This window comes from Streptomyces fulvorobeus (assembly GCF_013167895.1).
Lineage (GTDB): Bacteria > Actinomycetota > Actinomycetes > Streptomycetales > Streptomycetaceae > Streptomyces > Streptomyces fulvorobeus.
In genome coordinates this window covers 970,492-1,198,761 of the sequence record NZ_BLWC01000001.1, presented here as the reverse complement: position 1 = coordinate 1,198,761, position 228,270 = coordinate 970,492, and the positions used below count along the sequence as shown (strand labels likewise).

Genomic DNA, 228,270 nt, shown 5'->3' with positions numbered 1-228,270 from the left:
AGGTCATCCCGCAGGCCAGCGCCGCCATCGTCGAGCGCTTCGGGCGGTACACGCGCACCCTCAACGCCGGGCTCAACATCGTCGTCCCGTTCATCGACTCCATCCGCAACCGGATCGACCTGCGCGAACAGGTCGTGCCCTTCCCGCCCCAGCCGGTGATCACCCAGGACAACCTGGTCGTCAACATCGACACCGTCATCTACTACCAGGTGACCGACGCCCGGGCCGCGACCTACGAGGTGGCCAGCTACATCCAGGCCATCGAACAGCTCACTGTCACCACCCTCCGCAACATCATCGGCGGCATGGACCTGGAGCGGACCCTCACCTCCCGCGAGGAGATCAACGCGGCCCTGCGCGGCGTCCTGGACGAGGCCACCGGCAAGTGGGGCATCCGCGTCAACCGCGTCGAGCTCAAGGCCATCGAGCCGCCGACCTCCATCCAGGACTCGATGGAGAAGCAGATGCGCGCCGACCGCGACAAGCGCGCCGCGATCCTCACCGCCGAGGGCATCAGGCAGTCCGCGATCCTCACCGCAGAAGGCGAGAAGCAGTCCGCGATCCTGCGTGCCGAGGGTGAGGCCAAGGCGTCCGCCCTGCGCGCCGAAGGCGAGTCGCAGGCCATCCGTACGGTGTTCGAGGCCATCCACGCAGGGGACGCGGACCAGAAGCTCCTCTCGTACCAGTACCTCCAGATGCTGCCGAAGATCGCCGAAGGCGACGCCAACAAGCTCTGGATCGTGCCCAGTGAGATCGGCGACGCGCTCAAGGGCCTCAGCGGCGCCTTCGGCAACCTCGGCGGCGGCGCCCCGGGCTTCGACACCGGCGCCCCCGCCAACACGGGCAAAGAGCGCCGTGAGGAACCCCCCGTCGACTGACCCGGAACATCTTCGTGCATGATCAGTGCGGGCCCCTCGACCTTCATGGCGGGGAGGCGTCACTGACCATCGAAGGAGATGGCCTTGTCGATCTGGGAAATCCTCGCGATCTTCGCGGCGGGTGTCGGCGCGGGCACGATCAACACGATCGTCGGCTCGGGCACACTGATCACCTTCCCCGTCCTGCTCGCCACCGGCCTGCCACCCGTCACCGCCACCGTCTCCAACGCCCTCGGCCTGATCCCCGGCTCCATCAGCGGCGCGATCGGCTACCGCCGCGAACTCGCGGGACAGCGGCGCCGGGTCCTGAAACTCGGTGTCGGAGCCGCCATCGGCGGACTCACCGGCGCCACACTGCTGCTGGCCCTGCCCCCCACGGCCTTCGAGACGGTCGTCCCGGTCCTGGTCGCCCTCGCGCTCGTCCTGGTCATCCTGCAACCGCGCATCAGCAGAGCGGTCCAGCACCGCCGGGAGCGCAACGGCACCCGCCCCCGCCCGGACGGAGGACCAGCCCTCTACACCGGGCTGGCCCTCGCCAGCGTCTACGGCGGTTACTTCACCGCGGCCCAGGGCATCATCTACCTCTCCCTGATGGGCATGCTGCTCGACGACACCATGCAGCGCCTGAACGCCGTCAAGAACGTCCTCGCCGCCGTCGTCAACAGCGTCGCCGCCCTCTTCTTCCTCTTCGTCGCCGACTTCGACTGGACGGCCGTCGCCCTCATCGCGGTCGGCTCCGCCATCGGCGGCCAGATCGGCGCCAAGGTGGGCCGGCGCCTCAGCCCCGCCTTCCTGCGCGCCTTCGTCGTCGTGGTCGGCACGGCCGCCATCGTCCAACTGCTGCTCCGCTGACACACGGAAGCCCGCCTCCCCGCGGAGACGGGCTTCCGGTACGTCGACGGGAGCGCCGGCTCTACGCCGCGGACCGGTCCAGCCACCGCGGCAGCGCCGACCGGTCACCGGCCCCCATCGCCAGCAGCATCGCCTCCGCGGGCGAGGGCACGAACGGCTGCCGCAGCAGCGGCATCCCCGCCTGCTCCGGCGTCCGGGCCGCCTTGCGGTGGTTGTCCTCGGCGCACGACGCCACCGTGTTCAGCCACGAGTCCCGGCCCCCCTGCGCACGCGGCACCACATGGTCGACGGTGCTCGCCCGGCGCCCGCAGTACGCGCACCTGTGCTGGTCGCGTATGAGCACACCCCTTCTGGACCACGGGGCCTGTCTTCGGAACGGCACCCGTACGTACCGGCAGAGCCTGATCACCCGGGGCACCGGAATATCGACGTCGGCACCGCGCATACGGAGACCGGGATGCGACTGCTCGACCACGGCCTTGTCCGTCAGGATCAGCACCACCGCACGATTGAGGGTCACCGTCGACAGCGGCTCGAAGCTCGCGTTCAGTACCAGCGTGTCCCGCATCCCGCCCACCTCCCGTGTGCCGCCCGCCCCCTGGCAGGCCCGGATCAACTCTGGCTGGGCGGGCCGTGATGGACAACGTAATAAAAAGTGCCCTGCCCTGGTCTCTCCAAGACCAGGGCAGGGCAAACAGCGGAGGAACTTTTCAGCTCGCGGGAGCCTCGTACTCACCGACGAGCTGAGCACGGCCCAGCGTGTGGAAACGCAGATTGAATCCGACGACGGCCGGCGACACGTCGTCGTCCACGCCGAGCTTCTCGCTGTCGACCGCGTACACCGTGAACACATAGCGGTGCTTCTCCCCGGCCGGCGGCGCCGCTCCGCCGAACTCCTTCGACCCGTAGTCGTTGCGGACATGGACGGCACCCTCGGGAAGTCCCTCGAACCTCCCGCTGCCCGCACCGGCCGGCAGCCGCGTGACCGACGCCGGGATGTCGAAGAGCACCCAGTGCCAGAATCCGCTGCCGGTGGGCGCGTCCGGATCGAAGCACGTCACGGCGAAGCTCCGGGTCTCCTCGGGGAAGCCCTCCCACCGCAGTTGCGGTGAGGTGTTCCCTTCCGCGAGCACCTGCGCGTCGGCGAGCACGCCCCCCGGCTCAAGGTCCTCGCTCACGACGGTGAACGCGGGCACCTCCGGATGGAAGTCGTGCGGCAGCGGCGCCCTCTTGGACTGGGTCACGTCAGCACCTCTCCTGGATCGGCTCTTCCGCTGTGAGCGGCTTTCCCCTCGACCCTAGAGCCAGTTGCGCTGTCCACCGACCTGCGCCAGCCACTGGTTGAGGTAGGCCACCCAGTCGGTGCCCTGGAAGTCGTTGTGACCGACCTTGAACGTCCGGTACGAGTCGCTGCCCTCGCTGAAGAGACCCGGCTTCTTGTCCATCTCCAGTACGACGTCCATCTCGCGGTCGTCCGCGACGAACGTCAGTTCGACCTGGTTCAGCCCGCGGTACTGCTGCGGCGGTACGAACTCGATCTCCTGGTAGAACGGCAGGCGCTGACGCGTACCGCGGATGTGCCCGCGCTCCATGTCCGCGCTGCGGAAGCCGAAGCCGAGCTGTCCGAAGGCGTCCAGGATCGCCTGTTGGGCAGGCAGGGGGTGCACGTTGATGGGGTCGAGGTCGCCGGAGTCCACCGCGCGGGCGATCTCCAGTTCGGTCGTCACGCCGATGTTCATCCCGCGCAGGTGCTGCGCGCCGAACATCGTGATGGGCGTCTCCCACGGGATGTCGAGCCCGAACGGTACGACGTGGACGGCGCCGGCCTTCACTTCGAGGGCCCCGCCCAGACGCAGTTTGGTGAACTCGATGTCCTGCTTCGTCTCCTGGTCCTGGCCCTCGACCTCGACCCGTGCCTGCAGGCCGACGGAGAGCGCCTCCACCCGCTGGTCCACGGACCCGCCCTGGATGCGCACCTCGCCCTGCACGACCCCGCCGGGGACGACGTTCAGCTCGGTCAGCTCGGTCTCCACCGAAGCGCCACCGGCACCCATGCTCGCGAGAAGCCTCTTGAAGCCCATGTTTTCTCCTTCTTGGTCCTGACCTCTACATACGCGCCACGACCGTAGCCGGTTCCCGCACGCGCGGTCCCAGTACCCTCGGACGGCATGACCGAGGGCATCGAACGCACGCCGCTGACGCGGGACTTTTTCGACCGGTCCGTACTGGAGGTAGCTCCGGACCTGCTGGGCCGCACGCTCGTACGCACCACCGAGGCCGGGCCCGTCGAGGTACGCCTGACCGAGGTGGAGGCGTACGCGGGGGAGATCGACCCGGGCTCCCACGCCTTCCGGGGCCGAACCCAGCGCAACCACGCGATGTTCGGCCCGCCCGGGCACGCGTACGTCTACTTCACGTACGGCATGTGGCACTGCCTCAACCTGGTGTGCGGCCCGGAGGGCAGGGCGAGCGGTGTCCTGCTCCGGGCGGGCGCGATCGAGGCCGGGGCGGAGTGGGCACGCGAGCGACGGCTCACGGCCCGCAACGACAACGAACTGGCCAAAGGCCCGGCTCGCCTGGCGACAGCACTCGGCATCGACCGCACGCTCAACGGCGAGGACGTCGTCGCGGGCCCGTCCGGGCCCCTGTCCGTACTGCACGGCACCCCGCTCCCCCGTGACCAGGTACGCAGCGGGCCCCGCACAGGGGTGGGCGGGGACGGCGCGCACCAGCCCTGGCGCTTCTGGATCGACGGCGACCCGACCGTCAGCCCGTACCGGGCCCATGCCCCCCGCCGCCGTACGACTTGACTCGGCCCCGGCGGACCCCTAATGTAGTCCGAGCCGCTTGAACGAAAGCTGTTGTCGGAACGGTTCATCGAATCGGGTCCGTGCTTCTCGGAGCGGCCAACCACTACCTACGAGTCACCCTGGCGGGTGCGAATTCGGCATGCCGTATTTCGACCCATCGGCTCGATTATGAGCCACCAAGGAAATCGGCTAACGTGGTGGACACGCCGAAAGGCAAAGGCCCTCCAGCGGGCCACCGGAATTTATATGCGGACCGGAAGCGGTTCGAATTGGGTCTGGTAACGTTGGAACCGCCGGAAAGGGAATCGCGAAAGCGAGGAACTGGAAAGCGAATCCCGTTTCGACTGGGAATCGGACATGAAAGTGTCTGGTAGAGTCGGAGACGCAAGACCGAAGGGAAGCGCCCGGAGGGCCCCGGTGATACGGGACCGAAGGAAGCGTCCGTTCCTTGAGAACTCAACAGCGTGCCAAAAGTCAACGCCAGATATGTTGATACCCCGGCCTGTTTCGGCAGGTTGGTGGTTCCTTTGAAAAAGTCCCGCTCCGGCCCTTTGGGGTTTCGGGGTGGGCAACACTAGCGAGGACGCTGTGAACGACCGGTCTTATTCCGACTCGGTCGTTCCGCTCTCATGGTGTGATCCCGATTACGGGAAAACATTCACGGAGAGTTTGATCCTGGCTCAGGACGAACGCTGGCGGCGTGCTTAACACATGCAAGTCGAACGATGAAGCCTTTCGGGGTGGATTAGTGGCGAACGGGTGAGTAACACGTGGGCAATCTGCCCTTCACTCTGGGACAAGCCCTGGAAACGGGGTCTAATACCGGATAACACTCTGTCCTGCATGGGACGGGGTTAAAAGCTCCGGCGGTGAAGGATGAGCCCGCGGCCTATCAGCTTGTTGGTGGGGTAATGGCCTACCAAGGCGACGACGGGTAGCCGGCCTGAGAGGGCGACCGGCCACACTGGGACTGAGACACGGCCCAGACTCCTACGGGAGGCAGCAGTGGGGAATATTGCACAATGGGCGAAAGCCTGATGCAGCGACGCCGCGTGAGGGATGACGGCCTTCGGGTTGTAAACCTCTTTCAGCAGGGAAGAAGCGAAAGTGACGGTACCTGCAGAAGAAGCGCCGGCTAACTACGTGCCAGCAGCCGCGGTAATACGTAGGGCGCAAGCGTTGTCCGGAATTATTGGGCGTAAAGAGCTCGTAGGCGGCTTGTCACGTCGGATGTGAAAGCCCGGGGCTTAACCCCGGGTCTGCATTCGATACGGGCTAGCTAGAGTGTGGTAGGGGAGATCGGAATTCCTGGTGTAGCGGTGAAATGCGCAGATATCAGGAGGAACACCGGTGGCGAAGGCGGATCTCTGGGCCATTACTGACGCTGAGGAGCGAAAGCGTGGGGAGCGAACAGGATTAGATACCCTGGTAGTCCACGCCGTAAACGTTGGGAACTAGGTGTTGGCGACATTCCACGTCGTCGGTGCCGCAGCTAACGCATTAAGTTCCCCGCCTGGGGAGTACGGCCGCAAGGCTAAAACTCAAAGGAATTGACGGGGGCCCGCACAAGCAGCGGAGCATGTGGCTTAATTCGACGCAACGCGAAGAACCTTACCAAGGCTTGACATATACCGGAAAGCATCAGAGATGGTGCCCCCCTTGTGGTCGGTATACAGGTGGTGCATGGCTGTCGTCAGCTCGTGTCGTGAGATGTTGGGTTAAGTCCCGCAACGAGCGCAACCCTTGTTCTGTGTTGCCAGCATGCCTTTCGGGGTGATGGGGACTCACAGGAGACTGCCGGGGTCAACTCGGAGGAAGGTGGGGACGACGTCAAGTCATCATGCCCCTTATGTCTTGGGCTGCACACGTGCTACAATGGCCGGTACAATGAGCTGCGATGCCGCGAGGCGGAGCGAATCTCAAAAAGCCGGTCTCAGTTCGGATTGGGGTCTGCAACTCGACCCCATGAAGTCGGAGTTGCTAGTAATCGCAGATCAGCATTGCTGCGGTGAATACGTTCCCGGGCCTTGTACACACCGCCCGTCACGTCACGAAAGTCGGTAACACCCGAAGCCGGTGGCCCAACCCCTTGTGGGAGGGAGCTGTCGAAGGTGGGACTGGCGATTGGGACGAAGTCGTAACAAGGTAGCCGTACCGGAAGGTGCGGCTGGATCACCTCCTTTCTAAGGAGCATTTCTTACCAGGCTTGCTTGGTCAGAGGCCAGTACACCGGCGAATGTTCGGTGCTGGTTGCTCATGGGTGGAACGTTGACTATTCGGCACGACAGGTTGTTTTCGATGAGTACTGCTTCGGCGTGGAAAATTGGGGATGGTCGGTCGGGTCGGGCACGCTGTTGGGTATCTGAGGGTTCGGGCATTTTTTTGTCTGGATCTTCGGTTGCCGGCCCCGGTGAACTCGTCCGTTAGGACGGGGTGGTGGGTGGCTGGTCGTTGTTTGAGAACTGCACAGTGGACGCGAGCATCTGTGGCCAAGTTTTTAAGGGCGCACGGTGGATGCCTTGGCACCAGGAACCGATGAAGGACGTGGGAGGCCACGATAGTCCCCGGGGAGCTGTCAACCAAGCTTTGATCCGGGGGTTTCCGAATGGGGAAACCCGGCAGTCGTCATGGGCTGTCACCCGCTGCTGAACACATAGGCAGTGTGGAGGGAACGCGGGGAAGTGAAACATCTCAGTACCCGCAGGAAGAGAAAACAACCGTGATTCCGGGAGTAGTGGCGAGCGAAACTGGATGAGGCCAAACCGTATGCGTGTGATACCCGGCAGGGGTTGCGCATGCGGGGTTGTGGGAGTTCTTTTTCATGGTCTGCCGGCTGTGAGACGAGTCAGAAACCGTTGGTGTAGGCGAAGGACATGCGAAAGGTCCGGCGTAGAGGGTAAGACCCCCGTAGCTGAAACATTAACGGCTCGTTTAAGAACCACCCAAGTAGCACGGGGCCCGAGAAATCCCGTGTGAATCTGGCGGGACCACCCGCTAAGCCTAAATATTCCCTGGTGACCGATAGCGGATAGTACCGTGAGGGAATGGTGAAAAGTACCGCGGGAGCGGAGTGAAATAGTACCTGAAACCGTGTGCCTACAAGCCGTGGGAGCGTCGCTGTATGTTCTTCGGAACGTATAGTCGTGACTGCGTGCCTTTTGAAGAATGAGCCTGCGAGTTAGCGGTGTGTAGCGAGGTTAACCCGTGTGGGGAAGCCGTAGCGAAAGCGAGTCCGAATAGGGCGTTTGAGTTGCACGCTCTAGACCCGAAGCGGAGTGATCTAGCCATGGGCAGGTTGAAGCGGAGGTAAGACTTCGTGGAGGACCGAACCCACCAGGGTTGAAAACCTGGGGGATGACCTGTGGTTAGGGGTGAAAGGCCAATCAAACTCCGTGATAGCTGGTTCTCCCCGAAATGCATTTAGGTGCAGCGTCGTGTGTTTCTTGCCGGAGGTAGAGCACTGGATAGGCGATGGGCCCTACCGGGTTACTGACCTTAGCCAAACTCCGAATGCCGGTAAGTGAGAGCACGGCAGTGAGACTGTGGGGATAAGCTCCATGGTCGAGAGGGAAACAGCCCAGAGCATCGACTAAGGCCCCTAAGCGTACGCTAAGTGGGAAAGGATGTGGAGTCGCAGAGACAACCAGGAGGTTGGCTTAGAAGCAGCCACCCTTGAAAGAGTGCGTAATAGCTCACTGGTCAAGTGATTCCGCGCCGACAATGTAGCGGGGCTCAAGCGTACCGCCGAAGTCGTGTCATTCATACACATATCCCCAACGGGAGTATGGATGGGTAGGGGAGCGTCGTGTGCCGGGTGAAGCAGCCGCGGAAGCGAGTTGTGGACGGTTCACGAGTGAGAATGCAGGCATGAGTAGCGATACACACGTGAGAAACGTGTGCGCCGATTGACTAAGGGTTCCTGGGTCAAGCTGATCTGCCCAGGGTAAGTCGGGACCTAAGGCGAGGCCGACAGGCGTAGTCGATGGACAACCGGTTGATATTCCGGTACCCGCTTTGAAACGCCCAGTACTGAATCAGGCGATGCTAAGTCCGTGAAGCCGGCCTGATCTCTTCGGAGTTGAGGGTAGTGGTGGAGCCGATGAACCAGACTTGTAGTAGGTAAGCGATGGGGTGACGCAGGAAGGTAGTCCAGCCCGGGCGGTGGTAGTCCCGGGGTAAGGGTGTAGGCCGTGTGATAGGCAAATCCGTCACACATTGAGGCTGAGACCTGATGCCGAGCCGATTGTGGTGAAGTGGATGATCCTATGCTGTCGAGAAAAGCCTCTAGCGAGTTTCATGGCGGCCCGTACCCTAAACCGACTCAGGTGGTCAGGTAGAGAATACCGAGGCGTTCGGGTGAACTATGGTTAAGGAACTCGGCAAAATGCCCCCGTAACTTCGGGAGAAGGGGGGCCATCACTGGTGATCCGATTTACTCGGTGAGCTGGGGGTGGCCGCAGAGACCAGCGAGAAGCGACTGTTTACTAAAAACACAGGTCCGTGCGAAGCCGTAAGGCGATGTATACGGACTGACGCCTGCCCGGTGCTGGAACGTTAAGGGGACCGGTTAGTGCACTTTCGGGTGTGCGAAGCTGAGAACTTAAGCGCCAGTAAACGGCGGTGGTAACTATAACCATCCTAAGGTAGCGAAATTCCTTGTCGGGTAAGTTCCGACCTGCACGAATGGCGTAACGACTTCTCGACTGTCTCAACCATAGGCCCGGTGAAATTGCACTACGAGTAAAGATGCTCGTTTCGCGCAGCAGGACGGAAAGACCCCGGGACCTTTACTATAGTTTGATATTGGTGTTCGGTTCGGCTTGTGTAGGATAGGTGGGAGACTGTGAAGCGGCCACGCCAGTGGTTGTGGAGTCGTCGTTGAAATACCACTCTGGTCGTGCTGGATGTCTAACCTGGGTCCGTGATCCGGATCAGGGACAGTGTCTGATGGGTAGTTTAACTGGGGCGGTTGCCTCCTAAAGAGTAACGGAGGCGCCCAAAGGTTCCCTCAGCCTGGTTGGCAATCAGGTGTTGAGTGTAAGTGCACAAGGGAGCTTGACTGTGAGACCGACGGGTCGAGCAGGGACGAAAGTCGGGACTAGTGATCCGGCAGTGGCTTGTGGAAGCGCTGTCGCTCAACGGATAAAAGGTACCCCGGGGATAACAGGCTGATCTTCCCCAAGAGTCCATATCGACGGGATGGTTTGGCACCTCGATGTCGGCTCGTCGCATCCTGGGGCTGGAGTCGGTCCCAAGGGTTGGGCTGTTCGCCCATTAAAGCGGTACGCGAGCTGGGTTTAGAACGTCGTGAGACAGTTCGGTCCCTATCCGCTGCGCGCGCAGGAATATTGAGAAGGGCTGTCCCTAGTACGAGAGGACCGGGACGGACGAACCTCTGGTGTGCCAGTTGTCCTGCCAAGGGCATGGCTGGTTGGCTACGTTCGGAAAGGATAACCGCTGAAAGCATCTAAGCGGGAAGCCTGCTTCGAGATGAGTATTCCCACCCCCTTTGAGGGGTTAAGGCTCCCAGTAGACGACTGGGTTGATAGGCCAGATGTGGAAGCCCGGTAACGGGTGGAGCTGACTGGTACTAATAGGCCGAGGGCTTGTCCTCAGTTGCTCGCGTCCACTGTGTTGTTCCCGGGTTGCGAACAGTTATCGCTCCGGTTGAACAGTTTCACTACTTAATTGAAAAGTGTGCTTGTTCGCTAGAACCCGATAGTGTTTCGGTGGTCATTGCGTTAGGGAAACGCCCGGTTACATTCCGAACCCGGAAGCTAAGCCTTTCAGCGCCGATGGTACTGCAGGGGGGACCCTGTGGGAGAGTAGGACGCCGCCGAACAATCTTTCAAGGACCCTTGGTCCCAGCGTTCATGCTGGGACCAAGGGTCCTTTTTTGTTTTCTCGAAGCGCGTCGGCCGGTTGGCTGAGCGAGAATGTCTGTGGTACCCGATGACAGGAGTCACACCCATGTCCACCAACTCTCCCGACGATCGTCCGGAGCGCGAGCCGCGTCGCCGGGACAGCGGTGACAAGGGCGGCTTCCGTAGTGGTCGTGACGACCGGTCCGCCGCACCACGACGGGACAACGACCGTGGTGGTAGCTCCGGTGCCGGTTTCCGCCGTGACGACAGCCGGGCTCCGCGTCGTGATGACAGTCGGCCGACCGGTGGCAGTTCCGGTGGTGGTTTCCGCCGTGACGACAACCGTGGCGGTGGGAGCTCGGGCGGTGGCTTCCGTCGTGATGACCGTGCCCCGCGCCGTGATGACGACCGTGGAGGGCGCCCTTCTGGTGGTGGGTTCGAGCGGCGTGACGACCGTGGTGGACGTCCCAGTGGTGGTGGGTTCGAGCGGCGTGACGACCGGCCGCGTGGCCCTCGTCGTGACGACGACCGTCCCAGCGGCGGTGGTTTCCGTCGCGATGACAACCGTGGTGGCGGCAGTTCCAGCGGCGGTGGTTTCCGCCGTGACGACAGCCGGGCTCCGCGTCGTGATGACAGTCGGCCGACCGGTGGCAGTTCCGGTGGTGGTTTCCGCCGTGACGACAACCGTGGCGGTGGGAGCTCGGGCGGTGGCTTCCGTCGTGATGACCGTGCCCCGCGCCGTGATGACGACCGTGGAGGACGCCCTTCTGGCGGTGGTTTCGAGCGGCGCGATGACCGTGGTGGACGTCCCAGTGGTGGTGGGTTCGAGCGGCGTGACGACCGGCCGCGTGGCCCTCGTCGTGACGACGACCGTCCCAGCGGCGGTGGTTTCCGTCGCGATGACAACCGTGGTGGCGGCAGTTCCAGCGGCGGTGGTTTCCGCCGTGACGACCGTGCTCCGCGTCGTGACGACAGCCGGCCGACCGGTGGCAGTTCCGGCGGTGGTTTCCGCCGTGACGACAACCGTGGCGGCGGCAGCTCGGGCGGCGGGTTCCGCCGTGACGACAGCCGGGGACCCAGTGGCTCCGGCGGCGGTTTCCGTCGTGATGACCGTGCCCCGCGTCGTGATGACGACCGTGGTGGCCGTCCCTCCGGTGGTGGCTTCGAGCGGCGCGATGACCGTGGTGGACGTCCCAGTGGTGGTGGGTTCGAGCGGCGTGACGACCGGCCGCGTGGCCCTCGTCGTGACGACGACCGTCCCAGCGGCGGTGGGTTCCGTCGTGACGACAACCGTGGGGGCGACCGTGACCGCGGGCCGCGTCGTGAGGACGACCGCGGTGGATACCGTGGCGGACAGCGGGATGACCGCGGTGGTCGTTCCGGAGGGTTCGAGCGGCGGGAGGACCGGGAGCGCGAGCCGATCAAGCGGCTCCCCATTCCCGATGACGTCACAGGTGACGAGATCGACAAGGACGTACGCCAGGAGCTGATGAGCCTGCCGAAGACGCTTGCCGAGGACGTCGCACGCAACCTCGTCATGGTGGCCAACCTGATCGACGAGGACCCCGACCAGGCGTACGCGTACTCGCGCATCGCTCTGCGGCTCGCCTCGCGTGTGGCCGCCGTGCGGGAGGCCGCCGGCTTCGCCGCGTACGCCACACAGAAGTACGCGGAGGCACTGGCCGAGTTCCGGGCGTCCCGTCGGATGACCGGGTCCGTGGAGCTGTGGCCCGTCATGGCCGACTGCGAGCGCGGCCTCGGCCGGCCGGAGCGCGCGATGGCCATGGCCGGTGAGCCCGAGGTGCAGAAGCTCGACAAGGCCGGACAGGTCGAGATGCGACTGGTCGCCGCCGGAGCCCGCAGGGACATGGGGCAGATCGATGCCGCCATCGTGACGCTCCAGGGCCCCGAGCTGGCATCGAGCGCCGTGCACTCCTGGACTCCGCGCCTGCGTTACGCCTATGCGGACGCGCTGCTGGAGGCCGGGCGCGAGGACGAGGCGCGCGAGTGGTTCGGCAAGGCGCTGGAGGCCGACAAGGACGGTTCGACCGACGCGTCGGACCGGCTGGCCGCGCTGGACGGTGTCGAGTTCGTCGATGCCCTGGGTGAGGGCGAAGGCCGCCACGAGGCAGCCGGCGCCGTGGCGGACGAGGAGCCCGAGGACGACGATGACCAGGACGACGACGACCTCGACCTCGACCTCGGTCTCGATGACGATGACGAGGAACCGGACGAGGCTCCGAAGGCGTAAGCACTGACAGAAGAGGGCGGCACCCCGCAAAGGGTGCCGCCCTCTTGTGTCTGCGGCCGGGTCAGCCGAGGTCCAGACTGCGGAGCACGATGCCCGAGGCCGGCTTGGGGCCGAACGAGGTCGACTTCCGCGGCATGGTGACCCCCTGCCGGGCCAGTTCGCGCACGACCTCCTCCCGCACCGGGTGGAGCAGGACCGCCGTGGCGTCGTTGCGTTCGGCCTGCTCGACCGCGGCGGCGGTGTCGTGGATGTACGCGATGTGCTCCGGGGCGTCGGGAATCCGCCAGACATGGTCGAGCAGGGTGGAGTGCAGGACCGTCGCGTCCAGCGTCCGCCACGCCTGCGGGCGGTCCGCCGGGACCGTACGGGCCAGGAGCGCACCGTCCGGGCGGTCGGCGAGGTGGAAGCGGCCGTCGCCCGCGAGCAGGAACGCGTTGCCATCGGACCTCGCATCGCCGAGGGCGTCGAGTGCGTGAGGGAGCGGCCCCACCACGTCCCGGACGCGGAAGAGACCGTCCAGGGCGGCGAGCGCGTCGGCCACCGGGAGCTTGTGCAGCAGCCGGTGGATGGCGCGTACCTGGAGCGGGTAGCGGGCCGTGTCGACGAGGAGGACCAGACCGAAGTCCCAGGGGCCCGGCCCTGCCTGTTCCCGCTGGAGCCTGAGATAGGTGGCCCAGCGGTGGTGGCCGTCCGCGATCAGGGCCTGGTGGTGGGAGAGGTCCGACTCGATCCCGGCCCTCTCAGCCGGGTCCGTCACGGCCCAGAGACGGTGGCTGAAGCCGTCCTCGGTCGTGGTGGCGAGAAGCGGCGGGCGGGTCACGGTCCGTTCGATCACGGCGGTCGCGCCGGTGCGGCGGCCGTCGCTGCGGTAGGTGAGGAGCAGCGGTTCCAGATGGGCGGCCGTCGTGCGCATCAGGTCGGCCCGGTCCTCGACGACGTGGGCCATGACGTCCTCGTGCGGGAGCACGATCCCATCGGCGGCGGGCGAGAGGGCCAGGGCGCCGATCAGGCCACGCTGGAGGATCTCGCTGTTGCGCTGCTCGTAGACGTACAGCACGGGTGCCGGGTCAGGGGCGAGCACGCCCTTGGCGAGCCAGTGGCCGAGCGTCTCGGCGGCCTGTTCGTTCCGGGCCGCGGCGGTGTCGGCCTGCGGGAGGATCAGCCGCACGATGTTGTGCGGGTCCGCGGACTCCAGGTGGTGGAGGCCGTCGGGCCTGACGACGACGTCGTACGGCGGTGAGGTCACCGCCGCGAGGCTGCCGACCCGCTCGGGGACGTAACGGAGTCCACGGAACGGGATCAGACGCAGCCCCTGTGCCGCGTGACCTGAGGTGTTCATTTCTGCATCGTATGTGCGCTCCGCGCATGCGCGATGATCGGGGGAGAGGCATGAACGAGGAGCGTAGGTATATGAGCCAGCAGTACAGGACCCGGCCGCTCGGAAGCCGTGCGGCGCTGAACGAGGCGTACGACACGGCCCTGCTCGATCTCGACGGCGTGGTGTACGCGGGGGGCCACGCCATCGTCCACGCCGTCGGCTCGCTGAGCGCCGCGCGGGACGGCGGGATGCGTCTCGCCTATGTGACGAACAACGCGCTGCGGACGCCGGCCGCGGTGGCGGAGCACCTGACCGAACTGGGCGTGCCCGCCGAGGCCGCCGATGTGATCACCTCCGCCCAGGCCGTGGCCCGGCTGATCGCGGATCAGCTGCCGTCCGGCGCGCGCGTGCTGGTGATCGGCGGGGAGGGGCTGCGCACCGCGCTGCGTGAACGCGGTCTCGTACCCGTGGAGTCGGCGGACGACGAGCCGGTGGCGGTGGCACAGGGATACGGCGGTCCCGACATGCCCTGGGGGCGGCTGGCCGAGGCGGGTTACGCGGTCGCCCGCGGGCTGCCGTGGTTCGCGTCCAACACCGACCTGACGATCCCGAGCGCCCGGGGCATCGCGCCCGGCAACGGCGCGGCGGTGGAGGTCGTACGGATCGCGACGGGCGCCGAGCCGCAGGTCGCGGGGAAGCCGCTGCCGCCGATGCACCGGGAGACCGTGCTGCGGACCGGGGCCGAGCGGCCGCTGGTCGTCGGGGACCGGCTGGACACGGACATCGAGGGGGCGTTCAACGGGGGAGTCGACTCGCTGCTCGTCCTCACCGGGGTGACGGACGCCGCCCAGCTCCTCGCCGCCGAGCCGCGCTACCGGCCCACCTACGTGGACCGGGACCTGCGGGGGCTGCTCACCGGTCAGCCCGAGGTGACGGCGGAGGGCGACGTGGTGCGCTGCGGTGGCTGGAGCGCGTCCGTGCGCCGGGAGGAACTGGTGCTGGAGGGGCAGGGCGGGGAACTCGACGGACTGCGGGCGCTCTGCGGGGCGGCCTGGACGTACGCCGGCGAGGGTTCGTGCGGCCTGGACGCGGCGAAGGTGCTCGCCAGGCTGGGGCTGTAGGCGGTACGGGGGCCGTACCCCGGGGGAAACGGGAAGGTAGGCTACCCTAACTTCGTGTGGGTCGGCATGGCTCCCGACCGGCCACAGGGCCGGTCGCCCCGCACATGAGGCCCACCGACTCCGGGAGTACGACCATGCAGCGACTCACCGCAGAATCGGTGACCCTCGGCTACGACCATCGGGTCATCGCCGAGGATCTCTCGGTCGAGATCCCCGACCACTCCTTCACGGTGATCGTCGGTCCGAACGCCTGCGGGAAGTCGACCCTGCTGCGTGCGCTGGCCCGGATGCTGAAGCCGAGCCGGGGACAGGTGCTCCTGGACGGGCGGTCCATCCACGCCATGCCCGCCAAGAAGGTCGCGAAGCTGCTCGGGCTGCTGCCCCAGACCTCGATCGCCCCGGACGGCATCACGGTCTCCGACCTCGTCGCACGTGGCCGCTACCCGCACCAGGGCCTGCTGCGGCAGTGGTCCCCCGAGGACGAGCGCGTCGTCGTGGAGTCCATGGCGTCCACCGGCGTCGGCGAGCTGGCGGATCGCTATGTCGACGAACTGTCCGGCGGGCAGCGCCAGCGTGTCTGGATCGCGATGGCGCTCGCCCAGCAGACGCCGCTGCTGCTGCTGGACGAGCCGACGACGTACCTCGACATCCAGCACCAGATCGACGTGCTCGACCTCTGCGCCGAACTGCACGAGACGCGGGGGCGCACGCTCGTGGCCGTCCTGCACGACCTGAACCACGCCGCGCGGTACGCCACGCACCTCATCGCGATGCGCGAGGGCCGGATCGTCGCCGACGGGGCTCCCGCCGAGGTCGTCACGGCGGAACTCGTCGAGGAGGTGTTCGGGATGCGCTGCCAGGTCATCGACGACCCCGAGACGGGCACGCCACTGGTGGTCCCGGCCGCGCGGAAGGCGCGGGCGGAACTCAGGGTGTGAACCCGGGCCGCCCGGGCACTCCGCCGGCAGCCCCTAGAGGAGTGATCTGAGCTTCAGGAGATCGCGGAAGCCCGCCTCCAGGCGGATGCGGCCCGATCCCCATGCCTTCGCGAAGTTCAGGTCGCCGTCCACCAACGCCACCAGATCGTCGCCGGTCATCGCCAATCGGATCTCCGCCCTCTCCCGGGGTGGTCCCACGATCGTGTCCCGTACCTGGATCCGGCCGTCCTTCAGCCGTCCGGTGAAGGTCGTGTCGAGGTCCTTGATGTGACAGCTCAGTGACCGGTCGAGGCCGGCGGCGGCGCGCACGTCCCCCTCGGCCCCGGCGAGGTTGTCGGAAAGTCTGTCGAGTGCGCTGCGGCACTCCTCCATGGTCGCCATATCGCCCTCGACGCTACCTCAGCCCTTCGAGGTAGCGTTTCGGCATGAGCGACGACTGGATGCCGGGGCCGGAGACGGCGCCCGGGAACACTCCCGAGGAACCGGACCCGGTTGCCCCGCCCTCCTTCGACCCCGCGGCGCCCACGCCCCTTGGTGTCGTACGCACCCCCACCGGGAACGCCGAGGTGGACGCGCGGCTGGAGCGTCTGGCCGACGCCGACCACCTCACGGCGGACGGGCACACCCAGGTGTACGAGGATGTACACCGCGGGCTGCGCGACGCGCTGACCGCACTGGACGCCCGGCCCGCACCCGCGCCGATGGCCCCGCACGACGACAGGAGCTGAACCGAACGTGGCAGGAGTGGCACGTCGCCGCCTCGACGCCGAGCTGGTACGCCGCAGTCTCGCCCGCTCTCGCGAGCACGCGAGCCAGCTGATCGCGGCGGGGCGGGTGACCGTCGGCGGCAGCACCGCGACCAAACCCGCCACGCAGGTCGAGACCAGCGCGGCGGTCGTCGTCACCAAGGACGACAGCGACCCGGAGTACGTCTCGCGCGGCGGGCACAAACTGGCCGGCGCCCTCGCCGCCTTCGTACCCCACGGGCTGACCGTGGAGGGGCGGCGGGCGCTGGACGCCGGTGCCTCGACCGGTGGCTTCACCGACGTACTGCTGCGGGCCGGAGCCGGTCACGTCGTCGCCGTCGACGTCGGCTACGGCCAGCTCGCCTGGTCGCTGCAGTCCGATGAACGCGTCACCGTCAAGGACCGGACCAACGTACGCGAACTGACGCTGGAACAGATCGACGGAGAGCCGGTCGGCCTGGTGGTCGGCGATCTGTCGTTCATCCCGCTGGGACTCGTGCTGCCCGCTCTCGCGCGCTGCGCCGCCCCGGACGCGGACCTGGTCCTCATGGTCAAGCCGCAGTTCGAGGTCGGCAAGGAACGGCTCGGCAGCGGCGGAGTGGTCCGCAGCCCGGAACTGCGGGCCGAGGCGGTTCGGGAGGTGGCGCGCCGGGCAGGTCTGCTGGGCCTGGGGGTGCGCGGGGTGACGGCGAGTCCGCTGCCCGGCCCCTCGGGGAACGTCGAATACTTTCTGTGGCTGCGGGCCGGAGCACCCGAGCTCGATCCCGCGGATGTCGACCGTGCAGTGGCGGAGGGGCCTCGTTGACGACGAATACGGCACGAACAGTATTTCTACTCGCGCACACCGGCCGGCCGGCCGCGATCCGCAGCGCCGAACTCGTCGTGCAGGGGCTGCTGCGCAACGGCCTCGGCGTACGGGTGCTGGCGGACGAGGCGGTCGACCTGCCGCTGCCGCCCGCCGTGGAGGTCGTCGGCGAGACCGGCCCCGCGGCGGTGGACGGCTGCGAGCTGCTGATCGTCCTGGGCGGGGACGGCACCCTGCTGCGCGGCGCCGAGATCTCCCGGGCTTCCGGGGTGCCGATGCTCGGCGTCAACCTCGGGCGCGTCGGCTTCCTCGCCGAGGCCGAGCGGGACGACCTGGACCAGGTCGTCGAGCGGGTCGTCACCCGCGCGTACCAGGTCGAGGAACGTATGACGCTCGATGTCGTCGTGCACAGCAACGGGGACGTCGTGCACACCGACTGGGCGCTCAACGAGGCGGCCGTGCAGAAGGTGTCGCCCGACCGGATGCTGGAGGTCGTGCTGGAGATCGACGGCCGGCCGGTCACCGGATTCGGCTGCGACGGGATCGTCTGCGCGACCCCGACCGGCTCGACCGCGTACGCGTTCTCGGCGGGCGGACCCGTGGTCTGGCCGGAGGTCGAGGCCCTGCTGATGGTGCCGATCAGCGCCCACGCGCTGTTCGCCAAGCCCCTCGTCACCTCCCCGACCTCGGTGCTCGCCGTCGAGGTCCAGCCGCACACCCCGCACGGGGTGCTGTGGTGCGACGGGCGCAGGACCGTCGAGCTGCCGGCCGGCGCACGGGTCGAGGTCCGGCGCGGGGCGGTGCCCGTACGGCTGGCCCGGCTGCACCAGGCGTCGTTCACGGACCGGCTCGTCGCCAAGTTCGCGCTGCCGGTCTCGGGGTGGCGGGGAGCGCCCCACTGATCGCCCGGATGCCCGCATTGTCGCCCGTGCCGCCCACCGGAGAGTGAACCGGGGGCCGGGCCCCGTCGCACGGCGGGCTCCGGACCTCGTAAGGTCGTGTCCGTGTTGGAGGAGATGCGGATACGGTCGCTCGGAGTCATCGACGACGCGGTGGTGGAGCTGTCACCCGGTTTCACCGCGGTGACGGGCGAGACCGGCGCGGGCAAGACCATGGTCGTCACCAGTCTGGGGCTGCTGCTCGGCGGGCGCGCCGATCCCGCCCTCGTGCGGGTAGGTGCCAAGGCCGCGGTGGTCGAGGGACGGATCACGGTCTCCCCGGGTGACGCGGCGGCGCTGCGCGCCGAGGAGGCCGGGGCGGAGCTCGACGACGGAGCCCTGCTCATCAGCCGCACCGTCTCGGCCGAGGGGCGGTCCCGGGCTCATCTGGGCGGCAGATCCGTGCCCGTCGGGGTGCTGGCCGAACTCGCCGACGAACTCGTCGCCGTGCACGGCCAGACCGATCAGCAGGGACTCCTCAAGCCCGCCCGCCAGCGCCAGGCCCTTGACCGGTACGCGGGTGACGGCGTCGACGTGCCCCACGCCGCGTACACGGCCGCCTACCGGCGGCTGCGCAGGGTCGCCGCGGAGCTCGACGAGCTGACCACCCGCGCCCGCGAGCGGGTTCAGGAGGCCGATCTGCTGCGCTTCGGCCTCAACGAGATCGCCGCCGTGGAACCGCTGCCGGGCGAGGACACCGAACTGGCGGCCGAGGCGGAGCGGCTCGGCCACGCCGACGCGCTCGCCTCGGCGGCCGCGCTCGCGCACGGGGCACTCGCGGGCAACCCGGAGGACCAGGAGGGCGTCGACGCCACGACCGTGGTCGCGGCGGCCGGCCGCTCCCTGGAGGCCGTACGGGCCCACGACCCGGCGCTGGCCGGGCTGGCCGACCGGATCGGGGAGATCTCCATCCTGCTGGCCGACGTCGCCGGTGAGCTGGCCGGATACGCCGATCAGCTGGAGTCGGACCCGCTGCGGCTCGCCGCGGTCGAGGAACGGCGCGCGGCACTCACCGCGCTCACCCGCAAGTACGGCGAGGACACTGCCGCGGTCCTGGCCTGGGCGGAGGAGGGAGCCGCCCGGCTCACCGAGCTGGAGGGCGACGACGGCCGGATCGGCGAGCTGACGGCGGAACGCGACGCGCTGCGGGGCGAGCTGTCCAAACTCGGCCAGACGCTGACCGACGCCCGTACGGAGGCGGCGGAGCGTTTCGCCGGGGCCGTGACCGAGGAGCTGGGCTCGCTCGCGATGCCGCACGCCCGGGTCTCGTTCGCGATCAGGCAGACGGAGGCGCCGGACGAGGCGTCCGGCATCGACATCGGCGGACGGAGCGTCCTCTACGGCCCCTCAGGCGCCGACGAGGTCGAACTGCTCCTGGCGCCGCACCCCGGTGCCCCGCCCCGGCCGATCGCCAAGGGCGCCTCGGGTGGTGAGCTGTCCCGGGTGATGCTCGCCGTCGAGGTGGTGTTCGCGGGGTCGGCCCCCGTACCGACGTACCTCTTCGACGAGGTCGACGCGGGCGTCGGGGGCAAGGCGGCCGTCGAGGTCGGCCGGCGTCTCGCGAAGCTCGCCCGGTCGGCGCAGGTCGTCGTCGTGACCCATCTGCCCCAGGTGGCAGCGTTCGCGGACCGCCACCTGCTGGTCGAGAAGACGGTCGACGGCTCCGTGACCAGGAGCGGAGTCACCGTGCTGGAGGGCGAGGACCGGGTCAGGGAGCTCTCGCGGATGCTCGCGGGGCAGGAGGACTCGGAGACGGCCCGTGCCCACGCCGAGGAGCTGCTGGCCTCGGCACGGGCGGACGGGTAGCGCGGGCACCCGGCGGGGACCCGCCGGTCCCGCTCCGGTGTCCCGGCGGCAACACCGCGCCGACCGCCCCACCCCTTCGGGTGGGTGGTCCGGCTCGTCGTCGCCAGGCGCACGGCCGCGACGGTCCGGCGGTCCCGGAACGCGCGTACCGGCTGGCATCCTTGACGCTGTACGCACCGCCGACTCGGGAGCCCCGGGAGCCATCCAACGTGTCACAGCTGCATACGGTCCAGGTCCTCGGCGGGGGCAGTGCGGGCAGCGGCGCGCACGTCAGCTCGCTGTCCGCGGGGCTCGTGGCCAGGGGCGTGCGGGTGACCGTCTGCGCACCGGCCGAGCTGGGCCGCGCCTACGACTTCCAGGCCACCGGGGCGCGCTTCGCGCCGGTACCCCGGCGCAGTGATCCCTCCGCCGTCGTCGCGCTGCGCGCGGCCTGCGCGGACGCCGACGTCGTCCACGCGCACGGGCCGCACGCGGCGATGCGCGCCGGGCTGGCGCTCAGCGGGCGGCGCACCCCGCTCGTCCTGACCTGGCACACCCGGTCCCAGGCCGAAGGCGCCCGGGGCGGCCTGCTGCGCCTGATGGAGCGAAGGGCCGCCCGCGCGGCGGCCGTCGTCCTCGGCACGTCGTCGGATCTGGTCGACCGGGCCCGCGGGTGCGGAGCACGCGACGCCCGGCTGGCGCCGGTCGCGGTGCCGCTCGCCCGCTTCCCCCTCAGCGTGCACGACGGCAAGGCGAGAGCCGAACTGGGGGCGGTGGGGCGCCCCCTGCTGATGTCCGTGGGCAGTCTGGTGCCGGCCCACGGGTACGACATGCTGCTGGACGCCGCACGCGCGTGGCGTGAACTCGACCCCGTACCGCTGCTGGTGATCGCGGGGGAGGGGCCGGGCCGGGCGGCCCTGCAGCGCCGGATCAGGGACGAGGATCTGCCCGTCTGCCTCATCGGCTGCCGGGACGACGTCGCCGAACTCCTCGCCGCGGCCGATGTGGCGATCCTCTCCAGCAGGTGGGAGAGCCGGTCGCTGCTGGCCCAGGAGGCGTTGCGGCTCGGTGTCCCGCTGGTCGCCACCGCGGTCGGCGGCGTACCCGAACTCGTGGGTGACGCCGCGGAACTGGTCCCGTACGGGAACGCCGCGGCGCTCGCCCGGGCCGTGGCGGGAGTGCTCGGTGACCCCGTACGGCACCGGCGGCTCGCCGCCGCCGGGCCCGTGCAGGCCGCGGGCTGGCCGACCGAGGACGACACGGTCGCGCACGTGCTGTCCGTCTACGACGAGCTGATGGGGCCGGCCCACCCGGACTGAGCCGGGGCCGGCCGGGTGCGTCAGGAGGTGTGGCGGCGGGCGCGCAGGGCCAGGCTCAGCGCCAGGACCGTCTGCGGATCGTCCAGGTCGGTGCCGAGCAGTTCACCGATGCGGGCCAGCCTGTTGTAGAGCGTCTGCCGGTTCAGGTGCAGCTCACGGGCAGTCTCCGCCTTGCGGCCCGCGTGGGCGAGGTACGCCTCCAGGGTCGGCAGCAGCGAGGGCCGCGAGGTGCGGTCGTGATCCCGCAGCGGGCCGATCGCCCGGTCCACGAAGGCCGCCAGATCCGGATGCTCCCGCAGCCTCCACAGCAGCAGGTCGATGTCGAGGCGCCGGGCGTCGTACCACGGACGGTCGTCGAGCCCCTGCGCGGCGGACGCCGTCTCCGCCGCGTGCCGCAGCCCCGCCCCGGCCGCCGCCCAGCCGCCCGCCACCCCGACCACCACGACCGGCGGATGCGATCCGGAGCGTTCGAGGCCGGCCCGGGCGACGCCCGCCCGCAGGGCCGCCGCGACCCGGTCGGCCACCGCCGTGCGTTCGGTCTCCGAGCGCAGCCCCAGCAGCAGCGGCACCCTGCCCTCCACCGGCCGGACACCGAGCAGCACGGGCACACCGACCGACGAGAGCTCCTCCAGGACCGCGCGGGCGAGCAGCGCCCAGTTGCCCGAGGGCGAGAGCTCGGGCGCCAGCCGCATCACCACGGGCAGCAGCGGGGCCTCGCCCGGCCTGAAGCCGAGGACCTTGGCCTGGGCGGGCGCGTCGTCGGCGGTGATCCGTCCCTCGGCGAGGTCGGTGAGGAAGTCCCCCGGCCGCGTGCCGCGAGCTCCTCCTCCTGGCGTGCCTGCATCAGGACGACGGCGAGGAGGCCCGCGGCCCGCTCGGCCGCCATCCGGTGCACCGGCGCCAGCGGTCCGTTCACGGCCAGCAGCACCACCCTGGCCCGTACCGAGCCGGCTCCCGCGCCGCCGCCGGGCACATCCACCAGGAGTGCGCCCGCGGGCGGGGTCTCGCGGACCGCCCGGCCGCCGCGCATGCCGTCCCAGACCTGGAGCGGGTCCGCGCTGCCCGGGTGGGCCCCGGCGCCCGCCGCGTACAGCAACTGGCCGTCCGCGGTCTCCAGGAAGACCGGGTTGGCGGTGAAGTCCGCCAGGATGCCGAGCACCTGCGGGACCCCGCCGCCGCCCAGCAGCGCGTGGGTGCAGCGCCTGTGCACCTCCTCGGCCCGCTGGAGCAGCGCGTAGTGCCCGTTGACGATCTCGGTGTGGACCTCCTCGGTCACCGCCACGAACGGCACCTCGCGGTGCAGCTGCACGAGCGGCAGCCCGGCCGCGCGTGCGGCGTCGACGATGGAGGCGGGCAGCCGGCTGAAGCGCGGGCCGAGCTCCACGACGAGGGCGGCTATCCCGCGGTCGGCGAGGCGGCGGACGAAGGCCCGCTGCTCGGCGGGGCGGGTACCGAGGCCGAGACCGGTGGTGAGCAGCAGTTCACCGCCCTTGAGGAGCGACGCGATGTTCGGCACCTCACCGGCGTGCACCCAGCGCACCGTACGGTTCAGCCGGTCCGCTCCGGCGACGACCTCGGGGAGCCCGCCGCGCAGCCCGGGGAGTTCCAGCGCGCGCTGGACGGTGATTCCGCCTTGGCTCTCCACTGACCTCACGCTTCCATTCGGTTCCGGGCTGCCGCCCTGGCCCACGAAGTCACCGGGCGAAGAGGGTGTGGACGGCCGCGACGGTCCGCCGAAGAGTCCGGCGGACCGTCGCGGCGGGGCCTCGGCCCCGGTGTACTCAGCCGACGTACGCCCCGCTCGCCGTCAGCCGCAGGGCCGTGTCGATCAGCGGCACGTGGCTGAACGCCTGCGGGAAGTTGCCCACCTGGCGCTGGAGCCGCGAGTCCCACTCCTCGGCGAGCAGCCCCAGGTCGTTGCGGAGGGAGAGCAGCTTCTCGAAGAGCCGGCGCGCCTCGTCGACCCGCCCGATCATGGCGAGGTCGTCCGCCAGCCAGAACGAACACGCCAGGAACGCGCCCTCGTCGCCCTCCAGACCGTCCACACCCGCGTCCTCACCCGCGGTCGGGTAGCGCAGGACGAAGCCGTCCTCCGTGGACAGCTCGCGCTGGATCGCCTCGATGGTGCCGATGACCCGCTTGTCGTCCGGCGGCAGGAATCCCATCTGCGGGATCAGCAGCAGGGACGCGTCCAGCTCCTTGGAGCCGTAGGACTGCGTGAAGGTGTTGCGCTCCGGGTCGTAGCCCCGCTCGCAGACATCGCGGTGGATGTCGTCGCGCAGCTCCCGCCAGCGCTCCAGCGGCCCGTCGGCGTCCCCGGACTCGATCAGCTTGATCGTCCGGTCGACCGCGACCCAGGCCATCACCTTGGAGTGCACGAAGTGGCGGCGCGGGCCGCGCACCTCCCAGATGCCCTCGTCCGGCTCGTCCCAGTGGCCCTCCAGGTACTCGATCAGCTTGAGCTGGAGCCCCATCGCGTAGTCGTTGCGGGTCAGGCCGGTCATGTGGGCCAGGTGCAGCGCCTCGGTGACCTCGCCGTACACGTCGAGCTGGAGCTGGCCCGCCGCGCCGTTGCCGACGCGGACCGGGCCCGAGTTCTCGTAACCGGGCAGCCAGTCCAGCTCCGCCTCGCCCAGCTCCCGCTCGCCCGCGATCCCGTACATGATCTGCAGGTTCTCGGGGTCGCCCGCGACGGCCCGCAGCAGCCATTCCCGCCAGGCCCTGGCCTCCTCGCGGTAGCCGGTGCGCAGCAGCGAGGACAGGGTGATCGCCGCGTCACGCAGCCAGGTGTAGCGGTAGTCCCAGTTCCGCACGCCCCCGATCTCCTCGGGGAGCGAGGTCGTCGGGGCCGCGACGATGCCGCCTGTGGGCGCGTACGTCAGGGCCTTGAGCGTGATCAGGGAGCGGACCACGGCCTCCCGGTAGGGCCCGTGGTACGTGCACTGGTCGACCCACTCGCGCCAGAAGAGCTCCGTCGCCTCCAGCGACCCCTCCGGGTCGGGGAGCGCGGGGGGCTCACGGTGCGAGGGCTGCCAGCTGATCGTGAGCGCGACCCGGTCACCCGGCCCCACGGTGAAGTCGGAGTACGTCGTCAGGTTCTTGCCGTAGGTGTCGGCCGACGTGTCCAGCCAGACCGAGTCGGGCCCCGCGACGGCGACGGTACGTCCGTCGACCTTGTGCACCCAGGGCGTGACCCGGCCGTAGCTGAAGCGCATGCGCAGTTCCGAGCGCATCGGCACCCGGCCGGTCACGCCCTCCACGATCCGGATCAGTTGCGGCGCGCCGTCACGCGGGGGCATGAAATCGGTCACGCGGACGGTGCCGCGTGGCGTGTCCCACTCCGATTCCAGGATGAGGGAGTCGCCTCTGTAGCGGCGACGGTCCGCGTAAGGGGGTGGCGTCTGCTCGCCTGTCGCCGGAGCCAGACGCCAGAAGCCGTGCTCCTCGGTGCCCAGCAGTCCTGCGAAGACGGCGTGTGAATCGAAGCGGGGCAGGCACAGCCAGTCGGCTGTGCCGTCCCGGCAGACCAGGGCGGCGGTCTGCATGTCTCCGATGAGTGCGTAATCCTCGATGCGCCCGGCCACGTGCGTCTCCAGTCGAACGGCCATGTCGCCCCGAGGGGCGCTTACTGCGGGTCAAGGGTCTTGTTAGAAGGACCGACGAGATCTCGCCCCGGCCGAGCGGGCGGGGTGGTGCCGCTGTCCGGCCAATTCGGCGGCGAGTGTCCGAGCAGGATACGACGCGAAAGGATGATCCGCGCGACTGTCTTGACAACGACGGTGCGCCGAACGGGTGTGGCGTGAATCGAGTGCGGTCATCTTGTGTGGCCGGTGTGAGGAAGTGTGGCCGGAAGCAGCCTCTCGCGGTCGCTGTTACCCTGGTAGCCCGTGGACCGGTGGTCGTTCCCGACAGTGGACGAGGCCCCCGAACCGCAGCGACGGCACCTCCGGAACCTCCGGCACGGCACGCCGGTACGCACCTCACGATCGCGACCACGGGAGCCCCCTTTGGCTATGCAGCCCACATCCACGACGACCAAGCACATCTTCGTCACCGGGGGTGTCGCCTCCTCCCTCGGCAAGGGTCTGACTGCCTCCAGCCTGGGTGCCCTGCTCAAGGCACGGGGCCTGCGGGTCACGATGCAGAAGCTCGACCCGTACCTCAACGTCGACCCGGGCACGATGAACCCCTTCCAGCACGGTGAGGTGTTCGTCACCAACGACGGCGCCGAGACGGACCTGGACATCGGCCACTACGAGCGCTTCCTCGACGTCGACCTCGACGGTTCGGCCAACGTCACGACCGGCCAGGTCTACTCGCAGGTCATCGCCAAGGAGCGGCGCGGCGAGTACCTCGGCGACACCGTCCAGGTCATCCCGCACATCACCAACGAGATCAAGCACCGCATTCGCCGTATGGCGACCGACGACGTCGACGTCGTCATCACCGAGGTCGGCGGCACGGTCGGCGACATCGAGTCGCTGCCCTTCCTGGAGACCGTCCGCCAGGTCCGCCACGAGGTCGGCCGGGACAACGTCTTCGTGGTCCACATCTCGCTGCTGCCCTACATCGGCCCGTCCGGTGAGCTGAAGACCAAGCCCACCCAGCACTCGGTCGCGGCCCTGCGCAACATCGGTATCCAGCCGGACGCCATCGTGCTGCGCGCCGACCGTGAGGTCCCGACCGCCATCAAGCGCAAGATCTCGCTGATGTGCGACGTCGACGAGACCGCCGTGGTGGCCTGCCCGGACGCCCGCTCGATCTACGACATCCCCAAGGTGCTGCACACCGAGGGCCTCGACGCCTACGTCGTGCGCAAGCTCGACCTGCCGTTCCGCGACGTCGACTGGACGACGTGGGACGACCTGCTGGACCGCGTCCACAACCCCGACCACGAGATCACCGTCGCACTCGTCGGCAAGTACATCGACCTGCCCGACGCGTACCTCTCCGTCACCGAGGCCATCCGGGCCGGCGGTTTCGCGAACAGGGCCCGCGTCCAGGTCAAGTGGGTCGCCTCCGACGACTGCAAGACCCCGGCGGGCGCCGCGAAGCAGCTCGCCGACGTCGACGCGATCTGCGTCCCCGGCGGCTTCGGCGACCGCGGTGTCAACGGCAAGATCGGTGCCATCCGGTACGCCCGTGAGAACAGGGTGCCGCTGCTCGGCCTCTGCCTCGGCCTCCAGTGCATCGTGATCGAGGCGGCACGCAACCTGGCCGAGATCCCCGACGCCAACTCCACCGAGTTCGACCCCGCCACCTCCCACCCCGTCATCTCGACGATGGAGGAGCAGCTCGCCTACGTCGAGGGCGCGGGCGACCTGGGCGGCACGATGCGCCTCGGCCTCTACCCGGCGAAGCTCGCCGAGGGTTCGGTCGTGCGTGAGGCGTACGCGGACCAGCCGTACGTGGAGGAGCGCCACCGCCACCGCTACGAGGTCAACAACGCCTACCGCGCCGAGCTGGAGAAGAAGGCCGGACTGGTCTTCTCCGGCACTTCCCCGGACAACAAGCTCGTCGAGTTCGTCGAGTACCCGCGCGAGGTCCACCCCTACCTGGTCGCCACGCAGGCGCACCCGGAGCTCACGTCCCGCCCGACCCGCCCGCACCCGCTCTTCGCGGGCCTGGTGAAGGCGGCAGTGGAGCGCAAGACCGCCAAGTAGCCGGCAGGGGATACGGTTGGCCGGGGTACGCGTCCGCAGGTGGGCGTGCCCCGGTCTCTGTCTGTTCGTGGAAGGACGTACATGGGTTTCCAGGACACGCCCGAGGAGTGGCAGGTCACCGCGACGGCGACGCCCTTCACCGGCAAGAAGACCAGCATCCGCACCGACGACGTCGTCATGCCGGACGGAAGCGTCGCCCGGCGCGACTACCAGGTGCACCCCGGTTCCGTCGCGGTCCTCGCACTCGACGAGGACGGCAGGGTCCTGGTCCTGCGGCAGTACCGCCACCCCGTGCGCCACAAGCTCTGGGAGATCCCGGCCGGACTCCTGGACGTCCCGGGTGAGAACCCCCTGCACGCCGCGCAGCGCGAACTGTACGAGGAGGCGCACGTCAAGGCCGAGGACTGGCGGGTGCTGACCGACGTCTACACCACCCCGGGCGGCTGCGACGAGGCCGTGCGCGTCTTCCTCGCCCGGGATCTCTCCGACGCGGTGGGCGAACGCTTCGAGGTGGCCGAGGAGGAGGCCGACATGGAGCTGGCACGGGTGCCGCTCCAGGACCTCGTACGCGGCGTGCTCGCCGGGGACCTGCACAACAACTGCCTCGTCGTGGGAGCTCTCTCGCTCGCCGCCGTGCTCGCAGGCGAGGGCGTGGAGTCGCTGCGCCCGGCCGAAGCCCCGTGGCCGGCCAGGCCCTTCGAGGTCTGAGGGTCCGTCCGGGCCCCTGGGCCGGGGCCCGCCTCCGGTCGGAGAATCGTAGGAAACGCTGATCCGATCGGGGGACCCGTCCGCCGCGCTCCACCGTGATCGCCCACCCCTCTGAACTACGCTCGGAAAGCCCCGACCGGAGTCCCGGCGGGCACCGCGTGCAGTGAAGTGGAGCGTGGCTCGTGACCGATCAGGCGGTGGACACCAGCGGCCCGGCCGGAGCGGCGGGGACCGGGGAGCCGTCCGGTGCCGTCCCACCCCAATTCTTCGGGCGGGAACGCGAGTTGAAGGAGCTCCGGGCCGATATCGAGCGGGCGGGGCTGGACACTCTCGCCGGGCGGGGAAGCGCCCGTGCCAGGGTGCTGCTGATCGCGGGCCGCCCGGGTTCGGGCCGCAGCGCACTGGCCGCCGAGCTCGCCGGGCGGCTCGCCGGTCCCGCTTCCGATTCCGCTTCGGCACGGGCGGGTTCGGCCTCGTCAGGTGACTACCCGGACGGAGTGCTGCGCGTCGCACTCACCGACCCGGACGGCCGCCGGGTCCCCACCGAACGAACCGCCCGCGACATCCTCGGCCTGCTCGGCCTGACCGGCCCGCCCGGCGCCGACGGGGACGAACTCTCCGAGATGGTCAGAGAGGCCCTGGCCGTCCGCCGCGTTCTGCTGTTCCTGGACGACGCGGTGGACGCCGAACAGGTCGACCCCCTCCTCCCCGACAACCCGGACTGCCTGGTCGTGGCCACCGCCACCGGCCCGCTCACCGGAATCCCGGGCGTCCGCCCCTGCACCATCGGCGGTCTCGACGCGGGCTCCGCCGTCCAGCTGCTCGGCCGGATCATCGGCCAGGTCCGTATCACCGTCGACCCGCGCACCGCCGAGACGCTCGCCGAGGCGTGCGGAGGGCAGCCCGCCGCGCTCGTCCTGGCCGGCGGCTGGCTCGCCGCCCACCCCCACGCCTCCGTGGCCGACGTCACCAAGCAGGTGTGCGAACTGCCGGACGACGTGGAGCAGCCCACCGGCGCCCGGCCGCTGGCCCGCGCGTTCCGCCTGGTCCACGAATCGCTGCCGCAGGCCGCCGCCCGGATACTGCGCCTGCTCGCCCTCGCGCCCGCCGGGCTCGCCGACGCCCACACCGCTTCCGCGCTGGCCGGCTGCTCCGTGTCGGCCGCCCAGTCCACGCTGGACGACTTCGTCGGCCTCGGTCTCCTGCGCACGAACGGCGCGGCCCTGCCGCAGTACGAGGTGCCCGGCTGCCTGGCCCCGATGCTGCGCGCGCTCCTGGAGGCCCGGGAGAGGCCGGCCGAGATCCAGCTGGCCAGGGCCCGGATGCTGGAGCGCACCGTCCGGCAGCTCCAGTCCTGCCGGGCGGTCACCGACCCGGAGGACTCGCCCTCCCAGCGCAAGCTGGCCGGCCTGCCGAGGTCCCTGCGGTTCTCCCACGCCGAGTCGGCCGCCGCCTGGCTGCGGATGCGCCAGCCGGCCCTGCTGGCATCGGCCAGGGCCGCGGTCGAGGACGGCGAGCTGGACACCCTGGCCAGACGGCTGGTGGCCGCGCTCGTCCGGGCACTGGCCGTGCACCGGGGGACCGAGGAGGCGGCGCCGGAGCTCTACGGGCTGCATAAGCTGGTACTCGACGTCGCCGAACGCCGTGATCTGCCGCGCGAGACGGCCGCCGCCCTGCTGAACCTCGCCGACCTGGACGCCCGCACGGGCCGGACGCAGGACGCGCTGACCCGCTACCGGGCGGCGCTGGACGCCGGGCGCCGGGCGAAGGACCTGTACGCGACCGGGCGCGCGATGGAATCCGTAGGCGGCGCCTACGCCGAGCTCGGGGACTTCCACCGGGCCTCCGACTGGTACGGCCGGGCGCTCGCGCAGCGGCTCACCCAGGGTGAGCGGGCCGACGAGGCGCGGCTGTACGGGCGCCTCGGCGCCGTCCACACCTACGCGGGGCGGTACGGCGAGGCCCTGCGGAACTGGCGGGCCGCCGCGGCCGGCCACCGCAGGCTCGGGGACCTGCCCGCCCAGGCGCGGGCGCTCAGCGAGGCGGCGCGGGTGCAGGAGTACGCGGGCCGCCCGCAGGAGTCGCTCCACACCTGCCGCGAAGCGGTGGAGCTGGCGCGGCAGGCGCAGGACGTGCGGCTCCAGGCGGCTCTGCAGCTGAGGCTGGCGGACACTCTCGACCGGCTGGGAGACCCCGCGGCGGCCGGGCTGCACAGGGCCGCTGCCAGCAGGTTGCTGGGCGAGGAGGGTTCTGCCTGCGAAATCCGTAGTGCTTCGACTGAAAGTTAATGCTTTGTAAGGCTAGACAGCGCGAAGTCCTTCATTAGACTGACTCCTGCCGCGTGTCACTGCGGTGTCTCCATTTATGCTGGGTGTATCTGGGTATCCACCGCTATGCCCGGTCCCCCTCCGAGCCAAGGACCGTGATCGACGTGAAGGTCGGCATCCCCCGCGAAGTCAAGAACAACGAGTTCCGGGTGGCGATCACCCCGGCCGGAGTGCATGAGCTCGCCCGCCATGGCCACCAGGTCCTGGTCGAGCGGAACGCAGGCGCCGGTTCCTCCATCACGGACGCGGAGTACGTCGCCGCCGGAGCGCAGATCCTCGCCACGGCCGACGAGGTCTGGGCCGCCGCCGACCTGCTGCTGAAGGTCAAGGAGCCGGTCGCCGAGGAGTACCACCGCCTCCGCAAGGGCCAGACGCTCTTCACCTACCTGCACCTCGCCGCCTCCCGCGAGTGCACCGACGCCCTGCTGGACTCGGGCACCACGGCCATCGCGTACGAGACGGTGGAGAGCGCCAACCGCGCGCTGCCGCTGCTCGCCCCGATGTCCGAGGTCGCGGGCCGGCTGGCCCCGCAGGTCGGCGCCTACCACCTGATGCGCTCGGCCGGCGGCCGCGGCGTGCTGCCGGGCGGCGTCCCGGGCACCGCCGCGGGCAGGGCAGTCGTCATCGGCGGCGGCGTCTCCGGCTGGAACGCCACGCAGATCGCCGTCGGCCTCGGCTTCCACGTCACGCTGCTCGACCGCGACATCAACAAGCTCCGCGAGGCCGACAAGATCTTCGGCACCAAGGTGCAGACGGTCGTCTCCAACGCCTTCGAACTGGAGAAGGCGGTCGTCGAGGCCGACCTCGTCATCGGCGCCGTTCTGATCCCCGGAGCGAAGGCCCCGAAGCTGGTCACCAACGAGCTCGTCGCCAAGATGAAGCCCGGAAGTGTACTTGTCGACATTGCGATCGATCAGGGCGGCTGTTTCGAGGACTCGCACCCGACGACGCACGCCGAGCCGATCTTCATGGTCCACAACTCGGTCTTCTACTGCGTCGCGAACATGCCGGGCGCGGTGCCGAACACCTCCACGTACGCGCTCACCAACGCCACGCTCCCGTACATCGTGGAGCTCGCGAACCGGGGCTGGGTCGAGGCCCTGCGCCGCGACGCCGCGCTCGCCAAGGGGCTCAACACCCATGACGGGCAGGTCGTTTACCGCGAGGTGGCTGAGGCGCACGGTCTCGACCACGTCGAGCTGAACTCGCTTCTGGGCTGACGGTCAACGCTTCCGTCAACCTCACGCGTCCGGCCGGACCTTGCCGAGCAAGGTCCGGCCGGAGGTGTGTCGGGGCCCGGCGAGGGGTCCGGTCAACTCGCCTCGAACGTAACCCTTCATCCGTTTCGTGCCCTCGCGAAATGTGTGGCTTGTTCTCCGCGTGCCCTTGACAGCGGGGTGTTCGATTGCCGACACATCGGGCCGGGTCCGGCGGATTGTGTTGCTGCGGACCGGTGGCACGCCATAGAGTCGCCAATCGTCGGCATGGTGCCACGCTGACCTATCGATAAGTTTCCTGGTCGCATCCAAGGAGGTAAGACGACTTGTGAATGAGTCGACATTTACTCCTGGGGGTGGTCAACCAGGGATGCCCGCACGGGGTCTGAGCCCGATCGGGCTCGAAGCTGTCGGCTCCGTCGCTGTCCGCACCTTCGCCACTCACCAGCACATGACGACAGCCCCCCAGACGATGGACGGCCTACACGTGAACGCCACGGCCGGCAACGAGAGTGGTCGCAAGTCCGACCACTTCGCCGACTTCGCCGAGGTGCCCGAGGGGCACTTCTACGACCCCGATGCCGAGTACGAGCCCGATCCGGAGTACGCGGCCACCCTCGCCCCGGACGCCGCACGCCAGCGCCGCGAGCGGATCGGCCCGACGGGCCGCCCGCTGCCGTACTTCCCGATCCCGGGCCCGCTGACCGACCACGGCCCCGCGAAGATCATCGCGATGTGCAACCAGAAGGGCGGCGTCGGCAAGACCACGTCGACCATCAACCTGGGTGCCGCGCTCGCGGAGTACGGACGACGCGTCCTGCTCGTCGACTTCGACCCGCAGGGTGCCCTGTCCGTCGGCCTCGGGGTCAACCCGATGGAGCTCGACCTCACCGTCTACAACCTGCTCATGGAGCGGGGGATGTCGGCCGACGAGGTCCTGCTCAAGACCGCGGTGCCCAACATGGACCTGCTCCCGAGCAACATCGACCTCTCGGCCGCGGAAGTGCAGCTGGTCAGCGAGGTGGCCCGCGAGTCCACCCTCCAGCGCGCCCTGAAGCCGCTGATGGCCGACTACGACTACATCGTGATCGACTGTCAGCCCTCGCTCGGCCTGCTCACCGTGAACGCCCTGACGGCGGCCCACAAGGTGATAGTGCCGCTCGAATGCGAGTTCTTCGCGCTGCGCGGTGTGGCCCTGCTCACCGAGACCATCGAGAAGGTCCAGGAGCGGCTCAACCCGGAACTGGAGCTCGACGGCATCCTCGCCACCATGTACGACTCCCGCACGGTGCACAGCCGTGAGGTGCTGGCGCGCGTCGTCGAGGCGTTCGACGAGCACGTGTACCACACGGTCATCGGGCGCACGGTGCGCTTCCCGGAGACCACGGTCGCCGGTGAGCCCATCACTACGTACGCCTCCAACTCGGTCGGTGCGGCCGCCTACCGCCAGCTCGCCAGGGAGGTGCTCGCCCGGTGTCACGCCGAGTGAGTCTCCCGGGGGCCGACGAACTGTTCCGTACCACCGGTGGGTCGGGTCTGCAGGCGTCCTCACCCGCGGAGCGGCGACGCAAGGCGAACGGTGAGGCACGCGTGCCGGCGCCTGCCGGGGAGAGCGACTCCCGGCCCGAGGCGCCGGGGCGGAGCGGGGGACCGGGCGGTTCGGCGGCCCCGTCCCGCGAGGAGCACGCGGCGGCCGCCGGCGACGGGAGCGATTCGCGCGGCCGGGGCGGCGACGGCGACCGTGCCGGGCAGGCCGGTACGCCCGGCTCCGGGCCCCGGCCCTCGGCGCAGGAGCCCGTACCGGCAGTCCAGCAGCAGCGCAGGCGCGGTGGCGGACGCGGTGCCAACCGCAGGCCCAGCGGCCGGGAGCGCCACGACGAGAAGATCACGGTCTATGTGTCGGCCGAGGAACTGATGGACCTCGAACACGCCCGGCTGGTCCTGCGCGGCGAGCACGGACTCGCGGTCGACCGCGGCCGTATCGTCCGCGAGGCCGTCGCGGTGGTCCTCGCGGACCTGGAGTCGCGGGGCGACGCGAGCATTCTCGTACGGCGCCTGCGCGGCCGCTGAGCGACACGGCGCCGGTAGCCTGCCCGGGGGCCGCCGACCCGGTGGCCCGGCCCCCGGGCCCGGGCCGCCGCCCGCCCGTCTCCCGCCGCACCCCTGGACCGCGATGCCGACCACCGACGACGCCCGCCCGCCCCGCCGGAGCCTCGGCCGCGGGCCGGGCGCCGAGCCGACGCCGGCCCCGCCGCCCTCCGGCTTCCAGGACGCGCCCGTCCCGGCACAGGACGCGGTAGCTCCGGCACCGGCCCCGCACCCCCTCGCACGGGACGCTGAAGCCCTCGCGCCGCCGGTGCCGCCGCCCGCCCCTGACGGCCCCGGGACGCAGGCGGGACCCGGCGAGGCCGGTCCTGCCGACGACAAGCGGTTCACCGTGCGGCTGGTCAATTTCGAGGGGCCCTTCGACCTCCTGCTCCAGCTGATCTCCAGGCACAAGCTCGACGTGACCGAGGTCGCGCTGTCCAGGGTCACCGACGAGTTCATGGCGCACATCCGGGCCATGGGCCAGGACTGGGACCTCGACCAGACCACCGAGTTCCTCGTCGTCGCCGCGACCCTGCTGGACCTCAAGGCCGCCCGGCTGCTCCCCACCGCCGAGGTGGAGGACGAGGCGGACCTCGCGCTCCTGGAGGCGCGGGACCTGCTCTTCGCCCGGCTGCTGCAGTACCGCGCGTACAAGCAGATCGCCGAGATCTTCCTGACCAGGCTGGAGTCCGAGGCCCGCCGCCACCCCCGCACGGCCGGTCTCGAACCGCACCACGCGGCGCTGCTGCCCGAGGTCGTCCTCTCCATCGGTCCCGGGGGCTTCGCCAGGCTGGCCGTGAAGGCGATGCAGCCGAGGGCCGAGCCGCAGGTGTACGTCGACCACATCCACACCCCGCTGGTCAGCGTGCGGGAACAGGCCGGGATCGTGGTCCTGCGGCTGCGCGAGGCGGGCGAGCTGAACTTCCGCGACCTCACCGAGGACGCGCCGGACACCCTCACGGTGGTCGCCCGCTTCCTCGCGCTGCTTGAGCTGTACCGGGAGAAGGCCGTCACCCTCGACCAGGAGGAGGCGCTCGGTGAGCTGGTCGTGCGGTGGTCAGGTGGTGAGGACGCGGTGCCCACCGTGACGGACGAGTTCGACCAGGAGATCCACCGGGCGCCCGGGGAAGCGGAGGACGTACCCGCATGAGTGAGCGGAACCACCAGGAGGCGCCGGGGACCACTGTCGCCGGCCTCGACCTCAAGCCCGCCCTGGAGGCGGTCCTCATGGTCGTCGACGAGCCCGTCACCGAGGACCACCTGGCCAGGGTCGTCCAGCGCCCGCGCGGGGCGGTCGCGGACGCCCTGCGGGAGCTGGCCGAGGAGTACACCGCGCAGCGCCGCGGATTCGACCTGCGGTTCGTCGCGGGCGGCTGGCGCTTCTACAGCCGGCCGGAGTACGCGGAGGCCGTCGAGGGCTTCGTCCTGGACGGCCGGAACGCCCGTCTCACCCAGGCGGCACTGGAGACGCTCGCCGTCGTCGCGTACCGCCAGCCGGTGAGCCGCTCCAGGGTCTCAGCGGTGCGCGGAGTGAACTGCGACGGCGTGATGCGGACCCTCCTGCAGAGGGGCCTGGTGGAGGAGGCGGGCGCGGAACCCGAAACAGGTGCGATCCTGTACAGGACGACGAACTACTTTCTGGAGCGGATGGGCCTGCGCGGCCTGGACGAGCTCCCGGAGCTCGCGCCCTTCCTCCCCGAGGCGGACGCGATCGAGGCTGAGACGCTAGAGGGTGTGCCGTCGTTCGATCCGGACGCACCGGACACCCCGGATACTCACGCAGACGACAAGACGGAATTTTGATGCGAAGCAGTGGCAGGAACAGCGGAAGCGGCAGCGGCAACGGCAAGAGCGGCGGCAACCGGGACAACCGGGGCGCCGGCGCCGGCCGCGGCGCCCAGCCGAGGACCGGCGGGCGCGACGACCGCTCCCAGCCGAGGTCCGGTGGCGGGCGTGACGACCGTTCGGCGCCGAGGTCCGGTGGCGGGCGTGATGACCGCTCCCAGCCGAGGACTGGTGGCGGGCGTGACGACCGTTCGCAGCCCAGGTCCGGTGGCGGGCGTGACGACCAGCAGGAGGAGCAGCGTCTCCGCAGGCCCCGCCCCGAGGAGCGCCGCTACGACGTCGGCAACGACAAGCCCGGCGGCGACGGTGGCCTGCGCAAGGGGCGCGGCGCGGCGGCACGCGGCGGGGCCAAGGGCGGCCCGAAGGCCGCGCAGCACGTGAGCAAGGGCGGACGCCGGGTGGGCGCCCCGTCCCGTCCGCGCGAGCTCGACGCCAAGATCGAGCAGCGCAACCGCGACCGGTACGCGGACAAGCCCGAGATCAAGACCCCCAGGACGAACCCGGGCGCCGAGCAGGAGGGCGAGCGGCTGCAGAAGATCCTCGCCCGCGCCGGCATGGGCTCGCGCCGTGCGTGCGAGGAGCTCATCGAGCAGTCCAGGGTCGAGGTCAACGGCGAGATCGTCCTGGAGCAGGGCAAGCGCGTCGACCCGTCGAGGGACGAGATCAAGGTCGACGGTCTGACCGTCGCGACCCAGTCGCACCTCTTCTTCGCGCTGAACAAGCCGGCCGGTGTGGTCTCCACCATGGGTGACCCGGACGGGCGTCAGAACCTCGGCGACTACGTCAACAACCGCGAGACGCGGCTGTTCCACGTCGGCCGCCTCGACACCGAGACCGAGGGCATCATCCTGCTCACCAACCACGGTGAGCTGGCCCACCGTCTGACGCACCCGAAGTACGGGGTGAAGAAGACCTACCTGGCCGCCATCCAGGGCCCGCTGCCGCGTGACCTCGGCAAGCGGCTCAAGGACGGCATCCAGCTGGAGGACGGGTACGCCCGCGCCGACCACTTCAGGGTCGTCGAGAACACCGGGAAGAACTACCTGGTCGAGGTGACCCTCCACGAGGGCCGCAAGCACATCGTCCGCCGGATGCTGGCCGAGGCCGGCTACCCGGTCGAGCGGCTGGTGCGCACGTCCTTCGGGCCGATCCCGCTGGGCGACCAGAAGTCCGGCTGGCTGCGTCGCCTCACCAACACCGAGGTGGGCATGCTGATGCGCGAGGTCGGTCTGTAGCCGCGCACCGCGCACCGCGAAAGGGCCCGCGTCCGGCTCCTGTTCGTCTCCGAACAGGAAATCGGCCGCGGGCCTTCTGCTGCCGCCGTCCACCCTTTATAGTCAGAGTGACTATTAAAGGAGGCGGGCGTGAGTCTCGCGGATGTCCTCGATCCCCTGCGGCAACCCCTGGTGACGGTCCTCGGCACGCCGGTCAGCTGGACCGAGGTCCTGGGCTTCGGCAGCGGAGCGCTCTGCGTCTGGCTGGTGACCCGCCAGCACCTCGCCAACTGGCCGATCGGCATCGCCAACAACCTCTTCTTCATCCTGCTGTTCACCCAGGCCGGGCTGTACGCCGACGCCGGCCTCCAGATCGTCTTCATCGCCCTCGCCGGGTACGGCTGGTGGACCTGGACCCACGGGGGTGGACCAGGTGTGCCCGTCCTGCCGGTGCGCCGCACCACGGGCGCCGAATGGACCTGGCTGCTCACGGCGGGGGCGGTGGGGACACTCGCCCTGACCCTTCTGCTCTCCCGCGCCACCGACTCGACGGTGGCGTTCTGGGACGCGCTGACGACCTCGCTCTCGCTGATGGCCACGTACGGGCAGTGCCGCAAGCGGGTCGAGTCCTGGTGGCTGTGGATCGCCGCGGACGTCGTGTACATCCCGCTGTACGCGTACAAGGGGCTCTACCTCACCTCGCTCCTGTACGCGGGCTTCCTGGCCCTCTGCCTGATCGGCCTGCGCAACTGGAGCCGTGAGACCGGTCCCGCCAAACGGCGGTTGACGGGAGTCCCGGTATGAAGCGCTACGCGCACGGCCTGGTGCTCGGCAAGTTCTACCCTCCCCACGCCGGCCACCACCACCTCGTCCGCACCGCCCAGAACCGCTGCGAACGGCTGACCGTCCTGGTCTGCGCCGCCTCCGTCGAATCCGTCCCGCTCGCCGACCGGGTCGCCTGGATGCGGCAGGCGCACCCGGAGGCGACCGTGGTGGGCGCAGTCGACGACATCCCCGTGGACCTCCACGACCCGGCGGTCTGGGACGCCCACATGGCCGTGTTCACCCAGGCCGTCCCGGAGCGGGTCGACGCCGTCTTCACCTCGGAGTCGTACGGGGACGAGCTCGCCCGCCGCTTCGGCGCCGAGTCCGTCCGCGTCGACCCCGGCCGGACCCTGTTCCCCGTCTCCGGCACCGCCGTGCGCGAGGACCCGGCCGGCTGCTGGGAGTTCCTCGGACCGCCGGTACGCGCGGCGCTCGCCCGCCGGGTCGTCGTCATCGGCGCCGAGTCCACCGGAACCACGACCATGGCGCGAGCCCTGGCCGAGCACTACCGCGGACGCGGCGGTGTCTGGGCGCGGACCGGCTGTGTCGACGAGTACGGGCGGGAGTTCAGCGAACGGAAACTGGCCGGCCTGCGTCAAGCCGAACCGGGCGCGCAGTGGGAGGACGTGCTCTTCACCACCGACGACTTCCCCAGGATCGCCGCCGCCCAGAACGCCCGGGAGGAGGCGGCGGCCTCCGCCGGCTCCCCGGTCCTCTTCTGCGACACGGACTCCTTCGCCACCACCGTCTGGCACGAGCGGTACGTCGGCGGACGCAACGCGCACGTCGAGCGCATCGCCGATCAGGTCACCCACCACCTCTGGCTGCTCACCGACCACGAGGGTGTCGCCTTCGAGGACGACGGCCTGCGTGACGGCGAGGAGCTGCGGCCCTGGATGACGGACCGGTTCCGCGCCGAACTCACCCGTACCGGAAGGAAGTTCATCGAGCTGACCGGGTCTCACGCCGCCCGCCTCGCCACCGCGGTCGCCGCCGTGGACTCCCTGCTGGCCGACGGCTGGGACTTCGCCGCACCCCTGCCCGAGCGACGATGAGCGCGGCCCCCGAGGGGTACGACCCCCACGCCTTCGTCCCCTTCGCCGTCACCGTCGACCTCGCCGTCTTCACAGTCCGCGAGGCCCGGCTCCACGTCCTGCTCGTGGAACGGGGCGGGGAACCGTACAAGGGCGGATGGGCCCTGCCCGGCGGCTTCATCCTGCCCAGGGAGTCCGCGGAGGAGGCCGCCCGCCGCGAACTCGCCGAGGAGACGGGCCTCACCCAGGACACCGTCGGCGGGCTCCACCTGGAACAGCTGCGCACCTACACCGAACCGGACCGCGACCCCAGGATGCGGGTCGTCTCCGTCGCGTACGCCGCGCTCCTGCCCGACCTGCCCGAACCGCGCGGCGGCGGGGACGCGGCCCGCGCCCGGTGGTGGGAGGCGCGCGACCTCGGCGACCTCGCCTTCGACCACGGGCGCATCCTCGCCGACGCGTACGACCGGGTCGGCGCCAAGTTCGAGTACACCTGCCTGGCCACGCAGTTCTGTCCCGCCGAGTTCACGCTGGGCGAGCTTCAGCAGGTCTACGAGACCGTGTGGGGCGTCGAGCTCGACCGCCCCAACTTCCGGCGCAAGGTCCTGGCCACACCCGGCTTCGTGGAAGCCGTCGAAGGACCGCCGCGCCGCACCGGCGGACGGGGGAAACCGGCCGCCCTGTACCGGGCGGGTGCCGCTGCCGCCCTGCACCCTCCACTCCTGCGCCCGGAAGGACGAACCGGATGACCGCCACGAGGACGATGACCAAGCAGGCCGCCACGGGGGCCCTGACAGGGCTCGCGCTCGGGGACGCGCTGGGCTTCCCGACCGAGTTCGACGACGTCCCGGCCATTCTCGCGAAGTGCGGGCCGTGGCGGCAGATGACCCTGGCGACCCCGGCGTCCGTCAGCGACGACACCCAGATGACGCTGGCCCTCGGGCGGGGCATCCGCACCGCGACGGACAGCGGGCTGCTGACGCCGCTGGGGCTGGCGGGACCCGTACGCGAGGAGTTCGTTTCCTGGTACCACCACCCGGACAACAACCGGGCCCCCGGCGACACCTGCCTGCGGGCGTGCCGTCTGCTCGACAGCGACCGGCCCTGGCAGGAGGCGAGCCAGACCGGCTCCAAGGGCTGCGGGGCGAACATGCGGGTCGCGCCGGTCGGCCTCGTGCCGGGGCTCAGCGAGGAGCAGCGCGCCGGCGCCGCGCAGCTCCAGGCCGCGCTCACGCACGGCCATCCCACGGCGCTGGCCGCCTCGGACCTGATGGCACGCGCGGTGTTCCTGCTGGCCCAGGGGGCCGAACCGCTCGGCCTGGTGGGCCAGTTGCGCAGCTACGCGTATGAGAGCAGTGGCCGCTACCTCACGCGCTGGCTCGGTGACCTGTGGCGGTTCGCGGGCGACGCGACGCCGGAGGCGTACATGCGGCGCGGCTGGGACGAGTGCCTGACCGCGCTGGCGAAGGTGCGGGACGCGCTGCGTGATCCGTCTCCCGAGACCGACCCGTGCGAGGCGACCGGTGACGGGTGGATCGCGGAGGAGGCCCTGGCCACGGCCCTGCACTGCTTCCTCCTCTTCCCCGAGGAGCCGTTGACCGCCCTGCGCCGGGCGGCCTGCACCCGGGGCGACTCCGACTCGCTGGCCTGCCTGACCGGGGCGCTGTCGGGAGCGCATCTGGGGGCGGGGGTGTGGCCGAAGGAGTGGTCGGAGCGGATCGAGTACCGGAGCGACCTGCTGTCGTTGGGGGCGCTCTGGGACGCGTGATGCCTGGCCGGCCGGTGGGCGGCGGGCCGCTACAGCGGGGCGGTAGCCAGAAAGACGCCCCGCAGCTCCGTACCGCTGCCCGCCGTCACGAGCCCGAAGGCGCGCCACTGCTTCAGGCGAGCCGGATGCTTCCCCCGGCGACCGTGATCCGCTCGGCGGGCAGGGGCCGCGTCGCGGGCCCGGCCTCGACGGCGCCGTCCGTGATGGCGAACCTGCTGCCATGGCACGCGCAGTCGATCGTCGCGTCGCCGACCTCCGAGACCGTGCACCCGGCGTGCGTACAGATCGCCGAGAAGGCTCTGAACTCCCCGGCCTCCGGCTGGGTCACCACCACCTTCCGCTCCCTGAAGACCTTCCCTCCGCCGACCGGGATGTCGGAGGTCTTCGCGAGTTCGCCGGCCTGCGGGGCCCGCGTCCCCGATGCCGGAGGGCTGGGCGGCGGAGTGCTGGCGCCGCCGTCGCCGGACGACCCGCAGCCCGTCGCCAGTGCGGCCGCGCCCGCGCTCAGGACCGTCCTGCGCCGTGTGCTCATGGTTCTCCTCGTCCGGGGACTCCTGATGGTGGCGGCACGGACCCGGATCGTGAAGCAACCCGGCGGCGTGTTCCCCGGGTGATCCGGGCCACCTCGCCGTCTCACGGACAGAGCACCGCGACCACGGGCCCCACGGCCCCTCTACGCTGAAACGCGCGGGCGCACACCGAGCGCGCCCGGGGAGAAGCGAGGAGCACGACGTGGCGGTACGAGCGGTCCGTGGAGCCGTCCAGCTGGAGCGGGACGAGGCCGGACACATGGACGAGCGGGTCGGCGCCCTGCTCACCGCCGTCCTGGAGCGCAACGGCCTCGTCGCCGACGACCTGATCAGCGTCTGGTTCACGGCCACCCCGGACCTGCACAGCGACTTCCCGGCAGCCGCCGCCCGGGGCCTCGGCATCGTCGACGTACCGCTGATCTGCGCGCAGGAGCTCGACATCGAGGGCGCCATGCCCCGGGTGGTCCGTATCCTCGCCCATATCGAGACCGGTCTCCCCAAAGCCGGAATCAGCCACGTCTACCTCGGCGCCACCGGCGCCCTCCGCAAGGACATCGCCCAGTGAGAACAGCCGTCGTCATCGGTACCGGTCTCGTCGGCACGTCGGCCGCCCTCGCCCTCGCCGGGCGCGGGGTGCACGTCCACCTCGTCGACCGGGACCCCTCCTCGGCCCGCACGGCGGCGTCGCTCGGCGCCGGTACGGACGAGGCCCCCCAGGAGCGCGTGGACCTGGCGGTCGTCGCCGTGCCGCCCGCCCACACCGCTTCCGTGCTGGCCACGGCCATGCGCGAGGGTGTGGCCCGTGGCTACCTCGACGTGGCGAGCGTCAAGGGCGGCCCGCGCCGTGAGCTGGAGGCCCTCGGCGTCGACCTCACTCCCTACGTGGGCACGCACCCGATGGCGGGCAAGGAGCGCTCGGGCCCGCTCGCGGCGACCGGGGACCTGTTCGAGGGCCGCCCCTGGGTGCTCACCCCCACCGGGGACACCGACACCGAGGTGCTCAACCTGGCCCTGGAACTGGTCGCGCTCTGCCGCGCCGTCCCGGTCGTCATGGACGCGGACGCGCACGACCGGGCGGTGGCCCTGGTCTCCCACACCCCGCAGCTGATCTCCTCGATGGTCGCCGCCCGGCTTGAGGAGGCCGACGAGACGGCCGTACGCCTCTGCGGACAGGGGATCAGGGACGTCACCCGCATCGCGGCATCCGATCCCCGGATGTGGGTGGAGATCCTCTCAGCCAACCCGGGTCCGGTCGCCGACGTGCTGGCCGGGGTCGCGGACGACCTCGACGAGACGGTCCGGGCCCTGCGCGGTCTCCAGTCCGGTGACGCGGACAAGCGCCGGGAGGGCGCCGAAGGCATCGAGGACGTCCTGCGCCGGGGCAACGCGGGCCGGGTCCGGGTGCCGGGCAAGCACGGGGCGGCCCCCGCCGCGTACGAGGTCGTGGCCGTCCTCATCAGCGACCGGCCGGGCGAGCTCGCCCGGATCTTCGCCGACGCGGGGCTTGCCGGGGTCAACATCGAGGACGTCCGCATCGAGCACGCCACCGGCCAGCAGGCGGGCCTGGTGCAGCTGATGGTCGCACCGAGCGCGGCGCCTGCGCTCGCCGCGACGCTGAAGGACAGGGGCTGGTCGATCCGGGGGTGAGCGGCCCGGCCGCACGGGGTACAAGGGTCCGCCCGGCACTCGGTAACCTTGGGGAGGCCGTATCGAGGCCCGACTCAGCCCACCCCGTGTACCAGGAAGGTGTCCACCACCGTGGAAACCGCAGCAGCCGCCGCCCCGACCTCTCCGGCCGCGGTGATCGTCGCCATCGACGGGCCCTCCGGCACCGGCAAGTCGAGCACCTCCAGGGCCGTCGCGGCCCAGCTCGGTCTCAGCTACCTGGACACCGGCGCGCAGTACCGGGCGATGACCTGGTGGATGCTGAGCAACGGCATCGACGTGCGGGACGCGGCGGAGGTCGCGACGGCCGCCGCCAAGCCCGTCATCGTCTCCGGAACCGACCCGACGGCGCCCACCATCACCGTCGACGGTGAGGACGCCGCGGGCCCGATCCGCACCCAGGAGGTCACCTCCGGCGTCAGCGCCGTGAGCGCGGTCCCCGAGGTGCGCACCCGGATCACGGAGCTCCAGCGGACCATCGCGGCGCAGGCGCAGGGCGGCATCGTGGTCGAGGGCCGGGACATCGGCACCACGGTCCTGCCGGACGCCGACCTCAAGATCTTCCTGACCGCCTCCCCGGAGGCGCGTGCCGCCCGCCGCAGCGGTGAGCTGAAGGGCTCGGACCTCGCCGCCACCAAGGAGGCGCTGATCAGGCGCGACGCGGCCGACTCCGGCCGCAAGACCTCGCCGCTGGCCAAGGCGGACGACGCGTGCGAGGTGGACACCACCGAGCTGACCCTTCAGCAGGTCATCGAGTGCGTCGTCACCCTCGTCGAGGAGAAGCGGGCCGCGAAGTGACCGATGCCACGAGAGCGCCCACGCCGCGCGGAGCGGCCATCGGGCGAGGGATCGGCATCGGGCTGGTGCACACGCTGTTCAGGCCCCGTGTGCTCGGCGCTTGGCGGGTCCCCGCCGCCGGACCCGTCATACTCGCGGTGAACCATGCGCACAACATCGACGGACCGATGCTGATGGGCACCGCGCCCCGGCCCGTCCACTTCCTGATCAAGAAGGAGGCGTTCGTCGGCCCGCTCGACCCGTTCCTGCGCGGAACGGGTCAGCTGAAAGTGGACCGTACGAGCGTCGACCGCACCGCCGTCACCCAGGCGCTCGGCGTACTGGAGAACGGCGGGGTCCTCGGGATCTTCCCCGAGGGCACGAGGGGCGAGGGAGACTTCGCCGCCTTGCGTGCCGGGCTCGCGTACTTCGCGGTACGCGGCGGGGCGCCGATCGTCCCGGTGGCCGTCCTGGGAAGCACGGAACGCCGGGGACGGCTGATATCCGCGCTGCCTCCGCTGCGCAGCCGGGTCGACGTCGTCTTCGGCGAGGCGTTCCAGGCGGGGGACGGCAGCGGGCGCCGGACCCGTGCGGCGCTGGACGAGGCGACCGTACGCATCCAGGGCCGGCTGACCGCGCACCTGGAGAACGCCAGACGCCTCACCGGGCGCCGGGCAGGACTTGAGTAGTGGGCGCACCGACAGTGGCCCATCGATGATGACGCAAAGAGGAACGGACTTCATGAACGACCAGATTCACTCCGACGGCTCGGACCACGAGCACGGAGCACTTGGCGACGCCGAGTACGCGGAGTTCATGGAGCTCGCCGCGCAGGAGGGGTTCGACCCCGAGGAGGTCGAGGGCGCGATCGGTGAGGCCGGTCACGGCCCGCTGCCGGTCCTCGCCGTCGTCGGCCGCCCGAATGTCGGCAAGTCGACCCTGGTGAACCGCATCCTGGGCCGCCGCGAGGCCGTCGTGCAGGACAAGCCGGGTGTCACCCGGGACCGCGTCAGCTACGAGGCCGAATGGGCCGGGCGCCGTTTCAAGCTCGTCGACACCGGCGGCTGGGAGCAGGACGTGCTGGGGCTTGACGCCTCGGTCGCCGCCCAGGCCGAGTACGCGATCTCGACGGCCGACGCCGTCGTCTTCGTCGTCGACGCGACCGTGGGAGCCACCGACACCGACGAGGCCGTCGTCAGGCTGCTGCGCAAGGCGAAGAAGCCCGTCGTCCTGTGTGCCAACAAGGTCGACGGACAGAGCGGCGAGGCCGACGCCACCGCGCTCTGGTCGCTCGGTCTCGGCCAGCCCCACCCGGTCTCCTCGCTGCACGGCCGCGGTACGGGCGACATGCTGGACGCCGTGCTGGAGGCGCTCCCCGAGGCCCCCCCGCAGACCTTCGGCACCGCCATCGGCGGCCCGCGCCGCATCGCGCTCATCGGCCGCCCGAACGTCGGCAAGTCCTCGCTCCTGAACAAGGTCGCCAAGGAGGACCGGGTCGTCGTCAACGCCATGGCGGGCACCACCCGTGACCCGGTCGACGAGCTGATCGAGCTCGGCGGCGTCACCTGGAAGTTCATCGACACGGCCGGCATCCGCCGCAAGGTCCACCTCCAGGAGGGCGCGGACTACTACGCCTCGCTGCGTACGGCGGCGGCGGTGGAGAAGGCCGAGGTCGCCGTCATCCTGATCGACTCCAGCGAGTCCATCAGCGTCCAGGACCAGCGGATCGTGACCATGGCCGTGGAGGCGGGCCGTGCGATCGTGCTCGCCTTCAACAAGTGGGACACCCTCGACGAGGACCGCCGCTACTACCTGGAGCGGGACATCGAGACGGAGCTCGCGCAGGTCGCCTGGGCGCCCCGCGTCAACGTCTCGGCCGTCACCGGCCGGCACATGGAGCGCCTGGTCCCGGCGATCGAGACCGCGATCGCCGGCTGGGAGACCCGCATCCCCACGGGCCGGCTGAACGCCTTCCTCGGTGAGATCGTCGCCTCGCACCCGCACCCGGTCCGCGGCGGCAAGCAGCCCCGCATCCTCTTCGGCACGCAGGCGGGCATCAAGCCGCCGCGGTTCGTACTGTTCGCCTCCGGCTTCCTGGAGCACGGCTACCGGCGCTTCGTCGAGCGCCGTCTGCGCGAGGAGTTCGGCTTCGAGGGCACCCCGATCCACATCTCGGTCCGCGTCCGCGAGAAGCGCGGCCGCAAGAAGTGACCCGGTAGGCAGGTACGACGAAGCCCCGGACCGCTCGCGTAAGGCGAGTGGTCCGGGGCTTCGTCGTACGGTCAGTGCTCCCGTGAGCCCGGCGGCAGGGCGGCGGGCTGGGCCCGCCCCGCGTGCCGGCCGACCCGCTGCCAGGAACCGAGGTTCCCGGTGTGCGTGGTCTGCCCACCGGGGGGCTGACTGCTCAGCGGGTGCCGGCTGCTGAACAGTCCGGCGCCGAATCCCGGGTAGGAGAGGTTCTCCTCGCCGCTCCGGTCGCCCGGCAGGGCTCGGAACGAGCGCCGGTACTCGGAGTACAGCGCGTCGTAGATCGGAGTCGGCGACTTCCCGCCCGATGGGTCCTGCGACGGACGCATGGCAGGAATCTGACTCTGGTGCTGGCGGGAGGGGTCGTATGAGTGCACGTATGTGCCAACGACCTCACCGCCGGACGGATGCGGGCCCGGCGGGAGATTCCGTGCGGGGCGGGGGTACGAAGGACGTACCGGCACGGTCAGGTACCGGCCAGCGGCATCGCCGCGGAGACCAGGAGACCGTTGACCGCCGCCTTCTCCAGGGCGTCGCGGAGCAGGTCCTCGCGCGGCTGCTTGCCGATCGAACCGGCCGGGGCCGCGAACACCAGGACGGTCTGCGCCTTGTTGGCCGCGGTCCGCCAGCCCTCGGTCACCTGGAGCGGCTGGTGGGCCTGCCACCACGCGACGGGGGTGCCGCCGCCGGAACCCGGCTGCAGCACGGCGTGCAGCTGTCCCATGGCGAGGAGCACCGACCAGCCGGGGAGCACGGCCGGCAGTTCGCTGAGGTCGGGGGTGGACCGGAAGCCCTGTTCCAGCAGCAGCTGGAGGAACTCGTCGCCCCCGCTGCCGTCGGTGCCGGGCCGGGCGATGGGGCCGGTCGGTTCGACCACGAGGGCCGGCCTGAGATCGTCCTCGATCAGGACGAGGCCGCTGGTGATGCCGAGAACGGCCTGGTCGGGCATGAGACCTTCCGGGTTCTCCGGCTCGCTGCCGGTGATGGACCGCACCGCTCCCTGGAGCTGGTCCTCGGCCACCTGGACGACCTGGGAGGGGATGCAGGTCGCGTGGGCGAACGCGAGCACGGCGGTCTCCTCTCCGACGAACAGCACCGTGCTGGTGCGCTCCTGCTCGGAGTCGCCGGGGGTCCGGCAGGAAGTGCAGTCGTAACTGCCTGGGGTGCTGTCGCCGACGAGCAGCCGGTCGGCTTCGGCATCGCCGATCTCGGCGCGTACGTCCTCGCTGACGTCGAGCATGCGCGGCACGGGTGGCTCCTCGAACTCGGTGCGTGCCGGGCTTTTCCCGGCTCATGAAAGGACAACGGAAGACCCACGGCCTGGGTCACGCGCGAAGGGGCACCGAAGTACGGAAGTCCGCTCGCGGCGCAACCGGTCCGTCCGGGAACCCGGTGGTGATCCGTGCCCGGGGAGCGCGGCCGCCGGGCGGACACGGGGCCGACCGGGTGCCGGTCGCCGTCCGGCCGCGTGGCCCGTTCCTGCGCGTGGCCCCGCCCGCTTAGCGTGACCGGATGCCGAAACCGTTCTTCAGGCCCGCAGCCCTGTTCCTGTCCGCGCCGCCGGCTGCGGCGCTCCTCTTCCTCGCGCTGCTGTGCGCGCCGACGGCGGCCCTGGCCGCGCCGCCTCCGGTGCCCTCCGCCGGGGCACCCGCCGACGGCCCGCCCCGGGGCTGTGGCCCGGTGGGCGGGCCTGCGACACGAGCGAGGGCCCGTGGGACTGCGTCGCCGCCTGCGAGAGCGGCGGCGACTGGCAGGCCAACACGGGCAACGGCTTCTACGGCGGGCTCCAGTTCCGCCAGTCGACCTGGGAGGCGTACGGCGGCACGGACTACGCCGCGCGCGCCGACCTGGCCACCCGCAAGGAGCAGATCCTGGTGGCCGAGAAGGTGCTGGAGGCCCAGGGGTGGGGCGCCTGGCCGCACTGCGGCGCCCCGTACCGCGACGGCGGGCGGACGCACCAGGGCCCGGAGTCCGACGGGCTCGTCCGGATGGCCGGCCCCGGTCCGGAGTGGATGATTCCGGGAACAGCCCTGGTCATGGACTCGCCGCGACCGTCCCGTGACTCAGGGTAGGTCTTCCGCCGGGGGTGCCTCGCGGCGTCCGGGTGACACGTAGGGTCCCCAGCAGACCAGTCGACCAGGGGGGTACGGCGACGTCATGCACATTTCTTTTCTGCTCCACAACGCGTACGGCATCGGGGGCACGATCCGTACGACGTTCAATCTGGCCGGCCAGCTCGCCGAGCACCACGACATCGAGATCGTCTCGGTCTTCCGCCACCGTGACGCACCAGCGCTGGGCGCTCCGGCGGGTGTACGGCTGAGACACCTCGTCGACCTGCGCAGGAAGAGCCCGTCCTACGACGGAGACGCACCCGAACACGCGAGACCCGCCTCGGTGTTCCCACGCGGGGACAGCAGGCACAGGCAGTACAGCAGGCTCACGGACGCCCGGATCGCGGCCCATCTGCAGTCGCTGGAGGCCGACGTCGTCGTCGGCACCCGGCCCGGCCTCAACATCCACATCAGCCGGCAGGCGCGACGCGGACCGGTGCGCGTAGCCCAGGAACACCTGACGCTGGGCAGCCATCCCTACCGGCTGCGCCGCGAGATCGGCCACCGCTACGGGCTGCTCGACGCCGTCACCACCGTGACGGAGGCGGACGCCGAGGACTACCGGACCCGCCTGCGGCTGCCGGGAGTCCGGATCGAGGCCATCGCCAACAGTGTTCCGGCGCCCGCGGGCCCGCCCGCGGCCTGCGAGGAGAAATGGGTCGTCGCGGCGGGCCGGCTGCACCGGGTCAAGCGGTACGACCTGCTGATCGGGGCCTTCGCCGATGTGGCGGCCGTCCGGCCGGACTGGCGGCTGCGGATCTACGGCGGCGGGGACGCGACCGGCGACGAGAAGGAGGGACTGCACCGGCTCATCGGGCACTCGGCCTCCAGGAGCGGGTGTTCCTGATGGGCGCGGTGCACCCGATGGAGACCGAGTGGCCCAAGGGCTCCATCGCCGCGGTGACGTCGGACCGCGAGTCCTTCGGTATGACCATCGTCGAGGCGATGCGCTGCGGGCTGCCGGTCGTGGCCACCGACTGCCCGTGGGGCCCGGCCGAGATCATCGAAGACGGCATCGACGGGCGCCTGGTGCCCGTGGGGGACCGGGCGGCGGTCGGTGCCGCCCTCCTGGGGCTGATGGAGGACGAGGAGCTGCGCCGCCGCATGGGCCGTGCCGCGCTGGCCTCCTCCGCGCGGTTCGACCCGGCGGCCATCGCCGAACGCCATCTGGGCCTCTTCACCGAACTGGCCGCACAGGGCGCGCGCGGCCGTTCGCGGAGCGCGCTGCGCTCGGTGCTGCACCGGTCCCGCGGCACCGTGCTCGACGGGGCGTACGCCCTGCGCTACAAGGCGGCCGACGCGATCCGCAAGGGCTGAGCGGCTGAGGTCCACCGCCAGGGAGGAGTGCCGGTGGTCGCGGACAGCGGTTGTCCGCAACCGCTGGCAGACTCGCCCCCATGTTGGAGACCTCGGCACGACTGCTGCGCCTTCTCTCGCTGCTGCAGGCCCATCGGGACTGGTCAGGAGCCGATCTGGCGGACCGCCTCGGCGTGACACCGCGTACCGTCCGCCGCGACGTCGACAAGCTGCGCGCACTCGGCTATCCGGTCCACGCGCATCCCGGCACGGGCGGCGGTTACCAGCTCGGGGCGGGCGCCGAGCTGCCACCCCTGCTCCTGGACGACGAGGAGGCGGTGGCCGTGGCGGTGGGGCTGCGCACGGCGGCGGGCCAGGGCGTCGAGGGCATCGGCGAGACCTCGCTCCGGGCGCTCGCCAAGCTCGAACAGGTGCTGCCGAACCGGCTGCGGCGCCGGGTGAGCGCGCTCGGAGCCTTCACGGTGCCCATGCTGCGCGGTCCGGAGACGTCCACGGTCGACCCCGGCGTCCTCACCGAGCTGGCCGGGGCCTGCCGCGACAGCGAGCGGCTGCGGTTCGACTACCGCGACCATGGCGGTTCGGTCTCGCGCAGGACCGTCGAGCCGCACCGGCTGGTGTGCACCGAACGCCGCTGGTACCTGGTCGCCTGGGACGCGGACCGCTCGGACTGGCGTACCTTCCGGGCGGACCGCATCACGCTCACCCCGCCGCACGGCCCCCGCTTCGCGCCGCGCGCCGCTCCAGCGGAGGATCTGGCGGCGTACGTCTCCAAGGGCGTCTCCTCCTCGGTGTACGCGGTGCGGGCGGTCATCCGGCTGAAGGTCCCGGCCGAGCGGGCGGCCGAGCGGATCTCGCCGTCAGCGGGGGTGCTGGAGGCGGTCGACGCGCACAGCTCCTTGCTGCGCACGGGGGCGGCGAGCCTGGATGTGCTGGTGATACACGTGATGCTCCTGGGGTTCGACTTCGAGGTGCTGGAACCGCAGGAGCTCACTGACGCGGTGCGGACGGCGCGGGACCGTCTCACCCGGGCGCTGGGCTGAACGGCCAGGTCCGAGGCTTCCGGAGCGGTGGAATCCGGGCAGCGGAGCGGGGCCGCTTGGCTGAAATGACGAGAAAGCATAAGTCCTACATAAGGAAGCATGAATTTCAGGTGGCGCTGACGTTTCCGCGGTGCGGCGCGCACGGAGAAATAGCAGGTCACCCGGGAGCCGCGACGGACGGCAATTTCCTGCCCCGTTCACCGTCCGGATCAATTGTCCGGCGGTCCGCGCCTAACGCCCCTGACGTTCTGGACTGCCCGTTCGGGTGAAGCTGTTCGACGTAAACGGGCGTGGGTATTCTGTGACCCAAGCGTGACCGGTACGGCACGGGGGGATGCGTCGCGCGGGCCCGGCATCCCGCCTTCCGTCCCGGTCGGGGGGCGCCTACGGTGGGGGTATGGCACCTACACCGACTCCTCCCGCACAGCCGGACGACAGCCCGCAGTCGTACGTCGGCCTCGATGCCGCGGCCGCCGAGCGGCAGGCCAGGGACCGGGGCTGGAAGACCGTCAGGTCGCTGCCGCCCGGCTCGGTCATCACCATGGAGTACATGAAGGGGCGGATCAACTTCGAGGTCGACAGCTCCGCCGTGACCCGCTGCTGGGTGGGCTGACCGGGCGGCCCGGAGCCGGCCCCCGCACAGCGAAGGCCCCGACCTCGGTCGGGGCCTTCGCTGTGCGGGAGAGGCTGTGCGTACCGTCCCCGCGGCTCAGGGGGCCGGTCAGCTACATGGGGCGGGCCGGGGTGTTGGTCCGGGGCGCGCGCTCCGCGTGCGACGGGCGGCGGGGGCCGGCCGGGGTGACCGGCGTCCGCTCGGAGCGCACCGTGTGCGCGCGGGGCCGGGTGCCCGCCACCGGATGGGCGGCCGTACCGAGGGACGGGCTGGGCGCCTCCGCGGTCCCCGCACCGCCACCGCTGTCGCTCCGGGTGCCGAGCGGCTGGGGGAGCAGCACCTGCGGCCTTGCGGCGGCGGCCACCACGGGGCGCCTGCGCGCCCGCCACTGCTCGCGTACCGCGAAGATCCAGGCTTCGGCACGGGTGATCACGGGCTCGAACCACGGCAGCCCCAGCATGATCAGCAGCCCCGCCGCCCAGCCCAGCAGGACGTCGCTCAGCCAGTGCGTCCCGATGTAGACGGTGGTGAGTCCGACACCCAGCGAGACCGTTGCCGACAGGGCCGAGAGATAGCGCCTGGCCCGTGGCGTGGTGGCCAGGTAGGCGAGGATTCCCCAGGTCACCACGGCGTTGGCGGTGTGTCCGGAAGGAAATATATCGCCGCCCGCGAACATCTCGGCCGAGCCGATCTGCGTCGCGTAGTGCGGCCCGAGCCGCCCGAGGCCCAGCTTGACGGCGCCGACCGTCACGTTGAGCAGGAGCAGCGAGGTGCCGAGGGTGAGCAGCGGACGCAGGGTGTGCTGGCGCCAGGACCGCCAGCCCAGCCAGCAGGCCACCATCACGGCGGTCGGGCCCCGCTGGCCCAGGACGACGTAGTAGTCGAGGAAGGCGTGCAGCTCGGGCCACTGCTGGTACGGCCGGAACAGCATGACCTTCCAGTCGAGGGCCACGAGCCAGGACGAGACCAGCACGGCGACGACGATGGCGAGATAGAACGCCAAAGTCCCGCCGAAGAGAGCGATGCGGTGGCGACTCATCCGCGGGATCTCTATCTTCGGCGGTTCCGGCTCCCGGTCCAGACGGGCAAAGATGTCGGTACGCACCCAATGGACGTTACAGCGAGTGAGTGTGAGAGCAGGCCGTTCGGGCCGCTTTGTGATGACGATGTGATGTGGACTTTGTCTCAGCGGGGCCTCAATTCCGAACGCACCCGAGAATCCCGGTGGTCCTTCACGCAATTGGTACGCCGACCGCCTCGTAAGCATGTTTGAGCTGCTGGGATAAGCGTGCGGGGCGGATCTTGTATGAAATTCTCCGGTCATTCGCGGCGGGTGTCCTTGAGGTGGCCGAAGCGTGTCTCCAAGGTGCTGTCCCGGTGTCCGCTACCCGGCGCGGGCACCGGTCCGCAGGATGCTCCACGGCTTCCGGCGCGGTCCCGGAAGAGGCCCCGCCGCGGCGTGGCGGCGTGGCGCACGCCACACTCCGGCACGCGACGCGGTATGAGGTGGACCACGTCTGACCACGCCGGACTCGCGTACGCTGACGGATCACTCGCCCGTCGATGCCGGGCCCCGGGGATGCCGCACGCGGAGTCCCCGCCGGTCTGCCGAGCGTGAGGGAATCATGGGAGGTACGTACATGTCGCGGACGACCACGGCCGGACACCGGCTGCGTGAAGCGGGCGCCGGCGCCAACCGCTGGGCCGTGCTGGTCGTCCTCTGCCTCAGCCTGCTGCTCGTCGCCCTCGACGCGACGGTGCTCCACGTCGCCGTACCCGCCGTCACCGAGGATCTGCGTCCCAGTGCCGTGGGGCTGCTCTGGATCGTGGACGCCTACCCGTTGGTCTGCGCCTCGCTGCTCATCCTCTTCGGCACCCTCGGCGACCGGATCGGCCGACGCAAGGTCCTGCTGTCCGGTTACGCGCTGTTCGGCGCCGCCTCGGCGCTCGCCGCGGTGGCGGACACCCCCGCCGTCCTCATAGCGGCCCGCGCGCTGCTCGGGGTCGGCGGCGCGATGATCATGCCGGCGACGCTGTCCATCCTGCGCCAGGTCTTCCCCGACCGCCGTGAGCGGGCCCTCGCCATCGGCTTGTGGACGGCCGTCGCCGCGGCCGGCGCCGCCGCCGGGCCGGTCATCGGCGGCTTCCTGGTCGAGCACTACTGGTGGGGCTCGGTCTTCCTGATCAACATCCCGCTGATGGCGGTCATGCTGCCGCTCGGCCGCCGGCTGCTGCCGGAGTCCCGCGGCACCGCCGAGGGTCCGTGGGACGTGCTCGGCGCGCTGCTGGCCGCGGCCGGTGTGCTGGGTGTCGTCCTCGGAGTGAAGCGGCTGGGCGGTGGCCAGGACGTACTGAGCCTCGCGACGCTCGCCCCCCTGGTGACCGGCGCCTCGCTGTTCGTCCTCTTCGTGCGCAGGCAGAAGCGCCGTACGCATCCCCTGATCGACATGGCGATGTTCTCCCGGCCCGCGTTCAGCACGGCGGTGGGCTGCATCGTCCTCGCCATGCTCGCCCTGGTCGGCCTGGAGCTGATCGCGGTCCAGTACCTCCAGCTGGTCCTGGACCTCAGCCCGCTGGAGACCGGCCTGCGGCTGCTGCCGCTGACCTTCGCCGCGATGGCGGCCGGCGCCACCGGCTCGTACACCCTGCGCCGCGTCGGCCCCCGCCGGATGGTCGGCTGGGGTTTCGTGCTGACGGCGGGCGCGGTGCTGCTGCTGACCCTGATGGGCCAGCACGACCGTCCCGTCCTGCTGACGGCGGGCTTCGTACTGCTCGGCTTCGGGCTGCAGTCCACGCTTTTCGGCGCCTACGAGTCGATGCTGAGCGAGGTGCCCGCGGAGCGCGCGGGCGGCGCGGCGGCGATCGGTGAGACGTCCTACCAGCTCGGGGCGGGTATGGGCATCGCGCTGCTCGGCAGCGTCATGAACGCCGCCTACGCGCCGGGCCTCTCCGGGCTGCACGCCCGGGGCGTGCCCGCCGAGGCCGGAGCGGCGGCCTCGAACTCACTGGGGGAGGCGTACCAGGTGGCCGGTGAGCTCGGCGGTCCCGCGGGAGCCCTGCTGCGCACCACGGCCCGCCACGCCTTCATGAACGGCCTCCATCTCACGCTGCTGGTCAGTGCCGGGCTCCTGCTGCTCGGGGCGCTGGCCGCGCGGCGGCTGCCGAAGGCCATGGACTGCACGCCTGCCCAGCCGTGCCGGGCCCGTGAACGGATCGTCGCCGGGCCCCGCCTGACGAGCGTCCCCGCGCCGGGTCGCGGAGGGCGTTCCGAGCCGGGGGTTCCGCTGCCGTCGCGGCGTGAACCCGCCGAGGCGGCCGGCTCTGGACGAGCAGCACACTGAGCCGTAATGTCGGCACGACCTCGTAACTACCACTGCTAGTTTTCGTTCGCTGCGAGCCGCCGGAGGCACCCTCATGTCCACCACGCCGCCCTCGAAGCCGTCGAAGCTCCCGCCGTTCGACCCCGCCGACCCGATCGGCGTCGACGACCTGCTCGGCCCCGAGGACCTCGCGATCCGTGACACCGTCCGGGCCTGGGCCGCCGACCGGGTACTGCCGCACATCGCCGAGTGGTACGAGAACGGCGAGCTGCCCACCATCCGCGAGCTGGCCAGGGAGCTGGGCGCGCTCGGCGCGCTCGGCATGTCCCTGGAGGGATACGGCTGCGCGGGCGCCACCGCCGTCCAGTACGGTCTGGCCTGCCTGGAACTGGAGGCCGCCGACTCCGGAATCCGCTCGCTGGTCTCCGTACAGGGCTCCCTCGCCATGTACGCGATCCACCGCTTCGGCTCCGATGAGCAGAAGCGGCAGTGGCTGCCCGGCATGGCGGCGGGCGAGATCATCGGCTGCTTCGGGCTCACCGAGCCGGACCACGGCTCCGACCCGGCCGGGATGCGCACGTACGCCAGGCGCGACGGCGGGGACTGGGTGCTCGAAGGCCGCAAGATGTGGATCACCAACGGCTCGGTCGCCGGGGTCGCCGTGGTCTGGGCGCAGACCGGCGAGGGCGCGAACGGCACCGGCATCCGCGGTTTCCTCGTACCCACCGACGCCCCCGGCTTCTCGGCGCCGGAGATCAGGCACAAGTGGTCGCTGCGGGCCTCGGTCACCAGCGAACTGGTCCTGGACGGTGTGCGGCTGCCCGCCGACGCGGTGCTGCCCGGCGTCACCGGCCTGCGGGGCCCGCTCAGCTGCCTCAGCCACGCCCGGTACGGGATCGTCTGGGGTGCGATGGGCGCGGCGCGCGCCAGCTTCGAGGCCGCGGTCGACTACGCGAGGACCCGGGAGCAGTTCGGCAGGCCGATCGGCGGCTTCCAGCTCACCCAGGCCAAGCTCGCGGACATGGCCCTGGAACTGCACAAGGGCATCCTGCTCGCCCACCATCTGGGCCGGCGGATGGACGCGGGGACACTCCGCCCCGAACAGGTCAGTTTCGGAAAGCTCAACAACGTGCGGGAGGCCATCGAGATCTGCCGCACCTCGCGCACCATCCTCGGCGCCAACGGGATCTCGCTCGAGTACCCGGTGATGCGCCATGCGACGAATCTGGAGTCGGTGCTCACCTACGAGGGGACCGTGGAGATGCACCAGCTGGTGCTGGGCAAGGCGCTCACCGGTCTGGACGCCTTCCGGTAGACCGGGGTGCAGACCGGACCGAGCCGGTGAGCGCCCTGCTCAGCTCTGGTTGAAGAAGCCGTCGGCCGGCCGGCCGGCGGCTTCGCCGTTCACTACCCGGGTGTTGGCGGGGGTCAGCAGGAAGACCCGGGTGGCCACGCGCTCGATCGAGCCGCGCAGTCCGAAGGTCAGCCCCGCGGCGAAGTCCACGACGCGCTTGGCGTCGGCGGGGTCCATGGCCGTCAGGTTGACGATCACCGGGACGCCGTCCCGGTAGAGCTCACCGATGCCCCGCGCGTCCCGGAAGCTGTCCGGGGTGACGGTCGCGATCCGGCGGCCCTTCTCCTCGGCCGTCACGGAGGCCACCTGGACGCGCGGGTCGGTCACCCACGCCTGGCTCGTACCGGTCTCAGCACCTTCGGAGTACTCGTCGTCGTAGTACCGCTCGTCGTTGTCCTCTACGAGGCCCAGCCAGGCACTCGCCTTGCGCACCGATCCCATGGACGCCTCCTCTCACCGCGGTTCCTTGGTGTTCCGCATCTCTTTCCTATCCCCATGGTCGTTCATGATGCGGACAGCGCGCCAAGTAGATAGTCGGAGTGCAGGGGATTCGTGACGGTACTGGTGCAGAAGATGTGGCGGTTCGTCAAGGTTCGTCCCGGATAAGGCGCCTGGTAGAAGGAAAATATGATGCTCCGGGCCGTACGGGTGACCTGGGGCACGTACGGGTGAACGGATCACTCGATACGATGCACGCCGCGCAGGTGCACGAGCCCGGCGCCTTCCACGAACGACCTCCGGGGGGACCGGCGTGTTCGGAATCGTCAGACCCTGCGCGCACCGCCTGTCGGAACGGCTGAAGACGGAGTGGACGGCGCATCTGTGCGGCCTCTGTCTCGCCCTGCGCGCCGACCACGGGCAGTTCGCCCGGGTCGTCACCAACTACGACGGCCTGATCGTCTCGGTCCTGACGGAAGCTCAGGCCGAACGCGGCACCGGACTCCGCCGGACCGCGGGGCCCTGTCTGCTGCGCTCCATGCGCACCGCGCCCGTCGCCCGCGGCGAGGGGGCCCGGCTCGCCGCCGCCGTCTCCCTCGTCCTGGCGTCGGCGAAGATGCGCGACCACGTGGCCGACCGCGACGGCCTGTTGGCGCGGCGCCCGGTCGCGGCGGCGGCACGCCGGGTCGCCGCCGGCTGGGACCGGGCGGGCGCGCGTACGGGAGCCGAGCTCGGCTTCGACACGGCGGTACTGCTCGACGCGGTCGGCCGGCAGAACGGGATCGAGTCGCTCGCCGGCCCCGGGACCCCGCTGCTGACGGTCACCGAGCCCACCGAGACGGCGACCGCCGCGGCCTTCGCGCACACCGCCGTACTCGCGGGCAGGCCCCGGAACGCGGCGCCGCTCGCGGAGGCGGGCCGGCTCTTCGGGCGGCTCGCGCACCTGCTGGACGCCGTGGAGGACCAGGAGGCTGACGCCGCGTCGGGCGCCTGGAACCCGCTCACCGCTACCGGCACCTCGCTCGCCGAGGCCCGGCGCCTGTGCGACGACGCGCTGCACGGCGTACGGCTGGCGCTGGGCGACGCGGAGTTCACCGACGGCGCCCTGGCGCACGTCCTGCTCGTGCACGAGCTGCGCCGCTCGGTGGACCGGGCGTTCGGCTCGGCCGCCTGCTCGCACCAGGCCGACGGCGCCCTCCCGGGCGCCGTGCTGCTGGAGGGCGGGGAGCGGACGGACCGTCAGCGGCCGGGCGGGCCGCCGGCCGGGTCGTTCGGGCCGCCGCCCGCCGGGCCCTACACCCCGGTACCCGGTGGGCCCTACGGGCCGCCCTCCCCGCCGCCGCCCCGGCCGCCGCGCGACCGGCGCGGGCTGATAGCCGGCTGCCTGGTGTGGACGGGGCTCGCCTGCACCGGCCAGATGTGCTGCGGGACGTACCAGGGGCCATGGAGCCGCGAGCAGCGCAGTGGCCTGTGCGGCCAGTGCGACTGCGGGTCCTGCTGCGACGTGTGCAACTGCTGTAGCAGTTGTGGCGGTGACGGCGAGGGTGGCTGCTGCGACTGCGGTTGCGACTGCTGAGCCCGACCGGCCTGCCCGTATGGAAGGGTTGAGGCCATGAGCACGGACGAACAGCAGGCCCGGCAGGAGTGGCGGAGCTGGCACGAAGAGCGCATCGGCACGGTCGCCGCGCCGTACGGTCCGCTCTCCCTGATGGGCACCCACTGGCTCTCCGACTACCCGGACGGCCGCATTCCGGCCGTCCCGGGGCGGTGGCGTGAAGAGGGCGGAGGAGTGCTGCTCACGGCCACGCCCGAGGACGGGCTGAGCATCGACGGCAAGCCGCTGACCGGCGAGGTCAGGCTCATGGCCGACCGCGGGCCGATCGACGGGGCCCGGGTGGCGCACGGCGCGCGCCGACTGGTCGTGCTGAGCCGTGAGGGACTTCTGGCCGTACGCGACTTCGACCCCGCGTCCCCCGCCCGGCAGGCGTTCCGGACCATCGAAGCCACCCCGTACGACCCGGGCTGGGTGCTCCCCGGCACCTTCCGGCCGTACCTGGCGGAGCGCACGGTCCGGGTCGGGAACGCCGACGGGGTCGAGCGGGGTCTCGGGCTCGGCGGGGAGATCACCTTCGAGGTGGAGGGAGCCGCGCACACGCTCCAGGCCGCGGTCGAACCCGACGGTTCGCTCTGGGTGGTCTTCGCCGACGCCACCAGCGGGGGCAGCAGTTACCGCTTCCGTTTCCTGCGGCCCGCGCCACCGGCCGAGGACGGCCGCGTGAGCGTCGACTTCAACCGCGCGCTGCTACCGCCCTGCGCCTTCGCGGACCACTTCATCTGCCCGTTCCCGCCTCCCGGCAACACCCTCTCCGTCCCCGTCCCGGCCAGTGAGCGGAACCGTATCGACGCCTGACAGCGAGGATGTAGGTGAGCGTCCCTGTTCACCGGGGTCCGGTGAACAGGGACGCCGGACGATCCAGCTGCCGGTGCGGCTTCCCCTTACGTACGCCGCGAGGTGAAGCATGTCGTCACGGGCGCACCGGGACAGACGAGTACGGCTATGAGGCCGCTGAGCCACAGGGAGCCTCCGGTGCCCCGGTGCCGGCTTCCTCGCGCCGGGCGTGCGCGACCCGCCCTCCGGACCCGCAGCAGTCCCGGTGACGGTGACGGGAACACGTGCTCGGGGCCCGGGGGTCTCGTGCGGATCAGGCGGTGCGCTCGGGTCAGGCGGCCTGCGCCTGTCTGGCGGAGCCCGCCTTCGCCGGTGCCACGCCGAAGATGTCCACGGCGTGGTAGTACGTCCACGCCGTGCTGTTGCACGAGGTGAGCGTGGCCCCGAGTAGGCGGCGCACACCCGCTTGAGGTCCGAGTAGAACGCGGAGTCGATGCGCGCCTTGTTGGCGGAGAAGGTGCCCGCGGCCTTGTAGTTGCGGTAGCCGAAGTCGTGGCGGGCGCAGGACTTCTGGAAGGGGAAGCCGAAGGGGTTGTCGGGCGAGGTGCTGCAGTAGTCCGTCGACCAGTCGAAGCCGTACGCGGCCCAGGCGCCCTGGTTGTTGCGGGCGGAGTTCCAGGCGTTGTAGCTGGAGGCGCTCGTCTGGGTCCAGGAGCTGAGGACCTGCGGCTTGTCGGCGGGGGCGGCCGAGGCGGACGCGGCAGGGAGCAGGGCGAGGGGGAGCGACAGGGCTACCGCGGAGAGCGAGACGGCGAAACGGCGACGCATGGACAACCTCCGGTGCGGGACGGGGATGCGGGGGTGCGCGTGCCCCGTGGATCACACGGGGTCGCCGCTCCAGGATGATGCCATGCACCTGTCATGCCTAGCCGTCGTGCCGACTGGACGTCAGGAATTGGGCTCCGGGCCGGACCGCGGCCATGGAAGAACCCCCTCCCGCCACCGCGGCCGGCGGGTCAGAAGACCTTCGACTCCAGGTGGTACGTCGTGTCCACCTGGAATCCGTTGGTCGCCCTGGCCCTGATCTCCAGCACGTAGGCACCGGGAGTCAGCGGGGCGACGCCGCCCCAGACACCCCAGGCATAGCGCTGGACCAGGCCCGTCCTGAACGCCGCCGTGAACTCCCGCAGAGGCAGCGGAACACCGTTGAGCGACGCGTCGGCCTCCGCGACCGCCATGGACCGGGGAACCCTCGAATACGACCTGGTGTGCTGCATGTTGAGCACCGGAAAGAACAACCGCCGGTCCGCGGGGACCGCACAGCGCCGCACCACACGACCCCCGTAGGTACCGGCGAGGAACCAGAGGTCGCCCGGCTGCTTCCAGGCCGCGTGCTCGCCCGTCGTGTCCTGCACCGGACACCGGTCGTCCGGGGCGGACAGGGCCCACTTCCACCACCGGCCCGCGAGCGCCCCGCCCTCTTCGCCGCTCAGCTCCCACGTACTGTCGACCGACTCCGTACCGCTCATGACGCCCCTCCCGCGTGGCCCCCGACCCGAGGGCTTGTTTTCGGACAAGCGGACAGTACCGGGAGCCCAGGGCCCGCGCGGAGCGGGTGTGCCACCGGCCGGCTTCCGCTCCTTACGATGACTCCATGAGAAGCACGGAACCGGCGGAGGCGACGTCCGGGGGCGGAACAGGGGCCGACGAGCGGTGGGAGCGGCGTACCCAGGGGCCGCTCCTGGTGCTGGCCCTCCTGTTCGCCGTCGCGTACGCCGTCCCCGTCGTGGCACCCGGCGCGGGCGCCACGACACTGCGGCTGTGCCGGGGTGTGGAGTGGGTGGTGTGGGGAGCGTTCGCCGTCGACTACGCCGTACGGCTCCTGCTCGCGGCCGACCGGTGGCGGTTCGTACGCAGTCACCCGCTGGCACTGACCGCCGTGCTGCTGCCCATGGTGCAGCCGCTGCGGCTGCTCCGGCTGGTGTCCACCCTGTTGCTGGCCGGGCACCGGGCCCGGATGGCCTCGCAGGTGCGGCTGACCACCTACGTGGCGGGGTCGTGCGTGGGTCTGCTGATGTTCGGCTCACTCGCGGTGCTGGAGGTCGAGAGGGACTCGCCCCAAGGCACCATCAAGACGCTCGGCGACGCGGTGTGGTGGTCCTTCACCACGATGACGACCGTCGGATACGGCGACTTCGCCCCGACCACGGGTCTGGGCCGGATGCTCGCGGTCGGACTGATGCTGTCGGGGATCGCGCTGCTGGGTGTCGTCACGGCGAACATCGCCGCCTGGTTCATCTCCCGCTTCGAGAGCGACGACACCGCGGACCGGCTGCAGACGGAGGCCATCATCGCGCTCACGGCGGAGGTACGGGCGCTGCGCGCGGAGGTCACGGAACTGTCCGCGGCACGGGACCGGGTGCCGGGGCCGGCCGGCCCGGGCGACGACGGCGCGAGCGTGCCCGGACGGGCGGCGCTTGGCTGCGAGTGACGGGGGAGTACGGTACGGGCGTCAGTGAGCACCGCTGCCTGAACGGCAGATCCGGTCAGGCGGCGGTCGAGCCGCCGGGGCGAAGGTCCGTGGCGGCCGGGGTGGTGGCCGGCGGGCCGGTGGTGGGGTCCGGGCTGTGCCGCATCGACAGGAGCAGCGTGAGGGCCGTGCCCACGACCGCCCAGGCGGAGAGCACCAGCAGCGGGCCGGTGAGCGCGTTGCCCTTGAAGTAGGCGATCGAGCGGGCCGCCCAGGTGCCCGCCCCCGGTGGCAGCGCGGGGCCGATCGCCCGCCAGAAGTCGGGCAGCATCGGCAGCGGGAAGGCGCCGCCCGCGCTGGGATTGCCCGCGATCACGATGAGCAGGACGGCCAGGCCGATGCCGATGACGCCGGTGAGGGCCTCCAGGGCGAGTGTGATCATGCCGACCGCGAAGACGACCAGTGCGCCCAGGCCCCACAGCCCCCACAGGCTCCCGGGCAGTGCGCCGAGGACCGGTCCGATGATCACCGCGCCGCCGATTCCGCCCGCGATCGAGTACAGCGCCATGGTGGCGGTCCTGATCAGGGCGCGCTGCCGGTCCGCGGGCCTGGTGCCCGCGCTGATCGCCAGGATCGAGGCGCAGAGGTAGCCGCCGACGCACCAGCCCACCACGAGGTAGAAGGACGAGAGGCCGTCGAAGTCGTCCGGTGACGCCGGGGCCACGTCGACGGTCCTGACCGTGCGGCGCTGGGTCGCGTCGACCTTCTCCATGATCTTCGTCAGCGAGTCGGCCAGGACGGTCCCGCCGCCCGAGGCGACGAGCACGGTGTCGGTGGTGCCCCTGGGGTCGACGATCAGGGCGCCGTCGATGTCGCGGTTCATGATCTGTTCGCGGGCCTCGGCCGCGTCGCGGGCCGGGCGCGGGTCGAGCGGGCCGCCGGGGAGTTCCTCGAGCCGGGAGACGAGCTGCCCCGAGACCTGCTGGGGCGCGACGACGGCGAAGGGGACGTCCGTCGGGTCGGGCTTGTGCAGGGCCCCGACGTAGGACGCGATGAACAGCAGTTGCAGCGCGAGCACGCCCAGGACGAGCAGGGCGGCCCGTGGAGTGACGGCGTTCTTCACCTCGTCGACGAAAGTCATGCCCTCACGGTCCGGGCGACCTGGTGTTTACGCAGGTGGGGCTGGGCCGAATGGTCGAGGGGGGTGCCCCCGGGCCGGTTATCGTACGAGTGTTCGAAATGGTCTATGGTGGAGAACGAGGGGGGTGATGAGTACGGATCGGTCCAGGAGGTGCGGATGTCCGGGTTCACGCATCTGCACACCGCTTCCGGATTCTCCCTGCGGTACGGGGCCTCGCACCCGGAGCGGCTGGCCGAGTGCGCCGCCGACCGGGGGATGGACGCCCTCGCGCTGACCGACCGCGACACCCTCGCGGGCACGGTCCGCTTCGCCAAGGCGTGCGGAGAAGCCGGGGTGCGGCCGCTGTTCGGGGTGGACCTCGCGGTGGCACCGGCCGCGGCGGATGACGGGCGTGCCCGTCGGCGTACACCGGCACGCGGGGGCGCCTTTGTCGACGAATCCGCACCCCGGGCCACTTTCCTCGCCCGGGACGGCGCCCGGGGCTGGGCCGAGCTGTGCCGGCTCGTCACCGCGGCCCACGCCGCTCCGTCCGTACTGTCCGTACCGGCACCGTCCGTACCGACCGCGACGCCCTCGCCGGCGCGGTCCGCTCCGCCCAGCTCGTCCGCGGGCGCCGGGCAGCCCGTCGTCGGCCGGTCCGAGCTGCCCGCCGAAGGGCTCACCGTGCTGCTGGGCCCCGCATCCGAGGTGGGCGCGGCGCTCTCCGCCGGCCGGCCCGACCTGGCCGCCGCGCTGCTCGCGCCATGGCGGGAGATCTACGGCGACGACCTGCGCCTCGAAGCCGTACACCACGGCCGTCAGGGCACAGGACCCGGATCGCTGCGGCTCGCCGCCCGTACCGTCGGCTTCGCCGCCGAACAGGGGGTGCGGGCCGTCCTGACCAACGCGGTCCGGTACGCCGACGCCGGGCAGAGCCGCGTCGCCGACGTGCTCGACGCCGCCCGCAGGCTCGTCCCCCTCGACCCGCGCCGCTCGCCCCTCGACAGCGGGGAGCGCTGGCTCAAGGACGCCCGCGCGATGGCGGAGACCGCCGAGCGGATCACCGCCGCCGCCGGTCTCGGGCCGGGCGCGGGGGCGGCGCTGCTCGCCGAGACCCGGCGTACCGCCGACGCCTGCCGCGTCGACCCCGCCGGTGACCTCGGGATCGGCGCGGTCCACTTCCCCGAACCGCACCTCGTCGGCGCCGGCCTGCGTACCGCCCAGCGGGTGCTGGCCTCCCGGGCCGCCGCCGGCATGGTCCTGCGCGGCCTCGACCGCAGACGGGACTACTGGGAGCGGATGCACCAGGAACTGGACATCATCGCCCACCACAACTTCGCCTCCTACTTCCTGACCGTCGCTCAGGTGGTGGACGACATACGGGACATGGGGGTACGCGTCGCCGCCCGCGGCTCCGGTGCGGGCTCCCTGGTCAACCATCTCCTGGGCATCGCGCAGGCCGATCCGGTCGAGCACGGGCTGCTCATGGAGCGCTTCCTCTCCAAGCGGCGCTTCGTGCTGCCCGACATCGACATCGACGTGGAGTCGGCCCGCCGCCTCGACGTCTACCGCGCGATCATCCGGCGCTTCGGCGCCGAGCGGGTCGCGACCGTCGCCATGCCCGAGACCTACCGGGTGCGCCACGCCATCCGGGATGTCGGGGCCGCGCTCTCCATGGACCCGGCAGAGACCGACCGGCTGGCCAAGGCGTTCCCGCACATCCGGGCCCGCGACGCCCGCGCGGCCATGGAGGAACTGCCCGAGCTGCGGAAGGTCGCGGCGGACAAGGAGAGGTACGGCCGGCTGTGGGAGCTGGTGGAAGGACTCGACGCCCTGCCGCGCGGCATCGCCATGCACCCGTGCGGGGTGCTCCTCTCGGACGCCTCCCTGCTGCGCCGCACCCCGGTCGTGCCCACCAGCGGCGAGAGCTTCCCGATGGCGCAGTTCGACAAGGAGGACGTGGAGGATCTCGGGCTGCTCAAACTCGATGTGCTGGGTGTGCGGATGCAGTCGGCGATGGCGCACGCGGTCGCCGAGCTGAAGCGGGCCTCGGGGCAGGAGCTCGACCTGGACGCCGTACCGCCGGACGACCCGGAGACGTACCGGCTGATCAGGTCCACCGAGACGCTGGGCTGCTTCCAGATCGAGTCACCCGGCCAGCGCGATCTGGTCGGCAGGCTCCAGCCGGCCACCTTCCACGACCTCGTGGTCGACATATCGCTGTTCCGGCCGGGGCCGGTCGCCGCCGACATGGTGCGGCCGTTCATCGAGGCCAGGCACGGCCGCGCTCCCGTCCGTCATCCGCATCCCGACCTGGAGGAGCCGCTGCGTGAGACGTACGGAGTGGTCGTCTTCCACGAGCAGATCATCCAGATGGTCGACATCATGACCGGCTGCGGCCGGGGCGAGGCCGACCGGGTGCGGCGCGGGCTCTCCGATCCCGGGTCGAAGGAGCGCGTCAAGGTGTGGTTCGCGCAGCGGGCCGCGGCGAGGAAGTACGGCATCGAGGTGATCGCCCGGACCTGGGAGATCATCGAGGCGTTCGGTTCGTACGGCTTCTGCAAGGCGCACGCGGTCGCCTTCGCCGTACCCACCTACCAGACGGCCTGGCTCAAGGCCCACCATCCGGCCGCCTTCTACGCCGGGCTGCTCACCCACGATCCCGGGATGTATCCGAAGCGGCTGCTGCTCACGGACGCGCGGCGGCGCGGGGTGCCCGTGCTGCCGCTGGACGTGAACCGGTCGGCGGTCACTCATAGAATCGAACTGACGTCTGATAAGGAGGGTGGGGCGGAGGTCTGGGGGCTGCGGCTGGCCCTCTCGGACGTCCACGGCATCAGCGAGGCCGAGGCCGCCAGGATCGAGGCCGGGCAGCCCTACGCCTCGCTGCTGGACTTCTGGCAGCGGGCCCGGCCCGGCAGGCCGGCCGCCGAACGGCTGGCCAAGGTCGGCGCGCTGGACGCCTTCGGCGCCAACCGCCGCGATCTGCTGCTGCACCTCTCCGAGCTCCACCATGCCCGGCGGAGCTCGGACCCGGGGCCCGGGAGCGCGCAGCTTCCGCTCGGGGACGGCCGGCACACCGGCTCCATCGGTCTGCCCGACCTCACCGAGGCGGAGCGCCTCAGCGCCGAACTCGGCGTGCTGAACATGGACGTGTCCCGGCATCTGATGGGGGACCACCACGCGTTCCTCAAGGAGCTGGGCGCGGTCTCGGCGAAGCGGCTGAGGGAGGCCCGGCACGGGGAGACCGTGCTGGTCGCGGGAGCCAAGGCCGCCACCCAGACCCCGCCGGTCCGCTCCGGCCGCCGGGTCATCTTCACCACCCTGGACGACGGTACGGGCCTGGTCGACCTGGCCTTCTTCGACGACAGCCACGCCGCCTGCGCGCACACCGTCTTCCACTCCTGGCTGCTGCTGGTGCGCGGAGTGGTGCAGCGGCGCGGGTCGCGCAGCCTGAGCGTGGTGGGCGCGGCGGCCTGGAACCTGGCGGAGCTGGCCGAGCTGCGGCGCACCGGCGGGCTCGACGCGGTCGCTGCCCGGCTCGCGGAGGAGCCGGTGCGGGAGGGTGCTCAGGAAGCCGCTCCCACGGAAAGCCGCCGCATCCAGATGCCCACCGGGTACGAGATGAACGCCTGGGCCGATCTCCGGCCGGCCGGAGAGGGGACGCCCACGGGGAGGAAGCTGTGGCACCAGAGCCCCGGGAGCGCGGGATGAGCGACAAGACGGGCGAACGGCCGTCGGTCCTGTGCCTGCGTTTCCGGCGGATCGGCGGAGGGCTCCCGGACAGTGCGGGGTACGAGGGGCTGATCGCCCTGCTCGGCGGGTTCACCCCGGTCGTCGAGGCCGCACCGCCCGACGCTGCCCTCGCCGATGTGGGCGGGGCGCTGCGCTACTTCGGGCGGGACGTGACCGGTCTGGCCTCGGTGATCCGGGTCCGCGCGCTCGCCCTGCACGGCGTGGACTGCGCGATCGGGGCGGCCGTCAACCCGATGCTGGCCAGGATGGCGGCGCGGCAGGCGGCGCCCGGTACGACCTTCGTGGTGCCCGCGGACGGGGCCGCCGCGTTCCTGGCGGCCAGGCCGGCCGCCGCGCTCGACGGGGTCGGGGCGGCCACGGCGCGCACGCTGTGCGGGTACGGACTGGACTCCGTCGGCCGGATCGCCGCCGCGCCGCTCGCCACCCTGCAACGGATCACCGGCGTCCGGAACGGCCGCGAACTGTGGGAGCGGGCGAACGGCATCGACCGTACCCGGGTCGTGCCGAACGCCGCCGCCCGCTCGGTCGCCGCCGAACGGTCCTTCCCCCGCGACGAGCTGGACCCGGAGCAGCACCGCAGGGCGCTCCTCTCGCTCACCGAGGAACTGGGCATCCGGCTGCGTGCCGATGGACAGGTGTGCCGCTCGCTCGCGGTCACCGTGCGCTACGCCGCCCGCACCGGATACGCGACGCTGACCCGCAGCCGTACGCTCCCCGAGCCCACCGCCCACTCGGTGGCGCTCGCCGCACTGGCGTACCGCATCCAGGACTCGTTCGGGCTCCAGCGGGCGCGAGTGCGGGGGATCTCCCTGCGGGCGGAGGGTCTGTACGAGGCGGAGCGCGCGGCCCGTCAGCTCACCTTCGACCCGGTGGACGAGCGGGCGCGGCGCATCGAGGCGGTGTCGGACCGGCTGCGCGCAAGGTTCGGGCCGCAGGCGGTGAAGCCGGGACGCCTCGCCGCCTGAACCCGTGGCGAACCGGGCGGCGGTGGCGGCGCATCAATTTTTACCGACGCGTAACTTCCCCCGGCGCCGTACTCGTGCGTAACTTGGCATGAGCACGTAACTCTTGTGGTCCGGGCCGCAGGGCGCACACACATCGCACCCCCCTTGAGCCGCAAGGAGAACACACGATGCTGCCCTGGAACCTTCCGGTGCGCACCCGCCGTCCACGCCGGACGCTGACCGCCCTGCTCCTCGCCTTCGCCGCCTTCGCCGCCCCCACGGCGGCCGCTGCCGCCGCCCCCGCGGCCGAGGCCGCCGCCACGTCCCGGGGCTGGAACGACTACTCCTGCAAGCCCTCCGCGGCCCACCCCCGGCCCGTCGTCCTGGTCCACGGAACGTTCGGGAACTCGGTCGACAACTGGCTCGTCCTCGCCCCCTACCTCGTCAACCGGGGGTACTGCGTCTTCTCCCTCGACTACGGGCAGCTTCCCGGCGTCCCGTTCTTCCACGGCCTCGGCCCGGTCGACAAGTCGGCCGGACAGCTCGGCGTCTTCGTCGACAAGGTGCTCGCCGCCACCGGAGCGCCCAAGGCGGACCTGGTGGGCCACTCCCAGGGCGGCATGATGCCGAACTACTACCTGAAGTTCCTCGGCGGCGCGGCGAAGGTGAACGCCCTCGTCGGCCTCGCCCCCGACAACCACGGCACCACCCTCCTCGGGCTGACCAGGCTGCTGCCGCACTTCCCCGGCGCCGAGGACCTGCTCTCCGCCGCGACCCCCGGCCTCGCCGACCAGATCGCCGGGTCCGCGTTCATGACCCGGCTAAACTCGGTCCCCGACACCGTGCCAGGGGTGCGCTACACCGTCATCGCGACCCGGTACGACGAGGTCGTGACCCCGTACCGCACGCAGTACCTGGACGGACCCGGCGTACGCAACGTCCTCCTCCAGGACCTGTGCGCGGTCGACCTGTCCGAGCACGTGGCGATCGGGACCGTCGACCGGATCGCGTTCCACGAGGTGGAGAACGCCCTCGACCCGGCGCGCGCCACCCCGACGAACTGCCTCTCGGTGATCGGCTGACCCTGGTGGCGGCGTGCCGGGCGCCGCCACCAGGCCGTTCCCACGGCGGACGTGGGGAGTCACTCTCAGAAGCGGCTGAGGACAGCGCGGTAACGCCGCTCAGGACGCCCCGTCCCCCCGTACCGCAGCGTCACCTCGGCCCGGCCCGTCTCCGCGAAGTACTCCAGATAGCGCCGGGCGCTGACCCGCGACAGCGCACCCGCCTGCGCGCACTGCGACGCGGACAGCCCCTCCGGATGCTGCCGCAGCACCCGCTCCACCAGATCGGCGGTGTGCGCCGCCAGCCCCTTGGGCAGTTCCCGCGAGCCCGGCGGGCGGGCGCCGAAGATCCGGTCCACGTCCTCCTGGCGGGCCTCCTGGTGCGCCTCGTCGAGGGCGTCGAGCCGGTTGCGCAGCGAGGCCACGTGCCGTACCTGCTCCTGGAGCGCGGAGGGATGGAACGGCTTGATCAGGTAGTGCAGCGCACCGGCCCGCAGCGCGGCCCGCACCACCCCCGCGTCGCGGGCCGCCGTGATGAACAGCGCGTCCACACCGTGCCCGCCCGTGGCCGGGTCCTCCGCCGCACGGAGCTCGCGCAGCACACTGATGCCGTCCATGTCGGGCAGATAGATGTCGAGCAGGACCAGATCGGGACGCAGCTCCCGTGCCGCGCGCAGCGCCTCGGCCCCGCTGTGGGCCGCCCCGACCACCGTGAACCCGTCCATCACGGACACATAGCGGCAGTGCAGCTTCGCGACCATGAAGTCGTCGTCCACCACCAGCACTTTCGTCACGCCGACACGGTAGGTCGCGACCACAACGACCACAACGTCCGTTGATTCCGGAACGGCGACAGCTCGTCCACGCGCAGGCAACATGTGGGCCACCTCACAGCGAAAGGCGGAACCCGTGCGACTGCGCACCCCCCTCGCCCTGGCCGGGGCGGCGCTCCTGGTGCTCGTGGCACCACCGCTGCTCTCCACGGGCAGCGGCTCCGGCACCGGGACCCAGATCCCCGGACTGCGCCTCATGGTCCCCAACACCCCGGCGGCGGATACGACATCACCGCGCGCACCGCCGCGAAGAACGCCGAGGACGCCGGACTCACCCACAACGTCGAGGTCTTCAACCTCCCGGGTGCCGGCGGCACCGTCGGCCTGGCCCGGCTCGTCGGGGAACACGGCAACGGCAAGCTCGCCATGTCGATGGGGCTGGGCGTGGTCGGCGCGGTCCACACCAACAACTCGCCCAGAGGGCTCGGCGACACCACCCCGATCGCCCGGCTCACCGAGGAGCAGGACATCGTCGTCGTCGCCAAGGACTCCCCGCACGAGACCATCGGCCAGCTGGTCGAGGCGTGGAAGGCGGACCCCGCCGGACTCCCCGTCGGCGGCGGCTCATCGCCCGGCGGTCCCGACCACCTCGCGCCGATGCTGATGGCGAAGGCCGCCGGAATCGCCCCGAGGGACGTCAACTACATCCCCTTCGACGGCGGCGGCGAACTACTCGCCTCGATCCTCGGCAGCAAGGTCGCCTTCGGCGTCTCAGGCGTCGGCGAGTACCTCGACCAGATCGAGGCGGGCGAGCTGCGCCTGCTCGCCGTCACCGGCCCGGAGCGGGTCCCCGGCCTCGACGCGCCCACCCTCCGCGAGTCGGGGCTGGACACCGACTTCACCAACTGGCGCGGCATCGTCGCCCCGCCCGGCCTCTCCGGCGCCGAACGGGACAAACTCATCGCCCTGATCCGGAAGCTGCACGACTCACCGCAGTGGAAGGACTCGATGGAGAAGAACGGCTGGGACGACGCCTTCCTCACCGGCGACGCCTTCGGCGAGTTCCTGGACGCCCAGGACCAGCGGGTCGCCACCGTCCTCAAGGAGCTGGGACTGTGACCACCGGTACCGCCGGACCGACGCCCGGCCCCAAGCGCGCGCACTGGCTGCGCGACCACTCCGAACTCGGCGTCTCGGTCCTCCTCCTGGTCCTCGGCGTCCTCGTCCTCACCGACGCCCTCACCATGAGCGTCGACCTCACCCAGCGCGGCCCCGTCGGACCCCGGACCGTCCCCCTCGTCGTCGGCGGCGGACTGCTGGTCATCGCCGTACTCCTCGCAGCCGACGTCCTGCGCGGCGGACGCGGAGAGGCGGAGGGCGGCGAGGACATCGACCTCGCCGAGCCCGCCGACTGGCGCACGGTGCTCCTGCTCGCCGGAGTCTTCCTCGCCAACGCCGTCCTCATCGGTCCGTTCGGCTTCCCCGTCTCCGGCGCCCTGCTCTTCTGGGGCTCCGCCTGGGCACTGGGCAGCCGCCACTACGACCGTGACCCGCTCATCGCGGCCGGACTCTCCCTCGTCACCTACTTCGTCTTCGACAGCCTGCTCGGAGTCCCCCTGCCGGGCGGCCCGCTGATGGGGGTGGTCTGACCGATGGATTCCCTCAACTCCCTCATCGACGGCTTCGGTACGGCGCTCACACCCGTCAACCTGCTCTGGGCCGCCCTCGGCGTCCTGCTCGGCACGGCGATCGGCGTGCTCCCGGGCATCGGTCCGGCCATGGCCGTGGCACTCCTGCTGCCGGTGACGTACGGACTCGAACCGACCGGCGCCTTCATCATGTTCGCCGGGATCTACTACGGAGCGATGTTCGGCGGCTCCACCACCTCCATCCTCCTCAACACCCCAGGAGAGAGCGCGGCCGTCGTCGCCGCGATGGAAGGGCACCCGATGGCGAAGGCGGGGCGCGGACCGCAGGCGCTCGCCGCCGCCGCGATCGGCCACTTCGCGGGCGGCATGATCGGCACGGTCCTGCTGGTCGTCCTGGCCCCGACCGTCGCCTCACTCGCCGTGGATATCGGCGCCCCCGACTACTTCGCGATCATGGTGCTGGCCTTCATCGCCGTCACCTCCGTCCTCGGGTCCTCCCGTATCCGCGGACTCGCCTCCCTGCTCATCGGCCTCACCATCGGCCTGGTCGGCCTCGACCAGATGACCGGCCAGCAGCGGCTCACCTTCGGCTCACTCCAACTGGCCGACGGCGTTGACGTGGTGATCGTCGCGGTCGGCCTCTTCGCCATCGGGGAAGCCCTCTGGGTCGCCGCGCACCTGCGCCGCTCCACCGGAGAGCCGATCCCGGTCGGCCGCCCCTGGCTCGGCCGGGACGATCTGCGGCGCACCTGGAAGTCCTGGCTGCGCGGCCCCGTCATCGGCTTCCCGTTCGGCGCGATCCCGGCGGGCGGCGCGGAGATCCCCACCTTCCTCTCGTACGTCACGGAGAAACGGCTCTCCAAGCACCGCGAGGAATTCGGCAAGGGCGCCATCGAGGGCGTCGCAGGACCGGAATCCGCCGCCTCCGCCTCCGCGGCCGGCACCCTCGTCTCCATGCTCACCCTCGGGCTGCCCACCACGGCCGTCGCCGCGGTGATGCTGGCCGCGTTCCAGCAGTACGGCATCCAGCCGGGCCCTCTCCTCTTCGAGCGTGAACCGGAGCTGGTCTGGGGCCTCATCGCCTCCCTCTTCGTCGGCATGGTCCTGCTCCTCGCCCTCAACCTGCCCCTCGCACCCCTGTGGGCCAAGCTGCTGCGCATCCCGCGCCCCTACCTCTACGCCGGCATCCTGTTCTTCGCCGCCGTCGGCGCGTACGCGGTCGGCGGGGAAGCGGCCGACCTGGTGATCCTGCTGGTCATCGGCCTGATCGGACTCGGCATGCGCAGATACGGACTGCCGGTGCTGCCCGCCGTGATCGGAGTCATCCTGGGCCCGGCCGCCGAACAGCAGCTGCGGCGCGCGCTGCAGATCAGCGACGGCAGCGCCTCGGGGCTGGTCGACACGCCGTTCTCCGTGACGGTGTACGGGGTGGTCCTGCTGATCCTGGCCTGGCCCCTGGTGAGGAAGCAGGTGACACGGCGCATGGCGGCCCGGAGGTAGACGGGGCCGCGGGAGCGGGCCGCCCGCTGCCGCCACCGCGAGCGGCTCACGGACTGCCCCGTGGTCAGGGGCGGCGTTGTCAGTGGCGGCTGTCACCCTCAGGGCATGACGACGATCGACTGGGACGCCGCCGCCGGCTCCTTCGACGAGGACCCCGATCACGGGCTGCTCGACCCCGCGGTCCGGGAAGCCTGGAAGCGCAGGATGGAGAGCTGGCTGCCCGCCACCGGCTCGGACGTCCTGGACCTGGGGTGCGGCACCGGAAGCCTCTCGCTGCTCGCCGCCGGGCTGGGGCACCGCGTCACCGCCGTGGACGCCTCCCCGCGCATGGCGGACCTGGCGGGGGCCAAACTCGCCGGGACCGGCGCCGAGGTGCTGGTGGGGGACGCGGCCCGGCCCCCGGTGGCGGGCCGTGCGTTCGACGTGGTCCTCGCCCGGCACGTGGTGTGGCTGCTGCCCGACCCGGAAGCCGCCCTGCGCCACTGGACCGGTCTGCTGAGACCGGGCGGCCGGCTGGTGCTGGTCGAGGGTGTGTGGGGCGGTGCGGGCATCCCGGCCGAGCGCCTGACCCGGCTGCTCGCGCCGCTCACCGAACGCGTGCACCACGAACCGCTCTCCGGCGAACCGGCCCTCTGGGGAAGGGAGGTGGACGACGAGCGGTACGCCGTGCTCGCCCACACCCGGCCGCCGCACCGGCACAGCGAGGTCGTCGACGTCCACCTCGTCCTGCGCCGGGGCCCCGAGATCCTGCTCGCACGCCGCGCCGGCACGGGGTACGCGGACGGTCTGCTCCACGCGCCGTCCGGCCATGTGGAGGGCGGTGAGGACGTCCGCGCGGCGATGATCCGGGAGACGGCCGAGGAGATCGGTGTCGCCCTCGGCCCGGAGGAGCTGCGGGTGGCCCTGGTCATGCAGCACCGGGGTCCCGGCGGCGCCCCGCGCGTCGGCTGGTTCTTCGAGGCGGAGTACGACCCGTCCCGCCCGCCGCGCAACGCCGAACCCGACAAGTGCTCCGAGCTCGTCTGGTCCGCCCTGGACGCCCTCCCGGACGACATGGTCGCGTACTGCCGCGCGGGGCTCGACGCCTACCGGGCGGGCGAGCGCTTCCTCATCCACTGGCACGAGGACGGCGACCCGGTCGCGTACAGCCCGAAGGTCCCCGGGCGCGCGGTGGTGCTGGCGCCGAGCGCGGGCCCCGAAGCCTGCTAGGCCAGCAGTCCCGTCAGGCCCTCCGTGCGGGCGAGGTGTTCCAGGTCGTCCAGGGCGCGGACCGCGGACCGGGCCGCCTGCGGGTCCCGGTCCGCGAGGCCGCTCGCCTCGAACTCGTCCTCGTCCAGGCGCAGTACCGAGGAACCGTCCGCCGACACCCACAGGTCGAGGTCCAGGTCCTCGACCAGGAGTACACCGTCGCGCAGCACCGCCGGGCGGGTCACGTCGCAGTACCAGCCCTTCAGCTCGCCCGCGCCGGTGCGGACCTCCTTCACCGCGAACCAGCGGTCGCGCCAGTAGTGCTCGGTGAGGACGTCGCCCGGCTCGAACCGGACGAAGCCGAAGTCGCGGACTCCCGGCGCGGCCCAGGGAGCCCGCACGGTCACCCGGCTGCCGTCGTCACGGACCAGCTCCGCCGGGTAGCGGATCTTGGTCCGGCCCGCCTTCGTCAGGGCGACGGTCAGCGCGGCCGGTTCAGCCGAAGGTGCGGACATGGCGTACCTCGGTGGCGCAGATCTCGTAGCCGAACCAGTCGTTGACGGCGAGCATGGGCCCGTTGCCCGCGTCGTTGCCGGTGAAGGCGTCCGTGTACCCGGCGGCCCTGGCCCGGTGCAGGGAGTCGTTCTTCACGAGCTTCGCGAGACCCCGGCCCCGGTAGGCGCGCCGGGTGCCGGTCATGCTCGTGGAGTAGCGGGTCAGACCGTCCGTGGTGGCCGCGCTGAACGCCGCCACCACGCCGTCCACCACGGCGACCGAGGTGAGCTCCCGGTCCAGGCCGGGATGGCGCCAGGTGTGGTTCAGCCAGTCCTCGTAGTCCGTCAACTCGCTGGGGGTGTCGCTCGGCTCGTCCGCCGTCGTCTCGGCGTCGGCCTCGAACAGCGGTCGCGGGTCGTCGGCGAAATCGGCCGCCGTGCGCAACTCCACGCCCGCCGGCACCTCCTGGCGCTCCGGCAGGGTTCCGTTCGCCAGGTCGAGGCGGAGGAAGTGCGCCGGCCGGCTCGCCACGTAACCGCGCCTGCGGGCGAACTCACGGTTGGCGGGCTCGTCGAGCACCCAGGTGTGGACCGCGAGCGCGCCGGCCTCGGCGAGATATCCCTCGGCGGTGCTCAGCAGCAGCGAACCCGCCCCGCGCCCCAGCCGGTCGGGCCGGGTGTACGGATTGCAGAAGCCCTGGCCCGGCTCCGGGCTGTCGTAGGAGAAGCCGACCTGCGCCGTGGCGATGATCTCGCCGTCCTCCTCGGCGACCAGTTGGCGGTACCGCTTGGCGGGATGGGCGCAGGCCAGCTCGTAGGCGACCTGTTCGGCGGTGGTCACCATGTACGGCAGCGCGGCACGCCGCACCGCCACCCACGCTTCCAGGTCGGCGGGCCGGATGTCCCGGACGATCACAGTCATGCGCGGGAGGGTACGCGGAGGCCGTCACCTGGCGCCTCCGGATTTTCGGATTCTCGGGTTTCCGGGTTTCTGGATTTCCGGTCTCCGGCGGGAGGGGCGGCCGTGGAGGGCGGCCGTGGGGGACAATCGTGCGGTGACCCTGAAGATCGATCTCGACCCGGACACCGCCACCGCCCCGTACGAGCAACTGCGCTCGCAGATCTCCGGACAGGCCCGCTCCGGCGCGCTGCCGGTCGGCTTCAGACTGCCGACCGTACGCGCCCTCGCCGAGGAGCTGGGCCTCGCCGCCAACACCGTCGCCAAGGCGTACCGGGCGCTGGAGGCGGACGGGGTGATCGAGACCCGGGGCCGCAACGGCACGTTCGTCGCGTCCGCCGGGGACGCGGCCGACCGCAGGGCGGCGGCAGCCGCGCAGGAGTACGCGGAACACGCGCGGCGGCTGGGGCTCTCGCAGGCGCAGGCCCTGTCGTCCGTGCAGGACGCGGTGCGGGCGGCGTACGGGCGGTGACGGCACCAGGGCCCTGACGGGACCGAGGCGGCGACGATCCGGAGGCCGTGACGGCACCGAGGTCTCCGGCCCCGGCGCGGACCGTCAGAGATACAGCCCCGAGTCGGCGCCCACGTCCTGCTTCGGTACCGACGCCGGACCGTTGCCGCGCCGCAGGGCGTACAGCTCGGCGAGGGTCGCGCCCTCGCGGCCGAGGCCCTCCTCCGTGCCCAGCCAGCCGGCCGACTCCTCCCGGGTCAGCGCGCCCACCTCGATCCGGGCCAGACAGCGGCCGGGCCTGACGACCGCGGGGTGGAGCCGCTCCAGGTCCTCGTTGGTCGTCACCCCGACCAGCACGTTGCGGCCCTGGCCGAGCAGCCCGTCCGTCAGGTTCAGCAGCCGGGAGAGGGCCTGGCCCGCCGTGTGCTTGGCCTCGCCGCGGATCAGCTCGTCGCAGTCCTCGAGCAGCAGCAGCCGCCACCGCTCCCTGGACGTCCCGTCGTCCTCCCCGATCGCGATGGACATCAGATAGCCGACGTCGTTGAAGAGCTGTTCCGGATCGAGTACGCAGTCGACCTGGCACCAGTCGCGCCACGACCGCGCGAGCGTACGCAGCGCGGAGGTCTTGCCGGTGCCCGGCGGGCCGTGCAGCAGGAGGAGCCGGCCCGCGATGCCGTCCGGGGTCACCTTCATCAGCGGGTCCATCGCCTCGGCCACCGGCGCCGTGTAGTTGCGGCGGACGTCCTCCCACGTACCGGCGGAGATCTGCCGGGTGGTGCGGTGCGGACCGCGGTGCGGGGACGCGTACCAGAAGCCCATGGTCACGTTCTCGGGCTGCGGTTCGGGGGTGTCCTGGGCGCCGTCCGTCGCCTGCGCCAGGATCTTTTCGGCCAGTTCGGGGCTGGTCGCGGTGACGGTGACATCGGCCCCCCGGTTCCACCGGGAGACCAGCAGCGTCCATCCCTCGCCCTCGGCGAGCGTGGCACTGCGGTCGTCGGCACGGGCGGCCCGCAACACCCTCGCGGCCGGGGGCAACAAGGTCGCCGCCTTCTTCAGCCGGTCGAGTGATGAGGTGTGCGCGTACGGCTGCTCGCCCGTCGCGAAGCGGCCGAGGAACAGCGCGTCGACGACATCGGCCGGTGAATCGCCGTCGTCGAGATTCAGCCGGATCGGCAGCGAGGACTCGGGGTTGGCAGACATGGCGCCCATGATCCGGCACGCGGCCGCCCGCCGCACCCGCTTTCGTCAGCCGGTTCCGTCCCGGCGCGCGGGGGTGACGCCGGATCAGCAGGAGTTCACGGAACCGGCGTACGACGTTCTTGGCATGAACACTTCCACAAGGGCGGAGCTGCTGCTACCACGGAGTAGGCAGAAACCCTGCTCCAGGAGGCTTTCATGAAATTGTCCGGACTCGTGACGTTCTCGTCCTCTCTCCTCTTCGGTGCCGTCCTCGCCCTGACCGGCGGAGGTGCCGCTCAGGCCGCGGAATCCGCGGCCGTCGACTACGTCGCGCTCGGCGACTCCTACTCCTCCGGAGTCGGTGCCGGCGGGTACATCAGCTCCAGCGGCGACTGCAAGCGCAGCACCCGCGCCTACCCCTCGCTCTGGGCCGCCGCCAACTCGCCCGCCTCGTTCGCCTTCACCGCCTGCTCCGGAGCCCGCACGAACGACGTGACGGCCGGGCAGCTCGGACCGCTCAACTCCTCGACCGACCTGGTCTCGGTCTCCATCGGCGGGAACGACGCCGGCTTCGCCGACGTCATGACCACCTGCGCGCTCCAGTCCGAGGCCACCTGCCTCAGCCGGGTCGCCACCGCCCGCGCCTACGTCGACTCGACCCTGCCCGCCAGACTCGACTCCGTGTACGGGGCGATCAGCGCCAAGGCCCCGGCCGCCCGGGTCGTCGTCCTCGGCTACCCCCGCTTCTATCAGCTCGGCGGCAACTGCATCGCCGGGCTCACCGAGAACGAGCGCGCCGCCATCAACAGCGCCGCCGACCACCTCAACGCGGCGACCGCCAAACGCGCCGCCGACCACGGTTTCACCTTCGGCGACGTCCGGCCGACCTTCACGGGTCACGAGATCTGCTCCGGCAGCGCCTGGCTGCACAGCGTGAACTGGCTGAACATCGGTGACTCCTATCACCCCACCGCCGCCGGGCAGTCGGGCGGCTACCTCCCCGTCATGAGCGCGTCCGCCTGAGCGCCACCGCCCCGCCGCACCGCCTCCCGCCCGGCCCCTCGCGGCCGGGCAGGAGGCCCCGCCCAGGGGGGCCTGTCCAACTCACCCTGGAATCGGTAGGATTCGGTAACCAGTCGTCAACCTCCTCACGGGTGTGGGCGATCGCGACCGGGATACACGAGTGCCGTCCAGGGGCGATAGGGTTACCCTGCCCGGGCCGGGTGCCCTCGTACGGGTGGGGAGTGACATGGAACAGATAACGGTGCGCAGCAGGCCGCGTGTGCCTGCCATCACGTGTGGGAGCAGTGCGACAAGTTCGCGCCTCGACCGCCACCTCGCAGTGCTCGGCGGTCCCGCCGTCCCGCAGCGCGAGTCGGCGGAAGCGACGCTGCTGATGCGTGAACTGACCTCGCGCGACGCCGCGCACACCCGCCGGAGCAGGAGCGCGCGAGTCTCGCTCTTCGCCCCGCTGCGGCGACTGCGCCGCTCGCTCTTCGGCAGCCGCCGCTGACTCGACGGCATGTCACCACTGATCCGGCCCCGCCGCCCGGGGCGGCTCAGGCGATCACCCCGTCCCGGCGCAGCGCTGCAGTCTCCTCGCCCGTCATCCCCAGGGCCCGCAGGGTTGCGTCGGTATGTTCTCCCAGCGCCGGTACGGCGCCCATCCGCGCCTCCGACCCGCCCGGCAGCGTGATGGGCGGCAGCAGCGCGCGCAACGCCCCGACCGGTGACTCCACTTCCCGCCACCGGTCCCGGGCGGCCAGCTGCGGATGTGCCGCCACGTCGGCCACGGTGTTGAGCCGGGCGCAGGCGATCCCCGCCGCGTCCAGCGCCGCGAGCGCGTCCCTCCCGGTCAGTGCCCCCAGCGCACGCGCGACCACGGCGTCGGTCCGCTCCCGGTTCGCGGTCCTCGCCGCGTTGGTGGCGAAGTCCGGATCGTCGGCGAGCTCGGGCCGCCCCAGGACCTGTTCCGCCAGCCGGCGCCACTCCCGGTCGTTCTGTACGGAGAGCAGCACGTCCTCGCCGTCCACCGTGGCGTAGGCGTCGTAGGGCGCGATGACGGAGTGGGCGAGCCCGGTGCGTGCCGGGGGCTCACCGCCGTGCATCCCGTGGTGCAGGGGGTGGCCCATCCACTCGGTCAGCGCGTCCAGCATGGACACCTCCACGGGCCCGCCCCGCCCGGTCGTGGCCCGTCGCAGCAGAGCGGCGAGCACGCCCGAGAAGGCGTACATCGCCGCCGCGATGTCGGCCGCGGGGATGCCCGCCTTCACCGGCTGCCCGGGGGTGCCGGTGACCGATACCAAGCCCGCCTCGCACTGGACGAGCATGTCGTAGGCCCGCTTGTGGGCGTACGGCCCCCCGGCTCCGTAACCGGAGATGTCGACGGCCACCAGGCGCGGGTGTCCGGCGCAGAGCGTGGCGGCGTCCAGGCCGAGCCGGGCGCCGGCTCCCTGCGCGAGGTTCTGTACGAACACGTCGGCGTCCGCGATGAGCCGGCGCACCACGGCGAGGCCGCGCGGGTCCTTGAGGTCGACGGCCACCGACTCCTTGCCGCGGTTGCACCAGACGAAGTGGGACGCGAGCCCCCGGGCCGCGGTGTCGTAGCCGCGGGCGAAGTCGCCGCCGTCCGGGCGCTCGATCTTGACGACCCTGGCGCCGAGGTCGGCCAGCTGCCGGGTGGCGAAGGGTGCGGCGACGGCCTGCTCGACCGCGACCACGGTGATGCCGTCCAGGGGGAGTGGCTGGGTGCTCATGAGCACCGTACCTATCCTGTACGCGGCACTTCTGTCATCCCGTCCGCCCCCGCCGCGGGCGTTCGTGGTTCAGTCCGTGCCGCGTGCGTACCGGCGCACGGTCAGCGGGACGAACACGGCGAGCAGGACGGCCGACCAGGCCAGCGTTCCCGCCACCGGGTGCGCGACCGGCCACGCGGCGCCCGCGGCCGGGGCCGCGTTGCCGAACAGGTCGCGGGTGGCCGAGGCCAGGGCGCTGATCGGATTCCACTCGGCGACGGTGCGCAGCCAGCCCGGCATGTTGTCCGTCGGGATGTACGCGCTGGAGAGCAGCGGCAGGATGAAGGTGGCACTGCCCAGCTGTCCCGCGGCCTCCTCGTTGCGGATCAGCAGGCCAAGCCAGTAGCCGGCCCAGGACGTGGCGAAGCGGAAGAGCAGCAGCAGCCCGTACGCCCCGAGTGCGGCACCCGGGCCGCCCTCGATCCGCCAGCCCGCCGCGAGCCCGACGAGCATCAGCGGGATCATGCCGACAGCTGTGGTCAGCACCTCGGCGACGGTGGAGCCGAGTGGTACGGCGGCCCGGCTCATCGGCAGCGTACGGAAGCGGTCCATCACCCCGCGGTCGCAGTCCTGCGCCGCCTGGAACATTCCGGTCATGAGGCCGTTGGCCGCTGTCGCCGCCAGGAGGCCGGGCACCAGGAAGGAGCGGTACTCCTGCCCCGGGACGGCCAGTGCGCTGCCGAACACGTAGCCGAAGAACAGCAACATCGTGATCGGCATGGTCTGGGTCAGGACCAGTACGCCGGGCGCGGCTTTGATCTTCTGCAGATGGCGGCCCACCATGGCCGGACCGTCGGCGGCCAGGGAGCCCGTGACGGGCGCCGGGTTCTGCTCGTGGACCAGGGTCGTGGCGCTCATGCTGCCGGCTCCTTCGGTGCGCGGACGTCGCCGCGGCCGGTCAGGCGGAGGAATGCCTCGTCGAGGGTTGGCGGGCGCAGGCTCGCGTCGATCACCGGGACGCCCGCCGCGTCCAGTTCGCGGACGATGCGCGGCAGGGTGAGGGTGGGATCCGACGCGACGACGCCGATGGTGCGGTGTTCGTGGTCGAGCGTCGGTTCGGCGCCGGTCAGCCGGTCGAGCACGGCCGCCGCGGCCCGCAGCGCCGACTCGTGTGCGACGACGACCTCCGCGTAACCGCCGATGAGGGACTTGAGTTCGGCCGGGGTGCCCCGGTGGGCGGCCCGGCCCCGGTCGATCAGCACGATGTCGTCGGCGAGTTGGTCGGCCTCCTCCAGGTACTGCGTGGTCAGCAGGACCGTGGTGCCGCGGCCCGCCAGTTCGCGTACCGCCTCCCAGATCTGGTTGCGGCTGTGCGGGTCGAGTCCGGTCGTCGGCTCGTCGAGGAAGAGCACCTGCGGGCGGGTGAGGAGGCCGGCGGCGAGGTCGAGGCGGCGACGCATGCCGCCCGAGTAGGTGCGGGCGGGGCGGTCGGCCGCCTCGGTCAGCCCGAAGCGTTCGAGGAGCTCGTCGGCGCGGGTGCGGCCCGCCGGGCCCCGGAAGCGGAGCAGCCGCGCGAAGAGCCGGAGATTCTGCCGGCCGGAGAGCTCGCCGTCGATCGAGGTGCTCTGCCCGGTGACTCCGATCGCCGCGCGCACCGCGGCGGCCTCGCGGACCACGTCGTGGCCGGCGACCCGCGCGCTGCCGGCGTCCGGGCTCGTCAGCGTGGTGAGCAGCCGGACGGCGGTGCTCTTTCCCGCGCCGTTAGGCCCCAGCACGCCGCAGACGGCGCCCTCGGCGACGGCCAGGTCGAGCCCGCGCAGGGCGTGGACGTCCCCGTAGTGCTTCTCCAGACCCTCACTAAGTACAGCGTACGTAGTTGTCATGGGCCTACCGTAGCGCACTACGTACGGTGTACGTAACTACGATGGTGAGTGAGGTGATGACCGATGGCGGGGCGACCCCCTGTACCCGAAGTGATCTGGGCGCGCCCCGAGCGTGCGGGCCGCGGGCCCAAGCCCGCGTTCAGCCGCGCGGACATCGCGGCAGCCGCCGTGCGCATCGCCGACGCCGAGGGCCTGGACGCGGTGTCGATGCGCAAGGTGGCCGCGGAACTGGGCTGCGGCACGATGTCGCTCTACAACTACGTGCCGCGCAAGGAGGACCTGTACGAGCTGATGCTCGACGCGGTCAGTGGCGGATACGACCTGCCGGACAAGCCGTCCGGCGACTGGCGCGCCGACATGATGGCGCTCGCGCACCAGGCCCGCGCGATGATGCACCGCCACACCTGGGTACCGAGGCTGATGTCACCGGTCTACGGGTTCAGCCCGAACGTGCTGGCCTACATGGAGTACACGCTGAGCATCCTGGACGGGCTCGATGCCCGGTTCGGCGAAAAGATGGAACTCATCGCCATGGTCAACGGCGTGGTCACCACCTATACGGCCAACGAGATCGCCACGGCCGAACGCAGCCGCTCGCTGCCCTGGACCGAGGAGCAGGAGCACGCGGCCCGCACCAACTATCTGATCAGCCAGATCATGACCGGGAAGTACCCCCGCCTGGCGGCCGGATTCGCGGAGGACTCCGGGCCGATCGATCTGGAGGGCGTCTTCGACCGGGCGCTGGGCCGCGTACTGGACTCGTTCGAGCGATAGCGGCCCGGGCGGGGTCACAGCAGCGCGAACTGCCCCTCCGGCCCCTCCTCCTGGTGGTCGAGTACGGAGGCGGGGCGGCGGGCGCCCGTCGGGACCGGCAGGATCCCGGCCGCCCGCAGCGCGCTCCGGGGAAGCGTGGGGGCCTGTGCGAGCCTGTCGCGCAACGCCTCCTGCCGGGGGCGCAGGCCGTCCAGGAGCGCGAGCACGGTGATCAGTTCGAGCAGCTCCGAGGTGCGCTCCTGCGGCCAGCCGCGCGGGCGCAGTGCCTCCAGGCCGTCGTCCCCGGCCGGCGCCGTGCGGCGCTCGAACCAGAGCTCCAGCATCCGTACACCGTCCACGGGGAACTCCCAGGCCCCGGCGGGGACGGGGGAAACGCGCCCTTCGCCGATGCTCAGGACCTCCGACTCCGGTTCGTACTCCAGCGTGGCGGGGCGCGGTGGTAGGGCGGCGCGCACATAGGGGCGGCGCCCGCCCGGCAGCCGGGGACGCTCCCCGCCCCGCGCACCGCGCGCCTGGAGCCGCAGGAGCTCCCGGCCGAGCTCCACCCCGGCCGCCCAGAGGGCCCCGTCGGCGGGCAGCGGTACGCGGCACCCGGCGGGCGAGGGGCGGGCGACGGCGAGCGACCACGCGAGGACGTCCCGCGCGCAGACCCCGTGCCCGTCGCACTCCCCGTACCGCGCGCTCAGCAGGCCGAGCAGGCCGGGCGCGAGGTTGGGTTCCCGGCCGCCGGGCCGCCGGTGCAGCGGACGGACCCGCCCGGAGCGGCCCGCGGGGGAGTGGCCGAGGGGCAGCAGCGGCGTCACGGACAGCGCGGGCCCGGCGCCGTGGGCGGTGGAGCCGTGCTCGAAGGCGAAGAGCTGGTGCTCGTCCGCCACCCGCCACAGCTCGGGGCGGGCGGCGTCGATGAGCCGGTGGTCGGGGATCAGCCACTGCTCGTCGAACGGGCCGTACTGGACCCGGACCGGCCGCGGGTACGGCCCCGGCTCACGGGCGAACCTGCCCGTGGCGGTGGTCTGCCCCGGCAGCGCGGCGACCGCCGTCCGTGGCGTACGCAGACGGCTCGGCCGGAACAGCCGGTCCTGCTCGGCGCCCCGTGCCCGGACCAGCAGATCCCAACGGGCCCGCAGCGTGGCCTGGTCGGGGGCGCTCACCCAGGGCCGTCCGGTCCGCGGCGGCCGTACCGACCACGGCATCAGCTCGTCGAGCAGGGCCGCGTCCTCGTCCCCGCCGGTTCCGGCCGCCACCCGCGCTGCCACCGTGTCGTCCTCCCCGCCACCAGGTCCGCCGCCCCGCGTCCGTCACGCGCACCCGGCATCGTAACGGCGCACCGGGCGCCGGGTCAGTGCGCTTCGACCGTCACGGAGAACGAGAAGCGGTCGCCCCGGTAACGGATGCGGGCCACGTCGACCACCCGGCCGCTCTCGTCGTACGTCACCCCCGTGTAGTGGAGGATCGGGCTCAGCAGGGGCACCTGGAGCAGGTCGGCGGTGACCGGGTCGGCCAGCCGCGCCTCGACGGTGTCCGTGATCCGGGAGATCCGTACGCCCAGGGAGTCGCGGAGCACCTTGGTCATCGGCCAGCGTTCGAGGTCGGCCACGTCGAGTCCTTCGGCGGTCTCGGGGCGCAGGGCGTTCTCCGCCCAGTTCGTCGGCTCGCCCGTCTCCCCGTCGCAGCGCAGCCGCCGGTAGTTCACCACCTCGGCGCAGCCCGGGAAGTACTCGGCGAGGTCCCCCGGCACGGCGGCCGGCCCGTGCCCGAGAACGGTCGTCCGCTCGCCCGACTGCTGGGCGACGATCGCGTCGATCGATCCCAGCAGCCGGACCGGTGAGACGCGCCGGGCCCGCGGCTCGATGAAGGTGCCGCGCCGCCGGTGCCTGCTGATCAGGCCCTCGGCCTCCAGCTCCTTGAGGGCCTGGCGCATGGTGAGGACACTGACGCCGTAGTGCCCGGCGAGCTGTTCCTCGGTGGGCAGCCGCAGGGAGGCGTCCTGCGGGCGGCCCAGTATCGACGCCCGCAAGGACTGCGAGACCTGGTACCACAGGGGGAGTTTCCGGTTCAGGACCAGTGAGTCGGGAGCAAAGGCGGAGGTGTGATTCACCTCGTTCACCTGATTCATCCGGTTTCACCTGGAGTCTCTGTGCTGCGCGGTGGCCGGTCCGGGAGGGCTCTCCTACGGCCGGAAGTTGCGGCTCAGACCCTCCCACACGTCGTCGTAACCGCGCTGGAGATGTCCGGCGCCCGCCGCCTGGCCGGTGGCCGTGACCGGCCAGCGCGTCTCGAACATGAAGGCCAGACCGTCGTCGATCTTCTGCGGTTTCAGCTCCGCCGCGCTCGCCCGGTCGAAGGTCTCCCGGTCGGGGCCGTGCGCGGACATCATGTTGTGCAGTGAGCCTCCGCCCGCCACGAACCCGCCCTTACCCGCCGACTTGGCGTCGTACGCGCCCTCGATCAGGCCCATGTACTCGCTCATCACGTTGCGGTGGAAGTACGGCGGGCGGAAGGTGTCCTCGCCGACCAGCCAGCGCGGCGCGAAGACGACGAAGTCGACACCCGCGAGACCGGGGGTGTCGGACGGTGAGGTCAGCACCGTGAAGACCGAGGGGTCGGGATGGTCGTAGCTGATGGAGCCGATCACGTTGAACCGGCGCAGGTCGTAGACGTACGGCACGTGGTTGCCGTGCCAGGCGACGACGTCGAGCGGCGAGTGGTCGTACGTCGCCGACCAGAGGTTCCCGCAGAACTTGTTGACCACCTCGACCGGGCGTCCCGCGTCCCCGTCGTCCTCGTACGCGGCGACGGGGGCTCTGAAGTCCCGGGCGTTGGCGAGGCCGTTGGCGCCGATCGGGCCGAGGTCGGGCAGCACGAACGGCCGGCCGTAGTTCTCGCAGACGTAGCCGCGGGCGGTGGCGTCGAGGAGTTCGACGCGGAAGCGGACACCCCGGGGGATCAGCGCCACCTCGCCGGGTGCGGCGCGGAGCATGCCCAGCTCGGTGCGGACCAGCAGGGCGCCGCGCTCCGGGACGATCAGCAGCTCGCCGTCTGAGTCGCTGAACACGCGCTCCATGGAGGAGTCGGCGTGGTAGAGGTGCACGGCCATGCCGGTGCGCTGGGTGGCGTCGCCGTTGCCTCCCAGGGTCCACAGCCCGGCCAGGAAGTCGGTGCCGGGCGCCGGGTCGGGAAGAGGGTCCCAGCGCAGCCGGTTGGGGTCGGGGACCGTCTCGGTGAAGGGGGCGGAGCGGACCGCTCCGTTGTCGGTGCGGACGAACGGCGGGTGGGCGGCCGACGGGCGGATGCGGTAGAGCCAGGACCGCCGGTTGTGGGCACGCGGTTCGGTGAAGGCGCTGCCGCTCAGCTGCTCGGCGTACAGCCCCAGCGGCGCGCGCTGCGGTGTGTTGCGGCCGATCGGCAGCGCGCCCGGGACCGCCTCGGAGCTGTGCTCATTGCCGAAACCCGTGGAGTACGCGAGTCCCTCCGCCGTCTTCCTCGCCTGCTCGATGCCGCTCATGATGCGCTCCCGGTGCGATCGGAATCCCCTGGACCCCTTGGACCAGGAATCCTATGGTCAACCGTAGGAATAGGAACAGTGCGCGTCAACGGCATTCGCCGCGCGCAGGGGTCCTGTTCCGGCCGGCCTTCCGCGTCGAGCCGGCGGGCGGCCCGGCCCTGGTGGTTCCACCTGGCCCGCGTCCTCGGCCGAAGGGCGCCGGACCAGGCGGGCCGGTGCTCCAGGGAGAGGTCCCCAGGATCGGTGCCGCCAAGACCTCCCCACCATCCGTACCGGTCGGTATGCTCACCCCTGTCCGTGTGCCGCCGTCCCTCACCGGGGAGGACCCATGTCCGCCGACTCCCGTACCGCCCTGCGTATCTGCCCCCTCTGCGAGGCCACCTGCGGACTCACCCTCACCATCGAGGGGACGTCGGTCACCGGCGCCAGGGGTGACCGGGACGATGTCTTCAGCCAGGGGTTCATCTGCCCCAAGGGGGCCGCTTTCGGCGGGCTGGACGCCGACCCCGACCGGCTGCGCACCCCGCTGGTCCGCAGGGACGGGGTGCTCCGGGAGGCGAGCTGGGAAGAGGCGTTCGACACGATCGCCGCCCGCGTCCCGGCACTGATCGAGGAGTACGGGCCCCGGAGCACCGGAGTCGTCCTCGGCAACCCCAACGTCCACACGATGGCCGGCGCGCTCTACCCGCCCCTCCTGCTCAGGACGCTCCGCACCCCCAACGTCTTCTCCGCGAGCACCCTCGACCAGATGCCCAAACACGTCGCCTCCGGACTGCTCTTCGGCGATGCCCACGCCATCGCCGTGCCCGACCTCGACCGCACCGGCCATCTGCTGCTCATCGGCGCCAACCCGCTCGAATCCAACGGCAGCCTCTGCACCGCCCCCGACTTCCCCGGCCGGCTCAAGGCGCTGCGGCGGCGCGGCGGCACCCTCACCGTCATCGACCCGCGCCGCACCCGGACCGCGCGGCTGGCCGACCGCCACCTCGCGATCCGGCCCGGCGCGGACGCGCTGCTCCTCGCCGCGGTCGCGCACGTCCTCGTCGAGGAGAAGCTCGCCGACCCGGGAGCGCTCACCGACCACCTCGAAGGTCTCGGCGAACTCACCGAAGCCCTCAAGGAGTTCACACCGGAAGCGGTCACCACGGCCTGCGACGTCGACGCCGCCACCATCCGCACGCTCGCCCGGGAGCTGGCCGCCGCCCCCACCGCCGCCGTGTACGGGCGCATCGGCAGCTGCACCGTCGAGCACGGCACCCTCGCCAGCTGGCTCATTGACGTCCTCAACATCCTCACCGGCAACCTCGACCGCCCCGGCGGCGCCCTCTTCCCCCTCTCCGCGACCGCACGGGCGCCCCGCCCCGCCGCCCCCGGCAAGGGCTTCGCCCTCGGACGCTGGGCGAGCCGGGTCTCGGGCCACCCCGAGGCCAAGGGCGAATTCCCCCTCGCCGCGCTCTCCGAGGAGATCGAGACCCCGGGCGACGGCCGCATCCGCGCACTGCTCGTACTCGCCGCCAACCCGGTGCTCTCCGCCCCCGACGGCGACCGCCTCGACCGTGCCCTCGCGGAGGGGCTCGACTTCATGGTCAGCGTCGACCCGTACCTCAACGAGACCTCGCGCCACGCCGATGTCGTCCTGCCCCCGCCCCCGCCCTCGCAGAGCGCCCACTTCGACTTCGCGTTCAACTCCTTCGCCGTGCGCAACCAGGTGCGCTACACCCGCCCCGCCGTGCCCCTGGAGCCGGACAGGATGGACGAGAGCGAGATCCTGGCCCGGCTCGTGCTCGCCGTCGGAGGGATGCACGGCGCTCCCGCCCACACCGTCGACGACCTGGCCATCGGCGCCGCGCTCGCCGCGGCCGGAGCGCCCGAGGAACTCGCCGGCGAGCTGTCCGGCACCACCGGGCCCGAGCGGCGCCTCGACCTCATGCTGCGCCTGGGCCCGTACGACCTCACCCTGGACCGGCTCCTCGACCACCCGCACGGCATCGACCTCGGCCCGCTGGAGCCGCGCGTCCCGCAACTCCTGAAGACCCGCAGCGGACGGATCGAGCTGTTTCCCGCGCCGGTCGCCGCCGATCTGCCTCGGCTCCTGCGGGCGATGCACCGGGAGCCCGCCGGACTCGTCCTGGTCGGCCGCCGCCATCTGCGCTCCAACAACAGCTGGATGCACAATGTCGCCGCCCTGAGAGGCGGATCGAACGTCTGCACGCTCCAGGTCCACCCCGAAGACGCGGCCCGGATCGGGCTCCTGGACGGCGCCACCGCCCGGATCAGGGCCGCCGGAGGTGAGGTCGAGGCTCCGGTGGAGATCACCGACGCGGTACGGGCGGGGGTCGTGAGCCTGCCGCACGGCTGGGGGCACAGCAGGCCCGGCACCCGGATGTCCGTCGCCTCGGCCGTCCCCGGCGTCAATGTGAACCAGCTCCTCGACGGCACGCTCCTCGATCCGCTGTCCGGCACCGCCGTGCTCAACGCCGTACCGGTGTCCGTGACGCCCGCCTCCTGACACCAACTCGCTGACCTGGGGTTTTGCTCGTATTGCTCGCACGTCGACACCTTGTGGACGCCGTGACGTGAGCCCTAACGTCATCCGGACCGCCGGCTCCGGTGGGAGTTCAAAGGTGAACGTGAGGTACCCCCATGCTGACAATCCTCGGATTCGCCATGATCGCGACCTTCCTGGTCCTGATCATGACGAAGAAGATGTCGCCGATCGCGGCGCTGGTCCTGATCCCCGCACTGTTCTGCGTCGCCGTCGGGCAGGGGGCGAAGCTCGGCGACTACGTCATCGAAGGGGTCGGCAATCTCGCGCCGACCGCCGCGATGCTCATGTTCGCCATCGTCTACTTCGGTGTGATGATCGACGTCGGCCTCTTCGACCCGATCGTGCGGGGCATCCTGCGGTTCTGCAAGGCTGACCCGCTGCGGATCGTCGTCGGTACGGCGGTCCTGGCCGCGATCGTCTCGCTGGACGGTGACGGCTCCACCACGTTCATGATCACCGTCTCGGCGATGTACCCGCTCTACAAGCGCCTCAAGATGAGCCTGGTCGTGATGACCGGTGTGGCGGCCACCGCGAACGGTGTCATGAACACCCTTCCCTGGGGCGGGCCCACCGCCCGCGCCGCGACCGCCCTCAAGCTGGACGCGGGCGACATCTTCGTGCCGATGATCCCGGCGCTCGCCGCCGGACTGCTGGCCGTCTTCATCCTGGCCTTCGTGCTCGGGCGCCGTGAGCGCAAGCGGCTCGGCACGCTCTCCCTGGACGAGGTGCTCGTCAGGGAGGCGAAGCCGGAGACGGAGCCCGAGACGGTGCTGGTCGGAGCGGGCGGCGGCGACCGTCTCCGCAAGGGCTCCGGTCCGGCCGGTACGCCGACGGTGGGCGCCGCGGGCACGGGCGCCGGCGCACCCGCGGACGCCGACGAGGAGGACGAGGAGGAGTTCAAGGGCCTCGACCCGCACCGCGCCACCCTGCGCCCCAGGCTGTACTGGTTCAACGCCGGCCTCACCGTCGCCCTGCTGACCGCCATGATCATGGAACTGATGCCGATCCCGGTGCTCTTCCTGCTGGGCGCCGCGCTCGCCCTCACGGTCAACTTCCCCCACATGCCCGACCAGCGGGCCCGTATCGCCGCCCACGCCGACAACGTTCTCAACGTCTCCGGCATGGTCTTCGCCGCCGCGGTCTTCACCGGCGTCCTCACCGGCACCGGCATGGTCGAGCACATGGCCGACTGGCTCGTGGGCGCCATCCCCGAGGGCATGGGCCCGCACATGGCCGTCGTCACCGGGGTGCTGAGCCTTCCGCTGACGTACTTCATGTCCAACGACGGCTTCTACTTCGGTGTCGTCCCCGTCCTCGCCGAGGCGGGTGCCGCCCACGGCGTCTCCCCGCTGGAGATCGCCCGCGCCTCGCTGGTCGGCCAGGCGCTCCACATGTCGTCCCCGCTCGTCCCGGCCGTCTACGTCCTCGTCGGCATGGCGAAGGTCGAGTTCGGCGACCACACCCGGTTCACCGTCAAGTGGGCCGCGCTCACCTCCCTGGTGGTGCTCGGCGCCGGAATCCTCTTCGGCATCATCTGATGGACGCCGCGTCCGGGTCCGGCATGTCGACGGCGCGGCCCGCAGTCTCCTACCAGGCCCTCGCGCTCGGCGCATCGCGCCCGCCACCATCGGACTGCTCCTCAGCCTCCGGAGCCTTCGGGCCGCCGCCACGATCGCCTGCCGGCTGGTGATGGGGCCGATGCTCCGGCTACTCGGCCGCACCGCCCTGCTCACCACCACCTGCCTGCCGGCCGAACTGCTCTGCGCGGGCATCGCCCTGCCCGTCCCGGTGTGGGCGCTGGCCGTGATGCTCGCCGTACTCGGTTTCTGCCTGGGCGTGGGACAGCCCTTGTCGATGACCACGGTCGTCCAGGCGGCCCCGGAGCGCGCCCGCTCCACCGCGCTCGCCCTGCGGCTGACCGGAAACCGGCCGGAGCCGCCACCCGGCTCCGGCGTCCGCCGGACTGGTCGCGGGCTTCGCCGGCACCGCAGCCCCGTTCGTGATGCTCGGAGCGCTGCTCCTGGGGGCGGCGGGTCCCGGGGTACGCGCCGGCCGCGCCCGGCAGGCCGGAAAGGGGTCCACCGGGTCCGTGCGGCGTACCACGGATACCACCACGAACCGGAACCTCTCTTGACACTTGCCGCCCGCCGGATCTCCTTCTCCCCAACCTTCGCGCGAGTCATTCCCACACCCCGTCCAGTGGGCTAACTTCAGGCCACGCAGCCGTTCCCTGCCGCGCGTTCCCTTAACATTGCCGGGCGGACACCTCATGACTCGCGCCATCTCCCTGCACCACGTCAGCAAGGCGTACGGACGGGCCCCGCGTGCCGTCGACCGCTTCTCGCTCTCCATCGAACCCGGCGAGTTCGTGGTGCTGCTGGGCCCTTCGGGCTGCGGCAAGTCGACCGTGCTCCGCATGATCGCCGGCCTGGAGGAGATCACCGAGGGCGAGCTGCTGCTCGACGGTGAACCCGCCAACCACATGACCCCGCGCGAACGCGGCATGGCCATGGTGTTCCAGAATTTCGCGCTCTACCCGAGCATGACCAACCGGGCCAACATCGGTTTCCCGCTGAGGCTGGAGAATCCCCGGCAGGACCACAGCGAGCGCATCGAGTCGACGGCCCGCATGCTGGGCATCGACAGCGTGCTCGACCGCTACCCGGCCCAGCTCTCCGGCGGCGAGCGCCAGCGCGTCGCCATGGGGCGGGCCATCTCGCGCCGGCCGTCCGCCTTCCTGATGGACGAGCCGCTCTCCAACCTCGACGCGAAGCTGCGCAACCATCTGCGGGCCGAGATCGCGCAGCTGACGGAGGAACTGGGCGTCACCACGGTGTACGTGACACACGACCAGGCCGAGGCGATGTCCCTGGGGGACCGGGTGGCCGTGATGCGCGGCGGAGTGCTCCAGCAGGTGAGCTCACCGCGTGAGGTCTACGCGCTGCCGGAGAACGTCTTCGTCGCCGCGTTCATCGGCACCCCGCGCATCAACCTGCTCCAGGCCGTCGTGCACGCCCCGCTGGAGGGGCGCATGTCGATCGACCTGGGGCGCCAGCGGCTCGCGCTGCCCGAACCGCTCAGCACCGACCACCAGTTGCTCCGCATCCAGCAGGGCCGCGACATCATCGTGGGGCTGCGCTCCGAGGCCGTGCGGATCGCGCCGCCCAGCCAGGCCCGTCCCGGCGAGGTCGCCCTCAGCGGCATCGTCGAACACGTGGAGTTCCAGGGGCACGAGGCTCTCGTCCACCTCAACACCGGCTCGCAGCCGGCCGTCGTACCCGACCTGGAGTCGGCCCGGCCGCGGCCGGGCGTGCGGCGCCGTCGTAGCGGCGGCGGCGCGGGGGCGGGGGTGCTGGAACGGCTACGGGAGCGGGCGACCGGTCAGGTCAGCGGGCCCGTCATCGACCTCGAGGAGCCGGGGCCGGGGCAGCGCGGACCGCGCAGCCCCGACCGGCCGCCGCTCACGGCGGGCGACCTCGTGGTCCGCACCGGGCCCGACATGCGGCTGCGGCGCGGTGGGCAGGTGCCGCTGCTGGTCGACCTGGCGCACCTGTACGTCTTCGACCATCACGGCAGAAGGATCTGCCCGCTGCCACGGGACGTGCCGGGACTGGACGTCTAGGGCCGGGGCTACGGCGCGGTCGTGCGGCCTGGACCGCCCTGCCTTCATTCGCCCGACAGGCTCAGGGGTCCCCGCACGGCGGGCATGAGGGTACGGGCGCGGACCGGCCCGGGCGTCCCCACCGGTCGGGGGAGCCGTGCCGCCAGCGCGCTCGGTCCGGGTGTACTCCGCCTCGGGGGCGTGGGGGCGCCTCGACGCGGCCGGGGCGGCCGGGTGGACCGCACGGGCGGGGTCCCCGAGAAGCGTCCGCTGGTGCGTTCCGCCCGGCCCCTCTCCGCGGCCGCCCGGACCGCCACCCGCTCCAGGTGCCCCGGCTGCGGCTCCGCCCACCCCCCGGGCCGGAGCCGCTCCCGAGCGGGGGCCGGGGTCCCGGCCGGGGCGGCCGTCCGTACCAGCGGCTCCGCCGCTCGGTCCGCACCTCGCACGTCGCCTGCCGCTCCGTCCGTGCCCCGGCGACCCAGGCGGCCGTCCCCGGGGAATCACCGGGCCTGTCGGCCCACGGCGTGCGCGGCTCCGCGGCGCGCGGGCGCCCGGAGTGACGGGCGTCTCCGGCGGGTCCCTGGCGGAGAAAAACTAACGGCGCTAGTTTGGAGTCGGACGGCGGCCGCAGGACGGACGACTTCGGCGGTACGCGGCGCGAACCCGGGAGGAAACCCATGAAGGCCCATGACGGGATGTACATCGACGGCCAGTGGCGCCCGGCCGATGGACCGGACACGATCGCGGTCGTGAATCCGGCGGACGAGCAGGTCATCGGCCACGTTCCGGCGGGCACGGCGGCGGACGTCGACGCGGCGGTACGCGCCGCCCGCGCCGCGTTCCCCGGCTGGGCCGCCACCCCGCCGGCCGAGCGCGCCGCCCGGATCGCCGCCCTGCGCGACGTCCTGGCCGCCCGCAAGGACGAGATCGCCGAGACCGTCACCGCGGAGCTCGGCGCGCCGCTCGCACTCTCGCAGGCGGTGCACGCGGCTGTGCCGGTCCTGGTCGCGGGCTCGTACGCCGAGCTGGCCGCCACCTACGCCTTCGAGGAGAAGCTGGGCAACTCCACCGTCCTGCTGGAACCGGTCGGGGTCGTCGGCGCGATCACCCCGTGGAACTACCCGCTCCACCAGATCGTGGCCAAGGTGGCCCCGGCGCTCGCCGCGGGCTGCACGGTGGTCCTCAAGCCCGCCGAGGACACCCCGCTCGTCGCCCAGCTCTTCGCCGAGGCCACCGAGGAGGCCGGGCTGCCCGCCGGTGTCTTCAACCTGGTCACCGGTCTCGGCCCGGTCGCGGGCCAGGCGCTCGCCGAGCACGAGGGCGTCGACCTGGTGTCGTTCACCGGGTCCACGGCCGTCGGCCGGCTGATCGCCGCGACGGCGGGCGCCGCGGTCAAGCGGGTGGCGCTGGAGCTCGGCGGCAAGTCGGCCAACGTGATCCTGCCCGGTGCCGACCTCGCCAAGGCGGTCAAGGTGGGCGTCGCCAACGTGATGTCCAACTCCGGTCAGACGTGCAGCGCGTGGACCCGGATGCTCGTGGACGGAGAGCGGTACGAGGAGGCGGTCGCCCTCGCGGCGGCAGCGGTCGCCAAGTACGTCCCCGGTGAGCGGGTCGGCCCCCTGGTCAACGCCAAGCAGCAGGCGCGGGTGCGGGGCTACATCGAGAAGGGCATCGAGGAGGGCGCCAGGCTCGTCGCCGGCGGCCCCGAGGCACCGCACGCGACGGGCTACTACGTCGCTCCCACGGTGTTCGCCGATGTCACCCCCGGCATGACCATCGCCCAGGAGGAGATCTTCGGCCCGGTCCTCTCCATCCTGAGGTACGAGGACGTCGAGGACGCCCTCCGTATCGCCAACGACACCGTGTACGGACTCGCCGGAGCGGTCTGGGGCGCCGACGACGCCGAGGCGGTGGCCTTCGCCCGGCGGATGGAGACCGGGCAGGTCGACATCAACGGCGGCAGGTTCAACCCGCTGGCCCCGTTCGGCGGGTACAAGCAGTCCGGGGTCGGCCGCGAGCTGGGCCCCCACGGCCTCGCCGAGTACCTCCAGACCAAGTCCCTGCAGTTCTGAGCGGCCTCTCCGCGATCCCCGCCCTGCTCTCTCCGACCCCTGCCCCACTCTCCGATCACCGAGGAGCCCGTTCGTGGTCCGCGCCGCTGTACTGCCCGCCGTCGGAGCTCCGCTGGAGATCACCGACATCGAACTCCCCGAGCCCGGCCCCGGCCAGGTGCGGGTCGGCCTCGCCGCCGCCGGGGTCTGCCACTCCGACCTGTCCCTCACCAACGGCACGATGAAGCTCCCGGTGCCCGCCGTCCTCGGCCACGAGGGCGCGGGCACGGTCCTCACCGTCGGCGAGGGCGTCACCCACCTCGCCCCGGGCGACCCCGTCGTCCTCAACTGGGCGCCCTCCTGCGGCACCTGCCACTCCTGCGGGCTCGGCGAGGTCTGGCTCTGCGCCGACGCGCTGAAGGGCGCGGCCAACATCCACGCGCGCACCGCCGACGGCACCGAACTCCACCCGGGCCTGAACGTGGCGGCGTTCGCCCAGGAGACCGTCGTCGCCGCCAACTGCGTGCTGCCCGCCCCGGCGGGCATCCCGCTCACGGACGCCGCCCTCCTGGGCTGCGCGGTCCTCACCGGCTACGGGGCGGTCCACCACTCCGCCCGGGTGCGCGCGGGCGAGAGCGTCGTCGTGTTCGGGATCGGCGGGGTCGGTCTCGCCGTGCTCCAGGCCGCCAGGATCGCCGGCGCGTCCTCCATCATCGCCGTCGACGTGTCGCCGGAGAAGGAGGACCTGGCCCGGCGGGCCGGGGCCACTGACTACGTCGTCGCCTCCGACCGGACCGCGAAGGCGGTCCGCGGCCTCACCGGCGGCCACGGGGCGGATGTGGCGGTGGAGTGCGTCGGCCGCCCGGCGACCATCCGCGCGGCCTGGGACTCCACCCGCCGCGGCGGCCGCACCACGGTCGTCGGCATCGGCGGCAAGAACCAGGAGGTGACCTTCAACGCGCTGGAGATCTTCCACTGGGGCCGGTCGCTGACGGGCTGCGTGTACGGGAACAGCGACCCGGAGCGCGACCTGCCCGTCCTCGCCGGACACATCCGCGCGGGCCGCTTCGACCTGTCCATGATGGTCACCGAACGGATCGCCCTGGACGGCATCCCGGCGGCCTTCGACAACATGATCGCGGGCAGGGGCGGCCGCTCCCTCGTCATCTTCTAGGAGTCGTCAGGAGTCGTCAGTAGTCGTCCAGGCGGCCGGACCCGCGACCGGCGGGTCCGGCACCCCGGTGTGCCGGGGCGTCAGCCGCGGTTCGGTGTGCGCCGGACCGGGCCGCCCCCGCGCACCATCTGCTCGTACTGGAGGGCCAGGCCGTCGAGCAGGGCCCGCAGGCCGGTCTCGAAGGCGCCCTCGTCGACCTGCTGGCGGCGGTCGGCGAGCAGGTGCGCCTGGCCCAGGTGCGGGTAGTCGGTGGGGTCGTACGCCGTCTCGTCGTCGACGAACCCGCGGGCGAAGGAGCCGAGCGCCGAGCCGGTGACGAAGTACCGCATCAGGGCGCCGATGTACGTCGCCTGGGCGGGCGGCCAGCCCGCGCGGACCATGCCGCCGAAGGCGGCGTCGGCGACCCGCAGACCGGCCGGGCGGCGGCCGGGGCCCTGGGCGAGCACCGGGACGATGTGCGGGTGCGCGGCGAGCGCCGCGCGGTAGGAGACCGCCCAGTCGTGCAGCGCGGCGGCCCAGTCCCGGGAGTCGGACTCGTCGAACATCGACAGGTCGACCTGTGCGGAGACGCTGTCGGCCACCGCGTCGAGGATCTCGTCCTTGTTGCGGAAGTGGTTGTAGAGCGAGGGTCCGCTGACCCCGAGTCCGGCGGCGAGGCGCCGGGTCGAGACGGCGCCGAGCCCCTCGGAGTCCACGAGGGCGCTCGCGGCTTCGATGATGCGTTCTCTGCTGAGGAGGGGCTTGCGCGGTCGGGCCATGCGGCACATAGTAGGGCCTGCCCCTAAGAAACTAGCAGTGCTAATTTAAGTGGAGTGGCACAGGATGAACCTGGAGCTGAGCGAGGAGCAGGAAGCGGTCAGGCGGCTCGCCGTGGACTTCGTGGCGCGCGAGATCACCCCGCACGTCGTGGAGTGGGACCGGGCCGAGAACGTCGACAGGTCGATCGTGCGGAAGCTGGGCGCCCTCGGCTTCCTCGGGCTGACCGTCCCGGAGGAGTACGGCGGCTCGGGCGGCGACCATCTGGCGTACTGCCTGGTCACCGAGGAGCTCGGACGCGGTGACTCCTCGGTGCGCGGCATCGTCTCGGTCTCCCTCGGCCTGGTCGCCAAGACCATCGCCTCCTGGGGTGACGAGGAGCAGAAGCGGCAGTGGCTGCCCCGCCTCACCTCCGGCGAGGCGATCGGCTGCTTCGGGCTGACCGAGCCGGGCACCGGCTCCGACGCCGGGAACCTGGCGGCGAAGGCCGTGGCCGACGGCGGCGACTACGTCATCAACGGCACCAAGATGTTCATCACCAACGGCACCTGGGCCGACGTGGTGCTCCTTTTCGCGCGGACCAACGACACCCCCGGGCACAAGGGCGTCTCCGCCTTCCTCGTGCCCGCCGACACACCCGGGCTGACCCGCCGCACCATCCACGGCAAGCTCGGCCTGCGCGGCCAGGCCACCGCGGAACTGGTCCTGGAGAACGTCCGGGTGCCCGCATCCGCGCTCATGGGTCCCGAGGGCAAGGGCTTCTCGATCGCCATGAGCGCGCTGGCCAAGGGCCGGATGTCGGTCGCGGCGGGCTGTGTGGGCATCGCCCAGGCCGCGCTGGACGCGGCCGTGCGCTACGCGGGTGAGCGCGAGCAGTTCGGCAGGCCCATCGCGGGTTACCAGCTGGTCCAGGAGCTGATCAGCGACATCTCCGTGGACGTGGACGCGGCCCGGATGCTGACCTGGCGGGTCGCCGACCTCGTCGACCGGGGCCAGGACTTCGCCACCGCCGCCTCCACGGCCAAGCTCTTCGCCTCCGAGGCGGCCGTCCGGGCGGCCAACAACGCCCTCCAGGTCTTCGGCGGCTACGGCTACGTCGACGAGTACCCGGTCGGCAAGCTGGTCAGGGACGCCCGCGTGATGACGCTCTACGAGGGCACGAGCCAGATCCAGAAGCTCATCATCGGCCGCGCGCTGACCGGGGTCTCCGCCTTCTGACCGCCGGTCCGCCGCTCGAACGGCCGTCTGAGTACCGTGCTGAGTACCCGGACCGATGTGGTCCGCCTCACGACGCCCCAAGCTGGGCGCATGAGTGAGACGACGTCGGTCAAGCAGCAGGGCACCACGGCCTTCTACGGTCAGGCCGTAGCCTCCTTCGGGGTGGCGATGGGTTCGGTGGCCCTCGGAATCTTCTTCCTCGACGCGGATGGCTGGGTACGCGCCTTCCTCGCCATCGGCGTCCTCTACCTCGTCACTTCGTGCTTCACTCTGGCCAAGGTCATCAGGGACCGTCAGGAAGCGGGTCAGCTGGTCAGCCGGGTCGACCAGGCGCGGCTGGAGAAGATCCTCGCCGAGCACGACCCGTTCCGGACCCCCTGACGCACCAGACCCTAAGCGCTTGCTCAGGATCGGGGTATGGTGTTCGTCCTGCCGATGGAAGGGGCAAGTGGAGATGAGCACGGCGGAGGAGACCGGCGAGGACGCGCCGTGGGGCGAGGTCACGCCCGAGGCGGCACGGCGGCTTCTCGTCGCCGCCGTCGAAGCCTTTGCCGAGCGCGGGTACCACGCGACGACCACCCGCGACATCGCGGGCCGGGCGGGGATGAGCCCGGCCGCCCTGTACATCCACTACAAGACCAAGGAAGAGCTGCTCCACCGGATCAGCAGGATCGGCCACGACCGTGCCCTCGCGCTCCTGGAGGCCGAGGCCGGCGGTGAGGCTCCCGCGGCGGAACGGCTCGCCGGGGCGGTGCGGTCCTTCGTCCGCTGGCACGCCGAGCGGTACACGACGGCACGCGTCGTGCAGTACGAGCTGGACGCGCTCTCCGACGAGCACCGGACCGAGATCATCGAGCTGCGCAGACAGAGTGACGCCGTGGTGCGCCGGATCATCAGCGAGGGCGTGGCGGCGGGGGAGTTCGACGTCCCCGACGTCCCCGGCACCACGCTCGCCGTGCTGTCGCTCTGCATCGATGTGGCGCGCTGGTTCAACGCCCAGGGCAGCAGGACGCCCGAAGAGGTCGGCGCGCTCTACGCCGACCTCGTCCTGCGGATGGTCGCGGCTCAGAAGTAGTAGCGGGAAACGGACTCCGCGACGCAGGCGGGCTTCTCCGCGCCCTCGCGCTCCACGGTGACCACCGCGGTGACCTGTACGCCGCCGCCCGCCTCCTCGACGCTCTTGAGCACGGCGGTGGCGCGCAGGCGTGAGCCCACCGGGACGGTCGAGGGGAAGCGCACCTTGTTGGTGCCGTAGTTGATGCCCATCTTCATGCCCTCGACGCGCATGATCTGCGGGACGAGCGCGGGCAGGAGCGAGAGAGTCAGATAGCCGTGGGCGATCGTCGTGCCGAACGGTCCGGCGGCCGCGCGCTCGGGGTCCACGTGAATCCACTGGTGGTCCCCGGTGGCCTCGGCGAACTGGTCGATCCGCTTCTGCTCGATCTCCAGCCACTCGCTGTGGCCCAGCTCCTCACCCACTCCGTCGCGCAGCTCCTGTGCGGACGTGAAGATCTTCGGCTCTGCCATGTTCCTGGTTCCTGCCTTCCGGCTCGCTGCCTCGGCGCGCCCCTGATGTCTAAGCGCTTGCTCAGCATCCTTGGGTGAGTGCTCTCCTGTCAACGGAGGCCCAGTAGGGTCCAGAGGTGCCACAGATCCCGCAGACACTCAACGAACTCACGGTCGGCCAGCTCTCCGCGCGTAGCGGCGCCGCCGTGTCGGCCCTGCACTTCTACGAGGCCAAGGGCCTGATCAGCAGCCGGCGTACCAGCGGCAACCAGCGCCGCTACACCAGGGACGCGCTGCGACGCGTCGCCTTCGTGCGCGCGGCCCAGCGCGTCGGCATCCCGCTGGCCACCATCCGGGACGCGCTCGCCGAACTGCCCGAGGAGCGCACCCCCAACCGCGACGACTGGGCGCGGCTCTCCGAGGCGTGGCGTACCGAACTGGACGAGCGCATCAAGCGGCTGGGCCAGCTCCGCGACCACCTGACCGACTGCATCGGCTGCGGCTGCCTCTCGCTGGAAGCCTGTGTGCTCTCCAACCCGGACGACATCTCCGGCGAGCGGATGGCGGGCTCCCGCCTGATGCCGGAGCGCGGGAAGCGGACCACGGCCGCGGACGACGGCCGCCCGTAGCGGACGGCTGCCGCCGGGCCCTGAGCGGGGCCCGGCGCCGTGTGGTCAGGCCGCCGAGGCCAGGGTGCGCAGCCGTACCCGCCTGGCCTTCGCCAGCGCCCCCGGCGTCAGCACGGGCTGCGGCACCACGATCCCGCAGCCGCGGCAGACCGGACCCGACCACGGCTCCTGCGCCCGCTCCTGCCGCCAGGCGATGCCGGGCTCCGCGCAGACCGGGCAGGCGGTGCCCGGCTCCGACCCCAGGGCCGAGATCAACCGCCCGAGCACCTCGGCGAGCGGCTCCGAGGGATGGACGCCCGGGTCCTCGCAGCGCGCCACCCCGTTGCCGCCCCAGGTCCGCCGGTGCCAGTCGTCGAAGGAGGCCGGGCGGCGCAGCCCTTGGCGCTTCTCCCGCCGCCGCCGCTCGGCGAACCCCGACTCGTAAGCGAGCCAGACGGCCCGCGCCTCCTCCAGTTCCTTCAGCGCGCCTTCCAGCCGCGCCGGGTCGGGGGCCCTGTCCTCGGGTTCGATCCCGTGCCGGGCGCACAGATGGTCCCAGGTCGCGCGGTGGCCGTAGGGGGCGAATCGTTCCAGGCACTTCCGCAGTGAGTACCTTCGTAGTGCCAGATCGCCCCGCGGGTCGCGAACCTGTCTCGCAAGACTCCGGAAACCGGCCATATGGCCGCCACCTCCGTCGCTAGTACTTCGGCGTCACCTCATGAGACGTACGGCTGCCCCGTTCGGCTCCATCCAAAAGTGGGGTGTCCAGTACGTGAGACGGCGGAGGGTGAGACCGCCGGGCGGTCCGGTGCGCGGACCCGCCCGGCGGACCGGGTTCAGCGGTACCGGAGGTACTGCGCCCGGGTCGCCCGGAACGCCGCCAGGTCCGCTTCCCAGGCTCCGACGACCTCGTCCGTGTCCGCGCCCGCGTCGATCATCGTGCGGACCCTGGTGTTGCCGGTCAGCTTGTCGATCCAGTTGTCCGCGCGCCAGGCGAAGCCGCTCCAGGACTGCTTCGCCGTCACGAGCAGCGCGATGCCGGTACGGACCGGGTCGAAGACCGCCCGGTCCTGGACGTGCACCTGCACACCCCCGACCGTCCTGCCCTGGAACTTGGAGAACACCGGCGCGAAGTAGGACTCGCGGAAGGCCACCCCCGGCAGCTCCAGCGCGTTGGCCGCGGCGGCCCAGCGCCGGTCGACGCCCTCGGCGCCGAGCAGTTCGAAGGGGCGGGTCGTGCCCCGCCCCTCGGAGAGGTTCGTCCCCTCGAAGAGGCACGTCCCGGAGTAGACGAGCGCCGTCTCGGGCGTCGGCATGTTGGGGCTCGGCGGCACCCACGGCAGCCCGGTCTCGTCGAAGAAGTCCGAGCGCCGCCACCCGGACATCGTGACGATGTCCAGCTCCACCGGCCGCTCCGCCAGGAACTCGGCGTTGAACAGCAGGGCCAGCTCGGTGACGGTCATGCCGTGCGCCTGGGAGATCTCCCGGCGGCCCACGAACGTCGCGAACGCCGGCTCCATGACGGGTCCGAGCGCGGCCCGGCCGCTCACCGGGTTCGGCCGGTCGAGCACGACGAACCGCTTGCCCGCCAGGGCCGCCGACTGCATGCAGTCGTACAGCGTCCAGATGTACGTGTAGAAGCGGGCGCCCGCGTCCTGGATGTCGAAGACGACCGTGTCCACGCCGGACGCGGTGAAGATGTCGGCGAGGGCCTGGCCGCTCTTGAGGTACGTGTCGTAGACGGGCAGCCCGGTCGCCGGGTCGTCGTAGCGGCCCTCGGAGCCGCCCGCCTGCGCCGTGCCCCGGAAACCGTGCTCGGGGCCGAAGACCGCCGTCAGGTTCACCCGGTCGTCGGGGTGCATGACGTCGACGATGTGGCGCACGTCCGAGGTGATCCCGGTCGGGTTGGTGACGACACCGACCTTCTGCCCCCTCAGCAGCCGGTAGCCGTCGGCGGCGAGCCGGTCGAAGCCCGTACGGACCCCGCCGCGCCCGGCACCCTGTCCCGTGCGGGCGGCCGCGCTCCCGGTCCCGGCCGCGGTGGCCGCGAGGGCTCCCACGGCACCGCCGGCCTGAAGCAAACCACGTCTGGACAGGCTCATCCGTCAACCTCCATGATCGCGCCGACTGTCATGGTCACGCACGCTAGCGCGGGCGCGGGCCGCACGGAACGACCCGGACCCGCGCAGATTCCCCGTCCTGATCCCTACCCCTTCCCGGATCACATACCGACTGGTTAGTCTGCCAGTGAAGTCGGCTGAGAGAGGCGGGGTCCGATGAGCACGGTGCAGGGCGCTGGAGTGGTGGTCACAGGGGCCGGAGGCGGCATCGGGGCCGCCCTGGCCCGCAGGTTCGCGGCGGAGGGTGCGCGGGTGGTCGTCAACGACCTCGACCTCGGCCGGATCGCGGCGCTCGCCGAGGAGACCGGCGCCACCCCGGTGGCGGGCGACGCCTCGCGGATCGTGGACGCCGCCCGCGACGCGCTCGACGGCACGGTGGACGTCTACTGCGCCAACGCGGGCCTCGCCTCGCCCGGGGACGCCTTCGCCGACGAGGAGGTCTGGGCCGCCGCCTGGGACGTCAACGTCATGGCCCACGTACGCGCGGCGAAGGCGCTGCTCCCGGAGTGGCTGGAGCGCGGCAGCGGCCGTTTCGTGTCCACCGCGTCCGCCGCCGGGCTGCTCACGATGATCGGCGCGGCCCCGTACAGCGTCTCCAAGCACGGCGCGGTCGCCTTCGCCGAGTGGCTCTCGCTGACCTACCGGCACCGGGGATCAAGGTCCACGCGATCTGCCCCCAGGGTGTCCGTACGGACATGCTGACCCGCGCCGGCTCGGCGGGCGAGCTCGTGCTGGCCCCCAGCGCGATCGAGCCGGAGGCCGTCGCCGACGCGCTGTTCGACGCCATCGAGGAGGACCGCTTCCTCGTCCTGCCGCACCCGGAGGTGGCCGGCTACTACCGGGCCCGCGCCAAGGACCCCGACCACTGGCTCGGCAGCATGAACCACCTCCAGCGGAAGTGGGAGGGAACGGGCACATGAGCGAGTCGGTCTACGCGGCCAAGCCGTGGCTCGCCCTGCTCAGCGAGGCCCAGCGCGCCCCGGTGAGCCCCGCCCGGACGCTGGTGCACGCGTTCCGCGCCGCCGCCTCCCGCGCACCCGGGCACCCGGCACTCGTCTACTTCGACGGGCGCCTCGACTACCGCGAGACGGACGCGCTCTCCGACTCCGTCGCCGGGCACCTCGCGGCCCGCGGGCTGCGGCGCGGCGACCGCGTAGCGATCATGCTCCAGAACACCCCGCAGTTCGTCATCGCGCTGCTCGGCGCCTGGAAGGCCGGCGCCACCGTCGTCCCGCTCAACCCGATGTACAAGTCCGGCGAGGTCGGCCACGTACTGAAGGACGCCGGGGTGAGCGCGCTGGTCTGCTCGGACCGGGCCTGGGGGTCCGGTCTGCGGGCCACCGCCGAGGCGGCCCCGGACGTACGGATCGCCGTCACCGCCTGCGAGCTGGACCTCCAGACCAGGAACGACCCCCGTGTCCTCGGCTTCGAGCGCCTTCCCGCGCCGGGCGGCGACGACTGGGCCGACGACCTGGTCACCGTCGCCCGCCAGGGGCTCGCCACCCCGGCCGGCCGGGAGCTCGGCGCCGCCGACGTGGCACTGATCAGCTACACCTCAGGGACCAGCGGCACCCCCAAGGGGGCCATGAACTCCCACGGCAACATCATGGTCAACGCCGAGCGGCAGCGCCGGGGCACCCCGTCGCGGAGGGCTCCGCCTACTTCGCGCTCGCCCCGCTCTTCCACATCACCGGCATGGTGTGCCAGCTCGCCGCCTGCGTCTCCAACGCGGGCACCCTGGTCCTCGCCCACCGCTTCGAGGCGAGCGTCGTCCTGGAAGCGTTCACCGAGCACCGCCCCGCCTACACCGTCGGCCCGTCGACCGCGTTCATGGCGCTCGCCGCCCACCCCGGCGTGACGCCCGAGCACTTCGCCTCCTTCCAGATGATCTCGTCGGGCGGCGCCCCGCTGCCGCCCGCGCTGGTGGAGAGGTTCCGGGCGGGCTTCGGCCCGTACATCCGCAACGGCTACGGCCTCACCGAGTGCACGGCCCCCTGCGCCTCCGTACCGCCGGAGCGCGAGGCGCCTGTCGACCCGATGTCCGGCACGCTCTCGGTCGGCGTCCCGGGGCCGGACACCGTCGTCCGGATTCTCGACGAGAGCGGCCAGGAGGTGCCCTTCGGGGAACAGGGCGAGATCGCGGTGCGCGGGCCCCAGGTCGTCTCCGGGTACTGGAACCTCCCCGAGGCCACCGCCGCCGCCTTCCCCGAAGGCGAACTGCGCACGGGGGACATCGGGTTCATGGACGCGGCGGGCTGGCTCTACGTCGTGGACCGCAAGAAGGACATGATCAACGCCTCGGGCTTCAAGGTGTGGCCGCGCGAGGTCGAGGACGTGCTCCACACCCATCCGGCGGTCCGCGAGGCAGCCGTCGTGGGGGTCCCCGACCCCTACCGGGGTGAGACCGTCCGGGCCTACGTCAGCCTGCGTCCGGGGCCGAGGTGGCCCCGGACGAGCTGGGCGCGTACTGCAAGGAGCGGCTCGCCGCGTACAAGTACCCGCGCGAGGTGGAGATCCTGACGGAGCTGCCCAAGACGGCTAGTGGGAAGATCCTGAGGCGGGAACTGCGTTCCCCCCGCTAGAACAGTTCACGCGTGCGTACGAGAGGCAGGTGGCGGCAATGGCCAAGGCGACGGACGGGGACGGCACCCCCGTCCCCCAGAGGCTGCTGGCCGCCGCCACCCGGCTCTTCGCCGAGCGCGGTTACGACCGCACGTCGGTCCAGGAGATCGTCGAGGCGGCGGGAGTCACCAAGGGCGCGCTCTACCACTACTTCGGCTCCAAGGAAGACCTCCTCCACGAGGTGTACGCCCGGGTGCTGCGGCTCCAGCAGGAGCGGCTCGACGCCTTCGCCAACGCCGACGCGCCGGTCGAGCGGCGTCTGCGGGACGCGGCGGCCGACGTGGTCGTGACCACCATCGAGAATCTGGACGACGCCTCGATCTTCTTCCGCTCGATGCACCACCTGAGCCCCGAGAAGAACAAGCAGGTACGCGTGGAGCGGCGCCGCTACCACGAGCGCTTCCGGGCGCTGATCGAGGAGGGCCAGCAGGCCGGGGTCTTCTCCACGGCGACTCCGGCGGACCTGGTGGTCGACTACCACTTCGGCTCGGTCCACCACCTGTCCACCTGGTACCGCCCGGACGGCCCGCTCAGCCAGCAGGAGGTCGCCGGCCACCTGGCGGACCTGCTGCTGCGCGCCCTGCGCCCGTAGGCGCGCCCCTTTCCGCCCGCCCTTTCCACCCGTCCTTCCCGTCCGTACGTCTCCCGTGCGCTTCCCGGTCCCGGGGAGTGCACGGTCCGTTTATCGGACGGCCATGTCCGGTTCCCGCTCTTGACGGTGTACGGTCACGCGGTTGACCATCGGTCACGCACGTCGCACCAGTAGCTCCTGAACCCGGACGCGCACACCGCGCCCGGGTCACCCCCCGCACGTTCCGTCAGTCCCCGAACGGAATCCGGAGCCCGACATGAGCCCCAACCGCTTCGCGCTGCGCAGATCCCGGGCAGCCGCCGCACTCGCCTTCGTCGCCCTGCTCGCCACCGCCGCCCCGGCGGCGCAGGCGGCGGACCCCAGCGGGGCCGCGGCCCCCCGGGCCGCCGCCGCCCCCGACATCCCGCTCGCCAACGTCAAGGCCCACCTCACCCAGTTGCAGTCCATAGCCACCGCCAACGGCGGCAACCGGGCGCACGGCAGGGCGGGCTACAAGGCGTCCGTCGACTACGTGAAGGCCAAGCTCGACGCGGCCGGATACACCACGGCCCTCCAGCAGTTCACCTCCGGCGGAGCCACCGGCTACAACCTGATCGCCGACTGGCCCGGCGGAGACCCCAGCAAGGTCCTGATGGCCGGCTCGCACCTGGACTCCGTGTCCTCGGGCGCCGGCATCAACGACAACGGTTCGGGCTCCGCCGCCGTGCTCGAAACCGCGCTCGCCGTCTCGCGCGCCCAGCTGGCACCGGACAAGCACCTGCGGTTCGCCTGGTGGGGCGCCGAGGAGCTGGGGCTCATCGGGTCGAAGCACTACGTCAACAGCCTGCCGCTCTCGGAGCGTTCCAAGCTCAGCGGCTATCTCAACTTCGACATGATCGGCTCGCCGAACGCCGGCTACTTCGTCTACGACGACGACCCCGTCATCGAGAAGACCTTCAAGGACTACTTCGCCGGTCTGTCCGTACCCACCGAGATCGAGACGGAGGGCGACGGGCGCTCCGACCACGCCCCCTTCAAGACCGCGGGCGTGCCGGTCGGCGGTCTGTTCACCGGGGCGAGCAACACGAAGTCGAGCGCGCAGGCCCAGAAGTGGGGCGGCACGGCGGGCCAGGCGTTCGACCGCTGCTACCACTCCTCGTGCGACACCACGGCCAACATCAACGACACCGCCCTGAACCGCAACAGCGACGCCGTCGCCCACGCCGTCTGGACCCTCTCCGCCGGTACGGTCACCCCGCCGCCCGGTGACGTCTACTCCACGACCACCGATGTGAGCGTGCCCGACAACGGGGCCGCGGTCACCTCGCCGCTGGCCGTCTCGGGCCGCACCGGCAACGCACCCGCCGCCCTCCAGGTCGGCGTGGACATCAAGCACACCTTCCGGGGTGACCTGGTCGTCGACCTGCTGGCGCCGGACGGCACGGCGTACCGGCTGAAGAACTCCAGCAGCAGCGACTCGGCCGACAACGTGATCGCGAACTACACGGTCAACGCCTCAGCCGAGGCGGCGAACGGCACCTGGCGGCTCCGCGTGCAGGACGTGGCCGCGCAGGACACCGGATACGTCGACAGCTGGAAGCTCACCTTCTGACCGGTCCGTCCGGGGACGCGCGCGCCACGCGCCTCCCCGGACGGCGGCCTAGAGGTACTTCTTGAGCTCGCGGTGCGCCAGCGACCGCTGGTGCACCTCGTCCGGACCGTCCGCCAGGCGCAACGTCCGCGCGGACGACCAGAGTTCGGCGAGCGGGTAGTCCTGGCTGACACCGCCGGCGCCGTACAGCTGCACCGCCTGGTCGAGGATGCCGACCACCGCCCGCGGGGTGGCGATCTTGATCGACTGGATCTCGGTATGGGCCCCGCGGTTGCCCACGGTGTCCATCAGCCAGGCCGTCTTCAGCACGAGCAGCCGCAGCTGCTCCACCGTGACCCGGGCGTCCGCGATCCAGTTCCGGACGACGCCCTGCTCGGCGAGCGGCTTGCCGAAGGCCGTACGGGCGACGGCTCGCCTGCACATCAGCTCGATGGCCCGCTCGGCCATCCCGATGAGCCGCATGCAGTGGTGGATACGGCCGGGGCCCAGCCGCGCCTGGGCGATGGCGAAGCCGCCGCCCTCCTCGCCGATCAGGTTGGTCGCGGGCACCCGCACGTCCTTGAACACCACCTCGGCGTGACCGCCGTGGGAGTGGTCCTCGTAGCCGTACACCCGCATGGCGCGGCGCACTTCGAGCCCCGGGGTGTCGCGCGGGACGAGGATCTGGGACTGCTGGCGCCGGATGTCCGTGCCCTCGGGGTCCGTCTTGCCCATCACGATGAAGACCGCGCAGTCCGGGTTCATCGCCCCGGAGATGAACCATTTGCGCCCGTTGATGACGTAGCTGTCGCCGTCCCGCGTGATCCGGGTCTCGATGTTCGTGGCGTCCGACGAGGCGACGTCCGGTTCCGTCATCGCGAACGCGGAGCGGATCTCCCCGGCGAGCAGCGGCTCCAGCCACCGCTTCTTCTGCTCGTCGGTGCCGAACTGGAAGAGCACCTCCATGTTCCCCGTGTCCGGCGCCGCGCAGTTGAGGGCGGTCGGCGCCAGCTGCGGGCTGCGGCCCAGGATCTCGGCGAGCGGCGCGTACTGGAGGTTCGTCAGCCCGGCGCCGTACCCGGCATCCGGCAGGAACAGGTTCCACAGCCCCTGCCTGCGCGCCTCGGCCTTCAGCTCCTCCACGATCCGCGGGGTGTCCCAGGGGGAGGCGAGCTCGGCGCGCTGCTCCTCGGCGGTCTTCTCGGCCGGATAGACGTGTTCGTCCATGAAGGCGAGCAGCCGGGTGCGCAGCTCTTCGGTACGGGCGTCGAATGCGAAGTCCATGGCGTAACTCAGCCTTCCTGGAGGGTGGTGAGACCGTGTTCGATGAAGACGGGGACGAGGCCGCCGATGCGGTCGAAGCCGCCGCCGACGGTCTGGCCCAGGGTGTAGCGGTAGTGGATGCCCTCCAGGATCACGGCGAGCTTGAACCAGGCGAACGCCGTGTACCAGGAGATGGCGGAGGTGTCCCGGCCGGAGCGGGCGCCGTAGCGCTCGATCAGCTCCGCGGGCGTGGGATGGCCGGCCGCGCCGCTGGTGGTGGACACGGGGGACTCCGGCAGATCGAGGTCGGAGCTGTACATCACCAGCAGGCCCAGGTCGGTCAGCGGGTCGCCCAGGGTCGACATCTCCCAGTCGAGGACGGCCCTGATGTCGTCGTCCGGGCCGATCAGGACGTTGTCCAGGCGGTAGTCGCCGTGCACGACGGTCGCCGAGGGGGAGTCGGGGAGCGTGCGGCCCAGCGCGGAGTGCAGTTCGTCGATCCCGGCCAGCTCGCGGTTGCGGGAGGCGTCCAGCTGCTTGCCCCAGCGGCGCAGCTGCCGGTCCAGGAAGCCCTCCGGGCGGCCGAAGTCACCGAGCCCCACGGCACCGGGGTCCACGGCGTGGAGGTCCACCAGGGTGTCCACGAGGCCCAGGACCGCGGCCCGGGTGCGGTCGGCGCCGAGCGGGGCGAGCTGCTCGGCGGTGCGGTAGGGGGTCCCCTCGACGTACTCCATGACGTAGAAGGAGGAGCCGATGACCGAATGGTCCTCGCACAGCAGGACCGGTTCGGGCACCGGCACGGCGGTCGGGTGCAGGGCGCTGATCACCCGGTGCTCACGCTTCATGTCGTGCGCGGTGGCCAGGACATGGCCGAGCGGAGGTCTGCGGACGACCCACCGGCGGACGCCGTCGCTGACGACGTAGGTGAGGTTGGAGCGCCCGCCCTCGATCAGCCGCGCTTCGAGCGGTCCGCTCACCAGCCCCGGCCGCTCGCGGTCGAGATGGCCGCGCAGCAGGTCCGGGTCGAGACCTGGCGGGTGGACTGAGCTCATGGTGCGCACCTCCGGGGCGTCGGAACAATCGGTGCCCATGATGCCGACCAGTCGGTATGTCGTCCAGTGCGCTCCCGGAATCGGTGGCCGCCGACCCGTGCGCAATCCCTGCCGGCCTCTGGTGTCCGGCTGTGTACGTGAATAGTGTCCACGTATGGATACAGCCCTGTTGATCGACGAAGTCCGCCTCACCCCGATCCTCATCGCCGACCCGCCACTCCTCAACACCCAGGGCGTCCATCAGCCCTACACCCCGCGGCTCGTCGTGGAAGTCGTCACACGCGGCGGGGTCTCGGGCATCGGCGAGACGTACGGCGACAGCGCGTACCTCGACCTCGCCCGGCCGCTCGCGGAGGCCATGCCCGGCCGCGCGGTCAGCGACGTGAACGGCCTGTTCACCCTGGCCGACCAGGTGTGCGGGGACCCGCGCTCCACCGACGAGCGGGTCGACGCGGGCGGACTGCGCGGCGTGCGGACCGTGGACAAACTGCGGCTCTCGGTCGTCTCCGGCTTCGAGGTCGCCTGCCTGGACGCGCTCGGCAAGACCCTCGGCCTGCCCGTGCACGCCCTGCTCGGCGGCAAGGTCCGGGACACCGTCGAATACAGCGCCTACCTCTTCTACCGCTGGGCCGCCCACCCCGGGGCCGGGGAGCGGGACGACTGGGGCGCCGCCCTGGACCCCGCCGGAGTCGTCGCCCAGGCCCGGCGCTTCGCCCGCGAGCACGGCTTCTCCTCCTTCAAGCTCAAGGGCGGCGTCTTCGAGCCCGGCCAGGAGATCGCCGCGGTCGAGGCGCTCGCCGAGGCGTTCCCGGGGCAGCCGCTGCGCCTGGACCCCAACGGGGCCTGGTCCGTCGAGACCTCGCTGTACGTCGCCGAGCGGCTCAGGGGCGTGATCGAGTACCTGGAGGACCCGGCGAGCGGTACGGGGGCCATGGCCGCCGTCTCCGCGGGCACGGACGTGCCGCTGGCCACCAACATGTGCGTCACCACGCTCGCCGAGGTCCCCGCGGCCTTCGCCGGTGACGCCGTGCAGGTCGTCCTCTGCGACCACCACTACTGGGGCGGGCTGCACCGCACCCGGGAGCTGGCCGCGATCTGCCGTACGTTCGGCGTCGGGCTGTCCATGCACTCCAACACGCACCTGGGTATCAGTCTCGCCGCGATGACCCACGTGGCCGCCACCGTGCCCGACCTCGGCTACGCCTGCGACAGCCACTACCCGTGGCAGACCGAGGACGTCATCACCACCCGCCACGTCTTCCGGGACGGCCGGCTGACGGTCTCCGACGCCCCGGGTCTCGGCGTCGAGCTCGACCGCGAGCGCCTGGCCGCCCTGCACAGGCGATGGCTCGACGACGACGGCGCGATGCGCGAGCGTGACGACGTAGCGGCGATGCGGGTGGCGCGGCCGTGGTGGACCGCGCCGCCGGTCCCACGCTGGTGAGGTTCGGGTTGCGGCGACCGTCACCCGCGCCGATGGTCGTGAGATGAAGGCGATCAGCTACAGCAGGTACGGCTCGGCCGACGTCATGGAGTACGGCGAGCGCCCCGACCCGAGGGTCGGCCCCGACTCGGTGCTGGTGAAGGTGCGGGCAGCGGCCGTCAACCCGGTCGACTGGAAGGCCCGCGAGGGTTACCTCCAGTCCGGCCTGGAGGCCGTGTTCCCGGTGATCCCGGGCTGGGACGTCTCCGGAGTGGTCGTACGGCCCGGCGTCGCCGTCGACGAGTTCGCGGTGGGCGACGAGGTCATCGGATACGTACGGGAGGACTTCCTCTCCCGCGGTACGTTCGCCGAGTACGTCGCCGCCCCCGTGCGCACCCTGGCCCGCAAGCCGCTGAGCCTCAGCTTCGAAGAGGCCGCGGGCCTGCCCCTGACCGGGCTCACCGCGTACCAGGTGCTCCACCGCACGCTGCGGGTCCGTGAAGGGGAGACGGTGCTCGTCCACGCGGCGGCCGGCGGTGTCGGCTCGATGGCCGTGCAGCTCGCCCGGCACGCGGGCTGCCGCGTCATCGGCACGGCCGGTCCGCACAACCACGACCACGTGCGGCAGCTGGGCGCGGAACCCGTCGAGTACGGCGAAGGGCTCACCGACCGGCTGCGGGCCCTGGTCCCCGAGGGCATCGACGCGGCGTTCGACACCGTCGGCGGCGACGCGCTGCGGGCCTCCGCGGACACGCTCGCGCCCGACGGCCGCCTGGCCTCCGTCGCGGACGCGGAGGTCTTCTCCCACGGCGGCAGGTACGCCTTCGTCCGGCCCGACGCGGCGGACCTGGCCCACCTGGCGGAACTGGCCGAACAGGGCATCGTCCGGGTGCACGTGGACCGGGTCTTCCCGCTCGAACTGGCCGCGGACGCCTACCGGCTGAACGAGGAGGGCCGCACCCGGGGCAAGATCATCGTCTCCGTGGAGTGGGAGAGCTGAGCGTCCGGCCGGGAACCCGTCTCGAACAGCGCTGTCTCAGAACAGCATGGCGGCGGCGGAGACGGCCAGCGCGACCGTGCACGCGGCCGACGTCAGGGCGGCCCGCGGCGACATCGGCCGCGGCCTCGCCGGCCCCAGCGCGGTCAGCCGCAGATGGGCCACCCGCAAAAACCCCAGCCAGGCCAGGACGCCCAGGGCCACGGCGGAGACCGCCGCCGGGCCCGTCCCCTGGTGGAGTGCCTGCCGGCCCGCGAGGACCGCGACCACCGTGCAGGACAGGGTGGTGCGGCGCCAGGCCAGCCTGGTCCGCTCCGGTTGCAGTCCCGGGTCCCGTTGAGGGGCGGACATCAGGACTCCCAGCCGAAGAGGACCACCACCACCATCGCCAGGGCGACGGCGGCGATCGCGAGACTCAGCAGGGTCGGGAAGCGGGAGACCGGCAGATCCTCGCCCCGGCGCATGGCCCGCTCGCACCGCACCCAGTGGTTGACCGCGCGCAGCGCGCAGAGCACACCGGACGCGAGCAGTGCGAGCGCCAGGCAGGTCCGTACGCCCCAGGTGAGAGCCGGGAGGAACTGGGCGACGGCGAACCCCCCGCCGATCAGTGCGAGAGCCGTGCGCAGCCAGGCCAGGAAGGTGCGTTCGTTGGCCAGGGAGAAGCGGTAGTCGGGGGTGTCGCCCTCTTCGCGGAGCCGCTGCGGCGCGAACCACAACCGCAGACCCCGCACGAAATCGTTCACGCCGCGACTCTATCCGCCGGATTCGCGCCGCCTCGGACCCCGGCCCGCCGTCACCGCGTCGAGCGGCCCGGCCCCCGGGTGCGGTGGGACGGTTGACGTGGCTGCGGCCCGTACCCAAGATCTGACGCACGGGTAACTTGGTGACCAGGACGGAACTCCCATGGCGTACGACGCTGATGTGATCGTGATCGGGGCGGGGCTGGCGGGACTGGTGGCGACCGCCGAGCTCGTCGACGCGGGGCGGACGGTGATCCTGCTCGACCAGGAGCCCGAGCAGTCCATCGGCGGCCAGGCGCACTGGTCCTTCGGGGGCCTGTTCCTCGTCGGCTCGCCCGAGCAGCGCCGGATGAGGATCAAGGACAGCCATGAGCTGGCCCTCCAGGACTGGTACGGCGCCGCGGGCTTCGACCGCCCGGAGGACCACTGGCCCCGGAAGTGGGCGCAGGCGTACGTCGACTTCGCGGCGGGTGAGAAGCGGTCCTGGCTGCACGCCCGGGGGATGCGGTTCTTCCCCGTCGTGGGCTGGGCGGAACGCGGCGGATACGACGCCACCGGCCACGGCAACTCCGTCCCCCGCTTCCACATCACCTGGGGCACCGGACCGGGCGTCGTCGCCCCCTTCGAACGCCGGGTGCGCGAGGGCGTCGCCGGCGGTCTCGTCCGCCTCGCCTTCCGCCACCGGGTCACCGGCCTCGGCCGCTCGGCAGGGGTGGTCGACACCGTCACCGGCGAGATCCTCGAACCCAGCGGCACCGGACGCGGCACCGCGAGCAGCCGCCAAGCCACCGGCTCCTTCGAACTGCGGGCCCAGGCGGTGATCGTCACCTCCGGCGGCATCGGCGGCAACCACGACCTCGTCAGGTCCCAGTGGCCCGAGCGGCTCGGCACCCCGCCCGCGAAGATGCTCTCCGGGGTCCCCGCCCACGTCGACGGCCTGATGCTCGGCATCGCGGAGGACGCGGGCGCGCACCACATCAACCGCGACCGGATGTGGCACTACACCGAGGGCATCGAGAACTGGGACCCGATCTGGGCGCGGCACGGCATCCGCGTCCTCCCCGGCCCCTCCTCCCTCTGGCTGGACGCCCGCGGCAGGCGGCTCCCGGTCCCGCTCTTCCCCGGCTTCGACACGCTCGGCACCCTCGACCACATCATGAGGTCGGGCCACGGCTACACCTGGTTCGTCCTGGACCAGCGGATCATCGGCAAGGAGTTCGCGCTCTCCGGCTCCGAGCAGAATCCCGACCTCACCGGCAAGTCGGTCCGTGACGTGCTCGGGCGGGCACGTGCCGACGTGCCGGCGCCGGTCAGGGCGTTCATGGACAAGGGCGTGGACTTCGTCGTCGAGAAGGACCTCGGCGCCCTGGTACGCGGAATGAACGCCCTGACCGGCCAGGGCCTCATCGACGAGGACGCGCTGCGCCGCGAGATCACCGCGCGCGACCGCGAGATCGCCAACCCGTTCACCAAGGACCTCCAGGTCACGGCGGTCCGCGGGGCCCGCGCCTACCTGGGTGACAAGCTGATCCGCACGGCGAAGCCGCACCGCATCCTCGATCCGAAGGCGGGCCCGCTGATCGCGGTGCGCCTCAACATCCTCACCCGCAAGTCGCTGGGCGGCCTGGAGACGGACCTGTCCTCGCGCGTCCTCACGGCGCACGGCGACCCGCTGCCGGGGGTGTACGCGGCGGGCGAGGCGGCGGGCTTCGGCGGCGGCGGAGTCCACGGCTACCGGTCGCTGGAGGGCACGTTCCTGGGGGGCTGCGTCTTCTCGGGCCGGGCGGCCGGCCGGGCGGCGGCGGAGGCGGTCGGCTGAGGGCTGTCCCGCAATCCCTGAGGGCCCGTCCCCGCCAGGTATCACGGGACAGCCCTCAGGGGCGCCGACCCGCCGCGCGTCAGCCCAGCGGGCCCAGCACCTCGACCACCCGGAACCGCTCGGCCACGATCATCGTGTCGTCGTCGACCGTGAAGTCCGGGTCACCGAGCGCCTCCCGCATCTCCTCGCCGTGCCAGAAGAGCTCGTGGGAGGCCCGCCATTCGGCGACCGACGTGTACCCCTCGCCCTCCTCGGCCACGTGCCGCAGGCCCACGTCGCCGAGCCGGGTCACCCGGACGTCCGTCACCTCCACCACGGCGACCTCCCGCCCGTCCGAGTCGATCAGCGCCGAGCGCTCACCGACCGGCGGCAACTCCTCCTTCTCCGCCTCGTACTCGGCCAGCAGGCAGGACGTGGAGACCTTCGCACCGGCGAGCACCGCCGCGACCAACTGGTCCCGCAGCGGCCCCGGAAAGGCGAAGAGGAGGGGTTTGAGAGGTGCGCGCTTCTCCATAGCGCCAGTGTGGCACGCGTCACGCCCGGTCCTCCCGCCCCGGCGGTGAGCTGGGCGAACCCCGGGCCGCAGGGGTGTTCTCGGCCAACTGTGGCGGAAATGCGTAAAGTTGAAGATGATCACCTCTTGACGCGGAGCATCGCCTGCCGCTTTGCTGTGCGCGATCGTCTGCTCGCACATCGCGTCGAAGGAAGTCCGCGGATGTCCCCGCCTCCGCCGCCCCTGGGCCGCTCCCGCCGAAGGGGCGGTCGCTCGGAGCACTCGTTCGACCCGGCCCTCGACGACAGCGAACTCATCGAGGTACGTGCCCAGTTCGAACAGGGCCGGTGGATCAGGGCCCGCACCCTCCTCGCCGCGACCGGTACCGACTGGGACCGCAGGGGCCACCGCGTCGTCACCCTCGCCGCAGCGCCGTCCGCCCTGTGCTGGGCGGAGGACTGGCTCATCGCCGAACCCGAGAGCGCCGACGCCGCCACCCTCCTCGCCTGTGCCGCGGTCGCCCGCGCCCTGCGGCCCAAGGCGTCCCCCGGGCCCGCCGTCCGGGCCCGCGAAGCCTGCCTCGCCGCCGCCCGGCTCGCCCCCGCCGACCCGACGCCCTGGCTCGCCCTTCTGATGTATGACGGCGCACGCGGCTCGCAGGGAGAGGACGGCGCGGCCGAGGAGGCCGCCCGCCACTTCGAGGAGATCCGCGCCCGCCACCCCGAGCACCACCACGCGCACCACCTGATGACCGCCCAGCTCGCCGAGAGCCACCCCGAAAGCGGCCAGGACCCCCTGCACGAGGTGTACGACTTCGCCTCCTGGGCCGCCGAGCAGGCCCCGGCGGACTCCCCGCTCGCCGTGCTCCCCGTGGTCGCGCACGCCGAGCGCTACCGCGTCCTCGTCGCCGCGGGCAGCGAACCCGACGACCCGCTCACCTCCGGGCACTGGTCGGGACGCCGGGCCAGACAGGTCATGAAGGCCGCCTTCGACTGGTGGCTGGAGTGGGAGCGGGACGACCACCCCCGCCACCGGGTCGACCTCAACTTCCTCGCGCACGCCAAGTGGTGCCAAGGGCGGCCCGCCGAGGCCGCCGCCCTCTTCCACCGCATCGGCCCGCACGTGACTCCGGCCCCCTGGTCCTACTCAGGCCGCGACCCGTACCCCGAGTTCCTGGCCGCGCGACGCTTCGCGCTCGGCGCCCCGTGACCAGCTCCGCACCCGACGAAGGGACCGACTCCGCCATGCCGACGGGCAGTTCAGCTACCAGACGGACCGGCGCCGCGCAGGTGACCGGTGACACCGGCGGGATCAGCACGTACAAGGGCGAGGACCGCGCACTGCGCGCCGACCGGCTCGGTACCCCCGGGCTGCTGCTCTCGGTCCTCGCCGCCAGCGCCCCGCTGATGGTGGTGGCCGGTGTGATGCCCACGGTCTTCGGCGTGATGGGCGTCGTGGGCCAGCCCCTGCTCTACGTCATCCTGGGTGTCGTCCTGATGCTGTTCAGCGTCGGTTACGCGGAGATGAGCCGGCACGTGCACAACGCCGGTGCCTTCTACGCGTACATCGCGCGCGGTCTCGGTCCCACGGCCGGTGCCGGTGCCTCGCTGGTGGCCCTGGTCGCCTACAGCGCCATGCAGGTCGGCATCTACGGCATCCTCGGCTTCGAGGTCTCCGGTCTCTTCGCCGCCTATCTCGACATCGATATCAAGTGGTGGATGCCCGCCCTCGCCGGCGTCGTGGCCGTCGGCGCCCTCGGCTGGCTCAAGATCGACCTCAACGCCAAGGTGCTCGGCGTACTCCTGGTCGTCGAATGCCTCCTCGTCGTCATCTTCGACATCGCGGCCGTCAGCCGGCCGGGCCCCGAGGGCCTGTCCCTGCACGCGTTCAACCCCGAGACCCTGACCGGGGCCGGGCTCGGCACCGCGCTCTGCTTCTGCATCGCGGCGTTCGTCGGCTTCGAACAGGCCCCGGTGTACGCCGAGGAGACCAGCCGCCCGCAGGTCGTCGTGTCCCGCGTGATGTTCCTGGCCGTCGGCTACGCGGCCCTGTTCCTCGCCGTGAGCGCCTGGGCCGTGACCGTCGCCACCGGCCCCGGCTCCGTCGTGGACGCCTCGCTGAAGCAGGGCCCGGGCATGCTCTTCGGCCTCACCGAGGAGCGGCTCGGCGGTACGTACACCGACGTCCTGCACGTCCTCTTCGTCACCGGCATGTTCGCCGCGCTCCTCAGCTTCCACAACGTCGTCGCCCGCTACGCGTTCGCGATGGGCCGCGAGGGACTGCTGCCCGCCGCCTTCGGCCGTACGAACAAGACCAGCGGCGCCCCCGCCACCGGCTCCCTGCTCCAGTCGGGCCTCTCCTTCGTCATCGTGCTGGCCTTCGCCGTCACCGACGACAAGCCGGCCGGCGACCCCACCGCGCCGGTGCTGCACCTGTTCACCTGGATGGGCAACGTCGGCGCGCTCGGCGTCATCCTGCTGATGGCCGCCGCCGCCTTCGCCGTCATCGCCTTCTTCGTGCGGCGCGGCGCGGGCCGGGCGCAGGCTCCCCGCCTGGTGGCCTCGGGACTGGCCGGTCTCGCCCTGCTGGCCATCGCCTTCCTCACCGTCAGGGACTTCGACGTGCTGACCGGCTCGGGCCCCGGCTCCTCCCTCTCCTGGCTGCTGCCCGGCATCATCGGTGCCGCACTCGTCGGCGGCCTGGTCTACGGCGCCGTACTGCGCTCCACCAGGCCCGAGGTGCACGCGAGGATCGGTCTCGGCAACGAGGCGTTCCAGCTGGAGAAGGCCGCCGAGGCGGAGGCCGAAGCCGTCGCGCGCTGACGGGCGTCACGCCCGCGCGTGCCCGGCCGGCACCTTGCCGAAAAGTGACGGACCCCCGCGGCCCCCTGGTGACGGGGGGCCGCGGGTGTTCTATTGAGGGCGTGAACAGTCGCCCTCCCGATGCCCAGGGCCCGCCCGTCGGCCGCCGTCTCCTCCTCGCCGTGCTCGGCGCGGGCGCCGCCGCGGTGGCCGCCGCGCCGGCACTCCAGCGCGCCATGGAGACCGGTCTCGGCGCGGTCGCGGACAAGGACCCCACCGGACTGACCGGCCTCCTGCCCAACGGGGGCGGGTTCCGCTACTACTCGGTGGTCTCCTCCGTGCCCCGCAGGAGCGCCGCCGACTACCGCCTCACCGTGGACGGGCTCGTGGACCGGCCCGCCACGTACACCCTGGACTCCCTCAGGGCGCTGCCGCAGACCCGGCTCGTCCGCGACGTCCAGTGCGTGACCGGCTGGCGGGTCCCCGAGACGCCCTTCGAGGGGGTGCGGCTCTCCGCTCTGCTGGACGCGGCCGGGGTACGGCCCGGTGCGAAGGCCGTCCGGTTCACCTGTTTCGACGGCGCGTACAGCGAGAGCCTCACGCTCCGCCAGGCCCGGCGCGACGACGTACTGGTGGCGCTGCGGATGCGGGACCGGCCGCTGGGCCACTCGCACGGCGGGCCGGTCCGGCTGTACGTGGCCCCCATGTACTTCTACAAGTCGGCGAAATGGCTCTCCGGGATCACCGTCACCGACTCCGTGCGCCCCGGATACTGGGAGGAGCTCGGCTATGACGTCGACGCCTGGGTCGGCCGGTCCAACGGCCGCGACGACGCCCCCACCGTCTGAACCCTCCCCACGGGTCCGCCGGTTCACCCCGGCCCAGCGCTGGGTGCACCGCTCCACGGCGTGGCTGACGCTCCTGTGCGTGGCCACCGCCGCCTTCCTGTACGTTCCCCAGCTCGCCGAACTGGTGGGCAGACGGCGCCTGGTGGTCACCGTCCACGAGTGGTCCGGACTGCTGATCCCCGTACCGCTGCTCATCGGCCTCGCGTCCCGGGCACTGCGCGCCGACCTCTCCCGGCTCAACCGCTTCGCGCCGTACGACCGGCAGTGGCTGCGCGCCGCCCTGCGCCGCGACCACCGGGCGGCCTCCCGGCCGGCCGGGAAGTTCAACGCGGGCCAGAAGCTCTACGCGGCCTGGATCGCGGGCGCGCTGCTCGTCATGCTCGCCACCGGGCTGCTGATGTGGTTCACCGGCCTCGCGCCGCTGGTATGGCGTACGAGCGCCACGTTCGTCCACGACTGGCTGGCCCTGGCCGTCGGCGTCGTGCTGGTCTCACACATCGCGAAGGCGCTCGCCGACCCGGAGGCACGCCGTGGCATGCGTACCGGGTCGGTCGAGCGCCGGTGGGCCCGCGACCGGCACCCGCGGTGGCGGGAGCCCGACGAGGAGTGACTACAGCACGAGCGACAGCAGCATGATGAAGCCCAGGGCGACGACGGAGATGATCGTCTCCATCACGGACCAGGTCTTGACCGTCTGCCCGACGTCCATGCCGAAGTACTCCTTCACCAGCCAGAAACCCGCGTCGTTGACATGGCTGAAGAAGAGCGAACCGGCACCGATGGCGAGGACGAGCAGCGCCGCGTGGGACGTCGACATGTCGGCCGCCAGCGGGGCGACCAGTCCGGCCGCCGAGATGGTGGCCACCGTGGCCGAGCCGGTCGCGAGGCGGATGGCGACGGCGATCAGCCAGCCGAGCAGCAGCGCCGGGATCGACCAGTTCTCGGAGAACTCCAGGATCATCTGGCCGACGCCCGCGTCGATCAGGGTGGTCTTGAAGCCACCGCCCGCACCGACGATCAGCAGCACACCGGCGATAGGCGCGAGGGACTTCTCGACGGTGGTGGAGAGCCGGCCCTTGGTGAATCCGGCGGCCCGGCCGAGCGTGAACATGCCGACCGTCACGGCGGCGAGCAGCGCGATGAGCGGCGAGCCGATCACGTCGGTGACCCGCTGGACGTGGTTCTCCGGGTCGTCCACGACGATGTCGACGAACGCCTTGACCAGCATCAGCACGACGGGCAGCAGCACGGTCGCCAGCGTCGCACCGAAGCCGGGTCGCCGGTCCAGATCCTCGGACGGCCGCTGCGGGATCATGTTCTCCGGCGCCTGGATGTCGACCCAGCGGGCCGCGTACCGGGAGAAGACAGGACCCGCGATGATCACCGTGGGGACGGCCACCAGCACACCGAGGGCGAGCGTGACACCCAGGTCGGCGTCCAGGGCGTCGATCGCGACCAGCGGACCGGGGTGCGGCGGGATCAGCCCGTGCATCACGGAGAGTCCGGCGAGCGCGGGGATACCGATGCGCATCAGGGAGTAGTTGCCGCGCTTGGCGACCAGCAGCACCACCGGGATCAGCAGCACGATGCCGACCTCGAAGAACAGCGGCAGACCGATGATCGAGGCGATCAGCACCATCGCCCACGGCATGGCACGCCCGCTCGCCCTCGCGAGGATGGTGTCGACGATCTGGTCCGCGCCGCCGGAGTCGGCGAGCAGCTTGCCCAGGATCGCGCCGAGCGCGATGAGGACACCCACACTGGCCACGGTCGAGCCGAGGCCGGCGGAGAAGCTGGTGATCGTCTTGTCCAGCGGGGCCCCGGCGAAGGCGCCGAGCGCCAGCGAGCCGATGGTCAGTGCCAGGAAGGCGTGGACCTTGAACTTGGTGATGAGCAGAACGATGACGGCGATGCCCGCCAGGACTGCGATGCCCAGCTGAGCGTTGCCCGCCGAAGTGATGGGTTCGACGGCGTCCGCTGCCAGCATCTCGACGCTGAGACCGGTCACGGTGGTGATCCTTAACTTTCGAGCCGGCGCACTGCGGCGACGGCTCGCGCGGAGATTTCTTCGGGGGTGCCGGACACGTCGACAGCGACGCCCGCCTCGTCCTCCTGCAACGGCTGGAGGGTGGCGAACTGCGAGTCGAGCAGGGCCGGAGGCATGAAGTGGCCCTTGCGTTCCGCCATCCGGCGCTCGATGAGCTCCCGGTCACCGGTCAGGTGCAGGAAGACGACCCCGGGGGCCCCGGCCCGCAGGCGGTCCCGGTAGGAGCGCTTGAGCGCCGAGCTGCTGACGACCCCGCCGAGACCGGCCCGGCTGTGCGCCCACCGGCCGATCGCGTCGAGCCAGGGCAGGCGGTCCGCGTCGTCCAGCGGGGTACCGGCCGACATCTTGGCGATGTTCGCCGGGGGATGGAAGTCGTCGCCCTCGGCGTACGGGACGCCGAGTCCGGCGGCGACCAGAGGACCGATCGTGGTCTTGCCGGTCCCTGCTACGCCCATCACCACGACGACGTGGGAGGTGCTCATTGGTGCCTCGCTGTCTTCGTCGACATCGGTCCGTCGCGCTACTGAAACCTATTACGTACGACTTATTCAAGAGGCTGTGACATAAACGTCGTACTTTTCTGGCCCGGGGCGGGCCCGTAGTCTTAGCGTCATGAGCACACAGGGCCAGGGGCTGCATACGCACGTGCTCGACGCCCTGGGCCTGGAGATCGCCGCGGGCGACTTCCCGCCGGGCAGCGTCCTGCGTACGGACGAGCTGGCCCAGCGCTTCGAGGTCTCCCGCACGGTCGTACGCGAAGTGGTCCGCGTCCTGGAATCCATGCACCTCGTCGAGTCACGGCGCCGGGTCGGCGTGACCGTACGCCCCACCGAGGCGTGGAACGTCTACGACCCGCAGGTCATCCGGTGGCGGCTGGCGGGCTCCGACCGCCCGCGCCAGCTGCGTTCCCTCACGGTGCTGCGCTCGGCGATCGAACCGGTCGCCGCCGGCCTGGCCGCCACGCACGCCACCCCCGAACAGTGCGCCGCCCTCACGGAGTGCGCCCTCGGCATGGTCGCCACCTCGCGCGGCCAGCAGCTCGAGGGCTATCTGCGCCACGACATCGCCTTCCACCGGATCGTGCTCAACGCCTCGGGCAACGAGATGTTCGCGCGGCTCGGCGACGTGGTGGCCGAGGTCCTGGCGGGCCGCACCCACCACCAGGTCATGTTCGACGACCCCGACCCGGCCGCCGTCACCCTGCACGTCCGCGTCGCCGAAGCGGTCCGCGAGGGCGACGCGCAGGGGGCGGAACGCCTCACGAAGGAGATCGCGGTGGGCGCCCTGCACGAACTGGACGTACTGGTCCCGTAGGGCCGACAGGACCGGCAGTCCCCGTCGCCCTGGGCGTACGGTGGTCCGTGATCGATCTTCACGCCAGTCGGATACAGGGAGACCACGGTATGGCGCAACAGGTGCAAGGGGTCATCGCACCGGGAAAGAACGAGCCGGTACGGGTCGAGACCATCGTGATCCCGGACCCCGGCCCCGGTGAGGCCGTCGTGAAGATCCAGGCGTGCGGTGTCTGCCACACCGACCTGCACTACAAGCAGGGCGGCATCAGCGACGACTTCCCCTTCCTGCTGGGCCACGAGGCCGCCGGGACCGTCGAGTCCGTCGGCGACGGCGTCACGGACGTCGAGCCGGGCGACTTCGTCGTCCTCAACTGGCGGGCCGTGTGCGGCCGGTGCCGTGCCTGTCTGCGCGGCCGCCCCTGGTACTGCTTCGACACCCACAACGCCACGCGGAGGATGACCCTGCTCGACGGCACCGAGCTGTCGCCCGCGCTGGGCATCGGCGCGTTCGCCGAGAAGACCCTGGTCGCCGCCGGCCAGTGCACCAAGGTCGACCCCGAGGTCTCCCCGGCCGTCGCGGGACTCCTCGGCTGCGGCGTCATGGCGGGCATCGGCGCCGCCGTCAACACCGGCCAGGTCGGCCGCGGCGACTCGGTCGCCGTGATCGGCTGCGGCGGCGTCGGCGACGCGGCCGTCGTGGGCGCGCGGCTCGCGGGCGCGGCGAAGATCATCGCGGTCGACATCGACGACCGGAAGCTGGAGACGGCGAAGACGATGGGCGCCACACACACCGTCAACTCCCGTTCCACCGACCCGGTCGAGGCGATCCGCGCGCTGACCGGAGGCAACGGCGCTGACGTCGTCATCGAGGCGGTCGGCCACCCCGAGACGTACAAGCAGGCGTTCTACGCCCGCGACCTCGCGGGCACCGTCGTCCTCGTCGGCGTCCCCACCCCCGAGATGCGGCTCGAACTCCCGCTCATCGACGTGTTCGGCCGCGGCGGTTCGCTCAAGTCCTCCTGGTACGGGGACTGTCTGCCCTCGCGCGACTTCCCGATGCTCATCGACCTGCACCAGCAGGGCCGGATCGACCTCGGCGCGTTCGTCACCGAGACGATCGGCCTCGGCGACATCGAGCAGGCGTTCGCCCGGATGCACGAAGGTGACGTACTCCGCTCGGTGGTGGTCCTGTGACGACCGCGCGCATCGACCACCTGGTGACCTCGGGCACCTTCGCCCTCGACGGCGGGGAGTGGGACGTCGACAACAACGTCTGGATCGTCGGCGACGACACCGAGGCCGTCGTCATCGACGCGGCCCACGACGCGGCGGCCATCGAGGCCGCGCTCGGCGGCCGTACCCTGCGGGCGATCATCTGCACCCACGCCCACAACGACCACATCGACGCCGCCCCGGCCCTCGCCGCCGCCACCGGCGCACCGGTCCTGCTGCACCCCGACGACCTGCCGCTGTGGCAGCGGACCCACCCCGACCGCGCACCCGACGGCGAACTCACCGACGGCCAGGAGCTGGAGATCGCGGGCATCCGCCTCCAGGTCCTGCACACCCCCGGACACGCGCCGGGCGCGGTCTGCCTGTACGCCCCCGAGCTGGGCACCGTCTTCACCGGAGACACCCTCTTCCAGGGCGGGCCCGGCGCCACCGGCCGCTCGTTCTCCGACTTCCCGACGATCGTCGCCTCGATCCGGGACCGGCTGCTCGCCCTCCCGGCACAGACCACCGTCCGTACCGGACACGGCGACGCCACCACCATCGGCGCGGAGGCCCCGCACCTCCAGGAGTGGATCACCCGCGGCCACTGAGCCCCGGCGGCCCGCCCTTACCGGTCCGGCCACGCGGAAAGCCGCAGCGCGCTCTCGAAGCGGTGCGGCCTGCCCGTGACCGGATCGGTGAACTCCAGCACCCGGGCCAGCAGTTGCAGGGGACGGCTGTAGTCATCGGCGCGGCTCTCCTCCTCCACCACCGGGTAGACCGGGTCGTGGACGAGCGGCAGCCCCAAGGCGTTCATATGGACCCGCAGCTGATGGGTGCGCCCGGTCGCGGGCAGCAGCCGGTAGCGCCCGAACCCCTCCCGGTGCTCCAGCAGCTCGATCCGGCTCTCGCTGTTGGGCTCACCGGGCTCCTCGCGGGCGGCGATCACCCCCCGCTCCTTCACGATCCGGCTGCGCACGGTGCGCGGGAGGGCGAGACGCGGATCGTACGGCGCCACCGCCTCGTACTCCTTGCGTACGAGCCGGTCCCGGAACAGCGTCTGGTACGCGCCGCGCTCCTCGGGCCGTACGACGAACAGCACGAGCCCCGCGGTCAGCCGGTCCAGCCGGTGCGCGGGCTGCAGGCGCTCGATCCCCAGTTCACGGCGGAGCCGCGCGACCGCGGTCTCGGTGATGTGCCGGCCGCGCGGGGTGGTGGCGAGGAAGTGCGGCTTGTCGGCGACGACGAGGTGCGCGTCCCGGTACACGACCCCCACCGGGAACGGCACCGGCTCCTCCGGACCGAAGTCCCGGTGGAACCAGAGGAACCTGCCGCCCGTGTACGGCTCCTCGGGCCGCACCGCCGCGCCGTCGCCGCCGACGAACCGCTCCTCGGCGAACATCGCGTCCACGCGCTCCGCGCCGATCGCGGCCCCGAACCGCTCCACCAGATGATCCCGGACCGTGCCCCGCCCGGCCCCGGGATCGTCGGGGAGCCGGATGCGCACCGGGTCGATGCCGTCCCGCTGCGGCAGCGGGGCCGCCGGCGGCTTCCCCCGCCCCCTCACAGCCCGGCGCCCGGACGTTCGCGGTACGGTCTGCGGCCGGCGGTGGCGGTCACTGGTCTGTCCTTCTCGTGGGCGGCGCGTGGCTGCTACGGCTACCATCCCCGAGCCCGTGGAACGACGAAGCACCGGTCGGCCCGAAGGCCCGACCGGTGCTTCGTCCACTGGACTGGTGAACTGGTGTCCGAGGGGGGACTTGAACCCCCACGCCCGATAAAGGGCACTAGCACCTCAAGCTAGCGCGTCTGCCATTCCGCCACCCGGACAAGGTGTCTGTCTCGCGGGCCAGGCCCGCTCCGACGTGGAAAACCATAGCAAACATTCGAGGGTGCTCGATCACGGGCGCCCTTGGGCGCACGGCGCGGGCGCGGGAGGATGAGGGGGAGCACCACAGGACAGTGGAAGGAAGCAGCGTGAGCGAGACCAACACGGCGCGGACCGTCTCCGGCGAGGACGAGGTCGTGGACCTCTGCCGTGACCTGATCCGGATCGACACCAGCAACTACGGCGACCACTCGGGACCGGGGGAGCGGCTCGCCGCCGAGTACGTCGCGGAGAAGCTCGCCGAGGTCGGGCTCGAACCGCAGATCTTCGAATCCCACAAGGGCCGCGCCTCCACCGTGGCCCGGATCGAGGGCGAGGACCGCTCCCGGCCAGCGCTGCTGATCCACGGGCACACCGACGTGGTTCCGGTCAACGCGGCCGACTGGACGCACGACCCGTTCTCCGGCGAGATCGCGGACGGCTGCGTGTGGGGCCGCGGAGCGGTCGACATGAAGGACATGGACGCCATGACCCTCGCGGTCATCCGTGACCGCATGCGCAGTGGCCGCAAGCCGCCGCGCGACATCGTGCTCGCCTTCCTCGCGGACGAGGAGGCGGGCGGCACCTACGGGGCCCGGTACCTGGTCGACAAGCACCCCGGACTCTTCGAGGGTGTCACCGAGGCCATCAGCGAGGTCGGCGGGTTCTCCTTCACGGTCAACGAGAACCTGCGGCTCTACCTCGTGGAGACGGCCCAGAAGGGCATGCACTGGATGAAGCTGACCGTGGACGGCACCGCCGGGCACGGTTCGATGATCCACAAGGACAACGCGATCACGGAGCTCAGCGAGGCCGTCGGGCGGCTCGGGCGCCACACCTTCCCCGTACGGGTCACCAAGACCCTGCGGCACTTCCTGGACGAGCTCTCGGACGCCCTGGGCACCGAGCTCGACCCGGAGAACATGGACGAGACGCTCGCCAAGCTGGGCGGCATCTCCAAGCTCATCGGCGCCTCGCTCCAGAACACCGCCAACCCGACACAGCTCGGTGCGGGCTACAAGGTCAACGTCATCCCTGGGCAGGCGACCGCCCATGTGGACGGACGGTTCCTGCCGGGGTACGAGGAGGAGTTCCTGGCCGACCTGGACCGCATCCTCGGCCCCACGTGAGGCGCGAGGACGTGCACGCGGACAAGGCGCTGGAGACCACCTTCGACGGCGCACTGGTCGACGCCATGCAGACGGCGCTGGTGGCCGAGGACCCGATCGCGCGCGCCGTGCCGTACATGCTCTCGGCCGGCACCGACGCGAAGTCCTTCGACGATCTCGGCATCCGCGGCTTCGGGTTCGCGCCGCTGAAGCTGCCGCCCGAGCTCGACTTCGCGGGCATGTTCCACGGCGTGGACGAGCGGGTGCCGGTCGACGGGCTGAAGTTCGGCGTGCGTGTGCTCGACCGCTTCATCGACCACTCCTGAAGGCGGCCCGGCGGGTACGGACCGGATATTCGCCCGGGTGTGCGTACTGACCAGAACGAGTGAAAGCGGGCAGGCACTCGTAGCCCCACCACCCACTCCTCGTTACAAGTGATGCGGTCCGCGGCTGGGACCGCATTGCCAACTAGGAGGAATCATGATCAAGAAGGTTACCGCCATCGCGGTCGCTACCGGTGGTCTCGTGCTCGCTGGTGCGGGTATGGCCACCGCTGACGCCGGCGCCCAGGGCGTTGCCGCCAACAGCCCCGGTGTTCTCTCGGGCAACGTCACCCAGGTCCCCGTCCACATCCCGGTGAACCTGTGCGGGAACACCATCAACGTGATCGGGCTGCTGAACCCGGCCTTCGGTAACACCTGCGTCAACAGCTGACGTTGATCGTCAACCCGTCAAGGGTTTGAGCTCGGTCGGCCCCGGAGTGCGCGCCATGCACTCCGGGGCCGCTGGGCATTCGGCCCTCGCACGGTCGCGTCCGGGGGTACTTCGGAAGGCAGAAGGCAGGAAACGAACCTATGCGACAGGTCACACGTAAGGGCCTGATCACCATGGCAGCGGCGGGCGGAGTGCTCGCGCTGAGTGGCGGTTACGCGCACGCCGACGCCGGAGCGACCGGCTCCGCGTCGAACTCCCCGGGAGTGCTGTCAGGGAATTCCATCGAGATCCCGATCGACGTACCGGTCAATGTGTGCGGCAACTCCGTGAGCGTCGTCGGACTGCTCAACCCGGTGACCGGGAACGACTGCGAGAACGGGCCGGCGTACAAACGGCACGACGGCAAGGGACAGCACGCCGGTCCTCAGGACAGCGCCCCGGGCGGCGACAGCTCCGGCGGCCGCCCCGTGGACGGGGCCACCGCCACGGGGGGCCGCGAGAGCGCTTCCCACACCCCGGGGACCGGTCGCCACCGCGCCCCCACCGCCAGGGCCGAAGGCACGGCCGTCAACTCCCCGGGCATCGGCTCCGGCAACCACATCGCGGTCCCGATCGACATCACCGTGAACGCCTGCGGCAACAGCGTCACCATCGGTGGGCTGCTCAACCCGGTCTTCGGCAACAGCTGCGGCAACGACGCGGAGGTGACTCCGCCGGCCGGGCAGCCGGAGACGCCCGCCACCCCGGGCGAGCCGGTCGACCCCGGGGACCCGGGCGACCCGGCCCACCCGCCGGTCCACGGGCCCTCCGAACCGAACGCTCCGCAGACCCAGCTCCTCCCGGACGAGCAGCTCGCCCAGACCGGCGCCGGAGGGCTCGGCGTGCTGATCCCGGCGAGCGCGGGTCTGCTGCTCGCGGGGGCGGGCACGGTGCTCTACCGCCGCTCCCGCAGCGCCGCGTAAGGGCGGCGGCGGCACAGGCGTACGCGTGTGCCGGAGAGCGGGCCGTGCCATCGCGCGCGGCCCGCTCCGCTTCACCAGGTGGCCCGTAGCTGGCGGATGATCCGCCGCCGCAACCGCACCCGGCGGCTGCCGTCCAGGCGCAGGCTGAGGCGGTCCAACTCCCAGTGCCCGTACTCGGCGTGGTCGGTGAGGAGTCGGGTCGCTTCCTTGCGGGACACCCCGCGTGGCACGTACACGTCGACAAATTCGTATTCCGGCATCGCATCTATTGTGCGGGCAGAGCCCGTGTACGGATAGCGTCTGCACTATGTCTGATGCTGCGCAGCCCACCGCTGCCGAGGTACGTGCCGCCGCCGAAGCGGTCAAAGCCGCGCTCGACCGTCACCTCGACGCGGTCGAACGCCGTACCGGGGACGACGATCCCGCCGTCTACGAAGCGTTCAACGCACTGGCCGCTGCGGCCGAGGTCTACGACGAACTGCTCTACGACCGTCATGACGAGGTCACCCCTTTCGAGATCCCGGGTGCGGACGACTCCCTGCCGCCGTACGCCGGCCCGGAGGAGCCCCACGCGCTGAGCGTGCTGATCCGGCGGGACTACGCCGTGGTGGAGCCGCCCAGGCTGCTCGCCCAGGCGCAGCGGCTCGCCGACCTCGACCCCGACGAGCGCGGCAGCGAGGTCGCCGCGGTCGTCGGTACCAGCGTGCACGCCGCGCTCGGGGTGATCTTCGGGGAGTACGAGGCGGACGAGATCGCCTCGCGGCACAAGGAGTTCGGCCTCGAGGAGGGTGACTCCACGCTCTGGGTCGCCGCCGCCGACGAGCTTCCGGAGCCGGGGGAGTGGCTGGGCGCCCCCTTCGACCAGGCCGACCCCCAGCTGGTCGTCTGCCGGTTCGACGTCAGTTCCGTCTTCGACGGGGAGGAACTGGACGAGGACCTGGAGGACGCGACGGCCGACAGCCCGTGACCGCGGCCCCGACGCGGTGGTGAAGCCGGTGGCCCCGGTGCGACGCACCGGGGCCACCGGCTGTCCGGGCCGGAGCCGGGCTCCGCCGCCCGTACCGGCTAGGACGCGGCGTCCGGGGTCGGCAGCGCCTCCAGGAGAGGCCGCAGCCGGGTCGTGCGCTCCTGGGCGGGGATCTCGGCGACCGCGCGCGGGAGGGCCTCGTCCACGCCGTGGACGACGGACAGATGGCGCTCCCCGCGGCTGAAGGCCGTGTACACCCACGGCCTGCTCAGCCCCTGCGCGGCGTCACCGGGCAGGACGACGACCACGGCGGGCCAGCGCATACCGGCCGCCTGGTGGGCACTGAGCGCCCAGCTGTGCCGCACGGACGACTCGACGCGGTCCTGGGGTACGACGACGGGGACCCCCGCACACTCCAGGTGGAGCCCATCGGCGTCGGCCGAGACGACCGAGCCGGGCACCGCGCGGCCCGGTGCGGGGACGTGGACGACGCGGTCGCCCGGATCGAACCCGCCGAAGCGGCCGGGGCCCGGGTTGAGCCGCTGCTTGAGCGCCGTGTTCAGGGCTCTGGTACCCGCCGAGCCGCCGTGGCCCACGGTGATCACCTGGGTGTCGTCCGAGGGCACCCCGATGGCCCGGGGGACGGAGTCGGCGACCAGCTGCACGGTCCGGTGGACCGCCTCGCCCGCGTCGCGCACGGGGACGATCACCACTTCCCTGCCGGGCGCCTCGACCTGGGTCAGCTCCCCGATGCCGATCCCGGAGACCAGCTCGCCGATCGGGCCGGGGTCGGGGGTACGGGACACCACCTGCGGGCAGGCCCGGGAGGCCAGCACATCGGCGAACACCCGCCCCGCACCGGCGGAACCCAGCACTCCGGGATCACCGCTCAGCACCAGCCGGGTGCCGTCGGCGAGGGATTCCACCAGGATCGCGGCGGTCTCCACGTCGAGCTGCGGGGCGTCGAGCACCACGAGGAGATCGAGCGCGAGCGCGCCCTCCCCGTCCCGGCCGGGGCCCTCCGTCCCGGAGAGCAGCCCCGCGAGGGTGACAGCCGCCGTGGGATCGCCCACCGCCGTGGCGAGCCGGTGCCGGCCGTCCACGCTGTGGGTGGCACCGAAGGCCCGCAGTCCCAGTCCGTTCGCCGCCGCGATCAGCGCGGCGGGCTCGGCGCGCGCCGCCTCGCCGCCGGAGTGGGCGACCAGGCCGCCGGTGGCGACCGTACGGATGAGTTCGGCGGCGGAGGGGGACGGGGCCGCCGACGCGGCCGGCGACCAGTCGGTGCCCTTCTCGCAGGCGTTCAGCAGCCGTGCCAGGCCGTCGGCGAGGCTCTCCTCGGCCAGCGCGTACCGGTCGAGTCCCAGCAGCACCGGGACCGGCTGCTCCTCCTCCCCGGTCCCGTCCGCGACGGCGGTGGCGTCGTCTCCGATCCGCTCGCCCGCTCCGTCCTGCTCATCCTGATCCTGCTGGTCGGGGCCGGTGGACGCGGTGGGGTCCAGACCCTCCTGGAAGACGAGGACGACACCCTCGGCGACGGCGTGCTCCACGGCCGCGTCCGGGTCGGTCACCGCGCGTTCCGCCAGGGCCGCGCGTACCACCGAGGCGTCCAGCGCGGTGTGGCCCTGGAGCGCCGCCCGTTCCAGCAGCCAGCAGACGAGGGCCGCGGTACGGCGCTCGTCGTCCGGTCCGCAGCCGGCGCCCAGCAGGGCGCGGGCGAATCCGTCGGCCTGCTCGGGGCGCACCCCTGGGACGGCCAGCAGCTGCCACGGGTCGGCGCGCAGGCCGTCCGCCGCCTGTTCGCCGAGGGTCTGGGCCGCCGGGCGGGCCAGGGACTCGGGCGCTCCGCCTTCGGCCAGCACGGCCTGCGCCGCCGCCACGGCTTCGGGTGACACGCCCTGGGCGGGGCGTGCGGCGTCGGTCGTCCGGGGCCGCGCGGGGGCGGGCGGCTGGACGGTGCGCCGGGGGGCCGGAGGCGCGGCGGGGGAGTCGTAGAAGGCGGCACCGGTCTTCTCGCCGCTCTCGACGGCCCGGACGGCGGCCAGCAGGTCCGCCGCGGTGCCGCTCAGCTTCGTACCGGCCGGGATGGGCCCTTCCTTCTCGGCCTTGCGCCTCTCGATGCGTTCGAGCAGTTCGCGCTGGGCGGCGAGCTCGGCCTCGGCCTCGGAGAGAGCGGGGGTGACCGCCTCATCTGCCCCCCCGGTTCCGGCGGCGGCCTCACCGGAGGTCCCGGTCTCCTCACCGGTGTCATCCGTGGAGACGTCGGCGGTGACCTCGTCGGCGGGGGTGCCGGTGGCGGCGAGGCCGCCGTCCTCGGTGTCTTCGGCCGAGGGGCCTGGGGTTTCCCCCCGGGGAAGCGCAGTCACAACGTGCTCCAGTCCTGGTCGGGATAGCGGTGCACGGGCGCCGACACGTCGTCGAGCGCCTGGCAGATCTCGTCAGGAAGACTAAGCGCCTCCACTGACAATGCCTCCGTGAGCTGCTGCGCGTTGCGCGCGCCGATGATCGGGGCCACCACCCCCGGGCGGTCCCGCACCCAGGCGAGCGCCACCTGGAGGGCGGTCGTGGAGAGGCCCTCGGCAGCCGTGGCCACCGCGTCCACGATGCGGCCCGCCGCGTCGTCGAGGTACGGCTCGACGAACGGGGCGAGGTGCTCCGAAGCGGCCCGCGAGCCGGACGGTGTGCTGCCCAGGCGGTACTTGCCCGTCAGCACGCCACGTCCCAGCGGGGAGGAGGGCAGCAGCCCGAGCCCCAGGTCGAGCGCCGCGGGCAGCACCTCCCGTTCGACACCCCGCTGCAACAGCGAGTACTCCATCTGTGTGCTCGCCAGCCGGCTGCGCACGCCGGGTGCCGCGAGCTGCCAGGTGGCCGCCTTGGCCAGCTGCCAGCCGCAGAAGTTCGACACCCCCGCGTAGCGGACGCGTCCGGAGGACACGGCGATGTCGACGGCCTGAAGCGTCTCCTCGAGAGGGGTCACCGGGTCGAAGGCGTGCAGCTGCCACAGGTCGACGTAGTCCGTGCCGAGTCGGTCCAGCGAGGCGTCGAGCGCGGCGAGCAGATGGCCGCGCGATCCGTCGAAGCGGCGGTACGGATCGGGCACACTGCCCGCCTTCGTCGCGATGACCAGATCCCGCCGCGGCACCAGGCTGTCGACGAACCGCCCGAGCAGGTACTCGGCCTCCCCGCCGCCGTACACATCGGCCGTGTCGACCAGCGTGCCGCCCTCGTCCCAGAAGACCTTGAGCTGGTCGGCGGCGTCGTGCTCGTCGGTGTCCCGGCCCCAGGTGAGGGTGCCGAGCCCGATCCGGGACACGCGAAGGCCGGTACGGCCGAGATGCCTCTGCTCCATGGGCGCTGAGATTACTGGCCATCACCTCCCGGAGTGGCAGCCTGTGGACGACGTGACGGGAGCCGTGCCCTGCCGGATCGCGACTCCGCGCGCTAGAGTCCGGACGACAGGGACGTTACTGATCAGTATGGGAGCGGTTCATGCGGCTCGGCATCAATCTCGGTTACTGGGGAGCGGGCATGGACGGCGACAACCTCGCCGTCGCCCAGGAGGCCGACCGGCTCGGCTACGACGTCTGCTGGGCGGCGGAGGCGTACGGCTCCGACGCCCCCACCGTGCTCGCCTGGGTCGCCGCCAGGACCGAGTCCATCGACGTCGGGTCGGCGATCATGCAGATCCCGGCCAGGCAGCCCGCGATGACCGCGATGACCGCGGCCACCCTCGACTCGCTCTCCGGCGGCCGGTTCCGGCTCGGCCTCGGGGTTTCGGGCCCGCAGGTCTCCGAGGGCTGGTACGGAGTCAAGTTCGACAAGCCGCTGGCCCGCACCCGCGAGTACGTCGAGATCGTCCGCAGGGCCATGTCACGCGAGCGCCTCTCGTACGAGGGGGAGCACTGGACGCTCCCGCTCCCCGACGGTCCGGGCAAGCCCATCAAGCTCACCGTGCACCCGGAGCGCGAGCACATCCCGCTCTACATCGCCGCCATCGGTCCCAGGAACCTGGAGCAGACCGGCGAGATCGCGGACGGCGCCCTGCTGATCTTCCCGTCCGCCGACCACCTGGAGGACACGGCCGTGAAGTACCTGCGGGCGGGGCGCGAGAAGGCCGGGAAGACCATGGAGGGCTTCGACGTCTGCCCGACGCTCCCGCTCGCGGTCGGCGACGACGTCCCGGGCCTCGCCGACATGTTCCGCCCGTACACCGCTCTCTACGTCGGGGGATGGGCAGCCGCAAGCAGAACTTCTACAACCAGCTCGCCCGGCGCATGGGCTACGAGAAGGAAGCCGCCGAGATCCAGGACAAGTACCTCTCGGGCGACAAGAGCGGCGCCGCCGCCGCCGTACCGCACCAGCTCATCGACCAGACCACCCTGCTCGGCCCGGTGGAGCGCATCGCCGAGCGGATGCAGGCGTACGCGGCCGCGGGCGTCACCACGCTGACCCTCGCACCCGCGGGCTTCACCCTCGACGAGCGGATCGCCGCCCTGCGCGCCGGTACGGACGCCCTGGAGCGCTCCGGCCTCGCCTGAGGCTTCGGAGGGGCGCCGCGCTCCCGGACGGTGCCGGGCAGCACAACGGCCGTGGTGGGGGCTCGGGGGTCTTCCCCGCCACGGCCGTACCCGGAACAACGCGCCGGGGACGCCCCGGTTACGCGCCGGACGTCTCCCGTCCGCACGGTGGCCCCGTGCCGCCCGGCCGGACCACGGCGCCCGTGCGCGCCGGTCACGGCCGCCTGATCCGGCGCGCCCGCCCCGGGAACCGCCTCCACCGGGACGCGCCCGCCGGTCGCGCCCGGCGGGACGACAGACAGGTCAGAGCCAGCCGCGCCGCTTGAACAGCCGGTACAGACCGACCACCGCGCAGCCCATCAGCGCGATCACGGCCGGATAGGTCCACGGCCAGTGCAGCTCCGGCATGTGGTCGAAGTTCATGCCGTAGACGCCCGCCACCATGGTCGGGACGGCCGCCATGGCGGCCCACGCCGAGATCTTCCGCATGTCGTCGTTCTGGCGCACCCCCATCTGCGCCAGATGAGCCGACAGGATGTCCGACAGCAGCCGGTCCAGCCCCTCCACCTGCTCGTTGACGCGCGTCAGGTGGTCGCTCACGTCCCGGAAGAAGGGCTGCGCCTGCTCGTGGACGAACGGCACCCCCGCGCTCGCGAGACGCGTCATCGGGGAGGACAGCGGACCGGTCGCCCGGCGGAATTCGAGCACCTGGCGCTTGAACGTGTAGATGCGCGCGGCGGAGTTCGTGGAGTCTCCCGCGCCGCTCGGTGCGAAGACCTGCGTCTCCAGTTCCTCCAGGTCGACCTGGAGCTCGGCGGCCACGTCGATGTAGTGGTCCACGATCGCGTCGCTGACCGCGTACAGCACCGCTGTGGGGCCCTGCTTGAGCACCTCCGGCTCGGCCTCGAGCCGGAGGCGTACAGCAGCGAGCGGTGCGCTCTCGCCGTGCCTGACGGTCACGACGAACGAGTCGCCGATGAAGACCATCAGCTCGTCCGCGCTCACCGTGTCGCTCTCCGGCTCGTACACGACCGGCTTGATGACGACGAACAGCGAGTCGTCGTACACCTCCAGCTTCGGGCGCTGGTGGGCGCGCAGCGCGTCCTCCACCGCCAGCGGGTGCAGCCCGAACTCACTGGTGACGCGGGAGAACTCCTGCTCAGTCGGCTCGTGCAGCCCGATCCAGAGGAACGCGTCGCCCGCGTCGGCGGCCCGCGCCCCTTCCAGGGCGTCGGAGAGATCGGCGGGACCTTCGGTGCGGCGCCCGTCCCGGTAAATGGCACTGTCGACAATCACCCGCGCATTGTTCCCTGCCGCCGTGGACTCACGCACCTTCGCCCTGCCCTTTACGCTGGCACCTATGCCCACGCTGATCCTCGTACGCCACGGCCGTTCCACCGCCAACACCGCGGGAGTGCTCGCCGGCCGCACCCCCGGTATCTCCCTGGACGAACGCGGCTGTGAGCAGGCGGCAGCCCTGCCGGGGCGGCTGGCCGCGCTCACGCTCGTCACCGCCGTGAGCAGCCCGCTCGAGCGCTGCCGCGAGACGCTGCGGCCGCTGCTCGAAGCCCGCCCCGGCCTCCCCCTCCACACCGAGGACCGGATCAGCGAGTGCGACTACGGGGACTGGTCGGGACGCAAACTCGCGGAGCTGAGCGACGAGCCGCTGATGTCCGTGGTCCAGCAGCACCCCTCGGCCGCCGCGTTCCCCGGCGGGGAGTCCATGCGGGCGATGCAGGCCAGGGCGGTGGACGCCGTACGGGACTGGAACGCTCGCGTGGAGGCCGAGCACGGCGCCGACGCGACGTACGTGATGTGCTCGCACGGCGACATCATCAAGTCCCTCGTCGCGGACGCGCTCGGTATGCACCTCGACCTCTTCCAGCGGCTCCACGCCGACCCGTGCTCGGTCACGGCGATCCGCTACACCCGGCTGCGGCCCTTCCTCCTCCGGCTGGGCGACACCGGGGACTTCGCCTCCCTCGCCCCGCGCGAACAGGCCATCGGCGCGGACGCCGCGGGAGGGGACGCGACGGATGCGGCGGTCGGGGGCGGCGCTGGGGCACCGTGATCGCTCCGCGCAGTAGGGTGGACGCGCCGTAGGGGCCGTTCCGGGGGCATCCCTCCGGACTCCGGCCGCCCCCATTCGACCTCAATTCTCAAGGGAGACAGGACGTGTCCCGTCAGGTGTTCCTCTACGACCCCCCGGACCGTTTCGTGGCCGGTACGGTCGGGCTGCCTGGCCGCCGTACGTTTTTCCTGCAGGCATCCTCCAAGGGGCGCGTCACCAGCGTCGCCCTGGAGAAGACCCAGGTCGCCGCGTTGGCCGAACGGATCGACGAACTGCTCGACGAGGTCGTGCGACGGACCGGCGGCAACTCTCCGGTACCGGCCGTGGCCCCCATGGACGTCACCGACACGGCGCCGCTCGACGCCCCCGTCGAGGAGGAGTTCAGGGTCGGCACGATGGCTCTCGCCTGGGACGGCGAGGAGCAGCGGATGATCGTCGAGGCCCAGGCGCTCGTCGAACTGGACGCCGACTCCGTGGACGACCTCGCGGAGGCCGAGGAGAGGCTTCTCCAGGACGAGGAGAACGGCCCGCCGATGCTGCGCGTCCGGCTGAGCGGCGCACAGGCCCGTGCGTTCGCCAAGCGCGCCCTGGACGTCGTGCACGCGGGCCGCCCGCCCTGCCCGCTGTGCAGCCTGCCGCTCGACCCGGAAGGACACGTATGCCCGCGCCAGAACGGATACCGTCGCGGAGCGTGATCGGGAGTCCCGCAGGAACTGATCCGCTGACCCTGCTCGCCGAGGGTGAGCTCACGGTCCTCGGCCAGGTCGGGGGCGCGTCGAACGCGGTGCTCTACTGCAAGGTCGCGTACGGCGGTGAGGAGCGGACCTGCGTGTACAAGCCCGTCGCCGGGGAGCAGCCGCTGTGGGACTTCCCGGACGGGACCCTCGCCCAGCGCGAGGTGGCGGCGTACGAGATCTCCGAGGCGACCGGATGGGGCCTCGTGCCGCCCACGGTGCTGCGGGACGGGCCGTACGGGCAGGGCATGTGCCAGCTCTGGATCGAGGCGGTCACCGGGGGAACCTCCGAGGGGGAGGAGCCTTCGCTGCTCGCGCTCGTCGAGGCCGAGGAGCCCGGGGACGGCTGGAAGGCGGTGGGCTTCGCGGAGGTCGGTGAGGGCAAGACGGCCCTGCTGGTCCACGCGGACGACCCCCGGCTGCGGCGCCTCGCGGTGCTCGACGCGGTGATCAACAACGGCGACCGCAAGGGCGGCCATCTGCTGCCCGCTCCGGACGGCCGGCTGTACGGCATCGACCACGGAGTCACCTTCAACGCCGACGACAAGCTGCGCACGCTGCTGTGGGGCTGGGCGGGCGAACCGCTGACCGCTGAGTCGGTCGAGGTGCTGGGCAGGCTGGCCGCGGAACTGACGCCCGGGAAGAGCCTCGCCACCCGGCTGGGCGAGCTGATCACCGTAGCGGAGCTGGACGCGTTGCGGGGGCGGGTGGGGGACCTGCTGGCGACGGGGCGGCATCCGCAGCCGAGCGGGGAGTGGCCGGCCATTCCGTGGCCGCCGGTGTGACGGGAGAGCCCTTCGGTACGGGGGCGGTCCGCTCCCGCGTCGGCCGGCAGGTCCCACGGCCGCCGATCGCGCTGAACCGTCTCCTCGGTTTCGGTGCCGCACGTCCGTTCGACCTCGCTGTTCGGGAAGCGGACCGGTCCGTCTAGGCTTCCGGAGGTCCGTCGCCCACTCGGGGTTGCGGCGAGGGAGGTGGGAAGCCGATGCACCAGCACGTTTCGGCAACGGACGAGCCGGACAAGCGGGTGGTGCCGCTGCCCGCCGTCGAGGCACGGCGGATGGACGCGGTGCGCCGCTACGACGTCCTCGACACCCCGCCCGACGGCGCGTTCGACCGCGTCGCGACGATGGCCGCCCGCCTCTTCGACGTCCCGGTGGCCACGGTGACGATCGTGGACGCGGACCGGATCTGGTTCATGGCCGCCCACGGCCTGGACGGAGTCGCCGAGATCGGCCGTGACCCGGGCCTGTGCGCCTCAGCGGTCCTGCGCGATGACGCGCTGGTGATCCCCGACACCTTCGCCGACCCCGTCGCCTGCGCCAACCCGCTGGTCACCGGCCCGCTGGGGGTGCGCTTCTACGCCGCGGCACCGATCATCGACGCCGAGGGGCACCGGCTGGGAACGGTCAACATCCTGGACACCAAGCCCCGCTCCATCACGCTCGAAGACACCCAGACCCTGGCGGACCTGGCGGCCATCGTCATGGACGAGCTGGAACTGCGCCTGTCCGCGCTGCACGCCGTGCGCCGTGAACGGGAGCGGCGGAAGGCCGAGAGCCGGCACGCCGAGGTACAGCACCGCCGGGCGGAGGCCGAGCGGGCGGCGCGCGAGCAGGCTGAGCGGGACAAGGCGGCCATCGCCGCCTTCGCCTCCACCCTCCAGCGCACCCTGCTGCCGCCCGCCCTGCCCACGGTGCCGGGCCTTGAACTGGCCTGCCACTACCACACCGCCTCCATCTACAACGTGGGCGGCGACTTCTACGACGTCTTCCCCCTGGAGGGCGGCCGGTGGGCGCTGTTCCTGGGGGATGTGTGCGGCAAGGGCGCGGAGGCGGCCGCCGTGACGTCTCTGACCCGCTACACCCTGCGCGCCGCGGCCCAGCTCAACCCCGACCCGGTCTCGGTGCTCAGCGCCTTGAACACCGCGCTGCTGTTCGACGTGTCGGCCGGCAGCCGTTACTGCACCGCGGTCTTCGGCGTCCTCACCCCCGAGGGGACCGGTTTCGCCCTGACGCTGGCCACCGGCGGGCATCCTCCCTCCTATCACCTGCGCCCCGGCGAGGACGGCGGCAGCCGGGTGCGGGCGGATGAGGTGCGGCCCGAGGGCGGCATGCTCATCGGCGCTCTGGCCGAGGCCAACTTCGCCGCCACCACGGTGCGTCTCCAGCCCGGCGAGGCGCTGCTGCTGTACACCGACGGGCTGACCGAGGCCCGTACCCAGGACGGCGCCATGATCGGCGACGAGGGACTGGGCGGCTTCCTCGCCGCCCGGCCGGGACCTCTCACCGCGACGGCCCTGGTGCAGGACGTCGTCGCCCTCCTCGACTCCCTGCCCGAAGGCGCCCGCGACGACGTCGCCCTGCTGGCACTGTCCGTCCCGACCCCGCAGCGCGCCGCCGCCCCGGGCACGGTCACCGCCACCACCCACGCCGCCGCCGCACCCGCCGCCGACACCCGCCAGGAGCTCTGACCATCCCGTGACCGAGGATCTGCACCTGGCCGTCGAGCACACCCACGGATCGCTCACCGTGACCACGGTGACCGGCGAGATCAGCTTCCGCACCGCTCCGCACCTGCGCGCCCGCGGACTGGAACTGATCGGGCAGGGCCACCACCAGCTCGTCCTGGACCTGAGCGATGTCGGCTTCTGCGACTCCGCGGGCCTCAGCGCCCTGATCGGCATCTGGCACGCCGCCCAGGGAGCGGGAGGAACACTCGCCCTGGCCGCCGTCCCCGACCGCCTGATGCGCGTGCTCACCCTGACCGGCCTCCACACGGTCCTGCCTGCCTACGCGACCGTCGCCGACGCGCTCGCCGCCCACCAGCGGGATACGGCCTGAGCCCGCCCTGGTCCAGGGCCGCTCCGCGGGGCGCAGCGAGATCACCCCTGCCGGGCGGCCGTCTCCGATGGCGTACCTGGGTGCCGCGATAGACTTCCGGGCTGGAAGGCGTTTCCTTCCGCCCCCTGCCGGCCTGAGACGCCCGGCGGGTGGCTGACGGACGGGGTGGAGGAGTCCGAGCGTGGACGTCCCGCATGTGGAGGGCCGGCCGGTTCCGGCGGTGTCCGGAAGGGCTGTGTTGGAGGTGAGCCCGTTGTCCGGTCGTTCCGGGATACGTGCCCGCGGTGAGATCAGCGCGGTCACCCGCCCGTCCTGGGAGGAGGCCCTGTCCCGGCTGGCCCGGCAGCACACGGGTGTGTCCTACCTGGAGCTGGCGGACGTGGCCTTCGTCGACGTGGCCGGGGTGACGGCGCTGGCGGTCACTGCCATGGGCCTGGGCGAGGGGCGGGTGGTCGTGGAGCATCCGCCACCCCAGCTGCCGCGGGTGCTGGAGATGTTCTGGCCGCATCTTTCGCAGATCGAGGTGACGCCGTGACGGACACGGTGACCACCGACGAGACCTTCGTGCATCCCGCGTTGTTCTACCGCACCGAGCTGGAGTACACGCAGCAGACGGTGTCGTTCCTGCGGGAGGGCCTGACCGCAGGTGAGCCCATGGCCGTGGCGGTGCCCGGCCCCAATCTGGAACTGATCAGGACAGGGCTGGGCGCGGACGCCGAGGGCATCCTGTTCCTGGACATGACCGAAGCCGGCCGTAACCCGGGGAGGATCATCCCCCGTGTGCTGCGTGGCTTCGCCGACGCCCACCCCGAGGGGCGGGTGCGGATCATCGGCGAGCCGATCTGGGCGGGGCGCAGCGCGCTGGAGTACCCGGCGTGCGCGCAGCACGAGGCGTTGATCAACGCGGCATTCGAGGGCCGCGCGGTGACGATCCTGTGCCCGTACGACGAGGTACGGCTGGCTCCGGACGTGATCGCCGACGCGCGGCTCACCCATCCCACCCTCATCAGCGCGGGCCGTGAGGTGGTCAGCGACGCCTATGACTGGGAGGCGGTCGTCTCCCGGTACAACACGGCGCTGCCGCCCGCGCCGGACGCCGCCGTCTTCTCCTACGGCAGCGAGCAACTCCCCGAGGTCCGCCGGTTCGCCGTCGCGCAGGCCGTACGGCTGGGCCTGGCGGGGCAGCGGCTGGACGACGCGGAACTCGCGGTCGCCGAGCTGACGACCAACAGTGTGGTGCACGGCGGAGGAAACGGGACGCTGGCGGTATGGGCCGAGGCGGGGCAACTCGTGTGCGAGGCCCGCGACGCCGGGCGGCTGAACGATCCTCTGGCGGGCCGCAGACCGCCGGAGCACGGGCAGCTCGGCGGCCGCGGTCTGCTGCTGGTCCACTACATGGCTGATCTGGTGCGGGTGCACACAGGCGACGAGGGCACGACCGTGCGCTTCTACCTCACCCTGTAGCCGGCACGCCGGGCGGCCGGCGGGGGGCGCGGACGCCCCGCGCCGCCGCCCAGGGCGACCAGTCCTTCTCTCCGGACCGGGAGGTCCGGCCAGGAGGGCTGGTGGCCGCCTCCGCTGTCCGATCCTGTGGCTGCGGGTGCCGGGTCCCGTACGCGGGTGTGCGCAGCCGGTCCGTCCGGCGGCAGCGCGGTCCGGGCTTCCGGCCCCTCTCGTCGCCCTGGAGGGGCGTCACGTTCACCCGTGCGATCCGGTGGTCAAGGCCGTCTCGCCGACAACGAACGCAGGTCCGGTTCGTATCCGGAAGCATCGTCCGGTTACGCTCAAGACATGCATGCCTGGCCCGCTTCTGAGGTCCCCGCCCTGCCTGGCAAGGGCCGCGACCTTCGGATCCACGACACCGCGACCGGCGGACGGATCACCCTTGACCCCGGTCCCGTCGCCCGCATCTATGTCTGCGGCATCACGCCGTACGACGCGACCCATATGGGTCATGCGGCGACCTACAACGCGTTCGACCTCGTTCAACGCGTGTGGCTCGACACCCAGCGGCAGGTTCACTACGTCCAGAACGTGACCGACGTGGACGACCCGCTGCTGGAGCGGGCCGTGCGCGACGGTCAGGACTGGACCGAGCTCGCCGAGCGCGAGACGGCCCTCTTCCGGGAGGACATGACAGCCCTGCGCATGCTCCCGCCGCAGCACTACATCGGCGCGGTGGAGTCGATACCCGGCATCGTCCCGCTCGTCGAGCGGCTCAGGGACGCGGGCGCCGCCTACGAGCTCGAAGGCGACGTGTACTTCTCCGTCGAGGCCGACCCGCACTTCGGCGAGGTCTCGAACCTGGACGCCGAAGCGATGCGGCTGCTCTCGGCCGAGCGCGGCGGCGACCCCGAACGCTCCGGAAAGAAGAACCCCCTCGACCCGATGCTGTGGATGGCCGCCCGCGAGGGCGAGCCCAGCTGGGACGGAGGCACCCTCGGACGCGGCCGCCCCGGCTGGCACATCGAGTGCGTCGCCATCGCCCTGGACCACCTCGGCATGGGCTTCGACGTGCAGGGCGGCGGCTCCGACCTGGTCTTCCCGCACCACGAGATGGGCGCATCGCACGCCCAGGCGCTGACCGGCGAGCACCCGTTCGCCCAGGCGTACGTGCACGCGGGCATGGTCGGCCTGAACGGCCAGAAGATGTCGAAGTCCAAGGGCAACCTGGTCTTCGTGTCGGCCCTGCGCCGCGACGGCGTGGACCCGGCCGCTATCCGGCTGGCGCTGCTCTCGCACCACTACCGCTCCGACTGGGAGTGGACCGATAAGGTGCTGGCCGACGCCGTCGAGCGGCTGGCCCGGTGGCGCGCGGCCGTCTCCCGCCCGGACGGGCTGTCCGCCGACGCCCTGGTCGAAGAGGTCCGCGAGGCCCTCGCCGACGACCTCGACACCCCGGCCGCACTCGCCGCCGTGGACCGCTGGGCCGCTCTGCAGAGCGCTGAGGGCGGTGCGGACGAGGGCGCGCCCGGCCTCGTCTCGCGCACCGTGGACGCCCTGCTCGGAGTCGCCCTGTAACAGCCGTACGGGGTGGAGCACCGCCCTGCCGTACCCGAGACAACCGGCCCCGGACTCCGCGCAGGAGTCCGGGGCCGGTTCCTTGTGCCGGTCAGTCCTGCGAGGGGTTCCCGTCGTCCCCGGACGGCTCCGTCTCCGGGTCCTCCGGGGAGTTGTCGGACGTCTTTTCGGAGCCGGCGGCTCCGCTGTCCCCTTCGCCGGGCGACGGACGGACGCTGCCCTGGCCGCTCTCGGGCCCGGTCTCCGGGCGCGTCGGCCTGGGCGGTCTGGTGCGGCCGCTCGACGTGTCCCGCAGATAGGAGACGTCACCGCTCTCCGTCGCGTGCCCGCCGTGCCCCTGGCCCGGACCGCCGTCACGGCGCCGCAGATAGCGCTCGAACTCCCGGGCGATGGCCTCGCCGGTCGCCTCGGGCAGCTCAGCGGTGTCGCGGGCCTCCTCCAGCGTCTGCACGTACTCGGCGACCTCACTGTCCTCGGCGGCGAGCTGGTCGACCCCGAGCTGCCAGGCGCGGGCGTCCTCGGGCAGTTCACCCAACGGGATGCGCAGTCCCAGCAGGTCCTCAAGACGGTTCAGCAGCGCCAGCGTCGCCTTGGGGTTGGGCGGTTGCGACACGTAGTGCGGCACCGCCGCCCACAGGCTCACCGCGGGAACACCCGCGTGCGTGCACGCCTCCTGGAGGATGCCGACGATGCCCGTCGGGCCCTCGTACCGGGTCTCCTCCAGATCCATCGTCCTGGCCAGGTCGGGATCTGACGTCACGCCACTGACCGGCACCGGCCGGGTGTGCGGGGTGTCGCCGAGCAGCGCCCCGAGGATGACGACCATCTCGACGCCCAGCTCGTGGGCGAATCCCAGGATCTCGTTGCAGAACGAACGCCAGCGCATCGACGGCTCGATGCCGCGGACGAGGACCAGGTCGCGGGGTTTGTCCCCGCCGACGCGGACCACGGAGAGGCGGGTGGTGGGCCAGGTGATCTTTCGCACCCCGCCGTCCAGCCACACCGTGGGACGGTTGACCTGGAAGTCGTAGTAGTCCTCGGCGTCGAGCGCCGCGAACACCTCGCCCTTCCATTCCCGGTCCAGATGGCCGACAGCTGTGGAGGCGGCGTCACCGGCGTCGTTCCAGCCCTCGAACGCGGCCACCATGACCGGGTCGACCAGCTCGGGTACCCCCTCGAGCTCGATCACCCAGACCCCCTTCCGAAGTTGCCTTGTGTACGCACCAACCTTACGGCTTCCGGGCTGTCCCATCGCAGCCCGCGAGCACCGGCGGGTGAACTGTGCCCTCCGGGGTGCGACACCGGTCGGAAAAGGAAAGGAGCCGCGTCCTGGACGTCACGTCCGGGGCACGGTCCCCGCCGCCTGGCACGCCCTGCCGCACCCGCGCCCCGCCACCGGCTGAGGCCGCGACCTGCCGCCGCCCCCGGCCGTACGCGGATCACAGGGCCGAGCGCAACCACTGTTCCACGCTCGCCACATGGACGGTCGCCCAGGCCCGGGCGGCCTCCGCGTCCCTGTCCCGGAGCGCGGAGAGGATCGCCCGGTGCTCGTGGAGAGTGCGGCTGACGGCGTCCTCCTGGGTCAGGCCGCGCCAGACCCGCGCCCGGGTCGTCGGCCCGGAGAGCCCGTCGAGCAGCGAGCAGAGCACGGAGTTGCCCGACGACTGCGCGATGCCCCGGTGGAACTCCAGGTCGGCGGCGACCAGTTGCTCCACGGACGGATTCCCGCCGAGTGCGTTCAGCCGCGAGCCGAGGAGATCCAGCTGGGCGTCGCTGATCAGCCCGGCGGCCATCGCCGTGGCGGCCGGTTCGAGGATGCGGCGTACCGCGAGGAACTCCAGCACGGTGTCGTCACGGTGGAAGTCCACGACGAAGCTCATGGCTTCCAGGAGCAGTTGCGGGTCCAGACTGGTGACGTAGGTTCCGTCGCCCTGCCGCACGTCGAGGATGCGGATCAGCGACAGGGCCCGGACCGCCTCCCGCAGGGAGTTGCGGGACAGTCCGAGCTCCGCGGCGAGTTCGCTCTCCTTGGGGAGCCGGTCACCGGGCCGCAGAGCGCCCGAGACGATCATTTCCTTGATCTTCTCGATCGCCTCGTCGGTGACAGCCATGACGGTCCTCCTGGAGTACGGACGGGAATCAGACATCCGATGTATCCGTCCATTATGAGGGGCCGTGTACCCGGTGGAGCATGCGGAGGGGCGGCCTCCCGAAGGAGGCCGCCCCTGTCCCACGCGCCGGACCGGTCAGTCCCGCTCGGCGAGCAGACCCTCCACCCGGGCCCTGATGCCGTCCGTCGCCAGCCCCCGGATCGTCAGCGTCGTACGGCGGCGCAGCACGTCGTCCGCCGTCTCGGCCCACTCGTGGTCGCGGGCGTAGACGACCTGCGCCCAGATCTCCGGGGCGTCCGGGTGGACGCGCTCGGCCAGCGCCGGGTTCTCGTTGGCGAGCCGCGCGATGTCGAAGGAGAGCGAGCCGTAGTGGGTGGCGAGGTGCCTGGCCGTGTCGGCCGCCATCTGCGGGCCGGGCGTACCGCCGTCGATCATCAGCCGGTGGGCGACCGCCTGGGGGTTGGCGATGCCGGGCAGCGGGAGCTTCCTGGGCAGCCGTGCCATCGGCTCCATGTCGTCCCCGAGGGGCCGGCCCGGGAGCGCGGCCAGCTTGTTCATCACCGTGCGGCCGATGTGGCGGAACGTCGTCCACTTGCCGCCCGCCACCGAGAGCATTCCGCCCCGGCCCTCCGTCACGACGGTCTCCCGCTTCGCCTTGGACGTGCTGCCGGGACCGCCCGGCAGCACCCTGAGGCCCGCGAAGGAGTACGTGATCAGATCACGCGACAGCTGCTGGTCGCGGACGGAGAACGCCGCCTCGTCCAGGATCTGCGCCGTGTCCTTCTCCGTCACCGCGACGTCCGCGGGGTCGCCCTCGTACTCCTCGTCGGTCGTGCCGAGCAGCAGCATGTCCTCCCACGGCAGCGCGAACGTGATCCGGTACTTGTCGATCGGGGTGGCGAGCGCCGCCTTCCACGGGCGGGTGCGCTTGAGCACCAGGTGCGCGCCCTTGGACAGCCGGATCGAGGGGGCCGCGTCCGGGTCCTCCATCTTCCGCAGGTGGTCGACCCACGGGCCGGTGGCGTTCAGCACGAGGCGGGCGTCGACGCCGAACTCCGTACCGTCCGCGCTGTCGCGGAGGTCGGCGCCGGTGACCCGGCCCCGGGTGAACCGCAGTCCGGTGACCGCGGCGTGGTTGAGGACGGTCGCGCCCGCCTCGACCGCCGCGCGCACGGTCATCAGTGCCATCCGCGCGTCGTTCATCTGGTCGTCGCCGTAGACCGCGACGGCCCTGAGGTTGTCCGTCCGCAGCTCCGGCACGTCGCGCCGCGCCCTCGCAGGGCTGATCACATGGCCGACGCCGTCACCGAACGCGGACAGCGCGGAGTAGGCGAAGACGCCCGCTCCGAGCTTGGCCGCGCCGTGTGGGCCGCCCTTGTAGACCGGCAGGTAGAAGGTGAGGGGGTTGGCCAGGTGCGGTGCGACCTGGCGCGAGACGGCACGCCGCTCGAAGTGGTTCTCCGCCACCAGCCTCACCGCGCCGGTCTGGAGGTAGCGCAGACCGCCGTGGAGCAGCTTGGAGGAGGCGGAGGAGGTGGCGCCGGCGAAGTCGCCGGCGTCCACCAGGGCCACCCGCAGACCGGACTGCGCGGCGTGCCAGGCGGTGGAGATGCCCAGGATGCCGCCGCCGATCACCAGGAGGTCGTACGTCGCCTTGGACAGCTGCTCCCGGGTCTCGGCGCGGCTCGGAAGGGAGCCGGAGGCCGGATGCGTCCCGAGGGCGGGGACGCTCTGCAGGGTGGTCATATCGCTTACTCCTCGACAGTGTCTTCGTCGAGCCAGCCCATGGAACGTTCGACGGCCTTGAGCCAGCTCTTGTACTCGCGGTCACGGGTGGCCGCGTCCATACGGGGTGTCCACTCGGCGGCCCGGCGCCAGTTGGCGCGCAGCGCGTCGGTGTCCGGCCAGAAGCCGACGGCGAGACCGGCGGCGTAGGCGGCGCCGAGGCAGGTGGTCTCGGCGACCATGGGGCGCACCACCGGCGCGTCCAGGAAGTCGGAGAGGGTCTGCATCAGCAGGTTGTTGGAGGTCATACCGCCGTCGACCTTGAGGGCGGTCAGCTCGACGCCGGAGTCCTTGGTCATGGCGTCGCTGATCTCGCGGGTCTGCCAGGCGGTGGCCTCCAGCACGGCACGGGCGATGTGCGCCTTGGTGACGTAACGGGTGAGGCCGGTGATGACGCCCCGGGCGTCGGGGCGCCAGTAGGGGGCGAAGAGCCCGGAGAAGGCGGGCACGAAGTACGCCCCGCCGTTGTCCTCGACCGAGGAGGCCAGGGTCTCGATCTCGGCGGCGGACTTGATCAGGCCCATCTGGTCGCGCATCCACTGCACCAGCGAGCCGGTGACGGCGATGGAACCTTCGAGCGCGTAGACCGGCTTCTGGTCGCCGACGCGGTATCCGACGGTCGTCAGCAGCCCGTTGTAGGAGTTGACGGGCGTGTGGCCGGTGTTCATGAGCATGAAGGTGCCGGTGCCGTACGTGGACTTGGCCTCGCCCTGGGCGAAACAGGTCTGGCCGAAGAGCGCCGCCTGCTGGTCGCCGAGCGCGGACGCCACCGGGATGCCGTCCAGGACGCCGCCCTTGGCGTGGCCGTACACCTCGGCCGAGGAGCGGATCTCCGGCAGCACGGCCGCCGGGATGTGCATCGACTGGAGGATCTTCTCGTCCCACTGCATCGAGTGCAGGTTCATCAGCAGGGTGCGCGAGGCGTTGGTGACGTCGGTGACGTGTACGCCGCCGTCGGTGCCCCCGGTCAGGTTCCAGATGACCCAGGAGTCCATGGTCCCGAAGAGGATCTCGCCCCGCTCGGCGCGCTTCCGCAGGCCCTCGACGTTATCCAGGAGCCAGCGGACCTTGGGCCCGGCGAAGTAGGAGGCGAGCGGCAGGCCCGTCTCCCGGCGGAAACGGTCCTGCCCGACGTTGCGGCCGAGTTCCTTGCAGAGCGCGTCGGTGCGGGTGTCCTGCCAGACGAGGGCGTTGTGGACGGGCTCACCGGTGTTCCTGTCCCAGAGCAGCGTCGTCTCGCGCTGGTTGGTGATGCCGATCGCCTTGACGTCGGCCGAGGTGATGCCCGCCTTGGAGATGGCGCCGGCGACGACCTCCTGGACGTTCGTCCAGATCTCTGCCGCGTCGTGCTCGACCCAGCCCGGCTTCGGGAAGATCTGCTCGTGCTCCTTCTGGTCGACGGAGACGATCCGGCCGTCCTTGTCGAAGACGATGCAGCGGCTGGAGGTGGTGCCCTGGTCGATGGCCGCGATGAACGGGCCGGTGCCGTGGCTCCCGGTGGTGTGTGCGTCGGTCACGGTGTGCTCCCGGAGGTGTGTGTGGTCTGAGGTACGGCTCTGAGCTGTGCGGCTCACGCGAAGGCGACGTTGTAGAGCCCGCCCGCGATCGCGGCACCGATGAGCGGTCCGACGATCGGTACCCAGGCGTAACCCCAGTCGGAACCGCCCTTGTTCGGCAGCGGCAGCAGCGCGTGCACGATACGCGGACCGAGGTCGCGGACCGGGTTGATCGCGTAACCGGTCGGCCCGCCGAGCGAGAGACCGATTCCCACGACGACCAGGGAGGTGATCAGCGCGCCGAGGGTGCCGAGGCCGTTGCCCTCGTCGTTGAGGCCCTGGGTCAGGATCGCGAGGACCAGCACGACGGTGGCGATGACCTCGGAGACGACGTTCTGGACGGCGTTCCGGATTTCCGGGCCCGTGGAGAAGATGCCCAGGACGGGGCCGGCCTTCGGGGCGGCCGCCTGGTCGACCATGGCCTCTTCAAAGGGCTGGGCACGCACGATCTCGGGATCGGTGAGGTGGGCCTGGAACTGCCCGTAGTACACCACCCAGACCAGCACCGCGCCGATCATCGCGCCGAGCAGCTGGGAGGCGAAGTACAGCGGTACGTCGCCCCATGCGGTGCCGCCCTGGATGGCGAGGCCGAGCGTCACCGCCGGGTTGAGGTGCGCGCCGGACACGCCGCCGGCCAGGTAGGCGGCGGTCAGGACGGCGAAGCCCCACCCGAGGGTGATGGCCAGCCACCCGGCGTTCCGCGCCTTGGAGTGCTTGAGCGTGACGGCGGCACACACTCCGCCGCCGAGGAGGATGAGAACGGCGGTACCGATGGTCTCGCCGATGAAGATGTCGGAGCTGGACACCCGTGACTCCTTTGTCCTTCGTCCAGGGGAAGGCGAACACCGGGTCCCTCCGGTGGTTCGCGCCCACGATGGGTATCCGCGCTGTGCGGGTACTCACCTATGTGGGCCGACCGGTCCCTGGCACTGTCACACCCTAACGCGTATTGCCGTTAGGTGTTCGACAATGCCGACCGGTGAACGGCAGTGTTGCTCCCCGGTGAATCCAACGTCAAGGGTTGTGGCACATGCGACTCGGCACATGCCCCGATCGTTACCGACGGCCCACCTGGGCCGACCGGACCCGGCCGGGGGTGGCCGGCCGCCCGGCGCGGTACCTCAGAAGCGCCCGGCGCCCAGGTCCCGGGAGACGGCACGGGCACAGTCGCGTACGGCGGCGATCAGCTCGGGGCGGAGCTCGCCGCCCGGACAGACCCGCTCCACCGCGCCGGTGACGGCCACGGCGCCGACCGGCATCCGCCGCCGGTCATGGACGGGAGCGGCCACGGCGGCCACCCCCTCCCAGGTCTCCTCCACGTCGGAGGCCCAGCCGCGCGCCCGGATCAGGTCGAGCAGGGACTCGAACTCCTCCGGGCCGGTCACGGTCCGCGGGGTGAACGCCTGCCGCTCCACCTCGACCGCCTCGCTGTGGGCCACCGGGTCGTAGGCGGAGAGCACCTTGCCCAGCGCCGTGGAGTGCAGCGGCTGCATGGCGCCCACCTCCAGCACCTGGCGGCTGTCGTCCGGCCGGAACACGTGGTGGACGATGAGGATGCCGTGCTGGTGCAGCACTCCGAGATGGACGCTCTCGCCGCTGGAGCGGGCCAGGTCGTCGGTCCACACCAGGGCGCGGGCCCGCAGCTCGTGCACGTCCAGATAGCTGTTGCCCAGGCGCAGCAGCTCGGCGCCGAGCTGGTAGCGGCCGGACGCCGCGTCCTGCTCGACGAAGCCCTCGTGCTGGAGCGTGCGCAGGATGCCGTGAGCGGTGCCCTTGGCCAGCCCCAGCGAGGAAGAGATGTCGGACAGTCCGAGCCGGCGCTCGCCGCCCGCCAGCAGCCGCAGCATCGCTGCCGCCCGCTCCAGCGACTGGATGTTCTTGGCCATCGCGCCGTACTCCTCCACTGTGGTTCGACAATGCTGAACACTATCGGTCGATGTCGACCCATGTCCGGTGGCCCGGAAACCCCGTACCCGCCGCCCCGGCCGATCCACCCCCGAACAGCATGCAGTCCGCCCCGTGGGACACCGTGACGGCCCGCGCCCCCTCCCGGCTACGCTGGCGGCGTGCGCCCTCCACAGGAAGGCCGCAAAGCCGACAGCCGTCGCATCCCAGGGAGAACATCCATGGCCTCGTCGCCGACCCCTTCCGCTGACAGCCGGAACCGAGCCGAAGCGCTCCGTGAGGCGCTCGCCACCCGGGTGGTGGTAGCGGACGGTGCCATGGGCACGATGCTCCAGGCACAGGACCCCACGCTCGCGGACTTCGAGAACCTCGAAGGCTGCAACGAGATCCTCAACGTCACCCGCCCGGACATCGTCCGCTCCGTGCACCAGGAGTATTTCGCGGTCGGCGTGGACTGCGTCGAGACGAACACCTTCGGTGCCAACCACTCCGCGGCCAACGAGTACGAGATCGCCGACCGGATCGTGGAGCTCTCCGAGGCGGGCGCCCGGATCGCCCGCGAGGTGGCGGACGAGTTCACCGAACGGGACGGCCGGCAGCGCTGGGTCCTGGGCTCCGTCGGGCCGGGCACCAAGCTCCCCACCCTCGGCCACATCGCGTACGACGTGCTGCGCGACGGCTACCAGCAGAACGCCGAGGGCCTGCTCACCGGGGGCGCGGACGCCCTGATCGTGGAGACCACACAGGACCTGCTGCAGACCAAGTCGAGCCTGATCGGCGCGCGGCGGGCCATGGACGCCCTCGGCGTGGACGTGCCGCTGATCTGCTCGCTCGCCTTCGAGACGACCGGCGTCATGCTGCTCGGCTCCGAGATCGGTGCCGCGCTCACCGCCCTGGAACCGCTCGGCATCGACCTGATCGGACTGAACTGCTCGACAGGCCCCGCCGAGATGAGCGAGCACCTGCGCTATCTGGCCCGCCACTCCCGTACGCCCCTGATGTGCATGCCCAACGCCGGACTGCCCGTGCTGACCAAGGACGGCGCGCACTTCCCGCTGACCCCGCCCGAGATGGCCGACGCCCAGGAGACCTTCGTCCGGGAGTACGGCCTCTCGCTCGTCGGCGGCTGCTGCGGCTCGACGCCCGAGCACATGCGCCAGGTCGTCGAGCGCGTCCGTGACCTGACACCCGGCGCACGCGAGCCGCGCCCCGAGCCGGGCGCCTCCTCGCTCTACCAGACCGTGTCCTTCCGCCAGGACACCTCGTACATGGCGATCGGTGAGCGCACGAACGCCAACGGTTCCAGGAAGTTCCGCGAGGCCATGCTGGAGGCCCGCTGGGACGACTGCGTCGAGATGGTCCGCGACCAGATCCGCGAAGGCGCGCACATGCTCGACCTCTGCGTCGACTACGTGGGCCGGGACGGTGTGGCCGACATGGAGAAGCTGGCCGGCCTCTTCGCCACCGCCTCCACGCTGCCCATCGTGCTCGACTCCACCGAGGTAGACGTCATCCGGGCGGGCCTGGAGAAGCTGGGCGGGCGGGCCGTCATCAACTCCGTCAACTACGAGGACGGCGACGGCCCCGACTCCCGCTTCGCCAAGGTCACCGCACTGGCCCGGGAGCACGGCGCCGCGCTGATCGCGCTGACCATCGACGAGCAGGGCCAGGCCCGGACGCCCGAGCACAAGGTCGCCATCGCCGAGCGCCTCATCGACGATCTCACCGGCAACTGGGGCATCCACGAGTCGGACATCCTCATCGACACCCTGACCTTCACCATCTGTACCGGTCAGGAGGAGTCCCGCAAGGACGGCATCGCCACCATCGAGGCCATCCGCGAACTCAAGCGCCGCCGCCCCGGCGTCCAGACCACGCTCGGCCTGTCCAACATCTCCTTCGGCCTCAACCCGGCCGCCCGTGTCGTGCTGAACTCCGTCTTCCTCGACGAGTGCGTCAAGGCCGGACTGGACTCCGCGATCGTGCACGCCTCGAAGATCCTGCCCATCGCCCGCCTGGAGGAGGAGCAGGTCAAGGTCGCCCTCGACCTGATCTACGACCGCCGCGAGGAGGGCTACGACCCCCTCCAGAAGCTCATGGAGCTCTTCGAGGGCGTCAACATGAAGTCGATGAAGGCGGGGCGCGCCGAGGAACTGCTCGCCCTGCCGCTCGACGAGCGCCTCCAGCGCCGGATCATCGACGGCGAGAAGAACGGCCTCCAGGCCGACCTCGACGAGGCCCTGCGCACCCGCCCGGCGCTGGACATCGTCAACGAGACGCTCCTGGAGGGCATGAAGGTCGTCGGTGAGCTCTTCGGCTCCGGCCAGATGCAGCTGCCCTTCGTCCTCCAGTCCGCCGAGGTCATGAAGAGCGCGGTCGCCCACCTGGAGCCGCACATGGAGAAGTCCGACGCGGAGGGCAAGGGCACCATCGTGCTGGCCACCGTGCGCGGCGACGTCCACGACATCGGCAAGAACCTCGTCGACATCATCCTCACGAACAACGGCTACAACGTCGTCAACCTCGGTATCAAGCAGCCCGTCTCCGCGATCCTGGAAGCGGCCGAGGAGCACCGGGCCGACGTCATCGGCATGTCCGGCCTCCTGGTGAAGTCGACCGTGATCATGAAGGAGAACCTCCAGGAGCTCAACCAGCGCAAGATGGCGGCGGACTTCCCCGTCATCCTGGGCGGGGCCGCGCTCACCAGGGCCTACGTCGAACAGGACCTCCACGAGATCTACGAGGGCGAGGTCCGTTACGCCCGTGACGCCTTCGAAGGGCTGCGTCTCATGGACGCCCTCATCGGCATCAAGCGAGGCGTTCCCGGCGCCGTCCTTCCGGAGCTGAAGCAGCGCCGCGTCGCCAGAAAGGACACCGCCGCCGTCCTGGAGGCCGACGAGCCCGAGGCGGGCGGCCGCTCCGACGTGGCGACCGACAACCCGGTCCCCGCGCCCCCCTTCTGGGGCACCCGGGTCGTCAAGGGCATCCCGCTCAAGGACTACGCCTCCTGGCTGGACGAGGGTGCGCTCTTCAAGGGCCAGTGGGGGCTGAAGCAGTCCCGTGCCGGTGACGGACCCACGTACGAGGAGCTGGTCGAGACCGAGGGCCGCCCGCACCTGCGTGGCTGGCTCGACAAGCTGCACACCGAGAACCTGCTGGAGGCCGCCGTCGTCTACGGCTACTTCCCCTGCGTATCTAAGGGCGACGACCTGATCCTGCTCCACGAGGACGGCTCGGAGCGCACCCGCTTCACCTTCCCGCGCCAGCGCCGGGGCCGCCGGCTCTGCCTCGCGGACTTCTTCCGGTCCGAGGAATCGGGTGAGCGGGACGTGGTCGGCCTCCAGGTCGTCACCGTCGGCTCGAAGATCGGCGAGGCCACGGCCGAGCTCTTCGCCGCCGACTCCTACCGCGACTACCTGGAGCTGCACGGTCTCTCCGTCCAGCTGGCCGAGGCGCTGGCCGAGTACTGGCACGCCCGGGTCCGCGGCGAGCTGGGATACGGCGGGGAGGACCCCTCCGAGGTCGAGGACATGTTCGCGCTGAAGTACCGCGGGGCGCGTTTCTCGCTCGGCTACGGCGCCTGCCCCGACCTGGAGGACCGGGCGAAGATCGCCGGGCTGCTGGAGCCGGAGCGGATCGGGGTCAAGCTCTCCGAGGAGTTCCAGCTGCACCCCGAGCAGTCGACCGACGCGATCGTCATCCACCACCCCGAGGCGAAGTACTTCAACGCGCGTTAAGGCGCCGTTCGGCGCATGGCGGCCGGGCACGTCGTAGAATGGTCGGTCCAGTGAGGCCGGTCGCTGTTCCTGTCACGGGAATGGCGGTCGGCCTTCTCGTCCCTCACGGAGGAGTACGGATGACCAGTACGGTCCCCGCGTCCCTGACCCGTACGGCCGATGGGTCCACCCTGCAGGCCGTATTCCTCGACATGGACGGCACCCTGGTGGACACCGAGGGCTTCTGGTGGGATGCGGAGGTCGAGGTCTTCGCCGGCCTCGGGCACCGGCTCGACGAGGCGTGGCGCGACGTGGTCGTGGGCGGCCCCATGACCCGCAGTGCGGGCTATCTCATCGACGTGACCGGCGCGGACATCCGGCTGGACGAGCTCACGGTGCTGCTGAACGACTGCTTCGAGCAGCGTATCGCCCGCGGCGTGCCGCTGATGCCGGGCGCGGCACGGCTGCTCTCCGAGCTGGCCGCGCACGACATGCCGACCGCCCTGGTCTCGGCCTCGCACCGGCGCATCATCGACCGCGTCCTCGACTCGCTGGGACACCACCACTTCGGCCTCACGGTCGCCGGGGACGAGGTGACCCGTACCAAGCCCCATCCCGAGCCCTACCTCACCGCGGCCTCCGGCTTCGGCGCCGACCCGGAGCGCTGCGCCGTCATCGAGGACACCGCGACCGGGGTGGCCGCGGCGGAGGCGGCGGGCTGCCGGGTGGTGGCCGTGCCGTCCGTCGCCCCGATCGCACCGGCCTCGGGAAGAGTCGTCGTGGGGTCCCTCGAAGACGTCGATCTGGCATTCCTCCGGGGTCTGGTCACCGGAGTCCTCTGACGTCGCCCACCGGGAGTCTCCTGTGAATGTACGGAAAAACTCCCGGTGCCGGAATGTGAGTTTTCCCTCGGTCGCAAGTGCGCACGAATCAGGTCCATGTCAAGTTCCTGCTGGTGACCTCTTCGCGCGACTTGTCGGATTGCTGGGAGTTTCGGCGCGTGAAATATCCGGTGCAATGTGCCGATTCATGCCCTCACCGGGACCCGGCCGAGGTGTAAGCCGTCAGGCCGGGTACGGAGCTGTCGGGACCGGGTGAATCCCTGACCGGGCCCTGGGAGAGGCCGGGGGATCGTGGGAGGGCTGTCCGCCTGTCCGGAGCCCGTGGACATCCCTACTAATCTCGTTGTCTCACATACCGGAATGAGGGAGAACGTCCAGATGAACCGCAAGACGCTGGTGCTGCCGGCCGTGGTCGGCCTGCTCGCGCCCGTACTCGCCGCCTGCGGCGTGACGGGTGGTGGGGACGGAGGCAAGGACGCCATCGTCGTCGGCACCACGGACCAGTTCATCGCCTCCAAGGACAACCCGGCGCCGCTCGACCCGGCCACCGGGTACGAGGCGGGCGTCTGGAACGTCCTGCGGCAGACGGTGCAGACACTCACGCACGTCCCGCGCAGCGGTGGTGAGCCGGTGCCCGACGCCGCCAAGAGCTGCGCCTTCACGGACACGGAGAACGAGAGCTACCGCTGCACCCTGCGCGGGGCCTCACCTTCGCCGACGGCACGCCGCTCACCGCGGAGGACGTGCGCTACTCCATCCAGCGCGTACTGGACATCAAGTCCGACAGCGGACCCGCCGGCCTGCTCGACAACATCGACACGATCGAGACCAAGGGGGAGGACGAGATCGTCTTCCACCTGCGTACCCCGGACGCCACCTTCCCGTACAAGCTGGCCACCCCCGCCGCGGCCATCGTCCAGAAGAGCAAGTACCCGGCCAAGGGCGCCCGCGAGGGGTTCCAGGTCGACGGCTCGGGCCCGTACACCATGAAGCCCGAGGTCGAGAAGGGCCAGGTCGCCAAGGTCGTCTTCACCAGGAACCCGAAGTACAAGGGCGACCTGGAGATCCTGAACGACAGGGTCGAGCTCGCCCTGTTCCCGGACGCCGCCGCGATGGGCCGGGCGCTCGACGACAAGAAGGTCGACATGATGACCCGCACCATGTCGCCCGAGCAGGCCGGCCGGATGCTCGTGAAGCCCGAGGACGGCGTCAAGCTCACCGAGATGCCCGGCCTCGCCATCAGCTACCTCGGCTTCGACACGGACGCCCCCGCGGTGAAGGACAAGGCCGTCCGCCAGGCCATGGCCCAGGTCATCGACCGGGGCGCCATCGCGAGCCAGGTGTACGGCTCCACCGCCGAGCCGCTGTACTCGCTGATCCCGTCCACCATCACCGGGCACACCAACTCGTTCTTCAACAAGTACGGCGAGCCGGACACGGCCAAGGCGGCGCGCACCCTGCGGGCCGCCGGCATCGACACCCCGGTGAAGTTCACGCTGCACTACACGACGGACCACTACGGCCCCGCGACCGCCGCCGAGTTCAAGACGCTGAAGCAGCAGCTCAACGACTCGAAGCTGTTCGACGTCACTATCAAGGGCACACCCTGGGCGGAGTACCGCCCGGCGCAGAAGCGCGGCGAGTACGAGGTCTACGGCATGGGCTGGTTCCCGGACTTCCCGGACCCGGACAACTACACGGCACCGTTCCTGGACAAGAACGACTTCCTCAACTCGCCCTACCGTTCCGCCGTGGCGGAGAACACCCTGATCCCGCAGTCCCGCCGCAAGACCGACCGCAGCGCCGCGTCCAAGACCTTCGAGAAGCTCCAGGACATCGTCGCCGAGGACGTCCCCGTACTCCCGATCTGGCAGGGCAAGCAGTACATCGCCTCCCGCGAGGGCGTCACCGGGGTGGAGTGGGCCGTCAACGCCTCCGCCGACCTCCAGCTCTGGGAACTCGGACGCCGCTCCGTCTGAGAACCGGGGAACCGGTCCGGGGCGCCGCTCCGGACCGGTTCCGCAGGCCCGCTCACTGGGCGCCGGGGCGCACCAGTCCGCTCTCGTACGCGTACACGGCGGCCTGTACGCGGTCGCGCAGCCCCAGCTTGGTCAGCACATGCCCCACATGGGTCTTGACCGTCGTCTCGCTCACGAACAGGTCGGCGGCGATCTCCGCGTTGGAGAGCCCCCGCGCCACCAGCTTCAACACCTCGACCTCACGGTCCGTCAGCGTGTGCAGGGCGTCGGGGACGGCCTCCTCGCCCGACGGCAGATGGTCCGCGTACTTGTCGAGCAGCCGGCGCGTGATGCTGGGCGCCAGCATCGCCTCGCCCGCCGCGACCACCCTGATGGCCTGCACCAGCTCGTTGGCCGGGGCGTCCTTGAGCAGGAACCCGCTGGCTCCGGCGCGCAGCGCCTCCACCACGTACTCGTCGAGGTCGAAGGTGGTCAGCACCAGCACCTTCGCCGGACCGTCCCGGCCGGGCCCGGTGATCTGCCGGGTCGCCTCGACCCCGTCCATCCGGGGCATCCGGATGTCCATCAGGACGACGTCGGGCTGGAGCGCCCGCACCTGATCGATGGCCTGCAGACCGTCACCGGCCTCGCCGACCACCGCGAGATCCCCCTCCGCCTCCAGGATCATCCGGAAGCCGGTGCGCAGCAGCGGCTGGTCATCGACCAGAAGGACGCGGATCGCCACGAAATCTCCTTAAGGGCCTTCGAGGGCCACCGGTTGGCCGGCCTCGGCCCGGGGTGCCATTCTGCCCTGCGCGTCCCCGGCGGCCCGCGCCGGGCGTACGGACAGGGGGTAGACCGGGGGAGTGCCGCCGAACTCAGGACACAACGCCCGGTGGTCGCACCAGCCGCACAGCTTCGTCGGCCTCGGCCGCCACTCACCGCTCTCCGTCGCCTCCCGGATCGCCTCCCAGAGCGCCAGCAGCTTGCGCTCCACCCGTTCCAGATCCGCCTCGACCGGGTCGTACGTCAGGACGTCACCGCTGCCGAGGTAGACCAGCTGGAGGCGTTTGGGCACCACCTTCCTCAGCCGCCAGACCACCAGGGCGTAGAACTTCATCTGGAACAGCGCGCCCTCCGCGTACTCCGGACGCGGCGCCTTGCCGGTCTTGTAGTCCACGATCCGGACCTCGCCCGTCGGCGCCACGTCGATCCGGTCGATCACCCCGCGCAGCCGCAGCCCGGACTCCAGCTCCGTCTCGACGAACAGCTCACGCTCGGCCGGCTCCAGGCGTGCCGGGTCCTCCAGCGAGAACCACCGCTCGACCAACCGCTCCGCCTCGCCGAGCCAGCGCGTCAGCCGCTCGCCCTCCGCGTCGTCCGGGAACAGCTCCGTCAGCTCGGGCTTCGACTCCAGCAGGCGGTTCCACTGGCCGGGAATCAGCGCCCGCGCCTTCGGGGCCGTACGCTCCACCGCCGGATCGTCGAACAGACGCTCAAGGACCGCGTGGACCAGTGTGCCCCGGGTGGCCGCCTCGCTGGGCTTCTCGGGAAGCCGGTCGATGACCCGGAACCTGTACAGCAGGGGACACTGCATGAAGTCGCTCGCCCGCGACGGCGACAACGACGTGGGCGGCTGAGGCGGCCGGGGTGCGGAGGTCATGCCGAAGACCCTACGGCCCGCCACCGACAGCGGGCGGAATACCATCGACGACAGACCCTCGCACACTGCATGATCGTGGTGAACGCCACCGACCGAAGGGACCTCGTGGACGACAGCGGCGACAGCGGGCGGCCGCAGCCAGGCGCAGGGGGCACGGACCCGGGCGCCGCACCAGGCAAGGGCGCACCGCGGCGACCGGCGGAACCGGGCGGCGGCATCCTCATGGGCCGCCCCTTCGGCGTGCCGGTCTACGTCGCGCCCAGCTGGTTCATCGTCGCGGCGCTCATCACGTGGGTCTTCGGCGGCCAGCTCGAACGGGTCCTGCCCGAGCTCGGGAACACCCGCTACCTCGTCTCGCTGTTCTTCGCGATCGCCTTCTACGCCTCCGTCCTGGTCCACGAGCTCGCCCACACGGTCGCTGCGCTGCGCTACAAGCTGCCCGTCAGGCGCATCCAGCTCCAGTTCTTCGGCGGCGTCTCCGAGATCGAGAAGGAGTCCGAGACCCCCGGCCGCGAGTTCGTCCTCGCCTTCGTCGGCCCGCTGCTCTCCCTCGTGCTCGCCGGGGTCTTCTACGCCGGCATGCAGTTCGTCGATCCGCCCACCGTGCCCGGTGTGCTCCTCGCCGGGCTGATGATCTCCAACCTCCTCGTCGCCGCCTTCAACCTGCTGCCCGGCCTCCCGCTCGACGGCGGACGCATGCTGCGCGCCGTCGTCTGGAAGATCACCGGCAAGCCCATGAGCGGCACCATCGCCGCGGCCTGGGTCGGCAGGGGCCTCGCCGTGGCCGTGCTCATCGGGCTCCCGCTCCTCACCCACACGGGGGCCCTCGGCAACGCCACCGAGGAGATCAGCGGCGTGGAGACCGTCACGGACGCGCTGCTCGCCGCCATCCTCGCCGGGATCATCTGGACGGGCGCCGGGAACAGCCTGCGCCTGGCCCGCCTCCGCGAGCACCTCCCCGACCTGCGCGCCCGCACCCTCACCCGGCGCGCCGTCCCCGTGGAGTCCGCCACCCCCCTCTCCGAGGCCCTGCGCCGGGCCAACGAGGCGGGAGCCCGCGCCCTCGTCGTCGTCGACGGACAGGGCACCCCCAAGGCCGTGGTCCGCGAGGCCGCCATCGCGGGCGTCCCCGAACACCGCCGCCCCTGGGTCGCCGTCAGCGGCCTGGCCCAGGACCTCACCGAGGGCATGAGGATTCCCGCCGAACTCGCCGGTGAAGCCCTCCTGGACCACCTCAAGACCACCCCGGCCACCGAGTACCTGGTCGTCGAGGAGACCGGCGAGATCTACGGGGTCCTGTCCACCACGGACGTCGAACGCGCTTTCGTCGCCGCGATGGCGCGCCCGGCCGCCTGACACCGCGGCCGGAGCGGTCGGAGCCCCGCAAAACACCGGTACGCTGGCCACATGTCTGAACCGACCGGTGCCGCCCGACGTCGCGGGCCCTTCAAGGTCGGGGACCAGGTACAGCTCACCGATCCCAAGGGACGCCACTACACCTTCACGCTCGAAGCCGGAAAGAACTTCCACACCCACAAGGGTTCTTTCCCGCACGACGAGCTGATCGGTGCTCCCGAGGGCAGTGTTGTCCGCACCACGGGAAACGTCGCCTACCTCGCGCTGCGCCCCCTGCTCCCCGACTACGTCCTGTCCATGCCCCGCGGTGCCGCCGTGGTCTACCCGAAGGACGCGGGGCAGATCCTGGCCTTCGGCGACATCTTCCCCGGCGCCCGCGTCGTGGAGGCCGGCGTGGGATCGGGCGCGCTCAGCACCTTCCTGCTGCGGGCCATCGGCGAGCAGGGAATGCTGCACTCCTACGAGCGCCGCGAGGACTTCGCCGAGATCGCCCAGCAGAACGTCGAGCGCTACTTCGGCTCCCCGCACCCCGCCTGGCAGCTCACCGTCGGCGACCTCCAGGACAATCTCTCGGACACCGACGTCGACCGGGTCGTCCTGGACATGCTCGCTCCCTGGGAGTGCCTGGAGGCCGTCTCCAAGGCGCTCGTGCCCGGCGGCATCCTCTGCGCGTACGTCGCCACCACCACCCAGCTCTCGCGGACCGTCGAGTCCATCCGGGAGATCGGCTGCTTCGCCGAGCCGCAGCCCTGGGAGTCGATGATCCGCAACTGGCACGTCGAGGGCCTGGCCGTCCGCCCCGACCACCGGATGATCGGCCACACCGGCTTCCTGGTCACCGCCCGCCGCCTGGCGGACGGCGTCGAGGCCCCGCTGCGCCGCCGCCGCCCCTCCAAGGGCGCCTACGGTGACGACTACGACGGTCCGGGCAGCACCTCCTCCCGCGCCTGACCCCGTACAACGCTCGGGCGTCGCTGCCGAGTTCCCCGCACCGGCGGGAACTCGGCAACGACGCCTTTTTGTTGCCCCGCCGTTCCGATGCCGTGCCAGGTGTGGCACGATGCTGGCCACCCCCGCCCGCCGGCGCGCAGCCGGCACCGCCCACCCGGGCCCCCAGGAACCACAGGAGACATACCGCGTGCAGACCTCCGCGCTCCCGGACCTCGCGCACACCGCGACGAAGCCGGTGCACTGGCTCGCCACGGCGACGGCCATGGCGGCCGTCGTGGCCTGCGCGGGCCTGCTCCAGCCGGGCACCGCCACCGCCACGGCATCCGCCGCCTCCTCGCGGGGCGGAGCCCCCGTGGCCGCTCCCGACGCGGCGGCCGCGGCGTACCCGCTCGACTGCGGCGGCGCGAAGAACGTGGTGACCCACGAAGCGGCCGGAGACCTCGACGGCGACGGCCGCCCCGAGACCGTGGCCGTGGTCCGCTGCGACGCCGGCACGGGCACGCCGCCCAGCGGCGTCTACGTCCTGACACACGGAAGCGGGGCCGCCCCGACAGTCGTCGCGACCCTGGTGGACCCCGCCCGCAAACTGACGGTCACCGACTTCTCCGTACGGGACGGAATCGTCTCGGCGACGCTGCTCGGCTACTCCTCCGCGGACGTGCCGCGCTGCTGCCCCGACGAGCAGGAGCGGGCCGGCTGGCGGTGGGAGGGCGACGCCTTCGTCAGATCGGCCCAGGACCCGGCCCGCGGCGCCTGAGGCACCCCGTCCGGGCCGCCCGGACCGCTACGCGGCGTCCGGGCCGAATACTTCGACGCTGTCCGAGACACGTCGTACGTGGATGCAGTCGCCCGGGCACTCCTTGGCCGAGTCGACCACGTCCTGGAGGAGCGGCAGCGGCACGGGCGTCGTGGCGCCCTTGTCCTGGAGGAGCTCGTCCCCGCCGCTCTTCACGTACGCCAGACCGTCGATGTCCAGCTCGAACACCTCCGGTGCGTACTGCACGCAGATGCCGTCGCCCGTACAGAGGTCCTGGTCGATCCAGACCTCCAGATCCTGTGTCTCGCCCTCGCCCGGAGCGTCCTGCCGCACGGTCATATGTCCTGCCGTTCCCTGCGTATCCGAAGCAAATGAATCCAGCCCTGGCGGGTGTTGAACACTTCGACGATACAACCGGCCGCTTTCGGGTGCTGAAAGTGGGTATTCCCTTGGCGTGAGGGGGAGCGCAAGGGTGAAGATCGGACACGCCCCGCAGTCTTTGTGATCTAGGGGTTTCAATCATCACCCACCCAGGTAGGGTCAGGAAGCGTCCAGCTCCCCTTGGAGGAGGTGAGGACCGTGGCAGCCCACGACGACGACATCAACCGCGGCATCCGGCCCGGGCGGGGGTCAGAAGACCCAGCCGGCCAGGTCGCCTATCTTGAGCAGGAAATCGCCGTCCTGCGACGTAAGCTCGCCGACTCTCCGCGTCATACGAGGATTCTCGAAGAGCGGATCGTCGAGTTGCAGACCAACCTCGCCGGCGTGTCCGCGCAGAACGAGCGGCTCGCCAACACGCTCCGCGAGGCCCGGGACCAGATCGTGGCCCTCAAGGAGGAGGTCGACCGGCTCGCACAGCCGCCGGCCGGCTTCGGTGTCTTCCTGCAGACCAACGAGGACGGCACCTGCGACATCTTCACCGGGGGCCGCAAGCTCCGGGTGAACGTCAGCCCCGGTGTCGAGCTCGAAGACCTCAGAAGAGGTCAGGAAGTCATGCTCAACGAAGCGCTCAACGTGGTCGAGGCCATGGCGTTCGAGCGTGCCGGGGACATCGTCACCCTCAAGGAGATCCTCGAGGACGGCGAACGGGCCCTGGTGGTCGGTCACACCGACGAGGAGCGCGTGGTGCGGCTCGCCGAGCCGCTGCTCGACATCACCATCCGGCCGGGCGACGCCCTCCTGCTGGAACCCAGATCCGGCTACGTCTACGAAGTGGTCCCCAAGAGCGAGGTCGAGGAACTGGTCCTCGAAGAGGTCCCGGACATCGACTACGAGAAGATCGGCGGACTGGGCGACCAGATCGAGCTGATCCGCGACGCGGTCGAGCTTCCGTACCTGCACCCCGACCTCTTCAAGGAGCACGAACTGCGGCCACCGAAGGGCATCCTGCTCTACGGTCCGCCCGGCTGCGGCAAGACCCTGATCGCCAAGGCCGTCGCCAACTCGCTGGCCAAGAAGGTGGCCGAGGTCACCGGCAAACCCGCGGGGAAGAGCTACTTCCTCAACATCAAGGGCCCCGAGCTCCTCAACAAGTACGTCGGCGAGACCGAGCGGCACATCCGCCTGGTCTTCCAGCGTGCCCGGGAGAAGGCGAGCGAGGGCACCCCTGTCATCGTCTTCTTCGACGAGATGGAATCCCTCTTCCGCACCCGTGGTTCCGGTGTCAGCTCGGACGTGGAGAACACCATCGTCCCCCAGCTGCTCGCCGAGATCGACGGTGTGGAGGGCCTGGAGAACGTCATCGTCATCGGTGCCTCCAACCGCGAGGACATGATCGACCCCGCCATCCTGCGGCCCGGCCGCCTCGATGTGAAGATCAAGATCGAGCGTCCGGACGCGGAGGCCGCCAAGGACATCTTCGCGAAGTACCTGACGCCTTCGCTGCCCCTGCACGCGGAGGACCTGGCCGAGCACGCCGGCTCCAAGCCGGCCGCCGCCCACGCCATGATCCAGTCCGTCGTGGAGAGGATGTACACCGAGTCCGAGGAGAACCGCTTCCTCGAAGTCACGTACGCCAACGGTGACAAGGAAGTCCTGTACTTCAAGGACTTCAACTCCGGCGCGATGATTCAGAACATCGTCGACCGGGCAAAGAAGATGGCCATCAAGGCATTCCTCGAACACCGTCAAAAGGGTCTCCGGGTCTCCCACCTCCTCCAGGCTTGCGTGGACGAGTTCAAGGAGAACGAGGACCTCCCCAACACGACGAACCCGGACGACTGGGCCAGGATTTCCGGAAAGAAGGGCGAGCGGATCGTCTTCATCCGCACGCTCGTCACCGGAAAGCAGGGTGCGGACACCGGACGATCCATCGACACGGTGGCGAATACCGGGCAGTACCTGTAAAACACAGACCGGCTGCGGATGCCCGGCCGGGCATCCGCAGCCGGTCGCTTTCCCGGCCGTTCCGGCCGTATCGGAGCAATGACGTATTTGATCTCCCCACCGGCGCAATGGCGCTCTAGGCTCTGCCGTACCGCCGAGTCGCGCAGTGCGGAGTCGGGTACCGCACACCGCCGGACAAGCAGCGGTACGTGAGCGCCGCCCCCGGAGGGGAGCGCCGCCGGGCAAGGAGGGCCGCATGACCGTACGGCGAGTAATGGGCATCGAGACCGAGTACGGGATCTCCGTCCCCGGTCACCCCAACGCCAATGCCATGCTCACCTCGTCCCAGATCGTCAACGCCTACGCGGCGGCGATGCACCGGGCGCGCCGCGCCCGCTGGGACTTCGAGGAGGAGAATCCGCTGCGCGACGCGCGAGGCTTCGACCTCGCCCGGGAGACCGCGGACTCCAGCCAGCTCACCGACGAGGACATCGGCCTGGCCAACGTCATCCTCACCAACGGTGCGCGGCTCTACGTCGACCACGCGCACCCCGAGTACAGCTCCCCCGAGATCACCAATCCGCTGGACGCGGTGCTCTGGGACAAGGCCGGCGAACGGATCATGGCGGAGGCCGCCGAGCGGGCCGCCGCGATCCCCGGCGCCCAGCCGATCCACCTGTACAAGAACAACACCGACAACAAGGGCGCCTCCTACGGGACGCACGAGAACTACCTGATGAAGCGGGAGACCGCGTTCTCGGACATCGTGCGCCACCTCACGCCTTTCTTCGTCTCCCGGCAGGTCGTGACCGGCGCGGGCCGGGTCGGCATCGGCCAGGACGGCCATGAGCACGGCTTCCAGATCAGTCAGCGCGCCGACTACTTCGAGGTCGAGGTGGGCCTGGAGACCACGCTCAAGCGCCCCATCATCAACACGCGCGACGAACCGCACTCGGACGCGGAGAAGTACCGCCGGCTGCACGTGATCATCGGCGACGCGAACCTGTCCGAGATCTCGACGTACCTCAAGCTGGGCACCACGGCACTGGTCCTGTCGATGATCGAGGACGGCTTCATCAACGTCGACCTCGCCGTCGACCAGCCGGTGCGCACCCTGCACCAGGTCTCGCACGACCCGGAGCTGAAGCAGCTGATCACTCTGCGCAGCGGCCGCACACTCACCGCCGTGCAGCTCCAGATGGAGTACTTCGAGCTGGGCCGCAAGTACGTCGAGGAGAGGTACGGCGCGGACGCCGACGAGCAGACCAAGGACGTACTGCTCCGGTGGGAGGACACGCTCAACCGGCTGGAGAACGATCCGATGAGCCTGTCCGGAGAGCTGGACTGGGTCGCGAAGAAGGAGCTCATGGAGGGCTACCGGCGCCGCGACAGCCTCGACTGGGACGCCTCGCGCCTGCACCTGGTGGACCTCCAGTACGCCGACGTGCGGCCCGACAAGGGGCTGTACAACCGTCTGGCGGCCCGTGGCAGGATGAAGCGCCTCCTCGACGAGAACGACGTCGAGCGGGCGCGTACCAAGCCTCCGGAGGACACCAGGGCCTATTTCCGGGGCCGGTGCCTGGAGCAGTACGCGGACGACGTCGCCGCGGCCTCCTGGGACTCGGTCATCTTCGACCTGCCTGGCCACGACTCCCTGCAACGGGTCCCCACCATGGAACCGCTGCGCGGGACGCGCGAGCACGTCAAGGCCCTCCTGGACCGCTGCCGTACGGCGGAGGAGCTGGTCCGGGTGCTCTCGGGCGGCTGAAAGGGCTCCCGGCTGGGAATCATTCCCATGACCTCCGGACGTTGAGACAAGTACCGGGCCAATGTCGGACCCCGTAGGTAGGGTCTGATCAAGTGCTTCGAACCGAGCGGGGTGAGCTACATGGCGACCAAGGACACCGGCGGCGGACAGCAGAAGGCGACGCGTTCCACCGAGGAGACCGAGGAGCAGACGCAGGACGCGCAGGCTTCCGAGGACCTCGCGGAGCGACAGGAGAAGCTGAGCGACGACGTCGACTCGGTGCTGGACGAGATCGATGACGTCCTCGAGGAGAACGCTGAGGACTTCGTGAGGTCCTTCGTCCAAAAGGGCGGGCAGTAACCCACGTCCATGGAGGCCGAGGGGAGGGGGCCCTCGCTGTGAGCGGTTCGTGCTCCCTGAGGCGTTCGGCCGGCACCGCGGGCGGGACGACGGACCACGGGGTCCCGCGAGCCGCCGCGCGTCGCACGGCACCGCGGCCCGACCGCCTCTCACGGCCTGCCGACGCGCTGCGCAGCGCGCGGGGCCGTGCGGGCGCTGCGGGCGGCCTCCGGCGTCCGTACGGCGTGACCGGGGCCGGGCGAAACGAGAGGATCTTGTCCCGGACCGCGTCCGCGCGATCTGCCCGGCCGCACCCGCCATCCATGTTGATCACTCCCACGGGACGGGTAGGGTCCGGGGCGTACCGTGCTTCAACCGTGATCCGGCCATCGGCAAGTCGGGGGATGATCCTGACACCTTGCGCAGGGCCATCGCATACCTGGAGGGAAACGCGTGGAAGCCAACACTCGTAGCACCGGGCGTCTACCAGCTGCCTTCCTGACGCCGGGTTCGTCCTCGTTCATGGACTTCCTGTCCGTCCACTCACCGGACATGCTGCCCGGCAAGCGGAGCCTGCCGCCCCTTCAGGGGGCCATCGAGGCACCGCACGGGACGACCATCGTCGCGGCGTCCTTCCCCGGTGGCGTGGTGCTCGCCGGTGACCGGCGGGCGACCATGGGGAACATGATCGCGCAGCGCGACATCGAGAAGGTCTTCCCGGCCGACGAGTACTCGGCGGTGGGCATCGCCGGTACGGCGGGCCTGGCCGTGGAGATGGTCAAGCTGTTCCAGCTGGAGCTGGAGCACTTCGAGAAGGTCGAGGGCGCCACGCTCTCCCTGGAGGGCAAGGCCAACCGCCTCTCCACCATGATCCGCAGCAATCTGGCCATGGCCATGCAGGGCCTCGCCGTCGTCCCGCTCTTCGCGGGGTACGACGTGGACCGCGAGAAGGGCCGGATCTTCTCGTACGACGTCACGGGCGGCCGCTCGGAGGAAGTCGGGTACGCGGCCACCGGTTCCGGTTCGATCTTCGCCCGCGGATCGATGAAGAAGCTCTACCGCGACGACCTGACGGAGCAGCAGACGCTGACCCTGGTGGTGCAGGCGCTCTACGACGCGGCGGACGACGACTCCGCGACCGGCGGGCCTGACGTGGCACGCCGGATCTATCCGATCGTCACCGTCATCACGGACGAGGGCTTCCGGAGGCTGACCGACGTGGAGTCCGCCGAGGTCGCCCGCGCCGTGCTGGAGCGCCGGATGCAGGAGCCCGACGGCCCGCGCGCCGCCCTGCTCTGACGGCCTCCCCGTTTCTTCGATGCACTCGTCACTGACAGAAAGGGACGGATAGCCGGTGTCGACGCCGTTCTATGTCTCACCTCAGCAGGCCATGGCCGACCGGGCGGAATACGCCCGGAAGGGCATCGCCCGTGGTCGCAGCCTGGTCGTGCTGCAGTACGCCGACGGCATTGTGTTCGTCGGCGAGAACCCGTCCCGTGCGCTGCACAAGTTCAGCGAGATCTACGACCGGATCGGTTTCGCCGCCGCCGGCAAGTACAACGAGTACGAGAACCTCCGTATCGGCGGAGTGCGCTACGCGGATCTCCGCGGATACACCTACGACCGTGACGATGTGACGGCTCGTGGACTGGCCAACGTCTACGCCCAGACTCTGGGCACCATCTTCTCCAGCGCGGCCGAGAAGCCGTACGAGGTGGAGCTGGTGGTGGCCGAGGTCGGCGCGCTGCCCGAGGGCGATCAGATCTACCGGCTGCCGCACGACGGCTCGATCGTGGACGAGCACGGCTCGGTCGCGGTCGGCGGGAACGCCGAGCAGATCAGCACCTTCCTCGATCAGCGCCACCGCGACGGCATGACGCTCGCCGAGGCGCTCAGACTGGCCGTCCAGGCGCTCTCGCGGGAGCCCAACGGGGGTGAGCGGGAGATCCCCGCCGACCGGCTGGAGGTCGCGGTGCTGGACCGCACCAGGCCGCAGCAGCGCAAGTTCAAGCGGATCGTCGGACGGCAGCTGGCCCGCCTGCTGGAGGCGGACGGTGCCGGGACCCCGACGGACGCCCCCTCCGACGACGAGAGCGCCGACTCCACCGATACGGAGACCGGAAGCACGGCAAGCACCGCAAGCGCCGAGGACAAGAAGCCCGGCGGGACCACGGAGCCCCCGGCCGAGGGCTAGCCCGGCCGCTCGACGCCTGGTCGCCGTGTCCCGTACCGCCATGTCCGGCGGTGCGGGGCACGGCCGCGTACGGGCGGGCCGGGGAGCCGGCCGCTCATGTCCGGGCCGCGGGGGCGGTCGAACCGCGCACCACCAGCCGTACCGGCAGACTGCCGGGCTCCCCGGGCCGGCCGTCCAGGACGGCCAGCAGCGCCGTCATCCCGCGCTCGCCCACCTGCTCGGCGGGCAGCCGCACCGTGGTCAGCTCCGGTTCCACCGCCGTCGCCAGAGCGAGGTCGTCGAAGCCGGTCACCGAGATGTCGTCCGGCACCCGCAGACCGCTCCTGCGGACGGCCTTGCAGGCCCCCGCGGCGAGGATGTCGTCGTCGCAGACGATGGCGGTGGGCCGGGCCCCGGGAGCCGTCAGGGCCTCCTCCACGGCCTCCCGCCCGGCTGTGACGTCGAGTGCGGCGGGGACCGTGCGTACGGAGGCGCCGGACACCGCGCGAAGGGTGTCGTGCAGCGCCCGCGCCCGGACCGCGAAGGTCCAGGAGTCCACGGCCGACGCGAGGTGGACGAACCGGCGGTGACCCAGGCCCAGCAGATGCTCCGCCACCTGGCGCATGCCGTCCGCGACATCGAGGTTCACGTGCGCCGCCGCCCCCGGATCGGCCGGGTCGCTGTCCAGCATCACCAGCGGCAGCCCGGCGTCGCGCAGCGCGCCCAGGGCGCCCGCGGCCATGGACGAGGCGATCACACCGTCGAGCGAGGCACGGGCCGAGGCGAAGGGGTCCCTGGCGGGCCCGGTGCCGTCCGGTGACGGATAGAGCACGACGCCGAAGTCGTGCGCGGCGGCGACACCGGCCGCCCCCGTGTAGACCCGGGCGAAGAACTCGTTGGTGAGCGCGGGGACCACGAGGAGCGCGGTCCGGGTGCTGCCGAGGCGGAGACTGCGGGCGGCGAGATTCGGCCGGTATCCGAGCTCCGCCGCGCTCTCCCGGACGCGTCCGGCTGTGGCCTGCGACACCCGGCCCCGCCACTTGTCGCCGAGCACGAGGGAGACGGTGGCCTGGGAGACACCCGCCGCCCGCGCCACGTCCCGGCTGGTGGGCCGTGCCGGGGCGGGCTGCTGCGCGCTGGTCACTTCGGGCCTCCGTGCTCGGTGGTGCCGTGATGCCCGGACACCGCGAGGTGGACCCGGGACTGCGCACATGGTACGTATGGACCACGGCGTTATACGTAAAACCTCGGCCCGGGTCGCAAGCCCGTCCGAGGGAGAGGGGCAGGAATGGCCGCGGGATACTTGGACGTCCTCCGGGCGCGGCACGCTACGCGGCTGCTGGCCGGGACCCTCGTGGGACGGCTGCCCAGCGGCACCGCGCACATCGCGATCGTGCTGTTCACCCGGGCCGAGGGCGGCAGCTACACCCTGGCCGGCGCGCTCGCCGCCGCCTACGGGCTCGCCACGGCTGTCGGACAGCCCCTGCTCGGCCGTGCGGTGGACCTCCACGGCCAGCCGCGCGTCCAGCTCCCCGCCGCGATCCTCTCCGCGCTCGGCATGGCCCTGTTCGCCCTCGTGGGACTCGACCCGCTGCCCCTGGCCTGTCTGGCGGTCGTCATCGCGGGAGTCTGCACGCCCCCGCTGGAAGGCGGCCTGCGCGCCCTGTGGCCGACCGTGCTCGGACGTGAGGACCGGGTGCACCGGGCGTACGCCATGGACGCCGTGGCCCAGGAGATCATGTTCACCGTGGGCCCGCTGCTCGTGACGGTGCTCGTCGCCGTCTGGTCGCCGGCCGTGGCCCTGCTGGTCATCAACGCCATAGGGGTCGCGGGAGCCCTGTCCGTCGTCCTCTCCGAACCCTCCCGCACCTGGCGCTCCGCACCCCGTGAGGCGCACTGGCTCGGCGCACTGCGCTCGCCCGGACTGCTCGCCCTGCTCGGTTCCTTCTTCTTCGTCGGGCTGGCCCTCGGCTCGATCACGGTCGCGGGCGTCGCCTACGCCGACGACCACGGCGACGCCTCCGTCTACGGCTGGCTCATGGCGGCACTCGGCCTCGGCGCCCTGATCGGGGGAGTGGCCTACGGTGCGCGGCAGTGGGCCGGTGCGCCCGAACGGCGGCTGCGCGGCATCGTCGCCCTGCTGGCGCTGGGTTACCTGCCGTTGATGCTCACCCCCGGCGTGGCCGCCATGACCGGCCTCGCGGCACTCGCGGGCGTCTTCCTCGCCCCCGCGATCGCCTGCTCGTTCATCGTCGTCGACCGGCACGCGCCGCGCGGCACGGTCACGGAGGCGTTCTCCTGGCTCGTCACCACGTTCGGCGTAGGCGCGGCGGCCGGAACGGCCCTGGCGGGCCCGGCCGTCGAGCTCGGCGGAACGGCGTGGAGTTTCGCCGTCGCGGGAGCGGGCGGAGTGGCCGCGCTTGCGGTCCTGCTGGCCACCGGAAGGGTCCTCGCAGTTCCCGTCCGTACGCCCACTTTCGTGACGGGTTCGGAAAATGATCGAAACGGTGCTGTCGAACCCGGTTTCAGCTCAGGCCATAAGGCGTAATGTTCAGTCATGGACCGCCGCATTTTCGGGCTGGAGAACGAGTACGGCGTCACGTGCACGTTCAGGGGACAGCGCCGACTGTCACCTGACGAAGTGGCGCGCTACCTCTTCCGCCGTGTTGTGTCATGGGGCCGCAGCAGCAATGTCTTCCTGCGGAACGGCGCCCGCCTCTACCTCGACGTGGGATCGCATCCGGAATATGCAACCCCCGAATGCGACAACGTGACCGAGCTGGTCACGCACGACAAGGCCGGCGAGCGCATTCTCGAAGGACTGCTCGTCGACGCCGAACGCCGCCTGCACGAGGAGGGAATCGCGGGCGACGTCTATCTCTTCAAGAACAACACCGACTCGGCGGGAAACTCCTACGGGTGCCACGAGAACTACCTCGTGGCCCGGCACGGAGAATTCTCCCGGCTCGCGGACATCCTCATTCCGTTCCTCGTCACCAGGCAGCTGATCTGCGGTGCCGGCAAGGTGCTGCAGACTCCGCGCGGGGCGGTCTACTGCGTCAGCCAGCGTGCCGAGCACATCTGGGAGGGCGTCAGCTCCGCGACGACCCGCTCCCGGCCGATCATCAATACCAGGGACGAACCGCACGCCGACGCCGAGCGGTACCGCCGCCTCCACGTCATCGTCGGCGACTCCAACATGTCCGAGACGACCATGCTGCTCAAGGTCGGCGCGACCGACCTGGTGCTCCGCATGATCGAGGCGGGCACCGTGATGCGCGACCTGACCCTGGAGAACCCGATCCGGGCCATCCGCGAGGTCAGCCACGACATCACCGGGCAGCGCAAGGTGCGCCTGGCCAACGGCCGTGAGGCATCGGCCATCGAGGTGCAGCGCGAGTACTACGAGAAGGCCGTCGACTTCGTGGAGCGCCGGGGCATCCGCACCGGCACCGTCGACCAGGTGCTCGAACTGTGGGGCCGCACGCTCGACGCGATCGAGGCGGAGGACCTCGACCGGATCGGTACCGAGATCGACTGGGTCATGAAGTACAAGCTCATCGAGCGGTACCGCGCCAAGCACAACATGACCATGTCGAATCCGAGGATCGCTCAGATAGACCTCGCCTACCACGACATCCACCGCCGCCGAGGGCTCTACTACCTGCTGGAGCGCAAGGGGCAGGTCGCCCGCATCTGCAACGACCTGAAGATCTTCGAGGGCAAGACCGTGCCCCCGCAGACCACCAGGGCACGGCTGCGCGGGGACTTCATCCGCAGGGCCCAGGAGCAGCGGCGGGACTTCACCGTCGACTGGGTCCATCTCAAGCTCAACGACCAGGCGCAGCGCACGGTGTTGTGCAAGGACCCCTTCCGGTCCGTGGACGAGCGGGTGGAGAAACTGATCGCGGGAATGTGACCGGGCGCACGGCGCCCAGGCACGCAAGGTCACGACAGGGCCCGTACGTTCCTCGTACGGGGCCCTGGGTACGCCCTAGAGTGTCGGGGACCCAACCAACGTGCCGTCTGAGATCTGAGGAACCAGTGCGCCGACTCGCCGGCCTTCTCGTCGCCCCCTCCTGCTGCTGTCGGCAGTGGCCTGTGGCGACGACAAGGGCTCCGACACCGCCTCGTCAAAGAACGGAATGCCCGCCATCACCGCGGGCACGAAGTTCGGCGAGAAGCCCACCCTCGCGAAGGGCGAGGGCGACCCGCCCAAGGAGCTGCAGACCGAGGTCGTCAGTGAGGGTGACGGCGCGAAGCTGAAGAACGGCGACGCGATCCAGGTCAACTACCTCGGGCAGTCGTGGGACTCCACGAAGCCGTTCGACAACAGCTTCGACCGCAAGCAGCCGTTCGACCTGACGCTCGGTGCGGGCATGGTCATCCAGGGATGGGACAAGGGGCTGGCCGGTCAGAAGGTCGGCAGCCGCGTCGAGCTCGTGATCCCGCCCGAGCTCGGCTACGGAGCGCAGGGCCAGGGCGACATCAAGCCCAACGCCACACTCGTCTTCGTCATCGACATCGTGAAGGCGACGCAGATCCCGGCCTCGGCCAAGGGCTCCGAAGTCGCCCAGGACGACATCGACCTGCCGAAGGTGGGCACCAAGACCGACGGCAAGGCTCCCACCGTCACGGTCCCCAAGAGCGACCCGCCCGCCAAGCTGGTCTCCAGCTACATCCTGGAGTCCGACGGCGCGGTCATCAAGGCGAGCGACAGCGTCGTGGTGAACTACGTGGCTCTGCTGTGGAAGGGCGGCAAGAAGTTCGACAGCACCTACGACCAGGGCAAGACCCAGACGTTCCCGCTGGCCCAGGTCACCCTGAAGGGGCTGAAGGACGGTCTGGTCGACAAGAAGGTCGGCAGCCGCGTCCTGCTCGTCATCCCGCCGGACCAGGCGTTCGGTGACAAGGCGCAGCAGAGCATCCCCGCCAAGTCGACGCTGGTCTTCGCGGTCGACGTCCTGGCGAAGATGTAAGACTGTCCCGGTCGCCCAGTTCATCATCCAGAGGAGCACTTCAGTGAGCATCGAGAAGCCCGAGATCGACTTCCCGGGTGGCGAGCCGCCGGTCGACCTGGAGATCAAGGACATCTGGGAGGGCGAGGGCGAGGTCGCCACGGCCGGCCAGACCGTCTCCGTCCACTACGTGGGCGTGGCCTACTCCACCGGCGAGGAGTTCGACGCTTCGTGGAACCGCGGCGCTCCGCTCAAGTTCCAGCTCGGTGCCGGTCAGGTCATCAAGGGCTGGGACCAGGGCGTGCAGGGCATGAAGGTCGGCGGCCGCCGCCAGCTGATCATCCCCGCGCACCTCGCGTACGGTGACCGCGGAGCCGGCGCGGGCGCCATCGCTCCCGGCGAGACGCTGATCTTCGTCTGCGACCTGATGGGCGTCTGAGCCACGGTCGTACGTGAGCGAGGGCCCGTGCCGGCAGGCACGGGCCCTCGCTTTTTGTCCGGACACCCCGGGGCGGTACGGTCGAGGGTCGGAGAGCACGGAGAGAAAGGGCGCCGATGGCGATTGCCAAGGCCGAACGGTTGATGAACCTGGCGCTGTGCCTGCTGGGTACCCGGCGCCCGCTCAGCAAGCGTGAGCTGCGCGAGTCCATCGAGGCGTACCTGGAAGCGGGTACCGACGACTCCTTCAACCGGATGTTCGAGCGCGACAAGGACGATCTGCGCGAACTCGGCCTGGTCATCGAGACCGTGGAGAACCTGGACGCCGAGACCGGCTACCTCGCCCGCCGCGACAGCAACCGGCTGCCCCCCATCACCCTGGACGTTGAGGAGGCCGCCGCGCTCGGGCTGGCCGCCAAGGTGTGGCAGCAGGCCCGCCTCGCCGGTGCCGCCAGCGGAGCCCTGCAGAAGCTGCGGGCTGCGGGCATGCCGGAGGACGCCTACGAGGTGCACAGCGCCCTCGAACCCCGTATCCCCGTGCACGAGGCCGCCTTCGAACCGCTGATGCTCGCCTGCCGCGACCGCCGCCCGGTCACCTTCGACTACCGCAGGGGCAACGCCGCCCACCACGAGCAGCGCCAGGTGGAGCCCTGGACCCTGGAGTGCTGGCGGGGCCACTGGTACCTGGCCGGCTGGGACCGCGACCGCGGCGCCGAGCGGGTCTTCCGGCTCTCCCGGATCACCGGCCGGGTCCGCTCACGCGCCGGGGCGTTCACCGCCCCCGTACCGGACGTGGTGACCGTGCGCGAGACCGTGGAGAGCTGGGCCGGTGAGACCGCCACCAGGACCGCGTGGATCAGACTCCGCTCCGGTTCCGGTTACCCGCTGCGCTCCCGGGCGATATCGGTGCGGGAACTCGGCGACGGCTGGGACGAGTTGGAGATCCCGTACGGACACGGACTGGATGCCTGGCTCGTCGAGTTCGGTCCGGACGTCGTCGTGAGGGAACCCGCCGATCTGCGGGCCGATGTAGTGGACCGGCTGCGCGCCGTGGCCAAGGACTGAGGGGACCCGTAGCTCATGGCCGCGAACGCGATCGACCAGACCCGCCGGATGCTGTCCCTGGTGACCTATCTGCGTGAGCGCCCCGGCGCCCACGTCCAGGACGTCGCCAGGGCCTTCGGGATCACCGAGGACGAGCTGATCTCCGACCTGGACGTGCTGCCCATGTGCGGGACGAGCTTCCGGGGCGGGGACCTCCTGGACATCGACACCGACGGCGACCGGATCTGGTGGCACAACCCGGACGACGTCGCCGAGCCCCTGCGCCTGGCATCGGACGAGGCCACCGCCCTGCTCGTCGCCGCCCGCGCCGTGGCGACCCTGCCCGGGCTCCGCGAGAGCGACCGGCTCGCGCTGGTCCGCGCGACGGCCAAGCTGGAGACCGCCGCCGGTGAGGTGGGCGCAGCCAGTTCCCGGCTCTCGGTCACCTTCGAGGCCGAGGGCGGGGTCTTCGCCGATGTGGACCGGGCGATCTCCGAGCGGCGCCGGCTCTGGCTGCGCTACTACTCCCCGGCGCGCGACGAGCTCACCGAGCGCGAGGTGGACCCGATCAGGCTGTTCGCCGTCGGCCACACCTACATGGAGGCGTGGTGCAGGCTCTCCGAGGCCCGGCGCACGTTCCGGCTCGACCGGGTCGCCGAGATCCGGCTCCTGGACGCCCCCTCCGCCCCGCCGGAGCTGGAGCTGCGGGACCTCTCCGAAGGGCTCGTGCAGCCGGCGGCCGAGGACCCGGAGGTCGTGATCGAGGTGGGGCCCGGTGGCCGCTGGGTCGCCGAGTACTACCCGCACGACAGCGCGGACGAGCTCCCCGACGGTGGTCTGCGGATCACCCTGCGCACCCCCGACCCGGCCTCGCTGCGCAGGCTCGCCCTGCGGCTCGGCGGGGAAGGGCGGATCGTCTCGCCGCCCGAGCTCGCGCGCAGTGCGCGCGAGGCGGCCAGGGTCGCGCTCGCCGCGTACGACGACGTGATCTGAGCGGCGCGGAGGGGAGGTGGAGCAGATGCGGATGTCCGTGACGACCGGTGTCACGCCCGTGCCGTTGCCCGCCGCCGTCCGCTTCAGGGCCGCCTGCCCCGCCTGCCGTGAGCGCTTCGAGCTCGCTGCGGGCGCCCTGCGTCTCGTCATCGGCGCCGGCAGCCGCACCACGTTCTACACCTTCACCTGCCCCGCCTGCGGCGCCGCCGTCCGCAAGCCCGCGGGGGAGCGCGTCATCGAACTCCTCACCGGTGGAGGCGTGCGGACGCTGCGCCTCCACACCGCCCCGTAACACCCGACGACATCGAGGCACCGCCGCATGTTCTGGCCCATGCTCGCCATCGCCCTGGGATTCCTGGGGACCGCCGTACTCGGCGTTCTCGCCGTCAAGGTCTTCGTGGAGGCCCAGCGGCTCGGCCGCCAGGTCGCCGCCACCACCGACCGGATCAACAGGGCGGCGGAGGATCTCGAACGGGCGGCGACCGGCCTGGCCGCCGCCGGTGAGACCCTGCGATAGAAGGTGTGCGGCCTCCTGTTCCGGGGGTTCGAGGGGTACGCTGCAGGTGTCGGCCCAGGCAGGGAGGTGAGGGTCGCAACCGGGAGTACGCAAGGGCATTGCCCCCTGTTCACCCCTGCGGGATACGATCGCTGCCAGCGCACGGATCGGGCCGGTGTCCGATCGAACGGGTAGCGAGCCCACCCTCCAGCCGCCTCAGTGAGAAGGAAGTCGCACATGATCGGCAATCTGAAGCCCCTCGAGATCGTTCTGATCATCGCTGTCATCCTGCTTCTCTTCGGTGCCAAGAAGCTTCCGGACATGGCGCGTTCGCTCGGCAAGTCGGCCCGCATCCTCAAGAGCGAGGCCAAGGCGATGAAGAAGGACGACGCGGAGCCCGCGGCGCCCACCACCGAGACCGTCACGGACCAGACTCCGCAGGCGACCCCCGCACGCACCATCCAGGCGGCGCCCGGAGACGTCAGCAGCTCCCGCCCGGTCAGCGACGTCAAGCCCACCCAGCCCACCACCCAGGGCTGACAGCCGGCAGGCTCCACCGACAGCTGCCGCACGAGATGAGGGAAGTGGGTTGCTCAAGTCTGCCCGCAAGCAGGAGAAGGACGAGGAGGGGCGCATGCCCCTCCTCGATCACCTGCGTGAGCTGCGTAACCGGCTGCTGAAGGCCGTACTGGCGATTCTCGTGGTGACGATCGTCGCCGCCTTCTTCCAGAAGGACATCTACGACTTCCTGCTGCGCCCGCTCATCAGCTCGGTGGGCTGTGAAGGCGCTGTCGTCGTCGCGAAGAACGGGAATCCCTGCGCGCTGCTGAAGACCGACACCCTGATGGGCCCCTTCACCAACGCGCTGAAGGTCGCCCTGATGTCGGGTGTGCTGCTGGCCGCCCCGGTCTGGCTCTACCAGCTGTGGGCGTTCGTGGCGCCGGGTCTGCACAAGGGCGAGAAGCGGTACGCCTACGGCTTCGCGGTCCTCGGAGCGCCGTTGTTCCTCGCTGGCGGATACCTCGCCTACTCGATCCTGCCGCAGACGGCGGAGATCATGCTCGGGTTCACCCCCAGCGACGTGCAGAACCAGATCGGGCTCGACAGCTATCTGGATCTGCTCACGCGCATGGTGATCGTCTTCGGTCTCGCCTTCGAACTGCCGCTCTTCCTCATCGCGCTGAACATGACGGGCGTCGTCACCGGCAAGCGGATGCTCGGCTGGTGGCGGGGCATGATCATCGGCCTCACCGGGTTCGCGGCGATCGCCACGCCCGGTGGTGAACCGGTCTCCATGCTGCTCCTCGCGGGACCGCTGGCCGTGCTCTACTTCGTGGCCACCGGCTTCTCGCTCCTCAACGACGCCCGCAGACGCCGCAACAACCCCGACGCCGAGCTCGACGACGACGAGGCGTCGAGGCTGGACCTCACCCCCGAGGTGGTGTCCGCCTCGCGTGCCCCCTTGCCCGAGCAGGCGACCGGGGCGCCGGACGGCGCCCGCTCGCACCGGCTCAACGGTTACGACGACATCACCTGACCTTGTAGGGTCCGGCGGGTGACCAGCGAGATCACCCTTTTCGTCAATCCCACCGCAGGACGCGGCCGGGGCGCGCACGCCGCGCAGCCGGCCGCTTCGGCGTTGCGGGACGCCGGGTTCTCGGTGCGCACCGTCCTTGGAGCGGACGCGGATGATGCGCTGCTCCGGGTCCGCGCGGCCGTGTGTGCCGGGACCGGGGCGGTGATAGCCGTGGGCGGGGACGGGATGGCCTCCCTCGCCCTTCAGGCCGTCGCCGGGACCACGACCCCGCTCGGCGTCGTCGCCGTCGGTACCGGCAACGACTTCGCCCGCGCGCTCGGCCTTCCGGTTCGGGACCCGGCCGCCGCCGGCCGGCTGGCCGCCCGGGCCCTCAAGGAGGGCCGTATCCGGGACATCGACCTCGGGCGGGCCGGCGGGCGGTGGTTCGGCTCGGTCCTCGCCTCCGGCTTCGACTCACGGGTGAACGACCGGGGCAACCGCATGGTCCGGGGCGGGCGCTTCAAGTACGACCTGGCGATCCTCGCCGAGCTGGCGGCGTTCAAGCCGATCCCGTACCGCATCCGGCTCGACGGTGGCGCCGTCCGGGAGGTCGAGGCGACGCTGATCGCGGTGGGCAACGGGCCCTCGTACGGCGGTGGCATGCGGATCTGTGCGGACGCGGTCATGGACGACGGGCTGTTCGACGTGACCGTGGTGGGCGACTGCGGCCGGGCGACGCTGCTGAAGGTGTTCCCCCAGGTGTACAGGGGTATGCACCTGGGGCATCCCAAGGTCACCGTGCACCGGGTCTCCTCCATCGAGCTGGCGGCGCCGGGTGTCACCGCCTACGCGGACGGGGAGCCACTGGGTGCGCTGCCCCTCACGGCCACCAGCGTGCCGGGCGCGGTGAGGGTCCTCTGCCCGGGAAAGTAAAGATCGCCTGACTGTCAGAGGCGGCGGGTAGGCTCGTATCAAGATGACAGAGGACCTCTCACCAGCTGAGCGATACCAGGCTTCCCGCGTCCGTGCGGCCGAGCGGGCCACCGCCCTCGGGCCCTTCCGCGAGTTGTACGAATTCGGTCTCGACCCCTATCAGGTCGAGGCGTGCGAGGCCCTGGAGGCGGGCAAGGGCGTGCTGGTGGCCGCGCCCACCGGCTCGGGCAAGACGATCGTGGGCGAGTTCGCCGTGCACCTCGCGCTCCAGCAGGGCCGCAAGTGCTTCTACACCACCCCGATCAAGGCGCTGTCCAACCAGAAGTTCGCCGACCTGGCCCGGCGTCACGGCGCGGACAAGGTCGGTCTGCTGACCGGCGACAACAGTGTCAATCCCGAGGCACCGGTGGTCGTCATGACCACCGAGGTCCTGCGGAACATGCTGTACGCGGGCTCACAGTCCCTGACCGGCCTCGGTTACGTGGTGATGGACGAGGTGCACTACCTCTCCGACCGCTTCCGGGGCGCGGTGTGGGAGGAAGTGATCATCCACCTGCCGGAGTCCGTGACCCTGGTGTCCCTGTCGGCGACGGTGTCCAACGCCGAGGAGTTCGGTGACTGGCTGGGCACCGTCCGCGGCGACACCGAGGTGATCGTCTCCGAGCACCGCCCCGTGCCGCTCTGGCAGCACGTGCTGGCCGGGCGCCGGATGTACGACCTCTTCGAGGAGGAGACCGATCACGGGGGCCGGGGCACGGGACGCCGTGAGGTCAACCCGGATCTCGTGCGGCTCGCCCGCATGGAGAACCAGGTCGGTCACAACCCGCGCGACCGGCGCCGCGGCAAGATGGTGCGCGAGGCGGACCGCGAGCGCGAGCGGCGCCAGCGCAGCCGGATCTGGACCCCTTCGAGGCCCGAGGTCATCGACCGGCTGGACCACGAGGGGCTGCTGCCGGCCATCACCTTCATCTTCAGCCGGGCGGGCTGCCAGGCCGCGGTCCAGCAGTGTCTGCAGGCCGGGCTCCGGCTGAACGACGAGGACAAGCGCCGGCAGGTGCGGGAGATCGTCGAGGAGCGGACCGCCGCCATCCCGGGTGAGGATCTGCACGTCCTCGGCTACTACGAATGGCTCGAAGGGTTGGAGCGGGGTATCGCCGCGCACCACGCGGGCATGCTGCCGACCTTCAAGGAGGTCGTCGAGGAGCTCTTCGTCCGCGGTCTCGTCAAGGCGGTCTTCGCGACGGAGACGCTGGCACTGGGCATCAACATGCCGGCGCGGTCCGTGGTCCTGGAGAAGCTGGTCAAGTGGAACGGCGAGCAGCACGCCGATATCACCCCCGGTGAGTACACGCAGCTCACCGGTCGTGCCGGTCGCCGCGGGATCGACGTCGAGGGCCACGCCGTGGTGCTGTGGCAGCGGGGCATGGACCCGACCGGTCTGGCCGGGCTCGCGGGCACACGCACGTACCCGCTCCGGTCCAGCTTCCGCCCCTCGTACAACATGGCCGTGAACCTCGTGCACCAGTTCGGGCGGCACCGCTCGCGCGAGCTGCTGGAGACCTCGTTCGCGCAGTTCCAGGCCGACCGGTCGGTCGTCGGGATCTCCAAGCAGGTCCAGCGCAACGAGGAGGGGCTGGCGGGTTACCGCGAGGGCATGACCTGCCACCTCGGTGACTTCGAGGAGTACGCGCGGATGCGGCGCGACCTCAAGGACCGCGAGACGGAGCTCGCCAAGCAGGGAGCGGCGCAGCGCCGGGTCGCGGCGGCGGCGTCCCTGGAGAGGCTGAAGCCGGGTGACGTCATCCACGTACCGACCGGCAAGTTCGCCGGGCTGGCGCTCGTCCTCGACCCGGGGGTGCCCGCCGGGCGGGCCAACGGGCACCGCGGCATGGAGTACGCCGAGGGGCCCAGGCCGCTGGTGCTCACCGCCGAGCGGCAGGTCAAGCGGCTCGCCTCGATCGACTTCCCGGTGCCGGTGGAGGCGCTGGACCGGATGCGGGTGCCGAAGTCGTTCAACGCGCGCTCGCCCCAGTCGCGCCGCGATCTGGCGTCCGCGCTGCGGACGAAGGCCGGGCACCTGGTGCCGGAGCGGCACCGCAGGGAGCGGGCGGCGGCGGCCGACGACCGCGAGATCTCGCGTCTGCGGACGGCTCTGCGCGCGCACCCCTGCCACGGGTGCGACGAGCGCGAGGACCACGCGCGGTGGGCGGAGCGGTACCACCGGCTGCAGCGTGACACGAAGCAGCTGGAGAGCCGGATCGCCGGGCGTACGAACACCATCTCCCGGACTTTCGACCGCATCGTGGCGCTCCTCACCGAGCTGGACTATCTGCGCGACAACGAGGTCACGTCGAACGGCCGGCGGCTGTCCCGCCTCTACGGTGAGCTCGACCTGCTCGCCAGCGAATGCCTGCGGGAAGGCGTCTGGGAAGGGCTGAACCCGTCCGAACTCGCGGCGTGCGTCTCGGCGCTGGTGTACGAGGCGCGGCAGGCGGACGACCCGGTGGCGCCGAAGCTGCCGAGCGGCCCGGTGAAGACGGCGATGGGCGAGATGGTGCGGATCTGGGGCCGACTCGACGCCTTGGAGGAGGAGTTCAGGATCAATCAGGCGGAGGGGGTCGGACAGCGCGAGCCCGATCTCGGTTTCGCCTGGGCGGTCCACATGTGGGCCTCGGGGCGGACGCTGGACGAGGTGCTGCGCGAGGCGGAGATGCCCGCCGGGGACTTCGTGCGGTGGTGCAAGCAGGTGATCGACGTGCTGGGGCAGATCGCGGCCGCCGCGCCGCGCGAGGGAGCGGGCGGGTCCGTGGCGAAGAACGCGCACAAGGCGGTCGACGCGGTGCGGCGGGGCGTGGTGGCGTACAGCTCGGTGGGGTGAGCCGAAGCTCCGGCCCTCATGGGATACAGGTCCGGTATGCGCGGTCCGGCAGTCGTGCGGTGCCGGGCCGCTGGGGTGCGTGGGCGCTTCGCCGTGCAGTTCTACGCCTGACGAGTGCGCCTGCGGCCGTGGGTGGACACGTCCGTGCCGTCCGCGGCCGCGGTGGCCTGTCGGTCCTGCCTCAGGTCTTCTTGCTCTTCATCACCGCGCCCGCGCAGACCAGCCCCAGCAGGAAGGTCAGTGCTCCCACGATGATGTTGTTGAGGACGACTCCGGCGTCCGGGCTGGTGCCCACGATCCACGTCGACACGATGAGCCAGGCGCCGATGGCGCAGATCGCCCAGCTCAGTCCGTACATCCGCTCCGGCATCACGGTGAACCCGAGTGCCAGCACCGCGATCGCGATGCCGAGGATGAGGTTGTGCGTCGCCAGCGAGGGCTGACTCGCCGTGAAGTGGAGCACCCACGGCGAGACGGCGCAGTACAGCCCGACCAGGAGTACCGGTGCGTCCACGAGAGCTACGTCACGGCCGCCGAGTACGCGGTCGTACCGTGCTGACATTTCTGACACATCGGGGTGAGCGCCTATGTCACTCCGGGGGTGCGAGACGTTGCTCATGGGATTCGTCTCCTTCGGTTCCGCAGGCCCGACCGCTTCGGATGAGTGCACGCGGTGGGCACCTATCATGGCCATTCTGCGCTTATATGCCCCTTATGTGTAGTTTTCCGGCGAGTGAATTTTGGGAAGTGGCGGGCCGACGCGAGATCGCACGGCTCCTCGCTCGTCAGCACACATTCGGCCCGGGGCCCGGGGTCTGGGACCGGTGGACCGGCTCACCCGGCTGTTGCCGACAGACGGAACCGGCCCGCGCGAGCGAATCGCGCGGGCCGGTTCCGGTCCCGTCCTGCTGTACGCCGGGTGGCGTGCCGGCTACTTCGGGGGCATCAGGACCGAGTCGACGATGTAGACCGTGGCGTTCGCCGTCGGGACGTTGCCGCAGACCACCTTGGAGGCGTCGTTGACGGTGTAGTCCACGCCCGAACCGGCGGTGGTGAGCTTGCTCTTCGCCAGGGTGTCGAAGGAGCCCTTCTCCAGCTGCTGCGGCGTCAGCTTCTCGCCCACCACGTGGTAGGTGAGGACCTTGGTGAGCGCGGCCTTGTCAGCCAGCAGCGCGTCGAGGTCGGCCTTCGGGACCTTGGCGAAGGCGTCGTTGGTCGGCGCGAACACCGTGATGTTCTCGGCGTTGTTCAGCGTGTCGACCAGACCGGCCTGCTTGACGGCGGTGACCAGCGTGGAGAGGTCCGGGTTGTTCGACGCGGCCGTGGCGACCGGGTCCTGGGCCATGCCGTCGAACGATCCCGCACCGTCCGCGGGCACGGACGCGCAGCCCGGACCGAACGGCTTGTCCATGTCCGCCGTCTTCTCCGGCGCCGCGGCGGGCTCGGAGGAAGCGGCCGAGGGGGTGGAGCCCGATGCGGAGTCCTTGGTGTCGCTCGAACAGGCCGTCAGCGCGAGCGGCAGCACGGCTGCGGCGGACACGGCGATGGCGGCGCGGCGGAAGCGAAGGGTGTTCATGGTGTTCTCCTGTTTCGGATGGTGACGGCCCGGAAAGGGCGTGTGCGGTGCGTCATGGGTGGGGGTATGGAGCGGAATACGTGGGCGAGTTCATCGGCCGGACTGCTCAGGGCACGTTGACCACCACCGAATGCCAGCCGGTCGCACCGTTGGGGACGGTGCCGACGCGCTTGTCCGTCTGAGTGGCACCCGTACGGTCCGTCGCGCGGACTTCGAGGGTGTGGCTGCCGGTCGTGGCGGGCCACTCCCACACCCACTGGCGCCAGGTGTCCCTGCTGTCCTCCGCGGCCAGCCGGGCGGTCTGCCACTCCCCGCCGTCGACCCGGACCTCCACCCGGGCGATGCCCCGCTGCTGGGCCCAGGCGACTCCGGCGACCGGCACCGTGCCCGCCTTGGGGGAGGCGAACGGGCGCGGGGTGTCGATGCGCGACTGGGTCTTGATGGGAGCCTCACGCGACCAGCTGCGCTTGACCCAGTAGGCGTCGTACTCGTCGAAGGTCGTCAGCTCGATGTCCTTGATCCATTTGCAGGCGGACACATAGCCGTACAGGCCGGGGACGAGCATGCGGACGGGGAAACCGTGGCGGAAGGGGAGCGGTTCGCCGTTCATCCCGAGGGCGAGCATCGCGTCGCGGCCGTCCATGACGTCCTCGACGGGTGTGCCGATCGTCATGCCGTCGACGGACCTGGCCACGAGCTGATCGGCCTTTCCGCCCTTCGACGGCGGCTTCACCCCGGCCTCGCGCAGCAGATCGGCCAGGGGTACGCCGATCCAGCGGGCGGTGCCGACGTACGGGCCGCCGACCTCGTTGGATACGCAGGTCAGCGTGATGTCACGCTCGATCAGCTCCCGCTGGAGCAGCTCCTGGTAGTCCACCGTGAGGGGGCGTGTCACTCCCTTGCCGTGGATACGAAGGCTCCAGCGTCCGGCGTCGACACGGGGGACGACCAGGGCGGTGTCCACGCGGTAGAAGCTCTTGTTCGGGGTGACGAACGAGCTCAGCCCGCGGATGCCCAGATCCACGCCGCGAGGCACGGGGGGCGCCGCCGAGGCGGGGGCCGGAAGGGTGATCGCACCGCGTGAGGCGGACGCACCGGCCTGCTGGGACGCGGTGACCCGGCGCCCCGCGTAACCGGCACCCGCCGATGCGGCCGCCGCGACGGTCGCCGCGATGACGAACGAACGACGGTCGAAGGTGCCCTGGTCCGCCCGGACCTCCGTCTCCCCAGCCGCGGGAGGCGGAAGGGTCCTCGGGGCGAGCCGTCCGACCAGGAGGTACAGCACTCCTGCGGCCACCAGGGCACCCACCACCGAAGGCAGGGCGTCGCCCGGCCGGCCCTCGGGCCGCCCGATCGCCGCTACTGCCCCGACCACGCCGAAGATCAGGACGGCCGCCGCACCGAGCCGCCGGTGCCGCAGTGCCAGCACCCCCACCGCCATGGCGAAGACCGCCAGGAGTGTGAGGATGCCGAGCTGGAGCACCAGCTTGTCGGCGGTGCCGAAGTTCCGGATGGCGAAATCCTTCACCGCCGCGGGAGTGCGGTCGATGACCGCACCGCCCACCGCCGTGACCGGACCGGCCTCGGGACGTACGACTGCCGCGACCAGCTCGGCGACGCACAGGGCGCAGAACCCCGCGATCAGACCGCTGAGCGCGGCGAGGAAGGCGCGTGCCCAACGGGATCGCCGGGACAGGGAGCCCCTGTGCGGCTGCGAATCGTTCTGATCTGCTTTCACACCCATGATTCGGTGCCGGTCGGGCTGCGGATTGGTCAGTCACCCGATCGAATGAAACTACTTGTCTGGAGGGGGAATTGCCCCGTAATGCCTGGCGGCAGAGTTGCGCGGAGCGGCGAAGTCTGACAAGGCCGCGTCGTCCCGGCCCCGGAAAGCCGAAGACCCGGTGGCGCGGACGCCACCGGGTCTTGCGGGCCGAGCGGTCCCACGGGCCGCGGCTTCTCTCAGGCCGGCAGGCTCATCAGGGCCAGCGGCGCGGAGGTCGGCTGTTCCGAGCCGCCGACGGGTTCGACGGTGATACCCATCCCGGACGCCCCTGCGACCTCTCCGTCCATCAGTACGGCCTCACTCGCCGCCGACGGGTCCATCAGCCCCGCCGACCGCATCGTGCCGCCCTCGTCGAACCACAGCTGGTAGACCTTGCCGGCGGGCGGCTGCTCCATCCCGGACGTCAGGAACACCGCGCGGTTCTCACCGCGCGAGACGACGACGGTGCCCCGGGCGCCGCCCTTGAGCGTGCCCGAGGTCGTCCTCGCGTCCGGAGCCGCGAGCACCTGGGCGAGCTGTTCGCTCCGCTCGTCGGCACGGTTCGCCTCCTGCCGGGCGTCCTGGGCCACCTGGTTCTGCCAGACGGCGACCCCGCCGAAGGCGGCGGACGCGGCGATACAGGCGGCGAGCACGAAGCTCGTCCGGCGGCGCGCCCGGTTCCCGGTCCCGGTGGAGCGGCTGAGCGCGCCGTGCGACGGCGGCTCCTGACGTACGGTCGTGATCTCGCTCAGCACCCGGTCGCGCAGTGCGGGCCCCGGTCTGCGGGACACCGCGAGCCCGAGCCGTGCGGCGGTCGCGGACAACTCCCGTACCTCCTGGGAGCACGCCTCGCACATCCCGAGATGCCGTTCGAACTCCTGGCGTTCGTCGTCCGGCAGCGCGTGCAGGGCGTAGGCCCCGGTGAGCGTGTGGAGCTCGGCGGTGCTCATGCGTTCACCCCCAGGCAGTCGCGCATCCGGATGAGTCCGTCACGCAGTCGTGTCTTGATCGTGCCAAGAGGTACGGAGAGCAGCTCCGACACCTCGCGATAAGTGAGTCCGCGGTAGTAGGCCAGGGTCACGGACTGGCGTTGCAGTTCGGACAGGGTCCGCAGACAGCGGCGGACCTGTTCACGTTCGAGCCGGGTCTCGACCTGCTCCGACACCTCGTCGAAGTCGGGCGTACGGTCCAGCAGGGCGGCCTTGTGCTCACGGGCCGACGCGGCCTCCGCCGAGCGGACCCGGTCGACTGCCCTGTGGTGGGCCAGCGTCAGCACCCAGTTCATCGCACTGCCGCGGGCCGGCTGGAAGCGGGGCGCCGTGCGCCACACCTCCACCAGCACCTCCTGCGCCACTTCCTCCGACTGGGCCGGGTCCCGCAGGACACTGCGCACCAGACCGAGTACGGGCCCGCAGACCGCGTCGTACACCTTGGCGAAGGCGTTCTGGTCGCCTCGGGCGACCAGCACCAGGAGTTCCTGGAGGTCGGGCCCCGGAGACGGGGCTCCGCTGATGTGTACGGCTTCTCTCACGCGGGCTTCCTCCAAAGTCGGCGCATCGCTTCCCTGCGGTGATTCGGAGTCGACGCCCGCGCGGATTGGTCACTCCTCGGAAATTCTTCCACACTGCGGGTGATCCGCGAGGCCGTGTCCACCAAGTGCGTCAGGGGCCGGCGGGCACCTGAACAGAGGAGCGCACCGGATCATGGCGTGAGGTCCTTCTCGACGGAGCCGTACGAAGCGCTCTCGGGGCTCTCCGGGCTCTCGGGACTCACCGGGCGAACGGGGCCCGGGCGCAGCGCCGCGTACGCCGCGCCGGCTGTGGCGGCCAGGACCCCGGCCGCGGCGGTGAGTGTCGCCCCATCCGGGTGGATCAGCGGCTGCCCGCGCAGGGCCGGCCAGGTGAGCAGGGCGACGACGGCCGCGTACGCACCGGAGCCGACGTGTACGAGACGCAGCCGCATCCGTGGGTCGCCCAGCCGGGGAAGCCGCGCCGCCAGGGCGATCAGCGCCAGCAGGAGGAGCGGGAGCAGCTGGAGGGCGTGCATGCCGACGAAGTGCGGGATGCGCAGGTCGCCACCGGTCGTCGACCAGCCGGTGAGGGGCATCGAAGGGCCGCCGTCCGCCACGCCGACCGCGTGCGCCCCGACGACGTCCGCGGTGTCGAGACCGCCCGCGGCCCGCTGCTCCGCGGTCGGCTGGGTCATCAGGAAGCCGATTCCGGCTCCGGCCAGGGCGATGAGGGCGCCCGCGCGGATCACCCAGGCGGCGGCGCGGTCCGTGATCCGGGCGCGCAGCAGCGTGATCGCGATGACGAGGGTGCCGGTCCACAGGACGACGACGCTGACGGCCATCGCGTCGTAGAGGTACGAATCGAACGGGGTGGCGTGGTTGAAGTGGCTGCGCCTGCCGCGGACCGCCTGCGTGGTGATGAGCGCCATCTCCACCAGGCTCGCCACCGCCACGACGCTCCCGGCCCACCGGCCGATACGCCGGCCACGCGTCAGCAGGGTCAGCATCCAGGCGAGCGAGAGGGCGTACGCCACGAAGGAGACGGCGAACTTGAAGGGTTTCGCCCAGACGGCCTCGCCCGCCAGGACGCGGTCGTCGACCAGGAGTCCCACTCCGGCGACGAACGCCGGCACGGTCATCGCGGGAACCGGGCGGACGGGCCCGGGAGCGGCTGAACCCCGGTCACCGTCCTGCGTGGTGACCGGGGTCGGTGCGCCCGCCTGTTACGCGGCGCTCTCCTGCTCGCGCTCCACCTGCTCGTTCCACTCGCGCTTGACCGCGCGCCAGGCGTCGTCGCTCTGGCCCGCACGCCAGTAACCCGAGATCGAGAGCCGCGCGAGCGGAATCTGCCGCTCCAGGCGCAGATGGCGGCGGATCTCCTTCACGAAACCGGCCTCGCCGTGCACGAACGCCTGGACCTCGCCCGCGGGGAAGTCCAGGGCCTTCACCGCCGCGGTCACGGCTTCGCCGACCGGACGGCCGCCGCGGTGCAGCCAGGTGACGGCGACGCCGTCGGGCGTGACGATCTTCTGTTCCTCCGAGGCGTCCGTGACCTCGATGAACGCGTGGGCCACCGCGCCCGCCGGCATCTGCTCCAGGGTCGCCGCGATGGCCGGCAGCGCGCTCTCGTCGCCGGCCAGCAGGTGCCAGTCCGCCGAGGCGTCCGGGCCGTAGCCCCCGCCGGGGCCGAGGAAGGTCACCTGGTCGCCGGGGGCCGCGCGCATCGCCCAGGGGCCCGCGAGACCCTCGTCGCCGTGCACCACGAAGTCGACCGTCATCTCCCGGGCGTCCGGGTCCCAGGCCCGCACCGTGTACGTACGGGTGGTCGGCCACAGCTCGCGCGGGTGGCTCTCGCGGATCGCGGCGATGTCGAAGGGGTGCGCGTAGTCAGCGCCCTCAGGTGCGAAGCACAGCTTGATGTAGTGGTCGGTGAAACCGGAGAGCGCGAAATCGGCGAGACCGTCACCGCCGAGCACCACCCGCACCATGTGCGGGGTGAGCTGCTCGGTGCGCAGAACCTGGGCACCCTGGGCCTTCGGTGCCTGGCGTACCGGTCGATCTGCCACAAGGGCCTCCCTGTCGGTTATTACTTAGGCTTACCTAAGTTAGCACTTCAGCTCCGTAGTGTGGAGAGCAGGCGCGTCAAGGCGCCTCCCAGGCCCCACTGTTCGGCGAGTGCTTCGAGCGCCGCCGGATCGCGCGGCTCGCGCGGCAGGGCCGGATCGAACGGGGGCAGGGGTACGTCGGCGGCGACCCGGACGACCTTCGGCGCGACCGCCACGTAGTCCCGCGCCTCGTACAGGCGCTTGCGCTGCGACGGGGTGAGCCGGGCGGCGGGGTTGTCGACGGCGGACATGATCCCGGCGAGGTCGCCGAAGGTGTCGAGCAGCTTGGCGGCCGTCTTCTCGCCGATGCCGGGGACGCCGGGCAGGCCGTCACTCGGATCGCCCCGCAGCAGGGCCAGATCGACGTAGCCGGCGCCGTCGACCCCGTACTTCTCGCGCAGCCACGCCTCGTCGGTCACCTGGAGGGAGCCGACGCCCTTCAACGGGTAGAGCACCCGCACCTCGCGGGCGTCGTCGACCAGCTGGTAGAGGTCCCGGTCGCCCGTGACGATGTCCACCGGACCCTTGGCCAGGCCGGTGAGCGTGCCGATCACGTCGTCCGCCTCGTACGGGGCGACGCCGACCCGGGCGATCCCGAGGGCGTCGAGCACGTCCTCGATGACCGGGACCTGCGGGGCCAGGGTGTCTGGGGTGTCCTCCTCGTCGGCCACGCCCGGGGGTGTCTCCACCGCCACGCGGTGGGCCTTGTAGGTGGGGATCAGCTCGACGCGCCAGTGCGGCCGCCAGTCGGCGTCCATGCAGGCCACCAGATCGTCCGGCCGGTGGTCCCGCACCAGCCGTCCGATGAAGTCGAGCAGTCCGCGCACGGCGTTGACGGGGGTGCCGTCCGGTGCGCGCACCGAGTCGGGCACGCCGAAGTAGGCGCGGTAGTAGAGGGAGGCGGTGTCCAGGAGCATCAGGCGTCGCGTCACACCCCGATGATGCCGCACGCCACTGACACCCGGCCCGCACGCCGCAGGCACCCGTACCGCCCGCCCCTGCCGCGCGCGGTCAGCGTCCGGCGGCCGGCGTCCGCCGTCCGGCGCCTCCCGGTTGACCCGGGATTATAAGTGAACTGAGTCACTCTCGTGTTTGGGTTGCATAAGTCCGGGCAGGCGCGGCACCGGAGCGGACCACGCGCACTTCTCATCCGTGCGCGTGCACTGTGGACCGAATCCGCACCGCTCCACGGTCTGCCGACGGGGGTGGCGGACCGTTTTCGGTTCAATGCGTGAGGTGTATGTGTCAAGGCTGCAAGCTGAGCACCTGTACAAGGTGTTCGGCAAACGACCCGATCAAGCCGTGCAGAAGCTTCAAAGCGGCACCGGCCGCGACGAACTGCGCGCCGACGGAACGACCGCAGCGGTGATCGACGCATCGTTCACCGTGGAACCGGGCCAGATCTTCGTCGTGATGGGACTCTCCGGGTCCGGCAAGTCGACGCTGCTGCGGATGCTCAACGGACTGCTCGATCCCACAGCCGGACGGGTGCTGTTCGACGACCAGGACCTGACCGCCCTGAGCGCCCGGGAGCTGCGCAAGGTCCGCTCCACCAGGATCAGCATGGTCTTCCAGCACTTCGCGCTCTTCCCGCACAGAAGTGTCCTGGAGAACGCCGCGTACGGCCTCGAAGTACAAGGAGTGCCGCGCGCCGAGCGCGACAGGCGCGCCGCCGAGGCACTGGAGATGACCGGCCTCGCCGGCTGGGAGAAGTCCTGGCCCGACGAGCTGTCCGGCGGTATGCAGCAGCGCGTGGGCCTGGCCCGCGCGCTCGCCACGGACGCGGACCTGCTGCTGATGGACGAGTCCTTCAGCGCGCTCGACCCGCTGATCCGCCGCGACATGCAGAGCCAGCTCCTCGAACTGCAGAAGCGGCTCAAGAAGACCATCGTCTTCATCACCCACGACCTCAACGAGGCCATGCGGCTCGGTGACCGGATCGCCGTGATGCGCGACGGGAAGATCGTCCAGCAGGGCACCGCGGAGGACATCCTCGTGCGTCCGGCCGACGACTACGTCGCCTCGTTCATCCAGGACGTCGACCGCTCGCGGGTGCTCACCGCCGGTTCGATCATGGAGCAGCCCGAGAAGGGCCGCTCCGACGCCCAACTCCTGGCCGAAGCGCCCGCGACCGTCTCCGCCGGGACGCCCATCGCCGAACTCTTCACCCCCTGCTCCACCAGCGGCGTCGCCGTGGCCGTCACCGACGCGGGTGGCGACGTCATCGGCGTCGTCCCCCGCAGCCGGCTGCTCGCGGCCCTGGGCGAGGAACCGCGGGTCGAGACGGTGCTCCCCGCCCCGCGTGACATCGAGAAGGTGACCGCCGGTGCCTAGGTTCACCTTCGGCGAGTGGGTCGAGAGCGCGGTCGACTGGCTCCAGTCGAACCTCGCCTGGATCTTCGACGCGGTCAAGGCCGTGCTCGGCGGCATGTACGACGGCGTCAACGCGGTCCTCGGCGGCGGTGAACCGCTGCTCCTGGCGGGCATCTTCGCCGTACTGGCGTTCTGGCTGCGCGGTGTGGTCCCGTCCGCGCTCACCTTCGTGGGCTTCGCCCTGATCGACTCCCTCTCCCTCTGGGACGAGGCGATGGCGACACTGTCGCTGGTCGTCGTCGCGGCGGTCATCACCATCGCGATCGCGGTGCCCATGGGCATCTGGGCCGCGCGGAACAACAAGGTCAGCGCCACGCTGCGACCGGTGCTCGACGTCATGCAGACGATGCCGGCCTTCGTCTACCTGATTCCCGGCGTCATGTTCTTCGGCGTCGGTGTCACCCCCGGTGTCATCGCCACCATCGTGTTCGCGATGCCGCCCGGCGTACGCATGACCGAGCTCGGCATCCGCCAGGTGGACACCGAGCTGGTCGAGGCGGCCGAGGCGTTCGGCACCACGCCGCGCGACACCCTCACCCGGGTGCAGCTCCCGCTCGCACTGCCGACGATCATGGCCGGTGTCAACCAGGTCATCATGCTGGCGCTGTCGATGGTCGTCATCGGCGGCATGGCCGGAGCCGGCGGTCTCGGCGAGAAGGTGTACGCCGCGATCACCCAGCTCCAGGTCGGCCTCGCCGCCGAGAGCGGGATCGCCGTCGTCATCCTCGCCATGTACCTGGACCGGATGACCGGAGCGCTCAACGAGCGGGTCTCCCCGCTCGGCCGCCGGGCCGCCGCCAAGGCCGCCGCCGGTGCGCGCCGCCTCAGGTTCACGCACTACAAGCCGGGCACCGCGGTCGCGATGGCCGGCGTGGTCGTCCTGGCGCTGATCGCGGGCGGCCTGAACCTCGTGGGCTCGGACGACGGCAAGAACGCGCGGGCGGACGGTACGGACATCGGCCAGGGCCAGAAGATCAACCTGGGGTACATCCCCTGGGACGAGGGCATCGCCTCCACCTTCCTCTGGAAGGAACTTCTGGAGCGGCGCGGCTACACCACGGACATCAAGCAGCTCGACGCCGGTCCGCTCTACTCGGGTGTCGCCCGCGGGGACATCGACTTCCAGACGGACTCCTGGCTGCCGACCACGCACAAGGACTACTGGGACAAGTACAGCGACAAGCTGGACGACCTCGGTTCCTGGTACGGCCCGACCTCGCTGGAGCTGACGGTCCCCTCGTACGTCGAGGGCGTCGACTCCCTGGACGACCTCAAGGGCCAGGGCAAGAAGTTCGACGGCAAGATCATCGGTATCGAGGCCAGTGCCGGGATGATGGGCACGCTCAACAAGAAGGTGCTCAAGGAGTACGGCCTGGAGGGCGAGTACGAGGTCGTCTCCTCCAGCACCTCCTCGATGCTGGCCGAGCTGAACGCCTCCATCAAGAAGAAGGAGCCCGTCGTGGTGACCCTGTGGTCGCCGCACTGGGCCTACGGCAAACACGACCTGAAGAAGCTCAAGGACCCCAAGGGCGCCTGGGGCGAGGGCGAGCAGATCCACACCGTGGCGCACAAGGGCTTCGCCGGGAAGGCTCCCGCCGTCGCCGGCTGGCTCAAGAAGTTCGAGCTCTCCGAGGAGCAGCTCACCAGCCTGGAGAACGAGATCCAGGGAGCCGGCCAGGGCAAGGAGCAGGACGGCGTCCGCGCCTGGCTGAAGAAGAAGCCGGGCCTCCTCGACGAGCTGGCCCCGCTGCCGGCCGGTGCGGGCGGCACGGCGCAGGGCAAGGACGCGGGCAAGACCGTCGACCTGGGCTACTTCCCCTGGGACGAGGCCATCGCCAGCACGTACCTCTGGCAGAACGTGCTGGAGGACCGCGGGTACGGAACGACGGTCAAGCAGCTCGACCCCGGCCCGCTGTACACCGGTCTCGCGCAGGGGCAGCTGGACGTCCAGTTCGACTCCTGGCTGCCGACCACGCACAAGGACTACTGGGACCGCTACAAGGACGACCTCACCGATCTCGGTTCCTGGTACGGCCCGACCTCGCTGGAGCTGACGGTCCCCTCTTACGTCGAGGGCGTCGACTCCCTGGACGACCTCAAGGGCCAGGGCAAGAAGTTCGACGGCAAGATCATCGGCATCGAGTCGAGTGCCGGGATGATGGGCACGCTCAACAAGAAGGTGCTCAAGGAGTACGGCCTGGAGGGCGAGTACGAGGTCGTCTCCTCCAGCACCTCCTCGATGCTCGCCGAACTCAACCGGTCGATCAAGAAGAAGGAGCCCGTCGTGGTGACCCTGTGGTCGCCGCACTGGGCCTACGGCAAGCACGACCTGAAGAAGCTCAAGGACCCCAAGGGCGCCTGGGGCGAGGGCGAGCAGATCCACACGGTCGCCAAGAAGGACTTCCCCCAGGAGTTCCCCGAGCTGACCGGCTGGCTCAAGGAGTTCGAGCTCAGCGAGGCGCAGCTCGCCTCGCTGGAGGTGGAGATCCAGAAGGGCGGCGCCGGCGAGGAGAAGCGGTCCGCCCGTCGCTGGATGGACGCCAATCCGGATGTCATCGACGAGATGGCGCCCGTGGGCGGCTGATCCACCGCGTGGAACACCCCTGAGAGACGGTCCCGGTATCGCACCGGGACCCTCCCTTTCGGTGTACTTCCGGTCACTCCCCGGTAGGTTTCCCTGCATTCGTCGCGGCGCCGTGCCGCGAACGACATGCGCGGGGCGCCGTCAGCCGCGAGGATGGCCAGGCGGGAGGGAGCCGGACATGGACGACAAGGACACACCGCGGGTAGGCGCCGCGGTCCGCCGACGGCGCAGGAACCTCGGCCTCACGCTGTCCGCGGTCGCCGCGCGCAGCGGGCTGTCCGTGCCCTTTCTCAGCCAGATCGAGAACGAGCGGGCCAGGCCGAGCGCCAAGTCGCTGGACCGGGTCGCCGGGGCCCTGGAGACCACGACCGGCCGGCTGAGGGCCGCGGCCGACTCGGCGCGCGCCGTCGACGTCGTACGGGCGGGCGAGGGCGACGGGGTACGCCGGGTGGTGCGCGGCCGCCACCAGCTCAGCGCCCTGGAGTTCACCGGCGAGCAGGACCTCGGCCGCGAGTTCCAGCACCGCAACGACGAGGTGATGTACGTCGTGGAGGGCGCCGCCGAGGTGGAGGCCGAGGGACAGGCGTACCGCCTTGAGCGCGGTGACACGCTGTTCCTCTCCGGTGGCGTACGCCACCGCTGGCGTGCGGCCGTGCCCGGCACCCGGCTGCTCGTCGTCGCGGTGGCGGAACACATCGACGCCACCTTCGACCCCCGGCGCTGAGAGAACGCCGTCCGCCCTCTCCTCAGGCGGCGGTCACCGGCAGCGGAGAGGGCGGCGCCACCAGGAGGGTCCTGCCGGCCAGCCCCCGCAGCGTCCGCACCGCCGCCACCGACCAGGCCGCCACCAGGAACACGTACAGGACCACGGCCAGCCAGGTGAAGGCCGCGAGCCCGGTGCGCCCCGCCAGCCCGGCGGCGCCCGTCACACACGTGCCGACCGGGAAGGTGAAGCCCCACCAGGTCATCGTGAACGTCATCCCGCCCCGCGCCGCCCGCAGCACCATGGCACCGGCCAGCGCCAGCCACAGCAGGGCGAACCCCATCACGGGCACCCCGTACAGCACGGCGAACGCGCCGAAGGCGGAGGCGTACGGGGCTCCGGCCGCCCCCTGCGCCGCATCGGCCAGCTGGTTCACCGCGGTCGTCGACTGCCCCAGCGGACCGAGCACCAGGAACAGTGTGGGCGTCAGGGCCAGGGGCAGCGGCCCGTGGTGCACCAGCCGGCCGAAGACCAGCGGCAGCATCACCAGCGTCGCCAGCAGGGACAGCCCGAACATCGCGTAACAGGCCAGCAGCAGCGCCTCCCGCCACTGCCCGGTGGGCAGCTCGGGCACCAGCAGCGGCCCCACCGCCGCGGAGACCATCGGGGCCACCAGCGGCAGCAGCCAGACCGGCGAGGCCGTACCGGGGGCGGGCCGGTGGCGGACGACCATCAGATACGGGATCGCCACCGCGGTGGCGAGTCCGGTCACGGTACCGACGGCGAACAGCAGCGAGCCCACGGCGACCGCGGCCCCGTGCCCGGTCACCTCCCGGCCGGCCACCATCGTGGCTCCGCCGACCGCGAGCAGCGCCATGGAGAGACAGCCGTAGAAGGGTGCGACCGCCGGGTCCAGAAGGTGGGCGCGCGCCTGGTCCCGGTGGAAGAGCCAGTGGCCCGCGCGGGCCACGAGGACGACGGCGAGCAGCACGGCCGAGAGCGCCCACACACCCGTGCAGGCAGCACGCAGCCAGCCGTGGTCACCGGGCAGGGCCGCGCCCGCGCTCGCCACGATCGCGGTCCCCATGACGCTCGCGTACCAGTGGGGACCGACGTACCGCAGCGCCGGGAACCGACGGGCGGCCGGACGGATGGCCCCGGCACGGGGCCGGGTCGGCGGGTAGATGGCCATGACACGATTCTGGTGGGGTGCGGCGGGCCCCACCAGGGAGTCCCGGCCTATGAGGTCATAAGCTGCCTTTATGCCCAGTGACCAGCACAGTCCCCTGTCCCACCGGGTTCCCGACCTGGGGGCGCTGGAACTGCTGCTCGCGGTGGCCCGTCATGGCAGCCTCGGCCGCGCGGCGCGCGACGTGGGCATCACCCAGCCCGCCGCTTCCAGCCGCGTCCGGTCGATGGAACGGCAGCTCGGGGTCGCGCTCCTGGACCGCTCGCCCCGCGGCTCCCGGCTGACCGACGCCGGAGCACTCGTCACGGACTGGGCCCGCAGGATCGTCGAGGCGGCCGAGGCGTTCGACGCGGGCGCCCAGGCGCTGCGCGACCGGCGGGACTCCCGGCTGAGGGTCGCGGCCAGTATGACCATCGCCGAGTACCTCCTGCCGGGCTGGCTGATCGCCCTGCGCGCCGAACGGCCCGGCACGGCGGTCTCACTGCTCGCCGGGAACTCCGCCGCGGTCGCCCAGCGTCTGCTCGGCGGTGAGGCCGACCTCGGGTTCGTGGAGGGACTGTCCATACCGGAAGGTCTGGACGGTACGGTCATCGCGCACGACCGGCTCGTCGTCGTGGTCGCCCCCAGCCACGCCTGGGCCCGCCGCCGTACGCCCCTGACCCCCGCCGAACTGGCCGCCACCCCGCTCATCCTGCGCGAGTATGGCTCCGGCACCCGCCAGGTCCTGGACGCCGCGCTCGCCGTCCACGGAGGACTGGCACCGCCGCTCTTGGAGCTCTCCTCGACCACGGCCGTCAAGGGGGCGGCCGAGAGCGGCGCCGGCCCCTGCGTCCTGAGCGAACTGGCGCTCGGCGAGGAACTGTCGGCCCGCCGCCTCGTCAGGATTCCCGTCGCGGGCGTACGGCTCCGGCGCCAGCTCCGCGCCGTCTGGCCCACCGGCCATCGTCCGGCCGGCCCGGCCCGCGACCTGCTCTCACTGACCGGCCGGGAGCCCTGACGCGCCCGCGCCGCTCATGCCCGCCGTCCTGTTCAGGACGTCGCGGGCACCCCCTAGGGTAGGGCGGATGAGCGACGCGACACCGCCCGGCTGGTATCCGGACGCGGCCACACCCGGTTCCGAACGCTGGTGGGACGGCACGGCGTGGAGTGCGCACACCCGCCCGTCCGGCGCGCACCAGGCATACGTCCCCCGGGAGTTCGGGACCCCGCTGCCGCCGGCGGGACGCCCCGGCGGCGGCACCAGGACCGTCGTCATGATCCTGGCGGGCGTGCTCGTCGCCGGAGCGGCCGTCACCGGAGCCGTACTGCTCGGCGGGGACGACGGTGCGACGAAGCCCGCGGCGGCGACCAGCGGCCCGGCCCCGGCTCCCGAGGACAGCGCGTCCTCGCGGGCCCCGGCGCGCGGCGCCACCCCCTCGGACGACCCGAGGGTGCTCGTCGACCAGCTCAACGGGATCACCCTGCCCGTGCCGGAAGGCTGGGAGAAGCCGGACAACACCCTGGAGCAGGCGACGACGGCCATGCGAACGGGCCTCTCCTACCGGTGCCCCGGCGACGCGGCGAACTTCTGCTACCACGGCACCGTCACCAGCCGCACGGCGAGCTCCACCGACCTCACCTCCGTCGAGGCCCTGGCCAGGGCGGACATCGGGACCGCCGCGAAGAACGCGTACGGCGAGGACTCCCTCGGCAACCGCGCCCACGGGGGCGTCAGGTCCCACCGGGAACTCGCGTCCACCTCCGTCACCGTGGCCGGGCGCACCGGTCATCTGGTGCGCTGGCGGGTCACCACGGGCAAAGGGCCCGGCGGCTACGTCCAGTCCCTCGTCTTCCCCTCCGCCGTGGGCAGCGAGACGCCCGTCATCGTGCGCTTCGCCTTCGACGCGGGCCAGGACGGCCTGCCGCTCTCCCTCATGGACACCATCACCAGGGGCATCCGCCCGGTCGGCGACAGCGCGACGGGCGGGGAGTGGGCAGCTCGGTCGCTCCTCTGCCCTGAACATGGACCCGTCAGAGGAAGGTCAGGCCCTCACCGCGGTACGTCGGCACGGTCGCCGTGATCCGGTCGCCCTCGATCAGGTGGAGGGCGTCGAAGCGCTCACACAGCTCACCGGCCTTCGCGTGCCGGAACCACACCTTGTCACCGATCAGCAGATCGTCGGCGGGCGAGCCCAGCAGCGGCGTCTGCACCTCGCCCGGCCCCTCCTGCCGGTCGTAGCGCAGTCCTTCCGGCAGGTACGGCACGGGCAGCCGGTCACGGCCCGCGGCGCCGGACGCGGGGTAGCCGCCACCGAGCACCGTCACCACGCCCACCCCGGGCCGCCGGACCACCGGCTGCGCGAACAGGGCGGCGGGACGGCCGGTGAACGACGTGTAGTGGTCGAACAGCCGCGGTACGTAGAGACCCGACCCGGCCGCGATCTCCGTCACCGCCGCCTCGGCGGCCGTGTGCTGCACGCTGCCGGTTCCGCCGCCGTTCACGAACTCCAGCTCCGGGGCGACCGCGCGTACCGCCCGCACCACCTCGCCGCGCCGCGCGGCCAGTTCTCCGCGCGCCGCCGCCTGCATCAGCCGCACGGCCCGGGAGCGCAGCGGCCGCCCGGCCACCGCGTCACCGACACCGGCGACGTGCCCCTCGTACGCCATCAGCCCCACCAGCCGGAAACCGGGCCTGCGGGCCACCGAGCGGGCCAGTTCGGCCAGTTGGGCGGGCGAGCGCAGGGGCGAGCGCAGCGCGCCGATCCTGACTCGGCCGCCGAGCAGCCGCAGCGAGGTGTCCAGCTCCAGGCAGACCCTGATCTCCTCCCGGCCGCCCGCCCGCGAGGCGTCGATCAGTTCCAGCTGGTGCGGGTCGTCGACCATCACGGTCACCGCCCCGGCGAGCTTCGGGTCACCGGCCAGCTCGGCGAACGCGGCGCGGTCGGCCGAGGGATAGGCCAGCAGTACGTCATCGAAACCGCTGCGGGCCAGCCACAGCGACTCCGCGAGGGTGAACGACATGACTCCCGCGAACCCCGGACGCGCGAGGACCCGCTCCAGCAGCGCCCGGCAGCGCACCGACTTGCTCGCCACCCGGACCGGCTTGCCCGCGGCCCGGCTCACCAGGTCGTCCGCGTTGGCGTCGAACGCCTCCAGATCGACCACGGCGAGCGGGGCGTCGAGGTGGGCGGTGGCCCGGTCGTAACAGGTCCGGTCAGCGGCGCGGGCAGTCATGGCCGCAGCTTGCCAGACACCCGTACCGCTGGGTAGGGGAGGATCTGGGCGGATGCCCCGGGCCACGGCGTCCGTTCCCGGGCGCCGGTCGCCAGCCCGTAGAGTAAGGGCCACGCGCTGACCAACGGGCCCGCCCGTGCGGGGGTCCGCGGGCGGTACGAGGACGCGAACCAGGGGCCGGATGAGTACCGAAGCGCGACGCGCTCCCGTGCCACCCCGCCCGCCCGCTCCTCCCGCCCCGCCGCCCGCCCCCAGGACGGACAGGCGGTCGCCGGCGGACCGTTTCCCGCTCCGGCCCGCCGCCGGCCCGGACCCGGAGGCGAGCGCCCCGCTCCGGCGCACCGGCCGGCCGGACCCGAGGGGGCGCCCCCCGCTGCCGCGCACCGGCAGCCCTCCGCCCCACAGCCCCCGCGCCGCGCACCCTCCGGACGGGCTCCGGGCGGTCCGCCCCCGGCCGCCGGGACGACCGCGTGGCCCCGGCCCGTCCCTCCGGCGGGGACCGGCCCGGGGCCGTGGCCCGGTGGGCCCGCCGGGCCGCCGCCCCCCGTCACGCGGCGCGGACCCGCAGGCGCCCTTGATCTCTCCGCCGCGCCGGGGACCGCCCCGGCGTCCCTCCCGTACCCGCACCCCTACGCGGCGGCCCCGTACGGGTTCGCCGAGACGCCCATGGAGACCACCACCCGGCTGCGCCCCGTCCGGCCGCGCCGCCCCGCGCGGACCCTGGGCGCCGCCGTCTGTCTCGTGCTCGGGCTCGGTCTGATCGGCGGCGCGGTCACCGGGACCTGGCTGACCGGCGACTCCTCGGCCGGCTCCGCCCGGACCGCGTACAGCGAGGGCCGTACCGCCTGGCACAGCGTGCCCGTCGGCACCCTCTTCCCCGCCACCCTCAAGGGCGACGGGGCCGGCCCGGGGGCCACGGACCGCCTCTGGACACGGGTCGCGGTCGCCCCGGACACCTCCTGCGCCACGGGCCTGGACCCGCTGCTCCTGAAGACGCTGCGCCCCGTGGGCTGCGCCCGCCTGGTGCGGGCCACCTACACCGACGCGACCCGCAGCAGCGTCGTCACCGTGGGCATGGTCTTCACCGAGGCCGGACCCGAGGGAATGCGCGGCCTCCGCGCCGGCTTCACCCGCCAGGGCCTCGGCGCCCGCGCCGACCTGATGCCCCGTACCTTCGCCCCCGAGGGCACCGCGGCCGCCGGCTTCGGCGACCGGCAGCGAGCCAGCTGGACCGTCCGCGTCCTGACCGAGATGCCCGTCGTCGTGTTCGCCGTCTCCGGATTCGCCGACGGACGCCTGGTGACCGCACCCCAGCCCGCCGCCGACGCCATGGCCCCGGGCGCGGCGACGGCCGTCGCCGAGGCCGGACTCGGCCACGAGGCGAAAGGCGTCGCGGACCGGGTGGAACGCGGTCTGCGCGGGGCCGTCACCGACCTCACGGAGCAGCCGGAGTGAACCGCCGACGTCCGCCCGGACGCCGGGCACTCGCGACGGCCTGCGCCGCGACCGCGTTCACCGTGCTCCCCGCCGTGCCCGCCCACGCCGACAACATCCGCGACCAGCAGTGGGGCCTGGCGGCGCTCCACACCGACCGGGCCTGGCAGACCACGAAGGGCGAGGGCGTCACGGTCGCCGTCCTGGACACGGGCGTCGACGCCGGCCATCCCGACCTCGCGGGCCAGGTACTGCCGGGCAAGGACCTCATCGGCTTCGGCGCCGAGCGCGGCGACCCGGCCTGGGCCCTGCACGGCACCGCGATGGCCGGGATCATCGCGGGCCGGGGCAACGGCCCCGGCCGCGGCGACGGCGTCCTCGGCATCGCGCCCGAAGCCAGGATCCTCCCCGGCCGGGTGATCCTGGAGTCCAACGACCCGTCCCGCGCGAAGGCCCGCGAATCACGCGGCACCGCCCTGGCGGAGGGCATCCGCTGGGCCACCGACCAGGGCGCGGACGTCATCAACCTCTCCCTCGGCGACGACAGCAAGTCCGCCCACCCCGAGCCCAGCGAGGATGCGGCCGTCCAGTACGCCCTGGCCAAGGGGGTATCCGTCGTCGCGTCGGCCGGCAACAGCGGAGAGAAGGGCGACCGCGTCTCCTACCCGGCCGCCTACCCCGGAGTGATCGCCGTCGCGGCCGTCGACAAGTACGGCACGCACGCCTCGTTCTCCACCCGCCGCTGGTACGCCACCGTCAGCGCGCCCGGCGTGGACATCGTCGTGGCCAACCCCGACCGGCACTACTACATCGAGTGGGGCACGTCCGCGGCCTCCGCGTTCGTGTCGGGGGCGGTCGCCCTGGTCCGCTCCGCCCACCCGGCCCTGACCCCCGCCCAGGTCAAGAAGCTCATCGCGGACACCGCGCGCAACCCCCCGCCGGACGGCCGCGACGACGCCCGGGGGTACGGGCTCGTCGACCCGGCCGCCGCGATCGAGGCCGGATCGCGTACCCGTACCGCCAAGCACCCCGGCTCCGCGGCGCCCGGTTACGGCAAGCGGTACTTCGGCCCCGGCCCCACCCCCCGGCGTGCGGACGGCGGCTCGGCGCACTGGCTGGCCCCGACCGCCGGCGGACTCGGCGCGGTACTGCTGGCCCTCGCCGTCGTCCTGTGGCGCGGCGGGCACGTCCGGGCGCCCAGGCCCTACTAGGCACCGCCCACCGCCGCGACCGCCGCCCGGGCCACCGACTCGACGAGTGCGATGCCCGCCTCCTTCGTGGCGTGCCCGTCCGAGAGCACGGCCACCAGACGCGTACGGCCGCCGGCGGTGACCCGGCCGATGCTGTTGATGTCCCACAGCCCCGTCGTGGTCCGCGGCATCCAGCCGTTCTTCAGCGCCCAGCCGGTACCCGCGGCGGACACCCCCCACCGCTGATCCGCCTCGACCCCGCCCATCAGCTCCCGGACGTACGCCCGGGAAGCCTCGCGGAGCACGGAACCCCCGGCCGGTCCGAAGACCGCCCTGAGCAGGCGCACCTGGTCCGGGGCCGTCGTCCGGGTCAGCCCCCACGCCCGGGCGGCCGTGGTCGAGGTCAGCCCGAGCCGGGCATTGGCCGCGTCGAGCCCCGCCGCCCCGCCGATCACCCGCCACAGCCTCGTCGCCGAGGTGTTGTCGCTGCGCCGGATCATGGCGTCCGCGTACCCGAGCTCGGCCCCGTTGAGCTGACGCCCCTCGTCCTGGGCCAGGAGCAGCAGGGCGGCCAGCACGTCGACCTTGACGATGCTCGCGGTGTCGTACGCCGTCGTGCCCCCGTACGCCGCGATCGGTTCGCCGCCGCCCTCACCCCGCGCCGGGAGGGACAGCACCGCGACGGACAACGAGGCGTCGCCGGTCAGCGGCGCCACCGCCTCGGCCAGTACCGCGTCGAGATCCACCCGTGCCTCCTCGCCCGCCGGCGCGCCGGCCGGCTCGCAGCGGAGGATACGCACACCGGAGCGAGGGGCGCGCGATCCGGCGGCCGAACCACCAGGAAGGCGCCCCGGCGGCCGAACCCGCAGGCAGCCCCCTGTGCCGACCTGTCGCCGGGACGGGAAGACCGACCCACTACGCTCGTCACGTGGCGCTCAAGAACATCCCGGACCCCGGTTTCTCCGACGACGACGGCACAGCCGCTCCCGAGCTGACCGCGGCGCTCGCCGCGTGGTCCCAGGACCGGAAGGCGGTCGGCCCGGTTCTGCATGCCCTGCTCGGCGCCCGGCTGCTCGTGCCCGTCGTCGCGGTGCTCGGCGAGGTGGAGACGGACGGGAACGGACTGCGCCGCGAGAAGACCAGCGACATGGCCGTCCCCACCCTGCAGGCGGGTGACCGCCGCGCACTGCCCGCCTTCACCTCGACCGCGGCACTGGCGCGCTGGGACCCGCAGGCCCGCCCGGTCGCCGTGCCCCTGCACCAGGCGCTCCAGGCCGCCGCGCACGAGAAGGCGGACACCGTGGTGCTTGATCTCGCGGGCCCGGTCCCCTTCGAGCTGACCGGCCCGGCCCTGCGCGCCCTCGCCGAGAACCGGGCCAGCGCCGAGCCGCTCGACGACCCCGCCGTCGTCGCGGCGGTACGGGACGTCGTCGCCGCCGAGCCCGCGGTGCTCCGTGCCCACCTCGGCCCCGGCCCGGCCGACGGCATCGTGGCGGTGGTCCTCACCCCGGACGCCGTTCCCGCCGAGGCCGCGCAGCGGCTGGCCGCTGCCCTGGCCGCCAGCGAGGCGCTGCGGGCCGGGCTCGTGCGCGGCCTCGACCTGGCGCTGCTGCCGGCCGACGCCGCCGCACCGGGCGAGCCCTTGTTCGCGCGCTGACCCTCGGACCCGCATGACGCGAGCCCGCCGCCTTGGTCACAGGCGGCGGGCTCGGGTCATGCGGCGGATCGGCTGGGGCGGGGCGTGGGCGGGACGGACTAGCCGTACACCGGCCCCGTGTACTTCTCACCCGGCCCCTTGCCCGGCTCGTCCGGTACGAGCGACGCCTCGCGGAACGCCAGCTGGAGCGATTTCAGGCCGTCGCGCAGCGGAGAGGCGTGGAAGGTGCTGATCTCGGTGGTGCTCGCGTCCAGCAGGCCGGCCAGGGCCTGCACCAGCTTGCGGGCCTCGTCCAGGTCCTTGTGCTGGTCGCCGTCCTCGGTGAGGCCGAGCTTCACGGCGGCTGCGCTCATCAGGTTCACGGCGACCGTCACGATCACCTCGACCGCGGGGACCTCCGCGATGTCGCGGGTCATGTCGTCGAAGCCGGGGGACTCACTGCGGGGGGTCGCGTCACTCATGTCCACACGATAAGGCCAGGCCCGGACGGTCCCGACTGCGGGAGACGGTCCCCGCCCGCGGTGCCCAGGGGTTAGCGGCACCCGCCGGGAGCTGCTAACCTTGTGTAACGACCGGCCGGACACCAGTGTGCCCGGCCCACAAGTGGAGGCTCCGATCTCCCACCTGACCGTCCTCCGGGACGGCGGGTCACCGGTCAGGTGGCGCCCATCGTTCCGTACGGACGATGGAGCTGCCCGATGATGCGCCCCGCGGTTGACTGCGGCGGTGTTCCGGTATTTCCAGGAGCCCCGCCTGTGTCCCGTCCGGGGCGTTTTTCTTGCTCCCGGCACGGTTGGTCTTTCGAAACAGACGTCACGCGGCTGTCCGCCAGGCGGTCCGCGTGGTGCTACCGAGGAGGATCCATCAGCGCCGAGCCCCGCATCAACGACCGGATTCGCGTTCCCGAGGTGCGACTTGTCGGTCCCAGTGGCGAGCAGGTCGGGATTGTCCCGCTTGCCAAGGCCCTGGAGCTCGCACAGGAGTATGACCTCGACCTGGTCGAGGTGGCGGCGACAGCCCGTCCCCCGTGTGCAAGCTCATGGACTACGGGAAGTTCAAGTACGAGTCGGCCATGAAGGCCCGTGAGGCGCGCAAGAACCAGGCGCACACGGTCATCAAGGAAATGAAGCTCCGGCCGAAGATCGACCCGCACGACTACGACACCAAAAAGGGTCACGTCGTCCGGTTCCTCAAGCAGGGTGACAAGGTCAAGATCACGATCATGTTCCGTGGTCGTGAGCAGTCCCGCCCGGAGCTGGGCTTCCGACTGCTCCAGCGTCTCGCTTCGGATGTCGAGGACCTCGGGTTCATCGAGTCCAACCCGAAGCAGGACGGCCGGAACATGATCATGGTTCTGGGCCCGCACAAGAAGAAGACCGAAGCCATGGCCGAGGCCCGTGAGGCCCAGGCCGCCCGCAAGGCGGAGCGTCAGGGTTACGCCCACGACGCCGACCCCGAGGGCGACGCGGCCGAGGCTCCGGCCGAGGCGGCCGAGGCTCCGACCGAGACACCTTCCGAGGCGTGACCTCTGGGGCCGCCATCCAGGCGCCCCCAGGTCCCCGCGGGACATCCCACCAAAGATCTGACGCCCCTGCAGTCCGGTGTTCCGCACCGTGAGGGACGCCACTGACGAGGAGAGAACGGCGCGATGCCGAAGAACAAGACGCACAGCGGTGCCAGCAAGCGCTTCAAGATCACCGGCTCCGGCAAGGTGCTCCGCGAGAAGGCCGGCAAGCGCCACCTTCTCGAGCACAAGTCGTCCAAGAAGACCCGCTCGCTGTCCGGCACGGTCGTCGTGGCTCCGGCCGACGCCAAGAAGATCAAGAAGCTTCTCGGCAAGTGAGCCGCCGCCCCCGCTGACCCGGGGGCGGGTGCTCGATCCGACCGGGACCAATTCGTTTCCGGGCTGTGTGGGTTTCAACCACGGCCCCGCTACAAGGAGTTAACAAGTGGCACGCGTCAAGCGGGCAGTCAACGCCCACAAGAAGCGCCGGGCAATTCTCGAGGCGGCCAAGGGCTACCGCGGTCAGCGTTCGCGCCTGTACCGCAAGGCCAAGGAGCAGGTCACCCACTCCCTGGTCTACAACTACAACGACCGCAAGAAGCGCAAGGGCGACTTCCGCCGTCTCTGGATCCAGCGCATCAACGCCGCTGCCCGCCAGAACGGTATGACGTACAACCGCCTCATCCAGGGTCTGAACGCCGCCAACATCGAGGTGGACCGCAAGATCCTGGCCGAGCTCGCGGTCAACGACCCCAACGCGTTCGCCGCGCTCGTCGAGGTGGCCCAGAAGGCCCTCCCGAGCGACGTCAACGCCCCGAAGGCCGCCTGATCCAGGCAGTCCTTCCAGGTGTGTGAGCCGGACCCGCAGGCGCCAGCCGTCTGCGGGTCCGGTGCGTTGCACCCCCGTCTTCCGTCCCTCCGTACGCAGAGAGGCTCGCCGCCGACCATGGGCACCCCCGAACTGATCTCCCCGCGATCGCCGCGCGTCACAGCCGCCCGGCGGCTGGCCAAGCGAAACTTCCGCGGCAAGGAGCGCAGGTTCATCGCCGAGGGGCCGCAGGCGGTGCGCGAGGCCGCAGGGCACCGGGGCGGCGACGGGCAGCCGACACTGACGGAACTCTTCGCCACCGTGGAGGCCGCCGAGCGGTACGCCGACATCGTCGGCGCCGCCCACGACGCGGGAGCCCGCATCCATCTCGCCGACGGCGACGTACTCGCCGACGTGTCGCAGACCGTCACCCCGCAAGGGCTGATCGGCGTCTGCCGCTTCCTGGACTCGCCGTTCGAGGACATCCTCGCCGCGAAACCGGCGCTCGTCGCCGTGCTCGCCAACGTACGCGACCCCGGGAACGCGGGGACGGTGCTGCGCTGCGCCGACGCGGCCGGGGCCGACGCCGTCGTCCTGACCGACGCCTCCGTGGACCTCTACAACCCGAAGTCCGTGCGGGCGTCCGCCGGTTCCCTGTTCCACCTGCCGGTAGCCATGGGCGTACCCGTCGAGCGGGTGGTGCGCGGGCTGCGGGACGCGGGCGTGCGCATCCTCGCGGCGGACGGCGCGGGCGACGACGACCTCGACGACGAGCTGGACGCGGGCACCATGGGCGGGCCGACCGCCTGGGTCTTCGGCAACGAGGCATGGGGGCTCCCCGAGGAGACGCGCGCCCTGGCCGACGCGGTGATCCGGGTACCGATCCACGGCAGGGCGGAGAGCCTCAACCTCGCGACGGCGGCGGCCGTATGCCTGTACGCCTCCGCGCGCGCCCAGCGCTCGCGGCGCGCGTCCCTTCCCGAACGCGCCCCCGGGGATCGTCGCCCATTCGATCCCGCAGGGTGTCGCTCGTTCCCCGACGACTAGTAGGGTGGCGAACTCGGGGGCCCACTGCACCGGTTCGAGAGGTGGGGTACGGCGATATGGCAGTCGGCATGAGCAGGCCGCGGAAGACACACACGGCCGTCATGCGCGCCGCCAAGGCCGCAACCGCCCCGCTGGGTGAAGCCGACACCGGCACCCTCCTCGGATACGGCGGCCTGGCCCCGGACGATCTTCCCGACGGCCTCGTCGTCGCCGACGAGACCGGCAGGGTCATCTGCTTCAACTCCGCCGCGGCCCGGATCACCGCCACTCCGAGCTCCGCCGTGCTCGGCCGCCGGCTGGAACAGGCGCTGCCCCTCGAAGACCTCAAGGGCAGGCGGTGGTGGACGCTGACCGATCCGTACGGAGGGCTGGCCACCCGGGTCGGCCAGCCTGAACGGAACCTGCTCCTGCCCGGCGGGCGTGAGGTGCTGGTCTCCGCGCGGTACGTGCGCGAGAGGCCGACCGGTCCGGTACGCCGCCTGGTGGTCTCCCTGCGGGGCACCGAGGCCCGCCGCCGTACCGAGCTCAGCCACGCCGAGCTGATCGCCACCGTCGCCCATGAGCTGCGCTCCCCGCTGACCTCGGTCAAGGGCTTCACCGCGACCCTGCTCGCCAAGTGGGAGAGGTTCACGGACGACCAGAAGCGGCTGATGCTGGAGACGGTCGACGCCGACGCCAACCGCGTCACCCGGCTCATCGCCGAGCTGCTCGACATCTCCCGGATCGACTCCGGCCGTCTGGAGCTGCGCCGCCAGCCCGTGGACATCTCCGCCGCCGTCGAGCGCCATGTCCAGGCCCATATCGCGACCGGCCAGGACCCCGGCCGCTTCCTCGTCCGCTCCCGCAAGCCGCTGCCCGCCCTGTGGGCCGATCCCGACAAGGTCGACCAGGTCCTCGGCAACCTCCTCGAAAACGCGGTGCGCCACGGCGAGGGAACCGTCACCATTGAGATCGCCCCCGCAGCCGCGCCGGCGAACAGTGACGAGACAGGAACGGCAGTCACCGTGAGCGACGAAGGTCCCGGAATCCCCGAGGAGTCGATGAGCCGCGTCTTCACCCGGTTCTGGCGGGGGAGCAAGCGCGGCGGCACGGGACTCGGCCTCTACATCGTCAAGGGCATCGTCGAGGCGCACGGCGGCACGATCACCGTCGACCGGGGGCCCGGCGGCGGCGCCGAGTTCCGATTTATCCTGCCTGTGAGCACTCCGGCCTATCTGAAATAGGCGGCTCCGCGCAGCGGATCGGACCAGGTGGCGGCGGGCGGCGCGAGCGCCTGAGCGGCCACGGGCTTCTTCGCCTCCCGGCGGCGCTTAGACTCGACCTTTGGCACCTTTGTGTCCTCCAGGCGTCGAGCGGGGCCACGGAGGTCCGGGGGTATCCCCCGGTAAGAGCAGTATCAGCCAATCGGAAGCACGGGAAGAGATGTCGGCACCGAACAAGTCGTACGACCCAGTCGAGGTCGAGGCACTGAAACCGGAAGAGATCGAGCGCATGCGGGACGAGGCGTTCGCCGCCTTCGCCGCCGCGGGCGATCTCGACGCGCTCGCCCAGGCGAAGACCGCGCACACCGGTGGCACCTCGCCCCTGTCGCTCGCCAACCGGGAGATCGGCGCCCTGCCGCCGCAGGCCAAGGCCGAGGCGGGCAAGCGCGTGGGCCAGGCCCGCGGCGCAGTCTCCAAGGCCCTCGCCGCCCGCCAGGCGGAGCTGGAGGCCGAGCGGGACGCCCGGGTCCTGGTCGAGGAGGCGGTCGACGTCACGCTGCCGTACGACCGCACCCCGGCAGGCGCCCGGCACCCGCTGACCACGATCATGGAGCGCGTCGCCGACGTCTTCGTGGCCATGGGGTACGAGATCGCCGAGGGCCCGAGGTCGAGGCGGAGTGGTTCAACTTCGACGCCCTGAACTTCGTGCCGGACCACCCGGCCCGGCAGATGCAGGACACCTTCTTCGTCCAGGGCACCACGCCGGACGGCAGGGTGACCACGGGTGACGAGTCCGGCATCGTGCTGCGTACGCACACCTCGCCGGTCCAGGCGCGCTCCCTGCTCGGCCGCAAGCCCCCCGTCTACGTGGTCTGCCCCGGCAGGGTCTACCGCACCGACGAGCTCGACGCCACGCACACCCCGGTCTTCCACCAGATCGAGCTGCTGGCCGTCGACGAGGGCCTCACCATGGCCGACCTGAAGGGCACCCTCGACCACATGGTCCAGGCGCTCTTCGGCCCGGACATGAAGACCCGGCTCCGGCCGAACTTCTTCCCGTTCACCGAGCCGTCCGCCGAGATGGACATGGTCTGCTACGTCTGCCGCGGCGATTCCGTCGGCAACCCCGACCGCCCCTGCCGCACCTGCGGCAGCGAGGGCTGGATCGAGCTGGGCGGCTGCGGCATGGTCAACCCCAAGGTGCTCGTCGCCTGCGGGGTCGACCCCGAGAAGTACAGCGGATTCGCCTTCGGGTTCGGCATCGAGCGGATGCTGATGTTCCGCCACAACGTCGAAGACATGCGAGACATGGTCGAGGGTGACGTCCGGTTCACCCGGCCGTTCGGGATGGAGATCTGATGCGCGTCCCGCTTTCCTGGCTGCGGGAGTACGTCGACCTGCCGGCGACGGAGACCGGCCGTGACGTACAGGCCAAGCTCGTCGCCGTGGGACTGGAGGTCGAGACCGTCGAGCAGATCGGCGCCGGCCTCAAGGGCCCGCTGGTCGTCGGACAGGTCCTGACCATCGAGGAGCTGGAGGGCTTCAAGAAGCCCATCCGCTTCTGCACGGTCGACGTCGGCATGGCCAACGGCACCGGCGAACCGCAGGAGATCGTCTGCGGAGCCCGCAACTTCTCCGTGGGCGACAAGGTCGTCGTGGTGCTCCCCGGCGCCGTGCTGCCCGGTGACTTCGCCATCGCCGCCCGTCAGACGTACGGCAAGACCTCCCACGGCATGATCTGCTCCACCGACGAGCTCGGCATGGGCGACGACGGCACGCACGGCATCATCGTGCTGCCGCCGGAGCACGAGGTGGGCACCGACGCGATCGAGCTCCTTGAGCTCGTCGACGAGGTCCTCGACATCGCCGTCACACCGGACCGCGGGTACTGCCTCTCCCTGCGCGGCGTGGCCCGTGAGACCGCCATCGCGTACGGGCTGCCGCTGAGCGATCCGGCCCTGCTCGACGTACCCCCGCCGAACGCGTTCGGCTACCCGGTGAAGGTCTCCGACCCCTTCGGCTGCGACCGCTTCACCGCGCGCACCGTCGTCGGCCTGGAGCCCGATGCGCGTTCCCCGATCTGGCTGCAGCGCCGTCTGCAGAAGGCCGGGATGCGCCCGATCTCGCTCGCCGTCGACGTCACGAACTACGTGATGCTCGAACTCGGCCAGCCGCTGCACGCCTACGACCGGACCCTGGTCGACGGGCCCATCGGGGTGCGCCGCGCCCAGCAGGGCGAGAAGCTCACCACGCTCGACGGCACCGCGCGCGTCCTGGACGCCGAGGACCTCGTCATCACCGACAACCGCGGGCCGATCGGCCTCGCGGGCGTCATGGGCGGAGCCAACACCGAGATCGCGGACTCCGCGGCCGGTGAGCACACCACCACCTCGGTCGTCATCGAGGCGGCGCACTTCGACGCGATCTCCGTGGCCCGCACCGCGCGCCGTCACAAGCTGTCCTCCGAGGCGTCCAAGCGCTTCGAGCGCGGCGTCGACCCCGCAGCGGCCGCCGCCGCCGCCCAGCGCACGGTGGACCTGCTGGTCCTCCTGGCGGGTGGCATGGCCGAGTCGGGCGTCACCGAGATCAGCGCCCCGTCCGCGCCCCGCACCATCGCCATGCCGGCCGACCATCCCGACCGGGTGGCCGGCGTCGCGTACGGCCGGGAGACCGTCGTACGCCGCCTCCAGCAGGTCGGCTGCGACGTCTACGGGCAGGACGAGCTGATCGTCACGGTGCCCTCCTGGCGCCCCGACCTCGCCGAGCCCAACGACCTGGCCGAAGAGGTCATCCGGCTGGAGGGTTACGAGAACCTCCCCTCGACCCTGCCGACGCCGCCATCGGGCCGGGGGCTCACCGACCGTCAGCGGCTGCACCGCCGCATCGGCCGCGCGCTCGCCGGAGCGGGCTACGTGGAGGCGCTGAGCTACCCGTTCATCGGCACCGCCGTCCTCGACCAGCTCGGCGTGGACGCGGACGACGACCGCCGCCGCACGGTCACGCTCGTCAACCCGCTCTCCGACGAGGAGCCCGCGCTGCGCACCACGCTGCTGCCGGGTCTCCTCGGAGCCCTGCGGCGCAACGACGGCCGCGGCAGCCACGACCTCGCGCTCTTCGAGACCGGTCTGGTCTTCCGGCCCACCGGCACCGAGGCGCAGGCCGTCCGGCTGCCCGTCGACCGTCGTCCCACCGACGAGGAGATCGCCGGACTCGACGCCGCGCTGCCGCGCCAGCCGCGCCGCGCCGCCGTCGTCCTGGCGGGCGCCCGCGAGCAGGCCGGCTGGTGGGGCAAGGGCCGCCCCGCCGACTGGGCGGACTCCGTCGAGGCCGCCCGTACGATCGCCCGGGAGGCCGGCGTCGAGCTGATCGTCCGCGGTGACCAGCACGCTCCGTGGCACCCCGGCCGCTGCGCCGCGCTGTACGTCATGGTGGACGGCGAGGAGACGCTCTTCGGCCACGCCGGTGAGCTGCACCCGCGAGTCGTCAAGGAGCTGCACCTGCCCGAGCGCACCTGTGCCATGGAGGTCGAGCTCGACGTCCTGGAGCAGGCCGTCGACGGCGCCCTCCAGGCGCCGCGGATCTCGGCCTTCCCGGTCGCGACCCAGGACGTCGCGCTGATCGTGGACCAGGAGGTGACCGCCGCCGACGTGGAGCGCGCGCTGCGCGAGGGCGCGGGTGAACTCCTCGAAACGCTGCGGCTGTTCGACGTCTTCACCGGCGACCAGATCGGCGAGGGCAGGAAGTCCCTGGCGTACGCGCTCCGCTTCCGCGCCGCGGACCGGACGCTGACCGTCGAGGAGGCTTCGGCCGCCCGTGACGCGGCGGTCGCGCTGGCCGCCGAGCGGACCGGCGCGGTGCTGCGCGGCGCTTAGCACGGCACCCGCAGGTGGTGAGGAGGGGCGTATCCGGTGGATACGCCCCTCCTTCGTGCCCGGTCCGCGTGGGCGGTGAGTTGTGCGCTCCTGCGCCGCCCGCTCGGCCACGGAGTGCCGGGCAGGCCGGAGCGCACGGCAGGACGGGTCGGGCATCGGGTGGTTCGCAAGGGATGAGAACGGTTCGATCCGGTCGGTTCAGCGTGGTGGGACGCTGAGCATCGTGTGGTAGGCAGCGGTGTCGGCGGGTTCGCCGACGGGGCGTCCTTCAGCTTCGACCCAGGCATGGGCGGCGAAGGGGGAGGTGCGTACTCCGGTGCACCAGGTGGGCCAGGTCCCGCCGATGCGGCACAGCAGCGCGGTGGCCAGGGAGCGTTGGAGGCAGTAGCGGCCCGAGCACAGGACGCTGACCGCGGTGACATCTCCTCGCGCGGACAGTGCCGTGTCGTAGGAGGCGCTCTTCGCCCCTCGGCTGGCGGCCCGCAGTACCGCCTGGAGGCGGGTGGGAGGCAGGTGTGACAGAAGCCGGGCGGCGCTTACAGCGGTGTGGGCGGCCAGCCGGCGTCCTGCCGGGGGGCGGGTGCTGGTGGTGTCGAGCGTCTGCCGGCTCACGGGGCGCTCACCAGTCCCGCACGGAAGAACTGGTCGATGAGGGCGGTGACATCAGCTTCGGCGTGCTCGCGGCTGACAGGGCGTGCCTGGACCAGGGCGTCGGTGATCTGCTGGGGTGTGGAACCGTTCAGGAACGCTTGCAGGACGGTAGTGCCGGTGGTGTTGAGCTGCCAGTACCGGCCGGCGCGCTGGTCGAGCAGGACCATGCCGTCTTCCGTGGCGGTGCAGGTGACATCAGCGCGTAGTCGGCTCAACGGGACGCTCCTCGGATTCGGGGGTGGTGAGGTAGGCCGGGAGGGGATGGGCGGCGAGATCCCGCAGCCACAGTTCGGCTGCCAGGAGTTGCTCCAGCCCGTGCGTGTGGCCGGTGAGCAGTTCGGGGCTGTGCAGCACGCGCCGCAGCCCGTTCTCATCGGCGATGCCGGCGGCGACCAGATGGGAGTCGGTGGCGAGGGCGGCGAGGTCTCGTCGGTGCCGGCGCAGGCTGTGGTGCCATTCCTGGGTGACGTGGTCCTTCGTGGTTCTCTGCAGCAGGTGGTCGGGCACGATGCCGTCCATCGCCGCCGCCAGGAGAGGCTTGTAGGTCCAGGGGCTGGTTGTGTCCTGGGCGCGTACTGCCAGGCACGCGGCGATCACCGTGTCGTCGCAGAACGGACTTTCGGCGGGCAGGGCGTCCACCGTCGAGTCGTGCGAGAAGATGGAGGCGATCCTGCCCGCTTCCCTCGCCTGGTGGAGCCGCCCGTGCAGGCCGCGTCCGGAAGCCAGCGGTCGTGCTTCCTGCGCCGCGGCAGTGTCCAGGAGGCCGGCCACGAGGTGCACGGCACTGTCGGTGGCCCACAGGGGAAGGCGCGGCCCATGCCCCAGCTGTCGGGGCCGGGCCGTCCGGCTGCGGGCTCGCGCAGACGGCCGCCGGCCGCAGTCAGCCAGCGGTGGTAGGAGCGGCCGTCGAACAGCATCCTCGCGGTGGCCGGCAGTGGCCAGCGTGAGCGCGCTCTCCACCCGGCCGCGTGCCGCAGCGCCAGGCTCGGATGCCGGCGCACCAGCGTATGGAGATAGGACCGGGGAGGCAGGAGGACGTCGTCGCCGCCATATCCGTTCAGGCGCAGTCGCGCACCCCGGTGGCGCAATGCTTGGGCGAGGTGCTTCTGCACGGCCCGCCCCCGCGTCACGGCGGTGGGCTCGTCGGCGGGATCATGCCGTACGCCGAGCCCGGCGAAGTAGCCCGGCAGCTCGGCGAACGGGAAGACCAGGGACTCGGAGCCGGGAAGGCGCTCCGCGGCATACGGAGCGTAGTACCGGTCCTCGTTGCCGGGGGTGGCGCTGTGCAGGGACGCGGTTACCAGGCGGGCCCCGGCCTCGGCAGCCAGGAAGCACAGTGAGGTGGAGTCCATGCCGCCGGACAGGTCCGCTCCCAGGATCTGCCCCGGCCGCGCGCGCAGCGACACCGCCTCCCGCAGTACATCGCGCAGGGCCACCGCTCCCTCAGCGAGGGGGAGGTGCGGGGCGGACGGCTGCCACCACTCCTTCGTGCGGTGGCTCCCGTCCGGTTCCACGATTACGGCCCGGCCCGGCGCGACGGCGTGCACCTGCCGCCACATCGCGCTGCCGGCCAGTGGGTGGGGCAGCGGGTCGACGGTCGAAAGGCGGGCGGCGAGCTGGCCGGTGTCCACCGCGGCCCGAGTGAGCCAGGCCAGCGTGCGGGCGCGGTCCGCGCACACCGTCACCCCGTCAACCGTCGTCCAGTACAGTCGGCGTGTGCCGAAGGCGCTACCCCGTAAGTAGCTGTGCCCGTCGACGGACGCGAGCACATGGAAGCTGCCGGCGGCGCCGCGCACCGCTGTCTCGACGTCCGGCAGATCACGCACGCCGTTCAAGCGCACGGTCAGATCCTGTGCGGTGAGCGAGCACCGCCCGGCCACTGCCAGCAGGGACGTGCCGGCCGAGGCGAACGCCCACTGCTCCTTCGGCCAGCGGCCGAAGAGCCAGGGCCGCCCCGACGCGTGCGGCACACTTTGCGGAGCATGGCTGCGTAACCGGTCAAGGACGTCGGATGCCATCGCACGATCCGGAACCACGACGAACCATGCGGCTGAGACCTCGCCCAAGAACTTTCCCCTCACAGGAGCGGGCGCGGACTCCCGCGCCCGCCCGATGGGCCGAACATGCTCCGGCAGCCGCTCATCCCGGCGCCGTGACCACCGCCCGCCGCCCTAACTCAGCGACCACGGCGCCCACTTGTCAGTCGTCGTCGTACTTGCCGAAGCCCGCCTCATTCTTCTCGCCGACAGCACCCTGGGTGTGGTCGGCGAAGCCGCCCACCTCGACCATCAGCGGGCTCTCGTAGGTGTCAGCCGGCTCGGTACGCAACGTCGCGTCCACAGCAACTCCGTTCCTCATGAGCAGGCGATACCTGCCCTCTCATGGGTATTAACCCCTCAGCCCTGGCCCCCCGCAGAGGATCGCCGGTCAAACCACTCCGCCGTGTGATTCCTGAACCCTGGTTCTGTTCATCCTGGAGCTCTGACCTGAGCTGGTGTTTGAGGTTGCGGCAGGCAGATGACCGCCTGGAACAGGCCCGGGTTCCGGGCCGCCCTGGACCTCACGATCAGGCGCATCACGCCTTTCCCGGCCACCCTCGCCCTCGGTGAACGCATCAGCTCCGGAGCCTGCTGCCGGGCCGTCGTCTCCTCCGTGCGTTCCAAGAACCCCCTGTCCTTCAGGGGTTCCCCAGTCCTGGATCTGGTGCCTGGCGCCCCCACCTTCCCCGGACACGCACTGTCGTGCCTGCTCTGGTCCTACCAGGGGCAGGCCCGGATCGCTTTCGGCTCACACACCTCCATGCCGCACATCGGATGGATGCCGCACGCGTGGGAGCAGGCGCTCAAGAAGGTCCGGGCCGGCGCGCCGGCCCGACAGGGTGTGGACGGAGGTCGTCAGCTCTCACACCCGGGCCGGTTTCCAGGACCGGGAGAAGCCCGAACCCGTCTTCCGGCCGAGGCGGCCCGCGTTCACCATCCGCTGGAGCAGCGGGGGAGCGGAGTACAAGGGCTCCTTGTACTCCGCGTACGACTGGTCGGCGCTTCGTATACCCCTGTGACCTGCGCTTCCAGCGGACCCACCTGCTACCGCGGTCCGCGCGGAGACCGGGGGCGTACGCGGAGGAAAAGGCAGTTGAGCGCTCTCCGCGACCGGTCAGTGGGGCTCGGACATCAGTGCGTTGAGTTCGGGGAAGGCGATGCCTTCGGCGATCGAGTCGTAGCCGCCGGTGCCGAAGAGCTCCTGCGCGGCGTGCCGGGCGACGGCGTAGGCGGCCTGCGCCACACCCGAGCCGAGACTGACGCGAGCTACGCCGAGGGCGCCGAGTTCGGCAACGGACGGCGCGCCGGGGCCGGCCATGACGTTCAGCGGCACGGAGACGTCCCTGACCAGCGCCGTGATGGTGGCTGGGTCGGTGACGCCGGGGACGAAGATGCCGTCCGCGCCCGCGTCGACGTACAGGTGCGCCCGGGCCAGGGTTTCCTTCAGTCGGGTGTCCGGGTCACCGAGCCCGAACAGGAAGGTGTCGATACGGGCGTTGAGGAACAGGTCGGCGCCTGCGCGGTCCGCGGTCTGCCGGGCCGCGGCCAGCCGCGTCGCGAGCTCTGCCGGGGGACGGGTGCCGTCCTCGATGTTGACGCCCACGGCGCCCGCCGCGAGCACCCCGGCGACGGTCTCGGCAACGCCGGCTGCGTCTGTCGCGTACCCGCCCTCGATGTCGGCGGTGACCGGCACCGCGACGGCACCGACGATTCGAGCGATCAGCTCCAGCGCCCGATCGCGGGCGAGGAGGTCGCCGTCCGGAGAACCCAGCGACCAGGCGACGCCGGCACTGGTGGTGGCGATCGCGGGGGCGCCCGCGGCCTCGATGACGCGGGCGCTCGCAACATCCCAGGCGTTGGCGAGCGCGAGGGGAGCGGTCGAGGTGTGCAGGGAGCGGAAGAGGATGGCGCTGTCCAGTCGTGACGTGGTCATGGACGGCAGTCAAACATCGGCCGCCCTCCCTCGTCTGGCAAGAATCCGACATGGACGTCGACCGCGCGTCGGGTGGGCGAACGCCCCGGAGATGGTCGCTCCCGGGAAGCGCCGGGCGGCGCCTGCGGACTTCGCTCCGCCGCCCGCGGCAACGGTCAGGACCGGAGGCTGTCCCGGGCTCCCGGCCCGGCTCCGGGACCATGCGGCCCGTGCAGGCAGACTCAGTTGTTCCCCAGGCGCGCGCCGAGGGCACGGATGATCTCGGTGCCGAGGACGGCCTGGCCACGGGCGTTGAGGTGGATGCCGTCGCTGCTCCAGACCGACTCCTCACGGCCCGTCGGGTGGGTCTGCATGTCGACGTAGACCGCGTCCAAGCGCTCGGAGACCGCCCGCATGCGCTGCGACAGGACGGCGAGGCGCTCGCGGGCGACGCCGCGGTAGCGCTCGTCGAAGTGCGGGTTGCCGATGATGTCGAAGAAGCCGGACGTCACCAGGGTGCCGCCCGCCTTGCGCAGGGGGTGAAGAGGGCCTCGAGTTCGTTCTCCGCGGCGTCCGGGTCGAAGACCTTGCGCAGGCCGTCGTTGCCCCCGCACAGCGCGATCACCAGGTCGGGTTCGAAATCCAGCGCCGGCTGCAGCTGCGTCTCGCGGACCTGCGAGGTCACCAGGTCGCGCACGCCGAGATTGAGGTACTCCAGCTCCGGGCGCACCGTGCGGAGCGCGGCGATCACCAGGCTCGACCAGGGCTCGGAGCGGTAGCCGCGGCGCGGTTCGCTGACCCCCTGGGCGACGCTGTCGCCGACGATCACAAGCCGGGACCAGGGCGCACCCCGCAGCAGCTCCGACCCCTCGGCCGGTGACACCACATGAGGATCGTTGCTCTCCGTCACGTCGATGGTTTCCATGTTCCCTTCCTCCTGTGCATCCGGTGTCCCCGGTCAACGATGGCACCCGGGCACCTCGCCCGCTGGCGGAAAATCGACATCACCGGGTCGCCCGCGCGGCGCCTTTCCCGCCCCCGCTATGCCTTGTGCGCGCGGAAGCGAAGCTGGTGACCGCGGTGGTCCCGCTCCACGACGGCCTTGTCGAAGCCGGCCGCGGCGAGCCGCTCCCCGAGATCCTGGGACAGACGACGTTCATGGTGTCGCCGAGGTGCAGCAGGCGGAACGGCAGCGTCAACTGACTGTCGCTGCCGGCGAAGACCCCGCCCGGCCGCAGCATCCGGTATGCCTCCGCGAGCAGCCGGTCCTGGAGCACGACGGTCGGCACGTGATGCAGCATCGTGAAACACACCACGGCGGAGAAACCGGCGTCCGGCAGCGGTGCCGCGGTGGCGTCCCCGTGCACGATCAGCGCCCTGGTGCCCCAGTCCCGTTCGAGGCGGCGCGCGGTCGCCCCGTCGATCTCCAGGGCGGTGAGGCGGGAGACACGTTCCACCAGGACCCGGAGGTTGGCGCCGTACCCCGGGCCCACCTCCAGGACGTCCTCGCCCAGCCCGACGCCCTCCAGCGCCCAGGGCAGGAGCCGACGCCTGGTGAAGGCGGCCCACTCATGTGAACCGCACAGCGTCCGGTGCGCCCTGTTCATTGGCATGCGCCGACGCTATCTCCCCGCACTCCGCCGTCCGCTGACACCGCCGCGCCAGCACGCTGTCAGCGCCCCGGTCTATGTTCCGGCGAGCCCGGTGCCGGTACGGCCGGTGCCCGGGTTCGGCCGACTGCGTGCCGTGGACCCGGTGACGGGCCGGGAGCTGCCCCGCGGCGAGGTAGGTCTGATCCAGTTCTCCGCGTCCGGCCGGTGCCTGACCTGATACGACGGCCCGCGGCTGAGGCGCCCGTCTCAGCCGGATCTCAGGGCCGTCCCAGCCGGGCCCTGAACGATGGGTTCGAGACAGTACCCAGTCCCACTCACGGTGCGTCACCCAGTCACCAAAGGAGTCCGGTGTGATTGTCCTTGGCTACAACGGCTTTACCGACGGTGCCGACACGTTCGGCCGGTTGTACGGGGCGACCGGAATCGACCGGCACAGCATCCTGGGCCATGACGCGGCCGTCGCACTGTCCGTCGACGGGGAACTGGTGGCGGCTGTCGAGGAGGAGCGGCTGAACCGGGAGAAGAAGACCTCCGATTTCCCGGCGAATTCCCTGCGTTGGTGCCTGGACACCGCCGATGTGCGCCTGGACCAGGTGGATGTCATCGCGTTCCCCTGGTCGTTCTCCTCCGACGTCGTGAACGCGATGATCCAGGACATCGGCGACAGCGGCCTGACCGTCGAGCAGAAGTTCGACCGCCTCAGGCGGTTCGGCGAACTCTACGGCGGGCTGGTCAGCAAGGACGCGCTGCACGCCGACTTCAAGCGCCGGACCGGCTACGACCTGCCCGCGGAGAAGCTCGTCCCGGTCCCGCACCACCTGGCCCACCTGATGTGCGGCTACTACCTGTCCGGCGAGCGGGACGCGGCTTTCATGGTGAGCGACGGACGCGCCGAACGGCTGTCCGCCGTCACGGGCGAGGTGCGGGACGGCGAGATCCGGCTCTTCGAGAAGTCGGCCATCGGCGTCAGCCACTCCCTCGCCCTGCTCTTCGGCGAGATCACCCGCTACCTCGGCTTCATGCCCAACAACGACGAGTACAAGGTGATGGGCCTGGCGGCCTTCGCCCCGCCCCCGTCCGCGTCGGCCAACCCTCTCCTGCGCCATGTGGTCGAACTGCACGAGGACGGGCGCTACACCCTCGCCCTCGCCAACGACCCGAAGGGGACCCGCGGTTACTACCCCCTCCTGGACCGGATCTTCGGCGGCGACGAACGGCGTCGCGAGGAGACAGATTTCCGCGCCGAGGTGGCCGCCGCCGCGCAGCAGATGGTCGAGGTCGTCACGGCGCACCAGCTGCGCGCCCTGGAGGCCGGCACCGACCTGACCCAGCTGATCTACGAGGGCGGCCTCGCGCTCAACTGCGTGAACAACGCCAAGCTCCTGGAGAGCACTCGCTTCACCGACATCCACGTCAGCTTCGGTGCCAGCGACCCCGGTGTGGCGATCGGCGCCGCCGTCTACGCGGGCGGGATCAAGGGGCGCTCCCGCCCGGCCCCCACCACCCCGTACCTGGGTCCCTCCTACGACGACGAGCAGATACGCGCCGCGCTGGCCGAGCGTGCCGACGAGGTCGAGTGGACCGAGCTGGACGAGGAGTCGGTGGCCGAGCAGACCGCCAAGCTGCTCAGCGAGAAGACCGTCGTCGGCTGGTTCCAGGGCCGCGCCGAGTACGGCCCGCGGGCCCTGGGCAATCGCAGCATCCTCGCCAACCCCGGCTTCGCCGACATCAAGGACATCATCAACACCCGCGTCAAGCACCGGGAGCCGTTCCGGCCCTTCGCCCCGGTCGTGCTGGAGTCCGAGGCGGACCGGATCTTCGAGATGGGCAAGAAGAAGGCGTCGCCGTACATGACGTTCGTCTTCCCGGTACGGCCCCAGTTCCACGACGTCATCCCCGGCGCCACGCATGTCGACGGCACCTCCCGGGTGCAGACCGTCACAGCCGAGTCCAACCCCAAGCTGGCGGCACTGCTGGAGAACTTCACCGCGCTGACCGGGGTGCCGTGTCTGGTGAACACGTCGTTCAACGTTGCCGGTGAACCGATCGTCTGCTCGCCGGCAGACGCGCTCGGGTGCTTCCTCCACACCGAGATCGACTATCTGGTCATCGGGCGCTTCCTGGTCGTCAAGAAGTGACGGATGTCGACACGGCCCAGCCGGAGCAGTTGGCGTGCCGGCCGGTCAGCTCGCTGCTGGAGACCGTGCTGTCCGAACTGACCTGCGGATCCGGCCGCCCCACCCCGCTGGAGGAGGCATGCATCGCCTCCGTCGAATGCGCACTCCAGCTCACCAGGGCCGCCGCACGGGCCCGGCGGGCACCGGCCGACGAGAGGCTGTCGGTGGACGCACGCGAGGCGCTGGGCGCGGCCCGCGCCTCGGTCCTCGCAGCGACGTGTGCGGTCAGGTCCATCGAGGACCGGCGGCGCGGTCTCCCCTGGCGGGAGGCATGAGTACGCCGGGACGCGGCCACGTCCGCGACGCCTCTCTCACCCGGCGGCTCGCCGAGTGGGCGGCGGGCCTGCGCCACGACGACCTGCCGACACGCATCGAGCAGTACGCGATCAGCCAGGTCATGTCGCACCTCGCGGTGGTCCGGGCGAGTCTGGGCCATCCGCTGGGACGCAAGCTCGTAAGAGCCTTCGGATCACCGGTCGCGCACGATCCCGCGCGTGTGGCGCAGGTGCTGGCGGCGCTGTCCTCGTGCCTGTACTACGAGGACAGCATGTACGCGGGCCATGTCACCCATGCTTCTGTGGGCGTGCCCCTGGCCTTCCGGCGGAAACAGGAGCTCGACGGGCGGGCCCTGCTGACGGCGATCGTCGCCGCGAACGAGTGCGCCGCCCGGGTCACCGCCGCCGCCGCGCTGGGTCCGCTGCGCGGCCAGGGCACCTCGTACACCCAGCTGGTGGGCGCCGTCGCGGGCCGGATGCACGGTGCCGGTGCGCCGCCCGGGCTGTGGACCGGCGCGTGGGGGCTCGCCCTCGCGATGCCGCCGTGGCCATTGCGGCGGGCTCTCATCGGCAGCGAGGCCAAGGTCCTCTCGGCGGCGGTTCCGGTACGGACCGCGCTGGACGCCTGCGACGCCGCCGTCGCCGGGCTCCGGGGCCCGGAGGACATCCTGGAGCACCCGGGCGGCCTGCTCGCCAAGTTCTCCCACGTGCCGTCGCCGGAGGTCGTCACGGCCGGATTCGGCACCCGCTGGCACACCGAGACCCTGACCTTCAAGATGCGCCCGGCCGGCGCGTACGTCGACGCGGCCGTCGACTGCGCAGAAGAGCTGCACGCCCGGCTCTCCCCGGAGGACGTGGCCTCGATCGAGGAGATCGTGGTCTTCGCCCCCCGGCTGACCATCGCCATGGACGAGGACGGCGCCGCCTACATCGACCGCGAACGGTCGGCGATCATGGCGCTCAACGTGTGCGTCGCCTACAACGTGGCCACCGCGCTGCTCACCGGCTCCGTCGGCCCCCTCGACCTCGCCGAACCGGCGACCACCGAACCCCGGCGCTGGTCCCTCGCGGATCGGGTGCGTCTGGAGTACGACGCTGCCCTCAGTCGCGAAGTCGTGCGCGCGACCGCCCCGTTGGGCGAGGCGCTGCGCCAGGCCGGGGTCCGCGGGACGCAGTGGCTCGCCGACTTCATGGGGGACGACGCGGCGGTGGCCGCCGCGGCCGAAGGCCCCCCGAGCAGCACCTTCCAGGAGGCCGGCAAGACCGTGGGCGCCCGGCTGCGGGTCACCCTCCGCGACGGCCGGGTTCTCACCGCGTCCTGCGAGCGGCCACGGGGATCGGCCGGCCCCGCCACGAGGGACACCCACCGCACACTCGCCCGGGAGAAGCTCATGCGGTCCGGCGCCTCGTCCGGGGTGGTCGACGCGCTGGAGGGGATCGCCTCACTCGACGCACGTGAGCTGGACGAGCTGGTGAGCCGCGCGCTGAGCGAACCGCTCCCCACGGGTGGCGCGCGGCCCGCCTCCCAGGCGTCGTACGCCTCCGATCCGCTCATCGGCTCCGGCCTGCCGCACGGCCACTGAACACCGGGACAACGTCCGGCCCCGCGCAGCGCGCGGGCGCCGGGAGAAATGGGGTACCGCGCCATGTCCGAGCACATACCCAGGTTCACTTATCCGACGAAGCGGACCGACCCGCTCGTGCCGCCCGACGTGTACGCGCAGGCGCAACGCGAGGAGCCGGTGTGTCCCATCACCCTCGCCACCGGCGACCCCGCCTGGTTCGTGGCCCGGCACGAGGACGTCCGTACCGCGCTGTCGGACCGGAGGTTCAGCCGGGAGGCACTGTTCAGGCCCGGCGCCGCCCGCGCGCAGGTGGTCGAGCCCGACCCGGACAGCATGCTCACCATGGACCCCCCGCGCCACACCCGGCTGCGCAAGCTGGCCAACCGGGCATTCAGCCCGCAGCGCGTGGAGCGGCTGCGCCCCTACGTGGAGCAGGTCGCCGCCGACCTGCTCGATGCCATGGAGGCCGGGCCGCCCGCCGGTGACCTCGCCGAGGTGTACGCGCGCCCGCTCGCCCTGCGCGTCATCTGCCGCACCCTGGGCGTGCCGTTCGAGGACTACGACAGGTTCGGCGCCTGGTCGGACCGGTTCATGTCCCTCACCAAGTACCCGCCCGAGGAGATCAACCAGGCCAGCCAGGACATGCGGGAGTACTTCGCACAGCTGATCGGCCTGCGGCGTGCGGAACCCGGCGACGACCTGATCAGCGCTCTGGTGCAGATCCACGACGAGGAGGGCGAGCCCTCCGAGGCCGAGATCGTGGGCCTGGGCACGCTTGTGCTGATCGCAGGCCACGACACCACGGTGACCGTGCTGTGCGGCGGGACCGCCACCCTGCTCGGCAACCCCGACCAGCTCGCGCTGTTGCGCGCGAATCCCGCACTCTTCCCCGACGCGGTGGAAGAGGTGGTGCGACTCAACGGCCCCGGCGGCGGGACCGCCATCCGGATCACGACCAGTGACGTGAACCTGGGCGGCACCGTCATCCCCGAGGGCTCGGCGGTCCTCGCCTCGGTCGGCACCGCCAGCCGGGACCCCGAGGTGTACCCCGAACCCGACCGCTACCTGATCCAGCGGGAGAACCGCACCCAGGTGGCCTTCGGACATGGCCCGCACTTCTGCATCGGCGCCGGGCTCGCCCGCGTCGAACTGGCCATCGGCATGCGCGCCCTGTTCGACCGGTTCCCACTGCTGCGGCTCGCGGTACCGCCGGAGCAGCTGCGCTGGAAGGACTTCGCCGCTCTCGGGGATGGGAAGAGCTTCCCGTCGCCTGGGGCTGATCGCGCGATGTCCGCGCACCCGGCCGGCCTCCGGCCCGCGCACCCGCCCGCGGTCGCGTTCTTCGACGTCGACGAGACACTGATCTCGGTCAACAGCATGTCCGGGTTCCTGCGCCACCATGTCAGGGCCTCGGGCAGGCCGCTCTCCGTCTTCGACGAGGCGGTGCGCGGGCTGCGGGCCCTGGCGCAGGGCGGCGCGCCCCGGGCCGACGTGGCGCGCGCCTACTACCGCCTCTACGAGGGGAGTGACGATCGCGAGCTCGCCGCACAGGGCCGGGCCTGGTTCGCCGCCGAACTGCGCTCCGGCGCGCTGTTCCTGACGGAGAGCGTGGCAGCGCTGCGCGAACACCGGCGCCGGGGCGACACGGTCGTCCTGGTCTCGGGGTCCTTCGCCCCCTGTCTGGACCCCATCGCGGAGCAGGTCGGCGCCGACGCGGTGTTCTGCGCCCGGCCCGAAACGGTCGGCGGCGTGCACACCGGCAGGCTCGGCGCCGCGATGATCGGTGAGGAGAAGGCCCACGCGGTGCGCACCCTGCTACGAGAGCGCGGCATTCCCCGGGGCCGCTGTCACGCGTACGGTGACCATGCGACCGACCTGGAGATGCTGCGCGCCGTGGGCCACCCCGTGGTCGTGGGCGCCGATCCGGTGCTGGTCCGGCACGCCGAGGCCGGCGAATGGCGGCGGCTTCCCGGCGCACCGCCCCGCTGACCCTCACGGCCGGGGCCCGGAGGAGTTTTCGGCCTTCGTACCGCCCTCAGCGACCATGTCGGAAACCTGCCAGCGCGGGGCTGGGGTCCTTGCGAGAGTGAAGCTCTACATCGGTACGACGAAGGGCTCAGGAGCCATGGGACATAGCCTGGACAAGGCTGCCCGGAAGCCGAGTTACCCGGTCGTGGTCACGCTCGCCGCGGGCGCCATCTTCCTCTCGATCCTCGACGCCACCGTCGCCAACCTGGCGGTGACGGACATGCGCGACAGCTTCCCCGACGCCTCGGTGACGGACCTGACCTGGGTCATCTCGCTCTACGCCATTGTGTTCGCCGCCTTCCTCGCGCCCGCGGGACGCCTCGCCGACGTGCTGGGCCGGCGCCGGCTCTACATCATCGGCATGGGCCTGTTCACCGCGACCTCGCTGCTCTGCGCCCTGGCGCCCGGCCTCCCCGTCCTGCTGGTCGCCCGGGCCCTGCAGGGCCTCGGTGCAGCGGCCATGATCCCGGCGTCCCTCGCCGTCGTCCTCGCCGATGTGACACCCCAGCGCAGGGGGGCCGCGATCGGGCTGTGGAGCGCGGCGGCGTCCGCCGCCGCGGCGGCCGGGCCGATCCTCGGCGGGGTCCTCATCGACGCCGTCGGCTGGCGCTCGGTGTTCTTCATCAACGTGCCTCTGGGCCTGGCGCTGCTCGCCGGGATCAAGGTGGTACGCGTGCCGGAGCGGACCACGCACGGGCTGCCCGACGTGTTCGGCACCCTGTTCCTCGCGGCGGGCACCGCCCTCGTGGTGCTCGGGGTCACCCAGGGTCAGGAGTGGCAGTGGGCCGATCCGCGGGTGCTCGGCTGTTTCGCCGGCGGCCTCGTCCTGCTGGCACTGGCCCTGCTGCGGGCCCGCACCCACCCCCGCCCCGCCATCCAGACCCGGCTGTGGCGCAGCAGGGTCTTCGCCCTGGCCAACCTGGTCTCGTTCTTCTTCGGCGCCGCGCTGTACGCCTGGCTGCTGGTGGGCGCGCTGTTCCTGGTGGACGTCTGGGGGTACTCGCGGATGGCGGCGGGGCTGTCCATGAGCCCCGGGGCGGTGCTGTCCGCGCTGGTCGCGGTGCTGGTCGGACGGTCGCTGAGCAGGCGCTGTCCGCACCTCGTGGTGTTCTTCGGTACGTCGGCCCTGGTGGGGGCGGCGCTCTGGCTGGCACTGACGCTCTCCTCGCACGCCGCCCTGTGGAGCATGTGGATCCCGGTCGGGCTGCTGGCCGGTGCCGGCATCGGCGCGGTCAGCACGGGCCTGTCCAGCGCGGCCGCGCTGTCCGTGGAGCCGGCGGACTTCGCCGGTGCGACCGGACTCAACATGGCGGTACGCCAGATCGGCGGCGCACTCGGCATCGCCGTACTCGCCGCGATCCTGCCCGCCCAGACCTCCTCATCGCCCACCCCGTACAGCCACGTGGTGTTCTTCATCTGTGCCACGGCCGCCGTCGCGGGGCTCCTCGGCCTCGGACTCGCCTCGCGCCGGGGGCGACCTCGGCCGGACACCGCACCCAGCACCCCCGTTGCCGCCGCTGCGCCCGTCGCCGGCAAGGGCGTGGAGCTGTGACGGCGCGCGGGGCGGCGCCCGCCGTGCGGGAGTGGACCGTCGAGGAACGCGTCGTCGTCCGAGCACCGGCGGAGCGGGTCTACGCCACGGTGGCCAGTATCCGGCGGATGAGCCGGTGGAGCCCCGAGTGCTGGGCCGTCGTCTCCCGCCGCGCCGTGCCCCGGGCCGGTGACCGTTTCGTGGGCTTCAACCGCCGTGGCCGGTCGGTCTGGTTCACCTCCTGCCGGGTGGTACGCGCCGACCCGGACCGGGAGTTCGCGTTCCGGGTCACCTCCTTCGGCCTGCCCATCGCCCTGTGGGGCTACCGTGTGGAGCCCTGTCCGGAGGGGGTGGAACTCGTCGAGTACTGGGAGGACCTGCGCCGCGGCCGGGGCGCGAAGATCGCCGAGTTCCTCGGCAGGGTGTTCACCGGGACCCCGGCCACGGAGCGCGCGGGTGTCAACCGGACAGGCATGCGCCGCACGTTGCACCGGATCCGGCACGTCGTCGAACAGTCGGAACACGCGCGGTGAGCCCGTCGGCCGGCTTGCCCGCCTGATCGGCCGCTTCTGCCCGCACTGCCCTGGCCGGGCCGTCCGCCATCCGGAATCGGGCGGCCTCCCCCTCTTCCAGGAGACTTCCGTGAACGGCGCCCCACTGCCCGAACGACACGACTCCCACCCCGACACCCGCGGCGGGGACCCCACGTCCCTCGCCGACGCACCCTGGCAGCGCTTCGTCGTTCTGGGCGACAGCGGGGCCAGAAGCCGGGGATCCTCCCGGAAGTGTTCTGGCAGCGGGCCCTGGGCGGACCAGGTGGCCGAGGCGCTGCGGTCGCCCCGGCCGGACCTGGCCTACCTCAACCTGAGCCGGGCCGACCATTCGGCCGCTCAGGTCCGGGCCAAGCAGCTGGCCAAGGCCCTGGCTTTCCGGGGCGATCTCGCCGCGGTCGTCGCCGGCGGCCGCGAGGCCCTGCGCGAGCCTTTCGACGTGGACGCCACCGAGGCGGAGCTGCACCGGATCGTGGGTGCGCTCAGGGACTCCGGCGCGGACGTCATCACCCTGGGCCTGTACGGCCCGAGCCTGTCGGCACCGGTGGCCGCCGAGCGCGGCAGCGGACCGCAGCAGCGGCTGCGGCTCCTCGCGGAGCGCACCCGGGCGCTCGCCCTGCGGCACGGAGCGTTTCACGTCGACATGGTGCGTGAACGGGACGGCCGCCGCACCGACGTCGGTGACGCAGCCGTCGCGGCGGCGGTGATCCGCCGACTGGTGGCGCACCTCGACGTGACCCAGGCCGCTTGATGGCGCAGGGTCCGGCCCGGGGCCGACCTCGTTGGCACCCTCTCCGAACCCGTCCCCTGCTGATTGGTGAGCGTCATGTCCGAGTCAGTGATTGTCGCCGGAGCGTCCACGCCCGGCACGGACCCCTCCACGGGCTTGGGGGCACTGCCCCCCGTCACGCTTGGAGCGCTCGTCATCAAGGCGGCACTCGACCGCGCGGGAATCGGCGCCGCTGACGTGGACTACGTGATCGCCGGGCAGGCCCAGGCGCGTCAGGTGGTGCGGCGCGCCCTCATCCCCGACCGGGTGCCGGCCGTGTCCGTCGGCGGGGCCCGGTCCGGTGGACTGAACACGCTCGTGCTGGCCAACCAGCTGATCCGCACCGGAGAGCGGGACGTGGTCGTCGTCAGTGGTACGGATCTCGGTCTCGCCCGAGGCGTGCCGGCGGCGTCCACACGACGCAGACCGCGGGCCGTGACAGCGCGGGCGGCCCCGGGTGGGGCCGTCGAAGGGGCCGATGGTGCGGGGCAGTCGGATCCGAGTGCGAGGTACGGGCTGCCGTGGCGTGTGGACCGCGCGGTGGCCGTCGTCCTGATGCGCCGCGCGAAGGCGGAACACCTCGGCCTGCCCTGGCTGGCCGGGCTCGGCGCCCACAGCACGGTCGTCAGTACCGCCGGCTCGGCCTACGTCCAGGCCGTCCGGCAGATGCTGCGCGACGCGTCCGCGACACCGGAGGACCTGTGTGTCATCGACATACGCAGATCGCTCCTGGCGAGAAGTCAGGACGCGGTGCCCGGTGCGCTGCCCGCCGGTGACCATGTCTGCGACACCACGGGGCTGCGCATGGTCCTGCGGCTGGCGCGGAACCTGCACCGCCGGGGGAGAGGGATGGGCGCCGTGGTCATGTGGGGGACCACTGGGCCGAGGCGGTCATGATCTGTTCGGACGCCGGCTGAGGGCGCCCGCGACCAAGTGTCCCACTTCGTGCCGTCTGCCCGCTGAAGCGTGCGTTTCAGCGGGCTACCAGTGCGCCCTGCGAGATTGCGGGGTATCACTGTCGACGGTCTGGCGGATTCACATGGGAATTTCTGTGCGAGCAACCGTGGAAGACAACGATATCAGTGGGGTCTTACCGTGTGCGCGAGGTGATCGCCGAGATCGTCGACGACGGCCGGCATTCCGAGGTGCGGCCTGCCTGTGCCGGACACCTCATCCGCGCTCACCCGTCCCGACAGCCGTGTGGTCCGGGCAGCGGGCCATCGGCCGGCCCCCGAACCGGGGGTACTTGCACATGCGCGCGAGTGAGAAGACCGTCCGCTCGATGCCACCGATGCCACCGACGCGCCGGAGATCCGGTCGGTGCGGTGCTGATCCGTGCTCTGGAGATTCCTCGCCCTCGCTCCAAGCACGCGCCGCTGTCTGCACGCAAGCCCATCGCATGACCGCTGTTCAGAATGGTGAAACGTTGCCGTAAGCGTCGGGGCAACTGCATTTCAGCCATCCCCGTCGCCAATTCGCCAACTGTACGCGAGTGGCCTTGGCCGGTTTTTCTCGCCCGGACGCCCGGGCGCCCGTTGCCCCGGTTAACCGTAGTGCGTTTCCCGCCATTACGGGGCGGATGCTTGACCGGCCGATGGTCCGAATCCGGTTGAGCCGGAAAGTGTGAGCCCGTATGCTCCCCCTGGAGGCGAATGAGTGTTCTAATCCACTGCTTTCTGTGAGTGGAGAGTACCCGGCCACTTCCCGGCTCATCGGTGACTCATGAACTCATGTCTCTCAGCGGGCCGCAGAGGATCATCATTTTCTGAACCCGTCCGACGGTGTTGGATGCAGCATCCGGCGCCTCAGTCCGCACCTATCGCTACGTCAGGCTGTCGATAAATCGGAGAGTCGGGGTATCAGCGTGCAGATCAGGCTTCTTGGTCCACTTCAGGTGATCGATGGAGACGTTCCCATCGATATACCGGGAGAGAAACTCAGAACCATCATGGCGGCCTTGGCTCTCGCGCCCGGAACCCCGGTGCTTGCGGTGGACCTGCTCGACGAACTCTGGGGCGACCGCCTCCCGAAGACCGCGGAGAACTCTCTCCAGTCCCACATCGCACGGCTGCGCCGCATACTCGCCCAGCAGACCGGAAAGCCCAGTGCCCGGGACCTCATCCGTACTTCGCATTCCGGCTACTCGCTCGATGTCGACCCTGCGGATGTGGACGCCCTGTGGTTCACCCAGGCCGTGGCAATGGCCGGCCAGTATATGGGCGAGGATTACGAGCGGGTCATCAGGCTGCTCAACGACGCGTTCGCCGTGTGGCGGGGACCCGCGCTGCTGGACGCCGGGCACGGGATGATCTGCCGGATCGGCTATGCCCGCCTGGAGGAGACCAAGCTCATCGGCCGCGAGCTGTTCGTCGAGGCGCATCTCGAACTCGGCCTGCACCAGCAGGTGATCCCCGAACTCGAACAGCTTCTCACCCAGCACCCGTTGCGCGAGCGCTTCTGTGAGTATCTGATGACCGCGCTCTACCGCTCCGGTCGGCAGGCGGACGCCATCAGCACCTATCGGCGAGTGCAGCACAACCTCTCGGCGGAACTCGGAATCAATCCGGGTCCCGGAATGCAGAAGAAGCTGAAGGATGTGCTCCAGCAGGAGGAGAACCTCCTGCTGCGCAAATGAGACCGCCCGGCCCCGGTGGCCGCGAGGCGCGTCAGATCGACTTGGTCAGCCGCAGGATGTGCCATACGGCCCGCAGGCTCGCCCCGCCCTCGAAGGCGAGGTACTCCGGCAGCACCAGCTGGGGCCCCCATTTCTCCTTGTATGCCAGTTGGCCGGCAGCGGGGTAGACGGACTCCCCCTTGTCCGCGAGGAGCCGCAGGAACTTGCCCGTCAGAGCGCTGCTCGCGTCCAGTTCATGAGACCGGTCCAGGCCGGTGAAGGGCGTGAAGCCGAAGTGCAGCCACTCGCCACCCTCCTGCGAGAAGGTCTCCAGGGCGGTGGCGTTGATCGCCTCCATCACGCCGGGCCGGGTGTCCGGCAGGCGCCGGCTGAGGTCGTGCAGCCAGCCGGACTGCGACCCGTAGACCGGTGAGTAGGAGATGTAGGCCACCGGCCGTCCGCCGAGGGTCCCCAGAAACAGCCGCCGGTACCGCTGGACCGGGCCGCCGATCTCGCCGACCAGGAACTCGATCTCCTTGACATGCTTGCCCTTGCCCCGCAGCCAGGCCGAGTCGATCTGCGCGGTGCTGTCCCTGTGCTCCGCGAACGAGACCTCCTGGACGTCCAGGCCGCTCCGCCGGGCCTGGGAGATCTTGTTGCGCAGTTTCATGAACCGTGAGCCGCGCAGCGTGAATTCGGGCAGGTGCACCGCATAGGACGAGCCCACCTGGTTGAGCGTGAATCCCTCCCGGGCGTACAACTCGGCATCCTGTCGCTGCAACTGTATTCCCGCAATTTTACGCCGACGCGCGTGCGCGTACGCCCGGAATTCCTGGAGCACCTCTGCCTGGCGTTCCCGGGGTCCGAAGACGCCGCCGAACTGGATGAAGAAGCGGCCGGCCTCCCGATAGGCGACAAGTTCCCCGCCTTTACTGAGGAAGAACTCGTTCCCGGCATTGAGCGCCAGGAAGGCACTCGAATTCTCCGCCCACTTCTGAACTGCGGTCAGTGCGGCCTGAGTGGCCTCGGCGCTCCCCTGCGGTATTTCTGACACTCGGCTCATGTGCCGCACACTCTCCGATCGGCAGGCCAAAGTTTCGCGCAATGTATCGCAGGTCCGCCGCAAGCCGACTGAAGTCGCGGCGTCAGCGGACTGTCAGCGGCTTCTCAGGCGTTCTTGTGAGGATCGCAGCCGTGGCCTGCACCGGCTGACTGGGCCGGTTGCACACCGAAGGAGTGAGCGTGGGAAGTACGCAGTTGTATCAGCGCCAGCTTCAGGACGGTATGCGTCAGATTCCCGCGCGCATGCGCACCTATCAGTCCTATGTCGGCGGACAGGAAGTGCCGGGCGAAGACTGGGTCTACGTACTCGATGCGGATACCCTGCTGGACGACGTATTCGGCAGCCTCACGCTGAAAAGGAAATTGGAGCAGGGGCGCACCGCACCGGACGATCTGCCGGCGACCGTCGTCGGGCGTGTGGCCAAGGCCGACCGCGCCACGGTGCGGCGGGCCGTCGAGGCCGCGGCCGTGGCGGCCCCCGTCTGGGGCGCCGTTCCCCCGGACGTCCGCATCGACACGGTGGGCCGGCTCCTGCACGCGCGGCTCGCCGCGCACGCCGAGGACATCGCCGCCGTCCTGGTCGAGGAGGGGCACCCGCTGGCTCTCGCCCAGTGGCAGGTGTCCGGGATGCTGGAGTGCTTCGGCCCGGAGTCGATCGGCTTCTACCGCTCCCAGATGCTCCAGGAGTTCCGTCGCGGCGAGCGCCGCATCCAGGTCCGCAGGCAGCCGGACGGCGTGGTCTGCCTCAACCCGCCGCAGAACGCGCCGCTCTCCAGCGCCCTGCTCGGGGTGACTGCCCTGATGGGCGGCAACGCCCTGGTGGTGCGGGCCCCGCGCAGCGCACCGCTCGGCGTCATGTACGTCATGCAGGAGTTCGTGGTGCCCGTACTGGAGGAGGTCGGCGCCCCGCCCGGGACACTGAACGTCGTCTGCGGCGACCCGGCCCCGATGCTCAACTGCTGGCTGGAGCACCCCGCGGTGGACGACATCATCTACTTCGGCAGCAGTGAGAACGGCCTGAAGTTCGAGGAACGGTGCATCTCTGCGGGAAAGAAGCCGATCCTGGAACTGGCCGGTAACGACGTCGTCACCGTGTGGAAGGACGCCGACGTCGAACTGGCGGCCGAAGCCCTGACCGAGAGCTTCTACGGCTCCGGCCAGCTGTGCATGATCCCCAACCAGGTGCTGGTCCACCCCGAGGTGGCGGACGCACTGGTGGAGAGCCTGATCCGGCAGATCGGCCACATCCGTCCGGGCCACCCGTGGGAACCCGATGTGCTGCTGACGCCCGTCCTGCGTAACGAGAAGTTCTTCGCCTGCCTCCAGGACGCCCGCGACAAGGGCGCCGAGGTGGTCTGCGGGGGACACGCCATGCAGCTCGACGAGACCCGCGACCCCAATGGCATCTTCCTCGAACCGACGGTGGTCGTCGTACGCGGCGTCGAAGGGGCGCGCGAGCTGGAGGCCGTACGGCACGAGACCTTCTTCCCGCTGCTGCCCATGGTGATCGCCGAACCCGCTCCGGACGCCGAGCTGTTGGAGACCTTCATCGGTTTCGTCAACTCCAATCACTACGGGTTGCGCAACTCGCTGTG

At 71.3% G+C, this 228,270-nt stretch carries 198 protein-coding genes, 1 tRNA gene, 3 rRNA genes and 16 pseudogenes (2 of these 218 cut by a window edge); 143 read left to right on the top strand and 75 right to left on the bottom strand.

Annotated elements, in window-relative coordinates:
* Window positions 1-878, top strand: the 3' portion of a protein-coding gene (locus Sfulv_RS05330; protein WP_173312069.1) for an SPFH domain-containing protein. 70 nt of this gene lie to the left of the window's left edge; 878 of the gene's 948 nt are visible here — the last part of the coding sequence; its start codon lies beyond the left edge, outside the window; its stop codon occupies window positions 876-878.
* An 84-nt stretch (window positions 879-962) separates the two neighbouring features.
* Complete coding sequence (locus Sfulv_RS05325) at window positions 963-1,730, top strand: sulfite exporter TauE/SafE family protein (protein ID WP_246353017.1); 768 nt, start codon at window positions 963-965, stop codon at window positions 1,728-1,730.
* A 61-nt stretch (window positions 1,731-1,791) separates the two neighbouring features.
* Here the strand turns inward: Sfulv_RS05325 and Sfulv_RS05320 are convergent, their stop codons facing one another.
* From Sfulv_RS05320 to Sfulv_RS05310, 3 genes are all read right to left on the bottom strand, one after another.
* The gene (locus Sfulv_RS05320; RefSeq protein WP_173312063.1) at window positions 1,792-2,298 is read right to left on the bottom strand and encodes an HNH endonuclease; all 507 of its coding nucleotides are present in this window, start codon (window positions 2,296-2,298) and stop codon (window positions 1,792-1,794) included.
* Window positions 2,299-2,440: 142 nt separating this feature from the next.
* Window positions 2,441-2,974 (bottom strand): YbhB/YbcL family Raf kinase inhibitor-like protein, encoded by a 534-nt coding sequence (locus tag Sfulv_RS05315; RefSeq protein ID WP_173312060.1) that lies wholly within the window; start codon window positions 2,972-2,974, stop codon window positions 2,441-2,443.
* A 54-nt stretch (window positions 2,975-3,028) separates the two neighbouring features.
* Entirely contained in the window at window positions 3,029-3,811 is a 783-nt protein-coding gene (locus Sfulv_RS05310; RefSeq protein ID WP_173312057.1) for a sporulation protein, read from the bottom strand.
* 87 nt (window positions 3,812-3,898) lie between these two features.
* Between Sfulv_RS05310 and Sfulv_RS05305 the strand changes: the two genes are divergently transcribed.
* From Sfulv_RS05305 to Sfulv_RS29750, 6 genes and pseudogenes are all read left to right on the top strand, one after another.
* Window positions 3,899-4,540 (top strand): DNA-3-methyladenine glycosylase, encoded by a 642-nt coding sequence (locus tag Sfulv_RS05305; RefSeq protein WP_173312054.1) that lies wholly within the window; start codon window positions 3,899-3,901, stop codon window positions 4,538-4,540.
* A gap of 657 nt (window positions 4,541-5,197) precedes the next feature.
* A 16S ribosomal RNA gene (locus Sfulv_RS05300) occupies window positions 5,198-6,723 on the top strand.
* A 304-nt stretch (window positions 6,724-7,027) separates the two neighbouring features.
* Window positions 7,028-10,154, top strand: a 23S ribosomal RNA gene (locus Sfulv_RS05295).
* A 111-nt stretch (window positions 10,155-10,265) separates the two neighbouring features.
* Window positions 10,266-10,382 (top strand): 5S ribosomal RNA (rrf, locus tag Sfulv_RS05290).
* The 16S, 23S and 5S rRNA genes sit together here, the layout of an rRNA operon.
* Window positions 10,383-10,846: 464 nt before the next feature.
* A pseudogene (locus tag Sfulv_RS29755) lies at window positions 10,847-11,800 on the top strand (hypothetical protein); the annotation flags it as partial.
* A 93-nt stretch (window positions 11,801-11,893) separates the two neighbouring features.
* Window positions 11,894-12,655 (top strand): tetratricopeptide repeat protein, encoded by a 762-nt coding sequence (locus Sfulv_RS29750; RefSeq protein WP_218578035.1) that lies wholly within the window; start codon window positions 11,894-11,896, stop codon window positions 12,653-12,655.
* 61 nt (window positions 12,656-12,716) lie between these two features.
* Here the strand turns inward: Sfulv_RS29750 and Sfulv_RS05280 are convergent, their stop codons facing one another.
* Complete coding sequence (locus Sfulv_RS05280; RefSeq protein WP_173312048.1) at window positions 12,717-13,994, bottom strand: DUF1015 family protein; 1,278 nt, start codon at window positions 13,992-13,994, stop codon at window positions 12,717-12,719.
* Between the two features lie 71 nt (window positions 13,995-14,065).
* Between Sfulv_RS05280 and Sfulv_RS05275 the strand changes: the two genes are divergently transcribed.
* Window positions 14,066-15,094 (top strand): HAD hydrolase-like protein, encoded by a 1,029-nt coding sequence (locus Sfulv_RS05275; protein WP_173312045.1) that lies wholly within the window; start codon window positions 14,066-14,068, stop codon window positions 15,092-15,094.
* 134 nt (window positions 15,095-15,228) lie between these two features.
* Window positions 15,229-16,032 (top strand): ABC transporter ATP-binding protein, encoded by an 804-nt coding sequence (locus tag Sfulv_RS05270; protein WP_173312042.1) that lies wholly within the window; start codon window positions 15,229-15,231, stop codon window positions 16,030-16,032.
* Window positions 16,033-16,065: 33 nt separating this feature from the next.
* Here Sfulv_RS05270 and Sfulv_RS05265 read toward each other — a convergent pair whose 3' ends face one another.
* Complete coding sequence (locus Sfulv_RS05265; RefSeq protein ID WP_173312039.1) at window positions 16,066-16,413, bottom strand: SCP2 sterol-binding domain-containing protein; 348 nt, start codon at window positions 16,411-16,413, stop codon at window positions 16,066-16,068.
* 44 nt (window positions 16,414-16,457) lie between these two features.
* Between Sfulv_RS05265 and Sfulv_RS05260 the strand changes: the two genes are divergently transcribed.
* From Sfulv_RS05260 to Sfulv_RS05240, 5 genes are all read left to right on the top strand, one after another.
* Window positions 16,458-16,760, top strand: coding sequence for a hypothetical protein (locus Sfulv_RS05260; protein WP_371874630.1), 303 nt, complete (start codon window positions 16,458-16,460; stop codon window positions 16,758-16,760).
* Window positions 16,761-16,767: 7 nt separating this feature from the next.
* A complete protein-coding gene (locus Sfulv_RS05255) occupies window positions 16,768-17,583 on the top strand; it encodes a TlyA family RNA methyltransferase (RefSeq protein WP_173312037.1) in 816 nt (271 codons plus the stop codon).
* Window positions 17,580-18,485: an NAD kinase gene (locus tag Sfulv_RS05250; RefSeq protein WP_173312034.1), complete on the top strand. Its 906-nt coding sequence runs from the start codon at window positions 17,580-17,582 to the stop codon at window positions 18,483-18,485. Before Sfulv_RS05255 ends, Sfulv_RS05250 begins: the two co-directional genes overlap by 4 nt.
* Window positions 18,486-18,581: 96 nt before the next feature.
* Window positions 18,582-20,327, top strand: coding sequence for a DNA repair protein RecN (gene recN, locus Sfulv_RS05245; RefSeq protein WP_173312032.1), 1,746 nt, complete (start codon window positions 18,582-18,584; stop codon window positions 20,325-20,327).
* Window positions 20,328-20,536: 209 nt separating this feature from the next.
* Window positions 20,537-21,625, top strand: coding sequence for a glycosyltransferase family 4 protein (locus Sfulv_RS05240; protein WP_173312028.1), 1,089 nt, complete (start codon window positions 20,537-20,539; stop codon window positions 21,623-21,625).
* 20 nt (window positions 21,626-21,645) lie between these two features.
* Here Sfulv_RS05240 and Sfulv_RS05235 read toward each other — a convergent pair.
* Window positions 21,646-23,270 (bottom strand): annotated as a pseudogene (locus Sfulv_RS05235) (PucR family transcriptional regulator).
* Between the two features lie 136 nt (window positions 23,271-23,406).
* Complete coding sequence (locus Sfulv_RS05230) at window positions 23,407-25,209, bottom strand: glycoside hydrolase family 15 protein (protein ID WP_173317597.1); 1,803 nt, start codon at window positions 25,207-25,209, stop codon at window positions 23,407-23,409.
* A gap of 429 nt (window positions 25,210-25,638) precedes the next feature.
* On the opposite strand from Sfulv_RS05230, the gene pyrG reads away from it, so the two are divergent.
* The 13 genes from pyrG (at window position 25,639) to Sfulv_RS05165 (ending at window position 40,314) form a co-directional block, all read left to right on the top strand.
* On the top strand, window positions 25,639-27,288 hold the full coding sequence (pyrG, locus tag Sfulv_RS05225; protein WP_173312025.1) for a CTP synthase: 1,650 nt from the start codon (window positions 25,639-25,641) through the stop codon (window positions 27,286-27,288).
* Between the two features lie 81 nt (window positions 27,289-27,369).
* A complete protein-coding gene (locus tag Sfulv_RS05220) occupies window positions 27,370-27,996 on the top strand; it encodes an NUDIX domain-containing protein (RefSeq protein WP_173312022.1) in 627 nt (208 codons plus the stop codon).
* Window positions 27,997-28,178: 182 nt separating this feature from the next.
* Window positions 28,179-30,284: a tetratricopeptide repeat protein gene (locus Sfulv_RS05215; protein WP_173312020.1), complete on the top strand. Its 2,106-nt coding sequence runs from the start codon at window positions 28,179-28,181 to the stop codon at window positions 30,282-30,284.
* Between the two features lie 143 nt (window positions 30,285-30,427).
* The gene (gene ald / locus Sfulv_RS05210; protein ID WP_173317595.1) at window positions 30,428-31,543 is read left to right on the top strand and encodes an alanine dehydrogenase; all 1,116 of its coding nucleotides are present in this window, start codon (window positions 30,428-30,430) and stop codon (window positions 31,541-31,543) included.
* A 367-nt stretch (window positions 31,544-31,910) separates the two neighbouring features.
* Entirely contained in the window at window positions 31,911-33,029 is a 1,119-nt protein-coding gene (locus Sfulv_RS05205; protein ID WP_173312017.1) for a ParA family protein, read from the top strand.
* Entirely contained in the window at window positions 33,026-33,610 is a 585-nt protein-coding gene (locus Sfulv_RS05200) for a hypothetical protein (protein WP_173312014.1), read from the top strand. The genes Sfulv_RS05205 and Sfulv_RS05200 overlap by 4 nt, the downstream gene beginning before the upstream one ends.
* Window positions 33,611-33,713: 103 nt before the next feature.
* The gene (locus tag Sfulv_RS05195; RefSeq protein WP_173312011.1) at window positions 33,714-34,778 is read left to right on the top strand and encodes a segregation and condensation protein A; all 1,065 of its coding nucleotides are present in this window, start codon (window positions 33,714-33,716) and stop codon (window positions 34,776-34,778) included.
* Window positions 34,775-35,431, top strand: a complete 657-nt coding sequence (gene scpB / locus Sfulv_RS05190) for an SMC-Scp complex subunit ScpB (RefSeq protein ID WP_173312008.1) — start codon at window positions 34,775-34,777, stop codon at window positions 35,429-35,431. Before Sfulv_RS05195 ends, scpB begins: the two co-directional genes overlap by 4 nt.
* Entirely contained in the window at window positions 35,431-36,708 is a 1,278-nt protein-coding gene (locus Sfulv_RS05185; protein WP_173312006.1) for a pseudouridine synthase, read from the top strand. The genes scpB and Sfulv_RS05185 overlap by 1 nt, the downstream gene beginning before the upstream one ends.
* A 129-nt stretch (window positions 36,709-36,837) precedes the next feature.
* Entirely contained in the window at window positions 36,838-37,491 is a 654-nt protein-coding gene (gene pnuC, locus Sfulv_RS05180; protein WP_173312004.1) for a nicotinamide riboside transporter PnuC, read from the top strand.
* Window positions 37,488-38,567 (top strand): AAA family ATPase, encoded by a 1,080-nt coding sequence (locus Sfulv_RS05175; protein ID WP_173312002.1) that lies wholly within the window; start codon window positions 37,488-37,490, stop codon window positions 38,565-38,567. Before pnuC ends, Sfulv_RS05175 begins: the two co-directional genes overlap by 4 nt.
* On the top strand, window positions 38,564-39,295 hold the full coding sequence (locus Sfulv_RS05170; RefSeq protein ID WP_173312000.1) for an NUDIX hydrolase: 732 nt from the start codon (window positions 38,564-38,566) through the stop codon (window positions 39,293-39,295). Before Sfulv_RS05175 ends, Sfulv_RS05170 begins: the two co-directional genes overlap by 4 nt.
* A complete protein-coding gene (locus tag Sfulv_RS05165; protein WP_173311998.1) occupies window positions 39,292-40,314 on the top strand; it encodes an ADP-ribosylglycohydrolase family protein in 1,023 nt (340 codons plus the stop codon). The genes Sfulv_RS05170 and Sfulv_RS05165 overlap by 4 nt, the downstream gene beginning before the upstream one ends.
* Window positions 40,315-40,426: 112 nt before the next feature.
* On the opposite strand, the gene Sfulv_RS05160 is transcribed toward Sfulv_RS05165, so the two are convergent.
* Entirely contained in the window at window positions 40,427-40,846 is a 420-nt protein-coding gene (locus Sfulv_RS05160; RefSeq protein ID WP_173311996.1) for a Rieske (2Fe-2S) protein, read from the bottom strand.
* A 200-nt stretch (window positions 40,847-41,046) separates the two neighbouring features.
* Between Sfulv_RS05160 and aroH the strand changes: the two genes are divergently transcribed.
* From aroH to der, 5 genes are all read left to right on the top strand, one after another.
* Entirely contained in the window at window positions 41,047-41,409 is a 363-nt protein-coding gene (gene aroH, locus Sfulv_RS05155) for a chorismate mutase (protein ID WP_173311994.1), read from the top strand.
* A complete protein-coding gene (locus Sfulv_RS05150) occupies window positions 41,406-42,491 on the top strand; it encodes a prephenate dehydrogenase (protein WP_173311991.1) in 1,086 nt (361 codons plus the stop codon). Before aroH ends, Sfulv_RS05150 begins: the two co-directional genes overlap by 4 nt.
* Window positions 42,492-42,590: 99 nt before the next feature.
* Complete coding sequence (gene cmk, locus Sfulv_RS05145) at window positions 42,591-43,307, top strand: (d)CMP kinase (RefSeq protein ID WP_173311988.1); 717 nt, start codon at window positions 42,591-42,593, stop codon at window positions 43,305-43,307.
* A complete protein-coding gene (locus Sfulv_RS05140; RefSeq protein WP_173311985.1) occupies window positions 43,304-43,975 on the top strand; it encodes a lysophospholipid acyltransferase family protein in 672 nt (223 codons plus the stop codon). Before cmk ends, Sfulv_RS05140 begins: the two co-directional genes overlap by 4 nt.
* Window positions 43,976-44,027: 52 nt before the next feature.
* A complete protein-coding gene (gene der / locus Sfulv_RS05135) occupies window positions 44,028-45,497 on the top strand; it encodes a ribosome biogenesis GTPase Der (protein WP_173311983.1) in 1,470 nt (489 codons plus the stop codon).
* 71 nt (window positions 45,498-45,568) lie between these two features.
* Here der and Sfulv_RS05130 read toward each other — a convergent pair whose 3' ends face one another.
* Window positions 45,569-45,862, bottom strand: a complete 294-nt coding sequence (locus tag Sfulv_RS05130; RefSeq protein WP_173311980.1) for a hypothetical protein — start codon at window positions 45,860-45,862, stop codon at window positions 45,569-45,571.
* 137 nt (window positions 45,863-45,999) lie between these two features.
* Entirely contained in the window at window positions 46,000-46,782 is a 783-nt protein-coding gene (locus Sfulv_RS05125; protein WP_173311977.1) for a DUF8842 C-terminal domain-containing protein, read from the bottom strand.
* Window positions 46,783-47,125: 343 nt separating this feature from the next.
* On the opposite strand from Sfulv_RS05125, the gene Sfulv_RS31115 reads away from it, so the two are divergent.
* From Sfulv_RS31115 to Sfulv_RS05105, 4 genes and pseudogenes are all read left to right on the top strand, one after another.
* Complete coding sequence (locus tag Sfulv_RS31115; RefSeq protein ID WP_173311974.1) at window positions 47,126-47,605, top strand: transglycosylase family protein; 480 nt, start codon at window positions 47,126-47,128, stop codon at window positions 47,603-47,605.
* Window positions 47,606-47,690: 85 nt separating this feature from the next.
* Window positions 47,691-48,964 (top strand): annotated as a pseudogene (locus Sfulv_RS05115) (glycosyltransferase family 4 protein).
* Window positions 48,965-49,044: 80 nt separating this feature from the next.
* Window positions 49,045-50,004 (top strand): helix-turn-helix transcriptional regulator, encoded by a 960-nt coding sequence (locus Sfulv_RS05110; protein ID WP_173311971.1) that lies wholly within the window; start codon window positions 49,045-49,047, stop codon window positions 50,002-50,004.
* Window positions 50,005-50,401: 397 nt separating this feature from the next.
* Window positions 50,402-50,617, top strand: coding sequence for an I78 family peptidase inhibitor (locus tag Sfulv_RS05105; RefSeq protein ID WP_173311968.1), 216 nt, complete (start codon window positions 50,402-50,404; stop codon window positions 50,615-50,617).
* A gap of 112 nt (window positions 50,618-50,729) precedes the next feature.
* Here Sfulv_RS05105 and Sfulv_RS05100 read toward each other — a convergent pair whose 3' ends face one another.
* Entirely contained in the window at window positions 50,730-51,722 is a 993-nt protein-coding gene (locus Sfulv_RS05100; RefSeq protein WP_173311965.1) for a phosphatase PAP2 family protein, read from the bottom strand.
* A gap of 535 nt (window positions 51,723-52,257) precedes the next feature.
* Between Sfulv_RS05100 and Sfulv_RS05095 the strand changes: the two genes are divergently transcribed.
* Together Sfulv_RS05095 and Sfulv_RS05090 are read left to right on the top strand one after the other, a co-directional pair.
* Window positions 52,258-53,958, top strand: a complete 1,701-nt coding sequence (locus Sfulv_RS05095) for an MFS transporter (RefSeq protein ID WP_173311962.1) — start codon at window positions 52,258-52,260, stop codon at window positions 53,956-53,958.
* A 73-nt stretch (window positions 53,959-54,031) separates the two neighbouring features.
* Window positions 54,032-55,252, top strand: a complete 1,221-nt coding sequence (locus Sfulv_RS05090) for an acyl-CoA dehydrogenase family protein (protein ID WP_173311959.1) — start codon at window positions 54,032-54,034, stop codon at window positions 55,250-55,252.
* Window positions 55,253-55,291: 39 nt separating this feature from the next.
* Here Sfulv_RS05090 and Sfulv_RS05085 read toward each other — a convergent pair whose 3' ends face one another.
* Window positions 55,292-55,732 carry a cell division protein SepF gene (locus tag Sfulv_RS05085; protein WP_173311956.1) on the bottom strand — a complete coding sequence of 147 codons (441 nt, stop codon included), beginning with the start codon at window positions 55,730-55,732 and terminating at the stop codon, window positions 55,292-55,294.
* 310 nt (window positions 55,733-56,042) lie between these two features.
* On the opposite strand from Sfulv_RS05085, the gene Sfulv_RS05080 reads away from it, so the two are divergent.
* Together Sfulv_RS05080 and Sfulv_RS05075 are read left to right on the top strand one after the other, a co-directional pair.
* Complete coding sequence (locus tag Sfulv_RS05080) at window positions 56,043-57,305, top strand: DUF5685 family protein (protein WP_173311953.1); 1,263 nt, start codon at window positions 56,043-56,045, stop codon at window positions 57,303-57,305.
* Between the two features lie 36 nt (window positions 57,306-57,341).
* Window positions 57,342-58,139, top strand: a complete 798-nt coding sequence (locus Sfulv_RS05075; RefSeq protein WP_173311950.1) for a DUF1684 domain-containing protein — start codon at window positions 57,342-57,344, stop codon at window positions 58,137-58,139.
* Window positions 58,140-58,449: 310 nt separating this feature from the next.
* Here Sfulv_RS05075 and Sfulv_RS05070 read toward each other — a convergent pair.
* A pseudogene (locus Sfulv_RS05070) lies at window positions 58,450-58,946 on the bottom strand (phospholipase).
* Window positions 58,947-59,134: 188 nt separating this feature from the next.
* A complete protein-coding gene (locus tag Sfulv_RS30120; RefSeq protein WP_173311947.1) occupies window positions 59,135-59,647 on the bottom strand; it encodes a hypothetical protein in 513 nt (170 codons plus the stop codon).
* Between the two features lie 125 nt (window positions 59,648-59,772).
* Between Sfulv_RS30120 and Sfulv_RS05060 the strand changes: the two genes are divergently transcribed.
* Window positions 59,773-60,609 carry a potassium channel family protein gene (locus Sfulv_RS05060; protein WP_173311945.1) on the top strand — a complete coding sequence of 279 codons (837 nt, stop codon included), beginning with the start codon at window positions 59,773-59,775 and terminating at the stop codon, window positions 60,607-60,609.
* Window positions 60,610-60,664: 55 nt separating this feature from the next.
* Here the strand turns inward: Sfulv_RS05060 and Sfulv_RS05055 are convergent, their stop codons facing one another.
* A complete protein-coding gene (locus Sfulv_RS05055; protein ID WP_246353015.1) occupies window positions 60,665-61,729 on the bottom strand; it encodes an ABC transporter permease in 1,065 nt (354 codons plus the stop codon).
* A 156-nt stretch (window positions 61,730-61,885) separates the two neighbouring features.
* Here Sfulv_RS05055 and Sfulv_RS05050 point away from each other — a divergent pair, with 156 nt between their 5' ends.
* The 3 genes from Sfulv_RS05050 to Sfulv_RS05040 all read left to right on the top strand — a co-directional run bounded on the left by Sfulv_RS05050 (window position 61,886) and on the right by Sfulv_RS05040 (window position 67,490).
* Window positions 61,886-65,422: a DNA polymerase III subunit alpha gene (locus Sfulv_RS05050; RefSeq protein WP_173317593.1), complete on the top strand. Its 3,537-nt coding sequence runs from the start codon at window positions 61,886-61,888 to the stop codon at window positions 65,420-65,422.
* Complete coding sequence (locus Sfulv_RS05045; protein ID WP_173311942.1) at window positions 65,419-66,429, top strand: DNA polymerase Y family protein; 1,011 nt, start codon at window positions 65,419-65,421, stop codon at window positions 66,427-66,429. Before Sfulv_RS05050 ends, Sfulv_RS05045 begins: the two co-directional genes overlap by 4 nt.
* Before the next feature lie 167 nt (window positions 66,430-66,596).
* On the top strand, window positions 66,597-67,490 hold the full coding sequence (locus Sfulv_RS05040) for an esterase/lipase family protein (protein ID WP_173311938.1): 894 nt from the start codon (window positions 66,597-66,599) through the stop codon (window positions 67,488-67,490).
* A 65-nt stretch (window positions 67,491-67,555) separates the two neighbouring features.
* On the opposite strand, the gene Sfulv_RS05035 is transcribed toward Sfulv_RS05040, so the two are convergent.
* Window positions 67,556-68,263 (bottom strand): response regulator, encoded by a 708-nt coding sequence (locus tag Sfulv_RS05035; protein WP_173311935.1) that lies wholly within the window; start codon window positions 68,261-68,263, stop codon window positions 67,556-67,558.
* Between the two features lie 115 nt (window positions 68,264-68,378).
* Between Sfulv_RS05035 and Sfulv_RS05030 the strand changes: the two are divergent.
* From Sfulv_RS05030 to Sfulv_RS05015, 4 genes and pseudogenes are all read left to right on the top strand, one after another.
* A pseudogene (locus Sfulv_RS05030) lies at window positions 68,379-69,361 on the top strand (Bug family tripartite tricarboxylate transporter substrate binding protein).
* The gene (locus tag Sfulv_RS05025; RefSeq protein WP_173311932.1) at window positions 69,358-69,891 is read left to right on the top strand and encodes a tripartite tricarboxylate transporter TctB family protein; all 534 of its coding nucleotides are present in this window, start codon (window positions 69,358-69,360) and stop codon (window positions 69,889-69,891) included. The pseudogene Sfulv_RS05030 and the gene Sfulv_RS05025 overlap by 4 nt, the downstream one beginning before the upstream one ends.
* A 3-nt stretch (window positions 69,892-69,894) precedes the next feature.
* Entirely contained in the window at window positions 69,895-71,391 is a 1,497-nt protein-coding gene (locus tag Sfulv_RS05020; protein WP_173311929.1) for a tripartite tricarboxylate transporter permease, read from the top strand.
* 105 nt (window positions 71,392-71,496) lie between these two features.
* A pseudogene (locus Sfulv_RS05015) lies at window positions 71,497-72,582 on the top strand (methyltransferase domain-containing protein); the annotation flags it as partial.
* A 14-nt stretch (window positions 72,583-72,596) separates the two neighbouring features.
* Here the strand turns inward: Sfulv_RS05015 and Sfulv_RS05010 are convergent.
* Complete coding sequence (locus tag Sfulv_RS05010; protein WP_173311921.1) at window positions 72,597-73,094, bottom strand: ribonuclease FAU-1 family protein; 498 nt, start codon at window positions 73,092-73,094, stop codon at window positions 72,597-72,599.
* Entirely contained in the window at window positions 73,075-73,995 is a 921-nt protein-coding gene (locus Sfulv_RS05005) for a GNAT family N-acetyltransferase (protein WP_173311918.1), read from the bottom strand. The genes Sfulv_RS05010 and Sfulv_RS05005 overlap by 20 nt, the downstream gene beginning before the upstream one ends.
* A gap of 133 nt (window positions 73,996-74,128) precedes the next feature.
* Between Sfulv_RS05005 and Sfulv_RS05000 the strand changes: the two genes are divergently transcribed.
* Complete coding sequence (locus Sfulv_RS05000) at window positions 74,129-74,503, top strand: GntR family transcriptional regulator (protein ID WP_173311915.1); 375 nt, start codon at window positions 74,129-74,131, stop codon at window positions 74,501-74,503.
* Between the two features lie 84 nt (window positions 74,504-74,587).
* On the opposite strand, the gene Sfulv_RS04995 is transcribed toward Sfulv_RS05000, so the two are convergent.
* A complete protein-coding gene (locus Sfulv_RS04995) occupies window positions 74,588-75,682 on the bottom strand; it encodes a DUF5925 domain-containing protein (protein WP_173311912.1) in 1,095 nt (364 codons plus the stop codon).
* Between the two features lie 195 nt (window positions 75,683-75,877).
* Between Sfulv_RS04995 and Sfulv_RS04990 the strand changes: the two genes are divergently transcribed.
* Complete coding sequence (locus Sfulv_RS04990) at window positions 75,878-76,684, top strand: SGNH/GDSL hydrolase family protein (RefSeq protein ID WP_173311909.1); 807 nt, start codon at window positions 75,878-75,880, stop codon at window positions 76,682-76,684.
* A 226-nt stretch (window positions 76,685-76,910) separates the two neighbouring features.
* Window positions 76,911-77,174 (top strand): hypothetical protein, encoded by a 264-nt coding sequence (locus Sfulv_RS04985; protein WP_173311906.1) that lies wholly within the window; start codon window positions 76,911-76,913, stop codon window positions 77,172-77,174.
* 46 nt (window positions 77,175-77,220) lie between these two features.
* On the opposite strand, the gene Sfulv_RS04980 is transcribed toward Sfulv_RS04985, so the two are convergent.
* The 3 genes from Sfulv_RS04980 to Sfulv_RS04970 all read right to left on the bottom strand — a co-directional run bounded on the left by Sfulv_RS04980 (window position 77,221) and on the right by Sfulv_RS04970 (window position 80,279).
* Entirely contained in the window at window positions 77,221-78,417 is a 1,197-nt protein-coding gene (locus tag Sfulv_RS04980) for a CaiB/BaiF CoA transferase family protein (RefSeq protein ID WP_173311903.1), read from the bottom strand.
* A gap of 69 nt (window positions 78,418-78,486) precedes the next feature.
* Window positions 78,487-79,314, bottom strand: a complete 828-nt coding sequence (locus tag Sfulv_RS04975; RefSeq protein ID WP_173311900.1) for an ABC transporter permease — start codon at window positions 79,312-79,314, stop codon at window positions 78,487-78,489.
* The gene (locus Sfulv_RS04970; protein ID WP_173311897.1) at window positions 79,311-80,279 is read right to left on the bottom strand and encodes an ATP-binding cassette domain-containing protein; all 969 of its coding nucleotides are present in this window, start codon (window positions 80,277-80,279) and stop codon (window positions 79,311-79,313) included. The genes Sfulv_RS04975 and Sfulv_RS04970 overlap by 4 nt, the downstream gene beginning before the upstream one ends.
* 63 nt (window positions 80,280-80,342) lie before the next feature.
* On the opposite strand from Sfulv_RS04970, the gene Sfulv_RS04965 reads away from it, so the two are divergent.
* Window positions 80,343-81,053 (top strand): TetR/AcrR family transcriptional regulator C-terminal domain-containing protein, encoded by a 711-nt coding sequence (locus Sfulv_RS04965; RefSeq protein WP_173311894.1) that lies wholly within the window; start codon window positions 80,343-80,345, stop codon window positions 81,051-81,053.
* Between the two features lie 14 nt (window positions 81,054-81,067).
* Here Sfulv_RS04965 and Sfulv_RS04960 read toward each other — a convergent pair whose 3' ends face one another.
* The 3 genes from Sfulv_RS04960 to hmgA form a co-directional block, all read right to left on the bottom strand.
* The gene (locus tag Sfulv_RS04960) at window positions 81,068-82,309 is read right to left on the bottom strand and encodes a type ISP restriction/modification enzyme (protein ID WP_256668813.1); all 1,242 of its coding nucleotides are present in this window, start codon (window positions 82,307-82,309) and stop codon (window positions 81,068-81,070) included.
* 83 nt (window positions 82,310-82,392) lie between these two features.
* Entirely contained in the window at window positions 82,393-83,169 is a 777-nt protein-coding gene (locus Sfulv_RS04955) for a GntR family transcriptional regulator (RefSeq protein WP_173311891.1), read from the bottom strand.
* Window positions 83,170-83,223: 54 nt separating this feature from the next.
* Window positions 83,224-84,558, bottom strand: a complete 1,335-nt coding sequence (hmgA, locus tag Sfulv_RS04950; protein ID WP_173311888.1) for a homogentisate 1,2-dioxygenase — start codon at window positions 84,556-84,558, stop codon at window positions 83,224-83,226.
* A 328-nt stretch (window positions 84,559-84,886) separates the two neighbouring features.
* Here hmgA and Sfulv_RS04945 point away from each other — a divergent pair, with 328 nt between their 5' ends.
* The 6 genes and pseudogenes from Sfulv_RS04945 to Sfulv_RS04920 all read left to right on the top strand — a co-directional run bounded on the left by Sfulv_RS04945 (window position 84,887) and on the right by Sfulv_RS04920 (window position 93,932).
* Window positions 84,887-87,067, top strand: a complete 2,181-nt coding sequence (locus Sfulv_RS04945; protein WP_173311885.1) for a molybdopterin oxidoreductase family protein — start codon at window positions 84,887-84,889, stop codon at window positions 87,065-87,067.
* A gap of 134 nt (window positions 87,068-87,201) precedes the next feature.
* Window positions 87,202-88,644: a CitMHS family transporter gene (locus Sfulv_RS04940; protein ID WP_173311882.1), complete on the top strand. Its 1,443-nt coding sequence runs from the start codon at window positions 87,202-87,204 to the stop codon at window positions 88,642-88,644.
* A 67-nt stretch (window positions 88,645-88,711) separates the two neighbouring features.
* Window positions 88,712-89,240: pseudogene (locus Sfulv_RS04935) on the top strand (MFS transporter); the annotation flags it as partial.
* A 135-nt stretch (window positions 89,241-89,375) separates the two neighbouring features.
* Window positions 89,376-90,728: an ABC transporter ATP-binding protein gene (locus Sfulv_RS04930; RefSeq protein ID WP_173311880.1), complete on the top strand. Its 1,353-nt coding sequence runs from the start codon at window positions 89,376-89,378 to the stop codon at window positions 90,726-90,728.
* A 656-nt stretch (window positions 90,729-91,384) separates the two neighbouring features.
* Window positions 91,385-92,779 (top strand): aldehyde dehydrogenase family protein, encoded by a 1,395-nt coding sequence (locus Sfulv_RS04925; RefSeq protein WP_173311877.1) that lies wholly within the window; start codon window positions 91,385-91,387, stop codon window positions 92,777-92,779.
* Between the two features lie 73 nt (window positions 92,780-92,852).
* Window positions 92,853-93,932, top strand: coding sequence for a Zn-dependent alcohol dehydrogenase (locus Sfulv_RS04920; protein WP_173311874.1), 1,080 nt, complete (start codon window positions 92,853-92,855; stop codon window positions 93,930-93,932).
* An 80-nt stretch (window positions 93,933-94,012) separates the two neighbouring features.
* Here Sfulv_RS04920 and Sfulv_RS04915 read toward each other — a convergent pair whose 3' ends face one another.
* Window positions 94,013-94,690 carry a TetR/AcrR family transcriptional regulator gene (locus Sfulv_RS04915; protein ID WP_173311871.1) on the bottom strand — a complete coding sequence of 226 codons (678 nt, stop codon included), beginning with the start codon at window positions 94,688-94,690 and terminating at the stop codon, window positions 94,013-94,015.
* Between the two features lie 64 nt (window positions 94,691-94,754).
* Between Sfulv_RS04915 and Sfulv_RS04910 the strand changes: the two genes are divergently transcribed.
* From Sfulv_RS04910 to Sfulv_RS04900, 3 genes are all read left to right on the top strand, one after another.
* Window positions 94,755-95,906, top strand: a complete 1,152-nt coding sequence (locus Sfulv_RS04910; RefSeq protein WP_173311868.1) for an acyl-CoA dehydrogenase family protein — start codon at window positions 94,755-94,757, stop codon at window positions 95,904-95,906.
* A gap of 90 nt (window positions 95,907-95,996) precedes the next feature.
* A complete protein-coding gene (locus tag Sfulv_RS04905) occupies window positions 95,997-96,287 on the top strand; it encodes a YiaA/YiaB family inner membrane protein (RefSeq protein WP_173311865.1) in 291 nt (96 codons plus the stop codon).
* Window positions 96,288-96,360: 73 nt separating this feature from the next.
* Window positions 96,361-96,981: a TetR/AcrR family transcriptional regulator gene (locus tag Sfulv_RS04900; RefSeq protein ID WP_173311862.1), complete on the top strand. Its 621-nt coding sequence runs from the start codon at window positions 96,361-96,363 to the stop codon at window positions 96,979-96,981.
* Here Sfulv_RS04900 and Sfulv_RS04895 read toward each other — a convergent pair.
* Window positions 96,972-97,433: a MaoC family dehydratase gene (locus tag Sfulv_RS04895; protein ID WP_173311858.1), complete on the bottom strand. Its 462-nt coding sequence runs from the start codon at window positions 97,431-97,433 to the stop codon at window positions 96,972-96,974. The two genes, Sfulv_RS04900 and Sfulv_RS04895, sit on opposite strands and share 10 nt — an antisense overlap.
* A gap of 116 nt (window positions 97,434-97,549) precedes the next feature.
* On the opposite strand from Sfulv_RS04895, the gene soxR reads away from it, so the two are divergent.
* The gene (gene soxR, locus Sfulv_RS04890; RefSeq protein WP_173311856.1) at window positions 97,550-98,041 is read left to right on the top strand and encodes a redox-sensitive transcriptional activator SoxR; all 492 of its coding nucleotides are present in this window, start codon (window positions 97,550-97,552) and stop codon (window positions 98,039-98,041) included.
* 45 nt (window positions 98,042-98,086) lie between these two features.
* Here soxR and Sfulv_RS04885 read toward each other — a convergent pair whose 3' ends face one another.
* On the bottom strand, window positions 98,087-98,698 hold the full coding sequence (locus Sfulv_RS04885) for a hypothetical protein (protein ID WP_173311853.1): 612 nt from the start codon (window positions 98,696-98,698) through the stop codon (window positions 98,087-98,089).
* Window positions 98,699-98,856: 158 nt separating this feature from the next.
* Window positions 98,857-100,122, bottom strand: a complete 1,266-nt coding sequence (locus Sfulv_RS04880; protein WP_173311850.1) for an exo-beta-N-acetylmuramidase NamZ family protein — start codon at window positions 100,120-100,122, stop codon at window positions 98,857-98,859.
* A 174-nt stretch (window positions 100,123-100,296) separates the two neighbouring features.
* Between Sfulv_RS04880 and Sfulv_RS04875 the strand changes: the two are divergent.
* From Sfulv_RS04875 to Sfulv_RS04860, 4 genes and pseudogenes are all read left to right on the top strand, one after another.
* Window positions 100,297-101,060 (top strand): annotated as a pseudogene (locus tag Sfulv_RS04875) (SDR family oxidoreductase).
* Window positions 101,057-102,722: pseudogene (locus Sfulv_RS04870) on the top strand (class I adenylate-forming enzyme family protein). The pseudogenes Sfulv_RS04875 and Sfulv_RS04870 overlap by 4 nt, the downstream one beginning before the upstream one ends.
* A gap of 38 nt (window positions 102,723-102,760) precedes the next feature.
* On the top strand, window positions 102,761-103,354 hold the full coding sequence (locus Sfulv_RS04865; RefSeq protein ID WP_173311847.1) for a TetR/AcrR family transcriptional regulator: 594 nt from the start codon (window positions 102,761-102,763) through the stop codon (window positions 103,352-103,354).
* A 256-nt stretch (window positions 103,355-103,610) separates the two neighbouring features.
* The gene (locus Sfulv_RS04860; protein WP_173311844.1) at window positions 103,611-104,945 is read left to right on the top strand and encodes a M28 family metallopeptidase; all 1,335 of its coding nucleotides are present in this window, start codon (window positions 103,611-103,613) and stop codon (window positions 104,943-104,945) included.
* 48 nt (window positions 104,946-104,993) lie between these two features.
* Here Sfulv_RS04860 and Sfulv_RS04855 read toward each other — a convergent pair whose 3' ends face one another.
* Window positions 104,994-106,208, bottom strand: coding sequence for an acyl-CoA dehydrogenase family protein (locus tag Sfulv_RS04855; RefSeq protein ID WP_173311841.1), 1,215 nt, complete (start codon window positions 106,206-106,208; stop codon window positions 104,994-104,996).
* 8 nt (window positions 106,209-106,216) lie between these two features.
* Entirely contained in the window at window positions 106,217-107,239 is a 1,023-nt protein-coding gene (locus Sfulv_RS04850; protein WP_173311838.1) for a phosphotransferase family protein, read from the bottom strand.
* 154 nt (window positions 107,240-107,393) lie between these two features.
* Here Sfulv_RS04850 and Sfulv_RS04845 point away from each other — a divergent pair, with 154 nt between their 5' ends.
* Window positions 107,394-108,683: an enolase C-terminal domain-like protein gene (locus Sfulv_RS04845; protein ID WP_173311835.1), complete on the top strand. Its 1,290-nt coding sequence runs from the start codon at window positions 107,394-107,396 to the stop codon at window positions 108,681-108,683.
* Window positions 108,684-108,726: 43 nt separating this feature from the next.
* Complete coding sequence (locus Sfulv_RS04840; protein WP_173311832.1) at window positions 108,727-109,662, top strand: NADP-dependent oxidoreductase; 936 nt, start codon at window positions 108,727-108,729, stop codon at window positions 109,660-109,662.
* Between the two features lie 36 nt (window positions 109,663-109,698).
* Here the strand turns inward: Sfulv_RS04840 and Sfulv_RS04835 are convergent, their stop codons facing one another.
* Window positions 109,699-110,010 (bottom strand): DUF202 domain-containing protein, encoded by a 312-nt coding sequence (locus Sfulv_RS04835; protein WP_173311829.1) that lies wholly within the window; start codon window positions 110,008-110,010, stop codon window positions 109,699-109,701.
* The gene (locus Sfulv_RS04830; RefSeq protein WP_173311826.1) at window positions 110,010-110,402 is read right to left on the bottom strand and encodes a YidH family protein; all 393 of its coding nucleotides are present in this window, start codon (window positions 110,400-110,402) and stop codon (window positions 110,010-110,012) included. Before Sfulv_RS04830 ends, Sfulv_RS04835 begins: the two co-directional genes overlap by 1 nt.
* A 160-nt stretch (window positions 110,403-110,562) precedes the next feature.
* Between Sfulv_RS04830 and Sfulv_RS04825 the strand changes: the two genes are divergently transcribed.
* Window positions 110,563-112,218 (top strand): FAD-binding dehydrogenase, encoded by a 1,656-nt coding sequence (locus Sfulv_RS04825; RefSeq protein ID WP_173311823.1) that lies wholly within the window; start codon window positions 110,563-110,565, stop codon window positions 112,216-112,218.
* A 79-nt stretch (window positions 112,219-112,297) separates the two neighbouring features.
* Here Sfulv_RS04825 and Sfulv_RS04820 read toward each other — a convergent pair whose 3' ends face one another.
* Window positions 112,298-112,732 carry an ASCH domain-containing protein gene (locus tag Sfulv_RS04820; protein ID WP_173311820.1) on the bottom strand — a complete coding sequence of 145 codons (435 nt, stop codon included), beginning with the start codon at window positions 112,730-112,732 and terminating at the stop codon, window positions 112,298-112,300.
* Between the two features lie 201 nt (window positions 112,733-112,933).
* Here Sfulv_RS04820 and Sfulv_RS04815 point away from each other — a divergent pair, with 201 nt between their 5' ends.
* The 4 genes from Sfulv_RS04815 to Sfulv_RS04800 all read left to right on the top strand — a co-directional run bounded on the left by Sfulv_RS04815 (window position 112,934) and on the right by Sfulv_RS04800 (window position 116,970).
* Window positions 112,934-113,920 (top strand): hypothetical protein, encoded by a 987-nt coding sequence (locus Sfulv_RS04815; protein WP_173311817.1) that lies wholly within the window; start codon window positions 112,934-112,936, stop codon window positions 113,918-113,920.
* A gap of 35 nt (window positions 113,921-113,955) precedes the next feature.
* Window positions 113,956-115,533, top strand: coding sequence for an APC family permease (locus Sfulv_RS04810; RefSeq protein WP_173317589.1), 1,578 nt, complete (start codon window positions 113,956-113,958; stop codon window positions 115,531-115,533).
* A 101-nt stretch (window positions 115,534-115,634) separates the two neighbouring features.
* Entirely contained in the window at window positions 115,635-116,360 is a 726-nt protein-coding gene (locus tag Sfulv_RS04805) for a molybdopterin-dependent oxidoreductase (protein ID WP_173311814.1), read from the top strand.
* Window positions 116,302-116,970: a cytochrome b/b6 domain-containing protein gene (locus tag Sfulv_RS04800; protein WP_173311812.1), complete on the top strand. Its 669-nt coding sequence runs from the start codon at window positions 116,302-116,304 to the stop codon at window positions 116,968-116,970. The genes Sfulv_RS04805 and Sfulv_RS04800 overlap by 59 nt, the downstream gene beginning before the upstream one ends.
* Here the strand turns inward: Sfulv_RS04800 and Sfulv_RS04795 are convergent, their stop codons facing one another.
* Both Sfulv_RS04795 and Sfulv_RS04790 read right to left on the bottom strand, forming a co-directional pair.
* The gene (locus tag Sfulv_RS04795) at window positions 116,971-118,368 is read right to left on the bottom strand and encodes a GntT/GntP/DsdX family permease (protein ID WP_173311809.1); all 1,398 of its coding nucleotides are present in this window, start codon (window positions 118,366-118,368) and stop codon (window positions 116,971-116,973) included.
* Between the two features lie 11 nt (window positions 118,369-118,379).
* On the bottom strand, window positions 118,380-118,889 hold the full coding sequence (locus tag Sfulv_RS04790; protein ID WP_173311806.1) for a gluconokinase: 510 nt from the start codon (window positions 118,887-118,889) through the stop codon (window positions 118,380-118,382).
* Window positions 118,890-119,019: 130 nt separating this feature from the next.
* On the opposite strand from Sfulv_RS04790, the gene Sfulv_RS04785 reads away from it, so the two are divergent.
* The 3 genes from Sfulv_RS04785 (at window position 119,020) to Sfulv_RS04775 (ending at window position 121,525) form a co-directional block, all read left to right on the top strand.
* Window positions 119,020-119,721, top strand: coding sequence for a FadR/GntR family transcriptional regulator (locus Sfulv_RS04785; protein ID WP_173311802.1), 702 nt, complete (start codon window positions 119,020-119,022; stop codon window positions 119,719-119,721).
* An 89-nt stretch (window positions 119,722-119,810) separates the two neighbouring features.
* Window positions 119,811-120,896, top strand: coding sequence for an S-(hydroxymethyl)mycothiol dehydrogenase (locus Sfulv_RS04780; RefSeq protein WP_173311799.1), 1,086 nt, complete (start codon window positions 119,811-119,813; stop codon window positions 120,894-120,896).
* On the top strand, window positions 120,893-121,525 hold the full coding sequence (locus Sfulv_RS04775; protein WP_173311796.1) for an MBL fold metallo-hydrolase: 633 nt from the start codon (window positions 120,893-120,895) through the stop codon (window positions 121,523-121,525). The genes Sfulv_RS04780 and Sfulv_RS04775 overlap by 4 nt, the downstream gene beginning before the upstream one ends.
* Before the next feature lie 17 nt (window positions 121,526-121,542).
* Here Sfulv_RS04775 and Sfulv_RS04770 read toward each other — a convergent pair whose 3' ends face one another.
* On the bottom strand, window positions 121,543-122,481 hold the full coding sequence (locus Sfulv_RS04770) for an RluA family pseudouridine synthase (protein ID WP_173311793.1): 939 nt from the start codon (window positions 122,479-122,481) through the stop codon (window positions 121,543-121,545).
* Window positions 122,482-122,656: 175 nt separating this feature from the next.
* Window positions 122,657-122,744: transfer RNA gene (locus Sfulv_RS04765), tRNA-Leu, on the bottom strand.
* A gap of 147 nt (window positions 122,745-122,891) precedes the next feature.
* Here Sfulv_RS04765 and Sfulv_RS04760 point away from each other — a divergent pair.
* From Sfulv_RS04760 to Sfulv_RS04750, 3 genes and pseudogenes are all read left to right on the top strand, one after another.
* Window positions 122,892-124,216: pseudogene (locus tag Sfulv_RS04760) on the top strand (M20/M25/M40 family metallo-hydrolase).
* Between the two features lie 154 nt (window positions 124,217-124,370).
* Window positions 124,371-124,604 (top strand): chaplin, encoded by a 234-nt coding sequence (locus Sfulv_RS04755; protein WP_173311790.1) that lies wholly within the window; start codon window positions 124,371-124,373, stop codon window positions 124,602-124,604.
* 140 nt (window positions 124,605-124,744) lie between these two features.
* On the top strand, window positions 124,745-125,566 hold the full coding sequence (locus Sfulv_RS04750; RefSeq protein ID WP_173311787.1) for a chaplin: 822 nt from the start codon (window positions 124,745-124,747) through the stop codon (window positions 125,564-125,566).
* A gap of 71 nt (window positions 125,567-125,637) precedes the next feature.
* Here the strand turns inward: Sfulv_RS04750 and Sfulv_RS04745 are convergent, their stop codons facing one another.
* Window positions 125,638-125,826, bottom strand: a complete 189-nt coding sequence (locus Sfulv_RS04745) for a DUF5703 family protein (protein WP_173311784.1) — start codon at window positions 125,824-125,826, stop codon at window positions 125,638-125,640.
* A gap of 47 nt (window positions 125,827-125,873) precedes the next feature.
* Here Sfulv_RS04745 and Sfulv_RS04740 point away from each other — a divergent pair, with 47 nt between their 5' ends.
* A complete protein-coding gene (locus tag Sfulv_RS04740) occupies window positions 125,874-126,533 on the top strand; it encodes a hypothetical protein (RefSeq protein WP_173311781.1) in 660 nt (219 codons plus the stop codon).
* A gap of 98 nt (window positions 126,534-126,631) precedes the next feature.
* Here the strand turns inward: Sfulv_RS04740 and Sfulv_RS04735 are convergent, their stop codons facing one another.
* Complete coding sequence (locus tag Sfulv_RS04735; RefSeq protein ID WP_173311778.1) at window positions 126,632-128,896, bottom strand: helix-hairpin-helix domain-containing protein; 2,265 nt, start codon at window positions 128,894-128,896, stop codon at window positions 126,632-126,634.
* Window positions 128,893-129,879, bottom strand: coding sequence for an aldo/keto reductase (locus Sfulv_RS04730; protein WP_173311775.1), 987 nt, complete (start codon window positions 129,877-129,879; stop codon window positions 128,893-128,895). The genes Sfulv_RS04735 and Sfulv_RS04730 overlap by 4 nt, the downstream gene beginning before the upstream one ends.
* Before the next feature lie 140 nt (window positions 129,880-130,019).
* On the opposite strand from Sfulv_RS04730, the pseudogene Sfulv_RS04725 reads away from it, so the two are divergent.
* Together Sfulv_RS04725 and Sfulv_RS31410 are read left to right on the top strand one after the other, a co-directional pair.
* Window positions 130,020-130,912: pseudogene (locus Sfulv_RS04725) on the top strand (LLM class F420-dependent oxidoreductase); the annotation flags it as partial.
* Window positions 130,913-130,921: 9 nt separating this feature from the next.
* Entirely contained in the window at window positions 130,922-131,068 is a 147-nt protein-coding gene (locus Sfulv_RS31410; protein ID WP_371874738.1) for a hypothetical protein, read from the top strand.
* 282 nt (window positions 131,069-131,350) lie between these two features.
* On the opposite strand, the gene corA is transcribed toward Sfulv_RS31410, so the two are convergent.
* Window positions 131,351-132,343: a magnesium/cobalt transporter CorA gene (corA, locus tag Sfulv_RS04720; RefSeq protein WP_173311772.1), complete on the bottom strand. Its 993-nt coding sequence runs from the start codon at window positions 132,341-132,343 to the stop codon at window positions 131,351-131,353.
* Between the two features lie 64 nt (window positions 132,344-132,407).
* On the opposite strand from corA, the gene Sfulv_RS04715 reads away from it, so the two are divergent.
* The 8 genes from Sfulv_RS04715 to mshC all read left to right on the top strand — a co-directional run bounded on the left by Sfulv_RS04715 (window position 132,408) and on the right by mshC (window position 139,716).
* Complete coding sequence (locus Sfulv_RS04715; protein WP_173311769.1) at window positions 132,408-133,118, top strand: histidine phosphatase family protein; 711 nt, start codon at window positions 132,408-132,410, stop codon at window positions 133,116-133,118.
* Window positions 133,119-133,222: 104 nt separating this feature from the next.
* Window positions 133,223-133,813 carry a DUF3090 domain-containing protein gene (locus tag Sfulv_RS04710; protein ID WP_173311766.1) on the top strand — a complete coding sequence of 197 codons (591 nt, stop codon included), beginning with the start codon at window positions 133,223-133,225 and terminating at the stop codon, window positions 133,811-133,813.
* Complete coding sequence (locus tag Sfulv_RS04705; RefSeq protein ID WP_173311763.1) at window positions 133,777-134,637, top strand: SCO1664 family protein; 861 nt, start codon at window positions 133,777-133,779, stop codon at window positions 134,635-134,637. Before Sfulv_RS04710 ends, Sfulv_RS04705 begins: the two co-directional genes overlap by 37 nt.
* Before the next feature lie 200 nt (window positions 134,638-134,837).
* A complete protein-coding gene (locus tag Sfulv_RS04700; protein ID WP_173311760.1) occupies window positions 134,838-136,325 on the top strand; it encodes a PP2C family protein-serine/threonine phosphatase in 1,488 nt (495 codons plus the stop codon).
* A gap of 7 nt (window positions 136,326-136,332) precedes the next feature.
* Window positions 136,333-136,695 (top strand): STAS domain-containing protein, encoded by a 363-nt coding sequence (locus Sfulv_RS04695; protein ID WP_173311757.1) that lies wholly within the window; start codon window positions 136,333-136,335, stop codon window positions 136,693-136,695.
* 244 nt (window positions 136,696-136,939) lie between these two features.
* On the top strand, window positions 136,940-137,230 hold the full coding sequence (locus tag Sfulv_RS04690; protein ID WP_305961401.1) for an STAS domain-containing protein: 291 nt from the start codon (window positions 136,940-136,942) through the stop codon (window positions 137,228-137,230).
* The gene (locus Sfulv_RS04685) at window positions 137,227-138,159 is read left to right on the top strand and encodes an anti-sigma factor RsbA family regulatory protein (RefSeq protein WP_256668812.1); all 933 of its coding nucleotides are present in this window, start codon (window positions 137,227-137,229) and stop codon (window positions 138,157-138,159) included. Before Sfulv_RS04690 ends, Sfulv_RS04685 begins: the two co-directional genes overlap by 4 nt.
* 327 nt (window positions 138,160-138,486) lie before the next feature.
* Window positions 138,487-139,716: a cysteine--1-D-myo-inosityl 2-amino-2-deoxy-alpha-D-glucopyranoside ligase gene (gene mshC, locus Sfulv_RS04680; RefSeq protein WP_173311755.1), complete on the top strand. Its 1,230-nt coding sequence runs from the start codon at window positions 138,487-138,489 to the stop codon at window positions 139,714-139,716.
* A gap of 91 nt (window positions 139,717-139,807) precedes the next feature.
* Here mshC and Sfulv_RS04675 read toward each other — a convergent pair whose 3' ends face one another.
* The 6 genes from Sfulv_RS04675 to Sfulv_RS04650 all read right to left on the bottom strand — a co-directional run bounded on the left by Sfulv_RS04675 (window position 139,808) and on the right by Sfulv_RS04650 (window position 147,054).
* The gene (locus Sfulv_RS04675; protein ID WP_173311752.1) at window positions 139,808-140,905 is read right to left on the bottom strand and encodes a PAC2 family protein; all 1,098 of its coding nucleotides are present in this window, start codon (window positions 140,903-140,905) and stop codon (window positions 139,808-139,810) included.
* 250 nt (window positions 140,906-141,155) lie between these two features.
* Window positions 141,156-141,827, bottom strand: coding sequence for a FadR/GntR family transcriptional regulator (locus Sfulv_RS04670; protein WP_173311749.1), 672 nt, complete (start codon window positions 141,825-141,827; stop codon window positions 141,156-141,158).
* Between the two features lie 135 nt (window positions 141,828-141,962).
* Window positions 141,963-143,573, bottom strand: a complete 1,611-nt coding sequence (locus Sfulv_RS04665) for a glycerol-3-phosphate dehydrogenase/oxidase (RefSeq protein WP_173311747.1) — start codon at window positions 143,571-143,573, stop codon at window positions 141,963-141,965.
* A gap of 5 nt (window positions 143,574-143,578) precedes the next feature.
* A complete protein-coding gene (glpK, locus tag Sfulv_RS04660) occupies window positions 143,579-145,129 on the bottom strand; it encodes a glycerol kinase GlpK (protein ID WP_173311744.1) in 1,551 nt (516 codons plus the stop codon).
* 53 nt (window positions 145,130-145,182) lie between these two features.
* Entirely contained in the window at window positions 145,183-145,974 is a 792-nt protein-coding gene (locus tag Sfulv_RS04655) for an MIP/aquaporin family protein (RefSeq protein WP_173311739.1), read from the bottom strand.
* A gap of 315 nt (window positions 145,975-146,289) precedes the next feature.
* The gene (locus tag Sfulv_RS04650) at window positions 146,290-147,054 is read right to left on the bottom strand and encodes an IclR family transcriptional regulator (RefSeq protein WP_218900294.1); all 765 of its coding nucleotides are present in this window, start codon (window positions 147,052-147,054) and stop codon (window positions 146,290-146,292) included.
* Window positions 147,055-147,294: 240 nt separating this feature from the next.
* On the opposite strand from Sfulv_RS04650, the gene metH reads away from it, so the two are divergent.
* The 3 genes and pseudogenes from metH (at window position 147,295) to Sfulv_RS04635 (ending at window position 153,610) form a co-directional block, all read left to right on the top strand.
* Window positions 147,295-150,810, top strand: coding sequence for a methionine synthase (metH, locus tag Sfulv_RS04645; protein ID WP_173311733.1), 3,516 nt, complete (start codon window positions 147,295-147,297; stop codon window positions 150,808-150,810).
* Window positions 150,811-150,929: 119 nt separating this feature from the next.
* Entirely contained in the window at window positions 150,930-151,631 is a 702-nt protein-coding gene (locus tag Sfulv_RS04640; RefSeq protein WP_173311730.1) for an HAD family hydrolase, read from the top strand.
* Window positions 151,632-152,009: 378 nt separating this feature from the next.
* Window positions 152,010-153,610: pseudogene (locus Sfulv_RS04635) on the top strand (ABC transporter substrate-binding protein).
* Between the two features lie 52 nt (window positions 153,611-153,662).
* Here the strand turns inward: Sfulv_RS04635 and Sfulv_RS04630 are convergent.
* Complete coding sequence (locus tag Sfulv_RS04630; protein ID WP_173311727.1) at window positions 153,663-154,334, bottom strand: response regulator; 672 nt, start codon at window positions 154,332-154,334, stop codon at window positions 153,663-153,665.
* 9 nt (window positions 154,335-154,343) lie between these two features.
* A complete protein-coding gene (locus tag Sfulv_RS04625) occupies window positions 154,344-155,252 on the bottom strand; it encodes a RecB family exonuclease (RefSeq protein ID WP_246353013.1) in 909 nt (302 codons plus the stop codon).
* 105 nt (window positions 155,253-155,357) lie between these two features.
* Here Sfulv_RS04625 and Sfulv_RS04620 point away from each other — a divergent pair, with 105 nt between their 5' ends.
* The 3 genes from Sfulv_RS04620 (at window position 155,358) to Sfulv_RS04610 (ending at window position 158,316) form a co-directional block, all read left to right on the top strand.
* Complete coding sequence (locus Sfulv_RS04620) at window positions 155,358-156,608, top strand: site-2 protease family protein (protein WP_173317583.1); 1,251 nt, start codon at window positions 155,358-155,360, stop codon at window positions 156,606-156,608.
* A gap of 51 nt (window positions 156,609-156,659) precedes the next feature.
* On the top strand, window positions 156,660-157,559 hold the full coding sequence (locus Sfulv_RS04615; RefSeq protein WP_173311721.1) for a tRNA (adenine-N1)-methyltransferase: 900 nt from the start codon (window positions 156,660-156,662) through the stop codon (window positions 157,557-157,559).
* Window positions 157,560-157,746: 187 nt separating this feature from the next.
* A complete protein-coding gene (locus Sfulv_RS04610; RefSeq protein WP_173317581.1) occupies window positions 157,747-158,316 on the top strand; it encodes a hypothetical protein in 570 nt (189 codons plus the stop codon).
* Between the two features lie 27 nt (window positions 158,317-158,343).
* On the opposite strand, the gene Sfulv_RS04605 is transcribed toward Sfulv_RS04610, so the two are convergent.
* Window positions 158,344-158,655, bottom strand: a complete 312-nt coding sequence (locus Sfulv_RS04605) for a ferredoxin (protein ID WP_173311718.1) — start codon at window positions 158,653-158,655, stop codon at window positions 158,344-158,346.
* A 240-nt stretch (window positions 158,656-158,895) separates the two neighbouring features.
* Here Sfulv_RS04605 and arc point away from each other — a divergent pair, with 240 nt between their 5' ends.
* From arc to prcA, 6 genes are all read left to right on the top strand, one after another.
* Window positions 158,896-160,662 (top strand): proteasome ATPase, encoded by a 1,767-nt coding sequence (gene arc / locus Sfulv_RS04600; protein WP_173311715.1) that lies wholly within the window; start codon window positions 158,896-158,898, stop codon window positions 160,660-160,662.
* Window positions 160,663-160,897: 235 nt separating this feature from the next.
* Complete coding sequence (dop, locus tag Sfulv_RS04595; RefSeq protein ID WP_173311712.1) at window positions 160,898-162,409, top strand: depupylase/deamidase Dop; 1,512 nt, start codon at window positions 160,898-160,900, stop codon at window positions 162,407-162,409.
* A 120-nt stretch (window positions 162,410-162,529) separates the two neighbouring features.
* Window positions 162,530-162,748, top strand: a complete 219-nt coding sequence (locus tag Sfulv_RS04590; protein ID WP_031123725.1) for a ubiquitin-like protein Pup — start codon at window positions 162,530-162,532, stop codon at window positions 162,746-162,748.
* A 49-nt stretch (window positions 162,749-162,797) separates the two neighbouring features.
* Window positions 162,798-163,229 (top strand): endonuclease domain-containing protein, encoded by a 432-nt coding sequence (locus Sfulv_RS04585; RefSeq protein ID WP_256668811.1) that lies wholly within the window; start codon window positions 162,798-162,800, stop codon window positions 163,227-163,229.
* Window positions 163,181-164,026, top strand: coding sequence for a proteasome subunit beta (gene prcB / locus Sfulv_RS04580; protein ID WP_173311709.1), 846 nt, complete (start codon window positions 163,181-163,183; stop codon window positions 164,024-164,026). Before Sfulv_RS04585 ends, prcB begins: the two co-directional genes overlap by 49 nt.
* A 55-nt stretch (window positions 164,027-164,081) precedes the next feature.
* Entirely contained in the window at window positions 164,082-164,921 is an 840-nt protein-coding gene (gene prcA / locus Sfulv_RS04575) for a proteasome subunit alpha (RefSeq protein ID WP_173311707.1), read from the top strand.
* Between the two features lie 94 nt (window positions 164,922-165,015).
* On the opposite strand, the gene Sfulv_RS04570 is transcribed toward prcA, so the two are convergent.
* Window positions 165,016-166,044: a LacI family DNA-binding transcriptional regulator gene (locus Sfulv_RS04570; protein WP_173311705.1), complete on the bottom strand. Its 1,029-nt coding sequence runs from the start codon at window positions 166,042-166,044 to the stop codon at window positions 165,016-165,018.
* Between the two features lie 144 nt (window positions 166,045-166,188).
* Between Sfulv_RS04570 and Sfulv_RS04565 the strand changes: the two genes are divergently transcribed.
* The 12 genes and pseudogenes from Sfulv_RS04565 to Sfulv_RS04510 all read left to right on the top strand — a co-directional run bounded on the left by Sfulv_RS04565 (window position 166,189) and on the right by Sfulv_RS04510 (window position 178,156).
* Window positions 166,189-167,448: an MFS transporter gene (locus tag Sfulv_RS04565; RefSeq protein WP_173311702.1), complete on the top strand. Its 1,260-nt coding sequence runs from the start codon at window positions 166,189-166,191 to the stop codon at window positions 167,446-167,448.
* Between the two features lie 9 nt (window positions 167,449-167,457).
* Window positions 167,458-168,819, top strand: coding sequence for a Pup--protein ligase (gene pafA, locus Sfulv_RS04560; RefSeq protein WP_173311699.1), 1,362 nt, complete (start codon window positions 167,458-167,460; stop codon window positions 168,817-168,819).
* 125 nt (window positions 168,820-168,944) lie between these two features.
* Window positions 168,945-169,879: pseudogene (locus tag Sfulv_RS04555) on the top strand (FKBP-type peptidyl-prolyl cis-trans isomerase).
* Between the two features lie 43 nt (window positions 169,880-169,922).
* A complete protein-coding gene (locus Sfulv_RS04550; protein ID WP_173311693.1) occupies window positions 169,923-170,297 on the top strand; it encodes an FKBP-type peptidyl-prolyl cis-trans isomerase in 375 nt (124 codons plus the stop codon).
* 116 nt (window positions 170,298-170,413) lie between these two features.
* Window positions 170,414-171,361: a helix-turn-helix transcriptional regulator gene (locus Sfulv_RS04545; protein ID WP_173311690.1), complete on the top strand. Its 948-nt coding sequence runs from the start codon at window positions 170,414-170,416 to the stop codon at window positions 171,359-171,361.
* Window positions 171,362-171,376: 15 nt separating this feature from the next.
* Entirely contained in the window at window positions 171,377-172,333 is a 957-nt protein-coding gene (locus Sfulv_RS04540; RefSeq protein WP_173311688.1) for a helix-turn-helix transcriptional regulator, read from the top strand.
* Between the two features lie 25 nt (window positions 172,334-172,358).
* Entirely contained in the window at window positions 172,359-172,625 is a 267-nt protein-coding gene (locus Sfulv_RS04535) for a CpXC domain-containing protein (protein WP_173311685.1), read from the top strand.
* A 27-nt stretch (window positions 172,626-172,652) separates the two neighbouring features.
* The gene (locus Sfulv_RS04530) at window positions 172,653-172,850 is read left to right on the top strand and encodes a G protein-coupled receptor family protein (protein ID WP_173311682.1); all 198 of its coding nucleotides are present in this window, start codon (window positions 172,653-172,655) and stop codon (window positions 172,848-172,850) included.
* 216 nt (window positions 172,851-173,066) lie between these two features.
* Window positions 173,067-173,369, top strand: coding sequence for a Sec-independent protein translocase subunit TatA (gene tatA / locus Sfulv_RS04525; protein ID WP_173311679.1), 303 nt, complete (start codon window positions 173,067-173,069; stop codon window positions 173,367-173,369).
* 49 nt (window positions 173,370-173,418) lie between these two features.
* Window positions 173,419-174,366 (top strand): twin-arginine translocase subunit TatC, encoded by a 948-nt coding sequence (gene tatC / locus Sfulv_RS04520; protein ID WP_173311676.1) that lies wholly within the window; start codon window positions 173,419-173,421, stop codon window positions 174,364-174,366.
* An 18-nt stretch (window positions 174,367-174,384) separates the two neighbouring features.
* A complete protein-coding gene (locus Sfulv_RS04515; RefSeq protein WP_173311673.1) occupies window positions 174,385-175,278 on the top strand; it encodes a YegS/Rv2252/BmrU family lipid kinase in 894 nt (297 codons plus the stop codon).
* 43 nt (window positions 175,279-175,321) lie between these two features.
* Window positions 175,322-178,156: a DEAD/DEAH box helicase gene (locus tag Sfulv_RS04510; protein ID WP_173311671.1), complete on the top strand. Its 2,835-nt coding sequence runs from the start codon at window positions 175,322-175,324 to the stop codon at window positions 178,154-178,156.
* Window positions 178,157-178,337: 181 nt separating this feature from the next.
* Here the strand turns inward: Sfulv_RS04510 and Sfulv_RS04505 are convergent, their stop codons facing one another.
* The 8 genes from Sfulv_RS04505 to Sfulv_RS04470 all read right to left on the bottom strand — a co-directional run bounded on the left by Sfulv_RS04505 (window position 178,338) and on the right by Sfulv_RS04470 (window position 186,029).
* Window positions 178,338-178,775 carry an SPW repeat protein gene (locus tag Sfulv_RS04505; protein WP_173311668.1) on the bottom strand — a complete coding sequence of 146 codons (438 nt, stop codon included), beginning with the start codon at window positions 178,773-178,775 and terminating at the stop codon, window positions 178,338-178,340.
* A 312-nt stretch (window positions 178,776-179,087) separates the two neighbouring features.
* A complete protein-coding gene (locus Sfulv_RS04500; RefSeq protein WP_173311665.1) occupies window positions 179,088-179,732 on the bottom strand; it encodes a fasciclin domain-containing protein in 645 nt (214 codons plus the stop codon).
* Between the two features lie 106 nt (window positions 179,733-179,838).
* A complete protein-coding gene (locus Sfulv_RS04495; RefSeq protein WP_173311662.1) occupies window positions 179,839-181,476 on the bottom strand; it encodes a molybdopterin-dependent oxidoreductase in 1,638 nt (545 codons plus the stop codon).
* 218 nt (window positions 181,477-181,694) lie between these two features.
* Complete coding sequence (locus tag Sfulv_RS04490) at window positions 181,695-182,447, bottom strand: anti-sigma factor (RefSeq protein ID WP_173311659.1); 753 nt, start codon at window positions 182,445-182,447, stop codon at window positions 181,695-181,697.
* A complete protein-coding gene (locus Sfulv_RS04485; protein WP_173311656.1) occupies window positions 182,444-183,028 on the bottom strand; it encodes a sigma-70 family RNA polymerase sigma factor in 585 nt (194 codons plus the stop codon). Before Sfulv_RS04485 ends, Sfulv_RS04490 begins: the two co-directional genes overlap by 4 nt.
* Before the next feature lie 170 nt (window positions 183,029-183,198).
* Window positions 183,199-184,146 carry a hypothetical protein gene (locus Sfulv_RS04480; RefSeq protein ID WP_173311653.1) on the bottom strand — a complete coding sequence of 316 codons (948 nt, stop codon included), beginning with the start codon at window positions 184,144-184,146 and terminating at the stop codon, window positions 183,199-183,201.
* A gap of 84 nt (window positions 184,147-184,230) precedes the next feature.
* A complete protein-coding gene (locus tag Sfulv_RS04475; protein WP_173311650.1) occupies window positions 184,231-185,073 on the bottom strand; it encodes a siderophore-interacting protein in 843 nt (280 codons plus the stop codon).
* A gap of 47 nt (window positions 185,074-185,120) precedes the next feature.
* Complete coding sequence (locus tag Sfulv_RS04470) at window positions 185,121-186,029, bottom strand: 5'-3' exonuclease (RefSeq protein ID WP_173317579.1); 909 nt, start codon at window positions 186,027-186,029, stop codon at window positions 185,121-185,123.
* A gap of 325 nt (window positions 186,030-186,354) precedes the next feature.
* Between Sfulv_RS04470 and Sfulv_RS04465 the strand changes: the two genes are divergently transcribed.
* The 3 genes from Sfulv_RS04465 (at window position 186,355) to Sfulv_RS04455 (ending at window position 190,793) form a co-directional block, all read left to right on the top strand.
* Window positions 186,355-187,446 (top strand): quaternary amine ABC transporter ATP-binding protein, encoded by a 1,092-nt coding sequence (locus Sfulv_RS04465; RefSeq protein WP_256668810.1) that lies wholly within the window; start codon window positions 186,355-186,357, stop codon window positions 187,444-187,446.
* On the top strand, window positions 187,439-190,069 hold the full coding sequence (locus Sfulv_RS04460; RefSeq protein ID WP_173311644.1) for an ABC transporter permease/substrate binding protein: 2,631 nt from the start codon (window positions 187,439-187,441) through the stop codon (window positions 190,067-190,069). The genes Sfulv_RS04465 and Sfulv_RS04460 overlap by 8 nt, the downstream gene beginning before the upstream one ends.
* 178 nt (window positions 190,070-190,247) lie before the next feature.
* Window positions 190,248-190,793: a helix-turn-helix domain-containing protein gene (locus Sfulv_RS04455; RefSeq protein WP_173311641.1), complete on the top strand. Its 546-nt coding sequence runs from the start codon at window positions 190,248-190,250 to the stop codon at window positions 190,791-190,793.
* 22 nt (window positions 190,794-190,815) lie between these two features.
* Here the strand turns inward: Sfulv_RS04455 and Sfulv_RS04450 are convergent, their stop codons facing one another.
* Window positions 190,816-191,964 carry a TDT family transporter gene (locus Sfulv_RS04450; RefSeq protein WP_173311638.1) on the bottom strand — a complete coding sequence of 383 codons (1,149 nt, stop codon included), beginning with the start codon at window positions 191,962-191,964 and terminating at the stop codon, window positions 190,816-190,818.
* A 70-nt stretch (window positions 191,965-192,034) separates the two neighbouring features.
* Here Sfulv_RS04450 and Sfulv_RS04445 point away from each other — a divergent pair, with 70 nt between their 5' ends.
* Together Sfulv_RS04445 and Sfulv_RS04440 are read left to right on the top strand one after the other, a co-directional pair.
* Window positions 192,035-192,958: a LysR family transcriptional regulator gene (locus Sfulv_RS04445; protein WP_173311635.1), complete on the top strand. Its 924-nt coding sequence runs from the start codon at window positions 192,035-192,037 to the stop codon at window positions 192,956-192,958.
* A 67-nt stretch (window positions 192,959-193,025) separates the two neighbouring features.
* Window positions 193,026-194,021 (top strand): DUF2510 domain-containing protein, encoded by a 996-nt coding sequence (locus tag Sfulv_RS04440; protein WP_173311631.1) that lies wholly within the window; start codon window positions 193,026-193,028, stop codon window positions 194,019-194,021.
* Here Sfulv_RS04440 and Sfulv_RS04435 read toward each other — a convergent pair.
* A complete protein-coding gene (locus Sfulv_RS04435) occupies window positions 193,972-195,174 on the bottom strand; it encodes an amino acid deaminase/aldolase (protein WP_173311627.1) in 1,203 nt (400 codons plus the stop codon). The genes Sfulv_RS04440 and Sfulv_RS04435 overlap by 50 nt on opposite strands.
* Before the next feature lie 666 nt (window positions 195,175-195,840).
* On the opposite strand from Sfulv_RS04435, the gene Sfulv_RS04430 reads away from it, so the two are divergent.
* Both Sfulv_RS04430 and mycP read left to right on the top strand, forming a co-directional pair.
* A complete protein-coding gene (locus Sfulv_RS04430; protein ID WP_173311624.1) occupies window positions 195,841-196,629 on the top strand; it encodes a hypothetical protein in 789 nt (262 codons plus the stop codon).
* Complete coding sequence (gene mycP / locus Sfulv_RS04425) at window positions 196,626-197,819, top strand: type VII secretion-associated serine protease mycosin (RefSeq protein WP_173311621.1); 1,194 nt, start codon at window positions 196,626-196,628, stop codon at window positions 197,817-197,819. The genes Sfulv_RS04430 and mycP overlap by 4 nt, the downstream gene beginning before the upstream one ends.
* On the opposite strand, the gene Sfulv_RS04420 is transcribed toward mycP, so the two are convergent.
* Window positions 197,816-198,544, bottom strand: coding sequence for a serine hydrolase (locus Sfulv_RS04420; protein WP_371874629.1), 729 nt, complete (start codon window positions 198,542-198,544; stop codon window positions 197,816-197,818). The genes mycP and Sfulv_RS04420 overlap by 4 nt on opposite strands.
* A 182-nt stretch (window positions 198,545-198,726) precedes the next feature.
* Between Sfulv_RS04420 and Sfulv_RS04415 the strand changes: the two genes are divergently transcribed.
* The gene (locus Sfulv_RS04415; RefSeq protein WP_173311618.1) at window positions 198,727-199,455 is read left to right on the top strand and encodes an SseB family protein; all 729 of its coding nucleotides are present in this window, start codon (window positions 198,727-198,729) and stop codon (window positions 199,453-199,455) included.
* A 98-nt stretch (window positions 199,456-199,553) separates the two neighbouring features.
* Here the strand turns inward: Sfulv_RS04415 and Sfulv_RS04410 are convergent, their stop codons facing one another.
* The gene (locus Sfulv_RS04410) at window positions 199,554-199,916 is read right to left on the bottom strand and encodes a DUF1844 domain-containing protein (protein WP_173311615.1); all 363 of its coding nucleotides are present in this window, start codon (window positions 199,914-199,916) and stop codon (window positions 199,554-199,556) included.
* A 237-nt stretch (window positions 199,917-200,153) separates the two neighbouring features.
* On the opposite strand from Sfulv_RS04410, the gene Sfulv_RS31405 reads away from it, so the two are divergent.
* The 8 genes and pseudogenes from Sfulv_RS31405 (at window position 200,154) to pheT (ending at window position 207,888) form a co-directional block, all read left to right on the top strand.
* Entirely contained in the window at window positions 200,154-200,531 is a 378-nt protein-coding gene (locus tag Sfulv_RS31405; protein WP_371874628.1) for a translation initiation factor IF-3, read from the top strand.
* The gene (gene infC, locus Sfulv_RS04405) at window positions 200,483-200,980 is read left to right on the top strand and encodes a translation initiation factor IF-3 (RefSeq protein WP_371874627.1); all 498 of its coding nucleotides are present in this window, start codon (window positions 200,483-200,485) and stop codon (window positions 200,978-200,980) included. The genes Sfulv_RS31405 and infC overlap by 49 nt, the downstream gene beginning before the upstream one ends.
* A gap of 123 nt (window positions 200,981-201,103) precedes the next feature.
* Window positions 201,104-201,298, top strand: coding sequence for a 50S ribosomal protein L35 (gene rpmI, locus Sfulv_RS04400; protein WP_173311612.1), 195 nt, complete (start codon window positions 201,104-201,106; stop codon window positions 201,296-201,298).
* A gap of 106 nt (window positions 201,299-201,404) precedes the next feature.
* Window positions 201,405-201,788: a 50S ribosomal protein L20 gene (gene rplT / locus Sfulv_RS04395; RefSeq protein ID WP_173311610.1), complete on the top strand. Its 384-nt coding sequence runs from the start codon at window positions 201,405-201,407 to the stop codon at window positions 201,786-201,788.
* 117 nt (window positions 201,789-201,905) lie between these two features.
* On the top strand, window positions 201,906-202,814 hold the full coding sequence (locus tag Sfulv_RS04390; protein WP_246353005.1) for a TrmH family RNA methyltransferase: 909 nt from the start codon (window positions 201,906-201,908) through the stop codon (window positions 202,812-202,814).
* Between the two features lie 56 nt (window positions 202,815-202,870).
* Entirely contained in the window at window positions 202,871-204,037 is a 1,167-nt protein-coding gene (locus tag Sfulv_RS04385) for a sensor histidine kinase (protein WP_173311607.1), read from the top strand.
* Between the two features lie 199 nt (window positions 204,038-204,236).
* Window positions 204,237-205,375 (top strand): annotated as a pseudogene (gene pheS, locus Sfulv_RS04380) (phenylalanine--tRNA ligase subunit alpha).
* The gene (pheT, locus tag Sfulv_RS04375; protein WP_173311604.1) at window positions 205,375-207,888 is read left to right on the top strand and encodes a phenylalanine--tRNA ligase subunit beta; all 2,514 of its coding nucleotides are present in this window, start codon (window positions 205,375-205,377) and stop codon (window positions 207,886-207,888) included. The pseudogene pheS and the gene pheT overlap by 1 nt, the downstream one beginning before the upstream one ends.
* 198 nt (window positions 207,889-208,086) lie before the next feature.
* Here pheT and Sfulv_RS04370 read toward each other — a convergent pair whose 3' ends face one another.
* From Sfulv_RS04370 to Sfulv_RS04355, 5 genes are all read right to left on the bottom strand, one after another.
* Window positions 208,087-208,500, bottom strand: a complete 414-nt coding sequence (locus tag Sfulv_RS04370) for a lasso peptide biosynthesis B2 protein (RefSeq protein WP_173311601.1) — start codon at window positions 208,498-208,500, stop codon at window positions 208,087-208,089.
* Window positions 208,497-208,754 carry a lasso peptide biosynthesis PqqD family chaperone gene (locus tag Sfulv_RS30110; RefSeq protein WP_246353003.1) on the bottom strand — a complete coding sequence of 86 codons (258 nt, stop codon included), beginning with the start codon at window positions 208,752-208,754 and terminating at the stop codon, window positions 208,497-208,499. The genes Sfulv_RS04370 and Sfulv_RS30110 overlap by 4 nt, the downstream gene beginning before the upstream one ends.
* The gene (locus Sfulv_RS30105; protein ID WP_256668808.1) at window positions 208,735-209,178 is read right to left on the bottom strand and encodes an asparagine synthase-related protein; all 444 of its coding nucleotides are present in this window, start codon (window positions 209,176-209,178) and stop codon (window positions 208,735-208,737) included. The genes Sfulv_RS30110 and Sfulv_RS30105 overlap by 20 nt, the downstream gene beginning before the upstream one ends.
* Complete coding sequence (locus Sfulv_RS04360) at window positions 209,133-210,557, bottom strand: asparagine synthase-related protein (RefSeq protein WP_173311596.1); 1,425 nt, start codon at window positions 210,555-210,557, stop codon at window positions 209,133-209,135. Before Sfulv_RS04360 ends, Sfulv_RS30105 begins: the two co-directional genes overlap by 46 nt.
* Before the next feature lie 181 nt (window positions 210,558-210,738).
* The gene (locus Sfulv_RS04355) at window positions 210,739-210,879 is read right to left on the bottom strand and encodes a burhizin family lasso peptide precursor (protein ID WP_173311593.1); all 141 of its coding nucleotides are present in this window, start codon (window positions 210,877-210,879) and stop codon (window positions 210,739-210,741) included.
* A 177-nt stretch (window positions 210,880-211,056) separates the two neighbouring features.
* Between Sfulv_RS04355 and Sfulv_RS31400 the strand changes: the two are divergent.
* Window positions 211,057-211,377: pseudogene (locus Sfulv_RS31400) on the top strand (WS/DGAT domain-containing protein); the annotation flags it as partial.
* Window positions 211,378-211,440: 63 nt separating this feature from the next.
* Here Sfulv_RS31400 and Sfulv_RS04345 read toward each other — a convergent pair.
* The 5 genes and pseudogenes from Sfulv_RS04345 to Sfulv_RS04325 form a co-directional block, all read right to left on the bottom strand.
* Window positions 211,441-211,578: pseudogene (locus Sfulv_RS04345) on the bottom strand (3-hydroxyacyl-CoA dehydrogenase family protein); the annotation flags it as partial.
* A 114-nt stretch (window positions 211,579-211,692) separates the two neighbouring features.
* Entirely contained in the window at window positions 211,693-212,511 is an 819-nt protein-coding gene (locus Sfulv_RS04340; RefSeq protein WP_173311590.1) for an isocitrate lyase/PEP mutase family protein, read from the bottom strand.
* 221 nt (window positions 212,512-212,732) lie between these two features.
* A complete protein-coding gene (locus tag Sfulv_RS04335) occupies window positions 212,733-213,002 on the bottom strand; it encodes an SGNH/GDSL hydrolase family protein (protein ID WP_173311587.1) in 270 nt (89 codons plus the stop codon).
* Window positions 212,999-213,415, bottom strand: coding sequence for a GDSL-type esterase/lipase family protein (locus tag Sfulv_RS04330; protein WP_173311584.1), 417 nt, complete (start codon window positions 213,413-213,415; stop codon window positions 212,999-213,001). The genes Sfulv_RS04335 and Sfulv_RS04330 overlap by 4 nt, the downstream gene beginning before the upstream one ends.
* A 79-nt stretch (window positions 213,416-213,494) precedes the next feature.
* Window positions 213,495-214,103, bottom strand: coding sequence for a class I SAM-dependent methyltransferase (locus Sfulv_RS04325; RefSeq protein WP_256668807.1), 609 nt, complete (start codon window positions 214,101-214,103; stop codon window positions 213,495-213,497).
* On the opposite strand from Sfulv_RS04325, the gene Sfulv_RS04320 reads away from it, so the two are divergent.
* From Sfulv_RS04320 to Sfulv_RS04275, 10 genes are all read left to right on the top strand, one after another.
* Complete coding sequence (locus Sfulv_RS04320) at window positions 214,102-214,320, top strand: hypothetical protein (RefSeq protein ID WP_173311581.1); 219 nt, start codon at window positions 214,102-214,104, stop codon at window positions 214,318-214,320. The two genes, Sfulv_RS04325 and Sfulv_RS04320, sit on opposite strands and share 2 nt — an antisense overlap.
* Window positions 214,321-214,453: 133 nt before the next feature.
* Entirely contained in the window at window positions 214,454-216,241 is a 1,788-nt protein-coding gene (locus Sfulv_RS04315; RefSeq protein WP_173311578.1) for a carbamoyltransferase family protein, read from the top strand.
* Window positions 216,238-216,555, top strand: a complete 318-nt coding sequence (locus Sfulv_RS04310; protein WP_173311575.1) for a hypothetical protein — start codon at window positions 216,238-216,240, stop codon at window positions 216,553-216,555. The genes Sfulv_RS04315 and Sfulv_RS04310 overlap by 4 nt, the downstream gene beginning before the upstream one ends.
* Window positions 216,552-218,138 carry an MmgE/PrpD family protein gene (locus Sfulv_RS04305; RefSeq protein ID WP_173311573.1) on the top strand — a complete coding sequence of 529 codons (1,587 nt, stop codon included), beginning with the start codon at window positions 216,552-216,554 and terminating at the stop codon, window positions 218,136-218,138. Before Sfulv_RS04310 ends, Sfulv_RS04305 begins: the two co-directional genes overlap by 4 nt.
* Window positions 218,139-218,201: 63 nt before the next feature.
* Complete coding sequence (locus tag Sfulv_RS04300) at window positions 218,202-220,109, top strand: HAD-IB family hydrolase (RefSeq protein ID WP_173311570.1); 1,908 nt, start codon at window positions 218,202-218,204, stop codon at window positions 220,107-220,109.
* A gap of 97 nt (window positions 220,110-220,206) precedes the next feature.
* Window positions 220,207-221,700 (top strand): MFS transporter, encoded by a 1,494-nt coding sequence (locus Sfulv_RS04295; RefSeq protein ID WP_218578034.1) that lies wholly within the window; start codon window positions 220,207-220,209, stop codon window positions 221,698-221,700.
* Window positions 221,697-222,212, top strand: coding sequence for an SRPBCC family protein (locus tag Sfulv_RS04290; protein ID WP_173311565.1), 516 nt, complete (start codon window positions 221,697-221,699; stop codon window positions 222,210-222,212). The genes Sfulv_RS04295 and Sfulv_RS04290 overlap by 4 nt, the downstream gene beginning before the upstream one ends.
* Window positions 222,213-222,321: 109 nt before the next feature.
* Entirely contained in the window at window positions 222,322-222,981 is a 660-nt protein-coding gene (locus tag Sfulv_RS04285; protein WP_173311562.1) for a GDSL-type esterase/lipase family protein, read from the top strand.
* 75 nt (window positions 222,982-223,056) lie between these two features.
* On the top strand, window positions 223,057-223,896 hold the full coding sequence (locus Sfulv_RS04280; protein WP_173311559.1) for a thiolase family protein: 840 nt from the start codon (window positions 223,057-223,059) through the stop codon (window positions 223,894-223,896).
* A gap of 967 nt (window positions 223,897-224,863) precedes the next feature.
* Window positions 224,864-225,634, top strand: a complete 771-nt coding sequence (locus tag Sfulv_RS04275; RefSeq protein ID WP_173311556.1) for an AfsR/SARP family transcriptional regulator — start codon at window positions 224,864-224,866, stop codon at window positions 225,632-225,634.
* A gap of 31 nt (window positions 225,635-225,665) precedes the next feature.
* On the opposite strand, the gene Sfulv_RS04270 is transcribed toward Sfulv_RS04275, so the two are convergent.
* Window positions 225,666-226,676, bottom strand: coding sequence for a bifunctional lysylphosphatidylglycerol flippase/synthetase MprF (locus Sfulv_RS04270; protein ID WP_173311553.1), 1,011 nt, complete (start codon window positions 226,674-226,676; stop codon window positions 225,666-225,668).
* 242 nt (window positions 226,677-226,918) lie between these two features.
* Between Sfulv_RS04270 and Sfulv_RS04265 the strand changes: the two genes are divergently transcribed.
* Window positions 226,919-228,270, top strand: partial view of an aldehyde dehydrogenase family protein gene (locus tag Sfulv_RS04265; RefSeq protein ID WP_173317575.1) — the 5' portion only. It continues 262 nt past the right edge of the window; only the first 1,352 of its 1,614 coding nucleotides appear in the window; its start codon is at window positions 226,919-226,921; its stop codon lies off the right edge, out of view.

What these genes read in the sequence shown, in the direction of transcription:
- der (WP_173311983.1), top strand. Translation starts at nt 44,028, where the DNA reads ATGAACGACCAGATTCACTCCGACGGCTCGGACCACGAGCACGGAGCA.
- Sfulv_RS04325 (WP_256668807.1), bottom strand. Translation starts at nt 214,103, where the DNA reads ATGCCAATGAACAGGGCGCACCGGACGCTGTGCGGTTCACATGAGTGG.
- Sfulv_RS04750 (WP_173311787.1), top strand. Translation starts at nt 124,745, where the DNA reads ATGCGACAGGTCACACGTAAGGGCCTGATCACCATGGCAGCGGCGGGC.
- Sfulv_RS04650 (WP_218900294.1), bottom strand. Translation starts at nt 147,054, where the DNA reads ATGGCCAAGAACATCCAGTCGCTGGAGCGGGCGGCAGCGATGCTGCGG.
- Sfulv_RS04410 (WP_173311615.1), bottom strand. Translation starts at nt 199,916, where the DNA reads ATGAGTGACGCGACCCCCCGCAGTGAGTCCCCCGGCTTCGACGACATG.
- Sfulv_RS04320 (WP_173311581.1), top strand. Translation starts at nt 214,102, where the DNA reads ATGCGCCGACGCTATCTCCCCGCACTCCGCCGTCCGCTGACACCGCCG.
- Sfulv_RS04505 (WP_173311668.1), bottom strand. Translation starts at nt 178,775, where the DNA reads ATGAGCAACGTCTCGCACCCCCGGAGTGACATAGGCGCTCACCCCGAT.
- Sfulv_RS05085 (WP_173311956.1), bottom strand. Translation starts at nt 55,732, where the DNA reads ATGGGATCGGTGCGCAAGGCGAGTGCCTGGCTGGGCCTCGTAGAGGAC.
- Sfulv_RS04440 (WP_173311631.1), top strand. Translation starts at nt 193,026, where the DNA reads ATGAGCGACGCGACACCGCCCGGCTGGTATCCGGACGCGGCCACACCC.
- Sfulv_RS04955 (WP_173311891.1), bottom strand. Translation starts at nt 83,169, where the DNA reads ATGAATCAGGTGAACGAGGTGAATCACACCTCCGCCTTTGCTCCCGAC.
- Sfulv_RS04480 (WP_173311653.1), bottom strand. Translation starts at nt 184,146, where the DNA reads ATGACCGTGCCGGCGTTCGTCGCCGGAGTGGGACTCCTGGTCGACGAC.
- Sfulv_RS04715 (WP_173311769.1), top strand. Translation starts at nt 132,408, where the DNA reads ATGCCCACGCTGATCCTCGTACGCCACGGCCGTTCCACCGCCAACACC.
- Sfulv_RS05160 (WP_173311996.1), bottom strand. Translation starts at nt 40,846, where the DNA reads ATGAGCACACGGCGCAGGACGGTCCTGAGCGCGGGCGCGGCCGCACTG.
- Sfulv_RS05005 (WP_173311918.1), bottom strand. Translation starts at nt 73,995, where the DNA reads ATGACTGTGATCGTCCGGGACATCCGGCCCGCCGACCTGGAAGCGTGG.
- Sfulv_RS04390 (WP_246353005.1), top strand. Translation starts at nt 201,906, where the DNA reads ATGGGCACCCCCGAACTGATCTCCCCGCGATCGCCGCGCGTCACAGCC.
- Sfulv_RS04790 (WP_173311806.1), bottom strand. Translation starts at nt 118,889, where the DNA reads ATGAGCACCTCCCACGTCGTCGTGGTGATGGGCGTAGCAGGGACCGGC.
- Sfulv_RS04820 (WP_173311820.1), bottom strand. Translation starts at nt 112,732, where the DNA reads ATGGAGAAGCGCGCACCTCTCAAACCCCTCCTCTTCGCCTTTCCGGGG.
- Sfulv_RS04700 (WP_173311760.1), top strand. Translation starts at nt 134,838, where the DNA reads ATGCACCAGCACGTTTCGGCAACGGACGAGCCGGACAAGCGGGTGGTG.
- Sfulv_RS04530 (WP_173311682.1), top strand. Translation starts at nt 172,653, where the DNA reads ATGTTCTGGCCCATGCTCGCCATCGCCCTGGGATTCCTGGGGACCGCC.
- Sfulv_RS04865 (WP_173311847.1), top strand. Translation starts at nt 102,761, where the DNA reads ATGGCCAAGGCGACGGACGGGGACGGCACCCCCGTCCCCCAGAGGCTG.
- Sfulv_RS04815 (WP_173311817.1), top strand. Translation starts at nt 112,934, where the DNA reads ATGTCCCCGCCTCCGCCGCCCCTGGGCCGCTCCCGCCGAAGGGGCGGT.
- Sfulv_RS04860 (WP_173311844.1), top strand. Translation starts at nt 103,611, where the DNA reads ATGAGCCCCAACCGCTTCGCGCTGCGCAGATCCCGGGCAGCCGCCGCA.
- Sfulv_RS04615 (WP_173311721.1), top strand. Translation starts at nt 156,660, where the DNA reads ATGTCTGAACCGACCGGTGCCGCCCGACGTCGCGGGCCCTTCAAGGTC.
- Sfulv_RS04900 (WP_173311862.1), top strand. Translation starts at nt 96,361, where the DNA reads ATGAGCACGGCGGAGGAGACCGGCGAGGACGCGCCGTGGGGCGAGGTC.
- Sfulv_RS04810 (WP_173317589.1), top strand. Translation starts at nt 113,956, where the DNA reads ATGCCGACGGGCAGTTCAGCTACCAGACGGACCGGCGCCGCGCAGGTG.
- scpB (WP_173312008.1), top strand. Translation starts at nt 34,775, where the DNA reads ATGAGTGAGCGGAACCACCAGGAGGCGCCGGGGACCACTGTCGCCGGC.
- Sfulv_RS05270 (WP_173312042.1), top strand. Translation starts at nt 15,229, where the DNA reads ATGCAGCGACTCACCGCAGAATCGGTGACCCTCGGCTACGACCATCGG.
- Sfulv_RS04500 (WP_173311665.1), bottom strand. Translation starts at nt 179,732, where the DNA reads ATGAACACCCTTCGCTTCCGCCGCGCCGCCATCGCCGTGTCCGCCGCA.
- Sfulv_RS05060 (WP_173311945.1), top strand. Translation starts at nt 59,773, where the DNA reads ATGAGAAGCACGGAACCGGCGGAGGCGACGTCCGGGGGCGGAACAGGG.
- Sfulv_RS04850 (WP_173311838.1), bottom strand. Translation starts at nt 107,239, where the DNA reads ATGAGCTCAGTCCACCCGCCAGGTCTCGACCCGGACCTGCTGCGCGGC.
- Sfulv_RS05050 (WP_173317593.1), top strand. Translation starts at nt 61,886, where the DNA reads ATGTCCGGGTTCACGCATCTGCACACCGCTTCCGGATTCTCCCTGCGG.
- Sfulv_RS05280 (WP_173312048.1), bottom strand. Translation starts at nt 13,994, where the DNA reads ATGAACACCTCAGGTCACGCGGCACAGGGGCTGCGTCTGATCCCGTTC.
- Sfulv_RS05220 (WP_173312022.1), top strand. Translation starts at nt 27,370, where the DNA reads ATGGGTTTCCAGGACACGCCCGAGGAGTGGCAGGTCACCGCGACGGCG.
- Sfulv_RS04590 (WP_031123725.1), top strand. Translation starts at nt 162,530, where the DNA reads ATGGCGACCAAGGACACCGGCGGCGGACAGCAGAAGGCGACGCGTTCC.
- Sfulv_RS05275 (WP_173312045.1), top strand. Translation starts at nt 14,066, where the DNA reads ATGAGCCAGCAGTACAGGACCCGGCCGCTCGGAAGCCGTGCGGCGCTG.
- Sfulv_RS04990 (WP_173311909.1), top strand. Translation starts at nt 75,878, where the DNA reads ATGAAATTGTCCGGACTCGTGACGTTCTCGTCCTCTCTCCTCTTCGGT.
- Sfulv_RS04945 (WP_173311885.1), top strand. Translation starts at nt 84,887, where the DNA reads ATGTCCGCCGACTCCCGTACCGCCCTGCGTATCTGCCCCCTCTGCGAG.
- Sfulv_RS05175 (WP_173312002.1), top strand. Translation starts at nt 37,488, where the DNA reads ATGAAGCGCTACGCGCACGGCCTGGTGCTCGGCAAGTTCTACCCTCCC.
- Sfulv_RS05130 (WP_173311980.1), bottom strand. Translation starts at nt 45,862, where the DNA reads ATGCGTCCGTCGCAGGACCCATCGGGCGGGAAGTCGCCGACTCCGATC.
- Sfulv_RS04965 (WP_173311894.1), top strand. Translation starts at nt 80,343, where the DNA reads ATGGCGGGGCGACCCCCTGTACCCGAAGTGATCTGGGCGCGCCCCGAG.
- Sfulv_RS04985 (WP_173311906.1), top strand. Translation starts at nt 76,911, where the DNA reads ATGGAACAGATAACGGTGCGCAGCAGGCCGCGTGTGCCTGCCATCACG.
- Sfulv_RS04800 (WP_173311812.1), top strand. Translation starts at nt 116,302, where the DNA reads ATGACGTCGACGCCTGGGTCGGCCGGTCCAACGGCCGCGACGACGCCC.
- Sfulv_RS04925 (WP_173311877.1), top strand. Translation starts at nt 91,385, where the DNA reads ATGAAGGCCCATGACGGGATGTACATCGACGGCCAGTGGCGCCCGGCC.
- Sfulv_RS04910 (WP_173311868.1), top strand. Translation starts at nt 94,755, where the DNA reads ATGAACCTGGAGCTGAGCGAGGAGCAGGAAGCGGTCAGGCGGCTCGCC.
- Sfulv_RS05205 (WP_173312017.1), top strand. Translation starts at nt 31,911, where the DNA reads ATGCCCGCACGGGGTCTGAGCCCGATCGGGCTCGAAGCTGTCGGCTCC.
- Sfulv_RS04740 (WP_173311781.1), top strand. Translation starts at nt 125,874, where the DNA reads ATGTCTGATGCTGCGCAGCCCACCGCTGCCGAGGTACGTGCCGCCGCC.
- Sfulv_RS04915 (WP_173311871.1), bottom strand. Translation starts at nt 94,690, where the DNA reads ATGGCCCGACCGCGCAAGCCCCTCCTCAGCAGAGAACGCATCATCGAA.
- Sfulv_RS04545 (WP_173311690.1), top strand. Translation starts at nt 170,414, where the DNA reads ATGGCGATTGCCAAGGCCGAACGGTTGATGAACCTGGCGCTGTGCCTG.
- Sfulv_RS04280 (WP_173311559.1), top strand. Translation starts at nt 223,057, where the DNA reads ATGTCCGAGTCAGTGATTGTCGCCGGAGCGTCCACGCCCGGCACGGAC.
- rpmI (WP_173311612.1), top strand. Translation starts at nt 201,104, where the DNA reads ATGCCGAAGAACAAGACGCACAGCGGTGCCAGCAAGCGCTTCAAGATC.
- Sfulv_RS05185 (WP_173312006.1), top strand. Translation starts at nt 35,431, where the DNA reads ATGCGAAGCAGTGGCAGGAACAGCGGAAGCGGCAGCGGCAACGGCAAG.
- Sfulv_RS04745 (WP_173311784.1), bottom strand. Translation starts at nt 125,826, where the DNA reads ATGCCGGAATACGAATTTGTCGACGTGTACGTGCCACGCGGGGTGTCC.
- Sfulv_RS04495 (WP_173311662.1), bottom strand. Translation starts at nt 181,476, where the DNA reads ATGGGTGTGAAAGCAGATCAGAACGATTCGCAGCCGCACAGGGGCTCC.
- Sfulv_RS04625 (WP_246353013.1), bottom strand. Translation starts at nt 155,252, where the DNA reads ATGACCTCCGCACCCCGGCCGCCTCAGCCGCCCACGTCGTTGTCGCCG.
- Sfulv_RS04360 (WP_173311596.1), bottom strand. Translation starts at nt 210,557, where the DNA reads ATGGCATCCGACGTCCTTGACCGGTTACGCAGCCATGCTCCGCAAAGT.
- Sfulv_RS04300 (WP_173311570.1), top strand. Translation starts at nt 218,202, where the DNA reads ATGTCCGAGCACATACCCAGGTTCACTTATCCGACGAAGCGGACCGAC.
- Sfulv_RS04835 (WP_173311829.1), bottom strand. Translation starts at nt 110,010, where the DNA reads ATGTCCGCCCCTCAACGGGACCCGGGACTGCAACCGGAGCGGACCAGG.
- Sfulv_RS05010 (WP_173311921.1), bottom strand. Translation starts at nt 73,094, where the DNA reads ATGTCCGCACCTTCGGCTGAACCGGCCGCGCTGACCGTCGCCCTGACG.
- Sfulv_RS04785 (WP_173311802.1), top strand. Translation starts at nt 119,020, where the DNA reads ATGAGCACACAGGGCCAGGGGCTGCATACGCACGTGCTCGACGCCCTG.
- Sfulv_RS05055 (WP_246353015.1), bottom strand. Translation starts at nt 61,729, where the DNA reads ATGACTTTCGTCGACGAGGTGAAGAACGCCGTCACTCCACGGGCCGCC.
- Sfulv_RS04665 (WP_173311747.1), bottom strand. Translation starts at nt 143,573, where the DNA reads ATGACCACCCTGCAGAGCGTCCCCGCCCTCGGGACGCATCCGGCCTCC.
- mshC (WP_173311755.1), top strand. Translation starts at nt 138,487, where the DNA reads ATGCATGCCTGGCCCGCTTCTGAGGTCCCCGCCCTGCCTGGCAAGGGC.
- Sfulv_RS05090 (WP_173311959.1), top strand. Translation starts at nt 54,032, where the DNA reads ATGTCCACCACGCCGCCCTCGAAGCCGTCGAAGCTCCCGCCGTTCGAC.
- Sfulv_RS05305 (WP_173312054.1), top strand. Translation starts at nt 3,899, where the DNA reads ATGACCGAGGGCATCGAACGCACGCCGCTGACGCGGGACTTTTTCGAC.
- Sfulv_RS05095 (WP_173311962.1), top strand. Translation starts at nt 52,258, where the DNA reads ATGTCGCGGACGACCACGGCCGGACACCGGCTGCGTGAAGCGGGCGCC.
- Sfulv_RS04880 (WP_173311850.1), bottom strand. Translation starts at nt 100,122, where the DNA reads ATGAGCCTGTCCAGACGTGGTTTGCTTCAGGCCGGCGGTGCCGTGGGA.
- Sfulv_RS04340 (WP_173311590.1), bottom strand. Translation starts at nt 212,511, where the DNA reads ATGACCACGTCACGACTGGACAGCGCCATCCTCTTCCGCTCCCTGCAC.
- Sfulv_RS04605 (WP_173311718.1), bottom strand. Translation starts at nt 158,655, where the DNA reads ATGACCGTGCGGCAGGACGCTCCGGGCGAGGGCGAGACACAGGATCTG.
- Sfulv_RS05045 (WP_173311942.1), top strand. Translation starts at nt 65,419, where the DNA reads ATGAGCGACAAGACGGGCGAACGGCCGTCGGTCCTGTGCCTGCGTTTC.
- Sfulv_RS04975 (WP_173311900.1), bottom strand. Translation starts at nt 79,314, where the DNA reads ATGAGCGCCACGACCCTGGTCCACGAGCAGAACCCGGCGCCCGTCACG.
- Sfulv_RS04535 (WP_173311685.1), top strand. Translation starts at nt 172,359, where the DNA reads ATGCGGATGTCCGTGACGACCGGTGTCACGCCCGTGCCGTTGCCCGCC.
- Sfulv_RS04905 (WP_173311865.1), top strand. Translation starts at nt 95,997, where the DNA reads ATGAGTGAGACGACGTCGGTCAAGCAGCAGGGCACCACGGCCTTCTAC.
- Sfulv_RS04995 (WP_173311912.1), bottom strand. Translation starts at nt 75,682, where the DNA reads ATGTCTGCCAACCCCGAGTCCTCGCTGCCGATCCGGCTGAATCTCGAC.
- pheT (WP_173311604.1), top strand. Translation starts at nt 205,375, where the DNA reads ATGCGCGTCCCGCTTTCCTGGCTGCGGGAGTACGTCGACCTGCCGGCG.
- Sfulv_RS04540 (WP_173311688.1), top strand. Translation starts at nt 171,377, where the DNA reads ATGGCCGCGAACGCGATCGACCAGACCCGCCGGATGCTGTCCCTGGTG.
- Sfulv_RS05165 (WP_173311998.1), top strand. Translation starts at nt 39,292, where the DNA reads ATGACCGCCACGAGGACGATGACCAAGCAGGCCGCCACGGGGGCCCTG.
- Sfulv_RS29750 (WP_218578035.1), top strand. Translation starts at nt 11,894, where the DNA reads ATGAGCCTGCCGAAGACGCTTGCCGAGGACGTCGCACGCAACCTCGTC.
- Sfulv_RS04330 (WP_173311584.1), bottom strand. Translation starts at nt 213,415, where the DNA reads ATGGAAACCATCGACGTGACGGAGAGCAACGATCCTCATGTGGTGTCA.
- metH (WP_173311733.1), top strand. Translation starts at nt 147,295, where the DNA reads ATGGCCTCGTCGCCGACCCCTTCCGCTGACAGCCGGAACCGAGCCGAA.
- Sfulv_RS05020 (WP_173311929.1), top strand. Translation starts at nt 69,895, where the DNA reads ATGGATTCCCTCAACTCCCTCATCGACGGCTTCGGTACGGCGCTCACA.
- Sfulv_RS05265 (WP_173312039.1), bottom strand. Translation starts at nt 16,413, where the DNA reads ATGGCGACCATGGAGGAGTGCCGCAGCGCACTCGACAGACTTTCCGAC.
- Sfulv_RS05075 (WP_173311950.1), top strand. Translation starts at nt 57,342, where the DNA reads ATGAGCACGGACGAACAGCAGGCCCGGCAGGAGTGGCGGAGCTGGCAC.
- pafA (WP_173311699.1), top strand. Translation starts at nt 167,458, where the DNA reads ATGGACCGCCGCATTTTCGGGCTGGAGAACGAGTACGGCGTCACGTGC.
- Sfulv_RS04670 (WP_173311749.1), bottom strand. Translation starts at nt 141,827, where the DNA reads ATGGCTGTCACCGACGAGGCGATCGAGAAGATCAAGGAAATGATCGTC.
- Sfulv_RS05040 (WP_173311938.1), top strand. Translation starts at nt 66,597, where the DNA reads ATGCTGCCCTGGAACCTTCCGGTGCGCACCCGCCGTCCACGCCGGACG.
- Sfulv_RS04885 (WP_173311853.1), bottom strand. Translation starts at nt 98,698, where the DNA reads ATGGCCGGTTTCCGGAGTCTTGCGAGACAGGTTCGCGACCCGCGGGGC.
- Sfulv_RS04490 (WP_173311659.1), bottom strand. Translation starts at nt 182,447, where the DNA reads ATGAGCACCGCCGAGCTCCACACGCTCACCGGGGCCTACGCCCTGCAC.
- pyrG (WP_173312025.1), top strand. Translation starts at nt 25,639, where the DNA reads ATGCAGCCCACATCCACGACGACCAAGCACATCTTCGTCACCGGGGGT.
- Sfulv_RS31405 (WP_371874628.1), top strand. Translation starts at nt 200,154, where the DNA reads ATGATGCGCCCCGCGGTTGACTGCGGCGGTGTTCCGGTATTTCCAGGA.
- Sfulv_RS04455 (WP_173311641.1), top strand. Translation starts at nt 190,248, where the DNA reads ATGGACGACAAGGACACACCGCGGGTAGGCGCCGCGGTCCGCCGACGG.
- Sfulv_RS04450 (WP_173311638.1), bottom strand. Translation starts at nt 191,964, where the DNA reads ATGGCCATCTACCCGCCGACCCGGCCCCGTGCCGGGGCCATCCGTCCG.
- Sfulv_RS04980 (WP_173311903.1), bottom strand. Translation starts at nt 78,417, where the DNA reads ATGAGCACCCAGCCACTCCCCCTGGACGGCATCACCGTGGTCGCGGTC.
- Sfulv_RS04270 (WP_173311553.1), bottom strand. Translation starts at nt 226,676, where the DNA reads ATGAGCCGAGTGTCAGAAATACCGCAGGGGAGCGCCGAGGCCACTCAG.
- Sfulv_RS05110 (WP_173311971.1), top strand. Translation starts at nt 49,045, where the DNA reads ATGTTGGAGACCTCGGCACGACTGCTGCGCCTTCTCTCGCTGCTGCAG.
- Sfulv_RS04730 (WP_173311775.1), bottom strand. Translation starts at nt 129,879, where the DNA reads ATGGAGCAGAGGCATCTCGGCCGTACCGGCCTTCGCGTGTCCCGGATC.
- tatA (WP_173311679.1), top strand. Translation starts at nt 173,067, where the DNA reads ATGATCGGCAATCTGAAGCCCCTCGAGATCGTTCTGATCATCGCTGTC.
- Sfulv_RS04435 (WP_173311627.1), bottom strand. Translation starts at nt 195,174, where the DNA reads ATGACTGCCCGCGCCGCTGACCGGACCTGTTACGACCGGGCCACCGCC.
- Sfulv_RS04445 (WP_173311635.1), top strand. Translation starts at nt 192,035, where the DNA reads ATGCCCAGTGACCAGCACAGTCCCCTGTCCCACCGGGTTCCCGACCTG.
- Sfulv_RS04895 (WP_173311858.1), bottom strand. Translation starts at nt 97,433, where the DNA reads ATGGCAGAGCCGAAGATCTTCACGTCCGCACAGGAGCTGCGCGACGGA.
- Sfulv_RS04430 (WP_173311624.1), top strand. Translation starts at nt 195,841, where the DNA reads ATGGAGACCACCACCCGGCTGCGCCCCGTCCGGCCGCGCCGCCCCGCG.
- Sfulv_RS05105 (WP_173311968.1), top strand. Translation starts at nt 50,402, where the DNA reads ATGGCACCTACACCGACTCCTCCCGCACAGCCGGACGACAGCCCGCAG.
- Sfulv_RS04940 (WP_173311882.1), top strand. Translation starts at nt 87,202, where the DNA reads ATGCTGACAATCCTCGGATTCGCCATGATCGCGACCTTCCTGGTCCTG.
- Sfulv_RS05310 (WP_173312057.1), bottom strand. Translation starts at nt 3,811, where the DNA reads ATGGGCTTCAAGAGGCTTCTCGCGAGCATGGGTGCCGGTGGCGCTTCG.
- Sfulv_RS05170 (WP_173312000.1), top strand. Translation starts at nt 38,564, where the DNA reads ATGAGCGCGGCCCCCGAGGGGTACGACCCCCACGCCTTCGTCCCCTTC.
- Sfulv_RS04705 (WP_173311763.1), top strand. Translation starts at nt 133,777, where the DNA reads ATGCCCGCGCCAGAACGGATACCGTCGCGGAGCGTGATCGGGAGTCCC.
- Sfulv_RS05260 (WP_371874630.1), top strand. Translation starts at nt 16,458, where the DNA reads ATGAGCGACGACTGGATGCCGGGGCCGGAGACGGCGCCCGGGAACACT.
- Sfulv_RS04510 (WP_173311671.1), top strand. Translation starts at nt 175,322, where the DNA reads ATGACAGAGGACCTCTCACCAGCTGAGCGATACCAGGCTTCCCGCGTC.
- Sfulv_RS04385 (WP_173311607.1), top strand. Translation starts at nt 202,871, where the DNA reads ATGGCAGTCGGCATGAGCAGGCCGCGGAAGACACACACGGCCGTCATG.
- Sfulv_RS05195 (WP_173312011.1), top strand. Translation starts at nt 33,714, where the DNA reads ATGCCGACCACCGACGACGCCCGCCCGCCCCGCCGGAGCCTCGGCCGC.
- Sfulv_RS05320 (WP_173312063.1), bottom strand. Translation starts at nt 2,298, where the DNA reads ATGCGGGACACGCTGGTACTGAACGCGAGCTTCGAGCCGCTGTCGACG.
- Sfulv_RS04755 (WP_173311790.1), top strand. Translation starts at nt 124,371, where the DNA reads ATGATCAAGAAGGTTACCGCCATCGCGGTCGCTACCGGTGGTCTCGTG.
- Sfulv_RS30120 (WP_173311947.1), bottom strand. Translation starts at nt 59,647, where the DNA reads ATGAGCGGTACGGAGTCGGTCGACAGTACGTGGGAGCTGAGCGGCGAA.
- Sfulv_RS04855 (WP_173311841.1), bottom strand. Translation starts at nt 106,208, where the DNA reads ATGGACTTCGCATTCGACGCCCGTACCGAAGAGCTGCGCACCCGGCTG.
- Sfulv_RS04845 (WP_173311835.1), top strand. Translation starts at nt 107,394, where the DNA reads ATGGATACAGCCCTGTTGATCGACGAAGTCCGCCTCACCCCGATCCTC.
- Sfulv_RS04305 (WP_173311573.1), top strand. Translation starts at nt 216,552, where the DNA reads ATGAGTACGCCGGGACGCGGCCACGTCCGCGACGCCTCTCTCACCCGG.
- Sfulv_RS04565 (WP_173311702.1), top strand. Translation starts at nt 166,189, where the DNA reads ATGGCCGCGGGATACTTGGACGTCCTCCGGGCGCGGCACGCTACGCGG.
- Sfulv_RS04970 (WP_173311897.1), bottom strand. Translation starts at nt 80,279, where the DNA reads ATGACAACTACGTACGCTGTACTTAGTGAGGGTCTGGAGAAGCACTAC.
- Sfulv_RS04930 (WP_173311880.1), top strand. Translation starts at nt 89,376, where the DNA reads ATGACTCGCGCCATCTCCCTGCACCACGTCAGCAAGGCGTACGGACGG.
- dop (WP_173311712.1), top strand. Translation starts at nt 160,898, where the DNA reads ATGACCGTACGGCGAGTAATGGGCATCGAGACCGAGTACGGGATCTCC.
- Sfulv_RS04640 (WP_173311730.1), top strand. Translation starts at nt 150,930, where the DNA reads ATGACCAGTACGGTCCCCGCGTCCCTGACCCGTACGGCCGATGGGTCC.
- Sfulv_RS04825 (WP_173311823.1), top strand. Translation starts at nt 110,563, where the DNA reads ATGGCGTACGACGCTGATGTGATCGTGATCGGGGCGGGGCTGGCGGGA.
- Sfulv_RS04840 (WP_173311832.1), top strand. Translation starts at nt 108,727, where the DNA reads ATGAAGGCGATCAGCTACAGCAGGTACGGCTCGGCCGACGTCATGGAG.
- Sfulv_RS04780 (WP_173311799.1), top strand. Translation starts at nt 119,811, where the DNA reads ATGGCGCAACAGGTGCAAGGGGTCATCGCACCGGGAAAGAACGAGCCG.
- hmgA (WP_173311888.1), bottom strand. Translation starts at nt 84,558, where the DNA reads ATGAGCGGCATCGAGCAGGCGAGGAAGACGGCGGAGGGACTCGCGTAC.
- Sfulv_RS04470 (WP_173317579.1), bottom strand. Translation starts at nt 186,029, where the DNA reads ATGCTCCTGGACACCGCCTCCCTCTACTACCGCGCCTACTTCGGCGTG.